General features: G+C 47.9%; 192 protein-coding genes, 2 tRNA genes and 1 pseudogene. 89 read left to right on the plus strand and 106 right to left on the minus strand.

Annotated elements, in window-relative coordinates:
* The coding region (locus tag JSU04_07760; protein ID MBS1970189.1) for a hypothetical protein at nt 1-297 on the plus strand (297 nt) is incomplete at its 5' end.
* 63 nt (nt 298-360) lie between these two features.
* On the opposite strand, the gene JSU04_07765 is transcribed toward JSU04_07760, so the two are convergent.
* Genes JSU04_07765 through JSU04_07795 form a run of 7 tightly spaced genes read right to left on the minus strand, consistent with a single transcriptional unit; the run spans nt 361 to nt 8302 of the window.
* Complete coding sequence (locus tag JSU04_07765) at nt 361-1746, minus strand: sodium-dependent transporter (protein ID MBS1970190.1); 1386 nt, start codon at nt 1744-1746, stop codon at nt 361-363.
* The gene (gene der / locus JSU04_07770; protein ID MBS1970191.1) at nt 1746-3065 is read right to left on the minus strand and encodes a ribosome biogenesis GTPase Der; all 1320 of its coding nucleotides are present in this window, start codon (nt 3063-3065) and stop codon (nt 1746-1748) included. Before der ends, JSU04_07765 begins: the two co-directional genes overlap by 1 nt.
* Nucleotides 3066-3084: 19 nt before the next feature.
* Nucleotides 3085-3996, minus strand: a complete 912-nt coding sequence (gene era / locus JSU04_07775) for a GTPase Era (protein ID MBS1970192.1) — start codon at nt 3994-3996, stop codon at nt 3085-3087.
* A complete protein-coding gene (gene rnc, locus JSU04_07780) occupies nt 3993-4685 on the minus strand; it encodes a ribonuclease III (GenBank protein ID MBS1970193.1) in 693 nt (230 codons plus the stop codon). The genes era and rnc overlap by 4 nt, the downstream gene beginning before the upstream one ends.
* On the minus strand, nt 4682-6004 hold the full coding sequence (gene mtaB, locus JSU04_07785; protein MBS1970194.1) for a tRNA (N(6)-L-threonylcarbamoyladenosine(37)-C(2))-methylthiotransferase MtaB: 1323 nt from the start codon (nt 6002-6004) through the stop codon (nt 4682-4684). The genes rnc and mtaB overlap by 4 nt, the downstream gene beginning before the upstream one ends.
* 8 nt (nt 6005-6012) lie before the next feature.
* On the minus strand, nt 6013-7068 hold the full coding sequence (mnmA, locus tag JSU04_07790; GenBank protein MBS1970195.1) for a tRNA 2-thiouridine(34) synthase MnmA: 1056 nt from the start codon (nt 7066-7068) through the stop codon (nt 6013-6015).
* A 19-nt stretch (nt 7069-7087) separates the two neighbouring features.
* The gene (locus tag JSU04_07795; protein ID MBS1970196.1) at nt 7088-8302 is read right to left on the minus strand and encodes a cysteine desulfurase; all 1215 of its coding nucleotides are present in this window, start codon (nt 8300-8302) and stop codon (nt 7088-7090) included.
* A 238-nt stretch (nt 8303-8540) separates the two neighbouring features.
* Here JSU04_07795 and JSU04_07800 point away from each other — a divergent pair, with 238 nt between their 5' ends.
* A complete protein-coding gene (locus tag JSU04_07800; GenBank protein ID MBS1970197.1) occupies nt 8541-10058 on the plus strand; it encodes a hypothetical protein in 1518 nt (505 codons plus the stop codon).
* A 263-nt stretch (nt 10059-10321) separates the two neighbouring features.
* Here the strand turns inward: JSU04_07800 and tsaE are convergent, their stop codons facing one another.
* The 16 genes from tsaE to JSU04_07880 all read right to left on the minus strand — a co-directional run bounded on the left by tsaE (nt 10322) and on the right by JSU04_07880 (nt 24380).
* A complete protein-coding gene (gene tsaE / locus JSU04_07805; GenBank protein ID MBS1970198.1) occupies nt 10322-10774 on the minus strand; it encodes a tRNA (adenosine(37)-N6)-threonylcarbamoyltransferase complex ATPase subunit type 1 TsaE in 453 nt (150 codons plus the stop codon).
* A gap of 1 nt (nt 10775) precedes the next feature.
* Nucleotides 10776-11504, minus strand: coding sequence for a pyridoxine 5'-phosphate synthase (locus JSU04_07810; protein MBS1970199.1), 729 nt, complete (start codon nt 11502-11504; stop codon nt 10776-10778).
* A 1-nt stretch (nt 11505) separates the two neighbouring features.
* Nucleotides 11506-12882, minus strand: a complete 1377-nt coding sequence (locus JSU04_07815; protein ID MBS1970200.1) for a phosphoglucosamine mutase — start codon at nt 12880-12882, stop codon at nt 11506-11508.
* Nucleotides 12883-12891: 9 nt separating this feature from the next.
* Nucleotides 12892-13299, minus strand: a complete 408-nt coding sequence (locus JSU04_07820) for a hypothetical protein (protein MBS1970201.1) — start codon at nt 13297-13299, stop codon at nt 12892-12894.
* On the minus strand, nt 13299-14111 hold the full coding sequence (locus tag JSU04_07825; GenBank protein ID MBS1970202.1) for a TIGR00159 family protein: 813 nt from the start codon (nt 14109-14111) through the stop codon (nt 13299-13301). Before JSU04_07825 ends, JSU04_07820 begins: the two co-directional genes overlap by 1 nt.
* Nucleotides 14112-14134: 23 nt before the next feature.
* Nucleotides 14135-16084 (minus strand): ATP-dependent zinc metalloprotease FtsH, encoded by a 1950-nt coding sequence (gene ftsH, locus JSU04_07830; protein MBS1970203.1) that lies wholly within the window; start codon nt 16082-16084, stop codon nt 14135-14137.
* A 98-nt stretch (nt 16085-16182) separates the two neighbouring features.
* Nucleotides 16183-17112 carry a tRNA lysidine(34) synthetase TilS gene (gene tilS / locus JSU04_07835; GenBank protein ID MBS1970204.1) on the minus strand — a complete coding sequence of 310 codons (930 nt, stop codon included), beginning with the start codon at nt 17110-17112 and terminating at the stop codon, nt 16183-16185.
* A 1-nt stretch (nt 17113) separates the two neighbouring features.
* The gene (locus JSU04_07840; GenBank protein ID MBS1970205.1) at nt 17114-18448 is read right to left on the minus strand and encodes an aldehyde dehydrogenase family protein; all 1335 of its coding nucleotides are present in this window, start codon (nt 18446-18448) and stop codon (nt 17114-17116) included.
* Nucleotides 18449-18481: 33 nt separating this feature from the next.
* Complete coding sequence (locus JSU04_07845; GenBank protein MBS1970206.1) at nt 18482-18709, minus strand: hypothetical protein; 228 nt, start codon at nt 18707-18709, stop codon at nt 18482-18484.
* A gap of 66 nt (nt 18710-18775) precedes the next feature.
* The gene (locus JSU04_07850; protein MBS1970207.1) at nt 18776-19144 is read right to left on the minus strand and encodes a hypothetical protein; all 369 of its coding nucleotides are present in this window, start codon (nt 19142-19144) and stop codon (nt 18776-18778) included.
* A 5-nt stretch (nt 19145-19149) separates the two neighbouring features.
* Nucleotides 19150-19581, minus strand: a complete 432-nt coding sequence (locus JSU04_07855) for an SRPBCC family protein (protein MBS1970208.1) — start codon at nt 19579-19581, stop codon at nt 19150-19152.
* Between the two features lie 74 nt (nt 19582-19655).
* Nucleotides 19656-20387 (minus strand): hypothetical protein, encoded by a 732-nt coding sequence (locus JSU04_07860; protein MBS1970209.1) that lies wholly within the window; start codon nt 20385-20387, stop codon nt 19656-19658.
* A 164-nt stretch (nt 20388-20551) separates the two neighbouring features.
* On the minus strand, nt 20552-22618 hold the full coding sequence (locus JSU04_07865) for a phosphatidylserine/phosphatidylglycerophosphate/cardiolipin synthase family protein (protein MBS1970210.1): 2067 nt from the start codon (nt 22616-22618) through the stop codon (nt 20552-20554).
* 102 nt (nt 22619-22720) lie between these two features.
* A complete protein-coding gene (locus tag JSU04_07870; GenBank protein MBS1970211.1) occupies nt 22721-23020 on the minus strand; it encodes a hypothetical protein in 300 nt (99 codons plus the stop codon).
* 5 nt (nt 23021-23025) lie between these two features.
* Nucleotides 23026-23994 carry a class II fructose-bisphosphatase gene (gene glpX / locus JSU04_07875; protein ID MBS1970212.1) on the minus strand — a complete coding sequence of 323 codons (969 nt, stop codon included), beginning with the start codon at nt 23992-23994 and terminating at the stop codon, nt 23026-23028.
* Nucleotides 23973-24380 (minus strand): acyl-CoA thioesterase, encoded by a 408-nt coding sequence (locus JSU04_07880; GenBank protein ID MBS1970213.1) that lies wholly within the window; start codon nt 24378-24380, stop codon nt 23973-23975. The genes glpX and JSU04_07880 overlap by 22 nt, the downstream gene beginning before the upstream one ends.
* A 207-nt stretch (nt 24381-24587) precedes the next feature.
* Here JSU04_07880 and pgsA point away from each other — a divergent pair, with 207 nt between their 5' ends.
* From pgsA to tpx, 3 genes are all read left to right on the plus strand, one after another.
* Nucleotides 24588-25121, plus strand: coding sequence for a CDP-diacylglycerol--glycerol-3-phosphate 3-phosphatidyltransferase (gene pgsA, locus JSU04_07885; GenBank protein MBS1970214.1), 534 nt, complete (start codon nt 24588-24590; stop codon nt 25119-25121).
* A gap of 383 nt (nt 25122-25504) precedes the next feature.
* Nucleotides 25505-25580 (plus strand) — tRNA-Gly (locus tag JSU04_07890).
* A 174-nt stretch (nt 25581-25754) separates the two neighbouring features.
* Nucleotides 25755-26252 (plus strand): thiol peroxidase, encoded by a 498-nt coding sequence (gene tpx, locus JSU04_07895; GenBank protein MBS1970215.1) that lies wholly within the window; start codon nt 25755-25757, stop codon nt 26250-26252.
* A gap of 52 nt (nt 26253-26304) precedes the next feature.
* Here the strand turns inward: tpx and JSU04_07900 are convergent, their stop codons facing one another.
* From JSU04_07900 to JSU04_07910, 3 genes are all read right to left on the minus strand, one after another.
* A complete protein-coding gene (locus JSU04_07900; protein MBS1970216.1) occupies nt 26305-27945 on the minus strand; it encodes a CRTAC1 family protein in 1641 nt (546 codons plus the stop codon).
* A gap of 411 nt (nt 27946-28356) precedes the next feature.
* Nucleotides 28357-29829, minus strand: a complete 1473-nt coding sequence (locus tag JSU04_07905) for a methyl-accepting chemotaxis protein (GenBank protein MBS1970217.1) — start codon at nt 29827-29829, stop codon at nt 28357-28359.
* Between the two features lie 219 nt (nt 29830-30048).
* A complete protein-coding gene (locus tag JSU04_07910) occupies nt 30049-30864 on the minus strand; it encodes a hypothetical protein (GenBank protein ID MBS1970218.1) in 816 nt (271 codons plus the stop codon).
* A gap of 210 nt (nt 30865-31074) precedes the next feature.
* On the opposite strand from JSU04_07910, the gene JSU04_07915 reads away from it, so the two are divergent.
* From JSU04_07915 to JSU04_07930, 4 genes are all read left to right on the plus strand, one after another.
* Entirely contained in the window at nt 31075-32571 is a 1497-nt protein-coding gene (locus tag JSU04_07915; GenBank protein MBS1970219.1) for a HAMP domain-containing histidine kinase, read from the plus strand.
* A gap of 116 nt (nt 32572-32687) precedes the next feature.
* Entirely contained in the window at nt 32688-33809 is a 1122-nt protein-coding gene (locus JSU04_07920; protein ID MBS1970220.1) for a hypothetical protein, read from the plus strand.
* Between the two features lie 80 nt (nt 33810-33889).
* The gene (locus tag JSU04_07925) at nt 33890-34114 is read left to right on the plus strand and encodes a hypothetical protein (GenBank protein MBS1970221.1); all 225 of its coding nucleotides are present in this window, start codon (nt 33890-33892) and stop codon (nt 34112-34114) included.
* Nucleotides 34115-34513: 399 nt separating this feature from the next.
* The gene (locus JSU04_07930; protein ID MBS1970222.1) at nt 34514-35107 is read left to right on the plus strand and encodes an ATP-dependent Clp protease proteolytic subunit; all 594 of its coding nucleotides are present in this window, start codon (nt 34514-34516) and stop codon (nt 35105-35107) included.
* Between the two features lie 2 nt (nt 35108-35109).
* On the opposite strand, the gene JSU04_07935 is transcribed toward JSU04_07930, so the two are convergent.
* Nucleotides 35110-36786, minus strand: coding sequence for an alpha-glucosidase (locus JSU04_07935; GenBank protein ID MBS1970223.1), 1677 nt, complete (start codon nt 36784-36786; stop codon nt 35110-35112).
* Nucleotides 36787-36798: 12 nt separating this feature from the next.
* Nucleotides 36799-38105: pseudogene (locus tag JSU04_07940) on the minus strand (carbohydrate porin).
* A gap of 80 nt (nt 38106-38185) precedes the next feature.
* Between JSU04_07940 and pulA the strand changes: the two are divergent.
* Genes pulA through JSU04_07970 form a run of 6 tightly spaced genes read left to right on the plus strand, consistent with a single transcriptional unit; the run spans nt 38186 to nt 47298 of the window.
* Nucleotides 38186-40819: a pullulanase-type alpha-1,6-glucosidase gene (gene pulA / locus JSU04_07945; protein ID MBS1970224.1), complete on the plus strand. Its 2634-nt coding sequence runs from the start codon at nt 38186-38188 to the stop codon at nt 40817-40819.
* Nucleotides 40820-40830: 11 nt separating this feature from the next.
* Nucleotides 40831-43026, plus strand: coding sequence for an extracellular solute-binding protein (locus JSU04_07950; GenBank protein ID MBS1970225.1), 2196 nt, complete (start codon nt 40831-40833; stop codon nt 43024-43026).
* Nucleotides 43023-43841, plus strand: coding sequence for an ABC transporter permease subunit (locus JSU04_07955; GenBank protein ID MBS1970226.1), 819 nt, complete (start codon nt 43023-43025; stop codon nt 43839-43841). Before JSU04_07950 ends, JSU04_07955 begins: the two co-directional genes overlap by 4 nt.
* Before the next feature lies 1 nt (nt 43842).
* Nucleotides 43843-44886 (plus strand): ABC transporter ATP-binding protein, encoded by a 1044-nt coding sequence (locus tag JSU04_07960; protein ID MBS1970227.1) that lies wholly within the window; start codon nt 43843-43845, stop codon nt 44884-44886.
* A gap of 25 nt (nt 44887-44911) precedes the next feature.
* Entirely contained in the window at nt 44912-46342 is a 1431-nt protein-coding gene (locus tag JSU04_07965) for an alpha-amylase family protein (GenBank protein ID MBS1970228.1), read from the plus strand.
* On the plus strand, nt 46339-47298 hold the full coding sequence (locus tag JSU04_07970; GenBank protein ID MBS1970229.1) for an ROK family protein: 960 nt from the start codon (nt 46339-46341) through the stop codon (nt 47296-47298). The genes JSU04_07965 and JSU04_07970 overlap by 4 nt, the downstream gene beginning before the upstream one ends.
* Here JSU04_07970 and JSU04_07975 read toward each other — a convergent pair.
* The 5 genes from JSU04_07975 to JSU04_07995 form a co-directional block, all read right to left on the minus strand.
* Nucleotides 47295-48308, minus strand: coding sequence for an ABC transporter substrate-binding protein (locus JSU04_07975; protein ID MBS1970230.1), 1014 nt, complete (start codon nt 48306-48308; stop codon nt 47295-47297). The two genes, JSU04_07970 and JSU04_07975, sit on opposite strands and share 4 nt — an antisense overlap.
* 97 nt (nt 48309-48405) lie before the next feature.
* Nucleotides 48406-48852: a hypothetical protein gene (locus JSU04_07980; protein ID MBS1970231.1), complete on the minus strand. Its 447-nt coding sequence runs from the start codon at nt 48850-48852 to the stop codon at nt 48406-48408.
* A 115-nt stretch (nt 48853-48967) separates the two neighbouring features.
* A complete protein-coding gene (locus JSU04_07985; protein ID MBS1970232.1) occupies nt 48968-50527 on the minus strand; it encodes an MBL fold metallo-hydrolase in 1560 nt (519 codons plus the stop codon).
* Nucleotides 50528-50597: 70 nt separating this feature from the next.
* Nucleotides 50598-52304, minus strand: a complete 1707-nt coding sequence (locus JSU04_07990) for a hypothetical protein (GenBank protein ID MBS1970233.1) — start codon at nt 52302-52304, stop codon at nt 50598-50600.
* Between the two features lie 10 nt (nt 52305-52314).
* Entirely contained in the window at nt 52315-52926 is a 612-nt protein-coding gene (locus tag JSU04_07995) for an N-acetyltransferase (protein ID MBS1970234.1), read from the minus strand.
* Between the two features lie 141 nt (nt 52927-53067).
* Between JSU04_07995 and JSU04_08000 the strand changes: the two genes are divergently transcribed.
* A complete protein-coding gene (locus JSU04_08000) occupies nt 53068-54528 on the plus strand; it encodes a hypothetical protein (protein MBS1970235.1) in 1461 nt (486 codons plus the stop codon).
* Here the strand turns inward: JSU04_08000 and JSU04_08005 are convergent.
* The 3 genes from JSU04_08005 to JSU04_08015 form a co-directional block, all read right to left on the minus strand.
* A complete protein-coding gene (locus tag JSU04_08005) occupies nt 54525-55235 on the minus strand; it encodes a glycosyltransferase family 2 protein (protein MBS1970236.1) in 711 nt (236 codons plus the stop codon). The genes JSU04_08000 and JSU04_08005 overlap by 4 nt on opposite strands.
* Before the next feature lie 209 nt (nt 55236-55444).
* Nucleotides 55445-55723, minus strand: a complete 279-nt coding sequence (locus JSU04_08010) for a hypothetical protein (protein ID MBS1970237.1) — start codon at nt 55721-55723, stop codon at nt 55445-55447.
* 146 nt (nt 55724-55869) lie between these two features.
* The gene (locus JSU04_08015; protein ID MBS1970238.1) at nt 55870-56871 is read right to left on the minus strand and encodes an HD domain-containing protein; all 1002 of its coding nucleotides are present in this window, start codon (nt 56869-56871) and stop codon (nt 55870-55872) included.
* A 189-nt stretch (nt 56872-57060) separates the two neighbouring features.
* Between JSU04_08015 and JSU04_08020 the strand changes: the two genes are divergently transcribed.
* The 3 genes from JSU04_08020 to JSU04_08030 are packed head-to-tail and all read left to right on the plus strand — an operon-like array spanning nt 57061 to nt 58352.
* Nucleotides 57061-57696: a hypothetical protein gene (locus JSU04_08020; GenBank protein ID MBS1970239.1), complete on the plus strand. Its 636-nt coding sequence runs from the start codon at nt 57061-57063 to the stop codon at nt 57694-57696.
* Between the two features lie 12 nt (nt 57697-57708).
* Nucleotides 57709-57978 carry a heavy-metal-associated domain-containing protein gene (locus JSU04_08025; protein MBS1970240.1) on the plus strand — a complete coding sequence of 90 codons (270 nt, stop codon included), beginning with the start codon at nt 57709-57711 and terminating at the stop codon, nt 57976-57978.
* Nucleotides 57979-57980: 2 nt separating this feature from the next.
* Nucleotides 57981-58352 (plus strand): hypothetical protein, encoded by a 372-nt coding sequence (locus JSU04_08030; GenBank protein ID MBS1970241.1) that lies wholly within the window; start codon nt 57981-57983, stop codon nt 58350-58352.
* A 73-nt stretch (nt 58353-58425) separates the two neighbouring features.
* Here the strand turns inward: JSU04_08030 and JSU04_08035 are convergent, their stop codons facing one another.
* From JSU04_08035 to JSU04_08080, 10 genes are read right to left on the minus strand one after another with little or no spacing between them, the layout of a single operon-like run.
* Nucleotides 58426-59442 (minus strand): VWA domain-containing protein, encoded by a 1017-nt coding sequence (locus tag JSU04_08035; protein ID MBS1970242.1) that lies wholly within the window; start codon nt 59440-59442, stop codon nt 58426-58428.
* A 33-nt stretch (nt 59443-59475) separates the two neighbouring features.
* The gene (locus JSU04_08040) at nt 59476-61086 is read right to left on the minus strand and encodes a hypothetical protein (protein MBS1970243.1); all 1611 of its coding nucleotides are present in this window, start codon (nt 61084-61086) and stop codon (nt 59476-59478) included.
* Entirely contained in the window at nt 61083-61826 is a 744-nt protein-coding gene (locus JSU04_08045) for an outer membrane beta-barrel domain-containing protein (protein ID MBS1970244.1), read from the minus strand. Before JSU04_08045 ends, JSU04_08040 begins: the two co-directional genes overlap by 4 nt.
* Entirely contained in the window at nt 61826-63013 is a 1188-nt protein-coding gene (locus tag JSU04_08050; GenBank protein MBS1970245.1) for a hypothetical protein, read from the minus strand. Before JSU04_08050 ends, JSU04_08045 begins: the two co-directional genes overlap by 1 nt.
* Nucleotide 63014: 1 nt before the next feature.
* Entirely contained in the window at nt 63015-64148 is a 1134-nt protein-coding gene (locus JSU04_08055; GenBank protein MBS1970246.1) for an AgmX/PglI C-terminal domain-containing protein, read from the minus strand.
* An 8-nt stretch (nt 64149-64156) separates the two neighbouring features.
* The gene (locus JSU04_08060; protein MBS1970247.1) at nt 64157-64444 is read right to left on the minus strand and encodes a hypothetical protein; all 288 of its coding nucleotides are present in this window, start codon (nt 64442-64444) and stop codon (nt 64157-64159) included.
* On the minus strand, nt 64441-67401 hold the full coding sequence (locus tag JSU04_08065) for a tetratricopeptide repeat protein (protein MBS1970248.1): 2961 nt from the start codon (nt 67399-67401) through the stop codon (nt 64441-64443). The genes JSU04_08060 and JSU04_08065 overlap by 4 nt, the downstream gene beginning before the upstream one ends.
* Nucleotides 67402-67429: 28 nt before the next feature.
* Nucleotides 67430-67930: a biopolymer transporter ExbD gene (locus JSU04_08070; GenBank protein ID MBS1970249.1), complete on the minus strand. Its 501-nt coding sequence runs from the start codon at nt 67928-67930 to the stop codon at nt 67430-67432.
* Between the two features lie 13 nt (nt 67931-67943).
* Complete coding sequence (locus tag JSU04_08075; protein MBS1970250.1) at nt 67944-68399, minus strand: biopolymer transporter ExbD; 456 nt, start codon at nt 68397-68399, stop codon at nt 67944-67946.
* Between the two features lie 10 nt (nt 68400-68409).
* A complete protein-coding gene (locus JSU04_08080; protein ID MBS1970251.1) occupies nt 68410-69123 on the minus strand; it encodes a MotA/TolQ/ExbB proton channel family protein in 714 nt (237 codons plus the stop codon).
* A 180-nt stretch (nt 69124-69303) separates the two neighbouring features.
* Between JSU04_08080 and JSU04_08085 the strand changes: the two genes are divergently transcribed.
* Genes JSU04_08085 through JSU04_08100 form a run of 4 tightly spaced genes read left to right on the plus strand, consistent with a single transcriptional unit; the run spans nt 69304 to nt 72269 of the window.
* Nucleotides 69304-70119, plus strand: coding sequence for a sulfite exporter TauE/SafE family protein (locus tag JSU04_08085; GenBank protein ID MBS1970252.1), 816 nt, complete (start codon nt 69304-69306; stop codon nt 70117-70119).
* Nucleotides 70116-70487, plus strand: coding sequence for a DUF1634 domain-containing protein (locus JSU04_08090; protein MBS1970253.1), 372 nt, complete (start codon nt 70116-70118; stop codon nt 70485-70487). Before JSU04_08085 ends, JSU04_08090 begins: the two co-directional genes overlap by 4 nt.
* A 12-nt stretch (nt 70488-70499) precedes the next feature.
* A complete protein-coding gene (locus JSU04_08095) occupies nt 70500-71729 on the plus strand; it encodes a metallophosphoesterase (protein MBS1970254.1) in 1230 nt (409 codons plus the stop codon).
* A gap of 3 nt (nt 71730-71732) precedes the next feature.
* Nucleotides 71733-72269 (plus strand): DUF4337 domain-containing protein, encoded by a 537-nt coding sequence (locus JSU04_08100; protein MBS1970255.1) that lies wholly within the window; start codon nt 71733-71735, stop codon nt 72267-72269.
* A gap of 3 nt (nt 72270-72272) precedes the next feature.
* On the opposite strand, the gene JSU04_08105 is transcribed toward JSU04_08100, so the two are convergent.
* Nucleotides 72273-73184, minus strand: a complete 912-nt coding sequence (locus JSU04_08105; protein ID MBS1970256.1) for an alpha/beta fold hydrolase — start codon at nt 73182-73184, stop codon at nt 72273-72275.
* A 193-nt stretch (nt 73185-73377) separates the two neighbouring features.
* Here JSU04_08105 and JSU04_08110 point away from each other — a divergent pair, with 193 nt between their 5' ends.
* Complete coding sequence (locus tag JSU04_08110) at nt 73378-75030, plus strand: MCP four helix bundle domain-containing protein (GenBank protein MBS1970257.1); 1653 nt, start codon at nt 73378-73380, stop codon at nt 75028-75030.
* On the opposite strand, the gene JSU04_08115 is transcribed toward JSU04_08110, so the two are convergent.
* Nucleotides 75031-75477: a hypothetical protein gene (locus JSU04_08115; GenBank protein ID MBS1970258.1), complete on the minus strand. Its 447-nt coding sequence runs from the start codon at nt 75475-75477 to the stop codon at nt 75031-75033.
* 102 nt (nt 75478-75579) lie between these two features.
* Here JSU04_08115 and JSU04_08120 point away from each other — a divergent pair, with 102 nt between their 5' ends.
* The 3 genes from JSU04_08120 to JSU04_08130 all read left to right on the plus strand — a co-directional run bounded on the left by JSU04_08120 (nt 75580) and on the right by JSU04_08130 (nt 79369).
* On the plus strand, nt 75580-77421 hold the full coding sequence (locus JSU04_08120; GenBank protein ID MBS1970259.1) for a polysaccharide deacetylase family protein: 1842 nt from the start codon (nt 75580-75582) through the stop codon (nt 77419-77421).
* A 107-nt stretch (nt 77422-77528) separates the two neighbouring features.
* A complete protein-coding gene (locus JSU04_08125; protein ID MBS1970260.1) occupies nt 77529-78344 on the plus strand; it encodes a DUF4423 domain-containing protein in 816 nt (271 codons plus the stop codon).
* On the plus strand, nt 78341-79369 hold the full coding sequence (locus tag JSU04_08130) for a hypothetical protein (protein ID MBS1970261.1): 1029 nt from the start codon (nt 78341-78343) through the stop codon (nt 79367-79369). Before JSU04_08125 ends, JSU04_08130 begins: the two co-directional genes overlap by 4 nt.
* Here the strand turns inward: JSU04_08130 and JSU04_08135 are convergent.
* From JSU04_08135 to JSU04_08145, 3 genes are read right to left on the minus strand one after another with little or no spacing between them, the layout of a single operon-like run.
* A complete protein-coding gene (locus JSU04_08135; GenBank protein ID MBS1970262.1) occupies nt 79366-80358 on the minus strand; it encodes a TraB/GumN family protein in 993 nt (330 codons plus the stop codon). The two genes, JSU04_08130 and JSU04_08135, sit on opposite strands and share 4 nt — an antisense overlap.
* A gap of 13 nt (nt 80359-80371) precedes the next feature.
* Complete coding sequence (locus tag JSU04_08140) at nt 80372-82294, minus strand: ferrous iron transporter B (protein ID MBS1970263.1); 1923 nt, start codon at nt 82292-82294, stop codon at nt 80372-80374.
* Nucleotides 82270-82506, minus strand: a complete 237-nt coding sequence (locus tag JSU04_08145; protein MBS1970264.1) for a ferrous iron transport protein A — start codon at nt 82504-82506, stop codon at nt 82270-82272. Before JSU04_08145 ends, JSU04_08140 begins: the two co-directional genes overlap by 25 nt.
* Before the next feature lie 178 nt (nt 82507-82684).
* On the opposite strand from JSU04_08145, the gene JSU04_08150 reads away from it, so the two are divergent.
* Entirely contained in the window at nt 82685-83761 is a 1077-nt protein-coding gene (locus JSU04_08150; protein MBS1970265.1) for a hypothetical protein, read from the plus strand.
* Here the strand turns inward: JSU04_08150 and JSU04_08155 are convergent.
* Entirely contained in the window at nt 83703-84191 is a 489-nt protein-coding gene (locus tag JSU04_08155; protein MBS1970266.1) for a 6-carboxytetrahydropterin synthase, read from the minus strand. The two genes, JSU04_08150 and JSU04_08155, sit on opposite strands and share 59 nt — an antisense overlap.
* 17 nt (nt 84192-84208) lie before the next feature.
* On the opposite strand from JSU04_08155, the gene JSU04_08160 reads away from it, so the two are divergent.
* The 4 genes from JSU04_08160 to JSU04_08175 all read left to right on the plus strand — a co-directional run bounded on the left by JSU04_08160 (nt 84209) and on the right by JSU04_08175 (nt 85599).
* Nucleotides 84209-84568: a 6-carboxytetrahydropterin synthase gene (locus tag JSU04_08160; protein MBS1970267.1), complete on the plus strand. Its 360-nt coding sequence runs from the start codon at nt 84209-84211 to the stop codon at nt 84566-84568.
* Nucleotides 84569-84572: 4 nt separating this feature from the next.
* Entirely contained in the window at nt 84573-85109 is a 537-nt protein-coding gene (locus JSU04_08165; GenBank protein ID MBS1970268.1) for an ATP-binding cassette domain-containing protein, read from the plus strand.
* Between the two features lie 4 nt (nt 85110-85113).
* Nucleotides 85114-85323 (plus strand): hypothetical protein, encoded by a 210-nt coding sequence (locus JSU04_08170; GenBank protein MBS1970269.1) that lies wholly within the window; start codon nt 85114-85116, stop codon nt 85321-85323.
* A gap of 84 nt (nt 85324-85407) precedes the next feature.
* Nucleotides 85408-85599 carry a CPXCG motif-containing cysteine-rich protein gene (locus tag JSU04_08175; protein ID MBS1970270.1) on the plus strand — a complete coding sequence of 64 codons (192 nt, stop codon included), beginning with the start codon at nt 85408-85410 and terminating at the stop codon, nt 85597-85599.
* 63 nt (nt 85600-85662) lie between these two features.
* Here JSU04_08175 and psd read toward each other — a convergent pair whose 3' ends face one another.
* Nucleotides 85663-86496: a phosphatidylserine decarboxylase gene (gene psd, locus JSU04_08180; GenBank protein MBS1970271.1), complete on the minus strand. Its 834-nt coding sequence runs from the start codon at nt 86494-86496 to the stop codon at nt 85663-85665.
* Nucleotides 86497-86525: 29 nt separating this feature from the next.
* Here psd and JSU04_08185 point away from each other — a divergent pair, with 29 nt between their 5' ends.
* Nucleotides 86526-88061 carry an FAD-dependent monooxygenase gene (locus JSU04_08185; GenBank protein MBS1970272.1) on the plus strand — a complete coding sequence of 512 codons (1536 nt, stop codon included), beginning with the start codon at nt 86526-86528 and terminating at the stop codon, nt 88059-88061.
* Here JSU04_08185 and JSU04_08190 read toward each other — a convergent pair whose 3' ends face one another.
* Both JSU04_08190 and JSU04_08195 read right to left on the minus strand, forming a co-directional pair.
* Entirely contained in the window at nt 88062-88304 is a 243-nt protein-coding gene (locus JSU04_08190) for a hypothetical protein (GenBank protein ID MBS1970273.1), read from the minus strand.
* Nucleotides 88305-88311: 7 nt separating this feature from the next.
* Nucleotides 88312-89073 carry a TIGR02147 family protein gene (locus JSU04_08195; GenBank protein ID MBS1970274.1) on the minus strand — a complete coding sequence of 254 codons (762 nt, stop codon included), beginning with the start codon at nt 89071-89073 and terminating at the stop codon, nt 88312-88314.
* Between the two features lie 247 nt (nt 89074-89320).
* On the opposite strand from JSU04_08195, the gene JSU04_08200 reads away from it, so the two are divergent.
* From JSU04_08200 to JSU04_08215, 4 genes are read left to right on the plus strand one after another with little or no spacing between them, the layout of a single operon-like run.
* Complete coding sequence (locus tag JSU04_08200) at nt 89321-89809, plus strand: DUF3015 family protein (GenBank protein MBS1970275.1); 489 nt, start codon at nt 89321-89323, stop codon at nt 89807-89809.
* On the plus strand, nt 89799-91619 hold the full coding sequence (locus JSU04_08205) for a DUF4105 domain-containing protein (GenBank protein MBS1970276.1): 1821 nt from the start codon (nt 89799-89801) through the stop codon (nt 91617-91619). Before JSU04_08200 ends, JSU04_08205 begins: the two co-directional genes overlap by 11 nt.
* Nucleotides 91620-91631: 12 nt before the next feature.
* Entirely contained in the window at nt 91632-91976 is a 345-nt protein-coding gene (locus tag JSU04_08210; protein MBS1970277.1) for a hypothetical protein, read from the plus strand.
* A 32-nt stretch (nt 91977-92008) separates the two neighbouring features.
* Nucleotides 92009-92455, plus strand: coding sequence for a hypothetical protein (locus JSU04_08215; GenBank protein ID MBS1970278.1), 447 nt, complete (start codon nt 92009-92011; stop codon nt 92453-92455).
* Here the strand turns inward: JSU04_08215 and JSU04_08220 are convergent.
* Both JSU04_08220 and JSU04_08225 read right to left on the minus strand, forming a co-directional pair.
* Entirely contained in the window at nt 92452-93033 is a 582-nt protein-coding gene (locus JSU04_08220) for a hypothetical protein (GenBank protein MBS1970279.1), read from the minus strand. The two genes, JSU04_08215 and JSU04_08220, sit on opposite strands and share 4 nt — an antisense overlap.
* Before the next feature lie 32 nt (nt 93034-93065).
* Nucleotides 93066-96281: an efflux RND transporter permease subunit gene (locus JSU04_08225; GenBank protein MBS1970280.1), complete on the minus strand. Its 3216-nt coding sequence runs from the start codon at nt 96279-96281 to the stop codon at nt 93066-93068.
* Nucleotides 96282-96598: 317 nt separating this feature from the next.
* Between JSU04_08225 and JSU04_08230 the strand changes: the two genes are divergently transcribed.
* Entirely contained in the window at nt 96599-97003 is a 405-nt protein-coding gene (locus JSU04_08230) for a hypothetical protein (GenBank protein ID MBS1970281.1), read from the plus strand.
* A gap of 110 nt (nt 97004-97113) precedes the next feature.
* On the opposite strand, the gene JSU04_08235 is transcribed toward JSU04_08230, so the two are convergent.
* The 3 genes from JSU04_08235 to JSU04_08245 are packed head-to-tail and all read right to left on the minus strand — an operon-like array spanning nt 97114 to nt 102063.
* Nucleotides 97114-100374 carry a cobalamin-dependent protein gene (locus JSU04_08235; GenBank protein MBS1970282.1) on the minus strand — a complete coding sequence of 1087 codons (3261 nt, stop codon included), beginning with the start codon at nt 100372-100374 and terminating at the stop codon, nt 97114-97116.
* Between the two features lie 5 nt (nt 100375-100379).
* Nucleotides 100380-101183 carry an enoyl-CoA hydratase/isomerase family protein gene (locus JSU04_08240; protein MBS1970283.1) on the minus strand — a complete coding sequence of 268 codons (804 nt, stop codon included), beginning with the start codon at nt 101181-101183 and terminating at the stop codon, nt 100380-100382.
* A 10-nt stretch (nt 101184-101193) separates the two neighbouring features.
* A complete protein-coding gene (locus JSU04_08245) occupies nt 101194-102063 on the minus strand; it encodes a 3-hydroxybutyryl-CoA dehydrogenase (protein MBS1970284.1) in 870 nt (289 codons plus the stop codon).
* A gap of 257 nt (nt 102064-102320) precedes the next feature.
* Between JSU04_08245 and JSU04_08250 the strand changes: the two genes are divergently transcribed.
* The 3 genes from JSU04_08250 (at nt 102321) to JSU04_08260 (ending at nt 105343) form a co-directional block, all read left to right on the plus strand.
* Entirely contained in the window at nt 102321-102845 is a 525-nt protein-coding gene (locus tag JSU04_08250) for a hypothetical protein (protein ID MBS1970285.1), read from the plus strand.
* Between the two features lie 71 nt (nt 102846-102916).
* Nucleotides 102917-104260 (plus strand): hypothetical protein, encoded by a 1344-nt coding sequence (locus tag JSU04_08255; GenBank protein ID MBS1970286.1) that lies wholly within the window; start codon nt 102917-102919, stop codon nt 104258-104260.
* A 429-nt stretch (nt 104261-104689) separates the two neighbouring features.
* Nucleotides 104690-105343, plus strand: coding sequence for a hypothetical protein (locus tag JSU04_08260; protein ID MBS1970287.1), 654 nt, complete (start codon nt 104690-104692; stop codon nt 105341-105343).
* Nucleotides 105344-105400: 57 nt separating this feature from the next.
* On the opposite strand, the gene JSU04_08265 is transcribed toward JSU04_08260, so the two are convergent.
* The 4 genes from JSU04_08265 to JSU04_08280 form a co-directional block, all read right to left on the minus strand.
* Nucleotides 105401-106141, minus strand: coding sequence for a 1-acyl-sn-glycerol-3-phosphate acyltransferase (locus JSU04_08265; GenBank protein MBS1970288.1), 741 nt, complete (start codon nt 106139-106141; stop codon nt 105401-105403).
* Nucleotides 106138-107241 carry a TIGR04552 family protein gene (locus tag JSU04_08270; protein MBS1970289.1) on the minus strand — a complete coding sequence of 368 codons (1104 nt, stop codon included), beginning with the start codon at nt 107239-107241 and terminating at the stop codon, nt 106138-106140. The genes JSU04_08265 and JSU04_08270 overlap by 4 nt, the downstream gene beginning before the upstream one ends.
* A 304-nt stretch (nt 107242-107545) precedes the next feature.
* Entirely contained in the window at nt 107546-108202 is a 657-nt protein-coding gene (locus JSU04_08275) for a hypothetical protein (protein MBS1970290.1), read from the minus strand.
* Between the two features lie 131 nt (nt 108203-108333).
* Nucleotides 108334-109545 carry a glucose-6-phosphate isomerase gene (locus tag JSU04_08280; protein ID MBS1970291.1) on the minus strand — a complete coding sequence of 404 codons (1212 nt, stop codon included), beginning with the start codon at nt 109543-109545 and terminating at the stop codon, nt 108334-108336.
* Nucleotides 109546-109727: 182 nt separating this feature from the next.
* Between JSU04_08280 and JSU04_08285 the strand changes: the two genes are divergently transcribed.
* Nucleotides 109728-110603, plus strand: coding sequence for a S1 family peptidase (locus JSU04_08285; protein ID MBS1970292.1), 876 nt, complete (start codon nt 109728-109730; stop codon nt 110601-110603).
* Between the two features lie 101 nt (nt 110604-110704).
* On the opposite strand, the gene JSU04_08290 is transcribed toward JSU04_08285, so the two are convergent.
* Entirely contained in the window at nt 110705-112861 is a 2157-nt protein-coding gene (locus JSU04_08290; GenBank protein ID MBS1970293.1) for an enoyl-CoA hydratase/isomerase family protein, read from the minus strand.
* A gap of 6 nt (nt 112862-112867) precedes the next feature.
* Nucleotides 112868-114214, minus strand: a complete 1347-nt coding sequence (locus JSU04_08295; protein ID MBS1970294.1) for a thiolase family protein — start codon at nt 114212-114214, stop codon at nt 112868-112870.
* Nucleotides 114215-114491: 277 nt separating this feature from the next.
* On the opposite strand from JSU04_08295, the gene JSU04_08300 reads away from it, so the two are divergent.
* Nucleotides 114492-116819, plus strand: coding sequence for an NADP-dependent malic enzyme (locus JSU04_08300; protein ID MBS1970295.1), 2328 nt, complete (start codon nt 114492-114494; stop codon nt 116817-116819).
* 67 nt (nt 116820-116886) lie between these two features.
* On the opposite strand, the gene JSU04_08305 is transcribed toward JSU04_08300, so the two are convergent.
* On the minus strand, nt 116887-117102 hold the full coding sequence (locus JSU04_08305) for a hypothetical protein (protein ID MBS1970296.1): 216 nt from the start codon (nt 117100-117102) through the stop codon (nt 116887-116889).
* A gap of 102 nt (nt 117103-117204) precedes the next feature.
* Complete coding sequence (locus JSU04_08310; protein ID MBS1970297.1) at nt 117205-118281, minus strand: alpha/beta fold hydrolase; 1077 nt, start codon at nt 118279-118281, stop codon at nt 117205-117207.
* 147 nt (nt 118282-118428) lie between these two features.
* Between JSU04_08310 and JSU04_08315 the strand changes: the two genes are divergently transcribed.
* The gene (locus JSU04_08315; GenBank protein ID MBS1970298.1) at nt 118429-119271 is read left to right on the plus strand and encodes a helix-turn-helix transcriptional regulator; all 843 of its coding nucleotides are present in this window, start codon (nt 118429-118431) and stop codon (nt 119269-119271) included.
* Here the strand turns inward: JSU04_08315 and JSU04_08320 are convergent.
* The gene (locus tag JSU04_08320) at nt 119250-120416 is read right to left on the minus strand and encodes an aspartyl protease family protein (GenBank protein MBS1970299.1); all 1167 of its coding nucleotides are present in this window, start codon (nt 120414-120416) and stop codon (nt 119250-119252) included. The two genes, JSU04_08315 and JSU04_08320, sit on opposite strands and share 22 nt — an antisense overlap.
* 219 nt (nt 120417-120635) lie before the next feature.
* On the opposite strand from JSU04_08320, the gene JSU04_08325 reads away from it, so the two are divergent.
* The 5 genes from JSU04_08325 (at nt 120636) to JSU04_08345 (ending at nt 134165) form a co-directional block, all read left to right on the plus strand.
* Nucleotides 120636-129404 (plus strand): hypothetical protein, encoded by an 8769-nt coding sequence (locus JSU04_08325; GenBank protein ID MBS1970300.1) that lies wholly within the window; start codon nt 120636-120638, stop codon nt 129402-129404.
* A gap of 132 nt (nt 129405-129536) precedes the next feature.
* Nucleotides 129537-130805 carry a GTPase HflX gene (gene hflX, locus JSU04_08330; GenBank protein ID MBS1970301.1) on the plus strand — a complete coding sequence of 423 codons (1269 nt, stop codon included), beginning with the start codon at nt 129537-129539 and terminating at the stop codon, nt 130803-130805.
* A 69-nt stretch (nt 130806-130874) separates the two neighbouring features.
* Nucleotides 130875-132209: a hypothetical protein gene (locus JSU04_08335; GenBank protein ID MBS1970302.1), complete on the plus strand. Its 1335-nt coding sequence runs from the start codon at nt 130875-130877 to the stop codon at nt 132207-132209.
* The gene (locus tag JSU04_08340; protein MBS1970303.1) at nt 132194-132616 is read left to right on the plus strand and encodes a hypothetical protein; all 423 of its coding nucleotides are present in this window, start codon (nt 132194-132196) and stop codon (nt 132614-132616) included. The genes JSU04_08335 and JSU04_08340 overlap by 16 nt, the downstream gene beginning before the upstream one ends.
* Nucleotides 132617-132743: 127 nt before the next feature.
* On the plus strand, nt 132744-134165 hold the full coding sequence (locus JSU04_08345; protein MBS1970304.1) for a hypothetical protein: 1422 nt from the start codon (nt 132744-132746) through the stop codon (nt 134163-134165).
* A gap of 45 nt (nt 134166-134210) precedes the next feature.
* Here JSU04_08345 and JSU04_08350 read toward each other — a convergent pair whose 3' ends face one another.
* Nucleotides 134211-134570 carry a DUF1428 domain-containing protein gene (locus tag JSU04_08350; GenBank protein MBS1970305.1) on the minus strand — a complete coding sequence of 120 codons (360 nt, stop codon included), beginning with the start codon at nt 134568-134570 and terminating at the stop codon, nt 134211-134213.
* Nucleotides 134571-135009: 439 nt separating this feature from the next.
* Here JSU04_08350 and JSU04_08355 point away from each other — a divergent pair, with 439 nt between their 5' ends.
* A complete protein-coding gene (locus JSU04_08355; protein MBS1970306.1) occupies nt 135010-135585 on the plus strand; it encodes a transposase in 576 nt (191 codons plus the stop codon).
* 30 nt (nt 135586-135615) lie between these two features.
* Here the strand turns inward: JSU04_08355 and JSU04_08360 are convergent, their stop codons facing one another.
* The gene (locus tag JSU04_08360; protein MBS1970307.1) at nt 135616-136503 is read right to left on the minus strand and encodes a transglutaminase domain-containing protein; all 888 of its coding nucleotides are present in this window, start codon (nt 136501-136503) and stop codon (nt 135616-135618) included.
* A 340-nt stretch (nt 136504-136843) separates the two neighbouring features.
* Here JSU04_08360 and JSU04_08365 point away from each other — a divergent pair, with 340 nt between their 5' ends.
* Both JSU04_08365 and JSU04_08370 read left to right on the plus strand, forming a co-directional pair.
* The gene (locus tag JSU04_08365) at nt 136844-137725 is read left to right on the plus strand and encodes a hypothetical protein (GenBank protein ID MBS1970308.1); all 882 of its coding nucleotides are present in this window, start codon (nt 136844-136846) and stop codon (nt 137723-137725) included.
* Nucleotides 137726-137737: 12 nt separating this feature from the next.
* Nucleotides 137738-139312 (plus strand): hypothetical protein, encoded by a 1575-nt coding sequence (locus JSU04_08370; protein MBS1970309.1) that lies wholly within the window; start codon nt 137738-137740, stop codon nt 139310-139312.
* 3 nt (nt 139313-139315) lie between these two features.
* On the opposite strand, the gene JSU04_08375 is transcribed toward JSU04_08370, so the two are convergent.
* Together JSU04_08375 and JSU04_08380 are read right to left on the minus strand one after the other, a co-directional pair.
* Complete coding sequence (locus JSU04_08375) at nt 139316-139750, minus strand: acyl-CoA thioesterase (protein ID MBS1970310.1); 435 nt, start codon at nt 139748-139750, stop codon at nt 139316-139318.
* An 80-nt stretch (nt 139751-139830) separates the two neighbouring features.
* Nucleotides 139831-140226 carry a response regulator transcription factor gene (locus JSU04_08380; GenBank protein MBS1970311.1) on the minus strand — a complete coding sequence of 132 codons (396 nt, stop codon included), beginning with the start codon at nt 140224-140226 and terminating at the stop codon, nt 139831-139833.
* Between the two features lie 236 nt (nt 140227-140462).
* On the opposite strand from JSU04_08380, the gene JSU04_08385 reads away from it, so the two are divergent.
* Genes JSU04_08385 through JSU04_08395 form a run of 3 tightly spaced genes read left to right on the plus strand, consistent with a single transcriptional unit; the run spans nt 140463 to nt 142832 of the window.
* On the plus strand, nt 140463-140888 hold the full coding sequence (locus tag JSU04_08385; GenBank protein ID MBS1970312.1) for a response regulator: 426 nt from the start codon (nt 140463-140465) through the stop codon (nt 140886-140888).
* 34 nt (nt 140889-140922) lie between these two features.
* A complete protein-coding gene (locus JSU04_08390; protein MBS1970313.1) occupies nt 140923-141429 on the plus strand; it encodes a chemotaxis protein CheX in 507 nt (168 codons plus the stop codon).
* 23 nt (nt 141430-141452) lie between these two features.
* Nucleotides 141453-142832, plus strand: a complete 1380-nt coding sequence (locus tag JSU04_08395; protein MBS1970314.1) for a hypothetical protein — start codon at nt 141453-141455, stop codon at nt 142830-142832.
* On the opposite strand, the gene JSU04_08400 is transcribed toward JSU04_08395, so the two are convergent.
* Nucleotides 142805-144013 carry a CCA tRNA nucleotidyltransferase gene (locus tag JSU04_08400; GenBank protein MBS1970315.1) on the minus strand — a complete coding sequence of 403 codons (1209 nt, stop codon included), beginning with the start codon at nt 144011-144013 and terminating at the stop codon, nt 142805-142807. The genes JSU04_08395 and JSU04_08400 overlap by 28 nt on opposite strands.
* 50 nt (nt 144014-144063) lie before the next feature.
* Here JSU04_08400 and queG point away from each other — a divergent pair, with 50 nt between their 5' ends.
* The 4 genes from queG (at nt 144064) to JSU04_08420 (ending at nt 148219) form a co-directional block, all read left to right on the plus strand.
* Nucleotides 144064-145116, plus strand: coding sequence for a tRNA epoxyqueuosine(34) reductase QueG (gene queG / locus JSU04_08405; GenBank protein MBS1970316.1), 1053 nt, complete (start codon nt 144064-144066; stop codon nt 145114-145116).
* Nucleotides 145117-145687: 571 nt separating this feature from the next.
* The gene (locus JSU04_08410; GenBank protein MBS1970317.1) at nt 145688-146263 is read left to right on the plus strand and encodes a transposase; all 576 of its coding nucleotides are present in this window, start codon (nt 145688-145690) and stop codon (nt 146261-146263) included.
* 302 nt (nt 146264-146565) lie between these two features.
* A complete protein-coding gene (locus JSU04_08415; GenBank protein MBS1970318.1) occupies nt 146566-147549 on the plus strand; it encodes an HNH endonuclease in 984 nt (327 codons plus the stop codon).
* Nucleotides 147518-148219 carry an RluA family pseudouridine synthase gene (locus JSU04_08420; protein ID MBS1970319.1) on the plus strand — a complete coding sequence of 234 codons (702 nt, stop codon included), beginning with the start codon at nt 147518-147520 and terminating at the stop codon, nt 148217-148219. Before JSU04_08415 ends, JSU04_08420 begins: the two co-directional genes overlap by 32 nt.
* Nucleotides 148220-148415: 196 nt before the next feature.
* On the opposite strand, the gene JSU04_08425 is transcribed toward JSU04_08420, so the two are convergent.
* Nucleotides 148416-149378: a response regulator gene (locus JSU04_08425; protein MBS1970320.1), complete on the minus strand. Its 963-nt coding sequence runs from the start codon at nt 149376-149378 to the stop codon at nt 148416-148418.
* Nucleotides 149379-149721: 343 nt separating this feature from the next.
* Here JSU04_08425 and JSU04_08430 point away from each other — a divergent pair, with 343 nt between their 5' ends.
* The 5 genes from JSU04_08430 to JSU04_08450 all read left to right on the plus strand — a co-directional run bounded on the left by JSU04_08430 (nt 149722) and on the right by JSU04_08450 (nt 152603).
* Nucleotides 149722-150417 carry a response regulator transcription factor gene (locus tag JSU04_08430; GenBank protein MBS1970321.1) on the plus strand — a complete coding sequence of 232 codons (696 nt, stop codon included), beginning with the start codon at nt 149722-149724 and terminating at the stop codon, nt 150415-150417.
* 119 nt (nt 150418-150536) lie between these two features.
* A complete protein-coding gene (locus JSU04_08435; protein MBS1970322.1) occupies nt 150537-151076 on the plus strand; it encodes a response regulator transcription factor in 540 nt (179 codons plus the stop codon).
* Nucleotides 151063-151401 (plus strand): hypothetical protein, encoded by a 339-nt coding sequence (locus JSU04_08440; GenBank protein MBS1970323.1) that lies wholly within the window; start codon nt 151063-151065, stop codon nt 151399-151401. Before JSU04_08435 ends, JSU04_08440 begins: the two co-directional genes overlap by 14 nt.
* Before the next feature lie 17 nt (nt 151402-151418).
* Complete coding sequence (locus JSU04_08445; protein ID MBS1970324.1) at nt 151419-152210, plus strand: response regulator transcription factor; 792 nt, start codon at nt 151419-151421, stop codon at nt 152208-152210.
* Nucleotides 152211-152213: 3 nt separating this feature from the next.
* On the plus strand, nt 152214-152603 hold the full coding sequence (locus JSU04_08450; protein MBS1970325.1) for an HPF/RaiA family ribosome-associated protein: 390 nt from the start codon (nt 152214-152216) through the stop codon (nt 152601-152603).
* A 641-nt stretch (nt 152604-153244) separates the two neighbouring features.
* Here the strand turns inward: JSU04_08450 and JSU04_08455 are convergent.
* The 4 genes from JSU04_08455 to JSU04_08470 form a co-directional block, all read right to left on the minus strand.
* Complete coding sequence (locus JSU04_08455) at nt 153245-153595, minus strand: Hpt domain-containing protein (protein MBS1970326.1); 351 nt, start codon at nt 153593-153595, stop codon at nt 153245-153247.
* A gap of 13 nt (nt 153596-153608) precedes the next feature.
* A complete protein-coding gene (locus JSU04_08460) occupies nt 153609-154310 on the minus strand; it encodes a response regulator transcription factor (protein MBS1970327.1) in 702 nt (233 codons plus the stop codon).
* Between the two features lie 93 nt (nt 154311-154403).
* The gene (locus JSU04_08465; GenBank protein MBS1970328.1) at nt 154404-155153 is read right to left on the minus strand and encodes a response regulator; all 750 of its coding nucleotides are present in this window, start codon (nt 155151-155153) and stop codon (nt 154404-154406) included.
* A gap of 1 nt (nt 155154) precedes the next feature.
* Entirely contained in the window at nt 155155-155667 is a 513-nt protein-coding gene (locus tag JSU04_08470; protein MBS1970329.1) for a response regulator, read from the minus strand.
* Nucleotides 155668-155930: 263 nt separating this feature from the next.
* Between JSU04_08470 and JSU04_08475 the strand changes: the two genes are divergently transcribed.
* The 14 genes from JSU04_08475 (at nt 155931) to JSU04_08540 (ending at nt 175629) form a co-directional block, all read left to right on the plus strand.
* Entirely contained in the window at nt 155931-158216 is a 2286-nt protein-coding gene (locus JSU04_08475) for a response regulator (protein MBS1970330.1), read from the plus strand.
* 20 nt (nt 158217-158236) lie between these two features.
* On the plus strand, nt 158237-159274 hold the full coding sequence (locus JSU04_08480) for a trypsin-like peptidase domain-containing protein (GenBank protein ID MBS1970331.1): 1038 nt from the start codon (nt 158237-158239) through the stop codon (nt 159272-159274).
* A 224-nt stretch (nt 159275-159498) separates the two neighbouring features.
* A complete protein-coding gene (locus JSU04_08485; GenBank protein ID MBS1970332.1) occupies nt 159499-159780 on the plus strand; it encodes a hypothetical protein in 282 nt (93 codons plus the stop codon).
* Between the two features lie 183 nt (nt 159781-159963).
* Nucleotides 159964-160281 (plus strand): hypothetical protein, encoded by a 318-nt coding sequence (locus JSU04_08490; protein ID MBS1970333.1) that lies wholly within the window; start codon nt 159964-159966, stop codon nt 160279-160281.
* 158 nt (nt 160282-160439) lie between these two features.
* Nucleotides 160440-161093: a class II aldolase/adducin family protein gene (locus JSU04_08495; protein MBS1970334.1), complete on the plus strand. Its 654-nt coding sequence runs from the start codon at nt 160440-160442 to the stop codon at nt 161091-161093.
* Complete coding sequence (gene mtnA, locus JSU04_08500) at nt 161090-162127, plus strand: S-methyl-5-thioribose-1-phosphate isomerase (GenBank protein ID MBS1970335.1); 1038 nt, start codon at nt 161090-161092, stop codon at nt 162125-162127. Before JSU04_08495 ends, mtnA begins: the two co-directional genes overlap by 4 nt.
* Before the next feature lie 3 nt (nt 162128-162130).
* On the plus strand, nt 162131-162976 hold the full coding sequence (locus tag JSU04_08505) for an MTAP family purine nucleoside phosphorylase (GenBank protein MBS1970336.1): 846 nt from the start codon (nt 162131-162133) through the stop codon (nt 162974-162976).
* Between the two features lie 95 nt (nt 162977-163071).
* On the plus strand, nt 163072-171213 hold the full coding sequence (locus JSU04_08510; GenBank protein MBS1970337.1) for a fibronectin type III domain-containing protein: 8142 nt from the start codon (nt 163072-163074) through the stop codon (nt 171211-171213).
* A gap of 105 nt (nt 171214-171318) precedes the next feature.
* Nucleotides 171319-171885 carry a hypothetical protein gene (locus JSU04_08515; GenBank protein MBS1970338.1) on the plus strand — a complete coding sequence of 189 codons (567 nt, stop codon included), beginning with the start codon at nt 171319-171321 and terminating at the stop codon, nt 171883-171885.
* The gene (locus JSU04_08520; protein MBS1970339.1) at nt 171882-172589 is read left to right on the plus strand and encodes a MotA/TolQ/ExbB proton channel family protein; all 708 of its coding nucleotides are present in this window, start codon (nt 171882-171884) and stop codon (nt 172587-172589) included. The genes JSU04_08515 and JSU04_08520 overlap by 4 nt, the downstream gene beginning before the upstream one ends.
* The gene (locus JSU04_08525) at nt 172576-173253 is read left to right on the plus strand and encodes a hypothetical protein (protein MBS1970340.1); all 678 of its coding nucleotides are present in this window, start codon (nt 172576-172578) and stop codon (nt 173251-173253) included. Before JSU04_08520 ends, JSU04_08525 begins: the two co-directional genes overlap by 14 nt.
* On the plus strand, nt 173250-174701 hold the full coding sequence (locus tag JSU04_08530; GenBank protein MBS1970341.1) for a hypothetical protein: 1452 nt from the start codon (nt 173250-173252) through the stop codon (nt 174699-174701). Before JSU04_08525 ends, JSU04_08530 begins: the two co-directional genes overlap by 4 nt.
* Nucleotides 174688-175263 (plus strand): hypothetical protein, encoded by a 576-nt coding sequence (locus JSU04_08535; GenBank protein MBS1970342.1) that lies wholly within the window; start codon nt 174688-174690, stop codon nt 175261-175263. Before JSU04_08530 ends, JSU04_08535 begins: the two co-directional genes overlap by 14 nt.
* Nucleotides 175264-175407: 144 nt before the next feature.
* Nucleotides 175408-175629 carry a hypothetical protein gene (locus JSU04_08540; GenBank protein MBS1970343.1) on the plus strand — a complete coding sequence of 74 codons (222 nt, stop codon included), beginning with the start codon at nt 175408-175410 and terminating at the stop codon, nt 175627-175629.
* A 4-nt stretch (nt 175630-175633) separates the two neighbouring features.
* Here the strand turns inward: JSU04_08540 and JSU04_08545 are convergent, their stop codons facing one another.
* The 6 genes from JSU04_08545 to JSU04_08570 form a co-directional block, all read right to left on the minus strand.
* Nucleotides 175634-178774: an efflux RND transporter permease subunit gene (locus JSU04_08545; GenBank protein MBS1970344.1), complete on the minus strand. Its 3141-nt coding sequence runs from the start codon at nt 178772-178774 to the stop codon at nt 175634-175636.
* An 11-nt stretch (nt 178775-178785) separates the two neighbouring features.
* Nucleotides 178786-179232 carry a hypothetical protein gene (locus tag JSU04_08550; GenBank protein ID MBS1970345.1) on the minus strand — a complete coding sequence of 149 codons (447 nt, stop codon included), beginning with the start codon at nt 179230-179232 and terminating at the stop codon, nt 178786-178788.
* Nucleotides 179229-180473, minus strand: coding sequence for a TolC family protein (locus JSU04_08555; GenBank protein ID MBS1970346.1), 1245 nt, complete (start codon nt 180471-180473; stop codon nt 179229-179231). Before JSU04_08555 ends, JSU04_08550 begins: the two co-directional genes overlap by 4 nt.
* A gap of 510 nt (nt 180474-180983) precedes the next feature.
* Complete coding sequence (locus JSU04_08560; protein MBS1970347.1) at nt 180984-181841, minus strand: hypothetical protein; 858 nt, start codon at nt 181839-181841, stop codon at nt 180984-180986.
* Nucleotides 181841-182194: a hypothetical protein gene (locus tag JSU04_08565; GenBank protein MBS1970348.1), complete on the minus strand. Its 354-nt coding sequence runs from the start codon at nt 182192-182194 to the stop codon at nt 181841-181843. The genes JSU04_08560 and JSU04_08565 overlap by 1 nt, the downstream gene beginning before the upstream one ends.
* 100 nt (nt 182195-182294) lie before the next feature.
* A complete protein-coding gene (locus JSU04_08570; GenBank protein ID MBS1970349.1) occupies nt 182295-182624 on the minus strand; it encodes a hypothetical protein in 330 nt (109 codons plus the stop codon).
* Nucleotides 182625-182784: 160 nt separating this feature from the next.
* On the opposite strand from JSU04_08570, the gene JSU04_08575 reads away from it, so the two are divergent.
* A complete protein-coding gene (locus JSU04_08575) occupies nt 182785-183948 on the plus strand; it encodes a DUF2029 domain-containing protein (GenBank protein ID MBS1970350.1) in 1164 nt (387 codons plus the stop codon).
* 16 nt (nt 183949-183964) lie between these two features.
* On the opposite strand, the gene JSU04_08580 is transcribed toward JSU04_08575, so the two are convergent.
* The gene (locus tag JSU04_08580; protein MBS1970351.1) at nt 183965-184861 is read right to left on the minus strand and encodes a hypothetical protein; all 897 of its coding nucleotides are present in this window, start codon (nt 184859-184861) and stop codon (nt 183965-183967) included.
* 553 nt (nt 184862-185414) lie between these two features.
* Here JSU04_08580 and JSU04_08585 point away from each other — a divergent pair.
* Entirely contained in the window at nt 185415-186494 is a 1080-nt protein-coding gene (locus JSU04_08585; GenBank protein MBS1970352.1) for a hypothetical protein, read from the plus strand.
* Between the two features lie 46 nt (nt 186495-186540).
* Here JSU04_08585 and JSU04_08590 read toward each other — a convergent pair whose 3' ends face one another.
* The 3 genes from JSU04_08590 to JSU04_08600 form a co-directional block, all read right to left on the minus strand.
* Nucleotides 186541-186792, minus strand: coding sequence for a hypothetical protein (locus JSU04_08590; protein MBS1970353.1), 252 nt, complete (start codon nt 186790-186792; stop codon nt 186541-186543).
* A gap of 25 nt (nt 186793-186817) precedes the next feature.
* Nucleotides 186818-187264 (minus strand): M28 family peptidase, encoded by a 447-nt coding sequence (locus JSU04_08595; protein MBS1970354.1) that lies wholly within the window; start codon nt 187262-187264, stop codon nt 186818-186820.
* A gap of 194 nt (nt 187265-187458) precedes the next feature.
* Nucleotides 187459-187550, minus strand: a tRNA-Leu gene (locus JSU04_08600).
* 131 nt (nt 187551-187681) lie between these two features.
* Between JSU04_08600 and JSU04_08605 the strand changes: the two genes are divergently transcribed.
* From JSU04_08605 to JSU04_08615, 3 genes are read left to right on the plus strand one after another with little or no spacing between them, the layout of a single operon-like run.
* Nucleotides 187682-188374, plus strand: a complete 693-nt coding sequence (locus JSU04_08605) for a hypothetical protein (GenBank protein ID MBS1970355.1) — start codon at nt 187682-187684, stop codon at nt 188372-188374.
* Complete coding sequence (locus JSU04_08610; GenBank protein MBS1970356.1) at nt 188367-189407, plus strand: guanosine monophosphate reductase; 1041 nt, start codon at nt 188367-188369, stop codon at nt 189405-189407. The genes JSU04_08605 and JSU04_08610 overlap by 8 nt, the downstream gene beginning before the upstream one ends.
* Complete coding sequence (locus tag JSU04_08615; protein ID MBS1970357.1) at nt 189404-190204, plus strand: glutamate racemase; 801 nt, start codon at nt 189404-189406, stop codon at nt 190202-190204. The genes JSU04_08610 and JSU04_08615 overlap by 4 nt, the downstream gene beginning before the upstream one ends.
* Here JSU04_08615 and JSU04_08620 read toward each other — a convergent pair.
* Nucleotides 190127-190480, minus strand: a complete 354-nt coding sequence (locus JSU04_08620) for a helix-turn-helix transcriptional regulator (GenBank protein MBS1970358.1) — start codon at nt 190478-190480, stop codon at nt 190127-190129. The two genes, JSU04_08615 and JSU04_08620, sit on opposite strands and share 78 nt — an antisense overlap.
* Before the next feature lie 264 nt (nt 190481-190744).
* Here JSU04_08620 and JSU04_08625 point away from each other — a divergent pair, with 264 nt between their 5' ends.
* Entirely contained in the window at nt 190745-191680 is a 936-nt protein-coding gene (locus JSU04_08625) for a L,D-transpeptidase (GenBank protein ID MBS1970359.1), read from the plus strand.
* Nucleotides 191681-191732: 52 nt separating this feature from the next.
* Here the strand turns inward: JSU04_08625 and JSU04_08630 are convergent, their stop codons facing one another.
* The 9 genes from JSU04_08630 to JSU04_08670 all read right to left on the minus strand — a co-directional run bounded on the left by JSU04_08630 (nt 191733) and on the right by JSU04_08670 (nt 198069).
* Nucleotides 191733-192005, minus strand: coding sequence for a hypothetical protein (locus JSU04_08630; protein ID MBS1970360.1), 273 nt, complete (start codon nt 192003-192005; stop codon nt 191733-191735).
* An 18-nt stretch (nt 192006-192023) separates the two neighbouring features.
* On the minus strand, nt 192024-193160 hold the full coding sequence (locus JSU04_08635; GenBank protein MBS1970361.1) for a hypothetical protein: 1137 nt from the start codon (nt 193158-193160) through the stop codon (nt 192024-192026).
* Between the two features lie 56 nt (nt 193161-193216).
* Nucleotides 193217-193780 (minus strand): hypothetical protein, encoded by a 564-nt coding sequence (locus tag JSU04_08640; protein ID MBS1970362.1) that lies wholly within the window; start codon nt 193778-193780, stop codon nt 193217-193219.
* Nucleotides 193781-193784: 4 nt separating this feature from the next.
* Nucleotides 193785-194129, minus strand: a complete 345-nt coding sequence (locus JSU04_08645; GenBank protein ID MBS1970363.1) for a hypothetical protein — start codon at nt 194127-194129, stop codon at nt 193785-193787.
* Between the two features lie 8 nt (nt 194130-194137).
* Nucleotides 194138-194545 carry a CBS domain-containing protein gene (locus JSU04_08650; protein MBS1970364.1) on the minus strand — a complete coding sequence of 136 codons (408 nt, stop codon included), beginning with the start codon at nt 194543-194545 and terminating at the stop codon, nt 194138-194140.
* Complete coding sequence (locus JSU04_08655; GenBank protein MBS1970365.1) at nt 194542-194961, minus strand: hypothetical protein; 420 nt, start codon at nt 194959-194961, stop codon at nt 194542-194544. Before JSU04_08655 ends, JSU04_08650 begins: the two co-directional genes overlap by 4 nt.
* On the minus strand, nt 194958-196319 hold the full coding sequence (locus JSU04_08660) for a hypothetical protein (protein ID MBS1970366.1): 1362 nt from the start codon (nt 196317-196319) through the stop codon (nt 194958-194960). The genes JSU04_08655 and JSU04_08660 overlap by 4 nt, the downstream gene beginning before the upstream one ends.
* 27 nt (nt 196320-196346) lie before the next feature.
* Nucleotides 196347-196766, minus strand: coding sequence for a hypothetical protein (locus JSU04_08665; protein MBS1970367.1), 420 nt, complete (start codon nt 196764-196766; stop codon nt 196347-196349).
* A gap of 178 nt (nt 196767-196944) precedes the next feature.
* Nucleotides 196945-198069: a PAS domain S-box protein gene (locus JSU04_08670; protein ID MBS1970368.1), complete on the minus strand. Its 1125-nt coding sequence runs from the start codon at nt 198067-198069 to the stop codon at nt 196945-196947.
* Between the two features lie 113 nt (nt 198070-198182).
* Here JSU04_08670 and JSU04_08675 point away from each other — a divergent pair, with 113 nt between their 5' ends.
* The 3 genes from JSU04_08675 (at nt 198183) to JSU04_08685 (ending at nt 201167) form a co-directional block, all read left to right on the plus strand.
* Complete coding sequence (locus JSU04_08675; protein MBS1970369.1) at nt 198183-199592, plus strand: sigma-54-dependent Fis family transcriptional regulator; 1410 nt, start codon at nt 198183-198185, stop codon at nt 199590-199592.
* 110 nt (nt 199593-199702) lie between these two features.
* The gene (locus tag JSU04_08680) at nt 199703-200170 is read left to right on the plus strand and encodes a CBS domain-containing protein (GenBank protein ID MBS1970370.1); all 468 of its coding nucleotides are present in this window, start codon (nt 199703-199705) and stop codon (nt 200168-200170) included.
* Between the two features lie 37 nt (nt 200171-200207).
* Entirely contained in the window at nt 200208-201167 is a 960-nt protein-coding gene (locus JSU04_08685; GenBank protein MBS1970371.1) for a prolyl oligopeptidase family serine peptidase, read from the plus strand.
* Nucleotides 201168-201420: 253 nt separating this feature from the next.
* On the opposite strand, the gene JSU04_08690 is transcribed toward JSU04_08685, so the two are convergent.
* From JSU04_08690 to JSU04_08700, 3 genes are all read right to left on the minus strand, one after another.
* Nucleotides 201421-201969: a hypothetical protein gene (locus tag JSU04_08690; protein MBS1970372.1), complete on the minus strand. Its 549-nt coding sequence runs from the start codon at nt 201967-201969 to the stop codon at nt 201421-201423.
* Nucleotides 201970-202128: 159 nt separating this feature from the next.
* Complete coding sequence (locus tag JSU04_08695; GenBank protein MBS1970373.1) at nt 202129-203322, minus strand: hypothetical protein; 1194 nt, start codon at nt 203320-203322, stop codon at nt 202129-202131.
* Between the two features lie 101 nt (nt 203323-203423).
* The gene (locus JSU04_08700) at nt 203424-204281 is read right to left on the minus strand and encodes a hypothetical protein (GenBank protein ID MBS1970374.1); all 858 of its coding nucleotides are present in this window, start codon (nt 204279-204281) and stop codon (nt 203424-203426) included.
* A 302-nt stretch (nt 204282-204583) separates the two neighbouring features.
* Between JSU04_08700 and JSU04_08705 the strand changes: the two genes are divergently transcribed.
* Nucleotides 204584-208483 (plus strand): hypothetical protein, encoded by a 3900-nt coding sequence (locus JSU04_08705; protein ID MBS1970375.1) that lies wholly within the window; start codon nt 204584-204586, stop codon nt 208481-208483.
* An 11-nt stretch (nt 208484-208494) separates the two neighbouring features.
* On the opposite strand, the gene JSU04_08710 is transcribed toward JSU04_08705, so the two are convergent.
* Both JSU04_08710 and JSU04_08715 read right to left on the minus strand, forming a co-directional pair.
* Complete coding sequence (locus JSU04_08710) at nt 208495-208758, minus strand: hypothetical protein (protein ID MBS1970376.1); 264 nt, start codon at nt 208756-208758, stop codon at nt 208495-208497.
* On the minus strand, nt 208755-209201 hold the full coding sequence (locus JSU04_08715) for a hypothetical protein (GenBank protein MBS1970377.1): 447 nt from the start codon (nt 209199-209201) through the stop codon (nt 208755-208757). Before JSU04_08715 ends, JSU04_08710 begins: the two co-directional genes overlap by 4 nt.
* A 206-nt stretch (nt 209202-209407) precedes the next feature.
* On the opposite strand from JSU04_08715, the gene JSU04_08720 reads away from it, so the two are divergent.
* Nucleotides 209408-209791, plus strand: a complete 384-nt coding sequence (locus JSU04_08720) for a hypothetical protein (GenBank protein ID MBS1970378.1) — start codon at nt 209408-209410, stop codon at nt 209789-209791.
* Between the two features lie 3 nt (nt 209792-209794).
* Here JSU04_08720 and kdsA read toward each other — a convergent pair whose 3' ends face one another.
* Nucleotides 209795-210649, minus strand: a complete 855-nt coding sequence (gene kdsA, locus JSU04_08725; GenBank protein ID MBS1970379.1) for a 3-deoxy-8-phosphooctulonate synthase — start codon at nt 210647-210649, stop codon at nt 209795-209797.
* Between the two features lie 239 nt (nt 210650-210888).
* A partial coding sequence (locus JSU04_08730; protein MBS1970380.1) for a hypothetical protein occupies nt 210889-211156 on the minus strand: 268 nt, incomplete at its 5' end.

The following is a 211156-nucleotide window of genomic DNA, read 5'->3' on the forward strand; positions in this document are numbered from 1 at the left end:
GCAAGAAAAATCACCAACGCTCGCCGTGGGTATAAGATTACAGGTCAGCAAATCTCAGCTCAAACAACCTTGAAGCTATCAAAAGATACCCAAACGACAGATAGAAAACCTTCTGAAGAAAAGTTCTGGCAAGGTCTCGCCTTCACCCGCGTGATCAAAACCCGCATCGAAGAACTCCAGCTCAGAGGCTACTTCAAAGCCAACCGCCTTCAAGCCGCCAAAGGCCAGAAAGCCCGTGAGGAGTACTTACAGAAATTCAATGAGTGGGTCACCCGAATGCGGCAAGGGACTGCGTAAGTGCCGAGCCGCGTGGGTTGGGTGACTATCGGTGAGTGAAACTCTCGGTCGTGTAACTTCTTGCTAGCGCATCTTCATTAGAAGGCCGAGGATTTGCAACAACATCCCGACGATGATGAAACCTGGAGCGTACCAACGCAAAACCCATTTCCAGTGCGGGTACATGGAATAGCTCACGAAGCGGTCTTTGGCGATGAACTGAGTTTCTTTTTCTTTTTCGCTCATGCCGTAGTTGATACTAATGAGCAGCCCCAGCGCAATCACCGGAAGAATCCAGTTAATCAGCAAAGAGTCCATGGACTCCATAATGCCTTTACCGAAGAACTGAACGTCTCGGAACATGGAGCTTGAAAAAGACGGAATCATTGCGAGCAGAAGCGCAAACGCCCCTGTGATCCACGAAGCCTTATTACGGCTAAACTTCATTTTCTGGCTAGTACTGTCAACCATGTTGGAAACGATGGTCTCCATCAAACCGATACTCGCATTCAGAGCCGCAAGGTATAAGCAGCTAAAGAACAATAATCCGAAAAGCAACCCGCCACGGAAGTCGAGGAAGAATCGCGGCAAAGTCTCAAACAGCAAGGCCGGATCCGTGAGAGGAACGTTCGAGGCTTGAAACGCAATCGGGAATACCAACAAAACCGCAATCAGTGAAATCCCCGTATCCACCAACGTCACGCGGAAACCCGCCGTTGGAACATGGTCCTCATCCTTCATGTAACTTCCGAAAGTCACAAGCGTTCCAAAGCCCACTGACAGAGTAAAGAAGATATGGCCGACAGCATGGATAATTGAAGAGTAAGTCAGTTTAGAAAAATCAGGATAGAACAAGAAACGCAGAACTTCGGGCTCTGATGGGAGCGAGGTTGAGCGGAATACCAGGAGCAATACCAAACTCATAAAAAGCGGCATCATATAAGTGATAAACTTCTCAAGACCTTCTTGAACGCCCTTACCAACAACAATGATCGTGAGAAGCACGTGCACACTTGCAAGCGCCCATTGCAACCACCCGTTTTGCATAAGGGTCGCCAGCGAAGCCGCCGAATGATGAACATCCGTCGGCACAATCACTTCCATCAAAAAGCGACTCAAGAAATGCAAAACCCAGCCGGAGATCACCGCGTAATAGGAAAATACCACCAGACTTAATAAAACAGAAAAACGCCCAGCCCAGGCAAAGCCCTTATTTCCGGACTTCTGAGCAAGCAACTGAGTCGCCATGAGCACACTCTGACGAGTGGATTTACCAAGGCTCAGCTCGGCAATCAAAAGCGGCAAGCCCACTGTGAGCGCCATAAACACATACAGCAAAACAAAGGCACCGCCCCCGTTTTCGCCGACCACGTAAGGAAACCGCCAAAGATTCCCAAGGCCACAGGCAGAGCCGATGGCCAAAAGGTAAAATCCAAAACGTGTCCTCCACGAGCCGCGCTTCACCGCCATTAAGACCCCTTACGACTCTTCATACAGAAGATACGAATCGGAATCCCTTGCAGACCCCAACGCTCTTTGATGTTCTTAATCAAGAAGCGGCGGTACGCATTGGTCACGCCTTGTGGGTGATTCGCAAAGGCGATAAATGCCGGCGGCACTTGGTAAGTTTGCGTGAGATAGTAAAACTTCACATTGTTATTACCATAAACCGGAGCCGGAGCTTTACGGATGGTCTCGAAGAAGAATTCATTAAGATCCGCCGTTGGGATTTTGCTACGGAGCTTCTCGCCCACGCGCTCGACTTCTTCGTAAAGGTCATTTAAGCCGTGCGACATCTTCGCACTTGTGAACACCACTGGAACGTCGTCAAAGAAGTGAAACGTGCGTTCCACTTGCTCACGGAATGTTTTGCGGTACTCAGGAATGTCTTTTTGGCCAAGATCTGATTTATTCGCAACGAGGATCACGCCACGGTGGTCCTCAAGGATTGCCTGCATGATCTTCGCATCTTGATCCGTAGGACCAACGGTGCCGTCCACTACGAGCAATACGAGGTCCGCGCGACGGATCGCCTCTTGAGATTTGAAAGCAGAAATGATTTCCAAATCCTCTTCACGACGAGCCGAACGGCGAAGACCGGCTGTATCAACGAGATAAAACTTTTTATCATTCACATAGAAAGGAGCTTCCACCGAATCGATGGTCGTTCCGGCGATATCAGAAACGAGCATACGATTCATACCCAAGATCGCATTGCTGAGAGAGCTCTTACCCACGTTCGGCTTTCCAACAATGGCAATACGCAATCCCTCTTTGATCTCTTCTTTGTGCTCAGGGATTTGCTTTGTCACCCACTCAAGAATGTCCGACACCCCACGACGTTGCTCAAACGAAGCGGCCACGATATCAACGCCAAACTCATAGAAATCCGCTTTCGCCATTTCTTCTTCGCTAACGCTATCGACTTTATTAATCACGAGCAAGAACGGCTTACCGGTCTGTTTTGCGATGCGAATAATATCGCGATCCTCAGGCACAAGACCCGCACGACCATCCATTACAGCCACGATCAAATCCACACTGTGAAGGAACTCAGAAACCTGCTCGCGAATGAGTTTTGAGAACAAGTCCCCGGCTTCCGTAATTCCGCCGGTATCGATCATATCGAATTGCTTGCCCCAGATTTCAACTGGCTCAATTAAAATATCACGAGTCACGCCCGACTGGTTTTTTACAACCGCCTTACGAGTCTCAGTTACGATATTAAATAGCGTCGATTTCCCCACGTTGGGACGGCCAATGACCGCCACCTTCGGGGTGCCCATCATGCGACTTTCAACAACATCTTCACTCTTCATTATTTCGGACATATCCCAACTCCTGCATGATGCGCTTATTATTAAACCAGTCCGCTTTAAACTGAACTTTCAAATCCAAGAATACTTTTCCACCCACGAGCTGCTCGATCTCTTTACGAGCGGCTGTGCCGATTTCTTTAAGGTTCGCAGCCCCTTTACCGATCACAATCGCCTTGTGATTTTCTTTAGCCACGAGAATCTCAGCATAGATCTTCGGACAAGGCTGCGCATCTTCATCAAATTTCAAGATACGCACAGCCATGCTGAACGGAATCTCTTGATGAATGAACTCAAAGCACTTTTCGCGGATCACTTCCGCAACGAGGTCACGCACATTGTGCGGCGTAAAGAGCTCGATATCGTACAACGGCGCAGGACTATCAGGCATCATCGTCAGAAACTCGATTAATAGAGCTTCGCGATTTTCTTGATCGCCATCGATGTCTTTTGCCGACACCTGGAACGCTTTACCGCCAGCTTGCTCAATCATGCGCTTTAAGATCATGATGCGATGTTGTTTTTCTTCGATATCAGACTTTGTGATAACGCCGGCCCATGGTTTTCCGCTTGCAGAAACCATCTTGATGACTTTATCAGCGTCTTCAGGGTTTTTCTCATCCACACTCAAGATCGCGAGCAATGCATCGGACTGCCCGATCACATCTTCTGCTTCCTGTGAAAGGAAACCATTCAGACCCTTGTCGGCGTTAATCAAGCCCGGAGCATCAACAAAAACGATCTGGCCTTCGTCGGTACTCCAAACACCCAAAACGCGACGACGAGTGGTTTGCGGCTTCTCTGTGACAATGGAAACTTTCTCGCGAACGAGATAGTTCATGAGCGTGCTCTTCCCCGCGTTTGGCTGACCAATCAGTCCTAGAAATCCTGCTTTATAACTCATGTACTTTTCTCCTTCGGCAATAACTCGAGAGCCTTTTTCGCCGCTTCTTGCTCGGCGATCTTTTTACTACGTCCTGTTCCAGTCGCTAGATTAGTCTCTCTCACGCGGACACAAACCGTGAAAGTGCGATCATGTGGAGGGCCGTCTTCACCAATCAATTCGTAAATCGGCGCCTCTTTTGTTTCTTTCTGCATTACTTCCTGCAGACGGGTTTTATAATCCTTTTCAAAATCCTGAGTCGGGTCGATCTCTTCAACCAGCTTTATAAAATCGCGGCGTACAAAATCGCGCGCCGATTCAAAGCCTCCGTCCAAGAAAATCGCCCCTAAAAGCGCTTCGTAGGCTGAAGCAAGTAAACGTGGCTTCTGCGCCCCGCCTGTCATACTTTCACCCTTTCCAAGGTGGAGGTATTTTGGTAACTCCAAAACAGATGATAACTTCGAGAGCACCTCTTCATTGACAAGGCTTGCGCGCTTCTTAGAGAGCCCCCCCTCCCCGTCTCCGGGAAAGCGTTCCATCAGAAACTCTCCAAGAACAAGGTCCAAGACCGCGTCCCCCAGGAACTCAAGCTTCTCGTTGTGATCACAGCGCTCACGCAATTCGTGCGCAAAGCTCTTGTGAGTGAGTGCACGCTCAAGCAGTTCGCTTTTCTTAAACTTATACGAAAGTTTTTTCTCTAGTTCGGTCATGCAAGAATCTCCCCGACGAGATGTCCTTCCATGCGATTCTTAGTGGAATTTTCGTATTTCAAAATTTTAACATCGACCTCTTGCCCCGACCAGTGACCGATAAACTCGTCAGCTCCGATGATTTGCACCGGCCAGTAATCACGGCTGAGCGCCTGACCACCTTTTGCCGAGTTCTTAAGAACCAAGACCTTCTTTTGAGTTCCCACTTGAGCTTTCGCTAGCGTCTCAAAACGGTGAAGACTCAGTTCTCGCAAACGTGAAGCACGGCGAACGCGCTCTTCATTTGGCACGGTCACGTCATAAGTTACAGCCCGCGTGCCTGGACGTTCGCTGTATGGGAAGACGTGAATCTTCGTCCAAGGAAGTTCTGCAAGTGTGAGATAAGTGTCTTCAAACTGCTCATGAGTTTCAGTGGGGAATCCGACAATCACGTCCATACCGACAAAAGCGTTCTTTACGCGTTTATCGATTTGATTAAGAGCATGCATCACATCGTTTTGGGTATACTTACGCTTCATCTTGTCGAGCACATCCGTATTCGCACTTTGAATACTCATATGGAAGTGCGGGCACATCTTGTCGTCTTGATAGAGATCCAGCAAACGCTCCGAGAGCTCCACCGGCTCTAAAGAGGACAAACGGAAGCGTGGCATTTTAGTTTTCGCCAAAAGATGCTCAACGAGGTCCTCAAGAACCAGCTTCTTACCGAACTTCTCGTCTTCATAGTCGCCAATATGAACGCCGGTTAGAACCGCTTCACGAACGCCTTCAGCGTAGAGGTCATTCACGCGGGCAACGAGGTCCGCAACAGGAATACTGCGGGACTTACCGCGAGCATAGGGAATAATGCAGTAAGTGCAGAAGCTATTGCAACCGTCTTGAATTTTCAAAAACGTGCGCGTGTGGGACTTCTCAATCCCGCCGCCCATTTCAAGGTCTTCTTTTTTAAAGATATTAGATTTAAAGACCTTCTCCGTAAGATCGCCTTTAAAATACTTATTGAGAAGCTCGGGCAACTGACCCTTGTGGGAGTTAGCCACAACAAGATCAGCTCCAGGAAGATTCTCAAATGAACCGGTATCGACTTGGGCCGCACAACCGGTGACAACCACTGTGCAGAACGGATCGCGCACTTTCAAGCGGCGAATGTATCTGACAGCTTCTTTGGTTGCTTCCGCGGTCACAGCACACGTGTTGAGAACATGAATACGCGGGTCCCCGTCTTGGTATGTAAAGCCATTACTTTGCAGGTTCTTTTGCAAGAGGCCTGCATCGTACGTGTTCACTTTACAACCAAATGTGTGGACCTGGAATTTCATGGAATTGTCTACAGAGTGATCCATCCGCCTCCCACGAGTTGTTTGTCACGATAGAATACCGCGGCTTGGCCCGGAGTGATCGCACGCTGAGGGGTTTTGAATTTTACTTTAAAACCCGTGCTTGTCTTAAAAACTTGCGCCGGATAGCCTTTGGTTGAATAGCGGATTTTTACGTTCATCTCTTCGCCGTCTTGAACATCCGACAAAAGCTTCGGCTCAATCACATCGACTTCGCTAGCAAAGAGGTATTGTTCATCACCAATCCACACTGTGTTGGTGTCAGATTCGATTTTAAGCACAAACATCTTTTCGTGATGATCAATCCCCAAGCCTTTAGATTGACCAATCGTGAAGGTGTGGATTCCGTTATGACGGCCCATCACTTCACCATTTGGGTAGCGCTTGAGGAGACCTTTTTTAGAATCCAAAACCGCTTTATCGACTTGTGAAGCGATAAAATTATCGTAACCTTGACCGCCGACAAAACAAATACCCACAGAATCTTTTTTGCGAGCGTTGAGCAAACCGACTTTTTCCGCGTAAGCGCGCACGTCCGGTTTTTTCATGTGGCCGATCGGGAATAATAATTTCGGCACGATCTCTGGATCGATCGTAAACAAGAAATACGTCTGATCTTTCCAGTCATCGACACTTGTTTGAATGTGCGATTTGCCGTTTTCATCTTGAACGATCTGAGCGTAATGACCTGTTGCCAAGTAATCACACTCAAGTTCTTTCATTTTACGGATCAAGTGATCAAACTTCAGATACGTATTGCAATTCACGCACGGAAGCGGTGTCTGGCCGTCCAGATAAGCCTTCAGGAAAGGATCAATCACTGCCGCACGGAACTTTGCTTCGCAGTTCAAAACATAAAACGGAATCCCCAGACGATCCGCCACATCGCGGGCGTCGTCCACGTCAATACTCGAACAACAAGTGCCGTGGCCTTCTTCGATATCGCAGGTGGTGTAATCCCACACTTGCATCGTAGCTCCGACAACTTCATAACCTTGTTCCACCAAAAGGGCCGCAGCAGCAGAGCTGTCTACGCCCCCACTCATGGCCACAAGCACGCGTCCTTTAGACATGCTTCACCTCTGACTCCGCTTCAATCTTGCGAAGTCTATCAACAACAGCTTTCAAAGTTTCAACAAATTCATCAACCTGAGTCAGGCTATTGCCCCAACCAAGACTTACACGCAGACTGCTCTGCGCCTCTTGACGAGAAAGCCCCATCGCGAGCAATACCGGACTTGGTTCGGGATTGCCACTGCTGCATGCAGCGCCTGTGCTGACCGCGTAGCCCTTGATATCAAGACTCATCAGCATCGTTTCACCGTCAACGCCCGGAATGACTAAACTCGACGTGTTTGGCAAACGTGGACTTTCACCCGCCGTCACAACCGCGCCCGAGATTTCAGCAAGAATTCTTTTTTCCATGTGATCACGAAGCTCACCCACGGCCTTTGCATGCTCAGCCACTTCCGGAAGTTTTTCAGCCATCACGCCAAGGCAAGCGATACCAAGCACGTTCTCAGTGCCGCCGCGACGATGACGCTCTTGAGCTCCGCCATCAATCAGCGACGCGAAGTTCGAACCGCGCTTTGAGAAGAAAAAGCCGCTGCCTTTGATGGAATAAAATTTATGTCCTGAGAACGAAGCGAAATCCACACCGAGAGTTTGTAAATTCACTGGCACTTTACCGAAGGCTTGCACGCAGTCAGAGTGAAAGAGCGCGCCTTTTTCGTGGGCAAGCCTTGCCATCTCAGCCACCGGAAAGACATTGCCGGTTTCGTTATTTGCAAACATCACAGAAACCAACGCTGTTTCTTCCGTAAGATGAGCGCGGAAGAAATCCATATCGATCACGCCCTGACGATTCACAGGAATGAAATCCACGCGGGCGCCCAAAGATTTTAAATGGGCCATCGTCTTGATGATGCTTGGATGCTCCACTTCCGAGCACATGTAGTGCGTACGGCGCGCGAGCTCCGGCTTAAACGAAGTCGTTTGATAGTAATCAAACACGCCCTTCAGAACTGTGTTGTTGGATTCAGAGCCGCCGCTTGTGAAGACGATCTCGAGCGGATGGCAGCTCAGATTTTTTGCAAGTGACTGACGAGTGTCGCGCAGAATATTCTTAGGCTGACGTCCAGCCCAGTGTATCGAGCTGGGATTTCCCCAAGCTTGAAGAAACTCAGGCACCGCCGCAATGACGTCATCGCTCACCGGAGTGGTGGCGTTGTGATCAAAGTAGTTCGCTTTGAGTGAGTAAAGTGTGCGGAGTTCGTCCATAGAGTGCCGCACCTTACCACAAAGTGAAATTCCAGAAAACATATAAGATCTTAATAATTTACGAAGCACCTCGATCCTTATATGACGTCCTATCGATGTATTTTCGTTCTTTTTGTCTGAGTTTTAGACAGTAAAAAATACAGTCCTACTAAGGACTAAATAAAACTAGACCTCCCAGGGGCGCTTTCCTCTAGAAAGCCTTAAGGAATTTCATCACTTAGGCCGATAAATGATCTGTATGACTAAAGTCAATTGGCAGGATCATTTTACGAGTGCGATGCAAGAGGCGGAGAATCTTTACTCCAAAGACTCCACCAACGTTTCGCTTTTGATGTTTTGTTTACGTTCTAAGCTGATTCCAGCTTCGGAATATCTCGATTGGGCAAAGGAAAATTTTCAAATTCCCGTCCTGTCTGAGAAGTTTTTCCAGATCCATAAGCCTCAGGCAGAGCTCTACAAGAAATGGCAGAAGATCCACAAGTGGACCAATGAATGCATGCCCGTTGCCGAGTGGGACGGTGTTTTAATCATCGCCTGCCTCGAAATTCCTGAGAATTACAACAATGCAAATCCGACCACTTTTGTTCTAACTTCCCATGAGGTCCTCGATCAAACGTGGGCCGTTTATAGTAAATCTGAAAAACCAGCATCAGCTGCTGCCGGTAGTGATTTTGCTGACATGACGGCTCTTGCCGCAACCGTTGTTGCAAAACCCGGTGACGAGGAAAATCTCTTTGGTGAAAATGGTGAGCTCGTTTTGAAAGATGACTCATCTTCTGAAGAAGAAGGCTCCGAAGAAGCTTCCGCCTCCTCCGAAGAGGGCGAAGAATCTTCTGGTGAAAAGCCAGAGGGTATGGAAGCCTCCGTCGACGAAGAAGCCGCAGGCATGCCAGAAGGTCTTTTTGGCGACTCCCCGGCTCCAAAAATAGATGCTCTCTCTAATTTCACAAAAACAGAACCGATTGCACTTCAACCAATGAATACAGAAATCACTCGTGAGCTCAAAGCCGAGATCGAAGATGCGCCGGCAGAAGAAGCTCCCGTTGCTGTCGAAATGCCGAAGAAAGGTCCTCGTACGAGCGTTCCTTTGATGGCTAACATCGGTGAAAAAACGAAGATCGATGATGTTTCTTCTCTCGATGATATGGAAGAAGTTGACGATCACGAAGTGCAGTTCCCAAACAAAAAACAAATTTCACCGATGGCGAGCGTTTCAGCGGGCGAATTCCCGTCTGTTCCTGTGAAGCCCACGATGAACCCGGCGAACTCTGCGGCGTACTTCCTCGAAAAAATGCGCAAACAAGCTCAGGATCAATTCGACAAAGACGTGATCTCAAGCTTCCAGCAGATGAAAACCTTCTTTAAAAAATCAATGCTGCTTGCGATTGGCGACAAAGACACTCTTGTAAAACCGATCCTCTGGGATTCTGGTTTTGACGTTAAGTCACCGTCAACGCCTGAGTTTAATTTAAAAACTCCGAGCATTTTCAAAGTCGTTTCTGGAACGCAAAAGCCTTATCACGGCTACATCGTTCCGAATGATTTGAATGAATCTTTCTTTGAGTCTTGGAACCACGGCCAGATTCCTGATCACGTGACCATCGTGCCTTTGATGGACGGTGATATTTTGATCGGAATGATCATGGGTTTTGGCGAAAAGGCCAGCTATAATAAGAACGTCCTTCAATTCACAGAAAACGTCGCTAAGGGTCTTTCAACGAAGATTCTTAAGGGCCCTACTGCGAAAGTGGCGTAGGTCTGCTGCTACCTTCGGGGCCTTTTGGTGGCTCTGCACTTCTTCCTGCATCCTTGCAATCAGGGACTCTGTCCCCGAACCCCTGAAAGCTCGGCCGTCGTGGCCGACCTTTCGACGTAACTTAGGAAAACTTATCGACATCAGTACTTGTCTTCACCGTACGTTGGACAGACGGCCACGAAGGCCGGCTGTAGCGGGAGCTCGAGGGCAGAGCCCTCGATTCTCAGGACGGAGAAAGACCGGCGGTAGCCACAACGAAATCTCTAAACCTGCACCGAGATCGTAAGATTTCTTTCACTCGGAGCCGCGAGCTTTTCAATCGTCACGCGGATTTTAAACCAATTTAGCGGCAATAAATCCTGATTCAAACGGTCCGACCATTCGATCACGACTAAGCCTTTTTTAGCTCCGAAAAGATCCCAAAAACCCGTACTTTCTAGATCGTCTTCACTCTCAAGACGATAAAGATCGACATGATCCATTGAGACATCACGGTTTTCATAATGATGATGAATTGCAAATGACGGAGAGGCTGTTTCCTGAATACCTAAGCAGTCCGACAAAGCCTTTACAAGCTCTGTCTTCCCGGCACCAACAGGTCCTTCTAAAAGCAACAAGCTGCGCTCTTTAAAGAGCTTCAGAAGCTCCAAAGAGATCATGCCAAGGTCCGCCGGCGACTTCGTATGAAACTGCTTTACGACCTTGTAGTTCGTCATTTTACCCTCTGAGAATGCTGCTCATCTTGCGAACAGACTTTTCAAGTCCTTCTTCAAGCGCGTAGCAGATCAATGAATGACCAATGTTCACTTCACGAAGATAAGGCAATTTTTTGATGAGCTTTGTGTGATGATAATCCAAACCGTGACCGGCATGAACACCCAAACCAAATGCGTGAGCCAAGTGAGCGGCTTTCACCAGACGATCCCACTCTTTTTGTTTTTTCGCGCCCTTTAATAGCACCCAGTGACCGGTGTGGAATTCCACAGCATCAGCACCAAGGTTGTAGCTTGCTTCAACCTGCTCAAGGGAGGGCTCAATGAACATCGAGATTTCAATCCCGCGCATTTGCATCTTTTCAACCATGGGCTTCATTTTCTTAAAGCCTTTTACCACGTTGAGACCGCCCTCCGTGGTGAGCTCCGCGCGCTTTTCAGGCACAAGGCAAACCCATTCCGGCTTGTACTTACGAGCTAAACGAACCATATCGTCGGTCGCTGCCATTTCAAGATTCAAAGGCACAGGACATTTTTTAGAGAGCAAAGCCAGATCATGCAATTGAATATGGCGACGGTCTTCGCGAAGGTGGATCGTGATTTGCTCAGCGCCCCCCTTCACGGATCTTTTGACCATTTCCAACACTGACGGATAAGGAGTCGTTCCCCCACGAACCTGGCGAAGGGTGGCGACATGATCGACATTCACGCCAAGGCGGATTTTATTTTTCATACTAGCTTAATTCTTTCTCGAGGAACTGAGCGATTTTCTCAGCGTATTCAGTGATTTTAATTTTATCAGGACCTTCAACCAAGATGCGAAGCAAAGGCTCTGTGCCCGAGTAACGAACAAACAAACGGCCTTCGCCATTGAGTTGTTTTTCGATATTTGCAATGAGTTCCGCATAGCCTTTGATTTCAGCAAGCTCTGTGCGGCGCTTTACGCGGCAGTTGATAAGAACCTGCGGCACATCTTCAATCACGCGATTGAGATCACTTGCACGCTTCCCGGTTTGCTTCATCACCGCAAGCACGTTGAGAGCCGCCACGCAGCCGTCACCGGTCGTCGTGTGATCTAGGAAGATAATATGCCCCGATTGTTCACCACCGAGGTTGTAGCCATTTTTACGCATTTCTTCGACGACGTATTTATCGCCGACGCCCACTTTCACAAGCTTAATCCCGTGCTCGGTCATTTTCTTTTCAAGACCAAAATTACTCATCTGAGTCGCAACAAGGGTGTTTTTCTTTAAAATTCCAAGATCCTTCATATGAAGAGCGCAAAGTGCCAGGATATGGTCCCCGTTCATCACTTCGCCTTTTTCATCCACCATGATCACGCGATCCGCATCACCATCAAGGCTGATGCCGACATCGGCACGATACTGAATCACCGCGTCCGCCAATTTTGCCGGATAAAGAGCTCCGACCTTGTCATTGATATTAATGCCGTTCGGCTCATCACCAAGCTGAATGACCTCCGCACCCAGCTCTTCAAAGACAGCGCGAGCTACTTTGTAAGCCGCACCATGAGCCGTGTCTAAGACGATACGAAGACCGTCGAGAGTGTACTCCAAAGGGAAAGTCGATTTCACATAAACGATATAACGGCCTTGAGCATCGTCGATACGACGTGTGCGGCCGACCTCGCGAGAATGCGGAAGATACTTTGTCATATCTTCGTGAAGCACCAGGCGCTCGATTTCTCTTTCCATATCATCAGCGATTTTAAAACCATCCGGGCCGAAAATCTTAATCCCGTTGTCTTGAAATGCATTGTGCGACGCTGAGATCACAATCCCCGCATCCGCACGCATCGTGCGAGTGAGGTAGCCGATCCCTGGAGTCGGGAGTGGGCCCACAAGCTGAACATGCACACCCATTGAGTTGAGCCCTGAAGACAGCGCCTGCTCGATCATATAACCTGACAAGCGTGTATCCTTACCGATAACCACTTTGCGGATAGATGAAGCCCCGGGGCGAGCTTGCTTATGCAAAAGGTGGCCAATAGCTTGACCGACTCTTAGCACGATATCAGGAGTCATCGGAAATTGGTTTGCGGTTCCGCGGATGCCATCGGTTCCAAATAAGCGGTTCGATTTTTCTGACATGAATTTTTCCTACTTCGTTTTCGATTCAGGCTTGGTAGAAACCTCTGCGCGGATCACGTTCGGGCGGACTCCCAAGATCCGAACGCCCATCGGGACGTCGATCTTATTGAGAGGCACGTCGATATCCAAAACGCCTTCTCCTCGATCTGAAATGTCGATGAGAATACTCTGGGTTTGGGGATTGTCCATAAATTTCTTAAGCGCGGCTCGAGGTCCTGAAACCTTCACACGGATGTTGTCCGCCGTCTGCGCTACGACCACCTGTTTGGGGCCGGTTTGGAGCTCAATATCGATCTTTTTGCTCAATACGAAATCACGGCGACCAAGGATCGTCAGCCATAGAATGAGTGAAATAAACAACGCCACCATCTTGTAGCTGAAATTCTCAGTCACATAGGAGGTCCAAGGCTTTTTCATCATAGCGAAGCCTCCCCTTGCTGGAAGGCCTTGTATTTAAGGCCGTAGGTCTCATAAAGCGCCTTACGGATGTCACCAAGCTCTGCATTCGCCGTCAGGTGGCCCCCTTGAACAATGCCGATGGATTTATTTTCTTCACTGACAACAAAAACCAACGCATCAGTTTCTTCAGTCAGGCCGATCGCAGCGCGATGGCGTGTGCCCAAGTTTTTATCCAAAGCAGGATTTTTACTCAGGGGCAAGAAACAACCCGCAGAGTGAATCTTACCCCCACGAATCAGCAAAGCCCCGTCGTGCATAGGGCTTGTAGGGTGAAAAATAGACGTAATAAGTTCCGCAGACACTTTAGCGTCAATCTCAGTTCCGAACTCAATGTGGTAGTCGATCACGATTTCACGTTCGATCACAACAAGCGCCCCGTAACCCTTTTGGGCCGCGGCGATGATGCCTTTCGCGATCTCTTCAATGACATGAGTCTCTTGGGCTGCAGATACATCCGTGAAGAACGGATTACTGCCGATATGAGCCAGAGCGCGACGAATCTCGCCCTGGAACAAGATCACGACGATCACAAACAAATTAGAGAAGAATTTTTCAAGCAGCCAATTGAACGTGAAAAGTTCAAGCCAAATACTGAGAATATAACCAATCGCAAGCACCCCGAGACCGGAGAGCATTTGGATTGTGCCCGTACGCTTAATGAGGACCAAAATGCGATACACCACCATCCAAACCAAGATCATATCTATCAGATCTTGGATTCGGAGGTGGGATACGATGAATACTAAGTTATCTATGAATTGCTGAAACACCCTTCGAGCCTATCACAGGGTGTTTAGATTGTCACAGGGCCTGTGTTACCTACTGGGTCTCCGGCTGGCTTCTTATCGGTCGCGACAGAAGCAGCAATACCTAGACCACCGTCTTTTTTGTTATTGCGGATCTTTTCGATTTCGCTGACGGCCGCACCATTGATGAGCATAGCCACTTCATGACCGTCGATCGTCTCATACTCCATCAAAGCTTCCGTCAAACGCTCGAGAGCGTCTTTATGGTCTACAAGGATCTTAAAGGCCTTTTTATAACCTTCATCGATGATACGAGAAACCTCTGTGTCGATTTCTTCCGCTTTCGCCTCAGAGTAATCTTTTGATTTCTGACCATACTGCATACCCAAGAAAACCGGGCCTTCGCCTTTTTCATAAGCCAAAGGTCCAAGCTTCTCGCTCATACCCCATTCGCACACCATACGGCGAGCAATGGCCGTCGCGCGCTCGATATCGTTTGCTGCACCGGCTGTCACGTCTTTGTAAATGAGCTCTTCCGCCGCACGACCACCGAATGCAAACGCAATCCAGTTTTCAGCCTGTGACTTCGAGAAGCTCACAGAATCTTTCTCAGGCAATGTCTGAGTGAGTCCCAAAGCCATCCCACGAGGAATGATCGTCACTTTGTGGATCGGATCAAGACCCGGGATTTTGTAACCAACCAGCGTGTGACCTGCTTCATGATAAGCCGTCATGCGCTTATCTTCTTCAGAGATCACCATCGATTTTCTTTCAGCGCCCATAAGAACTTTATCCTTCGCTTTTTCGAAGTCTTCATTCTCAAGGTATTTCTTATCCGTACGAGCAGCGATCAACGCCGCTTCGTTTACCAAGTTTTCCAAATCAGCGCCCGAGAACCCCGGAGTCCCGCGAGCAATCTTAGACGCATCCACATCAGGACCGAGAGGAGTCTTCTTCATGTGCACAGAGAGGATTTGCTCACGGCCTTTCAAATCAGGCTTATTCACAACCACGCGACGGTCGAAACGACCTGGGCGAAGAAGTGCCGGATCAAGAACGTCAGGACGATTGGTCGCAGCGATCAAGATCACACCTTCAGTCGATTCAAAACCATCCATCTCAACCAACAACTGATTGAGTGTTTGTTCACGCTCGTCATGACCGCCACCCATGCCGGCGCCACGATGGCGTCCGACGGCATCGATCTCATCGATGAAGATCAAGCACGGAGCATTTTTCTTACCTTGTTCAAACAAGTCACGGACGCGGCTCGCACCGACACCCACGAACATTTCAACGAAGTCAGAACCCGAGATTGTAAAGAATGGTACGCCCGCCTCACCCGCAACTGCACGAGCAAGCAAGGTCTTACCAGTTCCCGGAGGGCCCACCAAGAGAACACCCTTAGGGATACGACCACCGAGTTTTGTGTATTTTTTTGGATCTTTCAAGAAGCTCACGATCTCTTGAAGATCGTCTTTTGCTTCATCAACACCAGCAACTTCCTTAAACGTCACGCGGTTTTTATGCTCAGTCAGCATGCGCGCACGGCTCTTACCGAACGACATCGCTTTACCGCCGCCAACTTGAATCTGGCGCATGATGAAGAAGAAAAGGCCTACGATCAAAAGTAATGGCAACCAGTTCACAAGGAATGACTGGAAGAAGTTGTTTGTATCAGCGCGCTCGTAATTTGGCGTGAGGCCGTTAGCGACGAAGAATTTGTAGCCTTCGTCAGACGTGTTACCAACAATGCTGAATTTAGTAGCACCGTTGTACTTCTTAGCGAAGTCTGGCTTCAACTCTCCGACGATCTCACTGGTCTCTTGGCGGAAAGTGATGTCCGCAACTTCGCCTGCTTTTACAGCATCAACGAGCTTAGAGTATGTAAAATCTGGAATTGTCTTCTGATGCTTGTTTTCATAGGCATGGAAGAAAAACACCACCATGATGATCAGGAAGAACCACAGGGCCAAGGTCTTTTGAGTGGATCGCATGCTTTCTCCTTCTTGAGAAATATAGTTTAAAGCCTAGCATGGAAGGGAGGGGGTCACAAGGCTTGCGCCAGTTATTCTGACTTATTCGGTCCCTGAAATTATGGTTTCTGGACCCGAACTTGCTGCGCGTTAACGACCCAATCCATCCCGCTGACTCTAAAGATGAGGTCTTTTTGAGAAATGTCCAGTCGTTTTTGCACTTCTTCAAGATGAGACTGAGAAAAACCCTGCACATTTTGAGATAGAAGATAACTTGCAAGCGCTTGCTTTTGCTGTGTTTTAGAGAGCGCTAAATAATGCGGTCTCGAAATAAAATCCTCTTTAAAAAGTCCCTCTGGAAATGCCTCTGCATCGAGGGTTTCCGCGAGGATTTCTAACGAGCGCCCGAGAGCACTCACCGCTCCTTTTTGTTTTTTTTCGAGAGCCACTAACCATTCTTGGCGAAGCCAGTTTCTCATCGGATGGAGATCAGCATTCGATGGATCCTCGAAAGACTCAAGTGAAAGCGCATTGAGATAATCTTGCAAATCGTTTTTCGAAATTTTTAAAAAAGGACGGAACAGTTCCTTCTGAATTACTCTCATGGCGGTGAGTCCCTGGCTCCCCGTGCCACGAATCAAACGCAATAAACGTGTTTCTAGTAAGTCTTCGCGGTGATGAGCGAGTGCAAGGAAATCCGATTTTGTTTTCTTGCGGACACTTTCGAGGGCACTGTGGCGAAAATCCCTCAGCGCCGCCTCTGAACTAAGCTCATCTCCCTCGTGTTTTTCAATATGAAAAGGAATGCTGTGGCTCTCGCAAAAAGCGCGGCAAAATTCGGCCGCAGCCTCGCGATAAGGAGCGTTCACTCCGGGACCGTGATGCACATAACAGGCTTCTACTTGCGTGCGTTTAACTCTGTGGAGCGACCGAAGCAACGCGAGCGAATCCACACCGCCGGAAAAGCCGACGAGGATTTTCCGCTCGAGAATTTCATGAATTTTAAGTTCTTTCCAGAGCTGGTGCTCCAGATCCAGCCAATCGTTCAAATCAAGATCCTTGGGCGACAGTTTTTACGTTGCAGAATTCATAAAATCCAAAACTGCCAAGCTCGCGGCCATGACCGGAATCTTTCACGCCTCCGAAAGGCAATCTCGCATCGGATTTGACAAAATCATTCACCACAACAAAGCCGGATTCCATCTTCTTGGCAACAAGTTCCTTTGCGTGAGGCGCATTGCTTGAGAAAATTCCGCCACCAAGGCCAAAGGGCGACGAGTTTGCGATCTCAAAGGCCTCTTCTTCGCTCTGAGCTTTAATGACAAGCGCCACCGGGCCAAAGAGTTCTTCCTTGTGAATACCGGGATGATTGCGCTCAAAAGTAATCATACTGGGAGGATAAAAGGCGCCGGGCTGATTGGGAATCTCCCCGCCCAGTTGCACAACGCCCCCCAGGGACTTCATCATCTCCACCTGATCTTGCAACTGGGATTGGAACTTGACGGCTGCCAGGGGGCTAGTCGGGAAAGTCGCAAGTTCCGCTTTCATTTGCTTCACGAAATTCTCATAGATATCTTTGTGGACGATGAAGCGCTTGGCAGCAATACAGCTCTGACCATTATTGATCATACGCCCTTGAGCGCAGGCCTTGGCCGCCTTTTCGATATTGGCATCAGACAGAACGATATAGGCGTCACTCCCGCCAAGCTCCAAAACGATTTTCTTTAGCGCCGCCCCCGCAGTTTTTGAAACCTCGCGCCCGCCGCGTGTGCTGCCCGTGAAAGTGACACCACGAACTTTCGGATGTTCAATCAAGTGGGCTGCAATGGCGTGATCAATATGCAAGTTAAACACCACCTGCTCATCGAAAATATCTTTGCAAAGTTCTTCGATTTTCGTCGCACAGCCAGCGGTCAGGTCTGCGTGCTTAAGCAAAATCACGTTGCCAATCATAATCGACGGAGCGGCAAAACGAATGAACTGCCAGAATGGAAAGTTCCACGGCATGATTGAGAAAACAATTCCCATCGGTTCAAAGCGCACTTCGCTGGCGGCATAGTTTGCAGCTACCGCCTGTGGTTTTAAAAGGTCCGGACCTTTTTCTGCATAGTAATCGCAAGCTGCTGCACACTTTTCAATTTCAGCAATACCGTCTTTTTCGGATTTACCCATTTCTTGGGTCATTAGGTTTGCAAGCTCACGCTTGTGTTCACGCAAATTCGTTGCAAGCTGCTTCAAGGCCTGCGCTCTGCGCTCCACAGAAACTTCGCGCCAGGCTTGAAGACTGCGCGACGCCTTTTCGACGATATCATCGACCTGCTTCAGAGTCAGATAGTGATAGGTTTGAATGACTTCACCGGTAGCGGGATTGATCGTTTGAAACATGGCAGCCCCCTTGATGAGGCCATCATATCGCCGTTAGATCTCAGAGAAAACTTGATAAAACGAGATGACAAGGGCTACCAAAAAGCAACCGGTCATAATGCCCCAAGAAAGGATCTTGTAGGCCTTCGCCACACGGAGAGCGCTCTTTGTGTAGTTCGTGTTATTAAACACGGGAATCTGAATCAGCACAGCTTTCATGAATTGATGTGCACAAAGACAGAAAAGAACCACCGAAGCTAATGAAAGAACGTATGTATTCATACCGAACTTATCGGCTCAAAATGAGAAACTCGAAGTCTAGATTTTAGGATAACCGCCGCGAAAGGCCTACTCTTTAGGCGTATTTTCTTTTTTAAGGATCTCGACCTCGGCCGAGATCTTAAATTTATGTGTCTCTGCGAATTTAGAAAATTCCTTAACCAGGTCAATCTTTTGAATCATTGCTACGAGCTCTTTACTCATGCGCTGAGTGATTTCATCTTTGGATTTAGAAGCACTTTGCAACAGAGTCTGCAAAACTTCCTTCGGAAGCTTCATTTCGCCCACATAGTTACGAATGGATTCTTCAGTCAGGAAAGCGGCACTCACACCGACGGTAAAGACCTTCTTTAAAGCATCACTCAACAGGGACTTCCCGTCCTCGATTTTTGCTTCGTCCGTCACGTCTTTTTTAGTGTGTTTTCCGTCCGCTGCCATGGAGACTACTTTCTATAAATCTGCGCCACACGCTTGTGGTAGGCACTCATCATACCCGGAAGATTCACGCTGACCAAGGCATTCGCAATCGGACCGGGAACAAACATGCTAAATGTCGCCTCGACAGAATAAGTCGCGCGGCATTTGCCGGCCTCTTCTTCGAGCTTCCAAGAGCCCACAGAGGTTTTAAACACATCCCCACCAGCAAATTCCCAAGTGATGGAGGTTGACGGAGTTTCCGTCATCCACATTGTGTATTTGAAGGCCTTAATAACGGCCACATTGAATTCAACAAGCTTGCGGTTGCCTTCAGATTTGAGCACTTTGCATTGCTTCACCTCTTGAAGGAACTCGTGGTACTTCTCGTAATCAGAGATGATTTTGTAAAATTCTTCGGTCGTACAATTGAAAACTTCTGTCGTTGATGCTTTTGCCATGACCTAAGTCTTCCGGAGTCGACGGAAGGTGTCAACACCGATGTATAGAATGATTATGTTACGTTAAATTGCACTTATCTCGTACAGCGGCTTTTCACCAACCACTTGATGTCGTAGCCGCCGCCGGCAACGGGTATAAAGTGAACCACGGCGTGCCTCATGCCGACATAGATGTGCTTGTCTTGATCCATAGCAAGACTATTCGGATACAAGCGGGTCACATACGAGGACTTCAGTTTATCGATTTTTTCAGTAGGCCAATGGATCGAATAAAGCCCCTCACCGGTCACGAAGTAAAACCTTTCAGGATCCGTGGCAGCAACAGCATAAGGATTTGCCGGCAATGGGACTCTCTTTTCTACCTTCCAGCCAAAAGCTTTAGGCTGCTTCTTTATAATAAGCATATAGCCATCATCGGTTTCCAAATGGGCTAAGCCACCGAAGGCGACCACGGTGTCATTGGATACTGAAAACAGCACTGAGATATTTTCATTGAAGAGAGTTTGATGTTCTCTGCCTTGATTAAAAGAAAGTCCCCCTTCGAATTCGCCGCCATCTTTAGCTATGAAACTACCTCCGGCGATGTCCAAAGTAACTGTATTGCGACGTTTCGCGGGAACAATGACAAGTTTATTCTTCTCAATACGAACTGCCCACTCGTCGGCACTCATATTTGCGCACGAGAATTCCTTTGAATCTTGAGCATAAGGGGCGATTTCGATAAACCCCTCTACCCCCGCGGAAGCAAAAGAGCTAATGACCGCCACTAAAAAAATTAGAAAAAGACAGAGATTGATTCGAATCATCTTTAAACCCAGCCCTTAAGAGAGATTTCTTATATCGTCCTCAAGGAAGCCGTCTTAGGTCAATCGAGCGATCTCGATAATTTTTTATTCATGAATTTACTGTTCCAAAACTTCTTTGGACTAACTCCATTGTGCCACCCGAGGCTCGCGGATGGCTCCACTTCCTAGAATTCAGTATCAAACATATCAAGAATAACTTTTTTAAGCGGGCTTGTTTTTAGCTTATTCTGAATCGGACGGGAGTCCTGCAGATAAGTTCCGTAGATTTTTTCCATGCGCTGATTGAATTCAGGGCTGTAAATCATTGCTCCGTTTTCAAGATCATGGAAGAAGCTGCGTTTGTTCAAATTCACCGAACCGATGAATGAGAACTTGCCGTCCACCAGCACGATCTTAGAGTGTAAAATCACTTTCGGCTCCACGTATTCATAGACATGGATCTTATCCCAGAACTGATTCACGCCGGCTTTATTGGCATCGCTCAAAAGCCAGTCAACGGTGTCGCCCTCGAGATCCAAGCGGGTGATCAAGGTGATATCCACCCCCCGTTTCACCGCGCGATTCAGAGCGCCCATAAACATCTCTGTCGGACGGAAATACGGAGTTGAGATCTTTACGCTCTTCTCAGCGGAATCCACCATCTCAGAGTAGAAGACTTCAAGACTGTGGCCATCTTTATAAGGGAACGACATGAAGTGACGTACCAGAGGCTCACGACCGTTAAACAGACGCATATCCGCCGGAGCTGATTGCATCACGTTTTGATTGATCGAGCGAACCGCCAGCGTTTTTGCATCATAGTTCCAAAGCGTTAAAAAATGGGCCGCGGCCTTACGAGTAAAGCCCGGGTCCTGAACTTTGATTTCAAAATCGCGCCAGTGACAGAAAGATTCATCCTTGCCATCGCCGTAGTCGACCATTTCAGGGTAACGAGCTTTGCCTGGCAGAGTTTTAAATACGAAGCCATCATGGACGTTACGGCCACCAATAAATGTCGTATTGAGCTCAGGACGATCTTTCGAAGTCGTGATCAGAAGCTTCACGTGCATCGTGCGATGGAATTCGTCAAACTTGCCTTTCAGGCTTTCCCCTTTTTGGCGCTTGTAACGATATTCTTGGATTTTGATGTTATTGTGTTTTTGCGTCATACGCGCAAACATCGCGCGGTCTTTTTTAAGCGCAATCACATCTGACACAAGCAACTTTACACGAGTCCCGCGATCCGCATGATATTCCATCAAACGGGCCAGCAAGCTTCCGTAGAAATCCGCTCTGAACACCAAGTAAGAAACATAGATGCTATCAAAGTGCGGCGCTTGACTCATATCCAGGGGCGCATAAGGATCGTAATTCTGCACGAACTCTTTTGTGATAGGATGGCCTAGCAGAACTTCAACCTTTGAACGAAGCGCATCAACCGGATCTTCGAGTGTCGTGACGTTGTTCACTGAATCCACGCAAGTCATCGACTTGTATTTGTTGGTTAGAAAGAATCTTTCAACGCCTTTGAGGTTTCCTGCCTGAGGTAAAAAACAACCGTCGATCACTTGGTTCAATGCCTGGTCCGGGTCTGTCGTATCTGTGACGATACGCACGCCGTAATTTTTGCCACCCATTTGCCACGTCAGCTGACACTCGGCTCCCTGCGGAGGAGACAAAACAATGCGCTGACCGTTCACAGTACTTTCATAAACATTGAAGTGCTTGCGCTCATTGGCTGAGTAGAACTTCTTCCCCAAAAGACCGTTCTGGAATGTATAACCCTGATTGCAAACGATGTCCGCAGGATAACTCGGCTGATCTTTTTGCAATTCTTCTGAAGAGCGATTGTCGTTGAGTTCTTTCGAATAGAGAAAACTCTGAATATCAAGCTCATACTCTTTGGCACCAAAGCGATCCATGGCGTAGATGCGCTCGATCTGCCCGTTCTTGATTTCAAAATCCGCAAGGCGGTTGATGTTGAGTTCTTCTCTGCGATCGCGCCAACGTCCGAAATAGGCCCCATTCACACTAAACGGGGAACCCGTGTTTGCACTCAAGGGGGCGACCACATCAGCAACCTGAACAGCTTCTTCTGGAATCACATTTTTCATCGTCTCGGTCTCGTAGGTTTTCTCAACGAGCTTGAGCAACTCAAAAGATTCCGCGGAACTTGCCGCTGGATTTCTTGGTGAGGAAGATTGGCAAGAGATCAAACCTAAAAATAGAATCGCAGAGATAAACTTTTTCATGCTTTTCTCTTCGGAATTCGATGTCTTAAGCTGAATTAAAGAACAAAAGACCTAAGTCCAGCTTCGGTCTAGAAGATGGAAGGAAGTGTCCCTACAAGGCGATTATGTCGACTTTTTAAAGAGAGCTTCGGCCGCCGCACGCAGGGCCGCGGCTTTATCCACGCCCCCACTCGCCCCTTTACGAGGCGAGAAGTAATCGCAAAAATTTGCCCGGTCTTTCTCTTTCACAACGTCGGCCTGAGGCTCACGGCATTCGTTGTAGGCCTTCACGTCCCAGAACTCGCAGTTCTTGCACACGTGCACGTCGGCACGGCAATGCGGGCACTCATCACGACGCCCCACGGTCCCCAACACAGGGATCTCTTTACCGCAGTTGAAACAGTGAAGACCTTGCGGATTCATTGTGCCTACTTCTTGAAGTTCGGTTTTTGATTGAGCTTATGATGAGCTTCAATGGTACGGATCGTGCCCGTTTGTGAACGCATCACCACCGAGTGAGTTTTCGCCTGACGGCCCGGAAGAGTTTTTACGCCCTTCAAGAAAGGACCATCCGTCACGCCGGTAGCAACAAACATCACAGAACCATGGGCAAGTTCATCGACGAGATATTTCTTATCGAGGTCTTTCACGCCCATGCGTTTTGCTCGCTCTTTTTCTTCTTCGTTACGGAATTTCAAACGGCCTTGGAAGTCGCCGCCTAAGCACTGCATCGCTGCTGCTGAGATCACGCCCTCTGGTGCGCCACCGATACCCATGAGTAAATCAATCCCTGAATCCGGCCAAGCTGTGGCAATCGCAGCCGATACGTCACCGTCACCGATCAAGTGAATACGTGCGCCGGTTTTACGAACTTCTTCGATGAGCTTTTCATGACGAGGACGATTCAAAATTACAACCGTGACGTCACTCACGTTTTTCTTCAGTGCATCCGCTACGCGATTGATATTTTCCGTCGGAGTTTTATCGATATCGATCACACCTTTTGCTCCAGGACCGCAGGCGATTTTATCCATGTAAGTGTCAGGTGCGTGCAAGAAGTTGCCGCGTTCTGCAACCGCAATCACAGAAATCGAACCCACTCCCCCCGTTGCACAGATGGTGGTCCCTTCCAGCGGATCCAAGGCAATGTCGATCGCCGGAGCATTGTTGGCTTTATTGCCGACTTTTTCACCGATGTAGAGCATCGGTGCTTCATCGCGCTCACCTTCACCGATGACCACTGTGCCGTCAATGTTGACGCTGTCGAAAGCTTTTCTCATGGCATCCACAGCCGCTTTATCAGCTGCTTTTTCATCGCCATGCCCAGTCCATTCTGCGGAGGCAAGTGCTGCTGCTTCGGTGATACGTACGAATTCTAAAGCCAGGTTTCTGTCCATTGTTCTTTCTCCAGGATTGCTTTCATTGCCGCCGGAAGGCGCATCAGTTTCAGGTTTTGATCTAACGGAACATGAGTGGTCTCGGCCACCGCCAAGGTCTGCCCGCGGGCGTTCAGGCGATACTGAATGTGAATGCGCACACCCTCAGAGCGAACTTGCAGCTGAATTTCGATCTCATCACCGAAAAGAGCCGGCTTTAAATGACGCACTCTGGTTTCGTAAACGGCAAACATGCTGGCCGATCCCTTTTTCTGGTAATCGATCAGGCCTTCGGAGTGAGCCCATTCAACCCGAGCTTCCTCGCAAAAACGCAGGTAATTGCTATGGTGAACAATCCCCATTTCGTCGGTTTCATAAAACTGAACACGGTGCCGGTACGTGAACATAAATTCCTTGTTAGATTTAAGCGTTACAATCACAAAAAGCCGGCGAGAAAGCAAAACGTTTTTTCGTCGCGGTTGACAGCCCGGAATCCGTTTTGAGAAGATCAGCGCTGTAAGAAACAACAAAGGACACCCTGAGTGAATAGCACCTCAATCCCTGTGACCCCTGCGAACGGGGAAAAAATAGCTCCGTGGAAGAAGCAGCTGCCGATGTGGATTACTGTGAGCCGCATTGCCATGGTGCCTTTCGTGCTGCTTGCCATGCTGCCGAATAGTTTTTGGTGGAATGTCCTGGCGGCTGTTTTGTTTATGCTGGCCTCTATCACCGACTATTACGACGGCTACTTTGCCCGCAAATACAACGCTGTTTCGAACATGGGTAAGTTTATGGACCCCGTGGCGGATAAAATCCTCGTGAGCAGTATTCTTGTGATGATGGCCTACTACCAGAAAATTGATCCGTGGATGGTGGTTGTCATCCTCGGTCGTGATAACTTTATTGGCGCCATCCGTGCGGTGGCGGCAGCCGATGGTGTTGTGATCGCAGCAAAAGCCGCCGGAAAGTGGAAGACCGCCTTGCAAATGGGCGCTCTGCCAGCGGTTCTGATTGGAGAAATTCCAGGGTATTTGCCCTATCTTGATAGAATCGGCTACGGAATCTTGTGGATCACGGTTCTCTTAAGTATAAGCAGTGGCGTCGAATACTATTTAGCGTACAAAAGAGGCCGCGAGGCCAAGGGTTAAACCATGTTGCTGCATATGTCCCCGAGAGATTGGTTCTTTATTTTTCTGGCGGTTTTATTGGCAAGTTATGTAAAAATGGCGTCGGCAAAGACGCAACCAGGAATGAACCCTTTATTTAAGCTTGCGAAGATCAGCCGCTTGATCTGACTTGATGTCTGCCGGGACTGCTTCTTTTTCCGGCTTCGAGGCCACCATTCGAGAATTGGCCTCAGTTCCAAGATTCTTCACACCCCAAAAATAGCCCAAAAAATAAGCGCTTACGCCTAAAAATGCGAGGGTGGACAACTTAATGAGACTTTTTTTAAAAAATAGCGGCATGAAAAATATTTACCCATTGACAGCTCGGGCGTGCAACTGTAATTTCGTCCCACATTCGCAATGACGCGGGAATAGCTCAGTTGATAGAGCGATGCCTTGCCAAGGCATAGGTCGCGGGTTTGAGTCCCGTTTCCCGCTCCAATCTTTCCCTTTAGGTAAAGATCGGCGCAAGCCCAATTTTCTCCGGAAAATTGGAGATAAAAAATCTCCCCTACCAAGGGGATTTTTTTTGTCCAAAATCTGCCCTGCTTCACGAAATTATATCTGTCTTTTTAAGCGAAAAAATTGAAGGATGTTCTATCAAAGGAGCTATCCATGGCTAAAATCACTCTTAAAGGCAATCCCCTCGAAACTTCTGGCAACCTTCCGGCGGTTGGTTCCACCAGCCCTGATTTCAAACTGGTTCGCGCGGATTTGAGCGAAGTCACACTTGAAACTTATACTGGTAAGAAAAAGGTTCTTAATATTTTCCCAAGCATCGATACAGGCACTTGTGCCGCCTCTGTTCGTCACTTCAATAAAGACGCTGCGGGCCTCCCTGGCGTTGCAGTTTTGAACATCTCTGCCGACCTTCCATTTGCACAAACCCGTTTCTGCGGCGCTGAAGGTATTAAAAATGCTGAGGCCCTTTCATCATTCAGAAGCAAATTCGCAACCGACTTCGGTTTGCAAATGACAACGGGTCCTCTTGCCGGCCTTTGCTCTCGTGCCGTGATTGTTTTGGATGAGAAAAACAAAGTTCTTTACACAGAACAAGTCAGCGACATCGTGAATGAACCAAATTACGAAGCGGCCCTCAAAGCTTTGAAGTAAGCTCTAAAAGACTGGCTTTTTTGTAAGCCAGTCTTTTTCATCCACGCGGGCTTTACTCCTCGGTCACGGTCAGAGTCTGATTGGGCCGCGGGGTCTTGAGGGTCTGCACTTTTCCAGAATTCCAGCGGATTTCAATTTTTTCAATTTCTGAGACTCGTCCTAAACCGAAATGCAAAACCGGATCATTTTGCTGATTCATCGTCCCGATAACACCGTCTACTTGGCGTAAGAAAACGCCTTCTTTATGAAAGAGACGGACTTGAGTTGTTACCGGATTCTTACCGGATTTCGTGCCAATCAAACGGATCTTCAAAAAGTTATTATCGTTTTGACTGATATTTTTATAAATATATAACTTTTTATCAGCGTGCAAAGACGGCCGACCTGAGTTGATCAGATCCATTTTTCCATCATTGTTGAAATCAGCCCAAACACCCGCGTAGCTATCAAGAACCCGCGTAGGCTCGCTTTGGCTTATCTCACTGAATGTGAAGTTGCCGGAATTTTTGAAAATGAATGAATAGGCGTATTTCAAATCATAGACTTGAGTCACATACATATCGATCAAGCCGTCATTGTCAAAATCCGCCGCTGTCGAGTGAGACCACAGTTCATCCCCTTTGTATTTGCTGTAATCCCCGATCGGCTTTAGAGGAATCCCGGATTTTGCACGCATGTCCACGAACTTGAAATCCGGCGCTCCAAGATTTTTGTATATTTTAGAGTCGTCACAAAGGTAACCACGGATATCGTAAGCTCCCTTGGCCGCATCTCTACCGACAAATTTATGCGCCAGATTCGAAACCCAAAGATCTAACAAACCATCGTTGTTAAAGTCAGCCCAGACCGAGCCAATTGTATGACCGTAAGTAGGACCGTAATGTTCCTTCTTAACTGGATCATAATAGCGATTGCTGTCTTTATCTCCGGCGACTCCCTTAGGAATGGCAGTGTCTATCACCCGGCCTTTTTTAATTTCGAAAAGATAGTTGCGATGAAGGCGATAGTTCGAAAAATAAATATCTGGGCTGCCATCGTTATTATAGTCAGCCCAAGGCATTCCCCGCGTATAGGCCGTCAGCGAGCTAAAGTCGACCGCTGCAGTGTATTTCACAAACTTCTTTCCTCGGACATTGAGACGCATTTGCTGCGGAAAAAGCGTGACCCGGCCGTTGATTTCACTGTCCCCCATACCCAATATCAAATCAGCATAACCATCGCCATTGAGATCGCCATAGGAAATAGACTTCACATTATCCGGAAACCCTAAGTCATACTGTCTTGATAGGTCTTCAAAAGTGCCGTCCGTGCGTTGATGAAAAAGCTGTCCTTTGGTTGTCACGATATCGAGCCTGCCGTCGTTGTCGACATCGATAAAAACCGGGTATCCCACTAAGTTTTGCAAACGAACACGCTCAGTCACATCGATGAACTGAATCTTGTCCAAGGTGGAAATGTTTTTATAAAGACGGCCGGCCGCCATAAAGTCGACCCAGCCGTCATTATCGAAATCGCCAACAATGATCGACGATGCCGGCGTTTCAGAAACTCCGCTTGTGGCAGTCACATCTTCAAAATATTGGCCACGCGTGATCACGGAAGAAACCTCGCGGGACGGGTTTTCCTCTATTACCGGCGCTTTGGTCTGACAGGCCCCGAGTAAAAATATAAAGGCTGTAAAACATCGCTTCATTTCCACTCCCCGAACTCACGAATGTCGTAATGGATTTTTCCGATCCTTTGGTGATTCACGAATCACTGCTTGCATACCGGTGGAAGAACAATACAGTCCACAGCCATCATTCTGCACCAGAGCTTGTCCCAATCCCTGAAATGCGCCGGTAATGTTGAATAGCTGAACTTAGCTTCCTAAAAAGAGCATACCAAGTTTGGGCGGTTTCGTCCTTATTTACGCAGCAAGACCTTGCCTAATGCCGAGGGGCCGGCCTTAAGAGCGTGCCCCCCGTGTTCCCACGGGTTAAATTCTGGATCGCTATCAAACTCTGTAGAGGAATTAAGAATATTCACAGAAGCCTAATATAAAAAAGTCCCCGAAGTTTTCTCCGGGGACTGATCAAGAGAAAGATTTGTCTCTAAAACCACTCTAGGCGGCATTTTTACCGTGAATGAGCGTTCCTAAATCTTGAATTTGCTTTTGCACAGCCTCTGACTGCCCGGCAATCTCAAGAGAGGTCGCAGAAATTTCCTCCGCGGAAGCGGCATTTCCCTGAGACGAGGTGTCAATCACCTCGATCGCCTGAGAAAGCATATTAATGCGGTTCGATTGTTCTTCGCTGCCAGCAGCGATTTCACGGTTGATGGCGCTAATTTTTTTAATATCTTCCAGAATCACGCGTAAAACATCACCGCTCTTAGAGCTCGCCTTAACACCCTCATTGACCTCTTCGGCGGATTTTGAAATCAAGACATTAATATCCTTCGCCGCGACCGAGCTTCTTTGAGCTAAATTACGAACGGCCTCGGCAACAACCGCAAAACCCTTCCCCTGTTCGCCGGCACGGGCCGCTTCAACCGAAGCATTTAGGGCCAACAAATTTGTTTGGAAAGCGATATCATCAATCACATCAAGAATTTCAAGCATCTTTTTAGAAGATGCCGAGATGTTCTGCATAAAGTTTAATAACTGTTTAAGCTCACCTTCACCGCTGGTTGCCCGAGCACTGGAGTGCTCCGCAAGATCTGCGGCTTTTTTAGAACTTTCACAATTATTTCCGACAAGCTCACTCAGTTCTTCCACAGTCGCAGCCGCTTCTTCTAGAGAGGCCGCGGTTTTAGTGGAGGCATTGGCAAGCTCGTTGCTGGCAGCCGACAACTGCTCAATTGCAGCTGACACTTGCACGCTGGACAGCTCGACAGTTTCAGAGGTCTGAGAAACTTTGCTGACAATACGTTTACCCAAGACCATTAATGCAATTGCAACCCCGCCGCCCATAACAAAGGTGACTGAGGCAAGATAAACCATCGCTTTATGCTCCATCTCTTTGGCCAGAGCCTTGTCCGCCATTGCTTCAGCATGGCCTTCTTTAGTGACTTCGTCGGAGTATTTATCAATCGCCTCATCGAGGCGGCGCATTTCTGTATCCATGATCTCTTCGGCCTTGGCTAGATCTTGCGGATTTTGCGAGCGGATCAGAGCTGCCAGTTCATGGGTTCTTTTAAGGTACTCTTCAATGTCTTTTTTTATGTTGGGGTAATTAGCTTTTTCGTAGGGACCAAACTTGGTTTTTTCATACGCACTTAAGGCCACTTGAATATCACTAATATCTTTTGGCAGATCATCAGACATTTTTTTGCGGTCTTCAACGTCATTGGGATGAGCAAGACCTTCCCATATATGGGTCTTCACAACTTCGCGGGCGGTATCAAAATCTCCGAGCGCTTCCAACGTCGGCACAAGATCATTGTGACAGTCTTCTAAAAGGCCATTAAGCCCTTTAATGTCTAAGTAAGAGGAGTATCCAGAGACACAGAACCCCGCAATCGGCAGCATCGACAGGAACAGGATTTGATACTTTAAACTTTTCAGCTTCATGACAAAAGAAGACTCAGTCCGCATAGTAAGGCTCCGCTCCGACATTGGGCTATTTATAATTTGATTCTCTAGCTCTTCGGCAGGGTCCTAAATACTATTGAAGGCTATTTTATTTTTTCTGCTTATGCTTCAAACTGACACGCGTTTACGGTAAAGTATTCCCAATTTAGAACAAAAGTATAAATTATTAGGTGTTTTTAACAGAGATATCTGCTCACCGGGCAACAAAGAGCCGAGAACGTCTTAACTTTGAAAAGGATTGATACCCTGGCGACCAAAAATTTTATTAAGGACATTAAAGAGAACCGCACAAAAAAGCAGATTTAAGAGTGAAATAAAAACCGCGACAGCGAGGAAAGCTCCCCACCATACGAGGCCCATATTAAAAATATTTACGAACCTCGCATGCAGATTAAAATTAAATAACCCTGCGGCCGTATTCACCAAAAGAATCAGCAAAAGAATCGGTAAGACTCCACCGCGTGCTACTTTTAGGTCTTCAGAAGAAAGTTCCATCTGCGACGTCAGGCAGACTGCCAGATAAAGAAAGGCATAGAATCCCATCGAACTCCAATTCGCCGCTCCCAACAAAGATTTTGAAAAATCATTTGCAAGAAACCCCAGATCGCCGAGATGTAAAGAGAACGGGACTGGATGCGGAACTAAAAAGCTATACAGCGCAAATAAAAGCACCGGTGCAAGCAGCACGGGCCCCATGCCAATAAAAAATAAGCCGATGCGATGATAAAGGTTGCGATCATTATAATGATGAACAACGACCCCGTAAGATCCGCCCTTGCCTTCCGGGTCGAACCATTTAATCGAACCGATCTCGTGAAAAAATATTTTCGCAAACAGTGCGTGACAGAGTTCATGCAATGGCACGCCGATCACTCCAAAGACATAAAGACCAAATTTCGGTAAAACAAATTGACGGAAAGTATTGTTTGTCCAGCGCGAGATCCAAGTCAGCAGCATGCCGGAAAGAAATAAAACACCGAAGAGACCGAAGAATTGCAGCGCGGAATTTTTTAAAATGAGAAGCAAAGCTGAAGTCATAACTCTAGTTTAAGGATCGCTGTTGAAGCTCTCAATCTCATTTCGCAAATCCAGACTTCTTTTCGGAAACACCTCGACCGTAATGACGTTTTCCGTCATTTTACGGCGCAATTTACAAATAAATAAAAAAAGTTCCCCCTGTATGTGCTCTCATTTTGATCTCACGATTTCAGGGTTGCTCATGCTATGCGCAGTTGTTAATGAAAATATATGGAGACAAGTCAAACCAATACAGAAATCGTTAAGGAAGAGAATCAAAAACCAAGCATCTGGACGCTTGAAAAAAAGGCCCTTGGGGTCCTTTCAGTTATTTTTGTAGCTGTGATTTTGAGTGCCTGGGGCTACGCCATGAAGTTGAGACATACCGTGGCGTCTAACAATGCGATCGCCGTGGCGGATCCGAGGGCCCTCGTTGAAGTCGAGCAGCTTCGTAATTTGGCCGACTCGCAAATCGACAACAGCCGCGCTTTTTTTCTGCTTGGCGCGCAGTCCATTTTTGAAAAGCAGAAAAAAGAAAAAGAAGATCTTCTCGCGGCTCTTACGAAGTACGAGAAAGAACACAACCTGCCGCAAGTTCCTGAGATTATTAAACGCATCCGAGACATAGAGCAAAAAAACCAAGAGTTCTTTGATCAAGCAATGGATTTCCGTGAAAAGAAAACGGAATCCAAAATTGTCGGTCAGTTTTTTCAGTCAAAATCAAACCCTTTGCGTGCGCAAATGAATGATGCCTTTGATGATATCGTAAAAATTCACAAAGCAGAAATAGACCGCAACTCTACCGAAGCTCGTGAAGCGGCCATCGGCGTTGAATCACAAATTCCAAAAGGCATGATGTCGCTGACAATTTCCCTCGTCGGGATTTTTCTTGCGATGGCGGCGATTATCCTACGCCAGTCCCGCGGACGCGCAGCTCAACTCGCGGAAAGAAACCGTCTCTATGCTGAAGCAAAAAGAGCCGTGAAGGACCGTGATGAAGCGATCTTTGCAATTTCTCATGACTTAAAAGAATCACTTGAGACGATTTCAACGACAGCAGAAAGACTCGCCACCTCACCACAGGGGCTTGATATCGTTGAAAGCAGCGAGCTTGTAAAATCCACGGTCACAACGATCGAAGGCCTTATTAAAGACATTCGCGATCAAAAAGCCGTCGAGATGGAAGGCATCACTCTTCGTTTGGATCAATTGCCAATCGACGATGTGCTTGAGACCGCCCGTCTTTTGATGCAACCACTGGCAAAATCACGTGATGTGCGCATCCAGGTAGACACGGTAAACCCACCGGTGCTTGCGTTCTACGACCGTGAGCGGGTCCTTCGCGTGCTCTCAAATCTTGTCAGCAACTCTATTAAGTTCAGCCCTAAAGGCAGCAAAGTCGTTGTGAAAGTTCGTAGCGATCAGAAGTTCGTAAACATCTCTGTAGTCGATACAGGGGCTGGGATTCCTTCGGATCAGATTCCGGGGATTTTTGATAATTTCTGGCAAGCTCGTAAGACGGCGGATCAAGGCGCTGGCGTGGGGCTTGCGATTGTAAAGACCATCGTTGAAGCTCACGGCGGCACTGTTCAGGTTCAAAGCCAGCTCGGGCGTGGCACGACATTTACGTTCTCGCTCCCTCGCCGTCGTCCAGCGGGAGCGCCTATGAAAAAGTCGACCTTGACGATCAGATCAACGGCGATGAGCGGCCTTCAGCAGGATCAATAAAGGCCCACTGTCTAACTAATATCACCTAGGGGCCCCTTGGCCCCTTTTTTATTGGATCTGAGCGGGTCTTTTGCTTGCATGCCTTTCTCATGGCTTTATTTTCAAAGGAAAGACCCATGAGAAAGTCTTTAAATCTTGCCCTCTCAGCGGCCCTTATTTTGGGCGCAGTTTCACTCGCTCTTCCACAGTCCGCGGTGGCAACGTCGGTTGCACAAACAAGTGGCGTCAGTGCCCTTCAGCTAAACCCACAGGACGTCGTCCCCGAAGTGGTTGCTCTGGGAATCACTCCCGTCATCTACAAAGTGACGACACCACAATTACAAAAGCTTTCTTACAACGAAGATAAATATGCCCTGCAAATCAATATTGGCCACGTGACAGCGGAGCAGTTTGCAAAGCTCAAATCTCTTTATGGAAACTTCAGCCAAGTTCCTTACGACAGCAACAAAGCCTATGACCTCGTCGATTTCCTTCCACCGGCGATTCAAGCAACGGTGAATAAAACCTTTACGCCGAAAAATTATGATACATCGGCATTGGTGAGCATGGACTTCACAGACGATGAAATGACCGGCGAACTTTGGGGTCTGCAAAAAGGCGGTGTGAGTTTTATCACCAACTGCTGGGGCACCACCATCGAAGTGCTTAAATCTCTGCACTCTCGTCCGGCAAATGAAGCCAATACCTATATTCTTTCATGGCCTGGCCGCTGGGATACGGGCGAACTTTTTATGGATACCAAATACAATTCAACCGCGCGTGAAAATGCCCTTCGCTTCGGTGATGCGCTGACTGTTTGGTCGAAAGAGACAGGAGCTCTTTCAATTCAGCACACGGCTTTGATTTTAGGAAAAAACCTGGTTTTTGAAAAAACAGATACCTCAGAAGATGATCCTTACCGTTTATCCTTGCGAGCCGATGTTCTTGCAAAATTCGCAAAACTCTTCGAAGGGAAAGAAATCATCCGCTATCGCCGCTTCGGCCCTGAAAAACAACCCATTCCTATGAGCAATCCGGGAAGCGGTTTCTTCTCACCGGAATTGACGGCGAAAATTTTAAAGGCCATCCCAGGCCTGCCGCTTGATTCGATGGAAGCCGGTTGCGAGGATCGCCTCGGTGGAGGTTGCGACCTCACTTATTCGGAAATGCGCATTCTCAAAATCGAAATCGATGCAAAGACCGGCCGCGGGCGCTTGTCGGGCGATGAGCGTGGCTTAAAGCAGTTTAAACCCCTCTAAAAATACATATTACAAAATCGCTATTTGATTGAAACCAGACAGGGACATCCTTCGTTTAGTTTAAACGAAGGAGGATCCCAATGGAAATTGAAAAACCGAAAGCCCCACAAAAAGAGCCTAACACCCGCCCACCGGCGCCTCCAACGAAGGAACCGCCACAAAAATATGTGCCTGAAAAAGAGCCCCCACAAAAGAAAATCCCTGAGACTGAGCCGCCCACTGAAATTCCGCCGGAGATTGAGCCTCCGGAGCATGATTTTCCTCGGGACTCGCCGCCTGAGCCCATCGCACGCCGAAGATACTGACTTACTTTCCGGCAATCACCACGACATAGCCGTCAAGATCCCTAAGCCAAATCTCACGATGACCCGCCAGTGGGTTTTCGTGAGCGTCTTCTAGGACCTTGGCTTTCATTTTCTTAGCCCTAGAAACCAATACCACTGACTGCTTTTCTCGACATTACCGACGCAAATGAGGGGCTGAGATTTAATTGCACTCATGCTTATTTCTCCTCTTAATAATTCTTATGCAAGCATAGACGTTTTTGGTTACCTTGATCAACAATCTTCCATTTTCACTGACTTTAGCTGGCGTGATGAATTGCGAATGGTTTTTATCTGGCGCCTTTTTCGAATCAGGCTGAGACAGTTTTCGCCGTTGCACCGGCTTTGCAATAGGGACTCTCCAAGCTAAAGGAGAATCCTATGTCATCGAACGTTGCTGAAAACTATGATCTTGCTTCACGCCTCATGAAAGACCGAATTATTCTACTCAGTGGTCCTGTCACCGACCAAGCTGCCACTCAGCTGATTGCGCAGATGTTGTTTCTTGAGATGGAAAATCCCGACCAAGATATTCATTTTTATATCAATTCACCCGGCGGGTCTGTGAACGCGGGGCTTGCGATTTATGATTTCATGAGCTTTATCAAATGCGAGGTCGCGACTTACTGCTTTGGCATGGCAGCCAGTATGGGGTCTTTTTTACTCACAGCGGGCGCACCAGGTAAGCGCTTTGCGATGCCTAATAGTCAGATTCTGATTCATCAACCGCACCTCGGTAATGGCGGCCTAGGCGGTCAGATCAGCGATATCGAAATTCACGCCCGCGAACTTGTGAAATCAAAAACCAAGCTCACCGACATGTACGCGAAACACACCGGCCAAAAGTTTTCGACTCTGACAAAGATGATGGAGCGAGATTCTTACCTCACCCCAGAAGAAGCCCGCAATCTGGGATTTATCGATCACGTGATCACGTCACGTAAAAAAACACCGGTCCTTGGTGAAACCGGTTAATCCTAGGCAATATAAACGCGGCACTCAAACGGGCGAAGCTCGAACTTTGCCGGAAGCCCGAGGCTGGGATTTTCGTAGTTGCTAATAAGCATTTTTGCATTGGCCACTTCGGCCGGCATTTCAACATGGGTCTTTTGGCCCTTGACGTTGCAAATGATCCACGCCGTTTGACCGTTAAGATGTCTGGTATAAGCAAACACTTCAGTATGACTCTGCAGAATCATTTCAAAGTCGCCGTAGATGAAGATCTTATTATCACGGCGAAGACGGATGAGTTGCTTATAGAAGTTCAGAACTGATTTTGGATCTTTTTCTTCCGTTTCAACGTTAATCGTTTTGTAGTTCGGATTGACCTTGAGCCACGGTTTTCCCGTCGTAAAGCCGGCATTTTCTTCACCATTCCACTGCATCGGAGTGCGCGCATTATCGCGCGAAGTCCCGGCGAGTTCTTTGGTGATGGCAATATCACTCATCCCTTCCGCACGACGAACGACAAATAAGTTCTTCGCAGCCACGTCCTGGAAATCCTCAGGGCCGCTAAACTCGGTGTTTGTCATACCAAGCTCTTGGCCTTGATAGATAAATGGACTTCCTTGCATCAAGAAATACATTGCCGCAATTGAAGTCGCACTTTCACGGTGGAAGATAAATGGATCTCCCCATTTAGAGACCACACGAGTGATATCGTGGTTTTCAACAAAGAGCGCGTTCCAGCCGATACCATGCAAATTGGTCTGCCAGTTTGTGAAAATGGTCTTAAGCTCGGCCAGGTCAAACTTATCAGCACCGAGATGGTCCCACAATTTGGTGTGCTCAAATTGAATGAGCATGCTAAAGCGTTTCTTTTCTTCTGCCACCCAATCCTGAGCCTGGAAGGAATTCACGCCGTTTGCCTCGCCGACGGTCACAATGTCATACTTGCTGAAAGTTTCGCGGCAGAGTTCGCCGATATAATCCATGACGCCGTCCACGTTCATGTGGTTTGCATAAGATGGAACGTATTTAAGACCTTGAGGATTTGGTAAATCCGGCAGGCCCGGGCGTTTCTTAATATGGCTGATGGCATCGATACGGAAACCATCGATGCCTTTATCCAGCCACCAATTCACCATGTCGTAAGCTGCCTGGCGCATGTCTTTGTTTTCCCAGTTAAGGTCCGGTTGACGAGCCGAGAAAACATGCATGAAATACTGATTGGTCTCTGGATCCAGCTTCCACGCCGAGCCACTGAAGATACTTTCCCAGTTATTGGGCTCAGCACCGTTTTTACCATCACGCCAGATATACCAATCACGTTTGGAATTATCCTTTGAAGAGCGGGATTCAATAAACCATGGATGCTCATCGCTGGTGTGATTCAGAACAAGATCCAAAATCAGCTTCATTCCACGATCATGCACACCTTTCAAAAGATCATTAAAGTCCTGCATACTGCCGAACTCATGATGAATATCCTGATAGTCGCTGACATCGTAACCATTATCATCTTGCGGCGACTTAAAGATTGGGCAAATCCAGATAATATTGACACCAAGATCTTTAAGGTAATCTAATTTTTCGATGATGCCGCGAAGATCTCCGATGCCGTCGCCGTTGCTGTCTTTAAAACTGCGTGGATAGACTTGATATATAACGGATTCTTTCCACCACTTTTGCGTTACCGGAGATTTTGCAGTCATTTCTTTTTCCTTTTAGAACCAAGCTTCGAATTGATAACCGAAAGATGTGCCTTCTTGCTTATCTTTAAACGAAGACGCATTCACTGCAATCTTATCCATATTATTTTTATTCCACATCGAATGCGTGATGTAAGCTCGAAGGACCGGGCGGCCCCAGATGGATTTGCTCAATGAAATCTGAGGCGCCAAGGTGATACGAGAAAGATCGCGCTCTCCGACTTTGTCACCCCCGGTGGTCTTCTCAGTCTGATTTTCAATACGTGAGTAGCCGAACTCGAGCATCCATTGCACTCGGTCCCTCATATAATAAATAGGACGGAGACCGATCTCATAAAAGAAACGGCGACTATCAACGTCCGCTCCGCTGTCGCCATACTCACCGGCAAGGCCGAACATGAAGGCCCAACGATCCGTGACTTCTTTATTCCAGTTTTCAACCAAACGCACAGCCCAGCCGTTATTTTTGTATTCATCCGCAACAAGAAGGGCGCTATCGCCATAGATGTTAAAGCTTTGCATTGCGCCTTTTCCGTACATCAGCGCGAGATTATTGTAACCGCTGCCAACGAGACTCTCTAAACGAGTCGCGACGGAGTAACCATTTGTCTTCACATACTCATTCGTACCATCCGTTCCAGACGGAGCCCAGGCGTAAACTCCCCAGAAATTAAGATAGACATCTTCAACCACCGGTAACTTTGCCCAGCGAAAATCCAACGCTTGCAAAACCGGCTGACCTTTATCTGTGGTCACCGTTTCATTGGCCTGAATCAAATGTGCAAAAGAAAAAATACCAGAATTTGTTCTGATGTTTTCAATACCGGCTCCCACACCGCTCATATCGCCGTAGTAATACCAATCGAAAATATGAAGATCGACATCACGATAAAAACGTTTTCCCACCCAAAGTTCGCCGGGAATTTCAGCAAGTCCACCTGCAGAAACAAAGGCTTCAATTTGATTGATATCGCGATTCGACGCGGTTTCCCACTGACGTGCACCATTGGCATTGGCCTCTAGACGCACCTGCGTTCTGAAAAATGCAGGATCTGTCTCTGATGGTTTCTTGTGGTTAAAGACCATCACGATTTCTGAATAGAAACTGCACTCATTCCCCAAGCGTAGGAAATTACCAGGAATTCCCTGATTATTAAAACACTCCTGTTTGCCACCGAGTAAATTAAGACCGGTTCCTCCACGGAGATAGCCTAAAAAATCAGCATCCATTGCATGCGCATTCAGCGAAACCAGCGTAACAAACAAACAGAGTAAACGTATTTTCATATTCCTTATCCTTGAAAAACAAGAGGGATACCCATAAAGTTCCCGCGAGACTACTCATTACGCAGAGGGCCTGATCATTTTGAGAGTGAATATTCTATTTCCATTTTTATTCATTGTGTTCGCGTGCTTACTTGCGCCGAACTCCCATGCCTTCTCAGCGCGCGCACAGTGGCTTGATGCAAATCATCTGCGCTTAAAGCTACCGACCGGTTTCATCACAAATATTTCTCAACTGCAATTTTCCCTCGCCGACACCTCACAAACAGTGCGTGGAAATGGAGTGGCTACTCTACCGCTGGTCGCGAACGACAACGGTTATGTCACACTCGACACCTCAGCCATATCGCGCGCGGACCTTGAGTATTTACTCACTCGCCCGCTGAAGGTTTTCATCACGGATCGCAATCAAAACGTGCTTGATAGCACTGCGATTCAGTATGCCGGCGTGCTGGATCAGAACTTCTATTATGATGACTCCGACCTTGGCGGCCATTGCGATACAGCTCGTTGCACACTGAAGCTCTGGGCACCGACCGCGCAAAATGTGCGCGTGCTCCTTTTTAAAGACAGCACCACTCCTCTTCAACAAGCTGAAATTTTTAATAGTCAGCGCGAACAACAAGGTGTTTGGGCTCTTTCACTTCCAGCAAATAGAAAAAACTATTTTTATTTGTACGAAGTTGAACTCTATCAACCCTTCATCGACAGCATGCAAACTTCTTTGGTGACGGATCCCTACAGCCAAAGCTTATCGTTAAACGCCACACGCTCGCAGCTCATCGATATAAATTCCCCCGAGAGCAAACCCTCTGGCTGGGAATCTCTCGCAAAACCTCCGTTCGGGGCTCTGCAATCGGCAGTGATCTACGAGCTCCACGTCCGTGACTTTAGCGCGAAGGACCCCAGCGTCGATCCTCAGTACCGTGGCACCTATCTCGCCTTCACGCAAGACTCCAACGGCACTCGACATTTGAAGGACCTCGCTCAGGCGGGACTCACTCATCTGCATTTAATGCCGTTTAATGACTTTGGCACCGTCAACGAAATAAAAAGTAAATGGGATGAGATTAAACTCGGTCCTACGTTTGATCTTCCGACTCCACAGGAGCTCACTGCCGCGATCCGCGACACTGATTCATACAACTGGGGCTATGATCCGGTTCACTACTCGGCTCCGGATGGCAGCTACGCCGTGGATGGCGATGGCGTGAATCGCGTTAAAGAAGCGCGTTCCATGATTCAGGCGATTAACCGCATGGGTCTTCGCACAGTTCAGGATGTGGTTTACAACCACACCTACGCACACGAGTTGGAAAATCAGTCGGTCTTTGATCGTATTGTGCCCATGTATTACTACCGCGTTGACGAGAACGGTGTGGCTTATACGACCTCTTGCTGTGCTGATACGGCGAGCGAACATCGCATGATGGAAAAACTCATGATCGATAGTGTTCTGTCTTGGGCGAAGAACTATAAAATCGATGGCTTCCGCTTTGACTTGATGTCGTTTCATTCACGCGCGACTATTTTAAAAATTCGTGATCAGTTGCGAACTCTGACTCTTAACAAAGACGGCGTTGATGGCTCAAAGATCATTATCTATGGCGAAGGCTGGACGTTTGGTTCTTTCTACAATGCTCATCCTGACGAGGCCATGACTCACGAAAATTCTTTCGGCACCGGCGTGGGATTTTTTAACGACCGCCTTCGCGATGCCGCTCGCGGTGGAACAACAAGTTCCGGCGAAAAATCCGACCAGGGTTTTGCAACCGGACTTTTCTTTGATTTCAATCAAGAGCCCGCTAATCGCAACACACCGATTGACTTAGCATCTCAGCGTGGAAAACTCTTACACCTGGGAGACGTCATTAAAGTCGGTCTTGCCGGAAATCTGCGCGACTTGAGTTTCCGCGATCACCTTGGAAATACGATCACAGGTTATAGCCTCAAATTCCGGAATGACCCCGTGGCTCACGCCTCCGTTGCCCAAGAGACTATTAACTATGTTTCAGCCCACGATGGCTATGGTCTTTGGGACGCAATTCAAGCCAAAGCACCGTTTAACACCTCTGGCAGAACGCCGGCTTCGGCAACGCCTGAGGACCGGCAGCGCATGCAGCAGTTGCTACTTGCTCTTCCTCTCCTAGGGCAAGGGATTCCGTTTATTGAAGCAGGATCTGATCTTCTTCGTTCAAAAAACGGTGATCAAGACAGCTATAACTCCGGCGACTTCTTTAACCATCTTGATTGGACGGGGCAGGGAAATGACTGGGGCTTGGCACTTCCTCCGGCATGGAAGAACTCTGCCGACTGGCCTTTCTGGGAGCCGCGCCTCAGATCGCCGGATATTCGCGCCAATAGAAAACTCATTCAGCAAACTGAGAATTACTTCTTAGCCCTGCTTCGCCTACGCCACAGTTCAAAGTTATTTAATTTAAATACGCCGGCGGAAATTTCTGCGAAGCTGCGCTTTATTGATAACGACCGCGCACCAGAGCCTGGCCTGATCGCGATGCTCTTGCAAGGTGCTGATGAAAGCCTTTTAGTTTTCTTCAATGCTTCCCGTGATGGCCGTATTTTTAATCACGATATTTTAAAGCGAAACTGGAATCTCCACCCGCTCCTCAATGAAAAAATCGACCCAGTTCTTAGCGATGTTTCACTTAATTCCGCTTTAGGAAGCATTCGTCTTCCGGGGCGCTCCACCGTGGTTCTGCAAATGACAGGACCTGGAAGCAATAGAAAATGACATTAGTGAGGATGATCATATTAGCTCTGGGACTCTTCACAGGGTCGCTGAGTGCGGCACTTCCAACGCGCATTCAACTCTGGCATCAGATGATTTATTCGCATCGCCAGGTTCTCAGCGAAGCTTTACGCCAATTCGAAAAAGAGAATCCGGACATCTTGATCCGTGAAACATATCGTGAAACCGAAGAGCTCCGCTCCAGCTATCAAGCCGCCGCCATGGGTAATAGCGGGCCTGAGCTTGTTTTTGGCCCAAGTGATCAGATCGGCCCTTTTGCGGCGATGGGGATCATTCAACCCCTCGACGGAGTTTTAGAAAAAGAATATCTTGCTCAGTACGATCCGCTTGCGATTCCGCTTTTCCAAAACCATAATTACATGCTTGGCGGCACGATCGGAAATCACCTGATGCTTCTTTACAATAAGAAGCTCATGCAAACACCGCCTCAGAACACTGATGAGCTGATCGCCATGGGCCAGAAGCTAACAGTTGATAAAGACGGCGACGGCAAGATCGACCAGTTCGGTTTGGTCTTTAATTATACAGAGCCATTCTTCTTTGCGCCGTTTATCCCCGCTTTTGGCGAAGGTTTTATGACCGAGGATTTTAAGCCGCGCTTGAATCAACCGGGGCTCGCGAAAACCTTCCAGTTCATTCTTGATCTCAGGGATAAATACAAAATCATTCCTAAAGAGTGCGACTATGAAACCGCCAACGCTCTTTTTAAGCAAAACAAGGCGGCAATGCTGATTAACGGTGACTGGTCTTGGGGTGATTACAAAAGTGCCGGCGTTGACTTTGCAATCGCGCGCATCCCGATGGTCAGCGAAACAAAGAAATGGCCTCACCCTCTTGTCGGAACGGTCGGCTATTCATTGAACGCACACTTTCAAGATGACGCTCATAAAGAAGCTGCAATCCGGGTTTTAAAGTATCTAACCTCAGCGCGTGTGCAGTTGCTATTTACTGAGAAAGTCGGCGTGATGCCGTCTTTGATTGCTCTGAAGGATCACCCCGTGGTGAAAAGCAATCCCCTTCTCCAGGCTTCTGTTGGCATTATGGAAGTGGGTTCCCCGATGCCAGTTGTGCCTGAAGTGCGCGGCGTTTGGGATAGTATGCGCATTCAGTACCAAAAAGTTCTTGCCGGCGCCGAGACTCCAGCTCAGGGTGCTGAAGCCGCCCAAAGCATGGCCGAGTCGCAGATCCAGAGCATGAACGAGGTGGTTCCTCCGGACGCCGGCGCCTGGGTCATCAAAGGCCTTGTCGCCTTTTTGATTTTAACCCTGCTTGTACTTTCGCGCAGATCAGTAAAGAGTTTCATTCAAGGCTTTAGCGGTCCGCAAAGATTTGTATATTTCATGATGCTTCCGGCATTTGTCGGAATTTTTGCGGTGATCGTCTATCCGTTTTTCTATAATATCGCAATTTCGTTTTCAAACTTTAGTCTTCGCACTTTCCAAGACTGGTCCATCATTGGCTTTCACAACTACTGGGGTGCGATCACAGATCCGAAGCTCTATTCGCTTTTACTTAAAACCATCATCTGGACCGTAGTGAATGTGTTTTTCCATGTGAGCATCGGCGTATTCCTGGCTGTTATCATCAATCAAGTGATGCCGGCAAAAGCCATCTGGCGCACGATCTTGATCATCCCGTGGGCGATCCCGCAATATATTACAGCGCTGACTTGGCGTGGGATGTTTAACCAAGAGTACGGACCGATTAATATTTTTCTGCAAAAGTTCTTGCACCTTTCTCCGATCCAGTGGCTCAGCCAACCGTTCACGGCTTTTACCGCGTGTATTATTACAAACGTGTGGCTTGGCTTCCCGTTTATGATGATTGTCGCTCTTGGTGGCTTGCAATCCATTCCGCAGTCTTTGTATGAGGCCGCCTATCTTGATAAAGCCAATGCTTGGCAAAGATTCCGCCATATTACCTTGCCTCTCTTAGCTCCTGTGATGATTCCAGCAGCTCTCTTGGGTTCAATCTGGACCTTTAACAATTTAAATGTGGTCTGGCTTGTCAGCAATGGGGGCGAACCAGGAGATCAGACTCATATCCTTGTCAGTTATGTTTACAAAGCGGCCTTCAATCTCTACCGCTACGGTTACGCGGCGGCGGTGTCGGTTTTGATTTTCATTTTGCTCGTGCTTTGGAGTTTGGGATCTTTGCGTAGCCAATACAACAAGGAGAAGAAAGTATGATGAAAAAAGTCTTCGCCTGGTTCAGCATTCTTCTTTTTGCTCTATTTTCAATTTACCCCATGCTCTACGTGCTTGCCATCTCACTTCGCGGTGACAATGCTTTTCAAACAGAATCCCTAGAGATCATCACCGAGCATTCGACACTTAAAAACTTTATCTTGCTCTTTACCGAGACCGATTTTCTTCTCTGGATGAGAAACTCGCTGCTGATTTCAGCGGTGACGACGCTGATGGGTGTGGCCTTTGCCTCGACCAGTGCTTATGCGCTGTCTCGCTATAATTTCCGTGGCCGAAACTTAATGCTGTTTTCCCTGCTGGCAAGCCAGATGTTTCCAGCGACCATGCTGATTTTGCCATTTTATATTATCCTTGCGAAGATTCATCTGATTGACAGTTTCTGGGGGCTCTTTCTGATTTACTCTTCGACAGCCCTGCCATTCTGCGTTTGGCAGATGAAGGCCTATTACGACACCATTCCGAAAGAGCTCGAAGAGGCGGCCTTACTTGATGGCTGTTCGCGCTGGATGACGTTCTATAAAATTATTCTCCCGATCTCTTCACCGGCGCTGGTGATTACCGCCCTCTTTAGCTTTATGACAAGCTGGAGCGAATATGTGATTGCGGCGGTCGTGCTTCAAGATCCAGAACTTTATACCTTGCCGTTGGGGCTTAAATCCTTCCAGGCAAGTCTTGCGACCCAATGGGGTCTTTATGCCGCCGGCGCTTTGATTGTGAGCGTTCCGGTTTTAATTTTATTTATCAGCATCTCCCGATATTTGGTTTCAGGGCTCACCATGGGAAGCGTAAAGGGTTAGTATGGCACATATTGAATTTGCAAAAATCGCAAAAAGCTTCGGCAGTAATGAGATTCTTAAGGGAATTGACCTTGAAATCACCTCCGGGGAGTTCCTGGTGCTCGTCGGTCCTTCGGGCTGCGGAAAATCCACTTTACTCAGAACGCTTGCGGGGCTTGAAAATCCAGACTCCGGCGAAATCCGGGTCGATGGCAAGTCTATCAATAAGCAAGAACCTCAGAACCGTGATCTTTCGATGGTTTTTCAGAGCTATGCACTTTATCCGCACATGAATGTCGCTGAGAACATGGGATTTTCCATGCGCCTTCAGAAAAAACCAAAAGCTGAAATCGAAAAACGTGTGACTGAGATCGCTCAGCTTTTGCAAATTGACCACTTACTGGATCGTAAGCCTAAGGAACTCTCTGGCGGTCAGCGCCAACGCGTAGCTTTGGGACGCGCACTGACTCGTCAGACTTCGATTGTACTTTTTGACGAGCCTTTATCGAATCTGGATGCTCATCTTCGCAGCCAAATGCGTGTTGAGATCAAACGCATTCACCAGAAAATTAAAAGCACAATGATCTATGTGACACACGATCAGATGGAAGCCACCACCATGGGCGACCGCATTGCGGTGTTGAAGGATGGCCGTGTCGAGCAAATCGGCACGCCGACTGAGATCTATCACCAGCCAAAGAATCTTTTTGTGGCAAGATTTATCGGCTCACCAGAAATGAATTTCATGGAAGGTGACGTTGTTCGTCGCCTCCCATGGCCCGAGGCGCAAAAACCAGAGCAGATTTTAGGTGTTCGCCCCGAGGCCTTTAAGATCTCTACGGGCCCCCTCGAAAGCGGCGAATTGGAGCTAGGAAGCTTCCAAATCGAGCTTTCAGAAAACCTTGGTGGTCAAACGATGCTTCATGGTTCTCTAGAGGGGCAGAACGTGAAAATTTTAGTCGACTCTTCTATGAGTTTTAAACCCAATGAGAAACTTAAATTAAAGATCGACCTGACAAAGGCCCACGTCTTTGATAAGAAAACAGGACTGAATCAAAGACTTTAAGAAAATACCTAGAGGGGAGGGTTTCATGAAGTTCTTATTTTGCTGTTTTACGATCCTCCTGACTTCACTTCAGGTTTCAGCGGCGCCTCGTACTGTCTTTTTGCAAATGTTTGAATGGCCTTGGAACGACATCGCTCAAGAATGCGAAACCTACTTAGGGCCCGCCGGTTTTTCTGCGGTTCAGGTCTCCCCGCCACACGAAAATATTATTTGGCAAAACAACCCTTGGTGGGAGCGCTACCAGGTTGCAAGTTATAAAATTGAATCCCGCAGTGGTAACGAAAAAGAGTTTGCCAGCATGGTTCGCCGTTGTAAGGCCGCTGGCGTTGATATCTACGTCGATGCGGTGATCAATCACATGACTGGCATTCCTAGTGGCACGGGCATCGCGGGGTCTAAGTTTGATCACTACAACTATCCTGGCCTTTTCAGCTATCAGGACTTTCATCATTGCGGCAGAAATGGCAACGACGACATCGTTAATTTTGATGACCGCTATGAATTGCAATTCTGCGAACTCGTGGATCTTGCGGATCTTGCGACGGAGTCCGATTACGTGCGCGGAAAAATTGCCGAGTACTTAAATCACTTGCTAGATCTTGGCGTTGCCGGGTTCCGTATTGATGCCGCAAAACATATTCCAGCTTCTGATCTTCAGGCGATCTTCTCGCGCTTAAAGAAGAATCCTTACATTTACTCGGAGATCATCTACAGCCCGACGGGTCCTATTCAGTTTAATGAATACACGCCGTTTGGCGATGTCATGGCGTATGCCTACGGCGAGACCATCGCCAACGGCATTCGTTCCCGGAATATGGACACTCTTCGCCATGCCGCTGATGGCTTTCCTGCAAGTGACAAGTCGGTTGTGTTCTTAACCAATCACGATCTTGAACGTGGCAATAGCGTTTTAAGTTATAACGGCTCTGAAAGAAACCTCTACAAGCTTGCTCAGGTCTTTTTGTTGTCTTGGCCTTATGGCTATCCTCACCTCTATACCGGTTACACCTTTAACGATCGCGAGGCCGGGCCGCCTTTGGATCAGAATCTGCACACGAAGTCTGTATTTAACAGTCAGGGCGAATGTCGCGCTCCTTGGACGTGCGAGCACCGTGAGCGCGAAGTGGCGGCGATGGTTCACTTCCGTAACCAAACGGATCGTTCGTTCATCGTTTACAACTGGTGGAGTAACGGCCGCGATGTTCTCGCGTTTAGCCGTGGCAACCAGGGCTTTGTCGCCATTAACTTTGGCAATCAAAACTACACTGCAGATTTCAGTTCGGCTCTTCCTGATGGAACCTATTGCAACGTCTTGGTTGAAAACTACAATATCCGCTCACGCTCTTGCACTGAGGGTTATCAAGTCACCAACGGGCGCGTGCGGATCAGCTTACCTCCACAAACTGCCGTCGTATTGCTTGAAAAAACCGACGTGCGTATAGGTAAAAATAAATGAAGAAGATGACATATACGATCGGCCTGGATCTCGGCGGTACGAAGCTTGCTGCTGCTTTATTAAACCAAAAAGGCGAAATGCTGGATTTTATCAAAGTGCCGGTTGATATGAAGCGCGAAGGTTCTGCGGCGAAGACGCAAAAACGCGTGATCGAACTCATGGCAGATATCTGCGTTGATTTTAAAAACCGCTTCCCGCGGGAAACATCCGGAGCTTCTTTTCGAGGCGTCGGCCTTGCAAGTGCGGGCCCTCTGAACACCGAAGAAGGAAAGCTCGTTCATCCGGTGAACTATCCAGGTTGGAAAGTCGTTCCTATTCGTGATCTTTTAAAAAAAGAACTCCAAGCACGCAAATTTAAGACTTCCGTTTTCTTCCAGCATGATGCCACAGCGGCCGCTCTTGCTGAAGGCTGGGTTGGCGGCGCCAAAGGCATGTCGTCGTTTGCGGTCGTCACCATCGGTACCGGTGTCGGCACGGGCCTTATCTTTAACGGTCGCCCAGGGCAAAGTCGCGGCATGGGTTCGGAGTACGGTCATATTGTTATTGATATTCAGAAACTGATGGCCCACCCGAACCAGATTCACCACTGCACAGTTGAAGGAATTGCTTCGGGCACGGCTCTTCTTCGCCGCGCTAAAGACATGGGTTTTCAAGGAAAGTCCGTCGAAGAACTTGTGATGGCAAAAGATGAGAAGTACCAAGTTCTTTACAAGGACATGGCTTGGGCTCTTGCGAGTCTGTGCTACAATCTTTCAATTGGTTACAACCTCGAGAATATTTTCTTAAGCGGTGGGTTGATTAAAATCCGCGATCTATACCTTAAAGACTTAAAAGCTCATTACAAAAATCTGATCCGTCAGGTGAATCCGGCTTTTGAATGCAAGATTGAAGTTGCTAAGACTAAAAACCATGCCGGCGTCCTCGGTGCGGGCTATTTACCATATTTAGGCGCTTAACGGCGCTTCCAGATGCTAGAATAGGCTTCGCGGAAGCTCACCTTGCTTTCAATGTCTTCACTGGACGAGCGATCCAGAAACTCTTTGGTGATCGCGATCGGCTTTGTCACGAAGCCGCTTTCTTTTTTACCGGCAAAAGCACGATTTAACTCATCCGCCAGCTGCCAGCCTTGCGCAAGTAGCGGCTCAGCCACTGTGACGGCCTGCTGTGAGCCTCCGCCCTTAATACGGCCTATAGCGACGCGTGAGCCATCTCCGGCCGCGATATTCGTAATGTCATTGCGGCCAATTTCTTTCAGCGGAAAATTCATATTATCAAAATAAATATCATTGACAGCCACCGTGTGAGTCCAGGCCTTGCCGAATTGACGATTCAGCCTTACCACGAGCTCAGGAATGCGAAGTTGCGCGCTATTAATCGAGATGTTCTCAACGGAAAGCACGTGGCAGGTCTTACATTTTTTAAGCGTTTCTGTGATTTGCCGAACCTTTTCGTTGGCAATGACGAACTGATTGTCTGAGATGATGACGATGCCTGGTGGTTTGCTACCGACAGTCTGAACAGATTCCGCCGCGAGCTTTGCCACTTCTGAGAGATCCGTTGTGATATTCGCAAAAAGATACTTTGTATGCCCTGGATGCGTGCCTGCGTGCCAGCCAACCAGGAAAGGATGCTTTGAAGGAATCATATCCTCCATCTCCGCGTCAGGCTGAAAGCCACCAAGGACAATGCCGTCGACTCTTGCACGGAGGGATGTCTTTAGGATTTTGTGGAGCTCATTGATGTCCCCGCCACCGTCTTTGACTTCGACTTCCCAGCAAAGTTCGCGAATGGCTTCCATGAAGCCACTTTTTACGCCGAGGACTCCGCCGTTTCTAAGATCGCTTGCAATAAAAATGATTTTCTTGCCGGTTTGGGCTTTCGGACCTGAATGCGGGCCGTCCCACGAATAGGCTTGAAGAGCGAAAAGACAGCCAAGAATCACCATTAGAAACTTTGACCTGCCCATGAATATCCGCCTTCCTCGAAATAGGCTAAGCAGATTATTTGAAAATATCAAATTTCTTTACGGAAAGAAGATGTTTGGTCCAGTGAACAAACAAAGTTTATAAAAGCTCCGTGTCCGTGTACTCAAGTAAAAGCTCCGCATCATTGGGAACACGTCCTTGAGCTAAGTCCTCGATGACATCACGTACAATGAAGGTGTCCATAACGAAAGCTTTAGTGTTAAAAAGGACGCCGCCGATGTTTTTACGCTGCCAAGGTGACCAGAATTCTGGATAGCACTTAAGCTTCTCGGCAATCGTTTCAGCAAACTCGCCGACCGTGATCCCCTCTTTTGCCGCCGTCACTTTGATGAGTTTTTCTTGAGCGGGACTGAGCTTTTCGCAGTAGAGAGTGAGGTTCTTTTTCTCTTCTCGGCGTTCTTTGTTGGTCTCTGTCAGGCGATGATTAACTTGGGCAATGTAAGCCGCAGAAAACTCAGCCGCCGTGAGCGCATGAGCTTGGTTCATCATGAACAGTGTCGCGAGTGCAAAGAGAGTCTTTTTCATAGCAAGAGTCCTTTTCCTAAAAAAGGCATCTTATGCGATTTGGCTGCAGAAATCCAAACCCGCCCCGGGAGCGTGAAGAAATGGCAGGAGTGTCTAAGGGTTGGACGGCTTCCCGCTACTTAATGCACTTGGCGTTTAACGTGGAAGCATTCAATGTACACTTCCCACCATTAGTAAGATCGAACTTCCAGCCATGCTTGGGGCAGACCCAATAGCGATCATCTTCACTCCAGCCGGCGGAAAGATCTGCGTTTTGGTGAGGGCAATAATGGGCTATTTCATATGTTTTCCCACCGACATCGACCTTCAGCCTAGCCATATTCTTTTGCATACTTTCCCATTTCGCACAGAAAGCTGGAAGATCCTGACTATCCACAAAAACGAAAGCATTTAATAATGTTTTATATTCATCGGGCTGACGATCAATTTGGACTCTAAATGTGAGTGAGAAGTCCTCCCAGTTCATTTTACGATCCAACAATCGACGTATCTGTCGGGGCTGAGCAAGCACACGATAATATGGCGGGTTTAATAAATAGGTCTCTACAAGATCCACACTGCCCTTTTGAAAATCGACTCTTACTATTTTTTCAGAGAAATCAATGAGACCAAAATAAAAAGGTAAATTCAGATCGGCACGCATCGGAAAAAGATCTAGCTTTGCCTGCAATTCTTTCTGTAAATCAATGAGAGTCCTAAGCAAATCTACTTTTTCATTTTCTACCTTCATTGCAGCAAAGTCATTCACATAGTCATTGGAATACTTCGCAAGGTATTCACGGACACTACTCTCTTGAGCACGATCTACACTGCGATCTTCAAGTATCGCACCAGAGGAAATATTCAAAACATCGCCCGGCTGCAGCCCTATCCAACGTGGACAATTCTCACGAAGCTCCGAGGTAAGGTAGTCCTTAAAAACTTCACTTCTTGGAAAAATATTTTCCTCTTCAAAATTGAGATGAAAAAGATCCGGGTCCAAAAAACAAGCTGGCCCAGCAGAAGGGATATAAATCTTTGGATTTAATATCTGAATCGCACGCATCAGCGTCTTAAATTTACTATGCTTTTTATTTCGCGAGATCTCTCGATAACGCTCTACTGTATATTGATAGCATGTGGGGTGCCAAGTAGCCCCTGAAAACTGTGCCGTGAATACGTCGATTGAACCATACTCACGCAGTATTTCCGGAAGTTTATCGTATATTTTGCAGTCGTTTAAATTGAGAAAAGTTTCTTTACCAGATGACACAAGGATAGCGGAATCCCGATCGAGCTCGGCATCTTCAACATAGATGCGAATACTTCCATTCTGAAGGGAGTAAGTCCCCCCATCTGTAACTTCCGTGATTTTTTCAAAACCTAGGTTACCGAGATCATCTCGAAGGCTTTTTCTCCGAAACTTTGGTATTAGAACTTCAATATTCTCTTTTTTTAGCCTTCTGAGAAATTCAGGATCATAGTGATCTTTATGCTCGTGACTAATATAGAGATAGATAGGTTTCTTCGCATTGAAGACTTTATCTTGCAACCAAGAAGCCATGTGATGATTTCGAGGGTACTGAAACCAGGCCATATCATAAGCGCCTGAGCTTGAGACCCAGGGATCCATTATGACTAACCAATCCGCTGACTCTGCTAAAAAACCCGAGTGTCCAAGCGATCTAATTTCCATAATTCATATATTATATAGCTCTTTTCGTTTGTCACGGGCAGGACGTCTGGCTGGACCACTGAATACGAACCTAAGGAAGCATCAGAACGACGTAGGCATTGTTTTCGGCGATGACCTTAATCCAAGGCTGCTTTACCAGCTCTTTGAGCCAAGAGGTTAACTTACCGCACGCCGGATTGCCTAAAAGAATAAGCTTGTTAACGATGATAACTTCATAGCGATGCATTTTCATATAGTTATAAAGCATCTCTGAGTTTGTCATGAGTGGTGTCGCCTCAAAAGCCGTAGACTCACCTTCGCACCCCAAACGACCCAAAAATGGCTCTTTAGAGAATTTTTCCTGAACTTCTTTGTTATAATTCGTGTACGCCAAATATCCCGAAGTGATTTTCTTATTATGAAAAATCTGCTGAAAATTTTGAGATGGATCTTGAGCCCATGCTGTCGGAACTTGAACTACGATGGTTTCGTTTGGCATATTTCGAACTTGCTCAAGAGCAGCCATCGGAAAAACCTCGAGGTACTTGAGAGTTGGAAAAAACCACATCTGATTCAATAATGGTCCCGTAAAAATTGCCCAAGCTACCAATATCCAAGAAAAACATTTTTTCCACTTTCCTTCTTTAGATTGCTCTAAGAACAGAAAGACCGAAAAAATAAGACACATGTTAGTGACTAACAAAAGGCGCCCTGGTGTTCTGGTAATTCTGAACGGAAATGAATGCAAAAGTTCTGAATTAAAATCAAGATACGCTAGAACTTCATTATTAAAACGAAGTTCAGGCCCCAATGAGATGATAAAGTAAAATATCGAAACACCCAACAGACAGACACGAAAAGAGTCTTTCCAGAACTGTCGTTTGCACAAAGAAAAAATAAAAATAATTAAGATTAATGGATCAAAATAGTTCTGTCTTTCGAGCGATAGCTTTGGAAGATCACTCCACCACTGGTACAATAAACTTGTATCAAAAGGAATTAATGGACTTAACAAATCTAAATTGTATGCCCTTCTGTCAGAATCAACCAAGACAGGGCCATTTTTCAAAGAATAGGCAATCATCGGCCACCAGAAGACTAAGAAAATTCCAAGCGAAACCGCAACGCCGGCTGTAAGATACAGAAGTATTTTCCTATTGAGTTTGCTTCTTTGCTCCCACAATTTATAAATAACAAGAATAAGTGCAAAGATGCTTAACATTGGAATATTATGAAAAGTTCCTACAAAACTTAGACCTAGAAGGACGCCACCGACTAAGATAGTTCTAAAACGGCTTATGTCTAAATTTAGAGCTGCATACAGAATGAATTGAATGCCCCAGATCGAAGAAAGCAATGTCATATGTTGATGGGTTCTCGCAACATAAAACCCACACCACCAGACAAACAGAATGTATGCAAGCTGCCTCACCGGCGACTTTATGAAGACCGTTGCAACAAGCCATGCCCCCAGCAGGATGAGCCATATTTGAAACAACGTGAATAAATGAAACTGAAGAATCGTTCCTGCTTTGCCAAAGGCGCAAGTCAGCGCAAAAGGAAACGGGCTATCATATGTTCCTGACATGTCAGCACCGAAAGGCGCTAAAAACTGATCTGAATGAAAGTTTCCGGTAAGAACATGGCCACAATACCACTGAGCTATTGTCGCGTGAGAAGTGGGATCACCGTATCCACCCGCTACATTTTCCTTCCAGTTCCAGAGAGGAAATGTATGAATAAAACCCGCAAGCAAAACTACAAATAGAACGACAACACTCTTATTGGGGGTTTTCATGGATTCAAAATTAGCCGTTCGCGACTGACTTCATATTGGTTTGTAAAATAACTTGCCTTGCAAGAGCTAAAATATGAGGTTCCAAATTGCGCTCACAGCAGTCTTGAATAACGTTATCTACCCAAGAAATCAGCGGAAGCGTTTTATCGCCGCAGGCACATATTCTATGGCTCAAGTCCGCAGGAACACCGGTAACAAGACAGAAAGGCGGAATATCTTTAGTCACAATAGCACCTGCCCCAACCATCGCAAATGAGCCGATTCGAACGCCACAACGGATAATCGCGCCAGCACCGATGGAACAGCAATCTTCTAGAACAGTTGGAACTACTTCCCAGCTTTTACGGCCGATGCGAGGATGTTGATCATTGGTAAAAACAACCGCGGGTCCTACAAAACACCACCGAGAGATCTCAACACCGTTATAAATATTCACGCTATTTTGGATCCTAGAGCCTTCACCGATGGAGACATTAGCATCGACATAGACGTCCTTCGCAATAGACACGTGACTTCCAATTGATGCCCCTTTTCGTACATGCGAAAAATGCCAAACCTTAGTATCTTCACCAATGTTTGCTCCAGGCTCTACAATGGCTGTCGGATGCACGAAAGAACTCATAGGTCCTCCTTGGTACCCACATTATCTCATAATCATCTCTAAAAAGAGAGGTCTAGAATAGACCTTTCAAGACCTAAGACCTCAAGAACCCAGTTTGACCTAGTACATTTGCCTCTGTAGCCTAAGTGAAAAGGGGGCTTCTTGATATATCTAGCAATAGTTTTGCTCTTGGTTGTTCCAATTTTACGCTTCGGTTATCACTTTGGAGACCTCGACCACGTGATTCTTAGTCTTCGTGGTATTGCTAATGCAAACCCATCCGCCTTCGTGAATGACTGGTTCGTACATCAAGCACCTCAACCCCACTGGCACTTTGATTTATTCACACAGTGGGGCGAATCCCTCGGGTTACTTCGTGAATTTTATTTCGCCTATTGGCTTGCAACAATGGCCGTGTTTTTGGTAGCCGTTTTTCGAATCTGCCGACATTTAGGAATAGAAAAATTTCTCCCCCTAGCTATTTTACTGCTAGTCTTGGAGCCACTACACCTTCTCGGTACGATTCCTTTGGTTGGATCTTGGGCACTTCCTCATTTTCTCGGGGGTGCGCTAGGACTACTTGCTTGCAGTCTCTGGCTTGAAAAAAAGAATATCTGGCTCTGGATCATAGTACCATTAACAAGTTTGATTCATACTCAGCACGGCGCCTTGGTATCTCTAATCATTATCATTGGCAGCCTTCCTCAATTCAAAGATCGCTACTCTACAATCCTCTTAGGAATGCTGAATCTAGTAATCGTATTTGTCGCAGCTAAAATGCGTGGCCTTACTGAAGATGGCGGAATTTTTGTCCAAATGTGCCGAGACTACATCCAAGGGCATTGTTTTGCCCCTGCTTGGCCTTCTGAACTTTTCATTCCAATGATTCCACTAGGAGTGGCTTTAATAATTTTTGGCGTTAGATTTTGGAAAAAGCCAAGCGATTCACTTGCAGCCATAATCCTTGTTTCTTCCTCCATCGCTTTTTTCGGAACACTTGCAGATTACTTAGATATTCCATTTTTCGCAGACCTTTACAGAAGATATTTCATGCACAGAATGACCGGGTATGCGATGTGTTTTTCGCTGATCGGATTTATTCAAGTTTTCCTAACAAGAGAGGAAAACAAATTACAGGTTTGGGCATTTAGATCCTTTATGGCCATTGCCTTAATCGGAATATTTGTAGCGCCATCATCCGTTTTCAGAGAAGAAACCGGCCTCATGGACTCTGCAAAGACAATCCCTATGATGGAAGATATAGGACAAAAACTGAGAATACTTATCCCTTCAGGGGAAACCATTGTCGCTGATCCTCTGATTGTTTGGCTTCGTCATGCCTCTAGAAGAGCCGTGATTACTGATATAAAGGCCCTTCCCTACCAAGCTGACACATTTAAGGAATGGAAATTACGCTTTGACGATTTAGGTGGATACGATTTTAAAAAACTCCCATACGAGAGTCTTCTACAGGTCATGAAAAAATATAACTCTCACTTCGTACTGTTAAGTATGAATGATCCAAAATACCCAAAAGCGGTACAATTAATGAAGCCCCTTATGCAAATTGGAAATGAAATGGTCGTTTTCACTCTCGAAGAGAAAGCCTTATCGCAGAACTAAAGGCGCTGCCAAAACTGAACAACTTGACGTAAGCTCTTATAACCATCTTTAAGAATAGATATTTTTGAATTTCTAATTTCGGGTCTGAGGTCCACCGGCATCTCAGACACTCGCCCTTTTCTTTCGCAGAAATAAACTATTTCAACAGTCACAAAATAGTCATCAGAATGAAGCTTTTCGACAACTGAAACCTGATCACCCCTCAGAAAAAGGGTTCCTTGAGTATCTTTGGTTCTAATTTTCAGTACAATCAATCGAGTGAGTTCAAAGATCATCGACCCCAAACGGCGCTTCCAATTTCTTTGAACCTTAGATTTCGGGTGACGTTTACTGCCAATAAAAAGAAGATTCTCTTTCCATGCGTCCTGCCCTAACCCAATAAAAGATTCAAGATCACTAAATCCAAATGGCAAATCCGATGCGGTTAACACAACCCAGCTGTCGCTGCCAATATTCATCTTTTGGAGTTCGCTCAGACCCCGTCTATAAGCAACTCCCATCCCTTTCTCACTGTTGTGAAAACTTTTAACCCACGAATATTTTTTCGAGAGGTCTTGAGCAATTTCCCATGTCTTATCACCACTGCCATTCACAAGCAAAAAAACTTCGGACCCTGGATATCTTTGAACCAATAACTCAAGCTCGCGGACGGTTTCTTCCAAAACCAATTCTTCATTGTAAGCAGCAATCAGATAGTAAAACTTCATTAAGGTTCCATAAGAAATCGAGTTGATTACTTTTATTCTTTATGGAATTGAAGAAAAAAACAAGATTATTGCTATTCACTCGTTTTCCTAAACACCTCTTCAAGACTGAATCAGCCGTTGGAATATCAGGATTGTTCGATAACTAGACTAGCTACTAAAAAAGAGGGAGCACACAGCTCCCTCTTTCATTTTCAATTCAAATTCACGAACTAGTGCCCGCGTTGGGTGCCGTCGGCTTGGCAGGCGATGCCGCAGCGGTGGAAGCCGCCCTTGAAGCAGTATTTTGCGACGGCGTCGTAGCCGATGGGGCATTCACGGCCTTCAACACAATAGCCGTTGGCAGGTGTTGGACCTTCTTTATTGCCTGGACATGGCTCCGCAAAACCGCCTCTGCCTGGACCGAGGGGCTCAAGAACATAAGCTGTCTCTGCTGCGAAAGCGCTGCCTGCAAAAGCTAACATCAATGTTGTGATGATAAATTTTTTCATAGGACTCTCCTCCTTGTTGTTGGTTTTCATGTAGTTCTGGTTTTAAAACTCAGAAAAACCAACATCATGTGAAGAATCGATGACGTGACGGCTGACAGACGGCATGTTGCCGCCAGAAACAACAGAAACAAGATTGTGACGAAAACTTATACTTGGCCTTTGAGCTTCTTTTGCAAGTGAGTCTGATGAATCACTTTCTTCAAAGCAAGGAATGCTGGCTTGTTGTAAGGCTGCCCCATCGTATTTTCGATGTAAGCAATCGCCTCTTCCGGAGTGCGCTGAGTTCCCTCTTTCCCAGCCTCGTACATCAAATCTACAAAGCAATCCGCCACCGCAACGATTCGCGCGAGAGGATTGATTTTGATATCACGAATACGACGAGGAAAACCAAGACCCAAAGCATTTTCGTGATGTTCCAGCACGATCGCTAAAACATCCGAAGGGATTTCTTTAATATCGCGAAGAATCTCAACTCCACGCAAAGTGTGAGACTCGTAGTAAGTCACTTCAGCCTCTGTCCATTGCAAGCGAGGCTTTGAAAGAATTTCCGCTGGGATTTCCTTTAGACCAATATCATGCAAGTACGCACCCATCACGACCTTCTCCAGCGTGCTCTTCATCGTGATATCCATCTGCTCACAAATGAGCAGCGCCACCACAGAGGTCGCCAAAGAATGGCTGACAAGATCCCCAGGAAGCTTACTAAAAACATCCAAGAATTTATCAAAGTCTTTAATCTGAGCCACGGTCTCTTGCACAAATCCCACGATCTGTTTGCAGCGGTCATAGGATCCCACATACAGATCTTTCTTCGTAAGCTCCGAGATCGTCGACTCTGCAACCCCTTTCAGCAGGTTCATTTTCAAGTTCATGCTCACGCCATCATTCTTCAGCGTCTTTTCAATCAAAGAGACGTTGAAACTCACAACATTGGCGTAATCCTCTTCGCGCACGAAAAGGTCGACATTTTTATCTTGCATGAGATGCAGACTTGAAAGATTCCCGGTGTCAGCTTTTTTACCGACTAGGATAAATTGCCCTGAGGGCAACCGAGTAAATACTTCAGAAGGCAAAGGCAGGCCGTCAGTAAATAGCTCTTTACTAACGCGAATCATCTTATGTTCAGGAATACTCACGCCTTTACTCATAAATGACTTATCGGTGAGTCTTGAGTTTTGCTTCATTTTATTTTGCGAACATGAGCCTCCTTTCGCGCTCTATCTCAAAACGAGACTCCATAAACTCGACTCTCATCTAGCCCTGTTCCCCTGATTTCTTCACGAGCCCTGTCACAAACCCCAAAGCCGCTCCCTATAAGTCTTTGAAGGAGTTCTTGTATGCGGTTGTGGTCCTTATCAGCTCTATTCCTGATTTTTAGCTTCGAAGCCCATGCTCACCCTGTGGCTTACAAAGATGCCTTTGGCGTCATGTCGTATAATAGCCAAGAGGCCAATGAGCTGATGCTCACCTATTCCTTCACCCCGCATGTGGCGGCGGCTATGACCTATCTGCGCGAGGCAAAATCCGAGTTCTACATTCCTCGGGCTAACTTTCTGCTTCAGCGCTGGAACAATGAAGGATCTCAAGGAAATATCTACCTCAGCGGCGGCTACGGAGCCGAGAAATACAACTCGAAAAATTATGATACGGCACTCGCTGAACTCATTGCCGACTGGGAAAGCCGGCAATATTTGGTGGCCGTTGAAGAGCAATACTTCCACCGAAGTAATAAAGACAATCCCCTGCTCAGCAAAGAAGACTTTAGCAAATCAAAACTGCGTTTGGGTTTCGCCCCTTTCTTGGCGGACTATAATGACCTCAATGTTTGGTACATCGCCGAGTTCAGCAGCAATAACGAAAACCCACAGATTCAAACGACCCAGTACTTTCGCTTTTACATGAAGAATGTTCTTTGGGAAGTGGGCGCTGGCTTTGACGGCAGCCTTGCATTTAACTTTATGCTTCACCTCTAACTAGGAGATTTTATGAGATATATTTTATTTGCCTTAAGTCTTTCTTTAACTTCTGCAGCCTTTGCAAGTGAAGTTAAAGTAGGTGTTAAAGGAATGGTTTGTGCGTTTTGCGCGCAGGGAATTGAAAAGAAATTCAAAGCGCAAGAGGAAGTAGATTCCATCAACGTGAGTTTAGAAAACAAATTCATCACTATTAAATACAAAGATGGAAAAACCCTCCCCCAAGAAAAGATCACTCAACTCTTGAAAGACTCCGGCTACGAAGCCGTGTTTGAAAAGTAGTTATGACAAAGATCAAAGACTCGTTCTTAAACTACATCACGCTGTTTGGCTCGATGAGCACGCTGATCTGCTGCGCCCTTCCCTCACTGCTTGTGAGCCTCGGGATGGGTGCCGTGATGGCAGGCCTTGCGAGCAATGTTCCGGGGCTGATTTGGATTTCCGAGCACAAGCCAGGGGTCTTCCTATTCGCAGCCACCATGCTCGCCGTGAACGGACTTCTGCTGTGGCGGAATCGCAATGCCCCCTGCCCGATCGACCCAGCCCTGCGCGAAGCTTGCATTTCGGGTCGAAAATTCAGTGCACGGATCTACTTCCTAAGCCTCGCTGTTTTTGCTACCGGGTTTTTCTTCGCCTACATCGCCCCATCAATATAAAAAAACCCGCCTTTTTCAAGACGGGTTTCGATTTAAATTGCGCGCAATATTAACTAATCTTACGAATTCAAGACTAGTCGTACTTAGCAGCTGTGTAGGAAACCTTCACGCGGCTGCCGCTCGGCTGAGAGCTCCAGTTGATTTTTGAGCCCAAGATAATAGCATTTCTCTTAGGATCGAAAGACCAACCTGTCTCGAAGTTCTCTGGCAATTCCGCATTTCCGTAGAACACGTGAATGCTATCAAGCGCCGGAGCACGATCAAGGTAAATGATATTTCCGACTTTATCCACGATGTCTTTGGCCATATTCGCCAAACGAGTCCCGTAATCTGGATCGCAAATATTCATGACGTTGTTCTTATTGTTTTGAACCATCCCCAAGAAGCTTTCAATTCTCAGCGGAGTTCTCATGTCGTCACGATCACAGTTCATCGTATCGTTGGTTGGAACGATCACCCCGTAAGCCAAGATCTTGCTGGCATTACCTTGTTTCAGGTTCAGCAAGAAATTGTAAAGGCTTTGCGGAGAAGCGTTGTCACTTTGATCTTCAGCATCCGTCAGGAAGATCACTACCAAAGAAGCATCTTGACGATAGAAACCGTTGTTCCAGCCAGTCAAATTTGGCGGAGTCAAAGCTGTTACTACAGGATCAAAACTTGCCTCCACCGCAGAACCATCCGTCCCCACAAGGAAATTGCTTGCAAGAATGCTGTCTGCATTTGGAGTGTTCTTATTTACAACACGCGTATTACCAACGAGCTGACCACAGCAAGGCTTACGAGCGCCCCAGCTGCTTCCAGTCATATCCGTCGTTACGATACCGATATTGTAATCAAGAACTGAAGACTTCGTGAAAGTCGAAGTAAACTTTGTCACGTTCGTTGACAAGTTTCTTTGATGCGTCTGCATACTTCCCGAGTTATCGACAACGAAAAGAATATCCACTTTCGGGTCAAAAACCTGAGTATTGTCCTGAATCACTTTTTCTTCTGGCGCCACAGGCGTCAGGTAACCTTTTGGAGTATCTGGAGAGCAAGATGTCGCAACAACTGCCAACAAACCCGCTCCTAGAAGATATCTTAATTCCATGTTTCCCCTCTTTTACTGCATCTTCGGCAGCGACTATCTCTTAACAGTACAAGCTTTTTTAACGTCGACGCGATAGTTACTGAGTTCGTCGAACCAAACTTCTTCTTCGGCTGGGAACTTCATAGCATCCGCTGTGCCTTTATAGCCAGTAACGCCTTTTTTCTCGTCATTGCCTTTGGCATTCTTAGCGATCTTTTCAGCCAAAGAAACTTGCTGAATCACTTCCGCTTCTACGATGTGAAGCTTACGAAGGATTTCTTTTGTTTCTGTGACTTCTTCTTTCGCCAATTCTTTTACGCGAGAATATGCAGACGTTTTCGCCATTTGCGCACGTTGCATCGTATTTTGCTTCAATTTCTCGAAGCTGCCTTGAAGACCTGTTAACGCCAAAGACTTCGCATAGAGTTTCTCAGCCACTTGAGCTTCGTCTTCGAGGTGTTTTTGCGCTTGAGCAAACTGATAAAGTCTTTCGTCATGAGCTAAACGACGCGGAAGAACCTGAGCCGTCTTGCCAAGATCTTGAACTTCAATCTTCTTACCTTTCAAGAGCGCAATGGCCTTATCAACTTCAGGAGTTGCAGGTGTTACCACCATTGCTTCCAAAGTCTTTGTTCTTTCTTTGAAACGTTTTGGGAAGACTTGAAGTGTTTCAGTCACACCTGAGTAATCACAAACTTTCAATTGAGACAAAGAACGAACGAAGTAAGCTTCAGGGCTCACTTGATAGTTCAAGTTGTTTGTCACCAAAGACTGACTCACTGCCATGGCATTATTTGGCTCACCTTTACGAATGTAAGCCCAACCCATTTCTTCTTGCGCTTCAGTCCAGTAATCAGAATTTTTAGCAACTTTCTCGTAGTACTTCACAGAGGCATCAAAGTAACCGTTCTGGAAGAGCAAACGAGCTGCTGTAATCTGCATAAGGTCTTTGCTTACAGGAGCATAGGTCGACTTCATGAGGTTTGCTAAAAGTTTCGCCGCTTGATCCGCTTGATCATTCAATGAGTAAGCGATCACAAGCTGCCAATCGATCTGAGCTTTTTCTTTGCTGTTTGCAGGCGCTTGAGCAGAAAGCTTTTTCAATTGATCTACGTTTTTAGTTGTCGCCATCGCTTCAACGGTCTTCACACGAAGTTCCATTGGCTCGCCGAAAACAACTTCCCAAGCCGGTTGCCACTGAACTTGAGCTAAATCCCAAGCAAAGTGATCGACAGGAGCAATCTTCTGCCATTCTTCGCGAAGAGTGGTATTGATCTCTTTTGGATTTGACGCCATGAAAAGAGTCTGAATACCCGTCACTGGAAGACCGGCTTGGAACTGCACATAACCCATCAAAGCGCGACCGTTTGATGATTTTTGGAAAGCAGTTCCTTCAAACGCGTTCGGGAATTGCAAAACAGCTTTATCCCATTCACCGTTTTCCAAATATCTGAGGAAAATACTTTGCTCAGAATTTGCCGTACCGATGGCTTTCTTCATCGATTGAGCCAAAGGCGTCGTTCTCGCAGCAATTGCAGGAGCCGTTTTAGCCGCCTTTGTCGCCTGGGAACCCTGATCCAAGATGCTTTCCAAGTCATCCGCGGCATGAGCCACATGGACGAGGGATACTGAGATCCCTAGAACTGCTAAGTGTTTTAATTTCATAGCAACCATCCCATTTGTACTGAAGCTACTGCGAGATCCATTTTCTTTTCAGTATCAAAATACTTCGCAGTGTAATTTTGGTAGCGCATTTCAACACGCGTAGAGAAGTGTTGGTTTACCCAGAAACCAAGACCCGCACCACCTGTCATGCTTGGTGCAGAACCAGAGTACAATTGTACCTGGCCGTAACCGCCGACGAGGTAGAAGTCAAAGTGAGCAATCCCTTTATCAAAAAGGTTCAGCTTACCGTAGATTGGTGAGTAGTTCACCAAAGCCATCATTTCAGACTTTTGGTAATCCATTTCTGGAAAAGCCTGAGTCGGGTTCGCTGGATTCTTTTGATATTCAGCATAAGCCTTATCAACCATCGCTTCACCTTCCGGAGTCAGATTGTTAAAGCTGTAGTTGTACTTTGCACCAATCGCCCAACGAGGGTTGAAGTGGAACATAGCATTGAGGCCGAGACTTTTTGTACGTGAGTAAGTATCACCACCGAAAGTTCCAGAGAACTCAGGCGCAATCTCAACACGTTTGTTCAAATCAACGGTTCTGTTTTGAACGATACTAACATTTTGTTCTGGCTCAAGAGCTTTCGCTTTTTCCAAGAAGATCTTGTTGCCGCCCAAAGAGTCAAATTCAGCATCAGTGCTTTCAGTTTTGTTTTCTGTCTTTGGAGCTTCGTTCGCAGCCATTGCAGAAACAGCGAAAATCATAGTCAACGCGAGGATAATGCTTTTCATTATTGACCTCCTTTAAGGGCCATCGGATTTACCGGAGGAGCTGAAGTCACATTCAAATCCAATTTAAAGTTATAAGTCTTAAAGCCAGTTGTATCTTGGCTGTCTTGGTTCTTACCCACCACTTGTGCCGTGATGGAGTAGGTGCCCGGAGTGACTGTGAAGTCCGGAGTCCAAGAGAACGTGCAGAACTGACGAGTCACGTTCACGCCGCTGCAGTTGATAGTGGCACCGTTTGGCACACCAGAGAACGTCGGCGCTGCTACGAACAGCTCATCTTTTGGATCGAAGATCATGAATTGGAATTCCTTCTTCACACCCATTGGAACTTCCAAAGGAGCAAACCAAGTGCTTTGCAAATCAGCCAATGACGTCACAACGTTGACTGTCACGTCTGTCGGCGCACTTGCTTGCTGGAAGCGAGAAATTGCCTTCAAAGTGAAGCCATAACGGTCACGTGACTTCGTGAGCTCGGCACCGCTCAAATCGATTTGCAAGTTGATATTGAACTCGTTGTTACCGAGGGACAAAATCTGAGTGATCGTCACGTACTGAGAAATATTACCGTAACCCACGATCGGAAGGATCAAAAGGTTCGGGTATGAATTCACACCGCTGCCCGCATCTTTATCGCGAACTTTTACGGTGATGTTCATCATGTCGCCTTCGCGCATGCTTGCAGAAGTCTTAGATACAGAGAAAACCTCCGGAGCATTCAGGACTTTGCCGATACGAAGGTCCACTTTGAAATCTGAAGTCAATACTTTGCCGTTTGGTTTATTACCAACAACACGCACTTTCAATGCACGAGACTCTTCCAAACCATTGTCACCGCTCACAGTGCCCAAAGCCGGAGTCCAAGAGAACTTGCCAGTGCTTGCATTGTAGCTAGCCCCAGGGAAGTCCGACATATTGTCGATGTAAATCACCGGAGAGTAGCCTGCTTCCAAGATACGTGCCGACATAGTGAACTCACCAGCAACACCTTCACGGAATTTATAGAAATCCACAGTGTCCAAACGAACCGCATTGCTGTCCGTTGGCTTTGGCGATTCCGGCAAAGTTGGCTTTTGTTGAGCATTTTTGAATGCTTCATCTTTGTCCGCCAAAGGATCCTGTTTCCAAGAGCCACATCCTGAAAGGGTGGCAACAACTAATAGTGCGCTTAAAATATATTGAGTGTTTTTCATATTAACCCTGACCTGCCCTTCTTAGAACAAACGGATACGTTACTTTTACATCCACGCCACCTTGAGGGAGCGGGAACTGCCAAGTTTTAAGTCTCATCACAATGCAATCTTCGATGGCTTTTGAGTTCATTGTCGTGCTGTCAACATTCGCCGCTTTCACCGCGCCGTTGCCGCCGATAGTGAATGCGACCGCCACACGACCATTCAAGTTTGGATCAGCTTGCAAACCCTGCTCGTAGCAGAAGCGCACTTGACCCAAGTTTCTATTGATAACTGCTGCGATCGCATCACGATCAAGACCTGTTGCCACGGTGGCTTCTTGAGCCAAAGCCATAGAACTTGTGCCTGCAGAACCGATGAGGCTTAGCTTTCCGTAACCAGCCTGACCGCCGCCTTTACCTTTCGTGCCGTAACCGCCGGCACCCTGGATATTGCCGCCAACACCCACTGGTGCTGCCACAACACCTTTACCGTAAAGAGACGTCTGAACACCGCCGCTGCCTTGAGTGCCGCCAAGACCTGGACCCGCACTTGTATTCACAGCACCCAAATCCACACCGCCTTTTTGCTTTCCTTTAGAAAGGCTCCCCAAAACTGCCAAAGCACCCATACGTTTCAACGTATTTGTTGTCTTCACAGTCTTAGTTGGCACCGTCTCCGTTGGACGAGCGTCTTGGATTTTTTGCATCTCCACCTTTGGTTTCGGTGGATTCATTTTGATGATTTTAACAACCTCTTGCTTGAGGTTTTGTTCCATCTTCTCAGTCATTGTCGGCAAAGTGCGAACAAAGGACATGAAAAGAACTGTCAAAAGCAACATGCTTGCAAGGATCATGTACCAGCGGCGTTCGCTCTCTTGCTCACGCTCTTGGTCTTTCAAAGTTGCGCCAACTTCTTCAACAAGCTTCAGATGTCCGAGCTTGCCAACCAAGAAAGGCTTGCTTTGAAGGTCCTGCATACTGACGTTCCCCAAAGACTCAAAAGGAATCTTCTTCTTCGCCAAGTGCGCTGTTGTTGGAACTACTTCAAGGCGACGAGTGTCACCACGACGAATCACTTCGCCGGCTTCCCCGTTCCAGTTGAAGGCTCTAAGAACCGTTCCATTGTGGTCTTCCAATACCAGTCGTTTTTCCATGGATTCCTCTAGTAACTTCCTGTTGAACTTTTCAAACGATCTTTAAAATCTGAACGCACGCCAATCAAAGAATCCAAAACTTTGTCTTCTTCAACTGTAGTTACCGCCTCATCCGAGAAGTGGTATTTACCTTGGACCAAAAGGTCTTCGAAATTATGCGACGTCGCCTCAGAGCTCTTTTGTGCCGCCGGCAACGCAGAGTCTGGAGTCTTGTTCTTTGCGTCTTTCGCCGCAAAAGCCACGGTACAATTTAAGGCGCTGACTAAAGATAGAATGAAAACCAGTGACTTCATCATAGAACCCCCTTCTCAGAAGACTTCGCTAAATTTTCAATACGAGTTTGCAAGTACTGAGTCATCGCTGTGTTGTCAGACTTCTTCTCGAGGTCCAGCAACGCCTGCAATGCCTGTTTATCAAATGGATTTTGATGAACTTGGTTACGTGCCGCTTGGATCTCTTTCAAGCTCGGGCGGTTTGTAGCCACAGTCGTGTCTTTCTTAACAACCGTCAAATCGGTCAAGAATGTTTGGTATTCCTGAGGAGCGATCTCACGAAGTGCATTCACTTCAGTGACGATCACGCTTCTCAAGTCAGCATTTTCCCAAGATTTCTGCAAAGCTGTTTGCCAGCTTGGATTTTTCCAGAACTGTTCAACTTTTGCTTTAGCTTCAGTTGCTTTTGCTTGGTAAGGAGTCGCTTGAGCTGACAAGAGCTGCATGTACTGCTGTTGCTCTTCATCAGACAAACCGTTAGGCATCGGAGCTGAAATCAATTCTGTGTAAAAACGCTCCGTCTCTTTTGCGAGCAAATCGACACTTACGAGCTGAGAAGTCCAGTCCCCGGTTTCGATGGCTTGTTTAGCAAAGCCTTCAAGCTTTTCCAAAAGACCCGCACGCTGCTTAATAGAAGCTGCCAGTTTGCGGTCATTTTTCGTATCCAACTTGTGGTTTACCAAACCTTTTTTGAAAGCATCGAAATCCTTCAAGAACGCCACACGGCCCAAAAGTTTACCAGAATCTGTCGTTTTCATTGCAGAGTCTTTAGTCACCTTTTTCAGGATCGCATCGCTGGAGTTCTTCGCAAAAGCTTCAGTGTAAAGCTGAGCCATCAACTGCGGAGATTTTCCAAGGATTGGTTTATAAAGTTCGATCTCTTTTTCTGGAGCTTTTGACTTACGAACAAGTTCCGCAGCAACGAGTTTTTTGTTCTCGTCATCTTTAGATGCTTGCAAGTACTGGCTGTAGTAGTTTGCGCTCTTCTGGCCGGAAAGTTCCGCAAACATCGCAAGCTTCAACATTTTTTCGTCTGGCTTCAGACCTTTTTGCATTTTCTCCGTTGCAATCAATGCTTGAGAGAAGTCTAAAGTCATTTCAGCCATGTAAGCTTTACGAGACCAAGCAAACTCTTTATCTTCTTCGTTCAAACCAGGCTGTTGCAACAAGCTGTCCGCCGCCATTTGCGCTTCAGAGAACTTGTTCAATTTTTCAGCCAGGATCAGCTTGTTCTTGTAGAACTTGATTTTATCTTCCGTCGTCGCTTTAGAAGGATCGAACTGTGAAAGTTCCGCATAAGCCGCAGCAGTGTCTTTCGAAGCCACGTTTGCAGACTTCGTCAAAACTGCTTTTTGCACCATCTGAGAGTACTCACCGGCACCTTCAGTGATCACTTTAGCGTACTCAGCCGCCCACGTGCTGATGTTCGACTCGTCCTTCATCAAAACTAAAGAATCCAAAGACAAGTCTGCTGCTTGCTTACGGATCTTTACATCGCCTTTTTTATCCAAAGCAAGGCTGCGAAGCGCCTGAGACGCTTCAGCATATTTACCTTGTTCATACAAACGGTGAGCTTTTTGGTACTGAACCTCGAAAGCTTTTGTTTTCTTAGGGCTTTGCTCTAAGTAAAGGTCATAGGCTTGAGTTTCATATTTGTCGTTTTTAGAATCTTCAGAAAGATCCAACAATGCCACCAAAGTCGTTTCCAACTTGTCAGCTTGCTTTGGATCCTTCAATTGGATTTCGCGAGTTTTATTATAGTAAGTCCAAGCAGCATCCCAGCTCTTAGTCTCTTTCGCCACGTTTGCAGCATACATATTCATATCTGCATCGTCCGGGAAGTTCGCCAAGTAAACTTGGTAAGCTGCGAGCAATTCAGCTGTCGGAGCTTTCTTTTCAGTTTGATGCCATGAAACAACAAACTGACGAGAGCGACGGCGAAGTTCTTCACACTGATTGCTTTGGCAAGCCTTCAGTTCTTTCCACAAGTTCATTGCAGATTCGAAGCTCGCAGCGCCTTCTTTTTTATTTTGTAAATCAAAGTTGAGCTGAGCCATTGAAATTTTAGCCGCCAAGCGGTCTTCAGGCTTACTCATGTAACCGAAAACGAAATTCCATACTTTCAAGGAATCCGCTTTCTTACCGATACGCTCAAGTTCCAAAGCCAAGCTTTGAACGTTTTGAACGCGGATGTTTTCTGGGCTCAGGTTGTACAGACTTTCGATGTCTTTGGTATCAACATTCTTTTTCGCCAAGAAAGTAGCGTAATCACGGCTGACCTCTTCTTGGAATTGCGGATCTACTTGAGATTGCGCAGAACCATTACGAGTCAACAAAGCTGGAGTTTTAAGAATTTTCTCCATTTGCACCACAGAACCATTGATATCGCCCAAGTTGAACGAGCACCAAGCGCTGCGGTAAGCAGCAAGACCGCGAGATCCTGCTGCCGCGTTTTTAAGAACCTCTTGATAGAAATTTTGCGCCTTCGCAAAATCACGGCGTTTAAAGTAAATCTCAGCCAATGAGAGCTGAGCTTCTGCTTTTAACTCCGAAGCTCCATTGTCTTGAAGGATTTTGCTGTAAAAGCTGATGGCTTTGTTTTCATCACCTGTCAGTTGATACAAGTGACCTACTTGAACCATCACTTTGCCCTGAACAGCTTCAGGAGCACGATCCAAAACTTCAGTGTAAAGGCGCAAAGCTTTCTTACGATCTGCTTCGCCCGCTTTACAAACTGTACAGCCTTGGTCGAGTTCTTTCATAGACTCAGTACGTGCTCTTTCCGCGTACAAATCCGCGAGACGAAGAGTCACAGCTACTTTCGAAGAGTCCTTAGGAGCTAAGTGTTGGTACACGTTCTCGAGCTTGCTGATGAGCAAGCTGCGATTGTTATCGTCCATTTGAGCATTTGCCACAGAAAATATAGCAGTGACACTCAAAACAACGCCCATCATGATTGGCGCAAAAACCTTCTTCAACATAAGTAATCCTTACTTAAGTTTTACGGTCCTATTTCATTAAGACCGCAAAACGGATATCACTAAATCCTGCATGTGATGCAGCAAGAACGATTGAATTCAATTGCTCATACTTCAGACGACGGTCCCCTTGAATCGTAACGATCCCCGGATATTCTTCACCTGGATGGCTGTCTGTGAATTGCTTACGCATTTCCAACAACGCCGCAACAAGTGTGTCCTGGGTGACCTCTTTAGATTCAACGAAGATCTTGCCCTCTTCCAATTTAACAACTGGGTTTCTTTCAAGCTGGTCTGCACGAGAAGCTTTTGGCAACTCTTGACCTTTACCGATCGACAAGAGGTCGCCGGCGCTCGAGAAACTCATCAAAAGGAAGATCACAAGAATCGAGAAGGCATCGATCAAAGCCGTCAAAAGAAGATCCGCAACAATGTTACGCTTCCATTTGCCGTGCTTAGGATTGATCAATGACTGCGCACCGATCATTGAGTGTAGAGCCGTTTCGTGAAGTACACTTTGACTGGCTAACATTTAAATGTCCCCCCTAGAGTGGAGCTACGCCAAGATCCGAAAGCCCCTGCTTTTTAAATTCATCCATCAAACCGATGATCTCTTCATAAGAGGATTGAGCTTGAGGTTGAATAAGAGCAGTTTTCAATTCGGGATCTTTTGCAGTTAATTGAGTCAAAACTTTGTTCATCTCTTCAATATTAGTATGACCATCAAGACCTGGGATTTTTACATTCGCCAGGGCTGCTGGTACCAATGAAGATTGCTGAACATTAAAAGTCAGTTGACCGTCTTGTCCCATGTAGATCCACAGAAGAGGCTTCTTCGGAGTTTCCGCTTGAGACTGACCGCCAACGGCTTGTTTGACGTTCATAGAACCCACATGCAACCAAACCGCTGTCAGCAACAAGAAACAGATACATACTGACAACAAGTCGATACAAGGGATCAGGTTGATTTCAAAATCTAAGTGTTTGCTGTGCTTACGCATACAACACCTATTAGCTGTTCAATTCAGCTGGAGCTTTTTCAGAGTGAACTGAAGCACCTTTGAATGATTTGAAACCGATTGGCTCGTAAGAGAACGACAACCAGTTGAAAACTTTCAAAGCACTGTGATTCATGTCATCTGCCAAGCGATTTGCACGATTTTGCAAAATTGCATAAGCAACGAGCGCTGGGATCGCAGTGATCAAACCGTAAGCAGTCGCATTCATCGCTTCAGAGATACCAGAAGCAAGCAAAGCTGCTTTTTCAGACGGATTTGCATAAGCAACCGCTGCGAAAGATTTGATCATACCAGTGATTGTCCCCAAGAGACCTGTCAGCGTCGCAACGTTACCGAGCATCGACAAGAAGCCAGTTCTTTGATCCAACATCGCGTTTTCATGAATGAGAATTTCATCCATTTTACCTTGGATTTCTTCTTTGCCACCCAAGAATTTAGCTGCTTTCGCACCCGCTACCACTGCGCGCGCTACTGGAGCTGTTGCTTCAAGAGCTTGAGCTTTTTGAATCACAGTCTCAAGTTCGCCACGACGAACATTGTCTTCGAAGCCAGCAACTGTTGAGTGTGAGTTCAATTTATGTTTTACGAAAAGAGCGTATGTGCGCTCGATAACGATAGCGATAGATGCCACTTGAATAGCCAAAATTGGCCACATCCAGAAGCCGCCGTGTTCAAAAGCTAGTGCAATCTTAGAAAAAAAATCCATGTTGTTCCCCTCATTGTGAATATGGACTAGTTGGTTTACCCAGACCAAAGCAGAGCAAATCATAAAGATTGTGTCATTATTTTTTTTAAGACTGATTAAGATTAAATACAAAATCGTCACAACATGTCAGAACTTTCTTAAGCGTTTACGGCACCACTTTCCGGGTCTAAAACCATTCGCATGTATGAATTTATCCTTCTCGCTTCATCAATAGTTGCTGGATTTTTAGGCTCTTTACTCGGGCTCGGAGGAGGAATTATCATCGTTCCAACTCTGACTCTCTTGTTTCACGTCAATATCAGATACGCGATTGCTGCAAGTCTGATTTCAATTGTTGCCACTTCTTCAGGCGCAGCGGCGAGTTACTTAAAAGACAATCTGACAAACTTACGCGTAGCAGTTTTGCTCGAAATCGGAACAGTCACCGGCGCCATTACAGGTTTCTTGATTGCTAAGAAGATCCAAAGCTCTGCCCTGTTTTTGCTTTTTGGCTTTTTTCTTCTCTTCTCCGCTTTGATGATGCTGCGCAAACGGGGCGAGCATCTTTCCACAAACGATCACCCTTGGTCACAAAAACTAGGGCTTGCCGGAAGCTTTCCCAATGAAAAAGGAAGCGTGAGCCACTACAAAGTCGAGAACGTTCCACTTGGACTTACTGCCATGTATTTTGCCGGGGTTCTTTCCGCGCTGTTGGGAATTGGCAGTGGCATCTTTAAGGTGCTCGCGATGGATGGAGCAATGAAGCTCCCGATGAAGGTATCGTCTGCAACATCAAATTTTATGATCGGCGTCACAGCAACTGCGAGTGCCGGAGCCTATTTACTTCGTGGCGACATTCGACCTGAAATAGCCGCCCCTGTTTCTGTAGGCATCATTATCGGCTCGTGGATCGGCGCTCACCTCATGGTGAAGATGCCAGCAAGCCTCATCCGTAAAATCTTTGTCGTTGTCTTAAGCATTGTTTCGATTCAAATGATCATGAAAGGTCTGTCATGAGCGACGATAAACTTTTAAGCCTGGAACTTAAGATATCTATACTGTTGCGATGGGGTGTTATGCTCGCCGGAGCTTTCATGCTGATCGGTTGGGCGTCCATGCTCGATTTCACACAAAATCCACTTGCCGCCTTTCAAGACTATAAAGGCGAAAGCCTCCATGACAGCTTACAAAACGCGCTCACAAATCATCAGTGGGGACTTTTAATCGCCTACGTAGGCCTTGTTCTCCTTATTAGTCTTCCGCTTTTGCGGGTTCTAATGACGGCGGTTCTTTTTGTTAAGCAAAAAGAGAAGGTCCTTGCGACCATTGCGTTTATTGTTTTTGCGACTTTGATTCTTAGCTTCTCACTCGGAATCGAACTTTAAGGAGATCTTCTCATGAAAAAAATTATGTTACTTTTTCCTTTGTTGCTTTTGGCGTGTGCCCACGAAACACCCCAAACAACAAAAAAGGAATACCATTGGACGTCCTTGTCTGAAAAAGGTGTGACTGCGAACACGGTCAGAGTCTTAAAAGAGGATCAGGTTTTCCAAAGCGACAAGGGATTTGAAGACCTCGTGGTTCAAAAAACATCACAGGCCAACATTAAACCCGATGAAATTAAAAAAATTGTCTTCATCGGCGATACGGGCTGCCGTTTGAAAGAATCCAAGTATGGCGACAGCTATCAGAACTGCAAAGACAGCAAAGAATGGTCTTACGCTGCTAATATGGAAAAAATCGCAGCCGAAAAACCTGATTTGATTATTCACGTCGGCGATTACCACTATCGTGAAAACTGCAGTGAAGGAAAAGTTTGCCGCAATTACACAGACACGATCGGCTATGGCTGGAGAGCTTGGGAAGCAGATTTCTTTAAACCCTCCCAAGCTGGCTTTGCGGTCGCTCCATGGATTTTTGTTCGCGGCAACCACGAGGACTGCAAACGCGCATGGGAAGGCTATAAGCTTCTCACCGAGCAAACCTGGAAAGAAAACTGTATCCCTGCCGAAAAAACGGAATACATTCAAATCGGCGATTTACTCCTAGTGAACCTCGATACGGCCTCTATTAATGACCGCCCTGAAACTCCAGAGAATGAAGCCTTCTGGGAACAACAATTCAAAGATATCGAAAAGGTCATCACAGAGAAAAAGGCCAAACAAGTATGGTTGATCACTCATAAGCCCGTCACGGGCCTTGTCGAAGACGGCAAAGGGGGGCTTGATTTGACTAATATTAATTTGCAAAAAGCTTTCGCAAAAACAGGACTTAAATCAAAAATCGCGTTCATGATCGCAGGCCACATTCACAACACTCAGCTTTTGCAGGCCGATGGCTTTCCACAGCAGATCGTGGTCGGCAATAGCGGTACATCTCTCGATAACAGCGAAGAACTCATGAATCGCGATAAAATTTTGAAAAACAAAATCGGCGGCCTTACGATTAAAGATTTCTTTAGCGATACGAAGTCGGGCCATAGCTTTGGCTATGCAACGATGACAAAACTGCCTGACGGCAACAGCTGGGAGCTTTCATTTAAGGATCTTGACGGAAAAACCACATTCACTTCAGTCAAGACGGCAACGCCGGCACTCAAAATCGACAAAAAGAAAAAAAAGAAATAGTGTATGGAAGAAATCGAAGTTCCGACAGAACATCTGCATGAAGAAATGGGCGAACATGCAGCCCACTCAAAAGATAAATGGATTTCTCAAGTGGCGCTGAGCTCGGCCCTCATTGCGGTCTTTGCCGCGATCTCGGCCCTGCTTGCCGGGCACCACTCCAACGAGGCCATGATTGAGCAGATAAAAGCTTCTGATCAGTGGGCCTACTACCAGGCAAAAGGAGTTAAAAGCTCCCTGTTAAGTGCAAAAACTGAGATTCTCAGTGAGCTTGGTAAAACTCCTAAAGAAGCAGATCTTCACAAAGCCGAAGAATACAAAAAACAGCAAGAAGAGATCAGCAAAGACGCGAAAGAAAAACAAGAAGCCTCTGAGCATCACCTTCAGATTCACGAAGTGTATGCGAAGTCTGTGACGTTCTTTCAAGTGGCAATTGCGATTGCCGCGATTTCAGTTCTGATGAGACGCCGCCGCTTTTGGTATTTAAGTCTAGTGTTTGGTGCTTGCGGAATTGGTTTCTTTATCCGCGCACTTCTTCTGTAAAACTCATAGCCTGCAGATGAGATTCTGCAGGCTTTCCACCATGTACTCATCGAGCCAGCGGTGATTGCCGAGACGGTTCTTTTTCGCTGACAAATATCCCAAATGCCCACCCCACGGATGGATCTTGAGCTCTACCGACGAAGACCACGGCGCCTCACGATAGTCCTGTACTGGAATAAACGGATCATCTTCCGCCGTCAGGACGCATGCCGGTTTTTGAATTTTATGAACATGGGGCTTGGACGAGCACGTTTGATAATACTCATGACGATCTTTAAATCCACTGCGCGGAGCCGTGTAAAGATCATCAATCTGAGTCAGCGTCGTCCACGGAGAAATATTCAGCGCTTTCTGTTGCACGATTCTGCGCACAAAACGAAGATCATAAGCGCGGTTGAAGCCTCTTGCGAGTAAATCCGCGCACGAACTTAAATTGATCGGCGCATTCACGGTGATGGCCCCATCGGGAAGATGTTCTCCTCTTTGGCCTGAGAGCAAATAGAGAATGATATTGCCGCTCATTGAAAATCCCGCTGTGATCTGCTTCTTTGTCGGCTGAAGTTCACGCAAGTAGCGAACCACTTCAGAAACATCTTCTGCACGCCCTGAGTGGTAAGGATTTTGCGCAAGCCCCGCTCCCGCGCCAGCCCCACGGTGATTCACAAGAAATACACTGTGACCCATTGCCAGGTATTGAATCGCCGTTCTTTGCATGTAATCAGCTTCTATATCACCGGAAAGACCATGATAAAGACTGACAAGAATATCGGAGGTGCCTTTATAAAGAAAGCCAACCAGGCGATCCCCGTCCGCAAGTTCTATGATGTGTTTTTCCCCGATGATCTCGAGTTTCGGCGAAGGGATCAAGTGTCCCAGGAGAGTTTGAAAGTGGCCGCTGATAATTTTTGTCGCCATAGAACCCCACAGTAGTTTTAGAGGTCCAGGCGGTCAAGACGCGGCGGTTAGGGTCTCATTTTAATCCAGGACCTACGGTTAGCACTGTTAAGTTTCAATTAAAAAGAGTCGAAAAGAAAACAAGTTCTTAGCTATGTGAGGAATCATGAAAAAGATCAAAAGTTGGATCCACGGCCTTCGCGGCAAACTCTTAATGTCTGCAATCTTCCCGATCTTTGCTTTCATTGCCATCTCAGCATTGAATATTAATGGCCTATCAAAAATGGGTGCCATGCTCACGGAAGCCTATACCGATGTGATCCCTTCACTGGATGATTTAGGGCATATGGCAGCAAGCAGCCAGGCTCTTTCAAATCATCTCTGGGCGACCCTTGCCAACCCTACTGACAAGGATTTCCGCAAAGATCATGTTGAAAAATTCAAAGCGGCGTTTGCGGAATACACAAAATACCAATCAGCCTACGAGGCAACGCCTTTTTCAGAAGAAGAGAGTAAGAACTACGCCAAGGTAAAAGACAAAAAAGAAGCCTTTGCTAAAGCAACAGAAACAATCGCTGCGGAGCTCGGCAAACACAGTCCTGAAGGCGATGAGAAAGTCCGCGAAATTTTCCGTGATGGCTGGCGCACCATGGCTAATGACATCAGCGAAGTCACTGAAATGAACACTGCTATTTACCAGAAAACTTCCAAGGAAAACACAATTGAGAAAGACGATCTCTATCGTCAGAACCTCAACATTACAATCTTTGCCTCCGCATTTGCGATTTTTGCTCTCATAGGGATCCTGATGTGGATGGCACAAAGAATTTCTCACACGGTTGAGAATATTGCAAACGCCCTTCTGACTTCAGGCAAATACGTGACAGACTCTATCCAACAGCTTTCAGCCACTGGCCAAACACTTTCTCAAGCATCTACTTCGGCGGCCGCATCCCTAGAAGAAACCGTGGCTTCTCTGGAGGAAATGTCTTCGATGGTGAAAATGAATTCGGACAACGCCAAGCAGGCTTCTGCATTATCACAAACTTCGCGCGACTCTGCCGAACAAGGTGAAAAGGAAATTCACTCCTTGATTTCTTCGATGCATGAGATTTCTTCATCTTCTAAAAAGATCGAAGAGATTATTACCGTCATCGACGATATCGCCTTTCAAACCAACTTGCTGGCACTGAACGCCGCGGTTGAGGCGGCCCGGGCCGGAGAACAAGGTAAAGGCTTTGCGGTCGTTGCCGACGCAGTTCGCTCGCTGGCGCAGAAAAGCGCCGTCGCCGCAAAAGACATCAGCGATCTTATCAAAGATTCGGTTCAAAAAATCGACCGCGGTACAAAGATCGCTGATCATAGCGGCACGGTTTTGAATAACATCGTTATATCAGTGAAAAAGGTCGCAGATCTCAATCACGAGATTTCAGCCGCCAGCAACGAACAGTCCACAGGCATTACTCAAGTGGGCAAAGCAATGAATCAACTTGATCAGTCGACTCAAATGAATGCGGCCTCTGCGGAAGAAATTGCAGCCTCCGCGGAAGAGCTTCTGCAGCAATCCCAAAACATGCAGGAAAAGGTTCAAGACCTTAACGCCGTGATCCTGGGATTCCGCGAAAATGAAATAAAAACCACTCCGGTGGTCGCGCCAAAAGCTGAAAAAGCACCGGCGATTAAAACGTCTGAGACGCCGAAGGCTAAAAACAATGTGGTTGAATTCGAGATGAAAAAGAAACCTACTCCGAAGGTCACGGCAAAAAGTACCGCGGCGGCTGTCATTCCTTTTGATGAAGACGAAGATCCGCCGGAGTTTAACTCAAACGGCCCTCGTGGCAAAGTCGGCACAACTGACGGCTTCTAGTTATTTACTGCCCGCTGCTCCAGATGAAGATTTACTTTCAGCCCCGCCCGCAGCGGGGCTTTTTACTGCCGAGGACTCAATAGCAAGAATGCGACGGCTCTTTGTATTAACCTTGAGTCCGATCGGAGAGCCCTTCTTTTCACTTTCCTGACAGGCCTTAAAAATAGAACTGTATTGACCGCCACTTGGAATGAAATAGGAGTCTTTAAGCTCTTTAAAAAAGACCTCGGTCATTTCCAGTTTACGAATTACGCGAACAGTCCCTGAAACCAGCTCTTCGTTTTCGCCAAGCTGTGGCTTTGCCGCCTCAGTGGAGGAGGACTTATCACCGCCTTCAGAAACGACTTCGTCTTCTGCACCGACCTCTTTGAAATCAGACCCTTTTTGCACAGCAAAGGCATTAAAACCAATAAATAGCACACCCAGTAAAAGTCCGAACTTGGTCATTGGCGAGTTCTCCTTAAACTCTAAGCATAAATCATTGGCTTGTTTTTAGAAGGATCTAGATGCTTTCCCGGCCAATTCTATGTTAAGGTACGGCTCAGATATATGCGCATTCTTCACTTGCTATCACAGATGCAACCAACCGGGGCGGAAGCCTACGCCATCACCCTAGCCAATTGGCTAACGGATCATGGCCATGACGTGCACATTATCTCGGATCGCATTCACGTAAAAACTCGCCAGCCCTATACGCCGATGGCGGTTCATAGCAATAAAACCCACACACGCCTCCGCAGCACATTTTTACTGCGTAAGTTTTTAAAAGAAAAACAGATCCAAGTAATCCACTGCCATTCGCGTGCGGCGGCACGCCTTGCCTACTGGGCGACACGAGGGACGAATGTCGCTGTCGTTTCGACAATTCATGGCCGTCAACCAGTGTCTTTGTCGAAAAAACTTCTCGATATCTACGGTGAAAAGAGCATTTGCATCTGCGAAAACCTCACGACCAAACTTTCAACAAAGCTCGGTATGAGCGAAAGAAAAATGCGTTTGGTCCGTAACCCCGTGGACTCTCAAAAGCTTTCTTTTGTCGAGACGCTCGCAACCCGACCGCGCATGGCCTGGGTGGGACGTTTCACGGGCCCCAAAGGAGAACGCGCCCGAGAATTCATCAAGCACAGCCTGCCTGAAATTTTAAAGCACTTTCCGGATCTTCAGATTGAGGTCATCGGCGGCAATCCTCAGCTTTTAGGCGACGAAACAATGCAAAGAGTGTTCGCTCTTCAAGAGAAATATCCCAAGCGCCTGCATGTCCACACCCACCTCGACAATCTCGATGAGGAACTCGGCAAGTTCCAGCTTGTAATGGGCGCGGGCCGTGTTGCTATTAGTTCCCTGATGCGCGGGATTCCGACCTATGCCATCGGCGAATACAATGCCGAGGGGCTTGTTACGAAGGAAAGCCTTGATCGCGCGATGGCAAGTAATTTTGGCGATATTGGTGCTGACGGCAAAGCGACGACGCCGATTGATTTTACAAAACTCACTGCCGAGGTGATTCAGTTTTTAAAAAGTCCCGAGAGTCTCACCTCTGCCGAACGCCATGGAATCCGCGAAGTAGTTGTTCGTAATTTTGATCAAGAAAGTGTTTGCCGTAAAATCTTGAACACCTACAAATCGGCATATTTCCTCAAAAACCATTCGCAACACATCCCAGTTCTTATGTATCACAAAGTGCCGGATGAGACGTTACAAACTCAGCATCGTATTTTTGTGACGAAAGAAACTTTCAAGTCGCACTTGCAGTTCTTTAAAGAGCGGGGTTTTACAACACTCCATTTTAAAGACCTCGAAGACTTCCGCTCAGGCAAAAAAGACTTTAAGCAATTCCCTAAGAAACCGCTGATTCTGACCTTTGACGATGGTTATGTGGATAACCTCACCAATGCAGCACCTCTTTTAAAAGAGTTCGGCATGAAGGCCGTGATTTTCCTGTTGGCGGATCATACGCTCGAAGCCAACTCCTGGGACAATGACGGCAAAGAGCCAATGCAGCCTCTTATGAACCTCGAACAGAAAAAGCAGCTCTTAAACTACGGTTACGAGATTGGCTCCCATGGATTCCGCCACCGCAAGATCACTGAGATGACGGAGGCCGAAGCCAGAGCCGAGCTGCAAGAGTCTAAAAAGGCGTTAGAACAAGATTTCGGCAACATCGGCACCTATGCTTTCACCTATGGTATTACAAGCCCGCGCGCCGCTGAACTTGCGGAAGAGGCCGGTTATAGCTTTGCCGTCAACACGGACACCGGCGGTCTTCATCATGAAGAAAATCCGTTTGCAATTTTCCGAATCAATATCTTCCCAGAAGACGGCCCAGCCCAACTCCGCAAAAAGACCTCCGCCTGGTATCGAAAGTATTTCTTTTTAAAACGCGGCCGTTAAGCACCACGAGTGCTCCCATTCAAGCCCTCACAATATTTGAAAGCGAAAATAGATTTACTAGGCACCTCTCGTATTGTGGCCCAAAATAGATAATAGTACCGTTAAGCGTGAGCAATACGACTTATTACTCCGACCATTTAAAATACCTGCAAGAGGCTTACGACAATCGCGTGGCGCGAAATCCGAGCTATTCCTTGCGCGCTTTTGCCCGTGATCTGGGGCTAGCAACATCGACACTCACTGAAATTATGAAGGGCAAATACGGCCTGTCTTTTGAGCGCGCCTTTCAAGTGGCAGAAAAAATGCATCTTAACGAAACGCAGTGCCAGCACTTCGCAGAACTTTTTATTATCCAGTTCTCACGCAGTGAAAAAGCCAAGAAAAGCGCGCGGGCCAATGTGCTTGCTCGAACGACTCAGGTTTATCAAGACTTGCAGGAGGACTCATTTAGAACAATTTCCGAATGGCATCACCTCGCTATTCTAGAACTCCTTGAAATAGAACAGCACACTTACGAAACTTCAGCGCTCCTCGCGGAACGTTTGGAGCTTCCGCAGGACCTTTTACAGGAATCTCTGCAAAGACTCGAGCGACTCCATCTCATTGAGCTCAGAAAAGGCCGCCTGCTTCCAACCGGCGAATTCACCACGGTCGGCAATGGCCGGGCATCTGAGGCCATTCGTCACTTTCACGCTCAAGTTCTAAGCCGCGCACAGATGGCGCTTGAAAATCAAACGGTGGATGAACGCGAGTTTTCTTCGACCGTCTTTTCGATATCAAAAGAAGACATCAGTGCCGCTAAAAAATTACTGCAAACTTTCCGCCGGGATTTCGCGATACGCTTTTCAAAAACAAAATCACCGGATGATGTGTTTTGCCTGAGCCTCCAATTCTTCAGCCTTCTTGGGAGAAAAAAACAATGAAGTTCTTTTTCTTTTTTATCCTCTGGTCTCTGAATAGCTTTGCCGGGATCCGTGATGTCGGAAACGGTGGCGCCGGCGTTCTGCTTAACAACACCCCTTACCTCCTAGATCTCTATGAAGCCGGAATGACCACGCCGTCTTTTAATAAAAATCTCAAACCATCACCGCAGTACTCAGAGCGCGCACAAAAGATGGATTTTCTAACCGCGGATGAAAAACTTCTTCTGAGTTTAAAGCTGACGGAGCTTGAAAAAATCTCGCCTCTTACAGCTAACAGCCTCGCTCTGGGACTGGAAATGTTTTTATGGAGGCTCACTGATCAGAGCCTTGTTGAAATTCCAGAGCGCAGTCCGATTGATTTAACTCCGCTCACCGTCGTGCAGCTGGCCAATCGCTTTGGCTCAACAATCCGCCTCAGCCAGAAATATTGGAACCAGATGGATTCCGGCAACCGGGTCGCCCTCGTCCTGCACGAACTCTTCTATGCGTATGCAGAACTTGTCGCCCTGGAAGATGGCACGTACGAGCAACAAAGCGCTCCGGTTCGCGCCGTGGTAGGCTATGTCTTTTCACCGGAGCTGACCTCCCGTGGTCCTGCGGGATTTGAAAGCTTCGCCTCAACTCCGCGACGGGCTTCTAAGATTGTGTCATCAACAGAAGTCGAATATCTGGGGCCGGTGTTTGAAGCCAGCAGCAAAGAATTTTATGGCTTCATTAATCTTTTTGAAATCGGCGGGACGGATCGATGGGTCTTTTGTGCAAACCTAGGTGCGGCCTTGACTTCTGCAAAAAAAGGCAAGACGGCGGGTGACGTGCGCTTTCCGACCCGAATCGCGACGGTTCAGTTCGCGGAATACGTTTCACCCACGGGATTGCAGAAAAGACTGACCTTGGTTGAAAATCCGGACGACCATAGAGTGATCGCCGCGGGCCGATTTAGTTTCGATAAAACGAATCAAAACACTTGCAAGCAGTGGATTGAAACAAAGGCCCGGGAGATCCGCGCCATCCCAGCACTCCCCTAGCGCTCGATCCGTTGAACTGTGTAGCCCTCTTTTTTAAGAAGCTCGAGAATTCCATAGGGGCCAAACAAGTGAGCCGTGCCAAACGCGGCAAAGAGCGGAGGTTGCCCGCGCATCGCAGCTCCTTCAGAATCCGCAATTAAACGTGGAATCCATTTCCGATTGCGATCCTGCAACAGGCACTTTTCCAGTGCCGGATCGTCTTTAAAAGAAATCTTTGCAACTTCACTCTCATCACCCGAGCGATAGACTTTTTCAAGCACTTCAAACTCTTTCACCAGATCCTGCGCGCTCTTGCTATCAAAGTACCCGACGATCTGAGCCGAAGAAACCAGATCACCGCAGGTGCCCGATAGGACTTCTGCATCATCTAGCTGATAGATCTGCTTTCCCTGCTCCCGGGCCCGGGATTGAAAATTCAGATCCATCGAAAATTTTGGATCCATCCTTGCAACCCACGCAGGTGTCGCCTCGACAGTGACAACCTGAACATCGGAGATAAAGCTGACAATGGTCTCTGGAGAAACTTTCTCAAGAGTTTCAAGATCCATTTGCTTAAAGTAAGCCCGCGCATAACCCCAGGCCTTCGGCGTCAAACGCTGGCTGAGTTTTTTCTGCGGCACTGGCAGCGGTTTATTTGCTTGCAGGTAATTCTTCATTTCAACCCTGGCAGCAAGGCGGTCGGCGGCCTCGGGATTTGCTTTATGAAGGGAGTTTAGGATAGCGTAGTACTCTGCCACGGTTTTTTCGGCCTCTTTGTTGTAGGACTTTTCCGTGTCATAGTTTTTCGAATCCACTTCCATGTCAAAGCGCTCGCTTTGATCAAACTTATCCATCACAACCGACGGGACATCTTGAATCGGTACGCCAATATGAATAGTGCCAAAAATATACATGGAATTCGAGGCGGTCTTAGCCTCATACAAAAACGGCTTGCTGAGAGTCGAGCAAGCCGTCAAAAATAGTAATAACAAACCGAAAAGGGCTTTCATACCCCATCAGAGTCTATCCAAGCCCCATCGCTTTCAAGCCTTGATAAGCTGCGACAGCAAGCACATAAGCACCAATATTAAATGCTACGAGCTGAGTCAGGGCAAACTTAATAGATCCCATCTCCCGCGCCGAAACAGCAAAGGTCGACATGCACTGAAGCGCAATCATGAAGAAAATCAAAAGCCCCACGACACTGGCAACAGTAAAGACCTTTTCACCTTGAGAATTCACCGCAGTCTGCATCTGTGTCAGCAAGCTTTGTTGAGCAGAATCGGCATTGTCGTCAGTGATGTTAAAAGTCACAGCCAAAGAAGAAACGAACACTTCACGGGCCGCAAACGCTGAAATCAAACCAACGCCCACACGCCAATCAACCCCCATGGGGTGAACAATCGGCTCAATCAAGTGACCGACATGACCGGCATAGCTTTGCTCAAGCTTCTGCTGAGCATCTTCCATATTGTAGTGAGGGAACGTCGTTGCCGCCCACATAATCGCCGCAAAAATAAAGATCGGCGGTCCGGCGCGTTTGACGTAAGACAATGTTCGAGTCAGCGCCTGACGAAGAAGAACTTTTACACGCGGACGACGGTACAATGGCAATTCCATCATAAAGAATGCGCTCTGTCCTTGTGGTAAGAATTTATTAATCACGCCGGCCGCAATGGCGCCGACAAGGGCCGCGGCGAAATACAAAATCGCCATGGCGATTCCGGCCTTCCACGCCGGCTGGTCTTTGAATAAGAACGCCAAGAAAAGCGCATAAACCGGAAGACGTGCTGAGCAAGTCATCAAAGGCACGATGAAGTTTGTAATCCAACGATCGCGAGTGGAAGAAATATTTCTTGTTGCAATCATCGCAGGCACGGCACAGGCAAAGCCTGACAAGATTGGAACGAACGAACGTCCACTCATCCCCAACATTGAAAACGGACGGTCAATCAAGGTCGCCGCCCGCGCTAAGTAGCCCGTGCTTTCTAAAACGCCAATACCAAGAAACAGAATGAAAATCTGCGGAACGAAAACCAAAACCGCACCGAAGCTCGCAATCACACCGTTGGCCAGGAAGTCCGTCCACAGGGCTTTGTCATCAAATGCATGGACATAGTTTCCAAGCGCACTAAAGGCTCCGTCCACCAGATCCATCAAAGGAGCCGCCACCCAGAAAATACTGGTAAAGAGCGCGCCCATAATAACCACAAACAAAAGCAAACCCAACACCGGATGCAATAAAAACTGATCCAAGCGGCGCGTGTTTTTAGCAAGTCCTTGGATTTTTTCTTTCGCGGCTTTGTCGTTCTCATGCAGAACACGGCTTGCGAGAGTTTCGCACTCGCGGATTTTTTGCTCTTTATGCTCAAAGTCCCAAACCACAGGATCCTGAACTTTCGCCGAAGGCTTCAGGGCGCGGAGTGCCGTCACAAGCTCTTTCAAACCGCCACCGAGAAGTCCTTCAAAAGGAACGACTTTGCAGCCGAATTCTTTTTCAAGAATTTCCAATGAAGGATGAATCCCCTGCTTACGCATAAGATCAGCCATGGTAAACGCCACGACAAACGGAAAACCTGTTTCCTTCACCTGTTGAACAAGCTGAAGGTGACGCGACAATTGAGTCCCGTCGACGACAACAACGATGTAGTCCACGCGGCCAAGCTCAGGATTTTTGTAAATTGCTTTCAGAGTCACTTCTTCATCAGCACTTTTCGGATGAAGACTGTAAGTGCCGGGCGTGTCCATCACAAGAAGCTTTTCATCTTCCACAACACGCAAGTGCGGAGCCAAACGGCCGAGAGAATACTCCACTGTTGCGCCCGGATAATTCACGGTTTTAAAATTCGAACCGGTCAGCCAATTATAGAGCGTCGTCTTGCCGGAGTTCGGTGCCCCAACAAGAGCTACGGACAGAGCTTTTACTGAGCCTGAATCAAAGTACATGCGGCCTCCTCTGCGCGTAGAGCGATGAAACTTGTGCCGAACTGAATAAGCAGCGGTCCCCGGAGCGGAGCGCGCCCCAGAAGTTTGATTTTAAGCCCTTTATGCAGCCCCATTTCCTGGAGACGTTCACAAATGGCATTTTCCCCCTGAATCCCAAGGATTTCGAGGTTTTCCGCAAGCGAGTGTTTTTCAGCGTAATTGAGAAGAGTCATCATTTATCTGTGTTAGCCGCTTGCCCCCGACTTGATAAGGCATTTTGGGAACCGGACTCTACTTGAAAGCCTACTGAGAATGGCACGTCGCCGGACTAAACATCGGGACCTTGAGCCAGTTCTTTTCTGGCACTCGGCTAAAGTTTCAGTTTACCGACCAAAAACCGATCTGAAAGGTATGAAACCACTTCTTTGGTTCGGCCACTGCTTCCTTATAGGTGCCCTTTTCAGCTCCGTTGCGCACGCCGAGAACTACTATTCTCCACTTCTGTGCCCGGTAGAAAACACCTACCTACAAGTAGAAAATACCACCTCGGAAGTTCAATCGTTTTGGTTTCAACACCTCGGCGAAACACCCTTTGACGAATCCTACGGCGAAATCAAAGCCCGCGGCAAACTAAGTCTGCCACTCTCCGACTACTATCATGCGGGAGAAACAGCCATTGCCATGAAGACCCAGGTTGCGGGTCTCAGCTTTTCGGCCCGCTGTAAGGACAGCACGCTTAAGTGGAATCTCGAAAAACAAACTTCGCCTTGGAAGAGCCTGATTGTCGGCAAAGAAGATACGCTCTTAAACCTGAATCTCACGAATCTCTCACAACAGGACAACACTCTCGAGATCAGTTATGAAAGCCTCTGGGGCCTTCTGGGAACACAGCTGATCACTCTGCCGGCGGAATTTAAAAACCAGACACGATTGCTGAATCTGCCTTACGGCACTCGCATCGTCACGATTCATGGGAAGGGCCGCTGGGCTGGAAAAGTCCTCAGCGATCTGTCTCAAGAAATCCCGCTGCAAGACGAGACTCTGCAGCTCAGTCAGATTCCGCAGAAAAGATATTTCCTCTTTGCCTCTCTCTATCCCGACACGACTGAAACTTTTGTGGTGCCGATGGAGACGCCCCTCATGATTCAACAAACGCTGGAACAAATCCGCGATCCAAATTCGGCTCGGCTACTGGTGGCGAGGATTGAAAAAACGCAATCGGGTATCAATCGCGATCTATCTTCGTCTCATAAGACGCCATGGTCCTGGCAGGTGGCAGAGGCACAGAACTATGCCGACTTTGCCCATATCAGTTGTAATGGGACTCCGCAGATCGTTGAGGAAAGACTCAACGCTTGGATGCTTGAAACCGGCGGTACGATTTGCTTTTGGAATTACCGCGTCGTGCGCGAACTCAATCTTTGGGAGATCACGCAGTCACCTTCGTGGCTGCCCCCTGCCCCGTTGTCTCTTCCACGTAGACACTAACAAAGCTCACCTTGTAGGCTTTAAATTCGCGCATGAAATCTTCGGCAAGCAATCGAGACAGCTGTTCTACACTCGTATTGGTAACAGGTAACAACACGACTTCATTCGCCGGGAACGTATAAAAACGATCACGGAATGTCACTTCGAGACTCGTTCCGCGACTGTTGAATTTCATGTCCTTATGGTCTTTTGGCAAAATCACCATTTCATCCCAGCGATCCAGAGCAGACTTAATGTATTTCTTAAATACATTGAAATCGACGAAGAAGCCGGTGGCTTTCATCGCGTCTTGATCTGGGATGCCGATTTCAACACGGACCTGGTAATTATGACCGTGCAAACGCTCCGCGGAGTGATCATCAAAAATTAGAAAGTGGGCGCTTGAAAACTTAAAATTTTGCTTTGCCAATTGTAAGCTGGTTTCAGTCATAGTATGATCTCTATAGCATGAAATTCGAACTCAAACAGCACTTTCAAATCGAATCCGCGCGCTTTTTACCAAAGCTTGAAAAATCTCACCCCTGCTCTCGTATGCATGGCCATAGTTTTAAGATCATCCTGACCCTGGTCGGGGGCCTTGATCCTGTGGTTGGCTGGGTGATTGATTATAACGAGATTGAGGCACGCATGAAGCCGATTTTGGATATGATCGACCACCGCGTGTTGAATGAGGTCCCGGGCCTTGAAAATCCAACCTCGGAGTATCTGGCGAAGTGGCTTTACGATAAAGCCCGCGCCGTGCTGCCGACTCTGACTCGGGTGACGGTGGCTGAAACTCCTGCAACGGAATGCTCTTACCCGGCATAATCCTATGTCGCTTGTACAACTGAATTCTTTTTCTAAGATCGTGATTGTCGGCACCAGTGGTGCTGGCAAGACGACTTTAGCTCAAGCCATCGCCCATAAGTACGAGCTTTCGGATATTGAACTTGATGCCCTTTATTGGGAACCTCATTGGACTCCAGCTGAGCCCGCGGCCTTTCAGTCTCGCGTACGAAATGCGATGGACGACAAAGGCTGGGTCGTTCACGGTAATTACTCCAAGGTGCGCGATATCATCTGGAATAAGGCTGATGTCATCATATGGCTCGATTATCCGCGCCATTTGGTATGGTGGCGAATCCTCCGCCGCACGATTCACCGAGCCTTTACGCGCGCGAAAGTCTGCGGCGACAACACGGAAAGTTTCCGCCTCTCTTTCTTCAGCAAAGAGTCTATCATTTTGTGGTCGCTGCGCACCTACAACCGCAACCGCAAGCTCTACAGCTCCCTCATGCAAGACCCGCAATTCGCCCCCAAATTCATCCGCGTACGAACCCCCGCCGAAGCCCGTCGTCTGCTCGATTAAGCCGTTGCCGGGTCAGCCTACAGACGAAAAGTTCTGGCAAGGCCTCGCGTTTACTCGCGTGATTAAGACACGCGTTGAGGAGTTCCAGCTCAGAGGCTACCTCAAAGCCAATCGCATTCAAGCGGCTCGAGGCGAGAAAGCTCGTGAAGAGTATCTCGCGAAATTCAATGAGTGGGTTCGACAGATGCGAAGTTCGGTGGTTTCTTCTGCGTGAGCCTTGTAAGAATACCGAACGGCTTTTAGCATAATTGTCGTATAACACCTTTGCCTCATCAGCCGATTCAGGCACAATATTTCCATGGAAGAGTTAGAGAAGTTCTTTCGCTGCCCGTATTGTCATCAGAAAATTTCTATGCTGCTGGATTTGTCGTTAGACGATACGCAGTCTTACATCGAGGACTGCGAAGTGTGCTGCCGTCCCATTCAGATCACTTACTCGGTTCATCACGGAGAAGTGACCTCGTTCATCGCCGAAGGCGCCGGTGGCTAAAGTCAATTCCGAAAAGGCTCAATGAGAGCCCTTGGGCGAGGCTCGTTGAGCTTCTGGTACCTTTTAGTCGCGGGTCAGGGGTTGACCGACTTTCACGAACTGATCGAGGTTCATTTTTCCTTCAAACTTGTTCGCGAAATCTTCGGTGTAAACCATGATGATCGTGCTTCCCATGCGGAACATGCCAAGCTCATCACCTTTTTCAATTGAGATCGGAGTCTTGTATTCCACCACACGGTTTTTGCTCATATTGAGCTGATTGCCACGGAAGCTCGGATCAAAGCTCAGTTCAATTTGCCCCACATTCGTTGCGCCCACGAAAACGACGCTTGCAGGACCGTAGTCACTGGCGATTTCGACGATGATTCTCTCGTTCACGGACATCAAATCGTGAATATTTTCCACACTCCACTTATTGACCGGCCAGAGCTCGCCCGGCACATGGGTCACTTTCGTGATAAGCCCACTCACCGGAGAGTGCACACGGTGATAGTCCGTTGGGCAGAGGTAGTACGTGATAAAAAAGCCGTTTTGGTAAGTCTGCAGAGCTGCCTGATTCGCCAGCAAATCCTGAACGGAGTAGTCCTTGCCCTTGGCTTGTACAAGTTTTCCACCGTGGATTCGACCATATTGGCTGATTTGACTATCCGCCGGGTGAATCGCCGCTGCCGACTTCGCCACAGGACGCACACCCGCTTTGAGCTTACGCACGAAGAACTCGCCCAGACTCGGATAACCACTCACCGGTTTTTCGGCCTCATCAAGGTTGATGTTGTAAATTTTAGCAAAAATACGGATCGTGACTGACGCCCAAATACGGGGGCCGCGCCAGTGAACGAGTTTACCGACCAGATAGCTTAAATGATTCCGAGGCAGAAATTTGGTAATGGCTGACATGGGGCCCATTGTGGTGCTATAGCTTAAATATGTCACGAATTTTTCAGAACCTAGAGGTCCCGATTGACACGGATCTCGAGGAAAAGTTGCAGTATTTGATGCCGGATCACGGGCCCTATCGCATTTTACGCCAGAGCGTCGATGCCCGTCGCTCGCATAACGTGCACTTCGTTTACTCGGTCGAAGTCGCTGAGAAAAATGAAACTCTGAAAATCGACAACTACCCGGTTGAAAAAATCAGCAAAGTCGTCACTGAAAAACCTCTCATCGTGGGCTCAGGTCCCGCGGGACTCTTTGCAGCTCTCCGCCTGGTTGAGCGTGGCATTCCGTGCATTCTTTTTGAACGTGGCTCTGAGAGTGCCGAACGAATCAAAGGGATCAATCGTTACTGGCGCTATGGCGAGCTCGATCGCAGAAACAATGTTTGCTATGGCGAAGGCGGCGCGGGTCTTTACTCCGACGGAAAACTCATCACGCGGATTAAATCTCCGCACATTCCGTATGTGCTCAATCGCCTTGTTCAGTTTGGCGCTCCTGCTGAAATTCAGTGGCTTGCCAATCCACACGTGGGCTCTGATAAAATTCGTCGTGTGATTCCAAAAATGCGCGAATTCCTCCGCGCCAACGGCTGCGAGATTCATTTCAATTCGCAAGTGACCGAGATTTTGTTTGAAGGCCGACAAACCGTCGGCGTGAAAACCGAGCAAGGCACAGATTACCGCTCTCCGTATGTGGTGCTGGCGACAGGTCACTCGGCGGAAGACATGCTCATGCACCTGCGTGAAAAGGACGTCTTCATGGAAGGCAAGTCCTTCGCCATGGGTCTTCGCATTGAACATCCGCAAAAAGCCATTAACAAAATTCAATATCGTGATTTTTCAGAGCATCCAAAACTGGGCTCCGCAAATTACAAGCTCGCCGATCATGATCACAAGACCAACATCGGCGTTTATAGCTTCTGCATGTGCCCGGGCGGTTACGTGCTTTCAAGTGGCACCGAAGCTGACGGCATCGTTTGTAACGGAATGAGTAACTACAACCGGAACTCTCCTTACGCCAACGCTGCTATCGTCGTCAGTGTCGATCATAAAACGAACTTCGGAGACGATGTCTTTGGTGGCTTGAAACTGCGCCGTGAGCTTGAAACTCAGGCCTTCCAGTCGGTTCAGAACGCCGGTGGCACCAAAGAAATTCCGGCTCAGAATATGATGGATTTCGTGCGCGGCCGTATCGGCAAGGTGAACCCAGGCTCCGTTCCTTCAGGCACGAAGGCCGTTCGTTTGGACGAACTCCTCCCGAGCTTTATCCGTAAACGCATCTTAGAAGGCTTTGATAAGTTTGAACGCTCTATGAAGGGCTTTGTGACTGAGGATGCTCAGCTCTATGGAGTTGAGTCTCGCACGAGCTGCCCGGTCCGGGTCACTCGTGGTGAGGACAGCTTGCAGAGCTTGAGCCACAAGGGCCTCTTCCCTGCCGGAGAGGGTGCCGGCTATGCCGGCGGAATCACGTCCGCAGCCTGTGATGGCGTGCGGATCGCTGAAAAGATCTTTGAACTCTGCCGCTAACTATTGCGGGCGAGAATCGTCGTCGATAGGATTTCCATCACCCATGCAGTGCTGGTCGACTTCAGAGCCTCTGACACGAGGTTCTGGCATCGGACGTGGCGTGATGGGTTTGATTTTATCAGCGGCTTGCTTGCAAGGCGGAGGCGCATCTTCATTGCCGTTACCACGCTCACCCCAGCCGACATCGCCAGCGTAAGATACAAATGGTGTTAAGATCATCATCAACACAAGTAGATGTTTCATAAGTCCCCTATTTCGTGATCGGAACGAGTTGAATATTTAAATTATAAACTTCGCGCGTTTTTCCTGAGCCCATGATCTTCGCCATTTTACGGCGGAAAAGACGGATCTCTTCTTTAGCCTGCGAAAGTTTATCAGGATCTGCGGGAATCGTGATGGAGGTAATATCTCTGAGATTTAAATCCACATTGTAGAGAGCCTCCATCGCGTGCTTCATGACATTAGCGTGAGACTCCTTCAGAACATCCGAAGGCGTATCATGGGTGCTCGTCACTCGGTGCTGAAGGCGCTCATAAACACCATAGCGGCTACGGATCAAGTTCAAGCGCTCTAAACGCTCCAAGATGCTTTGCACTCTCAGCGCTGTCACATTCAAGCGGCGCGCAATCCATTCGATGTCGGATTTAAAACCCTCAGTCTCCATCAACATGAGAAGCCCGTAGCACTCCAGATCTGCCACCATCGCGTATTCATCGGCTAAGAGCTGGCGAGCTCCGCCGTTTTCTTTTTGCACAAGCTTCTGGCGATGCACGAGACGGAAAAGACCCTCGGTTTCCAAAGGAGATAACTTCAATGCATCGGCAATTCTTAAAATCAAATCACGACCCGGCAGGCGACGGCCGTGAAGAAGTTCAGACACGCGTCCCGGAGAAATCCCTAGATCTCTCGCAAAGGCACGAAGCGAATACTTCGCATTCTTTTCTTGGCGTTTTGTCAAAACATCATAAAGGAAAACGGAGATATCCGAGTTCAATTTGATCATTTCTTCCATGAGTCCCCCTCAGGCGATACGAACTAGTGAATTTCACTCGTATTTGCAATAATTTAGTCATCATACTGTTTTTATTTCTTGGGAATGGAAACGGTCCGCTGAACAAACTGTCCCCAGGCATAATGGGAACGCTTGACCCTTCAAACCCCTTCCAGAAGAGGCCCTGAAAAATATCCTTTGCACTCTCGGCCTAAGTACGTCAGCCTTATTAAACAAACAACTACGTTGAAAACAAGGAGAGGTTTCAATGAAAAAGGTATTAGCGGCTTCCGTCGCAACAGCATTGTTAATGGCAGGTTCTTCATCAATGGCTGCGGACGCGGGATGCGGTCTTGGCAGTATTATTTTCACTAAAAACTCAAAGCTAATTCAGCTTTTTGCAGCAACAACAAACACGTCTACTTTGACTCAGCCTTTGGGTATCACCTTCGGTACATCTGGCTGTTCTGCAAGCGGCTTGGTTATGAACGACAAACAAATCCAGTACTTCGTTGAAATCAATCAAGAAGAACTTTCACGCGAAATGGCTCAAGGTCATGGCGAGAAGTTGGCGACTTTGGCTCTTTTGAAAGGCTGTTCAAGCCAAGACTCTCAAAAAGCTTTCGCGGGCTTCACCCAGTCTTCTTACTCTCAAATCTTGCCAGCGGCGAACACAAGCGCTGTCGACATGGTTCACAACTTGAATGCTGAAATGGCAGGTCAAGCTGAACTCAACCAAATGTGCCATGGTTCTTAATCGGTTCTTGGTATTTTTGTTTCTAACACTGATAGCCCCGCACTCTGTGTGGGGCTTTTCATTGGAGCAGACAGGCTCCTATAAAAAAATCGCTCTCGAAAAACACCTCGCCGAGAACCCGCAATGGCTGAAACTCGGGCACTATCACAAAACTTGGACTGGAAATTATCACTCAAAAATTCTCGGAAATTTCTTTCTTTCGCCTCTAGGCGCTGAGAATCCCGAAGCGGAACTCCTAACGACAATAGACCAGCTCTTTTCCGCCGACCAAAGCCAGCTTCAATGCCGTTACCTCGGCCGCATGCACTGGCTTAAAACCGTCTTACCGCTTAAAAACGAAGACCTCGTTACGTGTACGGAGCGCGATGAATGGAAGAAGAAGCTCGGCGCTAAAGAAGCTTATATTATTTTTGCCGCCGGAGACCTCACAAGTCCGGGCTCAAGCTTCGGGCATACCTTTTTAAGACTGCATAATCCCGAAAACACCCAGCAAAAAGAACTGCTCGACTATGGCGTTAACTACGCCGCCCTGACCGGTCAAGATGCGGGCGCGCTCTATGCGCTCAAAGGACTTTTTGGTTTTTATCCCGGAAACTTTTCGATGCTTCCTTATCACGAAAAAATCCGCGAATACACAAACCTCGAGGGCCGGGATCTTTGGGAGTACAAATTAAAACTTTCTGAGAGCGACGTCGAGTTCATGGTAGATCACTTGCTCGAACTCGACGGCAGTTATTCTTACTACTATTTTTCGGATGAAAACTGCTCGTATCAGATTCTGGAACTTATTAATCTTGTTCGGCCCAAAATGAATCTCACTCAGGAGTTTAGTAATTTTGTGATTCCGCTCGATACCGTGCGACTGCTCAATGATGACGGCTTTCTTGAAAGTGAAAAGGTGAGACCTTCGTTACAGGCCGAATGGCGCACCCGTTATGCGGGACTTAGTTTGGGTGAGAAAAAAGAACTCCGCGATGCCGTGAAGACTCCGAAGGAGTTTAAATTCACCGAGAAGCTTTCAAACAAAGAAAAGGCCGAAGTGCTTGAGGCCTCGATGAGTTATATGGCCATCAAAGAATACCGCGAACAAAAAGAATTTAAAGACGAGAGGTATGCGCTGGCCGTTCAACGCGCGAAGCTTGGCCAGATTACTGGACCTATGATCATAGACCCGCCGGCATCGCCCTTACTCAGTCATCGGGCCATGGGCGCTTATTTTGGCTATGGCTCGTATGATGAAAAAAGCTATTTCAGTTTTAAGTACCGCCGCGCTTTTCATGATCTGCTTTCAGACGATACGGGACTTTCTCCATTTATTCACTTAGAAGTTCTCAGTCTTGAGTTCCGCTACTTCTTGACCAGCCAGAATCTAGATCTGACTCACTTTACATTTTTAAATATCCTCTCCACTTCGCCGACAAATATTCTAGATCACCCCGTCAGTTGGACGGTGGATATCGGCACACGGCCAAAGCTTGCGCCTTATTTTGATTTCGGCGCGGGCTCAAGCTTTGACGTGGCTCAGAAGTATCCCACGCGTTGGGTGTTTCTGGGGCGCATGGAAAATCGCACGGAAGACAGCAAATACGCTGGTTATGCCGGTGCCCAGGCGTTGCTTATGACAAAGTGGGATCCGCACTTCCGCTCGTTGTTCGGTGCAAAATATCTTTATTCACTTCAAGAGCATGAGTTTTTCTGGGACAATCAGTTTGGAATTTCGGTCTCTAGTGGCGCCCACGAAGTTCGTGTCGAATATCAAAATCGCCATGAAATTTCTGACATGAAGGGTTCTTATATTTACTTCTTTTAAGGAGCTTGCTGAGTGAAATACATCTTAGGGCTTATTTTACTTCTTCCGCTACTCACTTTTGCTGACGACTGCGGCTGCAAATATCCAGAGGCCTGCCGCGATCGCGGAGATGGCCGAACGGTTTGCATCAATAGCGAGCTCGGCAAAGGAAATGCCGGCGATTACTGCTCAGGCTCGCCCGGAGGTTTTTGCAAGTATCCACTGACCTGCCAAGATCGCGGTGATAAAGTCAATGCCTGCACTGGTGGAGATGCCTATCAGGGAAAATCTGCGGACCTCTGCTCCGGAAGCTCCTTCTTCTGCGATAAATCACTGACTTGCAAGAAAGACAAAGAAGGCATTTCAATCTGCCAGTAGACTTTTGCAAACAATTTCACTAAACTTCGTTTATGGAAAATCAAGCTTCAAAGATTCCCGCAGAAATTCGCAAAGCCATTCTGATGATCATTGGTTCGATTGCCTTGGGAGTGGTTCGTTTCGCCCTCACCTATGAGCAGACGAAAGCGAAAGTCGAAGCCGCCAACATCCCGGGCATGGCACCCTGGATTTTCATCATATTCACGCTGATATTTTCTTTTGGTTTTAACTTAGTGCTGCTTTTCTTCTTAAGTCGCAGAAAAAACTGGGCCCGCATTGTATTTACGATTTTATTCGTGATCGGCGTGCCGATGTCTCTGCCTTATCTAATGGAAGCATTTAACGTGGCTCCGGTTTCAGGTGTCGTCGGAGCTTTTCAACTGGCCTTGCAGTTGTATGGCGTGATCTTGCTCTATCAGACGCCTTCCAATGTTTGGTTTAAAAAACCGCAAGCTCCGACGGATCCGACAGCCACTTAGAAAAAGCTATAGCCCACACCGATCATGTGGTTCCAGACTTCGAAACTTGTTTTCTGGTCATTGAAAGTCTGAACGACGTTGTACCACTGAGTCTTATAATGAACGGCCCACTTCGGCGCGATTTCATAGCGGAGCAACCCCGCCATAATGAAGCTTCCGTAGTTGATCGTGTAGTCGGGACTCGTCTGATAAAGGCCGATATTGGTGAAGCCAATGCCGAGATATATGTTCCAAGAGTTGCGGCTATAGACCTGCACATGCGGAATGAAAGACATCGTTGAGACTGAAACGGATTTGTTATTATTCAGCGCAAACTCACCGGTGTCGTGGTCCGCTTCAAAGCCCTGCCATTCAAACGAGAACAGTCCACCCGGCATCACGAAGTTCACTCCGAGGATGTAACTTCCCACCGAGTCTTTCGATGTCAGATAGCCCGTTTGCAGAGCCACGCCGCCGGAAGCAGTGACTTCTAGCCTTAACGGCGGAAATTCTTTGATTTCAATATATTCAGGAGTCGTGGCCCAGCAAGAACTGCTGAGCCCTAAAAGAACGGCTGCAAATGCCAGAAGAGATTTCATTAAAGGCCTCCATTAAAGAAAGCCTAACCTGACTAAACTTGAGGTTCAAGGTCCGGAGTGATCGTCGTTTCCTCTTCTGCACTTTTAATTTGTGCAACAGCCGGAGCGTCCGCCGTCGGAGCGTGATGAGCAAAGTCCTCGTCTTTTGTCACAAGCTTGCCAAAGAACTTATTCCCCCAGCGACGGCTGCGCTCGACGTAACCGTAAGCTGCTGGAATCACCACGAGCGTCAGCAATGTCGAGCTGATCAAACCCCCGATGATCGCAACCCCCATGCTTGTTCTTTGCTTGGAGGCTTCATTCAGACCAATGGCAACTGGCAACATACCTGCGATCAACGCAAACGACGTCATCAAGATCGGACGAAGGCGGTTTTTACCGGCCTTCAAGATCGCATCATGCATGCTGAGTCCGCCCTGCATCGATTGATTGATGTAATCCACCAAGATGATGGAGTTCTTCGTGGCAATACCCAAGAGCATCACACACCCGATCATCGAGAACAAGTCCAGCGAGCTCTGAGTAATGAGCAACGCATAGAATGCGCCACAAGCCGCCAGCGGCAAAACAAGCATGATCGTGAGCGGAGTCACGAAAGACTCATAGAGTGACGCCAAAACCATGTAGATGAACAAAACACCTAAGCCCATCGCAACCACGATGTTAACAAGCAACTCTTGGAAGTTCTCAGCTTGACCCACGAATTTATAGCTCATGCCCGCTGGAAGTGGATGATCTTTTTCAAGCAGTTGTTTTACATCGTTGATCGCAGCACCCATCCCAGGACCCTTTGGCGCGATATCTGCTGTGATCTGGATGTAACGGATACGATCCTGACGATTGATCGTTGTGGGACCTTGTGCTTCTTTCACATCCGCAAACAGACGTAAATAAGTCAGGCGTCCATTCATCGCAGGGATTCTCACGTGTTCCAAGTACTGCTTAATATCGCGTTGGTTTTCTTGTAAACGCACGCGAACATCGTATTCCTTACCACCCTCACGGAAAACCGCCGGAGTCACGCCTTCTACGAGCGCACGCAGTTCGTTACCGACTTGAGTGTTTAACACGCCCACGGTCGCTGCACGCGCCGGATTGATGTCGATTTGGATTTCAGGCTTTCCTGGACGGAAGCTTGTATCCACGTCGAGCAACGCGGGATGATTTTTCAGTTTTTCAAGGATGAAGGTCGCTTCTTTTTCAAGCTGAGCTTGATTACTGCCCACGATATTTAAAGTAAACGGACGGGCACTTCCACCCGTCTTATCCTGATCTTTTACAACCGGATTGGCATAAGCAAACGGTTTTAAGAGCTCACGGACCTTAGCTTTAAAGTCACTCGTGTTCACCTTACGCTCTTTGGATGGAACCATCTCAACGAAGGCGCTGGCTTTATTGGACTCCCCTTGAGCATTCCCTACGCTCAAAACGGTTTGTTTGACTTCTTTTTGCTGGCGCAAAATCGCATCGACTTCCTTAGCAACCGTGTCCATACGCTCCAGGCTTGTGCCCGGCGGAAGATCCAAGGCCACCATGAACTCGCCGTTATCTTGCGGCGGCAAGAAGGTCTTAGGGATGAACTTCGCAAGCACAATCGACGCCACAAAGATGGCAACCGCTGAGAAAAGAATAATCTTTGGACGTCTCATCGTGACTTCAAGAACTTTCACATACACGTCTTCAAGCCATGTTTGGAAGCGGTCGAATTTCTTAAGTGTGATATCAATGACTGCCAAGAATTTATTCGAAGAGATTTTCTTATCTGCGATGTTCTCGTGACCTTTACCAGCAAAGTACGCAGACATCATCGGTGCCATTGTAATCGCATCAGCGAGAGAGATCATCATCGCAAAACAGATCGTCAGACCGAACTCTTTAAAGAACTGACCGACAACCCCACTGAGGAACCCGATCGGACCGAATACGGCAATAACCGTCATTGTCGTTGCAATAACCGCGAGCAAGACCTCTTTCGTGCCGTCAAGGGACGCTTGCTTTGCCGTCTTACCCATCTCAATGTGACGGAAGATATTCTCACGTACAACGATGGCATCATCCACCAAGAGCCCCACGGCAAGTGACAACGCCAAAAGACTCATGATGTTGATTGAGAATCCTGCCACAGCCATCAAGATAAAGGCCCCAAGCAATGAGTTCGGAAGTGCCAAGCTTGTAATAAGGGTTGAACGCAACGACGATAGGAAGAAGAAGACGACGACGATCGTCAGAATAATACCGATGATGATGGTCTCGTTCACATCATACACGTTTGCCCGGATCGGCTTTGCCCCGTCTTGCACAAGTTTCAATGTCCCTTGACCGGAGATTTCTTTGTTAATCTGGTCGATCTTCTTAACGATGTTATCAGCAACGGCGATCGTGTTCGCACCCGACTGGCGATAGATTTGTAGCAAAATGCCCGACTTGCCATTTACGTAAGTACGAGAAGTCTCGTCCTGCAAAGTGTCCGTGACTTGTGCGATCTCACCGATCTTTACCGGATGAAGAACGTTTTGGTAGTTCACTGGAATCTGCTTAATCTCATCGATCGTGCGGAATTCACCGAGTGTGCGAACAACGCTCGTCTTATCACCCTTATCGATTTTACCGGCAGGAGTATTCTTGCCCGTTGTCCCGAGGCTGCCACGAATAGAAGACGCCGAGATCTCGTGATCAGAGATTTTCTTAAGATCGAGCTCAACGCGGATCTCACGCTTACGGCCCCCGAGGATATCCACGAGACCGACTTGATCCACCTGCTCAAAGCGAGGCTTCACAACTTGGTCTGCCAAATCGTAGAGCTGTGCCGGTGGAAGTTCAGACTCAATCGCCACCATCATGATCGGCTGATCGGCTGGATCCACGCGGCGGATGATCGCTTCATCCGCGTCTTCAGGAAGTTTGTTTTTTACTTTAGCAACGCGGTCGCGGACCTGTTGCTCCGCGTACTTGATATCGACCGCCAAGTTGAATTCAACAATGACAGTGCTCACACCCTCTTGAGAGATGGAGCTCAAAGTCTTGATACCGGAAACAGAAGCAAGCTCGTCCTCGATGGGTTTTGTAACGAGAGTCTCAATCTCAGAAGGACCGGCACCAGAATATGGTGTTTGCACCATCACAATCGGGAAAGTCACATCCGGGAAAAGATCCACAGAGAGCTTCTTCAGAGAAATCAATCCGGCGATGATAATCAGAACGAAAAGGCAGGTAATAAAAACGGGGCGTTTAATCGAAAGTTCAACCATGAGAAAGGCACCTTTTTACGGTCTATCCGTACTATTTAAAAACTGTGGAAATATAGACAAGCTTGCTCCAAAAAGCAAAAGAGCGCTTAAAATCGAGCTTATTTGCAAACGCAAAAACCCTGAAACCAGGTAATTTTTGTCAAGCAAACACTTGTTTGCGGCCTTTTCACCTAACTTCGCGATCTCTCTCGAGAAACTCAAAAGATGTCTCAGACTGACATTAGAGAGATTTAATCGCGTTTACATCCGGCTTTAATGCGCCTTCGGTATGCTGAGTTCAGTGAGAAACATTTGAACAAAACCAAATAGGAGGTTTTATGAAAAAGACACTCATGATCGCAACAACACTTAGTACACTCTTAGCTTTTGCCCCAATTGCTCGCGCAGTGGATGGCGAAGTGAAAGCGGACTCGCAAAAAGTCGAAGCGGATAAAGCAAAAATCCAGTCCGACAAAAAAGAAATCACACAGGACAAACAACAAGTCCAAGCTGATCACAAAGAAGTGAAAAAGCTTAAAAAAGTGATCAAGGAAGAAAAGAAAAACGGCACAAGCCCTGACAAAATTGCTCAAGACCAAGAAGAACTGAAAAAGAAAAAAGAAGAGCAAAAGAAAGACGTCGAAAAATTAAAAACAGCTAAGCAAGAGCTGAAAAAAGACCGTCAGGAAAAACACAAAGACGTGAAAGAACAAAAACAGGATGAGAAGAAACAGAGTACTTAGTTAGTAATGGCTCCGCAGGTCTTCCTGCGTCCTGCCAGTCGGGGCTCCGCCCCGAGCCCCGCTTCCTGACGGCCGTCCGGGCCGTCAGGTCGACGTTTCATGAGAGTTCTCTATAAGTTTCTGCGGTACTGACCGCCCACTTCGTAGAGGGCTTCCGTCATTTGGTACAGACTGCAATGTCTTGCCGCCTTCATCAGCGCGGCGAAAATATTATCGCCTTTTAGAACTGCGGCTTTCAGATTCTGAAGCTCTTTCTCGCCTTGAGTGGCTTCTGACTTCTGGAATGCTTTCACGTTCGTGAGCTGTTGGTTCTTCTCTTCGTATGAGGCACGCGCGAGTTCAATCTTCGGCGGGATGTAGTCTGCTTGCATCGTCTTAGGATCGATGAACGTGTTTACGCCGATGATTGGCAAGCTGCCATCATGCTTCAGGCGCTCGTAGTACAAGCTCTCTTCTTGAATTTTAGAACGCTGGTACTGAGTTTCCATCGCACCGAGCACGCCGCCACGCTCGTTGATACGCTTAAACTCGTTGAGGACCGCTTCTTCAACTAAGTCTGTGAGTTCTTCTAGGAAGAAGCTTCCTTGATTTGGGTTTTCATTCTTAGAAACACCGAATTCGCGGTTAATGATGAGCTGAATCGCCATCGCACGGCGAACAGATTCCTCTGTTGGCGTCGTGATCGCCTCATCATACGCGTTCGTGTGCAAGCTATTGCAGTTATCATAAAGCGCAATAAGTGCCTGCAAGGTCGTACGGATATCGTTGAAATCAATTTCCTGAGCGTGCAGAGAACGCCCTGAAGTCTGAATATGGTATTTGAGCTTCTGAGAACGATCGTTCGCCTTATAAAGATCACGCATCGCTACAGACCAGATACGGCGAGCGACACGGCCCAAGACCGCATATTCTGGATCCAAGCCGTTACTGAAGAAGAAAGACAAGTTCGGAGCGAAATCATCGACATTGAGGCCACGAGCCAAATAGTACTCAACAAAAGTGAAACCATTTGAAAGTGTGAACGCGAGCTGACTGATCGGATTCGCGCCGGCTTCCGCAATATGATAGCCCGAGATGCTGACAGAGTAGAAATTCTTTACGTTCTTCTTAACGAAAAACTCCTGAATATCACCCATCATCTTGAGTGCAAAATTGATCGAGAAGATACACGTGTTCTGGCCTTGGTCTTCTTTTAAGATATCCGCCTGAACCGTTCCGCGCACTTGTTGCACCGTCCAGTCAGCCGTTTCTTGCCACTCTTTTTCAGTAAGTTTACGGCCGAGCTCTTTTTCTTTTTTCTCAACCTGCTGGTCGATGGCCGTATTGAAGTAGAACGCAAGGATCATCGGCGCAGGACCGTTGATCGTCATACTCACGCTGGTATTTGGCGAACAAAGATCATAACCCGCATAGAGTTTTTTCATATCGTTCAAAGTACAGATACTCACACCCGACTCACCGACTTTACCGAAGATATCCGGACGCGGATCTGGATCCTGACCGTACAAAGTCACAGAGTCAAACGCCGTCGACAAACGAGGCGCACCTTCACCTTTTGTCAGGTAATGGAAGCGGCGGTTAGTACGCTCTGGAGTGCCCTCCCCGGCGAACATGCGCTTAGGGTCTTCATCGGCACGCTTTAACGGAAACACACCGGCCGTGAATGGGAATTCACCCGGAACGTTTTCAAGTTTTAAGAATTTAAATCTATCGCCCCAGTCTTTAAACTTTGGCAAGACCACGCGGCGGATCTTAGTGCCGCTCAAGCTTTCCACTGTGAGCTGCTGGCGGATTTCTTTGCCACGGACTTTGAAAATCAATTCATCGCCAGCATAGCGCTCTTGCAACTCATTCCAGTTTTTCAAAGAATCAAGCTCTTCAGCTGTGAACTCAAGCTCAAGATTCTTCTGAACCTTCTCTACGTTCGCAGGCTCGGCCTTCAAAAGATTCGCAACATTATGTAACGCACCTAAGGTCGAAGCCTTTTCAGACAATTTCTCCGTGCGTTCTTTGTATTTGTGAATCGTTGAAACGATTTCAGCCAAGTAGTTCTGACGTTCGGGTGGAATGATCGAGTGCTCTTCTGCAGAGAGAACATTTTTCTTAAACTCTTCATCCATTGCCCAGTTGTTCGTTGGATTCTTCTCAGTCAGAAGGTCGGCCATTTTAAAGAACAACTTATTCACACCGCCATCGTTGAATTGCGAGGCTTGCGTGAGGAACACAGGCACTTTAACTTTTTCATCAAAGATCTTGCGTGAACGCTTGTATTGCTTCGTTACATCACGAAGAGCATCCATGGCGCCACGACGATCGGCTTTATTCACGGCAATCAGGTCCGCGAAGTCGATCATGTCGATCTTTTCAAGCTGTGACTGTGCGCCGAAGTCCGATGTCATCACGTACATGGACATATCACTGACTTCGGTGATCGCCATATTGCCCTGACCGATACCCGAAGTTTCTGCGATGATCAGATCAAAGTTAAAGTTTTTCAAATATTTCAAAATCGAAGGAAGGCTTGAAGCAATCTCTCGGCCGGAACCGCGTGAAGCTACGGAACGCATGTAAGCATGCCCACGGCTGAGAGAATTCATGCGAATACGGTCACCCAAGAGCGAGCCGCCGGTTTTGCGCTTGGAAGGATCCACACACACCACCGCGATGTTTTTATCCGGATACGCGTTTAAGAAACGCTGAACGATTTCATCGATCAAGCTCGATTTACCGGCACCACCCGTTCCTGTAATCCCAAGAACCGGAGGTACGCCTTTAGCGGCTTTAAACTTATCAAGGCCGCTGCCTTTCATAAGCGTGTGAACTTTAGCTTCATCAACGCCATTCTCAATCATCGAAAGCGCGCGACCTAAATCGAAAGACGGAATCGTGTCTTTGGCGAATGGATTTTCAACTTTGTGCTCGATGACTTTAGCTTTTGCTTCCGCCATGTCGAAGTCACAGCCACGCACGATCATTTCAATCATGCCTTCAAGACCCAAACGACGACCGTCATCCGGGTGGAAGATCTGAGCAATGCCGTAAGCTTCCAGTTCACGCTTTTCATCGTGAACGATCACTCCGCCGCCACCGCCGTAGATTTTCACGTAGCTCGCACCATTCATGTCGAGGAGGTCCTTCATGTATTTGAAGTACTCCATGTGACCGCCCTGGTAAGAACTGATGCACACGCCTTGAGCGCCTTCTTGCAAAACGGCTTTGACCACATCGCTCACCGAGCGGTTATGCCCCAAGTGAATGACCTCAGCCCCCATCTCTTGCAAAATTCTTCGCATGATATTGATGCTGGCGTCGTGGCCGTCAAACAAAGCAGCCGCAGTGACAATACGAACAGGATTCTTCGGCGTGTACATAAAAACTAAATTCCTTTAAAAGCAGGTTTGCGTTTCTCTACGAAAGCGCGGGTTCCTTCGCGCACATCTTCAGTAGCAAAGAGTTCACCGAAATGATCGGCCTCGACTTTTTGTGCTTCTTCAATATCAAGCTCATAAGACTGATTGATGGATTTCTTAGCTGCAGCAACGGCAATCGGCCCGCGAGAAAGAATCGTGCCCACGGTCTTCATCACAGTATTCATGAGTTCTGCTTGCGGCACAACCTTGTTTACAAGGCCCAACTGCAATGCTTCCACCGCCGTAATCATGTCGCCCGTGTAAGTCAGCTCACGGGCTTTACGGATACCCACGGCACGCGCAAGGCGAACGGTCCCGCCGAATCCTGGGATTAAACCAAGACTCACTTCCGGCAAACCGAATTTTGCATTTTCAGAGGCAAAGATGAAATCGCAACCCAGTGCGAGTTCCAAACCGCCACCCAACGCAAATCCGTTGACTGCTGCAATCACGGGGATTTTCAAAAGGTTCAATTCGTGGAAAATGGACTGACCACGAAGAGCAAACAATTTTGCCTGCTCCACATTGAGATCGGACATTTCTTTGATATCAGCGCCTGCTACGAAAGCTTTTTCGCCGGAGCCTGTGATGATCAAAGCGCGAGAGCTTTCGTAAGGCATCTCGCCGATCTGGCGAAGAGCATCGGCCATATCATTCAATACTTGTTGATTGAGAGCGTTCAGAGCCTCTGGGCGCTGAATTGTCAGAACCCAAACACCATTGTCTTTGAGTTCAAGATTAATCGCTTTGTAAGAAAACTGAGAAGACATTTTTTAATCCTTATTTTTGTGAGTAATCGTAGAAGCCACGGCCCGTTTTACGGCCGAGCCATCCCGCTTCAACATATTTCACGAGAAGTGGGCACGGACGGTATTTAGAATCACCCAAACCGTCATGCAGAACATTCATAATCGCCAAGCAAGTATCAAGACCGATAAAGTCCGCCAACGTGAGCGGCCCCATCGGCTGATTTGTTCCGAGTTTCATCGCGTTGTCGATGGCTTCCACATTCGCAATGCCTTCATGAAGAGTGTAAACCGCTTCGTTGATCATCGGCATGAGGATGCGGTTGACGATAAAGCCGGGCATGTCTTTCACTGACTCAACGAAAACTTTATCCATTTTTTCAGAGAGAGCTTTCACAGTTTTGAAAGTCTCATCCGAAGTTTGCAAACCTTTGATACCTTCCACAAGCTTCATCAATGGAACCGGATTCATGAAGTGCATGCCCGCCACTTGCGTTGGGCGCTTTGTAACGGCGGCAATTTTTGTGATAGAGATTGAAGACGTGTTAGACGCCAGGATTGCCGTTGGCTTTGCCACTTCATCAAGTTGTTTGAAGATCTTTAATTTAAGATCTACGTTTTCCGTCGCTGCTTCCACAATCACGTCGCAGTCTTTGAGCGCTGACATGTCTTGAGAGGTTTTGATACGGCCGAGGAGTTCCGCTTTCTGAGCTTCTGTCATCGTCGCTTTTTTGATAAGGCGATCGCATGATCCAGAAATTGTCGCCATGCCTTTTTCAAGAGCCGCTGATGCCACGTCAACCATCACAACTTGATAACCGAATTGTGCTGCCACTTGCGCGATCCCATTTCCCATTTGACCAGCACCCACAACACCCATGGAACGAACGTCAGAAATATTCATAAACTCTCCTTTTTATGCAAAGCGTAATAAGCCGTAAATTGAACCCCACATTCCTACCGCGACCCAAGGGAGTGGTCAAACTTAGTCATACCACAAAGTGAGGGTGCTGCTTCAGCTTCGGGCCTCCGGCCCTGCGCTCTGCCCGCGGGCGCGGCTTTTGCCCTGATTTTGAGCAATCCCTCTCACTCTGGGAGCAGAAGACTTGCTACGGCATCGCTTTCGTGATGTGCTGTGGCTACAACAGCATGAGGTGCCCCGTGAAAACTCTTTTGATGACCTTCGCTTTGTTTGCCGTTTCGAGCATTGCTTCTGCCACCAATTACACTTTCAAACAGTCCCAATTCAATCTCAAAGGCACGATTAAAAATGCCACCACGAACACCACGACTCCGATCTTTAACCTGAATGGAACTGCGATGTGGACGGAAGACGCCGACGACACCTACGGCTCACCGAAAGCACAAATCACCATCCGCCGCACCACCTACGATTGCGACGATGTGAATTACTCTTACGACGATGACTACTCATGCGAGATCCAAGGCGCCAAGTTCCAGCAAATCCTCGACGATTTAGTCACTCACGACGATGATTTCACGACCGCCCAAGGCATTATCAAACGCTACTTCGACGATGCCGCCTACTATGAGAGTGTTAAAATTCCTCTCGGTAAATTGGACCAAGTCGGCGAAACAACCGACAGCAAAGAACTCACCGATCCTGACAATCAGAACATGTCCGTGGATGTTGAAATGTCGACGACAGGCATGCACCCGCTCTAGAGCCCTCTCTTAGTCCGGCTACGACTTCCTGGTCTTGGAGGCCCTCCAAAGTCCTGCGACAATAATTAAGCATGCGTCGTGGCTTTTTTCTTACTCTTACTTTCATTTCACAGATTGGTTTTGCGGCCGAGACTCCGGTCGTTTCATTTTACCGCAATCAGCAAAGCCTTTTCCCCTCCGGCCAAGCAAGCCGCGACGATCTTGAAGCCAAAATTCTCCGCCGCGATTTTGAACCTTGGCTGCGCGTGACCTGGAATAAAAAATCCTACGAAGTTCCCGGCGAGACCGTGATTCGCGACGTGCAGGTGACGCAAAACCTTATCACCAAAGAAACTCTGAAGCTCATGAAGGAGCCTCAAGACGGCGCAAAAACCGCCGGTGTGGTGAGTGCAAAAACCTCACTTAAAGTCCTTCGCACGAATAGCTATTGGGCGGAAGTTCTCGACAGCAAACAGAAGATCCAAGGTTGGGCGCCGTTACATTTGCTCGAGTCCCCGGTTGAAGACGAAGGCGTTTTTATCACTCTCACCGACAGCTTTTTGAAGAAGACTCCGCAGAACTCTTCGGCGATCATTACAACTGTGCCGCGCATGCAACGCCTGACTTCGCTGGGTATTGAAAAAACTTTTTTAAAAGTCTCTTATCAAGGGCACGTGGGCTATCTGGACCTTGCAAATCTTGTGGGCCGTGCTGATTTTGCGATGTGGGCTTATAATAAAACCAAAGGTTGGCTTGGCATTTCACATCGTGAAAACGGTTTTCTTTTCACCGTGGATAATCAAAAAATTCCTCTTGAGAAATTCATTGCGTTCAATCCTTACGTGAACCGCGGCGTTGCTTGTCAGAAACTGATGGACGACGCGCCGTCGATTCGTTCACGGGTTGAGATTGGCGACAACAAAGCTCACCGCTGGGCGCTCAGCGCGCTGGAAGGCCACGGCACCGTTTGGTGGCGCATGGAAGAGCCCGAGAGCACGGCTAAGAATGAATCGATCAATCAAATCACCACCGAGCAGCTCATGAAACGCGAGGTTTCGGCATTTGCTCTGGTCGGAAAAACTTCGAAAGGCCTTGCATCCGCAAACGGCATTTTCCGCACCGAAGACGGCAAAACTTGGAAAGAGATTCCACTTTTTGAGGGCAAAAACTATCCCGTCGCGGTTCATCCGGACGGCATCTGGTACGTTGGCAACTACAGAAGCTTCGATGAAGGAAAAACCTTTGAGCCCTACATTAAGTGGGACAAACTTGCTGAACGCATTCAAGTCGGCATCCACAAGGCTCCGCGCCACCTGCGCATCGCCCAGATCGAGCCCCTCCCCAACTCCCGCATCCGCATCCTCGTAGACACAGGTGTACAAAAAGTAAAGATGCAAGCCCATATCCTCAGCCAAGAATGGATGATGGTAAAGTAGCCCGCCCATAGCACTCACGTAATGGCCACCAAAAAGGCACAGACACCTTTATATAAAAATCCCAGCGGCGCCCTCGAAAAAGTCCAATATAAAAACCGCAGCGCCTCCCCGCATACCTCACCTGGCCGACCACGATGGTCGGTCAGCCCCGTGAGCTGCGCTGCCCTTCGGGTCTCACGGACGGATGGCCCACGCAAAGTAAGCGACTGGGCGAGCACGCAAGTCTCATCGCACATCACGGAGAATCAAGATCCTTCACGTGATCTTAAAGAACGCATAAGCTGACATCATCTTTGATAAAACTAAAAAGAGATGAGAAAGAAAATAGAAAGAAGAGAGAGAAGTAGAAATCTTAAATCTTCTTATAAATCATTTACTTAGCACTAAATCCATTGACCTCATATCAACAAATAATTATATTGCCCGTGAATGAAAAACTCCTCCTCCCCACTTTTTGATTATCATGACTCTGGTGCTACAAAACGTAAGTACGGAAGAACCACTCATGGAGGAATTGATTCCAAAGGTAAGAGAAAAGAATACCGTCCACTTTCAGAAAAGAAATGGATTCACCTCACCCTTAAGTCAGAAAAAGCAAAAGGCCCATGGAGCTTCCTCACTCCAAAGAACCAGCAAATCATCCGCGAGATCCTTAAATCCAAATCAAAAAAATGGGGCGTACAGATTGCTGAAGTCGTCAACGTCGGGAATCACCTTCACATTAAGCTTAAATTTAAATACCGCGAGGGCTTTCAGAACTTCCTAAGATCCGTAACAGCCCTCATCGCAAGAAAGATCACCAACGCTCGCCGTGGATATAAGATTACAGGTCAGCAAATCTCAGCTCAAACAAACTTAAAGCTATCAAAAGATACCAAAACGACAGATAGAAAACCTTCTGAAGAAAAATTCTGGCAAGGCCTCGCCTTCACTCGCGTGATCAAAACCCGCATCGAAGAACTTCAGCTCCGTGGCTACTTCAAAGCAAACCGCCTTCAAGCCGCCAAAGGCCAGAAAGCCCGCGAGGAGTACTTACAGAAATTCAATGAATGGATCACATACATACGGCAAGGGACTGCGTAAGCGCAGAGGCCGCGCGGGAGCCCAGCCTTCAGTGCCTTCTTGCGAGGTTTTTTTCAATTACGGGGATGAGTGCATGTTTGCTGGGAAGTACGGGAGCATTTCGTTGCGCACTTTTTCTTGCAGGACTGGGCGGTCTTTGATGTCGTAACCCTCGGTTGAGACGGGTTCTAAAACATCAATCGTGATTTCACGAGTCCACACATCGCTGTTCGGAACCCAATGCCCCTTTGGCAAAATCTTCGCAGCGCCGCGGATCACAACCGGCACCAGCGGGGCGCGCGCATTGATCGCAAATACGAAAGGTCCTGCTTTAAAAGCACCCAGCTTTTCTTCTTCCTGACGAGTGCCCTCGGGAGCGAGCGCAAAGCGCTCTCCGCGCTGCAAACGTTCTTGGGCCGCCTCATAGACCCTGAACACTTCATCGCGCTTCTGGCGGGCGATAGGCAAAGCTCCGAGCCGGCGCATCGCAAGTCCAAACACCGGGATCTTAAAGAGCTCTATCTTTGCGCCAAAACGAAAGCCGTTCAAAGCCCCTTGCATCGCAAACACATCAAAGAAGCTGGTGTGATTAAACAAGAATACGCAGCCACCCGCTGGAATATGCTCAGCACCGATGACTTTGATTTTTACTCCGAACATCCAGCAAGAAACGCGGCCCCAAAGCTGAACGACGTAGTCGTCCCATTTCTTGTTATTGAAAAGCAGATTCACCGCCATCACTAAGACAGAGAAGAAAATCAGCACAAAGGGATATGCCACGGTCATTACAATGCTACGAAGGCTTGCGATCAATCTCATACTCCACTTTCTGAAAACAGGCGCTTACGAGCAGCCAGTCGCTGGCGCTCTTTGTAAGCCTCATGTTCTGAAGGCCCCGACAGAATCGCCTGATGAGCGGACTGGTCCATGATTTGGACTTCAAACGGGTAAAAGAAACTAAAGGATTCTTTACCACCGACCGGCTGAACATGAATCAGCTTACGCGTGATAAATTTAATAAAACGATAATCAGCACCCGAGAAGAAGTTCTCTTTACGGAATAGCTGAGCGTCGCCGCCCACATTTGCCAAACGTTCTTCAAAGATCTGCTTTAACTCCAGCTCCGTATAATCTTTGCCGGTCTTATAGAGCTCTTCGCAAACCTGCAAAAACACATCGACCGGATACAGGTTGTTCGACGACTGGTCCGGCATGATGTGCGGGAAGCTCATAATGTTTTCTTCGACCAAGAAACGAATCACCTGGAAAGAGTCAAACAAAGACCGCGTCACAAAACGCACGCCCAGTTTATCAAAAATCTTCATCGCCAAAGCATCGGGCTTCGCAAGGAGCTTAATCACCGTGCTGGAAGAAGTCTTAAACGGTTTCACCTCAAAGCCCAAGAGTTCCACCGGCTGCTGCCCGTCTTCACGCTGACTTTTCAAATAAGCTTTGTGAGTGGTTCCGTCATGATAGATCGCCTTTTGAAACGGCGTCAGAATCTGGCTTTGAATTTCTTCACTGAAGCTTGAGAAGAGATCATTTTCTGCATGAACATAAACGTGCATGCAACGAAGGATCGCACACGACCAGCGCTGCAGGCGTTTTTCAGAATCTTCGTGGGAACTTGCCAGCAACAACAAACGACGGATATCGCCCAAAGTTTTGCGCTCACGCAAAAGCTCCGGCACTTCTTGCAGCTCAAAACCCAATTTATCGGTGATCAGAACTAAAGCACGGCGGTGATAATACCAAATGCGCTCCACATCCTGAGGATTGGAGAAATCAAAACCGTAACACTGAATGAAAGATGTCGCCTGTTCGAGAGATTTAATATTGAGCCTTGGCGTATCGATCGCTGAGCGCCCGCCCGCAACAGAATGCAACATGTCTGAATCAAACAAAAACTTCTTAGGCATCACTGTGATTAATCACAAGCTGTGCGTCATGTGGCAAGTAAAAACGCAGAGCTTCTAGGATTGCTCAAATTGAGAGCAGATTTAGAGCCTATCCTAAAATTAAACAAATCCTGAACGTTTTGAATTTGTCTTTGATCGCGAAGGAAGCGGCGAAGATGTAGCCGCAGCTACTTCGAAGCTGCTTCTGACAAAGAGCAAAGGCAAATTCAAAACGCCCCTTTGGGGTGTAAATAAAAAGGGTCCCCTGACTGCATTGGACCCTTTTTATTTACATTCAGGGTTTGGTTAATTTTAGGATCGGCTCTTAGTAAACGAAAGAGCACGTAGAGATTTGGAAAGAGCCCAAAGTGCCTGAGCTTGGATAATTGCCCGCAACAGCTGTTTGGTAGTTGGCGTAGCTGACAGTGCCCGTTGCCATTGAGCTTGAGAAGCTGCCTGTGACAGTGATTTCACCGTAGTTGTCTTTAAACACGACTGAGAAGGTCTTTGCTGACAAGTTCACAGTGCCTGAGCTTGCAGATGAGAAATTGATTGGATAGGCCTGAACAACAGCTCCTGTGGAATCTGTTTGGCCAACGTAGGAGTCCGTCACTGTTAACTTGAGATTTGTTTGACTGATATTCAAATTGCCTGAGCTATCAAAGGCAATATGACCTTCCATCGAAACACCCGTGCTGGTGCTTGAGCTACTGCCGCTGATGGTGCCGAAGTATGATGGATCTATGGAAGATGACAAAAGCCCCTTCACACGTTGTTCGAAAGTATAGCTAGAAGTACCGCCGCCATCGTAAATACGGCCGGTTGTTTGCGTGGTCGTACCGCAGCTCGAAGAACCACTGCCAGTCACCCCGGTTGCAATGCCGGTTGCGCGCGCAGAACGAAGATCCGTGTTCTGAGAACACGCCACCATGGTTCCAAACACCACAACACTCAACATGATTTTCATCAACTGGGTGAACATATATACCTCGCCTCTACCTAGAGCTATCGCAAGGGTTGTACCACCCCTTAAGCCCTCTAAGCCTGTATAAGCAAGGACGCCCGTCTCATTTTGAGATTATCGGCCCCAGTGACAATTCCGGGGCTCAGATGTCAAGACTTTAGCTTTTTCTTCGCAAGCACTTTACCCAACTCAACTCCCGGCTGATCAAAGGCATTGATCCCGAGAATCTCACCAAGGCCTGCCGTCACAAGCTCCCAGAGCATGAACTGATAGCCAAGGCTTTCGCCATCGAGCTTTTCATAATGCAACGTCATCGTCGAAACGCCGTTGTGACTAAGAGCCTCTTGGGTTGACTGTGCTTCGACCCCGAGCAGGGCCCCCATGGTGCGGTTCTGCAAATCCTGCGTCTCAGGGAACTGCGCTTTTTTCACCTTCAAAGTGCCACCTTCAGAATCACCAAAACGCTGGAAGAAGACAAACTTGTCGCGGGCCCCTTCCATCACTTGCTGCAAGATCGAGTGCTGATCCGAGGCCCCCACCGCCGCCATCGGCGTGCTCACGCGAGGCGCCTGAAGGCCTTCGCGCGTCACCGCTTTTCCGAGGGACTCAGCCCACAGCTGCTGAAACCAAAGGCCAAAATTTTTCATTCGCGAGTTGTAAGACCACATAAGTGAAATCCACTCACCCCGCGCAAAGCTTTGTACAAACTGAGCCATCAACTCCGTGACGGCGGCTTCATCTTTCAGAGCCCTCAGGGCGCCCGTACGAATTTCATTTAAGTTCGCGCCGATGAATGCCGCCGGCATCAGACCCACCGCTGACAACACCGAGAAACGGCCGCCGACATCCAGAGGAATTTCAAGTTCTGAAACTCCGTTGGCTCGGGCCCACTTTGTCAGTGAACTTTCTTTCGTTTCTGAAATCACCACCGAGTTTTTCGCAAGCTTTAAACCCTTGTCATTGTAAACTTGGTCAAGAATTTCCAGCGCACACAGAGACTCAATTGTCGTACCGCTTTTAGAAACAAACGCCCAGCAGACCTTCGCGAGATCTTGCAAATCACCGAGCAGATTTTCAAACTCAACGGCATCGACATTGTCGACAAAGAACACATTTTTCGCGTGATAGACTTCTTGAATCACCCGCGTTCCGAGAGAGCTTCCCCCCAGCCCCACAATGACCAACGATTCGAACTCTTCAGCTTTAGCCGAGCCCAGACGCTCGGACTTCAGCCACAGCTCACTGCGCTCTGGCAGTTTAGGGAATCCGATCTCGGATCTTTGCAGAAATTTTTTATAGGCCTCACGGCATTTGCCTAAGACCGCTTCTTGAGTTGGGTGGCTAACTTGGGTGATTTTCATGGAAAAACCTTATCCAAAAATCCCCCGGCCTGTCACTCGGTTTTGGCACGTTCTCTGCTTTTAAGTTTTAGCGGTGCCCACGGCGTACTTTAAATGCCTGCCACTGTTCAATATTTGAACGGTGCGCGCGTTTTTCGGCATTATAACAAAGTCGACGGCAACCAGAACCACCTGAGGTACTTATGCGCTACATCCTTGCTACGCTCCTAGTTATGCTAAATTTAATAGCTTGTTCTGAACAACAAACCCCTCTGCAAGGTGAAGTCAGTGATCATGATTTAAAAAAATCGACAAAGATCGTCGGCGGAGAAGATGTTGACCCCTCCGATGAACATGTGGAGTTTGTCGTCATGATCATGGGGAAATATGAAAATGGCGAGCCCTATGTGTGCACTGGCACTTTGATTGATTACGATCTCGTTTTAACTGCTGCTCACTGCATTGGCGTGAAAGACACAATGCAAGTTACCTTTGGTGAAAACCCTATTCACGACGGCCCTGTGCAAATTAGCACTGTGAAAGAAGCACTCAAGCACGATCGCTTTAACAAAACCGAAGAGATCCGCAACGACATCGGTTTGATTCAACTCAACGAAGGAGCTCCCGACTATTTTGAGCCAGCGGTTCTTCCTTGGAAAACAAAGAAAAGCATTCGTCGCTCGAAGGACTTTAACGTCTATGGTTTTGGCGTGACTTCAGGAATCGTGAGCGAAGGCAAACTCAACACGAAGACAGTCGGCGTGATGCGCACAACTTCTCTGAAAGCTGATCGTGAGAGTGAAAAAAGTGACGTGTTCTACGCTAAGCAAACTGAAGGCAAAGGTATTTGCTCCGGTGATTCCGGCGGCCCGGCGTTTGTGCAAAAAAATATTCTTATCGGAATTATTTCACGTGGAATCACCGATGACCCGGCAAATCCGCAAGCTGCCGATAACGATATCTGTAATTACGAATCGGTTTTCACCAACGTTCGTTACTATCAAACTTGGATCAATGAAGGGATCGAAAAACTTCATAAGGTCACAGATGTACCCGACGCTTATCCGTTCTTAAATTAATTCATGATTTTGGCTTAAGCTGGTGATTTTTGGGCAAAAAAAAGGGAGATTTTTCAATCTCCCTCTTCCGAAGTAAACAACAAGATTCATCCGGGCACAAATTAAGTATAAAACTTTTTATTTGCTTTCGCCAAGTCCTTTAATGGATTTGCAGGTCGGAGTCTAGCGGCATTTCTCTGCACCGCGTACTCAGCCAATTGGGTCTCGATGTAAGTCAAACCGATGCTGTCGGCGTACTTCAGCAAGCCCCCGCGGAACGGCGGGAATCCGGTCCCCATGATCATTGCCAAATCCACCTCATGCGGGGTTTCAACAATTTTATCTTCGATCAGAGCACGCGAACACTCGTTCACCATGGCAAAGACGCCGCGCTCAATGCACTCTTTTGAACTGAGCGGGCTCGTTGGAGCTTTCAGACCCAATGCTTCATAGATTGTTTCGTCGACTTCCAAGCGTTTGCTGCCATCTTCCGAGTACTTATAGAAGCCTTTACCGTTCTTTTTACCCAATCGACCGCTCTTCTCAAGAGTCTCCATGCAAGGAGCCATCTCGACGCGATCACCGAAAGCCTTCTTAAAGATCTTCAAAACCTTAATACAAACGTCTAGGCCGACTTCGTCCATGAGCGCAAACGGGCCCATCGGCATACCGAACTCTTTTACGTAAGCCGTATCAACTGTTTTGATTTCCATGCCTTCTTGCAAAAGAAACGCAGCTTCTGCCATATAAGGAAGCAACAAACGGTTGACCAAGAATCCAGGTCCGTCTTTAACTACCACTGGCATCTTGCCCATTTTCTTCGACAATTCGAAAATCGTCGCCACTGTTTCATCGCTGGATTTTTCACCACGAATCACTTCAATAAGTGGCATTTTATTTACCGGATTGAAGAAGTGCATCCCGGCAAAATACTCAGGGCGCGGATGGCCTTTCGCCATTTCAGTCACGCTGAGCGAGCTTGTGTTTGTTGCAATGATCGCATCAGGGCGCATCTTTGTCGCGCACTCGCCGATGACTTTCTGCTTAATACCCATATCTTCAACAATCGCTTCAATAACTACGTCCAAAGTGCCGAAACCAGAATAATCTGTCGTCGCAGTGACGCGGTCCATTTTCTGGCGATATTGATACTTGTCGATGGATTTACGCTTTAACAACTTCATCCACAAATCACTCGCATGCTTCAAACCTTTACCGAGAGCTTCGGCATTAAGATCCTTCATACGAACATCGATACCTTTGTCAGCGGCCACATAAGCAATACCGCCCCCCATGGTTCCTGCGCCCAAAACACCGATGGATTTGACGTCGCGTCCCTTCACATCTTTACCCGGAACACCGGAAGATTTTTTCACCATCTCTGTGAGATAGAAAACGTGGATCAAGTTTTTGCTAATGTCAGTCACTGCCAATTCGCAGAAACCAGCACGCTCAACCGCCAACGCTTCAGAGCGGTTGCTCCAACCGTAAGTTTTTTGGATCACTTCCAAAGCTTTCAAAGGAGCTGGATACTGACCATTCGTTGCCTTCAAAACGCCTTCTTTAGCTTTTTTGAAAACGATGCCGCGGCCAAGGAAGCTTTCAAGAACTTTATTCATCGCCCCTTTTGGGTGATATTTCTTGTCGGCTTTCCCTTTTCCTTTAGCAATAATGTCCTTCGCCCATTTCACCGCTTCTTCCATCAGGATCGCTTGGTGAACAACGCGGTCCACGAGACCGATTTTAGAGGCCTTCTTTGCATTCACAGATTTACCAGCAAGGATAATATCCAAAGATGCCTGCAGGCCCAAAAGTTTCGGCATGCGAACGCAACCGCCAAAGCCCGGCAAAATGCCCAATTGAATTTCTGGAAGACCGATCTTTGTGGATGGATCTTCAGAGGCAATTCTGTAATCACAAGCAAGGATAAACTCACAACCGCCACCCATGCAGGCGCCGTTGACAGCGGCCATCGTCGGCATCGGCAGGTCTTCGACCATATTCATGATCTCTTGGCCTCCGTTCACTGCCGCCTCAAATTGCTCTTTCGTCGTCATGTTTTTAATTTCTTCGATGTCGGCACCGGCGATAAAAATCTTGTTCTTTTTAGAAACAAAGATCACAGCCTTGTAAGAGGACTTACCGAGCTCTGCGATGACTTCTTTCATACGCATCATCACGGGAGTTGAGAATTTATTCACCTTCTCACCGACAAGATCCAACTCTACAACTGCGATATCGCCCTGAGGAACAATTCTGATACTGTCTTGCATACTCATGATGTCTTATCCTTCTCTCTCAAGAATCATTGATCCACCTTGACCGCCACCAATACACAAAGTAGCAAGGCCATACTGAACATCTCTGCGCTTCATTTCTTTCATCAGCGTGAGAACAATACGCGTGCCCGTTGCACCCACAGGATGGCCCAGAGCAATCGCGCCGCCGTTCACATTCAAACGGTCCATGTTAATCTCGCCCACTTTTTGTGAAAGGCCGAGCTTTTCCTGAGCGAATTTGTCAGAATCCATAGCTTTCACGCAGGCCAAAACCTGCGCCGCAAAAGCTTCATTCAATTCAACAAGACCGATGTCCTTGAGTGAAAGCTTTGCACGTTTCAAAGCCAATGGCGTGGCATAAGCAGGGCCAAGACCCATGCGCTCAGGCTCAAGACCCGCAAAGCCGTAAGAGACGATCTTTGCCGCAGGCTTGTAACCAAGGCTCTCTGCTCTTTCACGAGACATCAAAAGCACCATCGCCGCACCATCTGTGATCGGGCACGAGTTCCCGGCAGTAATGGTTCCTGTTTGTTTGTCAAAGAACGGCTTTAGTTTCGCCAAGGCTTCCATCGTCTGGGTTTCACGTGGACCGATGTCTTCGCCAACGACTTCTTTGTACTCCGGAGACAAAAATACCGGAGAAATCTCTTCGGCCAATTTTGCTTTATTTCCAGAAGCAAGCTTGTGTGAACGCAAAGCAAATTCATCTTGAGTTTGACGAGAAAGACCCCACTCTTTTGCGAGGATCTCAGCCGTCTGCCCCATGTTGATGCCGACAAAAGGATCCGTCAGACCTTGCATCACAGAAATCACCGGGAAGTATTCATCACGCATATTGCCTTGAAGAAGAGCTTTGAGCTGCTTCACATCGGCCTTAAAGAGTTTCCACAAAAGTGGCAATGCTTGACCGGGACCTTTAGCGGCGAAAAGTTTATCGAAAAGACCTTGGATTTTCGGTGGCAACAACGTCGGCATTTGCGACATGTTCTCGACACCGCCGGCAACAACAACATCCATGGTGCCTGATTTAATTTTCTCGTAACCATTCGAGATGCTCTCGAGGGCTGATGCACAGTTTCTGTGAACCGTGTAAGCAGAAGTTTTGAGCGGCACGCCCGCATTCAAAGCAACCACGCGTGAAATATTCACGGCGTCGACTGGATTTCCAGTGTTACCGATAATCACTTCATCAATGGCATTCACATCCAGATTACTTCTCGCGATCAACTCTTTCAGAGCCACTTTGCCGAGCTCCGCAGGGTGAAGAGACTTGAATTTTGTTCCCGATTTGGCGAAAGGAGTTCTCACGCCCTCAACGATGACCACATCCCGTGGGTTCTTCTGTAGACTCATTCTTACACCTTCCTTGTGTGTCACGAGTGATAGATTTATTTAAGTAGCTAAAATCTTACAGATTTTTCACCTCCCCTCCAAGCTCTTTTAAACACCGAAAATATGAATTTTCCTCATTGCGGCATTGTGCCTGCTGGGCCGCCCATTCATTGACCCTCCGTACAGACCTTTGTACATTGTTGTATCGTTTTACATCGAGAGAGATGCTGGTTTTGTAAGCAATTTCGCCAAGCAAATCCACTGACCCCCTCTCGCAAAAGACTTTTGAGGAGTCACAATGAGCGAAAAGCTTAACGGTCACACACTGACCACGTTGGAACAAGAAGCCCTCGACTATCACGCCAAGGGTAAACCTGGAAAAATTGAAATCACCTCAAGCAAGCCTTGCAACACTGAAAAAGCTCTCTCTCTCGCCTACTCACCGGGCGTGGCAGTGCCGTGCAAAGTGATCGCGAAAGATTCTGCGAAAGCCTACGACTACACGAGCAAAGGAAATCTCGTTGCCGTGGTCTCTAACGGAACGGCGGTTTTGGGTCTTGGCAATATCGGCCCGCTCGCCTCAAAGCCCGTGATGGAAGGAAAAGGCATTCTCTTTAAACAATTCGCCGGTATTGACGTTTTCGATATCGAGTTGAAAGCCAATACGCCTGCGGAAGTGATCGCCGCGGTCAAGGCACTGGAACCCACATTTGGTGGTATCAACCTCGAAGACATCAAGGCGCCTGAGTGCTTTGAAATTGAAGAAACTCTGAAGAAAGAAATGAACATTCCGGTTTTCCACGATGATCAGCACGGAACCGCGATTGTTTCGGGAGCGGCACTCTTAAATGCTCTGCACATCACCAAACGCAAAATCGAAGATGTTCGTTTGGTCGTGAATGGCGCCGGCGCTTCGGCGATTGCCTGCTCGAATATTTTTATTTCTCTCGGTGTTCGCCGTGAAAACCTTATTATGTGCGATACTTCAGGCGTGATTTACAAAGGCCGCACAAACGGTATGAACAAGTACAAAGAAGCTTTTGCGGTTTCAACCGAAGCCCGCAACTTGCAAGAAGCACTTCGTGGCGCGGATGTGTTTGTCGGTCTATCTGCAGCGGGTGCTTTGACTCCTGAAATGCTCAAAGACATGGCGAAGGACCCAATTATTTTTGCGATGGCCAATCCTGATCCAGAGATCGAACCAGGAAAAGCCCGCGCGATCCGTCCCGACGCGATCGTGGCAACAGGCCGCTCGGATTTCCCGAACCAGGTAAATAACGTTCTCGGCTTCCCGAGTATCTTCCGCGGCGCTTTGGATACCCGCTCAACGCAAATCACCGAAGAGATGAAACTCGCCGCAGTTCACGCTTTGGCGATGCTGGCGCGTGAAGATGTGCCTGAGCGCGTGTCGGATTCCTATGGCGGTCAGAACTTTAAGTTTGGCCGTGAGTATCTGATTCCAAAACCATTTGATCCGCGTGTTTTGTTAGTAGTAGCTCCCGCTGTTGCTAAAGCGGCGATGGAATCAGGGGTCGCGACAAAACAAATCACCGACTGGGACAAGTACCGCGATCGCCTTGAGGGCATTCAAGGTCCTTCAAAAGTTTTCATCCGCTCTGCGATTCATAAAGTTCGTCAGAACGTGTCTGCAAATGGCGGCGTTTTACCGAAAATTGTTTTCCCTGAGGGCCACAGCACTAAAATTTTGAAAGCTCTTCGCACCCTGGTGGAAGAGCGTATCTGCGAGCCGATCTTGCTGGGTTATCCTGAGCGCATTAAAGAAAAAATGCACAACATGGATCTCACAGATTCATTGAAACACATTCAAATCATTCATCCGGCAACTCACGCAAAATACAAAACATATGCGATGGAACTTTACAATCGCCGCAACCGCAAAGGTGTCAATTACCGTGAAGCAGAGCGCTTGATGGCTGATCCTAACTACTTTGCATCGATGATGGTGCAAATGGGCGATGCCGACGGCATGGTCACAGGCGCAGCTCAGCACTATGCTGAGTCTGTTCGTCCGATCTTACAAACAATCGGTGTCTCCAAAGAATCTGTGCCTGCTGGTTTAAATATCGTCTTGCTCGAAGACCGCTTCTTGTTGCTTGCAGATACCACTGTGAACATCAACCCGACAGCTGAACAATGTGCCCTGATTGCACTTCAAGCCGCACGCATCTCTGAATACTTCGGAGTCGCTCCTCGTATTGCCATGCTTAGCTACTCGAACTTCTCAGGCGATGGCGGCACTCCGGCGAAAATGAAGAAAGCGGCGGAACTTGTTGCGGCTTACCGCCCGGATCTTCCAGTGGACGGCGATATGCAGGCAGATACTGCTGTGAACGCAGACATCATGCAGAGAATCTTCCCGTTCTCAAACTTGAAAGATGCCGGCGCGAATATTTTAATCTTCCCGAACCTCGAGTCCAGCAATATCTGCTACAAACTCTTGCAGCAAATCGGCAAGGTTGAGGTGATCGGTCCCTTCTTGATGGGCGTCAGAAGAAGCGCGAACGTTCTGCAAAGAACAACAACGGTTGACGGCATCATCAACTCGGTGGTTCTGACAACGCTTGAAGCTCAATTCATCAAAGACGCTTTGAAGAAGAAAAAGTAATTTTCCAAAGCGAGAAATAAAAAAGGCGATCCCTCTCCGGATCGCCTTTTTTTTAAAGCAAAGAATACTACTGACCGCTGCAGTAGCCGTAGCCTGTGTTGCAACCACGATCGGAATCATAGGTAAAACTGCAGGTATCAGCATTATAAACAGTGATATTTCTACCAGAGCAACCATCGATACAAGTAATGGTCTGACCTTCACAGCCGGCAAAAGCGGCTTTGCCACCAACAAAAGAAAGCACTACGAAAAAGAACGTTGCGAAGAACGTATTTAGTTTCATTCTGACCCCTTTTTATAAAAATAATTTTTCAAATACTAAATAAATAATATCTAAAGCAATTAATATACCAAAAATCTCAGATTCAAAATGCTCCACAAAACCCTAAAGACCCAAGAACTCCGTCTTGAATATCGGCAGAAATGATTCTTGAAAATTGAGAGCGAGTCCTAAAATACTTTTATTTTGAAAGCTCGCCTCTTGCGATTCGGCGGCTCTAAAAAAGTGATCTATGTTTGCGACACTTACCAGGCGAATGGGATTTCCTCTGGTTTTATTCGCCTGCTGAATCATTTTCCTTAACTCAGGCTCTTGAGAGCCGATAAAGTCGGAGCTACCCGAGAAAATCACCACAGAGGCTTTACTACGATTCCAATCTACCGCAGGGTTTGCGACGCTTAACTGCTGCATATAAGTCCAATGAGCCGGCATTTGTAAGTAACCCGCTAGTTGAGGTTTTTCTGCGACGATTTGCTCGGGAGTTTTTTTATTTAAATAGAACTCGGTATCAAAAATCTTCAACTCAGAAACAGCCGCGTCCACATCTGCGGTGCTCATACCTGACAAGGTAAATTGTCTGCGAGAATTGCTCAGATCGTAGCTGTACCAGTCACTCGCTAAAGTTCCTAAGGTGGCAACGGCTTTCACCGGCACTTCCGCCGCCAAGAAAGGCGCAATCACGCCGCCAATACTGTGGCCAAAGATATAGACTTGATCTCGCTTCACGAACGGATATGATACCAAGGCTTTGAGCCCTGCCAAATTACCAGCAACCTCGCGTTTGAAATCCTGGTTTGCGCAAGGGGTTCCTACACTATCACCCATTCCAGTTTTCTCAACCCTCATCGTGACATAGCCAAGCTTGGTCACCTCATCGAGAATGCGCTGATAAGCTGCAGCCTTGGGACCAGTGCCTGAAAAATCCAAAGAATAACACCCCAGACCACCAACAAAGAAGAGTGCAGGCTTTGGTCCTTCTCCTGGAGGATTCGTCACAATCACACGCTGAACTTCGCCCCCCACACGGACGGAACCATAAAGGATCTCGTAGGCCGAGCTCTGCTCTCGGGGAAGGCCACCGGCCCTTGGTGCTCCCAACTCATTAGGAATCGTCACTGCTCCGACTTGAAAAGCAAAGCCTGTAACCAGGAATACCAAAAATACAATGAACTTAGACGGCATAGGTTCTCCCAGAAAGGTTTAACGCAGTCACAGGCTCTATTCACCAAAAGTGGAGCCCCTTTTCTGGGAAAAAATTGCTTATTTTCAGGGAGCAAAGGACAAACTCGGCCGCTAAGGATATGTTTACTTTAGAAGCAAGAGGGCCCGATGGCAGAAGCACTCCATCTTAAAAAAACTTCAAAACACGGGATCATCGATCTGTGGGAAGTCCAGCTTAAAAACTACACCGGCGAGTTGCGCTGCTCACTCCCCGGTTTAGAGTTTTTGGTGCCTCCGTATTCTGTGAATCAAATCAGACAAAATAAAAAAAGCTATAAGGTGAATCCGAATTCTGTGGTCGTGTTTAACGGTCCGGAAGGGCATACAGAAGAATTTATCAATAGCAATGCCTCTTTAAAAGCTGTCGTCATTGGAGCGGATTATATTTCTGACCTCTGCGAACCGTTAAATATTAAATCGGAAGAAATCGAATTTAATCCGTGCGAGGTTTCTTGCGAGCCTGGTCTTACGCATAAAATTAAACTTTTAGCGGATTTGTCTGAGCCCCCTGTAGAAGCAACCAAGTTTTCTTTAGATTGCTTCACTTCAGACCTTCTGATCACGACACTGACCCAGCAAAAACATTCAAAGAGTGAGCTCTTTACCAAAGAATCAAACGCGGGATATTTTCCGGCAGCTCTGCCGCGGATTAAAAAAGTTCTTCATAAAAACATCGAAAACCCTGCTTTTGATTTAGATGAACTCGCTAAAGATTCAGGAATTTCTAAATTTCATTTGATTCGAGTTTTTAAAAAAGGTGCCGGCACGTCCCCAGCAAAGTATTTGAGCCAAATTAAAATCGATCTAGCAAAGCACTGGCTATTAAAAAGCGAAAAGTCGGTTCTTTCCATCGCCATGGACTTGGGTTTTAGCGATCTCTCCACATTTAATAAAGCCTTTAAAAAAGTTCTTGGCATTTCTCCAACAGCTTATAAAAGATCTCTCAGATAGACAGTGACCCTTTTCGTTTGGCCACCCTGCTGAATACTAAAAACCACCTGTCTTTGTTCAGGGTCCTTGAGTCGCACTCGTAATTGAAAAATATTGATTTTAGAAACTTCAACGCCATTGACTCGAAGGATTCTATCGCCTGTGCGAATCCCCGCACTCCATGCCGGACCTTGCTCCAAAACATCCATCACTAGAAAACCCCCTTGAGCCGGGACTATCCACATTCCGCTGCGATCAAAAGAACGATCCTGCTGAAAGACCGAATTTCTAGAAAGAACCATTTCCTTCCGGGCATAATCAAAGACCAAATTAAACTGCCGCAAAATCCCCATCCCGAGAGTTCCCGCACTCGCGGGATCATTAAGCCCCTTAGACTTCATGTCCGGCAGTCTGATCAATATTTTGGAAAAATCAAGATCGCCGAGAGTTAGCTCGTCGGCAAAAACCATCGATGTCTTCATCGGGCCACCGAGGCCATAGCCCGTCATCATTGACAATTTTGGATTGTATTTCTGCCGCAAAAGATTCTTTTGAATGAACGGCAAAGAAAGCGTTGCCGAGGCCCGGTCGCCTGTATCCAGCCAAAAATTTCCGGCTACTCCATCAAGGACAGCCTCGACCACAGGCATGGTTCCTTGAAAAGAAAGGGCGATCACTGACTCCCCCTTCACCGGCTGCGGGCGCGCTGAAAAACTTCGTAAAGTGATTTCCATCTTATCAAAATTTATCTCAGTCAAAAACTGACTGAAGACTTCATAGCCAATAAGCCCATCGAGACGTGGAAAGCCTATGGCTTTTTGCATGTCTGCTATGTCCATACAGATAAATCGAGAGCCTTCTAAAACGTGATCGGTGATTTCTAAACTTTGCACGTCACAATAAGAGGCAGAGAGCGCATTTTCACCTCCGCCACTGACAGAAAAGCGATCATACTGGCGAAGCCTCAGGGCTTTAGCCAATTCATTAGAGAGGATGTTCGTCGCTCCTGTATCAAACATCATATGAAAAGGCCCCTGGCCGTTAATCATGACTTGGATGATGATACGATTGTCTTGAAATTCAAAATTAGATGGCGCCGCCACAGCTCCATCAGAGATAAATAGAGTTGCAAAGATCCACCCTAGGGCGCCGGTGACATTTTTCATAAGGCCTCGCTGTCCCTTCCTGGTTTAGCCGTAAAACCAGCTCCGAACTCGGAATAAATTGCTGTCTTTGTCAGCCGAGAAGTCCCCGTCATAGAAACGAAATAAAATCCTCCAACGAGCCTGTGTTTTATCACAAAGGAGCAGGCCAAATTGACCCTAATATATAGTGAAATACGATGCCCGCTAGGACGTCAGTATTGCGTTTGAGAGAGGGTCATTTTGAAGGAATATTTTAGTCACCATTTCCGTAAAGCAAAGTTTCTTAAAGAACAGTTCACTTACTTTGAAGATCCTGTTCGCGGCGAAATTTTTAGCACAAGCCGCCTCGAAGCTCAGGCGGAACACCTCGCGGAATCTCACAAACTTGTTAAAGACCCGAAACGCGGGCAAAACCTCGCACAGCGTATTTACGATAACAGCCTCGTTTTAGAGGAATCCTACGAACAAATCATGCAAGCCGTCGACGAACAGCAAGCCATCACTCCGGCCGCTGAATGGCTTATTGATAACTTTCACATCGTCCGGGCCCAGCTAAAAGACATTAGCGATCATCTTCCGCCGGAATACTATCGCGAATTGCCGAAACTCGCTGAAGGCCTGCACAAAGGCTTACCGCGGGTTTACGCGATCATGTGGTATTACGTGAGCCACACCGATAGCCACTTTGAACCAGAGGCCCTTCGCCGCTTCTTGCTGGCTTACCAAAACACACATCCGCTGACGATTGGAGAGCTCTGGGCCGTGCCGATCACTTTACGTGTTGTGATGGTTGAAAATTTGCGCCGCCTGGCTGTACGAATCGTCGGCTCGCAAACCGCACGAAAAGAAGCCAATCGTATTGCCGATGAAGTTTTGGGACTCGGGGAAGCACCGGCTCGCTCTGACGAAGACATCATGGCAAGCCTTGAACAAATCGATTTCTCGGTGTGGTTCTCAGTCCAGCTTTTGCAACGCTTGCGTTTTCAGGACTCAAAAGTCGATCCGATTTTAAACTGGAACGATCGCAAACTCAGCGCAAGCCATCTCAACGCCGATCAGGCCGCGGCCCTTGAACATGGCGCCCAGGCCGCAGCCAATAGCACCGTCCGAAATATTATCACCAGCTGTCGTTTGATCTCAGCGTACAACTGGCAGGACTTCTTTGAAGAAGTCTCTCTCGTCGATCAGCTTTTACGTCAAAATCCCATTTACCCCGAGCTGGATTTCGCCACACGGGATCGCTATCGTCACGTTCTGGAACACCTGCAGCGACACTCACCTCTTAGCCAAATTGAAATTTCACAAAAACTACTTGAGCTCACTCAGGATTCCTCGAGTCAGGAGGATGCACGTAAAGCTGAGCTTGGCTTTTACCTGATTTCAAAAGGGCGTAAGGAGCTTGAAAAACGTATTGCCTTCCGGCCCACTTTCCGCGAAAGGCTGGCACGGGCCTATACGCTGAGCGCACTTGAGCTCTATCTTGGTGGCCTGACTGTCGCGACACTGTTGCTGTTGTTGATTCCGCTCTATGCGACCCGCGCAAGCGGCCTGAGTCAGTGGCAGATAGTCACGTTTATAATTTTAGGCGGCATTGTGGCCTCTGAGGTCGGCGTGAGCATCATCAATCGTCTGACGATCGCTCTTTTGGGACCTACCCATCTACCGCGACTTGATCTTGATGAGGGCATTCCCGCCGAAGGAAAAACTTTTGTTGTCGTCCCCACCTTTCTGACCTCTCACCGCGGGATCGACGAACAACTAGAGCAGCTTGAAATCCACTATCTTGCGAATTCCGCGGGATACCTACACTATGCAATTCTTTCGGACTGGGCCGATGCCGCAAGCGAAAATACACAAACAGACATGCCTCTTTTAGAGTACGCCACAAAGGGTCTTAAAAAACTCAATGAGAAATATGGGCCTGTTCCTGGAAGTGGCACACGATTTTTCATTTTTCACCGACGCCGGCTCTACAACGAAAGCGAAGACAAGTGGATTGCCTGGGAAAGAAAGCGCGGAAAGCTCTGCGAGTTCAATCGCATGCTGCTCGGAGAGACAGACACGACATTTATTCCACTACCGAACTATTCTCAACAAATTCCAAAAGACATTCGCTATGTGATTACGCTCGACGCGGATACGCGCCTCCCCAAAGGCTGTGTCGCTCAGCTGGTCGGAACAATGATGCATCCTTTAAACGAAGCCCGTTACGATAGCGAAAAACAACGGGTTACCGAAGGTTACGGCATTCTGCAACCTCGGATCACGCCGACACTCCCAGGATTGCACGAGGGGTCTCTCTTTCAAGTTTTCTCTTCCGGACCTTCCGGAGTCGATCCCTATGCGAGCGCGGTTTCTGATGTGTATCAGGATCTTTTCGACGAAGGTTCTTTTACCGGAAAAGGTATTTACAATTTACGAGCCTTTGAGCAATCCCTGAGGGGACGCATTCCTGAAAACTCACTTCTTAGCCATGACCTTTTTGAAGGATGCTATGCCCGCGCAGGCTTTCTCAGTGATGTAGAGTTTTTTGAAGAGTTCCCGACTCACACCATGGTATCTGCTCTTCGCAGTCATCGTTGGGTCCGGGGGGATTGGCAGCTTCTGCCTTGGATTCTCGGCCGTGGCAGCTCATCAATTTCAGCCCTTGGCCGCTGGAAAATGATCGACAATCTTCGCCGCTCACTCGTCGCACCGGCGATTTTCTTTTTGGTTGTTTTTGCACTCACAAGTTTCTTATCCGTTGCCTGGGTCTGGGCGAGTTTCGCGCTCGGATCGCTTCTCATCCCTTGTCTGATTACTTTTGTCGCGGACATCTGGAGCAAGAAACGAAGTGTTCATTTTAAAGAACATTTGCAGTTTAGCATCGAAGACCTCGGCAAAGGCGCGCAACGGGCGATACTGCAACTGTTGCTTTTGCCGTATCACGCGTGGATGAATTTGGATGCGATCTGCAGAACTTTGTATCGTCTGACGATCAGCCACAAGCATCTCTTAGAATGGACGACCGCCGCCCAGGTAAAATCCAATGCAGACTTAAGCCTGCGTAGTTTTTTTATCGGTATGCGCGGCGGACTCATTCTGACTTTCGCCGCCGTTGTGGTCGTTGCTTCCACCAATCCACTCGAGATGGCCCTGGCGACTTTTCTTTTTTTCATTTGGCTGCTCTCGCCGTTTTATGCCCAAGCCGTCAGCCGGCCTTTTGTAAAAGAAGAACAAAATCCTATCAGCTCCGCAGCTCGTGAGCATCTTCATCTGGCAGCTCGTCAGATCTGGCATTTCTTTGCAACCTTCGTGCAGGCCGAAGATCACTATCTGCCTCCTGATAATTTTCAAGAAGAACCGCAGCCGGTGGTGGCGCACCGAAGCTCACCAACCAATTTCGGACTGTATCTACTCTCGGTTATTTCGGCGAAGAAATTTGGCTGGATTGGCCTTTCCGATGCCGTCCATCGCCTTGACCGGACCCTCGAAAGTCTTGAGCGTCTCCCGAAGCATCATGGTCATTTCTATAACTGGTATGAGACCACAAGCCTGCGTCCCCTTGATCCGAAATACATTTCTTCGGTCGATAACGGAAATCTTGCAGGGCATTTGATTGCCACTGCTCGAGGACTTGAAGAGATGCTGACCCATCCGATGACGACCTCGTCCCTCACCCTGGGGCCTTTAGAAAGTATCCGGCTCTTCAAACAAGCTTTACGTAAAGAACTCCAAGCCAAAGATCTTAATCTCGCCGAAAAAAATCTGTTCGCTCGCGCTCAGAACCTCGAGCACAGCCTTCTTCAGGCCACCGAGAAAAATCTCAATGATTTTACTTGGCGGGATCTCAAGGCCCAGGCGTCACAGCTTCATCAAGAGGCATTGCAGCTGTATCCTACTCCCAACCACCAGGAAATCACCGGCTGGGCGCTCAACATTCATGGCGACATTATTAATCTTGCCGGCGATTATCACTCGCTTCTGGCTTGGACCGAGTTTTCGATTAAACCCGTCCCCGGATCTAATGAAATGCAAAAAAGCTGGAAAGAGATTCAAAAAGATCTTACGACGACCATGTCACTTGAAAAGATCGCAAGTCACGGCGGAAAAATTCTTGAAGATCTGGGACACTTTAAGATTCTGTACTCACCACTCCCATCAGAAACGGCGGAGGCTGTTGACCAGCTCACGGAGTGCTTGAAAAGTTCAATTCATGCAGCTCAAGGGCTTTCAGGAAAAATCAAGCACGCGCAGAAAATCTGTTACAGCCTATTTAAAAACATGAACTTCGGTATTCTGTACGATAAGAACCGCAAACTCTTTTCGATTGGCTTAAGGGTTTTTGAAAATGTTCTTGATGTCAGTTACTATGATCTTCTGGCCTCGGAATCCCGCCTGCTCAGTTTTATCGCGATTGCTAAGGGCGACGTTCCTGTGTCTCATTGGTTCTGTCTCGGAAGGAGTTTAGCGCAGGTCGAAAAAGGCTCCGCTCTCATTTCTTGGTCAGGATCCATGTTTGAATACCTGATGCCATCGCTGGTGATGAATACTCCTGAGGGCAGTTTAATTAAAAACACCTGTGATCTTGTAATCCAGCGGCAAGTCTCCTATGGCCACGAAAAGGGTGTTCCCTGGGGAATTTCCGAATCCGCTTATAATAAGCGCGATCTGCACATGACTTACCAATACTCCAACTTCGGCATTCCGGATCTGGCGTTAAAGCGTGGCCTTGGCTCAAACCTCGTCGTGGCTCCTTACGCGACATTGCTGGCAGCGATGTATGATCCCGCACAAGCTGCGACGAATTTGCAGCGTCTCAAAACCATCGGGGCAAACGGTCATTACGGCTTCTACGAAGCCATAGACTATACGAGTTCACGCTTGCCGGTGGGGCAACCCTATTCGGTGATTAAAGCCTATATGGCCCACCATCAAGGCATGTCGCTTGTCTCATTAACGAACTTCTTTTTTGATAATTACATGTGCCGGCTCTTCCATGCAGAACCGCTCGTACAGGCCACAGAGATTCTACTGCAAGAACGCACTCCGCGGGCTGTGGGAGTGATTCCCGCCGCTGGAGACCACAACCGCGTCATTGTTCGCGAAGAGGTCGCCGCGGTTTCAAGGCGCTATCATAGTGTCGATCGCCCGACTCCGCGGACACAGCTCTTATCAAACGGAAACTATTCCGTGATGCTCACGTCGGCGGGTTCTGGCTTTAGCCGCTTTCAAAACCTTGCCGTCACCCGTTGGCGCGAAGACGTCACCCAAGATCACTGGGGAAGTTATATCTTCATCAAAGACCGGGATAAAAACCTGACTTGGTCGGCAACTTATCAACCCCTCGGCAAAGCGGTGGAAAGTTACGAAGTCACTTTCGCCGAAGACCGTGTGTTATTTGAACGTGAAGACGAAGAGATCCGCTCTAAACTGGAGATTTTTATTTCTCCGGAGTCGAGCGCTGAAATTCGCCACCTCACACTGACAAACGAATCCGACGCCCCTCGAGAGCTTGAGATAACCTCTTATGCTGAAATCGTGATGAATACTCCCGCCGCGGATATTGCTCACCCTGCCTTTTCAAACCTTTTCATGGAAACCGAATTTATTCCTGAGCACCAGGCACTGATTGCACGCCGACGCCCGCGCTCAGCAAAAGAAACGGAACTGTGGACCTCGCAAATTCTTTCACTTCAAAATCCGACGAATTTCGAAATCGAGTATGAAACAGACCGTATGAAATTTCTAGGCCGCGGCCGCGATATCCGTCATGCGCGGGCGATAAATACAAACGAAAAACTCACCCGGTCCGTTGGCGCGGTTCTGGATCCGATTTTTAGCCTGCGAACACGAGTGCATCTCGAACCCGGAGCCACAACCACGATTCAGTTCACAACGGCCGTCGCCACCTCCCGCGATGAAATCCTACGGCTCGCGGAAAGCTATCATGAAGCCGGCAGTTACGAGCGAGTTTCGTCTCTTGCCTGGGCCCAGGCTCAGGTCAAGATGCACTACCTCAATATTGAACCAGATGAGGCCCATCTTTATCAGCGCCTGGCTTCAAGATTATTCTATCTGGATTCTTCTCTGCGCCCCGCAAGTTCTATTATAAAACACAACAAGCGTGATCTGACACAGCTCTGGGCCCAGGGTATTTCCGGCGACTTCCCAATAATTCTTGTTCGCGTAGAAGAAAACGAAGATCGGGTGATCGTGCGCCAGCTTTTAAAAGCCCAAGAGTACTTCGCGATGAAACGGCTGACCGTGGATCTTGTCATTATGAACGGCAAAGAACATTCCTACGGTCAAGAGCTTCAACAAATGCTGGAGGCCATGGTTCACATGTCGCCGCCACCGGCCGAGCTGCCTCAATCCCGCGGCAAGGTTTTCATTATCCGCGAAGACCTACTGACCCGTGAAGACCGCTTAGTCATCTACACCGAAGCGCGTGTCGCTTTGTTTGCAAGTCAGGGAAGTCTTTCAGATCAAGTCAATCGCATGCTTCATACACTCCCTCCCCCTGCCGCCGGCGTAGAAATTCAATGTCACGAAAAAGCCCCTCCACTTGAAACTCCCGAGCTAGAATACTTTAACGGCGTCGGCGGATTTACTCCGGATGGCCGCGAATACGTCATTGCACTTAAAAATGAAAACGACGCAACACCGGCACCGTGGATCAATGTTATTTCTAATGGCAAGTTCGGTTTCCAGGTTTCCGAAAGTGGTTCTGGCTATACGTGGTCCATGAATAGCCGCGAAAATCAGATCACGCCGTGGTCGAACGATCCCGTTTGCGACCCCTGCGGCGAGTGCTTTTATATTTTTGATTTGGACTCCCGCTGCTTATGGAGTCCGACCGCCCTCCCGATCCGAGTCAAAGAGGCGACTTATATCGCACGCCACGGACAAGGGTACTCACGCTTTGAGCACCTCTCGCATGGCATTCATAGCACGCTCACGCAGTTTGTACCGATGGATCAGCCGGTGAAGATCTCAGAGATCCGACTCGAAAACCGTTCGAACCAATGGCGCCGCTTATCGGTTTATTCCTATGTTGAGTGGCTCCTCGGCTTTTCGCGGGCAACGATGGCACCTACGACCGTGACTGAGTTCGACAGCGACACCGGCGCCATGTTTGCATTCAATGCCCGTCATAACGAGTATGGAACTCGCATCGCTTTTGCCGGCTTCCTCAATCACAAACAAACCATGACCGGAGATCGCCGTGAGTTCATCGGCAGAAACAGCAGTCTTCGCCGACCGCTCGGCATTCTGCGCAGCGAACAGCTTTCAAACCGCACTGGCGCCGCCTTTGATCCGTGCGGTGCCTTTCAGACGGATATTGTGATCGGCCCCGGAGAAGCCGTGAAGCTTCCATTCATCCTTGGTCAGGCAGAAAGCCGCGAAGAGGCCCACGGAATTATTCTTGAGCTCCGCAATCAGTTCACCGAAAACATGCTTGCGAGTGTCATCGCCCAATGGAACGAATGGCTGGATAAAGTTCAGGTAGAAACTCCGGATAAATCCTTTGATTTACTGTTAAACCGCTGGCTGCTTTATCAAAATATCAGCTGTCGTTACTGGGCACGCTCCGGATTCTATCAGGCCGGCGGCGCCTTTGGCTTCCGCGACCAATTGCAAGACGTTATGGCACTGACCATCTCGATGCCTGAAACTGCACGCAAACACATCTTGCGCGCCTCAAGCCGTCAGTTCCTTGAAGGCGACGTTCAGCATTGGTGGCATCCGCCGCTGGGCCGAGGCGTGCGCACGCATTTTTCGGATGACCTCCTATGGCTGCCGTTTGTGACTTTCAATTACTTGCAAGTGACGAAGGACTTTTCGATCCTCGATCAAGAAACGAACTTCCTAGAAGGCCCTCTGTTAACTCAAGAGCAGGAAGATTCGTACTTCACACCGACGACCTCGCAAGAAAGTGCGAGTCTCTTTGAGCACTGCGCCCGGGCCTTGGACCGAAGCTTAAAAGTCGGCGTCCATGGTCTGCCTCTGATGGGTTGTGGCGACTGGAATGACGGCATGAACCGCGTTGGTAAAGACGGTAAAGGTGAAAGCGTCTGGCTCGGCTGGTTCCTGCATCAGAACTTGATTCAATTCTCAGCCATTGCCGACGCCCGCGATGAAAAGTTGCGTGCTCAAAACTGGCGCAATCACGCGGCTCATTTAAAGAGCGCGCTAGAGGATAAGGGCTGGGATGGTGACTGGTACCGCCGCGCTTTCTATGACGACGGCACGCCTCTCGGTTCCCGCCAAAGTGTTGAGTGCCAAATCGATTCGCTGACACAAACCTGGGCAGTGATTTCCGAAGCCGCGGATCCGTCCCGTGCACGTCATGCGATGCAGGCAATAGAAAAATATCTCGTCAACAATGAAGCGCGGATCATTCAACTTTTTACTCCGCCTTTTGATAAAACCGATCACGATCCAGGATACATCAAGGGCTATTTGCCGGGGGTCCGTGAAAATGGCGGCCAGTACACCCATGCCGCGGCTTGGGTGATTATCGCCCATGCAATGCTTGGCAACGGAGCCAAGGCCCACGAGATGTTCCAGCTCGTCAACCCGATCCTGCATGGTGATTCACCGGAGCACACCGCACACTACAAAATTGAACCCTATGTTGTCGCCGGCGATGTTTACTCGCAAAAGCAACATCCAGGCCGTGGTGGCTGGAGCTGGTACACAGGTTCGGCAGGATGGCTTTACCGCGCAGGCCTTGAGTATATGCTTGGGTTGCGGCTCCGTGGTGAAGAGCTTTCCATTGATCCGTGTATTCCGCCGGATTGGAAAGACTTTCGGATTCGCTATCGTCATAAATCGGCAACCTACGACATCCTTGTTGAAAACCCAGCGGGGGTTTCCCAGGGCGTGCAGAAGATCGAGATTGACGGAAAAGTGATTGCCGGTGATCAGTTCATCCCACTCATAGACGATGGCAAAACTCACTCTGTTCAGATTCTGTTAGGAGCGGAAACTCAGCCCGAACGCGAAAGCCCCCTCAGCCAATAAACTGCTGGGGGCCGTCTCTTTTTCGTCATTGAGCGCGATTTTGGTCTTGCCTCACCGGGGTCCTGTGTTAGCATAAATACAAGAGCATAGAGGCCATGCAGGCCTTGAGAGAGAAGCAGGAGATACAGAGATTTGACTCAAAACCAAGTCCATATCAAAGCCAGTGATCGTGCGATTGTCGTTGGTGTAGGTCTCAAGACCGAACCTCTTTCTGAAATCAAAGAAAATCTTTTAGAACTCGAAGAACTTGTCAGTGCCGCGGGTGGAGAAATTGTTGGGTCTGTGATCCAAACTCTGCCGGCGTGGAATCCTGCGACCTTAATTGGTTCCGGAAAGGTCGAAGAAATCCGCGAGATGGTGCGCGAAGCAAATGCAAACCTTGTGGTTCTTGACCACCACCTCACCGGCGTCCAAAGCCGTAACTTGGCGCAATCCATGGGCACGCGTGTGATTGACCGCAATCAGCTTATTTTAGATATTTTTGCTCAGCGGGCGCAGACCTTCGAAGGTAAACTTCAAGTAGAACTTGCACAGTTGCTTGATCAAATGCCCCGCATGGTCGGTGCGTGGATGGAATCTCTGTCTCGTCAAGGGGGCGGTATCGGGACGCGAGGTCCTGGTGAAACAGCGCTCGAGAGTGACCGCCGCCGCATCCGCGAAAAAGTTGCGCTGATTCGTAAGAAACTCGAGTCGGTGAGCAAAAACCGTCAGCAACATAGAAACTCGCGACGCCGTCACGAGATCCCAAGTTTTGCTTTGATCGGATACACGAACTCCGGAAAGAGCTCTTTGCTCAACCGCCTCACCGGCTCGCAGGTGATGGCCAAGAATCAAGTGTTTGCAACCTTGGACCCGACAACGCGAAAGATCTTCCTGCCGGAAGGGCCTCCAGCTGTTGTCACCGACACCGTAGGATTTATCCGCAAACTTCCACCACAGTTGATTGAAGCTTTTAAAGCGACACTTGAAGAAAGTGCCGAAGCTGATGTGCTTTTGCATGTCATTGACTTATCTTCGCCCAACATGCTTCGTCAGATCGAAGTGGTTGAGGCCCTGATTAAAGAATTCAACTGGCAGGATAAGAAAATCATCCATGTCTTCAATAAGTGTGATGTGGCGCCGATTGAAAAACAATTTCAGGTGCGCCTCTACCCGCGTGTGTTTGTGAGTGCGCTGACCGGCCAAGGGATGGAGCAGTTGAAAAAGCTCATGGTGGAAAGCATTCAAGGCATGCAAACCGATGTGCAGCTCTACTTCCCGCGCAGTGAAGAATTTAAAATTTACGATCTGGATCGTGAGACCAAAATCCTTCGCAAAGAGACGGCAACGGAAGGTACTGTGTGTTATACGCAGTTGACTCCGGCACTCATCACGCGCTGGAAAGACTACATCGTTAAGTAGTTCCTTCGTCGAGTCTAGGATTCCCCCAAGAAGCTCAACATCTGTTGCCCATGGACCGATAGTGGAAATATGGGTACTACTCAAACTCTCCTTATCCATACCATGGTGGCTCTTTTCGTCCCGATCATTGCCTCCGCTGAAGTGAATGCTCCCGCGAATCGCGTGATGTGCATCAATGGTCCTATGGAGAAAAACAAAGAATTCATCGTCAGTGTTGACGTAAACAAAGACCCCCTGCATTTGGAATTCTTAAAATCGCAGCAGCCGAAGAAGGCCGCGCCACCGGCTCGCGTTGCGGGTGAAGTCGCTGCGGAAACGGCCCCGACAGTGATGACAGATATCGAGTCTTGCTTTCCAACAGACGCGTCGAAGAAAAATTATAGCTGGTTTGCGCAGTTACGAGACTATATCAACTCGGTCACCGACACGCATACGGAAAGCAGCATGATGCCTGAGACTGCTAAAAAAGAAATCACAGAGCTCGCAAAGCATGCTCCGCCGACACAGACTTCTCCGAAGATAAAGCGCGAGTGTATTGCAGCTTCAATGACCCGCTCTCCGGGGAACGATGGCTATACATGCGGCTATCCGACGGCGAAAGAAGCCAAGCGAGGCTTTTCGGCGAAAACTCAGAGTGTGCCTAAGCCTTACGGCAAAGCCGGCGGCGAGACCTTGCAGTGTTTGAATGATCGCATGGTGGACTACATGACTTTTGCGGTAAACAGCGCCCTGGAGTGCATGTCAGGCGACGAGCCGATTGACTCCCGCGTGATTTATAAAAAGCTCAATAATGAAACGGGCTTTACACCGTCATTAGCTTCTATTGGCGGTATGGGCATTGGTCAAACGACCTCGCCTGCTAAAAACGAGCTCACGGACCGTAAGCTCGGCAAAGGTCGCTATATTTTAGAAAACATCGTGAACAGTAAAAAACCTGAGTGCAATGGCTTTAAGGGCGTTGCCGCTGCTGACTTGAAGCGGTCTCCGTCCGTGAAAAACACCTGTGACTGGGTCAATCCCGGAGATGGCCTTGCGCGCAGCCTGATGTACACCATCGGCTATTATCTGACCATGCGTGATCAGTACGTGATTCCAACACTTGAAAAGCGCTCAGTAAAACTTATTGAAAACAAAAGCCTTGTCAGCGACTTCACAGCTATTGCCTATGGTGCGGAAGGTTTGGACCATGCGAAGTGGTTGATGCAAAAATACCGTGTCGGCCGTGGCACGAACGCAAAGACTTTGCAAAACAATATCCGCAAGGACAGCGTCTACCTCTCGAACATCAAAGATAAAATGCAAGAGATCAGCTGTATCCGCCAGGGTAAAGCCGCCGACAAAGCTTGCAAACAACAGCCAATTTCAGAAGCCGATGCCGAGGCAGATTCATGCATAACAAAATAGTTATTTTAATCACATTCATGGTCAGCGTCACTGCTTTGGCTTCGCCAAAAGATGTCGCGGCCATGATAAAGGAATCCCAGTCTCTTCGCGAAGCAGCAGCGAAAGAAACAAGCGCCGCGGGCCGATTGAAGAAATTAAAAGAATTCGAAACAAGTCTCAACGCTGAGATCAAGTCCTATGAAAAAGCTTCGCCAACCGAGGGCGGTGATGCGGAAGAAAAAGTCGTCAAATTCTCATTCCGTTTCGAACCAATCTTTGACCTGAGCAAAAAGAAATTCACAAAAACCGACTGCGACAAAGCTAAGGGCCGCATCGAGCTTGAAGACATGAGCGGCAAACCCGAAGGCTCCCCGCTCTCCGCCAACGCCGAGGAAGCATTGAAGTGGCTTGAGGTGGTTTGCAAGTAGCGATCGCTACGGTGACGAAATCTTCGACATCCGCTTCCGTAGACAGGTCTTTTTTACATTACCGCCGGGCCCTGAGCTCACCATATCCAGCTATTGCGGCAACGATATTGCACCTTTTTAGAGTCCTATGAAGAAATCAAAGTTTGCTCTGGCTGTGATAGGTTTGCTGTGGCTGACGATGGCAAGCACAGCGCTGGCGATGACACCGGTTCATTCGAATCAGAGCCACGAACTGCTGTTGATTACCAATGGGTCTGCGGCCCTTCAGGCCCGTCTTGAAATGATCGAGCGTGCGCAAACTTCAGTGGCCATCGAATCCTATCTCCTGGTCGCCGATAGTTCCGGAAAGTTCCTGCTTCAAGCTCTGCAAAAAAGAGCCAAGGCCGGAGTGAAGGTGCGAATTCTTTGTGACCTTTTAGATCAAGCTCTGGATCCGTTTTTAGCCACCGTCCTTGCAGAAGACGGCATCGAGGTTAAATATTATCGCCCCTCTTCCATGGCAAAGCTGTGGGTTTCAAAGGGCCACAGAAATCATCGCAAGACTTTTATTGTCGACGGACGTGAAATGATCGTCGGTGGGCGCAACAGTGCGGATCGGTACATGGATATCCCTAACCACCGCAACTTTCTTTTTGTCGACTATGAACTTGCCGTCAAAGGACCCATCGTTGAAGACGTCCTCGCAAGTTTTAACGAGTATTGGTCAAGCCCCCTCAGTGAAAAGGTGGCTGCGAGCCGCCATCCTTCAAAGGGTCCTAGCTGGTCCTCCATCAACTCCAGCAACCCAAGCGAGCGTGAGTGGCAAGCCCGCCAGTTCCTGGTGGAATCCCCAGAAGATCAAGCTTTACGCCTTCAGGTAGCCACCCTCGGTATCAAAGCCCTCGAGGCCTCACCGACGTTTGAATCGAAGTCCCTTTGGTGGGTCGGCGACGAGCCCATGAACAGCGACTCGAGCCGCAAGGTCCAAGGTTTTGTTCTCGACCATATCATCCAGGCACAGCACAGTTTTTCCGCTGAAGAATGGGCTTTCATTACGACTCCAGAAATGGAACAAGCTCTGGATCAGCTCTTGACTAAAAAGGTTCGCATCGAAATCCTCACCAATAGCTATCCTTCCGCATCGGATCCTATTTTAACCCACATTGCTCATCCCATTGAAGCTCGATGGGTGCAAAAAGGCGTGCGCATTCTGGAGCTTCAAGCGATCCCCGTGCCTGGTAGTAACATGAGCGCTCCACCTGGAACCCGATTTGGAACTCACGCAAAAACCTTCGTCATCGATGGAAAAGACACCTTTATCGGAAGCTACAACTTCGATCCGCGATCACAAAACATCAACTCCGAAGACGGCCTTTATATCGAAAATCTTCCCGAACTTGCTAAAGCGGTTGAACAAACCATGAAAACTCGAATGTCGGTCGCGTGGGAGATGAATGCCAAAGGCGAATACGTCAACGGCCCTCCCGTCGACCAAACGATCCCCAAAGGAGAGCGCTTCAAAACCCATGTTTTGGGCGGGCTCGCAGAATATCTGCGCGGACTTTTTTAGTGTGAAGGGATGGCCGGTTGCGACCATCCCCGATTCATAACAAGGTTATTTCGGCTCAACCAGGACGGTAAATCCGCCGACCGCGAAACGTTTTATATCAAAAGGCATCTCGACGCCTTCCATTTGCATACGAGGATCGGCGTGAACTTTTTTATTCACCTGATTGCGATGAGCTTTTGATTTGTAAACGACGAAGGCAAAGATCACAGTTTCATCAGATTTAAGTTTGCACATCTTAGGGAAAGTAACACCCCACGGCGTTTTCAGATCATCACCGACGCTTTCATAGTAATCGAGGGCCCCATGATCCATCCAAACTTTGCACCCAATAGCCGCCATTTTCTTATAAATCTTTAAGTTTTTCTTTTTGATCGGAATCACAAATCCATCAATATACTTAGCCATGAAGTCCTCCTTATTGGACGAGAAAAAGCATATCCTCCGAGCCAAACCCAAATCAAGCCCAATAACCACAGCCAATAAAAAATCAAACCACCCCAACAAAAAAACACCAATATTTAAACCCGCCCCCACATACCTCGCCTGGCCGACCACGATGGTCGGACAGCCCCGTTCTCACGGATGGATGGCCCACGCAAAGTAAGCGACTGGGCGAGCACGCAAGTCTCATCGCACATCACGTAGAATCAAGATCCTTCACGTGATCTTAAAGAACGCATAAGCTGACATCATCTTTGATAAAACTAAAAAGAGATGAGAAAGAAAGAAAGAAGAGAGAGAGAGAGAGAGAGAGAGAGGTAGAAATCTTAAATCTTCTTATAAATCACTAACTTAAAGCTAATTCTATTGACCAAACACAAGTGAAATATTATATTGCCCGTGAATGAAAAACTCTTCTTCTCTACTTTTTGATTATCATGACTCAGGTACTACAAAACGTAAGTACGGAAGAACTACGCATGGGGGAGTTGATTCAAAAGGTCGGCGTAAAGAATACCGTCCGCTTTCAGAAAAGAAATGGATTCACCTCACCCTTAAGTCAGAAAAAGCAAAAGGCCCATGGAGCTTCCTCACCCCAAAGAACCAACAAATCATCCGCGAAATCCTTAAATCCAAATCAAAAAAATGGGGAGTACAGATCGCTGAAGTCGTCAACGTCGGGAATCACCTTCACATCAAGCTTAAATTCAAATACCGCGAAGGCTTTCAGAACTTCCTAAGATCCGTAACAGCCCTCATCGCAAGAAAAATCACCAACGCCCGCCGTGGACATGCTGCCGGTAAGTTCTGGCAAGGCCTCGCCTTCACCCGCGTGATCAAAACCCGCATCGAAGAACTCCAGCTCCGTGGCTACTTCAAAGCAAACCGCCTTCAAGCCGCCAAAGGCCAGAAGGCGCGCGAGGAGTACTTACAGAAATTCAACGACTGGATCACCTGCATGCGGCAAGGAACTGCGTGAGTGCATGCGGAGACCCGTGTCGCCCCCTGATTATTCGGTTTCGTCCCAGCACTTAATGTGCGTTAAAGCGAACAGTCCCGGAGGAGTATCAAAATACTTTTCGCCCACTGCCCGCACGAAGGTGCGTGTGTATCCATCTTCGTGACCGGCATCGAGAGTCGTATCGATATTCACCCAGCGGCCATCGACCAAAGCTTCATTCCACGCATGAAAAGACCCCTTCGCCTGACAGATTTCCGCCGGCGTCATATTATCTTCGCGCTGCCCGATGAGCTTTCCGACCACGACCCGCGTTTTGATCCCCAGAGCCCGGTGCAAGGCTGCCGTGAGGTTCGCATAACCAAGACAGACCGCTACCTTCGAGCGAAGCACAGAGAGCGCATCCCCTGGTTGCTGATCAAAAGTTCGGTCGTTCGCATGCGGTTGATCGTAAGCAATATTGGCCGTCACCCAGGTATGGATCGCCCGGGACTTTTCCAAGTCCGTTTTTGCCACCGAAGTCATTTCAGCCGCCGCCTTTTGAATCTCTGGATGACTTGCTTGAATCTCCAATGAGTCCGCCAAGTACAAACGATCCGTGCGATCACTATTCACAACCTCATAGCTCGCTAAAAACTTATAAGCACTCTGGATGTAACTTGCCCCATCGGTGGTAAATACGTGAATAGTATAATCGCCAGGCCCGCGAACGAGCACTATCCGAGGCAGAGCAGCTCCGCCGGCCGCAAAGGAGGGCCAAAAAAGAGTTTGAGAAGACGTCTCGCCGTTTTTTTGAATCTCCACCAACAACCAGCGAGTCCCGGCAGGAACAATGCCGGGCATCTGAAAGCTGCTGTTAGAAGTTAAAATTTTCGGCGAAACGTTTTGAGCGATGGCGCTCGACGCCACCATTAAAATAGTAAAAATCAATGCCTTCATGAATCTTCCTTGAATTGAATGTGGCGGCGGTTTTTATCGGAATGAGAAATAAAGTCAACAGGTCGAATGCAAAGACTTGCGAGTGGAAGAAAACTTCCAATCCTTGGAGGAATTTACAACAAAAACGCCTCCATAATACGCTCCCGCAAAAGTGAATTCCATTTTGGGTTCGTCAAAAGGCCCTAAGGGATGTTTAGACAATTGACGATCCACAAACGTCCAAGAACCAAATAAACGTCTGAGTAGGTGGCACCATTTTTGTAATAGCTATAAATCAGTACCTTTCATGACCGCGCACGTCGTCTCAAAAAATAACTAAAAAATTTAGGAGAGATTTTTTATGAAAAAGATTTTTTTCGTACTTACTTTGACGACGGCCCTGATGGCCCACGCCGCTCCAGGAGATAATACAGCCTGGGACTCTAAAGGCATGGTCACCTCAGAACAGTGGCGGGACTTCGCAAAACAGGGAATGACTGCGCTTCCCTCAGAGCATGCGTTTGGATTTACTGTCACCGGAAAAGTCGCTCCAGCGACCTTTGATAACGTGAATAACTATTTCCAAAGCCTCACCCCGTCGCAGCAGCAATACATTCAAAACGCCATGAAAGACGTCAAAGGCTATCCCTCCAAGCGCCTTGAACGCCAAGCGGAATTAATAGTTAATGAGTATCTCAAAAATCAAGGCGTCAAAGGTGCAGTGAGCGCCGACGGAGAAAACTACTACAAAAGACAAGGTAAGTTTGAATTCGACGGCCTGCAAACTCGCACTGACGCCGGCGGCAGAACTGAAACTTGGTTTAAGATGAGATCGACTGGTGAACCACCGGTAAAATATTTTACTCCGGAGTATCCAGAAGACTGGCAAAAAGTTGAAGAGTGGAAAAAATCAGGCCGACCTTATAAAATTGTTGGCGAAGAAACTCAAAATGCTGAGTTCAATAAGTATAAACTGACTGAGGTCTCTCCGGAAAAGATCTCCTTTAGACAGCCTGGCCAATACACGGGCACTATGACTCTGGATCTTTCAACCGAAGGTCATATCACAGTTTATAAAAATCTCAAGCAAGCCAACGGTTCCTATGAAGACAAGCTGGATATTAAAACTAAGATCTCTCCATCAGCTCGCGTAGCCCGCGCCCTCAGAGGCAGTGAAATCGACGCAAAACGCGCCGATAGAATCGATGTCAAAGAAGCCGTTTCACGCGCAGGCAGAAAATAGACGAGATCCCCCATGGTGGCTATCAAGGCGTACTCAAAAATACTTTTAGCTTTCGGGTTCGCCTTGAACCTCTCTGCCACGGCCTTGGCTGAGGCAAGCACCCCCACTGCATCTGCCACAAGTTTAACTAAAGTTTCCCGTTCCTATGGCAAACACTTTAAAAATGCCTCGCAACGGGGTCTCAACAGGGCCTCGACCAAGAAGGCCTCCCAAGAGATCACCGCCGGAAACTCAAACGTCATCATGCAAACAGGCCAAACTTTGATGATGATGATGATTCTTTCAGGCGTGGATCTTGTTCGCCAGTCTGTCACTCAATCTAAATTAAAAAATCAGCCCATCGACCAAAAAACGTTGCTGGAGAAAAGTGCTGAAGCGGCCGAATACATTCTCAATGACGGTCATATCTGGGCAAGTCTTGCCAGCGCTGGCGCCGTCGGTAAGGCGGCAAAAAAACCACTTCAAATATTCGATCAAATGGTCGATAGCAGCACTTCTCGTCCTATTTTAAAAGATCTTCTCAAGTCAGGCATTGCCACCTTTATCACCTTTATGGGCTGGGAAATGGGCAATCAGCTCTACACCGAGGCCACAGAAATGCTCGAGTGTGATTGCGAATACGAGCGTGCCCAAAACCTGATGCCACTGTTAATAAACTCACTTCGTAATGGCCTCATCCCTCCAGACGAGCAAAGTCAAAAGGACTGGGAGCTTCTGCAAAAGATTTTTGGCAATATGATGAAGATTTTGATTCACGACGATGATTTAAGAAACCTCTGGCTCTACAATACTTGGCGAACCCGCATCGCGACCGGCGAGTTCGTCACGATGGTTTCGTCTATGGCCACGGCGAGTGCCATTGGCACAACTTTGTTTCCAGGCGCAGGCACTCTCGGTGGCTTGATGTTTGGCGTGGTTGGCGGAACCGTGGCTCTTTATATTCCTGAAGAGAAAAAAGACGAGATCACCGAATCTATCCAGGATATACGCTCCAAGTTCTGGCTTGCCGGCGATGACCGAGGCCCGTTCTTTGATCACAAGAAAAACGTCCTTAGCTTATTAATGAATTGCATCCCTCAGCAAACGGACTGCCCGCCGCTGTTAAAATTCAATTTCCAATCAAAAGCGGTGGAAAACATGGCCTCAATATCGTTTGAAAAAATATTCCGCTACGAGTCTCGTCTGCAAAGCTATTCTACAATGAAAGACACCGCCGAGAAGAGTGGGAATACGGAATACACCAAAGCATACACAAATAAAATCAATCTCATTCAAAAGCAGTACCGTGAGACACTGCAAGACCTCAAGGCGATGTACGGCAAAGAACTTCAAGAAACCGATGCCTTGGCTCAACAGTACAACTTAAAGTCACTGATGACAGACGCGAACTTGAAACGGTATCCGCAACTTAAACAGTATGCAGACTATCGCGCCAAGGTTGCAAAAATAAACTCATTCCTTAATGACTTCGCCAACAGCGGCCTCCAAGACATGGGCCACGAATCTCGCGACTATATGAGCACTGCTTACAGTTTGTATTTTTCTGGTTTTAAGGAACAAGAACTTTTAAAAAGCCTCGAAGAATAAAGCCTATGGATTCTTACGATGAGCAAGACGCTCTTCACGACGGCGCTTGCCTTCGTCATAACGTCGCTTCTCGTCTGGAGTTTCACAGACTAAGCCGGGCACTTCCGTGGGCTTACCGTTAGAACCTAAAGCGACGAATGTGGTGTATGCAGAGGCGGTATGGAAGACTTCGCCCGTCTTTGGATTCTCAGCATCGACACGAACTCCGACTTCCATCGAAGTACGAGAAGTGAAATTCACTGATGCTTTCAGGTTTACGACCCAGCCTTTGTAAACTGGCGCAATAAAACTCAAAGAATCAATACTTGCAGTGACGACTTCTTTATTGGAGTGACGTTGGGCTGCGATCGCAGCGGCGATGTCGATCCACGACATGATGGTTCCACCGAAGATAGATCCCAAGGCGTTGATATGGGTCGGTAAAACTAATTGGGTCATTATCACCTGGGATGCTGAAACTGGTTTAGCGCTCCCCATGATAATGACCCTCAACTTTCGAAAAAGTATTTTAAACTAAATTACATGCCTGCGCCGATATCGCCGTTACCATTGCGGCCGATACCATTTTGAGCGCCCGGAAGAGTCGTAGCACCCGCTACTGTCGTGTGACCAGCAGGGATTGTTTGAGTGGCTTGATTGTTGTAAGCCGCTGCTGCAACTCCTTGATTGATATTCGTCTCTGTACGAACTTCGTTCTCGACGAAACCAAGGTGAGGCAAGCACCAAACGATCAATTGGGCACGTGACTTCACGTTCATTTTTTTGTAGATATTTGTCAGGTGAAATTTCACAGTTTTTTCTGTGACAAAAAGCTGGTTCGCAACTTCCTTGTTGGACAAGCCTTTGCTTACTAATTCAGCAACTTCAGCCTCACGATTAGAAAGACCTTTTTGAATCAGGACATCTCTGAGCATCCTTGCTCCCTTCCCGTTATTGTTTATCTTTTTTTGTTTTTTGTTTAGCCCTAGGCCTTGCGACCTTTGTACCCTTCTTGAAATAAACCTCTATGTTCGTCCCAAAAAGAGTCACACCACCTAGATTCAAGTCTTACAACAAAATATCTTTTTAGCAAGACACTTGGACTCTAGTTTTAAAAAACTAGACCGAAAAGTTAGGAAGAATTCTAAGAATTAACCGGCGAGGGCATATTATGTTTCCTAACGACACCAAATTTCTAGTGGTCGATGATTTCGCAACAATGCGTAAAATTATCAAAAAAGTCCTGAATGAGCTTGGCTACACGAACGTAGAAGAGGCTGATGACGGCAAAAACGCACTTCCGATGCTGCAAGCCGCAGCGACTTCGGGCCAGCCTTATGGCTTTGTGATCTCCGACTGGAATATGCCAGGTATGACTGGAATCGACCTTCTGAAAGCCTGTAAAGCCGACGCAAACCTTAAAAATATGCCTTTCATGTTGGTCACCGCAGAATCCGAGCAAAAACACATTTTGGAAGCTGCTAAAGCCGGCGTCTCTGACTATGTTGTAAAACCATTTAATGCAGCGACTTTGAAAGCAAAAATGGAAAGAGTTTACCAGCGCCACTCTGCTGCCCCTGCAGCCAAAGCCTCTTAAGATTTTTGAACTTTTAAAGTGAAGGATAAATACCATGTCTGCCGCACCTAAAACTGTCCCAGAGGCGAATCCACTCTTTGATAAGAAGCTCCTTCAAGCTTTTGTCGACGGCGTTTTAAAGACCCTCGCTACGATTGCCCAAACAGAAGCAAAAGTTGGAAAACCTTATATTGAGCCGGAAATGACTGAAAAAGGCGAAATCGCCGGAATGGTCGGAATGGTGGCTCCTCCTTTGAAGGGCACCCTGCTCATTTCATTCAATAAAGAATCTATTTTCCAGATCATGGAGAACATGCTCGGCGAAAAGCACACTGAAATTAATAAAGATGTTTCAGATGCTGTCGGCGAATTAACGAACATGATCTATGGGACCGCAAAGACCGCACTCAACCAAATGGGATATAATTTTGAGATGGCAATCCCTTCGGTGATTCGCGGAGAGTTCGTTCTTTCTAAATCATCAAAAGGAGCAACTCTCGTTATTCCGTTCGAATTGAAGAACAACTCCGTCTTTCACGTAAAGATTACTGTGCAAATGTAATCCCCCCATGTAACAATACCTGAATGTCCGAAAAACCTATTGAATCTACTGTGGACGTCCTTATCACAAGCCAGCGAGAAAGCTTCTGGCAGGACGTTCAAGTTATTTTAAGAGGTTACTACCCTTACAAACTTCATTTCATGAAGGACACGGACAGCATCCTGTCACCCACTGAAAATCTAAAGCCTCTGCTGGCGCTGGTCGACGGCCAAGGTGGCACGCTCACAACTTCAGAGTGGGTTCAAAGCGTAAAAATGACTTATCCTGACTGCCCGCTCATCGTTCTCTATGGACCTGGCGATCAGCTGGATTTTTCCTTGGTTAAGAAAAACGGCGCAAACTTCATCATGCATACAAGCTATGACCGTGAGTTTGTCTCTGACATGATTCTAACCTTGGCACCGGTGGAAATGCGCGGAACCAATATCCCCGTCTCCTCCCTGCTTCCGATTGAAATGACCGATATTAACACCGAAGAAGACATCAACTTCGATGTCTATATACATCTGCCGTCTAATGGCAAAAGCTTCCGCGTTCGTAAAGGCGGCGGCAAAATTGATGACCGTCTCCTAGAAAAGTCCGACACCACTCATCAGCGCCTCTATATTAAGAAGACGCAGATTAAGCCTTTTTTCGAATACGCCCGCACAATCCTGACCATGCGAGACATGGCCAATCCGGTTCCGCAAACGGAGCGCATATATAAGTCAAAAAAGCTCATCCACGAGATCATCTCTGAGTTCTTGAATTCTGAGGCCGCCGACTTCCAAGCCGGGAAAGCAATCTTTGAACGCTGCCGTATGATCCTCAACGAGTTAGAAATTACCACCGCGAAAACTCCAGAAGAGCGAATCAAAGAAATCTATAAGTTTACAGGACATCCGCGCAGCACTTATCAAGATGCTTTAAGTATGGCAGTCTTTGCCGCCGGCTTTGCGTCGCTTTTAGGAATGGATGCTGCAAGAACTGAAAGTGCTGCTTTAGCAGGTCTTCTACATAACGTGGGCCTTGCGCAAATGCCTTTAAGTGCCATTGGTAAAGCTCCTAAAGATCTCTCGCCGGAAGAGGCCTCGGAGTACAAACTGTACCCGGATCGTTCGGTGATTTTGATTAAGTCAAAAAAAGTCCCACTTCCCCAGGAAGTTTCAACGGGCATTGTCCAGCATCAAGAAAATGCGGACGGCTCAGGCTTCCCCCACGCACTTCCGAATGACAAAATCGAACCCATGGGAAAGGTCCTGAGGCTTGCGATGCGTCTCTTGGAGTTAACAGCGTTGGACGGTGACAAGCTTGGCATGACACCGAAAGCGGCGATCGCTGCGATTCGTGACGAGTCCCTCAATGGCAAATCTTATGTGGATTTAGTAACGATCACTCAGGTCTTTAAGAAGTTCGGCAACTGAGCCATCATCTCTTCGCGGGAATGGAAGCGACCTTCCAATTGCATAACAAAAAGCTTGTGAAGCCAGATACCTAGCTCACGTCCTTCAAAGTGTCCTTTAAGATCATCACCCTTCACCCAAGCCTCGGGCATCTTTTCACCCCAGGCCTGCCATTGCTTCATCATCAAATCAGCCCCGCGGGACTCAATCCCCAGCAATTGACAGACGCGAATGAAAAGCCTGACGGATTCATCTCCCAAAAGTGCCAATTGCTCTCCCGGAGTGGCGAGGAAGAAATGCTTTGGATTTTCAACATATTCCAGCGCTCTCTTCAAAGTCTTCTGGAGTATTCGCGAGAATCTATAAGTATCGATGATCCATTGCCATTCGAGATCCTTTTGTAAAGCCCACGGAGTTAAGAACGCGAACCACAAAAAAGCTTCGTCCTTTGATGGGTTTGCGAACAAAAGCTGATACTCTTTTTGAGATTTCGCATAGATATTTTGCCATCCTGGAAAGAGCACTTTCCCCAAACCACTTTCGTGCAAGAGCTGCAAACCCCGTAAAGGATTCGTGGATTTTAACAACTTAAAACTCTCTTCGTGAATGCGCTCAGCACTGACGGTTTTGACAGAGTTTGCAAGTTGCTTAACGGCCGTGAACGTTTCAGGCTCTATTGCAAAATCCAACTGGGCGGCAAAACGCACAGCCCGGAGCAAACGAAGATGATCTTCGCGGAATCTCTCCTCGGGATTTCCAACAGCTTTGATTTTTTTATCAGCTAAGTCCTTGAGACCTCCAACGAAATCCAGAACTCGACCTTGGTTAAGATCATAGAAGAGCGCATTCACTGTAAAATCACGGCGAAGAGCGTCCTCTTCTGGCGTTGTGAACACCACCGAATCAGGGCGCCGGCCATCAGCATAGTTGCCATCTGAGCGGAAGGTGGCCACTTCAAACGAAATCCCGTCTTCGATAACGAGCATGACCCCGAAGGCCTTCCCGACCGCCACAGTCTTTGGGAAAAGCTTTTCAATGGCTTCAGGGGTGGCATCCGTCGCAAGGTCCAAGTCATTGGCTGTCTTATTCAGAAGCGCATCCCGCACGCAGCCGCCGGCCAAATAGGCCTTGTAGCCATTATCGACCAATTTATGATAAATTTTTTCTAGCGCTGGCCAATGCGGGTGAGATTGGATATTCATTCGTTTTTAGGATAACCCGCGATTTTCGGTATTGGAAACTCCTTTTGACGATGAAGCATGAAGACCTCCAAAATTTTTTAGATGCAAAGTCCAAAGAACTTGGCTTTTCGCACTTTGGAATGAGCGCTCTGACTCGTCCCCTCAGCTTTGAAGTTTATCAGAATTGGCTCAGCGAAGGTTTGCACGGCAAAATGGAATACCTCGCCACCCACGCCCCGATTAAAGAAAAGCCGCAGACCCAGTGGCCGCGAGCACATTCAGCCCTGGTCTTTGCCGTTCCCTATTTTCCGCACCCAATGCCGACCGAGAAATTCCCGCTAAAAGAATCCCGCGTGAGTTTGTATGCCCAGGGATATGACTATCACCTGTGGTTTAAGATGAAATTGCAAACCTTGTGCGACGAATTCAAGAGTCTTTTTCCAGGGGAAGAGTTCGTGCCGATGACGGACAGCAGTCCCGTACTAGAACGCGATCTCGCGTACCGTGCGGGCCTTGGCTGGGTCGGCAAAAATACTTGCGTGATTCATCCCAAAAAAGGCAGTTTGTTTTTTATCGGCGAGGTCTACACAAGCCTTGCAGTGAAATCGGATGTGGTGCCTGTGCACGACTTCTGCGGCACCTGCACTCGTTGCATGGACATTTGCCCAACGAATGCGATCACAGAGGAACGCAAACTCGACGCGCGCAAATGCATTTCGTACCTCACCATCGAATCCCGCGAGGTGCCGCCGGTGGAGCTGCGCGAGAAAATCGGCGACTGGCTTTTTGGCTGCGACCTTTGCCAAACGGTTTGCCCGTGGAACCAGAAGGCTTTCAAAAATCAGCTAAGCGTGGAGTCTGTGCAAAGCAAAACCGACGACGCAAAAGCCGCTCTCGAAGAGGAGCTCCGCTGGCTACTGACAAGCTCAGGCAAACACCTCGAAAAATCCTTGCTAGGCACCCCTCTGTCACGCGCAGGAGGCTTTGGCTTAAAGCGCAACGCCCTGATCGTCACAGCCAACCGCAAAATCAAGGCCCTTCTTCCAGAAGTAGAGGCCCTCTTCAATCACCCAAAACTCGGCGACCTCGCCCAGTGGACGGCCGCACACCTAAACCACCCATAGCAGCGAGCCGCTGCGGCGGAGACCTCCGCCGCCAGAGCCGTCCAACATCCAGTAAAGACTCTCTCCAAAAAGGAACCAAAAGCTCGCTGAGCCTCACCGAACGGCCCTCATTGGGCCTATCCAGAATTACCAACACAAAGTACGACACCTAGGCAGACGCAAGGAATGAATCCCAACCCAACCTCACATCAAACCAATAAGATCTCATCCGGAAAAGCGACCTGGTACCTTTTCACCCATAACCTGATTCTCTCCCCTCCAAAAATATTTAAATCGCCTCCCCACATACCTCGCCTGGCCGACCACGATGGTCGGTCAGCCCCGTTCTCACGGATGGATGGCCCACGCGAAGTAAGCGACTGGGCGAGCACGCAAGTCTCATCGCACATCACGGAAAAATTGAAACTCTCACCAGGTTTCTTAAAGAGCTGATGAATACAAATAATCATGTGGAGAGAGAAAGAAAATAGAAAGAAGAGAGAGAGGTAGAAATCTTAAATCTTCTTATAAATCATTTACTTAACACTAATTCTATTGACCAAATATAAGCAAATAATTATATTGCCCGTGAATGAAAAACTCCTCCTCCCCACTTTTTGATTATCATGACTCTGATACTACAAAACGTAAGTACGGAAGAACCACTCATGGGGGAGTTGATTCAAAAGGTCGGCGTAAAGAATACCGTCCACTTTCAGAAAAGAAATGGACTCACCTCACCCTTAAGTCAGAAAAAGCAAAAGGCCCATGGAGCTTCCTCACTCCAAAGAACCAACAAATCATCCGCGAAATCCTTAAATCCAAATCAAAAAAATGGGGCGTACAAATCGCTGAAGTCGTCAACGTCGGGAATCACCTTCACATCAAGCTTAAATTCAAATACCGAGAAGGCTTTCAGAACTTCCTAAGATCCGTAACAGCCCTCATCGCACGAAAAATCACCAACGCTCGCCGTGGGCATGCCTCTGGGAAATTCTGGCAAGGCCTCGCCTTCACTCGCGTAATTAAGACAAAACTCGAAGAACTCCAGCTCCGTGGCTACTTCAAAGCCAACCGCCTTCAAGCTGCCAAAGGCCAGAGAGCGCGCGAGGAGTACTTACAGAAATTCAATGAATGGATCACCCGAATACGGCAAGGAACTGCGTAAGCGCGGGAGCTTAGGGCTAAGAGCGTATTTTTTACCTGGAAACAGATGAATCATGTGCTCCCTTCGCTTTCCTCGACAGGGTGTTCATTGCGTCGCAGCAATGTGTTTCGAAACATGTTGTGGGCGGCGGAAACAGGTTTTGGCTGTCCTCGTGTGCCGAGCCATTCAGCATATACCCCACCTTAACGAATTACTAACACGCGCCACGGAGGTTTTTGCTTGAAACTATGCTCGAAGTTGAAGTTAATGACGTCACCGAAGCGTAGTCAGTTTTTTGAGCTCTAATAGAGGGGACGAGTTCAATGTTATTCTGTTCGAAACACAGGTCAAAATCATCAGCACTTCTGCTGATGTTGTTCGTGGGTCTCAGCTTTGCAACTCCGTTTGCAACAGCTCAACAAGACACTTCACATAACAGCATCATCGATACCACCGCCGCGAACGACACTGCCATCGTCGATGACTTTTATACCATCGACGAAGTGCAACCGACTTTCGCACCCGTTGTTCAATCTCCTGAACAACCCCTGCAGCCGGTGGACCAAAGCCAACAAGAAGTTCAACAACCCCAACCAGACCCTCGAAACATGTCCCCGCTCGAAGCTCTCTCGAACCGCCAGTTCGTGGAGTACGCTCGCGCCGTGGCTGTGAACTTGCTCCGTTGGACGTACCACGAGCAAACGCCGTCTCGTCCGACGATGAAGTACGATCGCAAACTCCACTTTGGCCGCTGGATCAACGATCCTAACGACCAAACTTGCTACAACACCCGCGCCCGCGTTTTGATCCGCGACTCCGAAACGCAAGTGTCTTTCAAGGACACTAATCACTGCGTGGTTGAAAAAGGCCGCTGGGCAGACCCTTACGCCGGCGACGTTCTTCGTGAATCAAAGCAAATTCAGATCGACCACATGGTCCCACTCAAAAACGCTTACATCTCTGGTGCGTGGGAGTGGAACTTCCAAACTCGTTGCACTTACGCGAACTACATGGGGAATAAATTCCACCTCATTACAGCCAGCGGTCATGAAAACATGAGCAAGGGCGACGGCACTCCTGAAAAGTACATTCCGCCGAACCAGAATTATCGCTGCGAATACTTGGAAAACTGGCTCAAGATCAAACTCATCTGGAAACTTAAAATGGCTCGCGGCGAAGTGGATGCCATCCGCCAAGCGATTCAAGAAAGCGGTTGCGACGGACGCAAGTTCAGAATGTCCAGCCTTGAGCTGAAACGTCAGCGTCAGATGATCTATGAAAACCGCTACAACTGCCCCGCTCGCTAAGATCCCGATCCTCTACGAGGACGAGATTTTAGTGGTCGTGGATAAGCCCGCGGGAATCCCTACGCAAGCTACTCTCGACAAACGACGCCCGCACACCTACGGGCTTTTGCATGCTCAGCTCCGCGAAGCCCAGCCGGACGCTTACCTGGCCATGCACCATCGCCTTGATAAGGACACCTCTGGCGTCCTGCTCTTCTGCAAAGACCAAAAGTACAACCAGCAGATCAGTGACATGTTTAAGCGCCATGAATTTGAAAAGATCTATTGGGCGCTCACAGTGCCCGGCAAATGCAAGGACTCGTGGCAGGTGAAGAATTACCTCACAGAGAAACCTGCCCCCCGTAGCCAGCGCCGTAAGATGCACAGCGTGCGTTCTGGAGGTCTCCCGGCAGTGACTGATTTTCGGAGGCTTGAAACAAAGAAAAAAGGCCTCTTGATTGAGGCCAAACCGCGTACGGGACGCATGCATCAGATCCGGGTGCATTTGGCTGAGGCGGGTCTCCCCATCCTTGGGGACGACCTTTACAACACGCCTGAGGGCGCTAAGAAAGCTCCTAGGATGATGTTGCACGCTTATCAGCTGATCTTTCAACATCCACACACCCGAGAGATGCTGACGATCACCAGTCCGCCTCCAGCAGACTTTTTAAAAACGCTTGAAAAGTTATAACTAAAAAACAGGGGGAGAACTCATCATCCTCCCCCCTGAAACAATCGGTTGTTTCACCTTGCGCCCACAATCCATTGGGGTTTTATATTTGTCGATACCTACACAGATTAGCTTGGACAATTCTCGTCATCGACTGTAGGTTTTAACCGCAAGATGAAGACATTTTTCTTTTGTTATTTCATACATTTAGACCGTCTCACATCAACACATTTGAAATTTGACTAAGATTTTGACAGTACTCGGAGAAGCGCATTCGTGACTTTTCATACTCAACACTCAAGCCCGTGAAGAGCTTTTTCGCACGCTCGCTATCAAGATTCTCTTCATGCTCCATCAGAATGCAGAACTTTTCAAAGCGGAAAGCTCCGAGCTGTGCCGCGCTGGATTTTAGCATGTGGGCTTTTTTACGAATGAGTTCTTCGGTGCCGTCTTGAATAAGATCGCGCAATTTATAGATCTCATCCTGCGTGTTTTCCGAATAGATTTGATAAAGAGATCTGAGCAACGTCTGATGTTGATCATCGAAGATCCGGATTTTATCAAGCGAGCTCGTATCCAGCACTGAAAGGTCCGCATAGATGCGATTTGCCCACTTATGAATTTTTCCTCGCAGCTGATCAAAGGTCACTGGCTTTAGAAGATAGTCATTCATTCCGACTTCACGGCTCGTGACGATATCATCCTCCATCAGCCCGGCTGAGCAAGCAATCAATGGAATCGAAGCAAAGCGCTCTTGACTTGCGCGGATCAGGGCCGCGGCTTCAAAACCTGACATCTGTGGCATGTAGCAGTCCATCAGAACCATATCGAAGTAATCATTGCGAAGCGCTTCGAGAACCTCCGTGCCGTTATTGACGATCTTAAAACGCACGTCCATTTTTTGGAGCATCTTTTGAACGATTTTTTGATTGATCAGATTGTCTTCGGCAACAAGGACTTTGAAGAAAGAGAGATCCACTCCGCCTTCGCGATCCGAAATTTCACTGTCTTGATTTTGCATTTTGAGAACTTCCTGCGCATTAAGTTCGTATGAGTTAGACAGAATATCCGCGGCGGTGTTGGCACCGTTTTCATAGGCGGATGGCTGCCCGTTGCCATGAGAGGATTGCTGGATTTGAGCCAGAAACTTAAGGATACTCTTCCGTGAGTGACTAAACATTTTTTCGTTCACCTTTTATATCGTTCTAGCCCTAATTTACCATCAGTGATGAATCAGGTTGTCGTCGAGAGGTTACGTGCAGGATGTCGATTTTCTTTAAGCTAGGGATGGAGTATATAGTTTTTAATTTACTAGTTTTCAAGCACAGAAACGCAAGAAGTGTTCGAGTCCCGAAAAAAAATCTTCTATCCGCTCCAAAGTGATGTGGACCACGTCAACAGCGAACTATTTACACGTTTCAGTGCTCGATACAACAGATGAAGATCGAAATTTGACAGCGTAATCAATTTGGTGTTTCTTTCCTGTAAACAAAACAAAGTGCAAGCTGCACTGGAGAAGAAGTATGGATGCTAAGAAGATTCTTTTCATAGAAGACACTCCTGAATGCCAATTGATTCTTCAGAATATCTTGAAAGATTATTCCACAGTTGGTTGCAGCTCCCTCGATGAAGCATCCCGTGCTCTGAAACTCGGTCCTTATGCCGCTATTATCTTAGATATTGAACTGCCGGACGGTGATGGGCTTCGCTTCCTGACTGAAATCCCCGAAGCTCAGAAACATCAGGGCGCCATCTTCATCATCAGCAGCAAGACCGCACTTGCCAACAAAGCCATGGCGTTTACTTATGGCGCTGATGACTTTATTTCAAAGCCGTTTGATCCGATCGAACTCAAACTTCGCATCGATGCGAAGATCCGCAAGATCTCTGAACAACAGAATCAATCCGCGAATTATAAAATTGAAGACATCACGGTGAACGTGGCTGAACAAAAATTGTATCTAGATAAAAACGGCGAGCAAGCTCCGACCAGTCTCACCTCACTTGAGTTCCGCATTTTTGCTTTTTTGTCTAAACAGAAAAACAAAGTCATCAGCCGCGACGAGATCATCAATCATATCTGGGGTGGCAAGGTCTACATCACGGATCGCACGGTGGATGCGCATATCGCTCATATCCGTAAAAAGATCCAACCTTCACGTGTGAAGATTGAAACCGTTTTCGGTACAGGCTATAAACTCACGACTTTTGCCAGTTAAAGACAAACCAACATCTTATTTAGCAAGTGCTAAGAACTAGACGTTCTGTGACGATTTCTCCATAGCTAGGTAATACATTCTCGACATCCCCAATGGATACTTAACAAAAGGGGGATTCAATGAAAGAAGATTCGACAGTCAAATCGAATATTTCAAAGCATTTGTCTTATCGAAAAGATCCGGCAAACGACCTCATTGATACGTCGCAGATTAACTCCGAGTTTAATGAATACCTGCAATACTTCCTCGAAATGCAAAAGATCCGTGCCAGCAAGAAAGTTTTGATCGTCGAGGACGATCCAATTTCTTTGCTTGGACTCAGACACATCGTCAAGAACTTCAATCCAGATATTAAATGCTTTTTAGCAACAAACATCGATGAAGCCATCGATATTCTTGAAAAGGAAAAGTGCGATCTTCTGATTGCCGACTACTACCTTTCACCGACGGAGAACAGTCTTGAACTCTGGGACATCGTTCGCGAAAAATTCCCGGCCGTCGACATGGTGATTACGTCTGGTATCGGCAGCGAACGCTACCAACAGATCGTCAAGAACTTCGATTATCCCCCACCCTTCTTCGACAAGCCGTTCTCGCCAGAGAAATTCAACGGCTATCTCAAGGAAGTCTTCGGAGGAGTTCATCATGGAAAAGACTAGCGTGATACCGAATAAAAATATGACTCTGATTTACCAGAATTTGGAACCGAATCTGGAGTTGAAACTTTTCGTCAGCGGGCAATTGACATTTCTGCTAGAGAAATGTCCTAACAACTGCAGCCTCACAGCTAAGATCGTCGACCTCGATGATCGCTATTTGGTGCAGTTAAACCTCGCCAGCGAAAAGGATCTGCTCTTTGCATCGGGTGAAGACGAGGTCGTTGCCGCCGCATTGGATGCGGCCATCAGCGATCTTTCGGCACAAATGCGATTTTGGAACAAGAGTCATACCTACGATACAAGCATAGACTTAGAGATATTTTAAAACACGGAGGATTTTAGATGACTAACATGGATGGCAACCAGCTCGTGAGTGGATTCAGGGACTACGGATACAGAACGACAGAAAAAGCCCCTGAAAGTCACGTGCAAGCTTTTATTCCTAATGTCCTGGTGATTGAAGACTCAGCCGAGTATCAGGTCATTATACGCGGCTCTCTCGAAAGAGATCTGCACCTCTTTTTTGCTTCCAGCCTAAAAGAGGCGAAAGAATACTTAGAAAGCCGTGAGATTCACCTTATTTTACTCGATGTGATGCTACCTGATGGAAGCGGCTTTGATTTCTGCAACGATCTGCAGACCAATCCCGCGACTTCTCGCATTCCAGTGATCTTTCTGACCGGCAAAACCGGCGTGACGGATAAGATTCTAGGACTGAGCCTCGGGGCCGACGACTATATCACAAAACCCTTTGTCCCTCTCGAGCTCAAAGCCCGCATCGAGTCCAAACTCAAAAAGTCGCTCTTGCATGACCGCAACGAGTTGCAATTACAACGCGGTCATTTGCGCTTTGATACGATGACCTATTCGGTCTATGCGATCAAAGATGACAAGCATGAGCTCATTAACATGACACCGATTGAATATCGCATCCTGCTGCACTTAGCCCAAAAACCGGGCCGTATCTTCACTCGGAATCAACTCATTGACTCTATTTGGGGAGGCACGGTCCACATTAACGAAAGGTCGATCGACAAACATATATACACAGTCAGAAAAAAATTAGGTTCTTATGGCGATTATATTAAGACCATTCCAGGTCTTGGTTATCAATTCAATATCGATATGGAGTAAGTCATGCGCACCGAAATTGTTTTTAAAGACATTCGCCGTTCTGAGTACGCCGAAGACTTTATCAATGATAAAGTCGACGCACTTGTCGAAAAACTGATCCAACCCGACAGTGATTTGCATATTACTGTTCGTTTGGAAAGAAGCCGTGCCCGCACGGCCATCCGTCAAGGACTGTACCAATGCGAAGTCTTCGTGAAATCGGGGATGAGTGATCGAGTCTATAAAACGGTCCGGCAGGATCGCAATCTCTTCAGAGCCGTCGTTGCAAGTTTCGACGCCCTCAAAGTGGTTTTAGGCAAAAATCATGATCGCCTCCGTCACGACCGCCGACGCCGTCGTGTGCCTGCGTATGAGAGTTATACGCCGCCCCCTATAAATTCCCCGTCTGCTTAAACTGAAGAACATAGGGGTCAAAAAAGAAAGAGCCAGTGCTGACACTGGCTCTTTCGTCATTTTTGGGCGGGTGGTTTTTGCTGGCTCCGCAGTTCTTCCTACATCCTGATAATCGGGGCTTCTGCCCCGAGCCCCGCTTCCTGCCGGCCGTCCGGGCCGTCAGGTCTCCGTACCTTGGGACATTCTTCGATCTTATTTTGTACTTTGATACGAAGATCGTTCCCTGCGAATCGTCTATTATACGACCGAGTCGTCTTGTAAACGAGTTGTCCTTATGGCAACAGGAGATCACTCAAACAATTCTCGTTAGAATTAAAGAGTGTTTCTGTGAAATGGTATAATAGACGACCTAATCGTATAATATACCATTTCACTTAAGCGATCCTTCTCTGCGAAGAGCGTATTGCGTTTTTTTGTGAGAAAGCATCCCTCCAATCAAAACTTCGAATCAAGTAATTGTATTTGACCGTCATTCCCAGACGAGCACGATGCTCGTCTGGCCCCGTTCACACGGACGGATGGCCATCGCTGTGTCCGCGACTGGGCGAGCGAAGACGGAAGACCCGAAAACAAAAAAATATCGTAGGTGTTTCGGGCATAAAAAAAGCCGGCGCTAAGCCGGCTTTTTTCGTTCGTTAGAACTAGTGGATATTGAGGTACTCGCCGTAGCTTTTTGAGATGTTGGCGTAGTCCTTCTCGAGCTGCGATGCTAGCTCTTGAAGTCTTTCCTTGCTCATTTTCGAGCTGTCGCGCTCGATCTCCTCACAGATTGTCGACATAGGTTTTACACCCATACTGAGAGTTCCAGACTTTATATCGTGGGCTGTGAAACGGATTTTATCTTGATTGCCCTCTTCGATTGCTGACTTTAGTTTTGCAATCTTTCCTGGATAGTCGGCGATGAAAATCTGCACCACTTCACGAGCCACCTGCGGTCCGTAGTTGGTCTCAATCGACTTTACGCTTTGAATCGCGTCGAATTGCCCTTCCATGAGTCCTCCTTATTTAGTGCTGTTGCTCCGCCAAGAACTGGTAGCCCAATCCTGGAACGGTGCGAATGTACGATGAACAAGTTCCGAGCTTTTTGCGGATCGAAGAGATATGGCGGTCCACAGAACGGTCTTCGATGTACACAGAATCACCCCAAACACTGTCGATCAGCTGTTCGCGGCTCAGGACGTAACCTGGAGAGCGAGCAAGCTTCAACAAGAGTTTGAATTCGATCGGCGTCATGTTCAATTTTTGGTTGCCGTTGTTCTCATTCAAGTAAATTGAATAAGTCGAGAGTTCAAACTTCAGGCTGCCACGCTGGAAGTAAGTCTCTTCTTTGGCGTAGTATAAGAATTTTTTAAGTTTAGATTCGACGCGAGCGCGTAGCTCCAAGACGTCAAACGGCTTAGTCACATAGTCCTCAGCACCGAGTGCAAGACCTAGTACTTTGTCACCCACGCCCACTTTGCCAGTGAGGAAAATCACCGGGATCTTTTGCGTGGAGTCCTGACTCTGCAACGTCGTACAGAAGTCAAAACCGCTGCCATCCGGGAGGCTCACGTCCAACAGAATAAGGTGAACCTCATTTTTCGCCAGGATTTCTTCCGCCTCTTTCAGCGATCCGGCGAGCAACAATGAGCATGTTTGGCTCAAAGCTGTCTTTAAAAATGGGTGAATCTCTCTTGAATCATCTACTGCTAAAACTGTTGGCATCATAGTGTTCCTTTACTCCTTGATGTTTGTTCCTTGAAATTGCTTTCAAATTGTTAAAACTGTTAATTGTTAATCTTCTTACTTTTTATTTAGTTACTAATTTAAATTGGTCTGTTCTTTCATCTTTCTTAGATTTTCTAAGAACTGGTCCGTGGTCTTTCGAATGGAATCGTAAGTACTGGTTTTCTGCAGATAGCCGATTTTGCGGAATGTCTTGCTCTTTGGAAAGACAATCTGCGAGCGCGGGCTTGCTGAGAAAATCAGTACAGGCACCTTCTTATTCTGAATACCTGTGGCACTGAGATCCGCCGTCTCATCGAGCATACGGATCGTTTGCAGGCCATTCATCGACGGCATCATCCAATCAAGGACGATCAAGTCGTAGGCGTGCTCAAAGAGCTCATCGACCGCGTCCTGACCATTATCGACCACCACAGTTTCACAACCGCTCTGACCAAGAATGGACTGAATCATTTTCACTGAAATTGGATCATCATCGACAATCAGCACTTTTAGACTGCCCGCCGTTTTTTCGGGCTCCAGGTAGCGAGTTTCTCGCCACGCCTTAATTTGTTCATACATTTGTGCGGCAGACAGATTGACACTTTCTCCCAAGGTTCTCTCCTCGCTGTAAGCTAAAAACTGACCCAAAACATGGCGCACCAGAATTTCCACGGCAAAACGAGATCCAAGATCTTTCACCTTCGTTTGAATGAAAGAATTATCGGGACACATATCCGTTACTTTCGCCAGCTTGGTTCTGATCATGAATTCGACTTTTGGATTCGGAGGCATCCCTTCAAAAAGGATGTCCATCTGATTCCCTGAGGACTTTGCCATCTCCATACTAACCTCCGAAGACGTGTTCAAAAAAGTGTTTGAGTTTCGCTGAAAACGGCTGGTGTAGACCTCCATGGTCCTCCTTGCTCATCTTCACTAGGGCTTCATAATATTCACGGTCGTTCACATGAGAGAGGATGATTACGTCCATCTGTGGATAACGGTCGCGGACGACCTCCCAGAATTCGTAGTCGATCTCGTCCTCTGACAAGTAGTAGTTAGCGATCAATAAATCGCACTCTTTTTCGTCGAGCAGATCACTGATCTCGTCCACAGAGTCCACAATCCAGCACTGGGCATCCTGATTCGCCTCTTGGATCATTTTCTGCATTGCACGTTGAATACGAGGGTCTTCTTCCGCCAACAGAATGCTTTTCTTATTCAGCACGCGGTCGAAATTGAAAAATTGGCGCTGAAGAGCTTCTTTGTAATCTGGAGTAACCGTGACACCACCTAAGTGGCGACTCAGCGTCTGCTCTATCAGACGATGATCGTTCTCCTGTAAGTTATAAAAGTCCATGAACCCCCCTCATTGACTTGTTGTACTTCTTGCAGCGTTTACCAGTATATTTTGCCTGGTTGCATGTTATTGGTCAGATTATTATTCCGTAATATCGTCGAAACGGTGTGAAATTCGTATGAAGAAAAATCGACAACTCATCGCAATTTTGCGACGTCTGTTTTGCATACTTTCGAAGAAACCTTCACAACCATGATTTTTTCTTCAATTGGTCATCTTCAAATTTGTTTTTCTTCAAAGAGGCTTTATTGTGCATATTGAATATGCTTCGACTATTACGCAAAAACACAGCTATCAACACACCTTTCGCGCCCAAGCTCTCCTACATCTTTCTTATGGCGTTTGTGGTGATCTTTGCCGGTGGGAGTTCGGTTTTATACTTTAAAACCCTTCCTGACAGCCGGGTTGAGCGTGCCGTCAACGACCTCACCGATCCCTACTTCGTTGCTTCTCAGAATCTCCATCAGTTTGATCGGTTCCTCATCGGCATTGGTTTGTATAACCGCCAACTCATCGATCGCGAAGAGCTTAAAAGCCGCTTCGAAGACCTCCGCATTCATGCGGCGACTTATGAGAAAGATCCTGAACTTTACCAAGAGTTGACGGCAATTCCTGGCGCCATCAAAAACCTCAAAGATTTGAATCTGACTTTGGAAGAACTTGCACCGTTAGTGACAAAAGCCCGGGTGGAGGATCGCCGAAATTTAGATCTTATGTATGACTCGCTTTCGCCCTATGAGAGCCGTCTTCAAGAGATTGCCGCTGCGGTCAACGAAAATGACGTCCGAGCTCGCGCGTCTCTATTTGACAAACAAGTCCACTCCCATCGCATGCTCGGCTGGACACTGCTTGCAATTGCCGTGTGCAGCATCTTGCTGTTGATGATTTCCCATGGGAACATCAAAAATGTCGCCCTGCTGCTCGAGACTTCAAAACACAAATCAACACGCCTTAAAGAGGCCATCAATCAAACTCAGCGGGCCAACCGGGCGAAGTCCGAATTCCTCGCGACCATGAGTCACGAGATTCGTACGCCTCTGAATGCCATTGTCGGCTTCACCTCTTTGCTCCTCGACACGAAGCTTTCTTACGACCAGAAGGACTACGTGCAATCTATTCGAAGTTCCAGCAGCACGCTTTTATCTTTAATTAACGATATCCTTGATGTGTCCAAGATTGAGGCCGGAAAGCTTGTCTTAGAATCGATTGAGTTCGATGTCCGCTCCATCTACATGGATATCGCCAATATCGTGGCCGATAACGTCGCCCAGAAGAAACTAGAACTCGTAAGTTTTATCGATCCGAAGATTCCGCGTTTGATCAAAGGCGACCCGGCACGCCTTAAACAGATCATTCTGAATTTGCTGAATAATGCAATTAAGTTTACTCCAAGCGGCAGCATCGCGGTGAAATGCTCAATGATCAACATGAACGAAAAGCATATTTCGCTGAATTTCGAAGTGAAAGATACCGGCATCGGTATTGAACCGCGCTTACTGAGTCGTTTATTCACGCCGTTTACTCAAGCTGATTCTTCAACCACACGCCGTTATGGCGGTTCGGGCTTGGGCCTTTCAATCTGTAAGCAGCTGGCAGAATCAATGGGCGGTGAAGTCGGTGTTTCAAGCACACCGGGCAAAGGTTCGAACTTCTGGTTCCGGGTTGAAATGGAAGTAATCAACACCCAGCCGATGGAAAATCCTTTGCCTGAGTCCTTCTTCGGCAAAGATGTTTTGATCATGACGCGAAACCCGGTCCTCCAAGAGTATCTGGAACTCCAGTTAAAGGTCATCAACCTCAATCCGCACTCTCCAGGAGCTAGCCGTGATATGAGTGCGGTGACGGCGACTCCTGAGACCATCGCCATTATCCTGGATCAGGGAAATTTACCGTTTAAGCCGGAAGAGCAAACCAAGGTGTTACGTAACATCTCACGTAACTTTGAAATTCCGATTGTGTACCTGGTGGAACGCACGCACAACTTGGCGCACTTATCACCAATTCAAAGAATCAATTATTTAAAGAAACCAGTCCTTCAGCAAAATCTTTATAAATGCTTGCTTGAGGTCCTCCACATCACCAATATTCGCCTGGATGAGCCGATGAAAATTCCCACTGTTGATACTTCGAAATATGTTGTGAATAAACCGCGCGTCTTGCTGGTTGAGGACAATCCGATCAATCAGAAAATCGCCCTCTTGATGTTGGAAAAAATCGGATGTAACGTTGATGTGGCCGCAAACGGAATTGAAGCGTTGAAAGCTCTGCAACTTTTCTCGTACGATTTGATTTTCATGGATTGTCAAATGCCGGAGATGGATGGTTACGAGGCCACCCGTCGTATCAGAAAATTGTCAAAGCCGATCTCGGATATTCCTATTGTCGCCCTCACCGCGAACGCATTTAAGGAAGATCAAACAAAATGTATCGAAGCTGGCATGAACGACTTTGTAACAAAACCGGTAGAATCCTCCACTCTCGAATCGAAGCTCAAGCGCTACTTGAGGGCTCCAGCTCCAATGCGCCCGGCGCAAGAAGCCTCCGTTTAATTTTTTCAAGTTTGATATTCTTGAGTGGTGTCGGCGCCAGCGCTGACTGGGCCGGCGTTTATCAAGCCGTGAAACCCAGCATCCCGATGATTATGTCGAGCGGCGGCCTTTGCTCAGGAGCTTTGATTCAAGACGATATCATTGTCACCGCAGCCCACTGCGTGAACCGCTTTCGGCCCGTCCACGTCACGTGGAATGACAATCCGAAAATTTTTGAGAATGCCCGTGTCGTGCGTCTCAATACCAAAGCCGACGTCGCCTTGATTCAGCTTGAAAAGAAATCTGAAAGAAAGCCACTTCCACTTTTGGCAAAAGGACAAAAACTCCCTGAGGGGACGGCGATTGCAACCATTGGTCACCCGTCCATCGGCGAATTTTTAAGCACGCCGCCGTTTGATATGGATATGACCTACTTGATGTCGACAGGGATCGTTTCTGGAGTCACGACGGATGATTTTATCTCTGACATGTCTGTGAGCCCCGGAAACTCCGGCGGGCCGGTATTCAATGACCGCGGTGATGTCGTCGGTGTGGTTTCAAGAAAGCGCATCGACCGCTTCGTGGGCTCGATCGGCATGTCTGCGGGTCTTAACAAAGTTTATGAGCTTTTAGAAAACCACAACGCCCACAAAGGCCCTGAGCCCACCTGGCGAAATGCCAGCTCGAGCGGCAAAATTTATATAGCTTACAGCGGCCAAACCTTCATGGGAAAATACGACGGCCAAAATGTCTGGTACGCCGGTTTCAATATTGATATTTGGGACCGATTGCGCTTTGAATTTGCCGATAACTTCTCTCGCACAAAGAGATTCCAGGACTATGCACTTGGATATAAATTCGCAACAGAGATGCACAACCACAACATGATCTATATCACGCCGACGCTGGATTACCTGCACTACAAGATTGACGAGAACGACCAAGCCATCGTCGACAAACGCGTGGTGGGTTACGGGGTTTCTTTGATGGCCTCCCAAATTCCATTCGGGCTGAAGTACATCGGGTTCAATGTGGATGGACATTACTACGGCGTTACTTCACTGCAGTTGGCGTTCTAGGTAGACCCGCGCTTCGTGCGGTAGCGCCGGCTTTTGCAATGGTCCTGTTCGGAAGTGTTTTGTACGGGATCACTGATAATCACGACACGTTTGTAATCAAACTGATTACAAACTTAATGTCCCGTTCAAACTTTCGAACGACTATCTAGACTTTTAAAATGCAATCGGAAATGTGATTCTTAATTTGTAAGGTAAAGCAATCTTTAAATTAGGAGAATAAACTCATGAAATATTTTTTGGTAGCTATCGCCATTGTCACTGCAGGTTCTTTTTCTTTGGCAAAAGAAAAAAAATCTCCTCGTAAACCATCCGGAACAGCTGAAATCGTTGGAACTGGACAGTATTTAAGAGGCGCTGGCCCTCAGGGTTCTTATTTACAATTCAGCGATGCAGCCGGTGCCGCATTGATGGCTGATTTCAACGTCAGCGCTAATACTCCAAAAGAGGTCACGTTCACGGTTACATGTGACAGCGGCAACAATTGCGTTTTAGAACGCGGCCACTAGTACCGGTTTCTAAAGCACTACTCGATCACAAAGGCCCGGTTCATTACCAGGCCTTTTTTATTTTTATTAACGACGCTCCGGAAAATAAGCCAGTGCAATTGTGGTCATTAGCTGGATAAAAAGCATTTCTTTGTTTTACAATTATATTGATAAGTAAAATCTAGAATGCTAACTCGTTGAAATATGAAAAACTCAATCGCTTTAGAATATTGGAAGCATACTGCACTTAATTTAGGTCAGGCTGCCCGAGATTTGAGATATTTCTATTATCATCCAGATGCTGATAAGATTGCAGCAGAAGGAACGTTGAAACATTATTCTTACTCGGGCGTCCGTCGTATTCGCAGCCTAGGTAATAATATTTTCTATTCAGTTATTCCCCCTCATTGGCATCACTCAAAAGCAGATCTCGAATCAATGATGCCTGCAAGTGCCAAAGAGTGGTTTCTTCACGGTTACGCACCTTGGAGTTATCCAGATCCGTCTAAGGCAAAGAAGTAAAGTCGACTATTAACCCCTTGGAACCAAGCCAAACTATTTTCAGAAACGTGCGGACTTCAATAAAAAGCAGATGATAAACTGGAAATACGCCCTTTAGACCCCCGTGCCGAAGAACAGAACCTTTGACGCGCGCGTACCGCCACGTTAAAAATACCCAAATGACAAACCGCACTGCCCTCATCGAACAAATCGTGGAAATGGCGCGCCGTCTGCACGCACGAAATATGCTCGCAGCCGCCGATGGCAATATCAGTTACCGCATCAGTGATGATGAAATCCTGATTACGCCTTCCGGTGTCGCTAAAGCGTTTATGAAACCTCACGAGATGGCCGTAGTGACTCTGGATAATAAGGTGCTCAGCGGGAGCCCCTCCGGAGAACGCCTTATGCATTTAGAAATTTTTAAAAACTGCCCCAAAGCCAAAGCGGTGATTCATGCGCATCCACCCACGGCGATTGCTTGGTCCATTGCCCGCCCAGAGCTCAAAGAGCTTCCGTGCAACAGCCTTTCGGAAGTGATCCTTGCGTGCGGAAGTATTCCGTTTGTTCCCTATGCCCGCCCGGGCACGCTCGACATGGGCACACACTTGAAACCGTTCTTGCCTTCTCATCGTGCGATGATCCTTTCCCGCCACGGCGCTGTCGCGTGGGGCGAAGATCTCGACGAAGCCTATCGCGGTATGGAGCGCATTGAGCACTCTGCTTTGATTTTGGCGAAGGCCGTTCAACTCGGAGGCCTCACGACACTTCCGCCGGATGAAGTGAAGGCTCTTTACGAAATGCGGAAAACCATGGGAGAGCGCTTATTATGATTAGAGTTCAGTCTCTGGCCATTGAATTTAACGAAGGCCAATTGCGCATCTTGAACCAAACTCTTCTTCCCCACGAAGAAAAGTGGGTCGAGATTGAATCCGTCAACCACATGATCGAAGCAATTAAATCGCTCAAAGTCCGTGGCGCTCCGCTGATCGGAGTGGCAGCTTCGTTTGCCCTTGCACAATCAGCGCTCAAAAAAACTTCGCGTGAGGATTTACTAAAAAAAGCCCAAGCGCTTTATGAAGCCCGTCCGACGGCAGTGAATTTGATGATCTGCATGGACCGCATGAAAAAAGTTCTGCAGGAGAACTTCAGTATCGAGAACGTGGTCAAAACCGCGGAATCGATTTTCCTTGAGGACTTTCAGCTCTGTGAAAGCATTGCCAATAACGGCGCACAGTTTATCAATGATGGTGACAACATCCTGACCCACTGTAATACCGGAAGCCTTGCCACCGCCGGCGTGGGAACAGCGTTGGGGATTATTCGCCGCGCCCACGAGCAAGGAAAGAAAATCCATGTCTATGTCGATGAGACAAGACCTCTCTTGCAAGGGGGACGTCTGACGACCTGGGAGCTTAAAAAACTTAAAATTCCATTCACCCTGATCACCGATAATATGGCCGGCCACTTAATGAGCCTTGGGAAGATTCAAAAAATCTTTGTGGGCTCGGACCGTATTGCGATGAACGGTGATTTCGCAAATAAGATCGGAACTTACTCCGTCGCTGTGCTTGCGGGTTATCACCAGATTCCATTCTATGTGGCGGCCCCTTACACGACCGTCGATCCCGAGTGCCCGACCGGCGCCTCCATTCCGATTGAGCAACGCAAGGCCGAAGAGGTCTTAGGAGTCAGCGGCAGTTTTGGTGGCTCACCATCAACGATCGAGTGGGCTCCGGAAGGCAGCCCGGTTTACAATCCGGCGTTTGATGTGACGCCGGCAAAACTGACGACCGGTTGGATTTTAGATAACGGTGCATTCAGCCAGAAAGACATTCAAGCTGGCGCTCTCAAAAAAAGGAACTAATCAATGTTTGGTATCATCGGTGGCTCTGGCTTTGAAAAATTCGACGACTTTGAAGCAGTAGAACTCTTAGATCGTGAAACGCCGTTTGGACTTGCCAGCAGCGGGTTTAAAAAAGTGCGCGTGAACGGCGTTGAATTTTTATTTATCTCTCGTCACGGCGATCATCATGAAATGCTGCCGTCGGAAATCAACTACCGTGCAAATATCTTTGCGTTGAAAAACCACGGCGCCAAAGCCATTGCTTCGTTCTCGGCGGTCGGCAGCCTTGAAAAAGCCTGCAAGCCCGGCGACCTCGTCGTTCCTTATCAGTATATCGATCGCACCAAAGGTGTTCGCGCACATAGCTTCTTGGGTGACGGCTTGATTGGCCATATCTCGCTGGCGAAGCCGATTTGTGAAGTGATGGCAGAACGCCTAAAACCACTAACGGCAAAACAGGGTTTTGAAACTCATTACGCGAAAACTTACGTGTGTATTGAAGGCCCTTACTTCTCAACAAAAGCGGAGTCCCTGTCCTATCGTCAGATGGGTGCTGAGATCATCGGCATGAGCAACTTCCCGGAGTACGCGCTGGCGCGCGAAGCTGGACTTCCGTACCTGCCTTGCTGCTTTGTCACCGACTATGACTGCTGGGATGACAGCATTCCGCACGTCACAGTAGAAGAAGTGATCAAAGTCATGAAAGGCAATAACAGCAAGGCTTTCGCAGTTTTGAAAGAGTTGCTCGCACAGAAAAACTTTTGGGACGGAAGTCTTGCTCCTGAGGGCGGACTTCGAACGGGTCTCTTTATGCCAAAGGAAGCAATCCCTCAAGAGAAGCTCGGCTGGGTGAAGATCCTGATGTCCTAGTTCGAAACGTTCGCTGTTAAGAAAAAATCACTTAACTAAAAACTTGTTAAAAAGCTGTAAATGTTCGTTTCAAGACACCCGATAAGTGAATTGAAATGAGAATGTTTTCAGTTGTTAAGTATTTATTTATTAGCTTCCTTTGCGGATATCTTGCTGCTTGTACCAGCAGTGATACGGGAGCCATTGATAAACTCTTAGGAAACTTCTCATCCACACCGATCTTAACTTCTGTCCCCGACCAAACTGTCCAACAAGAGGACCTGCTGAAGGTCGACGTCAATAATATCAAAGATGGAATTCCCGGGAACGATAAAGACATGAGCTACACCTGTGTCTATGACACAGAAGTCGACGGCAAGGTGACAGCGACCACAGCATGCACGGATCTGCCGAACTCGACTGTGACGTTTGATGCGGCTAGCGGAATCTTGCAATGGACTCCGCACTCAGGTGTTTTAGGAAACTACGAATTCAAAATCACCGGTAAAAATACCGACGGCACTTACGATGAAATATTCTCTGTCGGCGTTCGTTTAAAATTTAGCGGTATCGGTCTTTATACGCAAATCACCGGTAACAGCGTGACTGTGAATTGGACACCGAATCCGGCGGCTCAAGGCTATCAGATTTTCAAACTCAACTCACTGACCGGTCAGTATGAAACTTTCAAAACAATCACCGGCGGTTCTACGAGCGGAACCACTCTCACCGGTCTGACTCCGAACACTCCTTATACTCTGCGCGTGCAGGCGATTGATGCCCTCGGAAACTTTGATGGCAACGTCGTCTCACGCTCTTTTACAACCACCGAACTTGTGAAACTCTCAATGAGCGCGCCGGTCTCAACACTCGCGGCAGGCACGCCCACGACTGTGACGGTGACGGCATTCAACGCAAATGGAACACCACAAACCGTGGGCGGACTCCCCGTCGTTCCGAGCATTGCAAGCGGTACGAGCTCGGGAACTTTCTCTTCTGTCACGGATAATAATAACGGCACTTATACATTTACTTTTACACCGACCGTGGTTGGCACATCCATCGTCATTGATTGCTCGATTAATATTACTTTCTTCTTAAATAATACAGTTCCTCTTGCGATTATTCCGGGGGCGGCGTCTTCAGCAAACTCGGCAATCTCCATCAGCTCAGGCACCGTGGTTTCAGGCAGCCCCGTGACCGTAACAGCGACGGTTCGCGATGCTTATAACAACCCGATTAGCTCGGGCCAGGCCGTGAGCTTTACAAAAACCGGAGGAACCTCGACGGGTTCTTTCAGCGCCATTAACAATCAAGGTAACGGTGTCTATTCGATTTCGTATACAGGGATCACAGCTGGGACCGCGCAGACTTTGGGAATTAAAGTCGATACTGCGAACCTGACTCCGACAACAACGATTCAGGTTGTGCCTGGAACGCCGGTGTCTGCGAATTCGACTCTGACTATTAGCTCAGCGACAATAGCCTCTGGCACAACGGCAACGGTGGTGGCGACACTTAAAGATATCAACAACAACCCAGTTCCTTCGGGTGTCATGGTGGTCTTTAATAAGGCCGGTGGCACAAGTTCTGGAACATTTGATCCAATCGTTAATAATAACAATGGCTCTTACACTACGATCTACACAGGTGTCACTGCGGGAACGGCGCAGACTCTGAGTGTGTCCGTCGACGGTGTGACTTTGAACCCGACAGTCACTGTAACCGTGGTGCCGGGCCCGGCCCTGCTTGCGAATTCAAGTTTGACCATCACAAGCCCGACGGTTGTCTCTGGGGCGTTTGTCACTGTGACTGCGACTTTAAAGGACGTAAATAATAACCCGATTGATTCCGGCGTGACCGTGAGCTTTACAAAAACCGGCGGAACTTCCACGGGAACTTTCGGTACCGTGACCAACCAAGGTAACGGGGTTTATAACATTCGTTATACAGGTGTTGCGGCCGGAACTGCGCAAACTATTGCGGTGCTTATTAATGGCACAAGCCTTGGCACAACCGTCAGTGTCGGTGTTCTTACGGGCGCGCCATCTCCGACTCAGTCTTCAATTACAATTTCGAATGGCACCGTGATTTCAAATCAGAGTGTCACTGTCACAGCGACAATTAAGGATGACAACAACAATCCTGTCACCTCGGGTGTGGCGATCACGTTTGCAAAAACCGGCGGAACTTCCACGGGTAATTTTGGCACTGTGACGAATGTGGGTAATGGTGTTTACACAATCACCTATACAGGTATTGCTGCAGGTACGGCGCAAACCATTGCCGTCCAAGCAGATGGCTCAGCCCTCGGCCCGACGACGACAGTCACTGTGGTGGTCGGTGCGCCGAATGTCGCGGCGTCTTCATTTACGGTGGGAGCTTCGTCCATTCTTTCAGGCCAGACAACAACTTTAACGGCCACGATTAAAGACATCAATAACAACCCGATCAGCTCCGGCATTACAGTCACCTTCTCTAAGACGGGCGGAACTTCGACAGGGAATTTTGGAACGGTCACAAACCAAGGGGCCGGCGTTTATACAATCACGTATACGGGGGTCGTTTCCGGAACGGCCCAAAATCTGGCTGTGTTAATTAATGGTTCTGCGTTTGGTAGTTCGACACCGATTACGGTCTTAACGGCTCCACCTTCGGCATCACAGTCCTCAATCTCGATTTCGAGTGGCACTGTAGTCTCAGGCCAGTCTGTTACGGTCACTGCGACAGTGAAGGATTTAAATAACAATCCAGTCACTTCAGGTGTCGCCATCACTTTTGCTAAATCCGGCGGTTCCTCAACAGGAACTTTCGGCAGCATCACCAACGTCGGAAATGGTGTTTACACCGTGACATACACAGGCGTCGTTGCGGGTTCAGCACAAACAATTGCACTTGAAACCGATGGCACGTCTCTGGGGCCAACAACCACCGTGTCTGTTCTGGTCGGCCCACCTGTTCTGGCAAACTCTAGTTTAGTCATTGGTTCGTCGACGATTCTTTCAGGCGAGACTACAACTGTGACAGCGACGATTAAAGATATCAATAACAACCCCATCAGCACGGGCTCAACGATCGCGTTCTCAAAAACCGGCGGAACTTCGACCGGCACCTTTGGTTCTGTAACAAACCAAGGCGGCGGCGTCTATACCGTGAATTACACCGGCGTCGTTTCCGGCACGGCTCAAACACTTGGTGTCTCTATTAATGGAACTGACCTTGGCGCCTCGACGACGGTCACTGTCCTCACCGCTCCTCCGTCTGCCACGAAGTCTTCGATTTCAATTTCAAATGGCACCGTGGTCTCAGGCCAATCAGTCACCGTGACTGCGACAGTGAAGGATTTAAATAACAACCCCGTCACTTCTGGTGTGGCGATCACTTTTGCAAAAGCCGGTGGTTCTTCAACCGGGACATTTGGTACTGTGACGAATGCTGGCAATGGTGTCTACACAGTTACTTACACAGGCGTCACTTCAGGAACAGCGCAAACGATCTCTTTACTGACGGATGGCTCAGCTTTAGGCCCTTCCGTAGCCGTCAGTGTTCTTAATGGCGCACCGATTGCTGCGAATTCGACTTTAACTATTGGCTCTTCAACAATTCTTTCAGGCCAGGCCACCACAATCACTGCGACGATTAAGGACGTGAATAACAATCCTATTAGTTCTGGTGTTACTGTGACGTTCTCTAAAACGAGCGGCACATCGACAGGAACTTTCGGGACGATTACAAATCAAGGCGCCGGCGTTTACACCGTCACTTACACAGGCGTTGTTGCCGGGACCGCTCAAGACATTAAGATTTTGATTGATGGAGCGGATTTAGGTCTTCTCACGAATGTCGCTGTGAACCCAGGTGCGCCGTCCGCGACGACGTCGACGATTTCTGTTGCTAGCTCTACGGTGATTTCTGGTCAGTCCGTCACGGTGACTGCGACCATCAAAGATGCGAACAGCAATCCGATTAACTCAGGCGTTGCCGTGACATTCTCTAAAACCGGTGGATCCTCAACGGGAACCTTCGGTACGATCACGCCGCAAGGAACAGGTGGCGTCTACACAGTTCCTTACACAGGTATTGTTGCGGGCTCCGCGCAAACGTTAGGTATCTTGATTGATGGCGTGGGTCTTGGCCCAACAACGACATTGAGTGTAACACCGGGCGCGCCGAATAACACTCTGTCAACTCTGACAGTCACTTCAAATGTTGTCATCGCCGGTCAATACGTGACTCTGACGGCCACGATCAAAGATGCCAACGGCAATCCGATCAGCTCCGGAATTCTTGTGAACTTTGATAAGTTCGGCGGAACTTCGTTTGGTAACTACAGCACGGTTGTGAATCAAGGTAATGGCGTCTATACTTCTAACTACACCGGCGTGACGGCCGGAACTGCACAAACTGTTCAGGCTAACGTCAACGGTTCGGGCTTTGGCCCTACACAAAGCGTTCAAGTACTTGTGGGCGCTCCTTCATTGGCAAACTCGAGCCTGACCGTTTCTTCAGGGACCGTGGCATCGGGTTCAAGCGTGAATATCACGGCCGTCATTAAAGACTCGCAGAACAATCCGATCACTTCCGAGTATGCGATCACTCTAGATACCATTGGCGGATCAAGCACAGGATCTCTTTCAAGTATTAATAATGCCGGTGGCGGGACATTTACCGCGACTTATACAGGCGCTATTGCAGGCTCAGCGCAAACTTTGCGTGTACTGGCAGATGGAACACCGATCTCGGGTTTAACTAAAACAATTCAAGTCCTTCCGGGACCTGCTTCCTCGACAAATTCGACTTTCACAATCAGCGCAAGCACCGTTCAGTCTGGCACGTCGGCAAACCTCTCAATGAATCTGCGGGATGCCAATAATAACGCCATCTCCAGTGGCGCGACCGTGACATTTACCAAAGCCACAGGCGTGAGTGACGGAACTCTCAGTGGTGTTTCAAACGCTGGCGGCGGAAACTATACGGCGACTTATACAGGAACGACCATGGGCCCTGCGCAGGCGATCAACCTGGTGGTGAATGGCACCGCTGTGGGTCTTTCCGTCAACGTGACTGTGACCGCAGGCCCGCCAACACACTTCTCGACATCTCAACCGCTCAACCCGCTTGCGAGTATCGATTGCGCGGGTCCTTACACACTGACACTGAAAGACGTCAGCGAAAACACGACAAGCTCTTTGTCTGTGGTGAACCTCGCATTCTCGTCCTCACCTGCTGGTGGCGCGACAGGTACGATTTTCTCGGACTCTTCGTGCTCGACCCCAATTACTTCCTTAAGTATTCCGGCTTTAACGGCCTCAGCGCAGTTCTACTATAAAGCGTATATTCCGAACAGCTTCACCTTCACAATTTCTCCGGGCGGAAGCATCGCAAATGCAAGTTTCACGATCACCAATATTCCGGTACTTTCTTGGATTGGTGCAAGCGCCTTCTTTACTATGAATGGCAGCGGCTCCGGCACTGTGATGGATGACTCGGCCGGTGGTATGTGGAATCCATATGATATCGCTATCAACGGTAATAATATGTTCGTGGTGGATTACTCCGGCAACCGCATTTTGAAATACGATATTTCAACAAATCAGTTCATCGGCTGGATTGGCTATGTCGGTTCAAACGATGGCGTGATTGCTTACGACGGCGGTAGCGGCTGTAATTCGCTCGCGATCGGCGCGCTAACTCCGGTTTGGTGCAAAGGCGGACGCGCAAGTGCTTCTGTCAGTAATGCCACAGTGATTCAGAATCCGCGAAATATCGCAGCTGATACTAATTACATCTATGTTTCAAGCTGGAGTAATCATCGTATTGCCCGCTTCTTACAATCCGACGGAAGTTTCCAAGGTTGGCTCGGTAAAACCAGTACAACGGCGGCGACCTCACCGGCGTCCTGCGTTTCTGCAGGGACGAATGCCACAACTCCTACTTGGTGTTATGGCGGCACTTCGACAAGTGGTACCGGCGACGGCCAACTCAACAACCCTGCGGGTATTATCGTTTACAACAGTAAAATCTATGTCAATGATAACGGCAATCATCGTCTTTCTAAGTACGATGCTTCGACCGGGGCATTCGAAGGCTGGGTCGGCCGTGTCGGCGCAACTCAGCCACCGACATCAGGTCAGTTATCAACTTGCTCTGTGCAACCAGCTGTCGGCGCAAAAACTCCGGGCTGGTGCTTGGGTGGCGTTTCTCAGGTTTCTCAGCGCCGCCAGGCCAGCGTCGCGGGCCCGCCGTCAGAAGTTGCCGCTCCGGATGAAGGTTTCTACAATCCTTCAGGCTTAACAACCGACGGTACGAGCTTGTATATCGGTGACGGCAATAATTATCGTATTGCCCGCGTAACATTAAGCACAGGGGCCTTTAACGGATGGTTGGGTTACATTTACCGCAACTCGGCGTTATCACCAACCACACCTTCGCAAACTGCAGGAAACTTTACTGCGGGTTGGACAGCCGGCGGTGTGACCGATGCGCGCGCAGGTGTCGACGGCTGGGGTTATCCATATCAATTAGGCTATGACTCTGGATCCGGCTATTTATTTGTTGCTGACCAGTATCACCGTATTTCTAAACTCCGCGCTTCGGATGGTGGAGATTTCCGCTGGATTGGTCGTGCCGGTGGCTCACCAACCGGTGGTTACACAGGTTGCAGCAGCACTCCTGTGGGCGGCACAAACCCTGGCTGGTGCGTGAACGGCTCTGCAAACAAATATGGTAATACCAACGGCACGTTCTATACACCAACAGGCATGGCGCTGACTTCAACAAAGCTCTATGTTGCGGATTACAATAACTTCCGCGTGCAAAGATTTAATTTGAGCGATGGAACCTTCGACGGCTGGATCGGCAGCGGCAATGTGGCTGCAATGAAATGGAGCCGAACTATTGCCAGTGGCGCTGTGGCCTCTCGTTCTGGGATCGATGACTACTCCTTCGGCGATGTCTCCGGTGCTTACGCAGGGATCGCGATGAATTCGACTTACATGTTCATGGGTGACATCGGTTGGAATCGTATTAAGAAATACAACCGCCAAGACGGACAAGTTATTGGCTACATTGGTCAGATTCAAAACAATGGTGGCTTCTACCCGACCGGTCCGGATTCTTGCGTTGGTTATAATTCCGGCATGACTCCTGACTGGTGTTACGGGGGCGGTCGCACGACGAATGGCTCCGGCATCCATGGTTATAACAATCCGTACTCTGTCGCCGCTGATGATACCTACGTTTATATTGCCAACTATTCCAACCATCGCATTGATCGCGTTCGCATCAGCGATGCCCTTTACTTGGGATGGATTGGCCAGGTCAACGCCACTCCGACGGATGGCGACCCTGCGTGCTTAACAACCAACTCGCCAAACCCAGCACCGAACTGGTGTATCGGCGGCACCGCAACTTCGAATAACGTGTGGGGCACGCTCAATGCGCCACGTGCACTCTTCTATGATACAGCACAAAGTGTGTTGTATGCGACGGACAATACTTCGCGCTTGATTAAGATCGATCCATCGAATGGCGCGTTCTTAGCTGTCGGCGGTACTATTTCTGCGGGCTCGGGCGGTGCGAACTGCGGCGTCACTGCCGGAGTTGCAAACGGCTGGTGTACAACGTCGGCGACGGGCTCTTCAGGAACCACAAAATATGGCGGCCTGAACAGCGCCTCGGCGATTGCAACAAATAGCAACTATATCTTCGTCGCCGATACGAGCAACAACCGCATCGTCCGCTTTGATAAAACAACCGGCGCTCCTGCAGGCTTCGTGGCGAAGCTTAATAACGGTACAAACACAAACCTGACAGCTACAGGCGGCGCTTGTAACGGTCTCTCGGGCTTCCCGAAAGTGACTCCAGGCTGGTGTTGGACGACGACTTTGGGAATTGCACCGAGCCAAATTACCGGCACCGAAGAAAATGCTTACAACTCCCCTCGCGGCGTGTGGGCGGATGATACTTACGTTTACATTGCTGATACCGGCAATAATCGCATTGTGCGCATCTTTGCCTCAACGGGCGCTCCTGATGGCTGGAAAGGTCTCATTGGCTCAACCAGTGGCATGAGCGATTCAGCTTGTATTGCTGCCGGCGTTGGCGGCGTGACTCCGAAGTGGTGTAAAGGCGGAACTTCTGCTCCTGGTCAGCAACTCGGCGCCTTCGACTACCCTGTCAGTGTTTTCGGTGACGCGAATTACATCTATGTCATGGATGGTCGCAACAACCGTGTTCAAACAATCCCTAAAAACTAGAGTCCAGTTTTCGAAAACGTCGAGCTCACCTCGACGTTTTTCCAGTCTTCAAAAACCTGTTAAGAAAATATCAAGATCAGACAGACCTTTGCCGAAAAGACAAGCATGGACTCATTTAGTTTTAAATTTTTCTTTACAACAATTGTGATTTTGTTTGCGCACTCAGCTCATGCAACGGATGTTGTTTTTGAATCTGATGTTCAAATAAAGCGAAATGACCAAAACGGTTTTGAAATATTGAAGGCAGGTCAGAGCATTCCTCTGAAGGCCGGCGAATCGGTTTTCGCTCTCAATAATCAAAACATGCCAGTGCTTATCGTTGCTCCCGCAAAAGACAAAGGACGCGTTGTTGTTGCGGACTCAAATATGTCTTTGGCTATTCAGGCACAGCTTCAATCTTCTTTGCAAAAATCAACCAGCGAAATTATTGATGGCCTTCGTAAAGCCGAAGGCCTCATTCAGAAAAAAGATTTCACCCAAGCTTCGGCGATTATTTTATCTCTAAAGAGCAAATATAAAGACATCTCGTCGCTCCTGTTTATGAGTGGCACTCTGTCCTACTTACAAAATAATAAAAGTGCCGCGATTGAAGATCTGCAACGTGGCCTCAATCTTGATCCTAACAATGAACCTGCGAAGAAATTGCTCGCGCAATTAAGGGGTACGCCATGATCAGTTTACCGATTGGTGCCGTCCTCACGATTTTTATCTTCTTGATCTCAATGGGTTTTGGCAACCTGGGAATTTACTTTAACGCCCATTCGGCGATCCTTGTCGGCGGCGGAACGGTGGCGATTTTATTCTTCTCTTGCCCGAATGCGGTTTTGATGAACCTCGTTCGCGAAATTCGCGGCCTCTTTAAAGGTCACGACACTTTTGCCAACGTCAGCGATGATCTTGCAAAATTATCTAAGAACAAAGACTCCGCAACGACCTCTGGTGATGAACTCATCGCCTATGCAAAGGACATGTGGATGCAAGGGATCTCTCAGGATCTCTTTGTGGTACTTCTATCGCAAAAGCGCAAAGAGATCGAGCAACGATCTGTCGACGCGATTCAATGTCTTAAGAACTTAGCGAAGTACCCGCCGGCTCTCGGGATGGCTGGTACGGTTATGGGTATCGTGACGCTCTTTCAAAGTTTGGACGGCGGTAAAGACAAGATCGGTCCGGCCCTGGCCCTTGCGATGACCGCAACATTCTTTGGTCTGGCGATTGCCAATGGTATTGTGATGCCGCTATCAGACCGTCTACAGATCCGTCACTTGTCACAAACCCATTACTTGACGAATGTTTATCAAGTTTTGTTGCTGATTAACCAGGATGAGTCTTCTCACCTGATCGAAGAAGAGGTTCAGTACCGTGCGACGGCCTGAGAAGAGACTGCCAAGAATTGAACGCGACGAAGTCGCCCACGTCGGTGAGGATGAGAATCAGCACTTGTGGGCCGTTTCGTATTCGGATTTCTTGATGGTTCTTTTATCGTTCTTCATCCTTTTCTTCTCGGCCGAAGCGCCGCAGAAACAGAAATTGATCTTAGAATTAGCCAATCACTTTACGACTCCGAACGCAGGACCGGGCTCTGGCTCCGGTCAAGGCACCGGCATCGGCCCCGACGGCAATCGCCGCATGCCTTCCGGTGTGTTTGAACAGCTCAAAGGATTAAATGTCACCGTCGACAAAGAAAAAGAAAGTTTGATTATCAATTTTCCGAACGACCTCTATGGCCCGGGCAAGCACCGCATTGAACATGACAAGGCCGCAATGATTGAGAACTTCTTAAACGTCATGAAACCTTATCAAGGCCAAGTAAATCTGTATTTTGAAGGCCACGCCGACACGGCTCCTTTGAAAATTCACAAAAATGAAATCGTCGTCGACAACTTTGTTTTAAGCAGTTTACGTGCTTCGTCGGCATTAGGAATGGCTCGGGAAATGGGTTTTTCCGAAAAGAACATGTTCATTCAAGCCAACTCCTCTAACTTAAGAAATTCCAGATCCCTTTCGATTCGAATCGAACCTCGCGGAGAAGTTCTATGAGAAATATTATGAAACATTTCCTATTGCTGGTGCTTCTAACCGGCTCTGCTGTGACTGCACAAGCCGACCTACTTGATCGTATGCGTCTGGAAGACACACTTAAAAACCGCATTGAAGATGCGTTTCGCCTGTATGATCCAAAAGCCAAGGCCCTGATTCGTTTTGACTATAAAACTTTTAGCGGGACTCTCCCCGGCACGTCGATTGAAACTCAGGGACAAGTCAATCCCTACAACATTGATTCCGGCGACATCAATCGCGTGACTATTGAGATCTTCACAGATCTTGAAGAAACGCCGGCGGAAGCCAAAGACTATGTTCTTCGTGTGATCCCTATTGAAAAATCCAAAGTTTTTGTCGAATACAAAAAACTAAAAACTCAGTTCCCGAAAGACATCCCACGGCCCCATCTCGATCCCGAAGCGCTGTCGACCATTGCGCATGATACAATGTCGACCATGGCAAAAACCATGGGCGCCATTTTTGGCGGCTGCATGCTCTTATGCTTCGGCTTCATGTTCCACCAGAACTCGAAAAAACTCAAAGAGTTCAAATCGCAGATCCAACTCTTAACGACGGCTCTTTCAGAAAACGCTTCAGGCCCCGCGCCGACACCGGTTGCTGCGACGAAGGCACAAGGCAGTTCCGCTTATGGTGGCGGAGGGGGCGGTTCCAAAGAATTCGGTTCACTCAAGAACCTGCAGCTTGAGAGTCTGAAGGAAATTTTTGCGGACTGCTACTGGTGCCGCGAGGATGCCTATGCCCACTGGTTGTGGAAAAACATCGAGGGTGCTCAGAAAAAATCATTGATGGAGCAGTTCTCACTCATGAAGGACTACTCTCTTTATTTTGTCACGATTCAACCACATGAGATGTCTTACCATGAACATCCGTTTTATATGGATCCGCAAAGCTTGCTATGGACCTCACAAGAGGACCTAAGCGCCCAGATTCGCAAAGACTTTAGCCTGTGGCATTTTGTGAGCCCGATGCGCCAGCAGAATTTGCCGTTAAGCCTCGAAGAGCGTCTGCAAGCTGTGCAAACCAAGCCCGAAGGAAAGAAATCCTCTTTTGATAGCAAACAACAAAGCCCCCACCGCGTTTTAGAAACCAAGCTCTCTTGGGGGGAAATCTCTTCCGAGGATGAAGCGGCTTTGTACAGTCATCCTGAGATGGTGCCGGTATCCCTGCGCGAGAACATCCAAACACTGGTTTGGCTCGCACAAAAAGACGATGCATTTATTCAAAAAACATTGTCACGCTATGATGCACGCTCTTTGGCCTCAGCCTGGGTCGGACCGGAAGCTGTGCTGAAAAAGCTCGAAGCGCAATTACCAGAGAAGAAGCTAAAGCTTTTATTGAACTACCGAGAAAAAACAGCCCCTAGCCGTCATTCCGATGTTTACGCGAGTCTTGTTGCCGAAGGGTTTAAGAATGAAGCTGCTTAGTGCGCTTTTATTTTCTCAGCTTGTCTGCGTCAGCGCCCTTGCCATGGATATGCGCACGGATCTCTCAAAGACAAAGAGCTTCCTCACCGCCTCCGGTGAAGCAGCTCAGTTCACTTTGGACGAAGGCCAAATCGCGGGCTCGGGCCTGAAAGTGGATTTCACAAATTCATTTTCTGATAAAATCGCTCTGGAAGTCTATTTAGCCTCGGCGATTAACACAGCCGGCGGCGCAAGCTTTACCGGAATCGGGGGCTACACGTACTACAACGTTCTTGGCGAGTGTTGCGCCACGGTCCGCACAGTGGCTGTCGACGGCAAGCCGATGGTCACCGAGACTTCTTTACGCGGTCAAAACCTGCAAATCGGTCTCGGTCTTGATCAGTACTTTCTCAACGGCTCAAAAAGCGTTTACTCCGCTTCAGGCTTGGGCCTCTCTGTGGTTTATCAGTTTCCGCTTTTTAATTACAATTTTAAAACCGAAGCCCGTCACTCACAGATGACAGCAGGTCAGAATAAGATCCAAGGCAATTTCTTCAGCTTTGGCGTCGTTTTCGCTCTTTAAATCGCATCACGGTCCAGTCCGCACCTGATCAACAGAACCAAGGTCTGTTTGTCGAGGCTGACTATTCGACATTGTTCTCTCCCCGGCCTATGCTTAAAGGAGTTCCCCGATTTACATCTTTAGTGACATTGGAGAAAGCATCCTATGAGTCAACCCGGCGCCACTTCCAAAGCCTCTAAAAAGAATCAAACTACTATCCCCCTCAGAGTCCGCAAAGCCCTAAAAATCGCTAAGGGCGACACACTGCTTTGGACCATTAACGGTGACGAAGTTTCAATTCGTATCATCGGTAAAGATAAAAAAGACTCCACCAAAGCACCGGATATGTCTCTGCTTGAGTGGAGTCTGAAAGAAATTGATCTGTAGTTTCCTAGTGCGCGACGCGGGCTTTAAATTTATTTTCAAAAATCGAATACAAGATCGGTAAAACAAAAAGTGTGAGCAAAGTCGATGAGACAATGCCTCCGATAACCACCGCTGCGAGGGGTTTTTGAACTTCGGCACCGATGCTGGTTGAAAGCATCATAGGTAAAAATCCAAAAATGGCCACAAGGGCTGTCATCAAAACCGGTCGCAGGCGTATGAGCGTCCCTTGAACCACGAGATCCTTTCCGGACTTTCCCTCAAGCTTTAACTGATTGAAGTAATTAACTAAGACAACCCCGTTCAGAACCGCGATTCCCGAAAGAGCGATAAATCCAACCCCCGCGGAAATACTAAATGGCAGCTGATTCAAGATAAGCCCGATAACTCCGCCGACAAGGGCAAAAGGAATGCAGCAGAAAATCAGCAACGTCTGCCCGACACTTCTAAAGGCCGCAAAGATCATCAAAAGCACAAGCCCCAGTGCAATCGGCGTCAACACCAATAATCTTGTGCGAGCCTCCTGCAAGTTTTTAAAGTTTCCACCCCATTGGATATAATATCCCTGAGGAAGAGCGACTTCTTTCTCGACGATCTTTTGAGCTTCATTGACGAAACTTTCAGTATCTCGGCCGCGAAGATTGATGAGCACCGCCGAACGACGATTGGAATCTTCACGATTGATGGAACCAAAGGTTTCGGCAAACTTCGAGCTCGCTAAGGTCGATAGCGGAGTCGTGGTGTTAGAGCCAATTCCCACAGGCAAAGCACGAATCGTTGCCAGATCCGAACGTTCTTCCTCGCTGAGTCTTACGACGATAGGAAACTTCTTCTCGTTTTGATAAAGAAATCCGGCTTCTTGCCCGCCAAGAGCAATCGCCACCGTGCTTAGAATGTCCGACACGCTTGCACCGTATCTCTTAACCGCCGAATCTATCGGAACGACACGAAGAACCGGGCTGGTTCCCGCAAGGTCGACTTCGACGTCACCGGCGCCGGGAACTCTTAAGACCACTTCCTGAATCTGTTTTGCGATTTCCATATTTTTTTGCAAATCAGGCCCAAAGACTTTTACAGCAACATCGGCCCTGGTCCCTTCTAGCAATTCATTAAACCTCATCTGAATGGGCTGAGAGGCTAAGTATGACTGACCAGGAAGTTCCTTCTCGAGTCTTTCAATAATCGCTTTCACGAGGCTTGCGTAAGTGTGCTTTGTACCTTCATTACTAGTCCCCCATTGATTGCGAGACTTCAGCATGATGTAGGTATCAGAGATATTTACACCCATCGGGTCTGTTGCAACCTCACTGGTCCCGATGCGTGAGAACACGTCTTCGACCTCTGGAAACTCTTTAATGATTCCCTCTGCCTTCAGCTGAAAGGCAATAGATTGATCCAGACTCAAATTCACCGGACGAATCATATGAAATGCGTAGGAACCTTCACTTAATTGCGGCAAGAACTCCGACCCCAGGCGAGCAAACAGAATCCCACCCAGAACAACCGCTGCAAGTGACAATACAATCGCCGTTTTTTTAAAGACAAAGGTCGCTTCTAAAATAGGCTTATAGAGCGCGCGAATCCATCCCATGATTCTTGGCTCCTTGCCTTCGTCATTAGAAGACAGAAAAAGACTCGCCAGTGCCGGTGCCGTTGTAAACGAAAGCACCAAAGCTGCAAGCACCGCGATTGAAAATGTCGCGGCCATCGGCTTAAACATCTTTCCTTCGACGCCCACAAGCGCAAACACCGGCAGGAAGACCATCACGACGATCAGCTGACCAAACCCCGCGGCCTTGCGGATTTCAATCGAGGCTTCAACGATCGTTTCTTTGATTTCTTCTTTACTGAGTTTCCGTTTGTACTGCTTAGCCCGCTCATGAATCATGCGAACACAGTTATCGACCAGAATCACCGTCCCATCGACGATAATACCGAAATCCAAAGCGCCAAGACTCATCAGATTTCCGGAAATCCCAAGGGGCTTCATGATTAAAAACGTGATCAGCAGTGAAAACGGAATCGTCAACGCCGTGATGACAGCGGCTCTGATATTTCCGACAAGCAGGAAGAGCACGATGATCACCAACCCTGCCCCTAAGAGCAAATTATGCTCTACGGTCCCAAGAGTGGCATTGACAAGGTCCGAACGGTTATAAACCGTCTTTAAAACAAATCCCTCGGGCAGAGTTTTACGAATTTCTTCGACCTTATCATGAACACGTGTGGAAACGGTTCGGCTATTTTCACCGAGCAACATCATCACCGTGCCAAGCACGGTTTCCTGACCGTTATAAGTGGCGGCTCCCGTTCTTAATTCCTTTCCGAGACGCACTCTCGCAATGTCCCCGATAGTAATGACTTTAAAAGAATCCAGCTGCTTGACCGGTGCCTGTTCAATATCTTCAGGACCCTTAAAAAGCCCAATGCCCTGAACCAGGAATTGTTCCGCCGTCTGAGAAATATATCCGCCACCGACATTCTTATTCACTTTTTCAAGTGCGGTAACGATGTCTTCGAAGTGAATTCCGTAGGACGCCATTTTCTTAATATCCGGCTGAACGTGGTACTGTCTTTCAAATCCCCCCGTGGTGTTGATTTCAGCCACTCCTTCGACTGTGAGTAAGCGCGGCTTCACAAACCAGTCCTGCACTTCCCGGACCTGCATCATTTGCTTTAAGCGCTCACTTGCATCTGAGGACGGCTTTGCAACATCCAAAGCGTATTGAAAGATTTCACCCAGCCCCGTTGAAATGGGGCCCAACTTTGCTTCGGCCCCTGAAGGCAGCTCCGGCAAAACTCCCTGCAATCTCTCAGTCACCATTTGGCGCGCCCGATAGATTTCGACTTCGTCCTTAAACACGATGGTCACCTGAGACAACCCAAAGCGCGTGATCGAGCGGACTTGCTCGACTCCGGCAATACCCCTCATCGCGGACTCCACCGGATAAGTGATACTGCGCTCGATCTCTTCGGGTGCTAAGCCCTCAATGACCGTGTTTACCTGAACTTGATTATTGGTAATATCCGGGACGGCGTCGATCGGCAGGTGTTGAAACGCGTACAAGCCTGCAAGTGCGATTCCCAGAGTCAAAAGAATAACTAAAAACCTATTATAGACTGAAAAACGAATGATATTATTAATCATATAAACCTCTACTAGTGCCCATGTCCTTCTTCTCCAGAAGAGAAGGCGGACAATTCTGCTGCACGTAAAAACCCAAGGCCACTCGTGACAATCTCATCACCGACTTTGAGTTCCTTTGACTTGATTTTTAATTTTCCAGCGGACTTCGAAACTGTGGTGAAATCGATGCGCTTATAAAAACCATCACGCAATCTATAGATATTCACCTCTTCACCGGAAACGAGAATGGCTTTACTTGGAATCTCCCATTCAGAAGGGTTCGAACTCAGCTTCAGAGTTTGTAGGGCAAAGTTTTTTATGGCCTCAGAAGACAGCTTAATTCCGTCATGCTCATCGGCGGCCGTAATCCCCTTATCCGGTCCCACCGCCGGCGACACCGCCTCTTCTTCGTCGGCTAAAGATAAGTGCGGTTGAAATAAAAATAGAATACCGAGTGCGGCTAAAATTATTTTTTTCATAGAGCAAACTCCATCGCTTCGCCGTCAATAAAACGAATGTCTAAATAGTTCTCGAGTGTTTTGAGTTCTCGTTCATTCCTAGTTTTTTCAAATTCAACGAGGCTTCGATGGGCCTCGATCACAAGACTGCTGGGAACAAGGCCACGATAGAAATGCCCCTCGATTTTCTTGTGGCGTTTTTCTTGAGACAAGCCACTTGACGAAGCTTTGAGCAGCCTGACCGAGCTTACGTACTGCTTAAACAGCGTCTCGCGCAGGTTGTGCAATTCGGTAAGAGCAAAATCACGGCGGACCTCCGCGGTCTTAACATTCGCAGCAGCAGTGGCTCGACCGCCTTGATTCAGACTTAGCAACGGTAGCGGCATACTGAAGTTGATACCAACTTGACTTGAAGTTACATCCCCGTCAGAGACTCGTTTCATAGACGGCCCCACACTCAGAGCTGGAAACACTTCACTGCGGGCTTTTGCAAGCTCTGCCTGGGACATTCCGACTTCTGCTTCATAAATTGCAAGCAGTGGTGAGCTGTTGATTTTTTCAGATTTCTCTGAAATCTCTGGCCAGTTTTTCACCCTTGCCGGCAGATTCAATTTGAAATCAGCTAAGGGCTTTCCGAGTGAGAGCTTAAAGAACGAGTCAATCTTTGTGATCTCTTCGATGATTTCTTGCTTTTTAAAAACATAATCTGACTTCGCAAGGTCAAAAACCTCGACGGTGACTTCTTGTTCCGGTGAAAGCTTTGGACGCTGCTGATACTGACGAACGAGTTTTGAAAAGACGGCAATAGACTCATCGACCATCTCGGCCTCTTCGTATAACTGACGAAGCCGCGTTAAATGCAAAATCACTTGCTTACGGACCTCGGCGCGAACCTTCGTAAGCTCCGCCTCGGCCTTTTTGACTTCGGATTCAGCAAGGGACTTTCTTGCAGAACGTCCACCACCGACCTCGATCGGAAAAGCCAAGCTCACGTCGAATTCCGACTGATTTTGCCCGGAGTTTTTGCCTGCAACATACTCCGATGACAGTTCAGGATTTAAAAGCTGCGAAGACTGCCCGACTGCGGCCTTCTTTGAGTTTAAGTAAGATTCGGCCTTTAAAACTTCAGGCGATCTACTTTCTGCACATAAAACCATTTGATTTGCATTATTAACGGCAACGCAAGGGTCCTCGACTGCCAATGCGCCCATGGGCGCCAAGGTCATAACCATTGCAAGTGCCGCCTTTTTAAAAAGCGACATAAAAACCTCTATAAAATGTGATTGAGAAAGTAAGGCTTAACGGAGGTTAAGCGTTTTTCGGAGGCTGATAAGGCACATCTAAGAACCGATCGTGCGGTCTCTTAAACTTTAAAATGTAGTCCACTTTCATGGAGTGGGCGAAAGAAAGTCCGGAAATAACCGGCACAACGACATTGGAACAATGACCAAAGTGACAAACGCTCTGTGAACAATCATCGACAGGAGAACTGCTGCTATGGGTATTTTTTTGATAGACACTCACAAGAGAGGCCCCATCACTGTGATCACAAATAGCAAAAGATGATAAGATCAGCGTACCGAAGAGCACGCTGATAGAGAACCAAGTTAATAATAAAAATGTTCTGCTTTTTGTCACTTTAAACAATATACCAATCTTCAATAGGGGCATCAACATCTTAGGTTGAAACATCCAAAATGAGAAGCCAATGAGTTTATGGGCGACCTGAACTGTACAGCCGGCCGCCCATAAAAACCCCTTTAGAACTTTCCTTAGAAGCTCGCCAACATGCTTACGCTGTAAGTGACTTCCTCCGCACGGTACAAACTTGATTGCAAACTTCGAGAATCCGGCCTGAGACCATTTTGTCGTGTCGCCACAGAGTTTGTGATATCGGGAACAAAGAGCACGGGCCCTACGGTCACGTACATCCCCGTACTGATATCTAAGGTCTCATCCAACAGGCTGAGACTGCTCGTTCGCCAGTCTTCTGTTGTGCCAATCCCCTGATAAAAGGACACATTGTCGGACAAAGAATAAGAAAGACTCACCCCATGAATGAGAGTCGTGTGGGAAAACTTCTCCTTCCCGTCTTGACTGATGGATTGGGGAGTAAAACCCTGGCGCGGGTCTAAAAAGTAAGTCACACTCCAACGCGGGTTGAGCGTCCAGTTCACGTAAGCAGTCAAACGGAACTTACCGTTGCTTCTTTCGGCAATCGCCTTGTCCGTGACAGGCAGATAAAACCATACAAGCGGGACGATTTCATCTGACCCCAACAATCCGGGCGTCTTAAACGAGTAAGTCACGACGGAATTGGATCTCTCGAACTTGCTACCACTGTCACTATCGCGCGTATATGTAAAATACTGACGAAAACCCCACTTGGTTGTCTCACTGGTCTTATAGGTCAGCCCCAGCGCATTGGTCGTATTGACGGCCGCATGGGAATTTCGGTCACGAATATCTGAAGCGCTCATATCAACAGCCGAGATGGCCAAGAAACCGACGTTGGATTTCGGTTTCACCACAGTGTTTACCGTGGTCGTCGTTGTCGTGGGCGCTGACTGTTGCTGAGCCAACCCTTCCATCGCAAAGAAAATAAGCGGCAAAGTGAATAACTTCTTCATTATTTTGCCCCGTTCTTAAGAACTTCGTACTCAGTCTCTGCGTCTATACCTGTGCCTTGCTTAAACTCGACTGTTGCCATTTGGTCCGTGACTCCGACGACCTTTCCAATGGAAGCAAGTTGACGAACGCAATTCACTCTTTCTCGATCTTTAAAATTTTTTGTGGCGCATGTTTTATTTAAAGCTGTGATCTCGGCCCCTTTTTCAGGGATTACCGATTCGTTGAATTTGATTTTTACCTGCGTAGAACCATCTTCAAAATGAAGGGGTTTGCTCTCTGAGCGGTAATAAGTTGTGGTACATGCGGTCGCTGCAAAAGAAAGGCAAATAAGTGCCATTACGTATTTTTTCATACATCTCTCCGAGCCAAAGGAATGCCGTTCAAATCGGGCCCACCCATTTGGCTAATAAATATTTAATTTTTAAAATTTCGAACTTAGCTATAAGACGTCGCTAAGCAATCGGAGGGCGCTTTTGAGTTTCAAAAACCATGCTGAGATAGTTAAACATGTAGTCCAAATTAGGAGTGCCAACTTGAACATCTAAAGACACAGCGACTTGCTGAGTGTAGTCGAAAGAACAATGGCCGGAATGACCAAAGTGACAAACGTGCTCGCCTTGGCTGTCATCCACGGGATCCGCTTGGTGAGAATAATCCGCAGCCACCATCGCCGTAATGACGGAAGTGCTTTCTTTATTTGAATTCAATTTACAATGAATGCCCGCTAGCGAGGTCATCGAGAAGATAATAAAAGAAAGAAAAAGGGCAACCGTTACTTTCATCCCGAATATTAGTAACGTCGATTCTTTTTAATTTCAACTGATTTAAATTAGCTTGTAATAATAGCCACTTGCCAGAGGCGCATGAAAAGGTCTAGTGCGCAATTGCGTGTATGACTCTGACAATCCCGTTTGCTAAGGTAATAAGATCAACTGAGGCAGAATGGCGTATCTTAAAAGAAACTCTAGCATTCTTTCTATCTTAGGTATTTTGTTTTTTCTCGCAGGCTTACTTTGGAATGCCTGCAATCACGGCGGCGATTTTAAAGTTTTCTATCTCGCCGGCGAACGCTTCCTCACTCATCAATCTGTCTACAATCCGGCCGACGGCTGGTCGCCGTTTAAGTACCACCCTGCCTGGGCCGTGGTTTTTTCGCTATGGTCCCTGCTCCCTTTTACCCTGGCGACCCTGGCTTTTAATGCGGTCAACATGGGCTTGTGGATTTGGGCGGCCCACTCTTGGAGTAAGCTCCTTAACTATAAAATCACCACGACAAGTTTCTTAATCCTGGTCGTCTTAAGCCTGAATGCGATGTCAGCAGAAACGGCTTACGGGCAAATCAACGGCCTTCTCTTTTGGGGCGCGACTCAGATTTTCTTGTGGCTAGAGGACTCGACTCAAAAACCTTTCCGCAGCGGCTTGCTCTTAGCTGTGCTGATCAGCCTCAAACTCAATTTAGGCATCCTGCTGTTCTATGCTCTTTACAAAAACTGGCGCACGGCTTTGGGACTTCTCGGCGGCGCTTTGGTTTTGCATGGTATTGTCAGCTTAAGCTTTGGCGACATCGTCAACTGGGGTCTTTATCACTCGTGGCTCGATCTCTTGATGACTCAGTCAAAGGAACAATTCAACACGTTTGAAGTGCAAAGCGTTCTCCGCGTGTGCTACGTCCTCTTTGGTGAGAGCCTTGCAAAAACGATCTGGGCCGGCCTCTTGGGACTCGCCGTGGTGCTGGGAATTTATTTGGATAGAACTCACAAGCACGAGAATCCACAGCAGAGAACCGCGCTGGCGGGAGGCTATTGGCTTGCGATCATCTTCTTCTTTTCGCCGCTCGCATGGTGGTATCAGGTCTTGTACCTTTTCCCGCTCGCGTTTTTGCTCCTAAAGAACTCAACGTTGCCAAAAGCACAGTGGCTTGCGCGCATTTGCCTGTGCAGCTTTGCATTCATTAGCTTTAACACCATCGGCCGCGCCGGAATCTTCAGCTACAAATTTTATATGGGATATTTCGCAGCCGGTATGATCCTGTGGCTCTACTTCCTGTGGGACCGCGTCCGTCCCGCACAAGCACAGATTTCACTCTCTGCCGAAAAGGCCGCTTGAGCGCAGCGATCTCTATCTAACGTCGATAGGTCAGAATAATCTGGCCGCCGCCGCCACTTCCAGAAACGCCGCCGCCATTCCCCGAGCTCCCACCCGCGGATCCTGCGCCACCGCCAGGAAAACCACCAGCTCCGCCCGCAGCTCCCGCAGCAGCGCCAGAACTAGCGCCTCCTCCGCCGCCGCCACCGCCACCATTTTGGTTTGACACACCGGCAGATCCTACAGTGGGAGAAGCACCCGACGTACCCGCACTACCTCCAGCTCCGCCCCCGTTTGCAGCACCGCCGGCAGCGCCAAAGGAATCACTCGGAGGGCTGGCCCCATTGGCACCTGCGCCCGTCGGAGAACCCGCGGCGCCACCACCAGCACCGGGAAAATAACTAGGATTGTTGCCGCCAGCACCGCCAGCATAAAGCACATCACCTACGGAAGACGCCGTCGCGCCACCAGCGCCGCCCAAATAGTTAGTTCCATCTTGAATAGAACCTCGCCCACCTTGGGCCAACACCGTGCCTGTACTCGAAAACCAAGTATCGCCCCCATTGGTACCAGGCGCATTGTTGCCAGAAGTGCCGCCGGCACCAATCGAGTAAGTGATACTGTTACCAGGTGTCACGGCGAGATTATTTTTCTTCGCGTAAGCACCGCCGCCGCCCGCACCATATGCAGACCAACTCGAAGCTCCAGCAGCACCTCCGCCAGCCCCCCAGCACTCCACAGAGATAAGAGTCGTCACTCCAGATGGCACGATCCAACTCGTCCCCGAAGTGAGAACCACGGTGTTCATTTGGTTTCGGAAAAAGGCCATTGGGATTGTTTGCGCTAAGATCTGTGATCCGCAGAAAAGACAAATCAGAAGTCCGGCGCAACGTCGATGAAGAATACTTTTGAAGATGAAAATGAGAGAATCCATTGGGACTATGTTGACAGTCACAGCCGTCCGCATGCCAACACAAACTCAATAGTGGAATGAATTCTGCTGCAATTGTGCAGCGAGAGCTTTGCTATCCATGAGGTTGGTACAGCTTTAATTAGTCTGATTTATACGAATATGCATGGGCTTGTATGCTCCAACGAAATCATCGAATAAAGCCCTGCGTTCCAAGGTGTTCCCTACGGTACATTTCAAGCAAACACTAAACTGGATATGGTTCCATTAGTTTGTCATATCGTTAAATGAGAAATAACATTAAAGCCAATCATACGAATTTTTTTAAGCATTGATTCGGATGTGAATGATCAGCTTTCGAGGAAGAACCATGAAGAGAGAGAAAAAAATAACCGTTAAGAGAAGTATCAGGAGAAATATTAAGAGAAGATTGTTCTTAAAGCGATTATTTGGTTTTGGATTTGTTGTGAATCAAGCCTCTTTACTACGGCCAGTATCTCTGATTCTTGGAATTTTATTTTCCGGAAAGAAATCCCTCGCACACATAATTCCATTCGCTTTTTGGCGTAAGACTCCGTTGACGTTATGGATGTGGGGCTACGGCAATGACGGAGCGACAGGACTCGGGATTTCAACCAATAAAAGCTCTCCCGTGCAGGTAGGCTCTCTCTCAACCTGGGACTCAGTTTCCGCCGGATCCATTCACACGATGGCCATAAAAACCGACGGAACTTTATGGACGTGGGGTGACAATACCAATGGTCAACTCGGCATTGGCACTGTCGTTGGAAAAAACTCTCCGGTGCAAATTGGAACGGGAAATAATTGGTCGATGGTTTGCGCCGCCGGAGTTTGGACGACAGCAGAGTTCTCGCATACGCTCGCGGTCAAGAGCGATGGAACTTTATGGGCCTGGGGCGATAACTCAAAAGGACAGCTGGGCGATGGCACGACGGTGAGTAAAAGTTCTCCGATTCAAATTGGCACTGACACCAACTGGGCTTATGTAAATGGCACTTGGGGATTGAACAGCTTCGCGATAAAAACCGACGGGACTCTATGGTCTTGGGGATATAACGCCGCCGCCTCTGCCGGTATGCTCGGAGACGGAACGATCGTAAATAAAAGTTCTCCAATTCAAGTAGGCGCTCTCACAAATTGGTCGAAGATCAACGTGGGCTTTGGCCACGTCCTTGCGCTCAAAACGGATGGAACTCTATGGGCCTGGGGGCTCAATTCGAGTGGGCAACTTGGCAACGGCCTTTTCGCGGCGAAAAGTTCACCGATTCAAATTGGCGTCGGCACGAACTGGATGACTCTTGGCACCGCAGGCTACGGCAGTCTTGCGCTTAAAACCGATGGGACCTTGTGGAGCTGGGGCAGTAACTCCTATGGAGAGCTCGGTCTCGGTGACACCAACGACAGAAGTGTACCGACCCAAGTGGGAACTTCCACTTGGACGGCGTTGGATTCCTCATTGGATCAAGCTATGGCCATTCGTTCTGATGGAACACTCTGGGCATGGGGCTCGAATAATAAGGGACAGTTAGGAGATGGAACAGTTGTAGCGCGAAGCTCTCCGGTCCAAATCGGTGCAGTCAATACATGGGTGAAGTGCAGCGCCGGTGAATCCTTTGCGGCCGCCCTCAGATATTAGAAAGTCCTTCACTGACTGTACTTAATGTATCCCTCACATTGATTTACTAATCTTGTGAAAGCATTGCAATAACAGCTCCGTATATGCCTTTAACAACTTCACTCATTTTCGTATAATCAAGGCGGTCAGGTGTGTCAGCCTCGGTATGGTATGCTTTGTTTCTCATCATAGCCGTGTCTGTAATCATGACCGCCGGCCAATCGTAAGTCCAATAGTTACGATGATCAGAAAAATCCACGCCGTTGACGTAAGCAGGAGCATTCATCGAATAAACTGGCACTTTGCTATTAGCAGTCATATTACGCTTCAGTTCTCGCACAAGTTCACGATCGGCTGGCAACCCCACTTGCATTGTCGTCAGCCCCGGGATTCTTTGGCCCACAAGCGTCTAAATGCGCACCAATAACAGCGACATCTTTGCTCTCACCTGATTCATAACGAAAGAGTATATTGTGAAAAACCCGATCGAATGCATAGACGTCATAAATTTTTGGCTGGTAACCCAATTCTTGCAGCCGATTGATCACAAATTTTTCAGCCTTCAAAACGGATTCAACATTTTTAAAATAGCGGTTTGGCTGTATCCCAGAAAGTTCGTAAGTATCAGCCTTCAATCGATTTACATCCACAACAACACTATCGGTAACTGCCTTCCCAGAAGAAACGATAGGATTACGCAGGTACCAAAACATCAAAAGCCAAAAAAGCGAAAACGGAATCAAAATCCCATATAAAAGAAACTCTGGCCGAACAAGTTTTATAGACTTCATTAAGTTTATACTAAGAAGCACCCATCAGAATGTCACCTAAAACGCCCCAAAAGTGCAGCACCATTTCCCTTCCATTTGCGAGTTCCACAGAAGGTAAAATTCTACGTAAAGAACGGAAACCCTGTCGAACCAAGAAATAATAAAATACCAAGAACTAAAAAGAGCGAGGACTGTCTGAGCAAATGGAAGGGAAATGGTGCCTCGGGCCGGAATTGAACCGGCACGACCCGGTAAAGGAATCCCAGGATTTTAAGTCCTGTGCGTCTACCAATTTCGCCACCGAGGCATACTAGAAATGAAGCGCCAGAAAATCATTATTTCGCCCTCTTGTCATCTATTTGCTTTTTTGCGTTAGACTCATGACACCCCGAGAAATCTCTTTGACTATCGCCCCTGCCCGGGCTTTGATATTTCGTCGTGAATTTCTTTGCCCGAAACTTTCAGATCTTTAAGCGCATAGGACTTCCCCTGTATGTCCTAACCCTGATCTACACTAGCCTGGATCAGCTTCTCACTATCAATACCGAAGCGGCGATGCGCAACCCCAACGGCGGAACGACGTGGATCTGGGTTTATGGCTTTTCCTCTCTGATTGTCGGAATTATCTTCCCCATTCTGGGGATTTTGGTTGTGCTCTATGGCGCCAAAGCTCCGGATGCGAATGAAAAGGGCCTTTGGCAGTTTATTCAGCACCACATGAACCAGTTGAGTATTGAGATTCTGCGATCTTGGGGAAAAACCCTGATGTGGTCGTTATTGTTCATTCTGCCAGCACTTTGGAAGTACCTTGAATACACCATGATTCCGTTCATCGTAACCATGTCCAAGAAGTATGACCGCGGCGAGGAAGACGCCTTGGACAGCTCAGCCCACCTGGTGCGCAAGCATTTGCTGAAGGTTTCAGCAATTTTACTTGTCTTCCATTTGATTTTTCCGTCGATTCTGACGGTTTTATTTGATGAGTACCGTTTGGTATGGCACACGCCAGTGTCTGCCCTGGTACTGACTCTCGTCGATGTTTATCTTTTTATTTTCTCCACTCAGTTGTTGTTGGGTGTGTTTGAAAGTCAAAACCAGCAGGAGGTCCCTAATGCAGCAGCTCATGTTTAACTGGAAAGACATCAAAAACCGTGGCCGTGGCCTGACCTTTGATGATGTTTTGATTATGCCAAAACGTTCGGATGTGCGCTCGCGCCGTGATCCTTCTTTGACTTCCCGCTTGACGAAAAAACTCATGATCGAGACTCCGATCATCAGCGCAAACATGGACACCATTACTGGCACGGACATGGCCATTGCCATGGGTAAGCTCGGCGCCCTCGGCATCCTTCACCGTTTCGCAACAATTGAAGAGCAAGCCGACATGGTTCGTAAAGTAAAAGAATCCGGCGCAAAAATTATTTCAGCTTCCATCGGTGTGGGTGACGAATCAAAACCGCGCACCAAAGCTTTGGTGGATGCCGGCGTGAACCTCATCACTATCGACATTGCTCATGGTCACTCGATCCAGATGATGGAAACTTTGAAGTGGCTTAAAGACACTTACCCGCAAATCGAAGTCATCGCTGGAAATCTCGCGATGCCGGATGCGGCGAAAGATTTGATCGAAGCCGGCGCTGATGCCATCAAAGTCGGAATCGGTCCGGGCTCGATGTGTACCACTCGTATCATTACCGGTGCGGGCGTGCCGCAACTAACGGCGATTGCCCTTTGCACAGAGATCGCAGACAGCTACGGCGTTCCTGTGATCGCCGACGGCGGGATTAAAACGTCGGGCGACATCGTGAAGGCTTTTGCTGCCGGCGCAAGTACGGTGATGCTTGGAAGCATGCTCTCTGGAACGATTGAAACTCCGGGAGAGATGAAGGGCGGTCGTAAACAGTACCGCGGAATGGCTTCAAAAGCGGCGCAAGTTTCTTGGCGCGGTGGCGTGCCTGAAGGCATGGCCGCTGAAGGTGAATCGACCATGGTGAACCTCAAAGGTCACGTGAAAGACGTGGTGCTTGAAATCACCGGCGGTATCCGCAGCGGGATGAGTTACATCAACGCCACCAGCGTTGGCGAAATGCGTGACAAAGCTTATTTCATGGAAATGTCTAGCAACGGGATCGCGGAAAGCCGCGCCCATGGAGTGAATGCGTGATAGATTCTCGTCCCATTGGGGTGTTTGACTCAGGCATTGGCGGGTTGACCGTATTAAAGGTCCTCGCCGAGCGTTTCCCAAAAGAGAGCTTTCTCTATTTAGGCGACACCGCACGCCTCCCCTATGGTTCGAAGTCAGCACAAACGATTCGTCGCTATTCAGAACAAAATGTTCACTATTTGCTTCGCCAAGGCGTCAAGGCCGTGGTGATTGCCTGCAACTCAGCGTCTTCACAATTTCCTGAATCTGAATTTGAAGGGGTTCCGGTCTATAACGTGATTCATCCGGGGAGTTTTAAAGCTCTGAGCGTTTCAAAGAATAAAAAAATCGGGATTCTCGGCACTCGCGCAACTGTCAAGAGCGCCGCGTATGCGCAGGAGCTGATTCGCCTTGATGACAAGGTCGAAGTCTTTAGCCAAGCCTGCCCGCTTTTTGTACCGCTTGCGGAAGAGGGCTGGGATGAAGATCCTATCACCAATCTTGTGACTTACAGATACGTGAATCCCATGGTGCAAACAGGAATCGACACCCTGATTCTGGGTTGCACGCACTACCCGATTTTAAAGCAAGCTATTCGCCGCGTGACGGGCAACTCGATTGAGCTTGTCGACTCTGGCGAAGCCATTGCCGATCTCATTGCTCAGGACATTGAACGCGGTCACTTTAAACCCGTTAAAGATGAAAGCACTCAGAATATCCAGATTATGACGACCGATGCCTCAGATCACTTTACGACTCTCGCTCGCAGGATCATGGAACCCGTTGTCGCCCACGAGTTCCGCGTTGTCGATATTTAGAGCCAAACTTGACTCTGTTCTAAAACGTTTTTCCAGATCCAATTTTACTTCTTCCAATGTGACATCGATAATTTTTTGCAGCATCTCTTCATCCGGCACATGATAGAGAGCCGCCAGATCTTTGAGAGTGCCCACCGGTGGCGATGAAATCCCGCGCTCCCAGTTACTGATAAACTGCGAGCACTTATAACCGAGCTTTTCTGCGACCTGACTTTGCGACACTCCCGCCGCTTTTCTTTTTTCTTTGAGATATTCTGCTAATTGTTTTCTGCTCATAAAGCCTCCTTGTAACCACGTCATCGTGGGGCTATGAGTAGATCTTAAACAAACGAAGTCAGTTTAATTTCAAACGCGGGTCAAATGTCGCTGACAAACAACGGTTTAATGTTTCAAAATGAGACGTTCCCAATCCTTGTCGAGATATTAGACTCCACGATGACAAATTAAGGCGCGCTCCCCTTTTGATCCCAAGAGCGCGTTGTAAATTGCTTATGACCTGGCAAAACTCCTGCAATGTGTTCCATCGTAGGAGAGAAATCTATGAAACTATTTTCTTTAGCTTTGTCTGTATTGGTGGCCATGCCATTAACCTCTGCATTTGCTCAACAACAATCTGATGAGGCCCTCGATGAGTTCGAAGTTCTCACGGAACAAATGCGCGAATATCAAGACGCTTACGAACGAGGTGATATCCTTAGCCCCCTGAAGGTTCAGCAATATGATACAGACGCTAAAGAAGTAAAACCCGAAGAAGCGTTTGAGGACTATAAATCCGCGGTCACAGATCGCTACTATGGTTATCAACTCTTTATTATGGTGAATAAATCTGTCAGCAGTAAATCCAGCAAAGAACGCGACCCCAATGTTTTGCAGCCGCAGACAATGTATATCTTTGCTCGTAAAGGCGATGAGATCAAGCTTCGCGGTGTCTTGCCGGTATCAACTGGCAAAGAGCCGGCTCCAGGCAAAAGCGACACGCACGAAGGCTTTATGCGCGTACAAAGCGCTCAAGCAACCTACACTTCACGCAAATTCGGCGAAGCGATGCCTTTCAGCCTTTGGTTTGAATCCGAATACGGAACTGCGATCCACCAGACTTTGCAAACTCGTTGTGACCAATTGATCGGCCGCCGCGCTTCTGCAGGTTGCATTCGTCTTTGCCCAGGGGATGCTGAGAAAGTTTTCCGCGTCGTGACTTCTGGCGACTACCCACGCAGTTCAGCAATCGTTTTACTTGATAAAAAAACCGGCGTTCCAGTTTCTCGCGGTCTTGCGAAGGCATTAACAAAAGCTTCTAAAGACGGTTACATCACACCGAAAGTCATCCGTGGCTTCCCAGTGATGGTTCGCGTGATTGATGGTAACACTCCAGAGAAAGTTCAAGAGATGCAAATGTTGCTTCAGAACCCTTCTCAAGGTTTCCAGCGTTACTTTAAGCCAATCGGCTCCCAAGTCATGCAAGGTCTTTCGATTTAAAACTTAAAGTAGCTTCGTAATAAAAAAGCCGGTATCTCTACCGGCTTTTTTATTATTTCAGCATCTTTGCAAGCGCTTCCTGATCTTCTTTATCCTCAGGAACGAGCCACTCCGGCGGAACGTTCTCGACCACATAGGCCCAGGAACTTTTTAACATGGGCTTGGCCAGTGGTTTGGCATTCAGGTCTTTTAGCAACTGCAGATGCCTTAATAAAATTGTTCGAGTGGGTTTATAAAATCCCTCAGCATCCTTTCCGGCGTTGGTGATTTCTTCAGAGGCCTCGGCCTTTTCTAGAAGTGACTTAAAAAAATGCTCTAAACTCATATTGAGAGCATCGTATATTTAATCCACCTTCTTCACAAGCTCTTCCATGGTCTTGAGTTCTTTAGCAACTTCTGCTGGGATATGCGTTCCGCTGGTTCCGGTATACGCCATCGTCACCAGTTCTTGATAATCGGCAAGGCATTTCTTGGCGATCGGATTTTTTGGAAACTCCAGGACACATTGTTTCAAGTAGAGTTCTGGCATCGAGTAAGACAGTTGATGGCTATAACGGGCCTCACAGAAAGACAGCCAATATAAAATATCCGGCTTAATGTGCGTGCCGGGATTCGCCTGTAAATACTCATACAAAATACTAGAAATTTTAAGATACTGAATCTGGCGCTCTGGACTATTATAACTAAAATTACCGTTGAGCTCCTCTTTCAAGTTTGATTCGACATATTTTCGCACATCAGCTTCTTCCTTCGCCGAGAACTCCGGATATTTTTCTTTCTTCATTTTTAGCGCGGCGGATTTCAGCCCCTCGATCTTTTCATGTAAGCTTTTTGGCAGTTTTGAATTCTTAAGATCCCCTTCCAGCGCTTTTGCAAGATCATCCATACTTCGACGGACCCGGACAAAATAAAACAACTGTCTTGTCACAGTCTTTTCTAGACTATCCACCGTGACCTGATTGGCAGGATAACCGTCGAGGGCCTTTTGATAAAGCTTCATCGCTTCATCAAAATTACGAATAACAAAAAGGAACTCCGCTTCTTCGAAGGGATTGGTGAGAATATGTCCCTGATTTAGCGTCGTCAGATGAGTGCTCATCGCAGGCAACTGTGTATGGCAGTTCATGCAAACCGACAAGGTCGACTTCAACATCCAGAGCGAGTAATCTTTATTACCTGCTAAAAAAACCTGATCCACTTCTTTCAGCTGCTGGGAGAGAACTTTTCCGGAAATTTCAAATCCCGATCGTTTGATCTGAGTCTCGTGATTGATACTCTTACTGACTTCAATCATATGCTTCAGAGATTTATCAATCGCCGGTGCATTTTTAGGATCGCTGAAGGCAGTTTCTGAAACTATGAATGGTTTCAGAGTAAAGATTTCGTTAAACATTTGGTTCATTAGCGGCTTGACTTCCGCAACAGCGACGACAGTTAAGCTTCCAAGAAGCAGGCCAAGAAGCATCTTAAATTTTGTCATATTTTCCCCCACTCAACTATAGTGCCAGCAACCAGCAAAAATCGTGAAATTGTATTTTAATTCAAATGAGGGCTGTGACTTTTTGTCTCAAGTCTCTGACCAAACGTCTCGGAAAAATGTCGAACCTCTTGCCAGTTGGTATATTCATAATCTTTCGAGAAATCTGTCGGAGCACCAGCTTTGCGGGCGATTCTCTTCATAATAATTTTAGTCAGCCAATTATATTGAGAGTAAAGTAATGCTCCGGGAAAAATCGTCCACTGCTGCGGAACCCACTTTGTGGTTGCAAAGAAGTCTTGGACGATCTTACGTTCTTCAGCTTGAACCTTTGGATCTTTTTGTAAAACACCAAGACAGACCGAGAAGAAAGCTGTTGGTACGGATTTAAGCGCTTCGTGATTTCGTCGCACCCACCGTCTTAGTGTCCGAGGGAAGGAGCCCAAATAGACAGGCCCGCCGACGATGATAGCATCATACTCCCCTTTGCTAATAAGTACACTCTGTTCGCTGTTATATAGGTCCGTCCAATGGCCCATTCTCTGAAAGTGATTGGCAATGTCATTAGCAATCTTTTCCGTTTGTCCGTTTTTGGTTCTGTACACTATCAGAATATCAGCCATCGTCTTATCTCGCGACAGAGAAGGTCGTTGGGTTACGAATCATAAAGGTCTCATGGGGTTGCAACCCGAGCTCTTCATAAGAATAATTGAGTTCCTGACCGTAGTAATATAATGCCAAGCAAGGGTCGAAATCTACCCGGACAAATGTCAATAAGGTGACTGAACCCGAAGATTCTTTATGAACGACAAAGCTGTTTTTCCATGTACATCCACTGCTTCGCACTTGAATGCGCACTCCTTCAGGAGATGTCATGGAGCCCAAAAGGGACTCCACCACTGGTTTCATTGGCTCTGCAAAACTGTTAAAAGAACTCAAAAATAACAAAATTGTAATAAAAAGTGTTTTCATAATACCTTCTAGTTGAGACGTGTTTGACACAAATCACTGAGTGCACGGCAAGCATCCGTTGTTGTGAAGATGCCCACTAGGTGGCCATTATCAACAATTAAAGCACTGCCAACTTTTCTTTCAGCAAGCTCCGCACTGACATCGCTAATGGGAGTCGTCGGCTTCGTCACATAAGGAATCTCTTCGTAGATATCTTTCACTTTAGCATGGCGGGCATCAAAACCAGTCAGCGACATCGCATATTTGACATCGCGATCGCTGAGGATACCATATCTTTGCCCCTCGACAACGACGACCGGCAGATGACGAATACCATGTTTTTTCATCACTTGGCTTGCTTCTTCAATCGTTGACTCTGCATTGATCGCATAAGGCGTTGTTGTCATGTATTTTTGAATTTGGGGAATCGCTTTCATAGGACCTCCGTAAAAACGTATATCAACTCTTCATCGGCAAGCTGCAAATGCAAGAGGATTTCGTTGTTGTTAATTTCAATCACGTTCAATGTCTCGCGCCCCACTTGCATGTCCGGATCTTGCGCACAATCTGGGCTATTTAATGGATTCACGGAAAACACGATCTCGTGAAGTTTATTATTCAAAATTTCATAATGAGCGAATCTCTCACAAAATCCGCTTTCTCCGGCTCGATCCCAAAAGAGGCGATCCGTGCCGTTATTAAAAAATGTTAAAAAGAGATTCAATTTTGGATTTAAAGGCGGAACCCGCTCACCATGGTAGATCATCTCTGTCAGCTTCCATTGGCCCACCGGGTTTTCTTGAGCAAAACAAGGAGAGCAAAATAAAAGCAATGCCGTGACCAAGAGTCTCATAGATCCCACCCGCGTTTTTTCATCTCATCACGGATGATTTTCTGAGTCTCAGGAGTCTCTTTAGAAGAAACCTCCAGCAATTCCTTTTTAAAGGACTCAAAATCCGAGAAGTAATTCAAGCGAAGTAAGGTTTTCCAAGCAATCTCAAGACCTTGATCTTTGCCCAATTGCTTTTGCAAAGCCCATAAGAGCCCTGAAATAATGCCTGAGTCATGATAGAGCCCGCCGTTTACTTCAGCAAACTGCATGTCATTTTCGACAGTTCTTTTAAATGGAGCTTTTTTGTAAGAAGCTTCTCCCATCCGTGGATTATTTAACTGCACAGCGGTTAAGAAGTCGGCAAAAGCTTCATTCAGGGATCCCCCTTGTTTTTCATAAGGCAAACCCGCCACCGCCTGAATCACCGCGTGCATGGTTTCGTGGGTCACGATAGATGGGTCCATCGGGATCTTTTCAAAGGTATCACCGTCCCCTTCACCGAGACGAATTTTTTGCTGAAAATAAAAGGCCGTATTGGTTTTATCCGGAAAGCCTTTTTGCGTTTCGGCCTCAAGGACGAATGGAAGTTTTACTTGCAAAGTTTTTTCCGCCCATTGAAGAGCTTGATTCATATAGAAAAAGACCTGCACTTGGGAAAAGCGCACATCTGTCACCGCAAAATTAAGTTCGTTATTCTCTCCAGGCTGAGCCACGGTGTCGGCCTCGGTCGAGAGCTTTATTTGAGTGGTCGAAAGTTCTTTATTATTTAGAAGGCCTTGAATAACCACCTTCTGCAATTGGCTTTTCAGCGGACCGTTGGGAAAAATATGAGCGGTGGCATCGATAAACCCAGAGCCTAAACGCCTTTGCAGAACGATTTCCATGTTATAGTCCACGTAAACCCCTTGCAAAGTGCCGTCGGCTTCTTCAAAGATCATTTTCCATAAGACTTGCGGCTCTTCATCTGCAATCCACGGAATACTGAGGCTTGGACCTTCTATTAAATTATCACGGCTAAACTGTTCATGGGATTTAAGGAAGTAAGAGAGCACAAAAGGTTTTTGCGCTCTCATGAGAAGCAGATCGCGGCGGACTGACAACGGGATTGCCGACATCCAGCGATAGTCAATAAATTCGGCCTGACCCTTCTCGGAAATTTTCTTGTAGTAACTGCCTTCGACTTCGACGCCTTCAATTTTTTGCGTCTCTAGCAAAAGCTCTTGCTGTCCTATCGGGAGGGAGTTTTCATTTGAAACTCCCGGAGGTGTGGCCGGAGCAGATCCCTGCCCCGTCCACCGAGTGCTCGTCCAAAGAGTGACTTGCGTGCAAGAGGTCACTGACACCAAAGCCACAATTCCTACGATCCAGCGCTTATCCATAAACACCCCCGACAGTTCCTTGAAGCCCTACTCGATGTTCATGACTTTTGTAAGATATGTGCCGTCGCCATTCAGGAATTTCAAGTTGTGGGTTCCAGAGGCGAGTTTGCCAATGCGAATTTCTTTACTGAAAGGAACAAGCACCATGATGCACATGCCTTGGCTGACCGTCGCATAGGACTGAATTTCATGATTGAAAGTATCGATGTGTTTTACATCGGCTCCTTTCCATGAATAACAGCCGTTTGGAAAAAGGCCGCTGGCAACAACGTAGGCATCAGCGCTGGAGTCGAAGCCACCAGGGACGTAAACCTCGTTCAGGCCGATCGCCACGTCTTTTGTTGCCGGCGCGGCCACCGTGGAAGCGGCATTTGCAGAATTTGAAATGACTAAGAGCAAAGCAGATGCAGTGATGAATTGAAATGTAGATTTAAAAAAGTTTTCCATGGTTCCCCCAAAGTTGATGTTTTTTTCCGTCATCCTGATGACGTCGGATACAAACCCTTTGAGCAAGACCGGTGCCAACCGTCTCAAGAGGAGAATTCAGAAAACAACATCGAGTTTGAGACAGAACAGCCCAAACCCGACGGGAACCTCGAGACGTTATGTCTCGAAAACAAAGACTTTAATTTTTAGGAAGTTTTTTTGGCAGTTGAATGACAAAGCGCGTGTGCGGACTTTTTCGATCGTACTGAAGACTGCCGCCATTTTTATGAATAATCCCAACGGAAATACTTAAACCAAGCCCTGTTCCATACTGCACGCTTTTGGTCGAAAAAAATGGATTGAACATTTTCTTTTGAACTTCTTCAGGAATTCCAGCCCCGCTATCCGTGATAATGATATCTATATTATGTTCATGTTCTTGAAGCTCGATCTTCACCCACTTTTGCGGCAACTGCTGAACAGCATCAAAGGAGTTGTTCAACAGATTCACCAGAACCTGCACGATCTGATGACTGCGGCAGTCTATAATAAGATTCGGATCAATCACCGGCGTCTTCAGATCAACGCCGTGATTTTTAAATCGGTGCTGGCAAAGATCCAAAGCATCTTCAATCAGACTGAGCACGGGGACCTTGGCGGAAAGCTCCTGCTCTTGAGAATGATGAGCCATGGTCTTCATGCTGCGAACGATTTTAGCAATTCTCTGTCCTGTGACCTCGATCGTATCCGCGACCTTAAAGAGCTCCTCCTTATCCAAAGTCGGATCATTCAGCATGCTTTTAAGCATTTCAACCCGTCCTAAAATAACTCCTAAAGGATTATTGATTTCGTGAGTGATGGCGGCTGCCATCTCGCCGATCGCGGAAAGTCTGGAGGCTGCCACAAGTTTTTCCTGCTGCTCAAGAATGGTCTGCTGGGCTTTTTTAAGGTCCGTGATTTCATAGCGAATGGACAGGTATTGACTGATTTTTCCGTCGTCGCCTAAAAAAGGAACGATCGTCGTATAAACCCAGTAAAGATCGCCGTTCTTCTTGCGATTGCAGACCTCACCTCGCCAAACCTTGCCGCTCGCAATGGTTTTCCAGAGGTCGATGAAAAACTCTTTTGGGTGGGATCCGGAGTTTACAATACGGTGGGTTTTGCCCAAAAGCTCCTCGCGATTATAGCCTGAAACCTCGCAGAACTTGTCATTCACATAGATTATAACGCCTTTGGCGTCGGTGCTGGCAACAATCGCGGCCTGATCCAGGGCGTATTTCTGATCCTCAAGTTTCTTAATGAGAGACTGTGTTAAAATCGGCATAAAACCCTTTCGAGACAATTTGACTCATGTTCCCTGAGCCCCACTCGCCATTCTTTGATTTACCCACTTCCTATGTTAAACCTAAATATAGGACTAACAAAAAGGAATCTATTTTGTCACAAGGTAATTTCGGCTCTATCGTGGTAGTTGATGATGACCCAGAAATGCTCTCGATGGTTCATGATCATTTAAAACGCAGCGGTTATCAAGTCCGCGCTTTTAATAGCAGTGCGGAAGCCGTGAAATACCTGTCCTCCGGTGGTCTTGATGCCCTTGGAACGGAACTTCTGCTGACCGACCTACGCATGCCTGAAATCGACGGCTTAGATCTTTTGCAGCAGGTTCGCCGTCTGCCAAATCATTTTCCTGTCATTATTATGACCGCGTTTGCGACAGTAGATACGGCGATCGAAGGGCTTCGTCGCGGTGCTTTTGATTACATTACAAAGCCTTTTAAGCTTAATGAGCTTTCGCTCACGATCGAGCGCGCGCTGAATTTCTATCGCCTTAAAATGCAAAACCAAGTACTGAGCGCGGAAGTGCGCAGGTCTTGGGGCATTCAAGATATCGTCGGTAAGAGTGTCGCGATGAAGAGTATTTTTGATCTGATTGATCGTGTCTCTTCAGCCAATTCGAGTATTCTGATCACAGGCGAAAGCGGCTCCGGCAAAGAAGTCGTTGCCCGCGCGATTCACAATCGCAGCCCGCGAGCACAAAAGCCTTTTATCGCTATTAACTGCACGGCCATCCCTGAGGATTTGCTGGAATCTGAGCTCTTTGGCCATGTCAAAGGCAGTTTCACCGGCGCCACAGGTGATAAGAAAGGTCTTTTTGAAGAAGCCGATGGCGGGACTCTTTTCTTAGATGAAATTGGCGACATGAATATTGGTCTTCAAGCAAAACTTCTGCGGGTTTTGCAAGAAAGAACTATTAAACCCGTCGGCAGCAATCAGCTTAAGAACATCGACGTCCGTGTCATCGCGGCGACTCACAAAGATATGAAGAAAGCGATCATGAACGGCAGCTTCCGCGAAGACCTTTATTACCGCCTTGCCGTGATTCCAATCGTTGTTCCGCCTTTGCGTCATCGCATGGAAGATATTCCGCTTTTAGCCCATCACTTCCTTCGCAAATACTCTGCGATCAATCATGGAAAGTCTTTAGGTTTCACCCAGGAAGCTTTGCAAAAACTGATGAGCATGCAATGGCCAGGAAATGTGCGTGAACTTGAAAACATGGTGGAACGCCTTGTGGTTTTATCCCATGGACCGCAGATTGAAGCCGCCGACATTCCGGATGCAGATCAAACTTCACCAGAGCAATTCTTCGGTCAATCCACGTCGGACTCACCGACACTGCAAGAGCTTGAAAAACGCTACATGCAATTGATTCTTGAAAAAGTGGGCGGAAAAAAAGAAAAGGCCGCGCAGATTCTCGGCATCAATCGCCGGACTCTCTATCGCAAAGAACGTGAATACGGCTTTGTGCATGATGATGGTACTGAAGGCGAAGCCGACGAATAAGTTTGAGACAATCCGTCAGTGATTTGGGAATAAAAGTCCCAAATCTCCTCTGAAAATCATTATAAGCCTGGCGCCGGTTTTGCAGTGTTTTCATCCTAGAAGGAGAAATTATGAAACCGACTGTCAAAGCTATCATGACGAAAGATCTTATGACGATCCCCGCTGGCTCTCCTGTTAGCAAAGCTTGGGAAATCATGGAAGAGCGAAAGTTTCGCCACCTCCCTGTTGTCAACGGCAACGAACAAGTGATTGGGATTCTTTCGCAACGAGATCTGAACTTTATTAAAAACCCCGAAGTGATTCCGGTCGAATACATCATGTCCGCTCCAGTGATGTTCGTCGATCAAAATACTCCACTCCGTTCGGCTATTTTTAGAATGCTTGAAGGTAAAATCTCAAGTCTACTGATTGCCAACGAAAATCAGCAGGCTGTCGGTATCGTTACAACCGATGATCTGCTTTTTTATCTTGCTCATCTGCTTGATGAAAATAAAGAACAGCGTTTTTCTGTTTCAAGCCTGTTAGACTTGCAAACAATCGGCGAAGCCGCCAGGCAGATTTCAAACGCCGGGATTTAGCTATTGACGCAAGAGACCTCCGTGCTAGCCTTAAGAGATGAAACAAATTCTTATTTTATATGCAGTGGTCTTTGCCTCATTCACAAGTCTCGCGGGAACCGAGTGTCAGCCTTTGACCTCGGCTTCCTTTGATTTTTCTTTGAAAACGACAACCTGCTATCAATCTTCATTTCATGCGAAAAGTGTTAAACGCAATATTGGCTTTAATGTCCTGATTCCCCGAGGCTACAGTACGAGTAACGATCCAATGCCTTACGCCGTGTTTTTGCACGGGCGCGGCGGAGACCGAAATCATATTACCTCTATTGATGGCGTAAATATTCTGGATCAAGATATTCGTGATGGTGGCGCACCTTTTTTAATTTTTGCACCCAATGGCGGCAATCACTACTGGATGAATGCGGCTATCTCGAAAGAAAAATGGGGTGACATGGTCACCAAGGATCTCATTGAGTACATCGAAAAGAACTTTCATGTGATTAAAAATGATCCTTGCAAGCGGGCGCTCTTTGGCATCTCCATGGGTGGCAATGGGGTTTTACAACTGGCCCTTAATAACCCCGACGTGTTTTGCACAGGCTTTGCCATAAGCCCGGTCTTTCGGACTCCGAAAGAAATCTGGACACCGTCGGCACCAGCGGATTCAGATCTGCCGAAAGAAGACTACGATTCTTACGGCACCGGCAAAGATTACGAAGCCCGCAGCGCTCGCAACCTCTGTGAGAAACGCAAGAAAGACACCGGCACTTGCCTCCCCTACAAGAATTTCCGTCTGATCATCGGTAATAGCGATCCAATGCTCGGTGAAACCCCTGACACGAGAACCTTCATCGAAGACCTAGCAAAGATGCATTCTGAATTTGAAATCGGCATTAAGAACTGCACGAAGGCTGAAATTTGTGGCGCCCATAAAGATTGCAATAGTCATTCAGCGAGCTACTGGAAGTGCCAGCTGCCCGAGGTGATGACCTGGTTGTCGGCACAGCTGAAAAAATAGGAACCGGGAGCCTAACTGAACCGATGTGGCCTTTGTCAGTTTTCTATTTTGAGAAAGTAAATACTCACAGGCAAAACGGCCTATAAATAAAAACTTTCTGACCACAGTTTTACGATTAATTCGAAGAACCTTAGCAAGCCTTCGTTGTGAAATCCCACTAACGTAGAGTTCATACAGAGGCCCGTTGAGGTGGCGTTTTTTCTGGTAATAACAGTGAGAAGAATGGCAAGAGCAAGACTCTTGCCATCAACATTTAAAGGGACCAGTTTTTGGGATCAACGTTTGGAACTGTTTCTTGTGGAGATTCCTGACGTTGATATTTGATGATGAGAGCTTTGTCCGGAGGACAAGAGCTTTCCTCGTGAGGGATCAGAGTCAGAGTTAATTCTTTGCCGTTGATTTTAAAACCGGCTTCGGTTTTTTCATTGGTAAACCCGACATTGCCTTCATATTCTTGACTTTCAACTGTCAGAATCAGGCGATCATCCGTAACAGTATAACTCCCCTTGGTTTCTAGAGCGAATTGGTCTCGGATTTGAACTTCGGATTTAAAAACTCCGTCCGCGCCAAAGGTGATCGTCGTACGTTGAATACTTTCATTGTCTTTTTTGGCTTCGCTGCCGTCTTCGCACACGGCACTGACGCCCTCATAGATGCCGACAATTCCAGCGGATTCAGTTTCGACTTTAGTTTGTGGATTTGTGATGGAGTTACTTTTAGGACCTGAATCTGATTGCGTGCATGCGCTCAGAATATTCAGGGCGGCCATTGTCGTAATAGTATGGAGCATGAGTGTTTTCATCTTTACCTCCTGGTAAGTGACCGACACCCATTGCAAGCACGAGGCCCACACTCAAATGAAAATGACGAAGTGCTGAGAGCGCCGAAAGAGAAGACTTTATAGGACGCTCCCGCAATTTGCCGCCAGTGCCATTCTGCACCGACTCAATTCTACATATGACTAATACTTACGACACATCTTAAAGTCTTTGCCAAGCCCCCAACGCGCCTCAAAATCGTGATTAGGATTTGAAGACACTCGGCCGGCTTCGAGAGCTACGCAGAAGTCATAAAGTGAAATGCTCTTCCCTGGCGCAATACGGATCGCTGGACAACTGCCAAGGTAACGCTGAACTCCCGCAACGTTACTGACTCCCACCGTCTGTTCGAGCTGATCGAGAGTTTCTTTAATACGCTTATCGCGTGATGGTGTGGAATACGAGTCATAGTCTTCGCGATCCATACAAGAGCTTCCAAGTTGGTGGCGGCGCTTTTCCGATTCAGCTATCAAAGCCACACGATCATTCACAAGCCCGCAAACATCGTCCACTTGGCGCTGAACGGCTTCAGCATGGGTTTCTTCACGCAAAGCCAAGCGGCGTTGCACATCATTGTTCCAGCGGCGCAGGCTGCGGCTTCCGCCGTCGCTTCCGAGGGAGTTAAATTGCTCCATCGAATATCCAGGAAGCTCTGATCTTGAGCGATTGTAATAATCCGGCTGCATCCAGTTACGAAGGCCCGTCTCAGTTCCAACCGGCATAAAAACCATACTTGTCGTTGTGTGCAACGGACGCACGGCCTTCGGCACCGTCGAACCAATCAACGTCAGCACACCGGTTTCAGAAACGGTCTTCACGGTTTCAGCGTGACCTGGATCACCGCTATTACCACGCACGATACGGCGAATGATGTTGTTTTCACGACGGCTCGGACGAGACCACACCGTTCCTGCTTTGACATTACGGCGATTGATCGCCACTGGATACGTATCTGACGCCATCGTCTTTGTGCTTGTGACATCACCAACGTAAGCAATAAAGCGGCGGGCCCGTTGAAGCGGGTCCGAAATCCCGTCAAAGCGAGACATTTTATTGCTCACTCGATTTCCACCGCCTGTAGAATCACGAATCACAAACGGAAGCTTATTCTCGTAAGCAAAGATCACACGTGCCGCATAGACCGCATCTGAGCAATCGGTTTCAATACCTTTATAGCGGCCACTAACAAAGACTTCTTCATTGAATGAAGAATGCACCCACTGGGAATAGCGTTGCTCCCAATCGGCATTCCATTCATGCTCGTCCTGCCAGACGGCCGCGCGAGCAGAAAAACCCAAAGCCAATGTCATAGAAAAAATAAAAAATGAAATTTTCATGTGTCCCCTCAATAGAATTAGAAACACCAAAAATTGCGCGAGACGAAGTGAAACTCAACGAGTTCCGCGAGTTTTAATCAAACTTTGGAAAAATACATAGTTTAGTGAATTTCGGAAGCCTTCGCCCGGAATTTGATGAAATGATCAACATCCCGCTCATAATTCTTCGAAGGGGTTCGTGCGTAGAAAATCGCCTCACGATATTCGCGAGTTGTGACATTCTTTCGGATGATTTCGTCAATCCGCCGAATCGCCTTCAACCCTTCCGGTGTGCGAGAGCAAGCCACATACATCGGCAAAGAATCAAGGGCTTCTTCAACCGGCGCGACATAGAGATCTGGATTTAACTCGCCTGATTCACGCAATCCCTCAATGATAAAAGAAAATTCAACCGTGTAGTCTGCACGTCTGGAAGCGACCATTTGAATGGTATTTGCACCGATCGGCGCAAGAACTTGCCGGTGGATATTGCCTTTCGCCTGTTCAAGCAGGCGGTCAATCTTTGAGCCATAATATCGGGCCTCAATGAGAGTCCCTTGCATCTCTTTATCTTGAACGATCTTTGTGAGAGATAAAGATCGTCCTTTTCCCTGAAACTTTTCAGCCATATCTTTACGCAGGACCAGCACCGGCGCTTCAAACATGGTCGAGGGGGTTAAATAGGCAAAGCCAACACGGCCTTCGACGGTGGTGCTCGCTGCAAAGCATGTCAATTGTCGCTGCTTAAGCTCATTTTCAATGCGACTGACGGTGCCTAGAAAAATTTCGTGATTATAGTCAGAAAGTTTTTTTTGCAGAAGAAGAAAGAGAGGATGATTCTCGGTGATTGCGCGGGCGTAGGCTTTTCCGGTTAAGTTTCTCGAATCAGAAAAGCCCCATGTGATGGTTGGTTTTTCAGCATACACGACTCGCGGGAGTCCGGCAGAGATTGAAAATGTCAGAAGGAAAAGAAGCCGCATGAGGACATCTTATGCCGCCCCTTCTTCTGAATCAATTCGCAAAATGACAACTAGCCGCTGACAATAAGACTTGCCACCAATCTGCAATTTTTCGAACACAACGTCATGGCTTTGGATTGCAAGACTAGGCACGTCTTTGTTTAGCGAGACATCAAAGCGACTTTCAAAAGACGCGTTCGATCGAGAGTCCCAATCGGCCAACGCCTCATATTGAGACAGCGGACATTCGTGGGTACGAACTAAGAGTCTGAAATTCTGGGTTTTTCCTCAGCGTTCCCCCAATTTAACCCGATAAGTAGAGTATGAACGGTACGTTAGCTCGCTTCTTTTTGATTTTCATCTTCGCGTTCCTATTTTTGAGCGAACACAAAGCTCATGCTGACGTCTCTTGGTCTTCAGGAACACAAAGCCCCGGCGACTACACCTCCAGCGGAATCGTCACAGTCACTGGCAACGTGACTCTCGCTCCGGGCACTTACACTTTTGCAACTCTGATCGTTAACTCTGGCGTGACCCTCACTCTTCAAGGAGACACGTCCGGTGGCACCGGTGTCATCATCAACGCAACGACTGTTACAATCACAGGGACTATGTCGGCCGACGGACAAGGTTATCCTTCACAATCCGGAACTGGTGCCGGAGCAAGTGGCACCAATGGTGGCGGCGGCGGACACGGTGGCGCCGGGACTGCCGGCTCTTCTTCGCTGGGTGGTATCGCTTATGGTTCGATCTCTCAACCGGTGACCCTTGGCTCTGGCGGCGGTAAAGCCGGGAGTGGCTCAGGCCTCGGTGGTGCCGGGGGTGGTGCTATCAAGCTGGTTGTATCTGGCACTCTGACGGTCAGTGGGACTCTCTCGGCTAATGGCAAAGACGGAACGATGGGATATTCTGCCGGAGGCGGCGCTGGCGGCAGCATCTGGATCACGGCAGGGACTCTGACCGGTGCTGGTTCGATCCTCGCCAATGGAGGATCTTATGGTTCCGGCGGCGGAGGTGGCGGTGGTGGCGGCCGCATCTGGACGACCTACACTACCAACTCTTACACAGGCTCCTGGGCTACGAATGGCGGCACTGGATATCTCGGCGTGGTCGGCGGATCTGGTTCTACCTTCCTTGCTCAAAGCGGTTCAAATAATGTGTCTTGCGTTTCTGCAATCACCCAGACTGTCGCTTCAACGGATTTCCCCTCACCTCTTGGGTCGTTGACAATCCAGGGCGGTTGCAATGTCACGACTTCGACAAGCATCTCCCCTTCCGGCAATGTGGTTGTGACCGGTGCCGGCAGTAAGTTAAATCTCGGTGGCGATATGACTTCGACAACCGGTGCTGTTGACGTGAACACCAACGGAGCCATCTATGTGATTGGCAACACGACAACGGGATATGGTTACACGATCTCAGGAACGAATATCAGCATCGACGCCACATCCACCATCAATGCGACAGGCCTTGGCTATCCAGGAGCCGCGGGCCCCGGAGCCGGAGGAAGTTCCACTTACGGTGGCGGCGGCGGTTATGGTGGCGCCGGTGGTGCTGGCAATACGGGCTTGGCGTTGGGCGGAGCTGCCTACGGAACTGTGACAAATCCAACGCTACTAGGTTCCGGCGGTGGTAAGTCTGGAAGTGGCTCTGGTTATGGCGGTGCTGGCGGCGGCGCCATCAAAGTCGTTGCAAGCGGCACACTCACGATTAACGGCACACTTGCTGCCGACGGTAAAGACGGAACCATCGGGTACAGCGCCGGAGGTGGATCCGGCGGGAGCATCTGGGTTGCTGCTGGCACCTTAGCGGGAGCTGGTACTATCTCTGCGAACGGCGGATCTTATGGATCTGGCGGTGGTGGAGGTGGCGGTGGTGGCCGCATTTACTTCACCTACTCTTCAGCTAACAATTACACCGGAACTCTCGCTGCGAATGCCGGCAGTGGCTACGTCAATGGCGGCAAAGGATCCATATTAACAAGAAACACTTCCAATAACGACGTTATTTGTAACTCGTCTTCGATCGTCACCTTGACAGTAGGCGAACTTCCGTCAAACTTTGGAAACATCACTGTCACTAACGGTTGTAACTTCACCATCCCTGGCAGCATCACCGGCAGTACCATCACTGCGAACACCACAGGGGTCTTGCAGGTTCAGGGTTTTGCAAATCTCTCAGGCAGTATCAATGCCACGGATAGTGGCACGAAAGTACAAATCAAAGGCGATATCATCGCGCCGAGTGGTAATATCAACATAACTTCTTCTGCGGTCGTGCAAGCCGTCGGCAACACGACGACAGGCGCTGGCGCAACGATCGCAGCCACCAACATCACGATTGACTCCACGTCGAGTTTAAACGCCGATGGTCTCGGTTATCCCGCAGCGACGGGAACCGGAGCCGGCGGCTCCGCTTCGTCCAGTGCCGGTGGTGGTGGCTATGGTGGTGCCGGCGGCGCTGGCCAACAGGGGGCTGCCGTCGGCGGTGCAACCTATGGCTCTGCTCTGCAGCCGACAGACCTTGGCTCTGGCGGTGGTAACGCAGGTGTTGGCGCCGGCGGGGCCGGTGGTGGTGCGATGAAAATCATCGTCTCGGGCACACTCTCGATTGCGGGTTCGCTGTCGGCAAATGGAACCGACGGTGCCATGGGCTATAGCGCCGGTGGCGGTTCCGGTGGCAGTATTTGGATTGATACAAATGTTCTAAGTGGCGCCGGCACCATTCGCGCCAACGGCGGCAGCTACGGCTCTGGTGCCGGCGGCGCCGGCGGTGGTGGTCGCATCTACTACGGTTACACAACCAATAGCTTCACCGGAACTATCACCGCCAACAAAGGCTCAGGTTATGGTGGTAACGGCTCAAACGGGACGATCAACTCCGCGGTCGTCGGCGCCGCCACCAAATTGGTATTCAGCACGCAGCCGTCTTCAGCCGTTCGCAAAAGCGAAGACTTCCCGACTCAGCCTGTGGTCAGCGCGGTGGATGCGAGCAACAACGTCGTCACCACTTATTCGACGGCTGTCTCACTGACGGCCTACACGGACTCTGGCTGCACCAGCGCGGCCGGCGGCACCTTCACCGTCGGTGGATCCACCATGGGTTTTGGCATTACTTGGTTCTCGGGAGTTAAATACGGTACGGCGATGACGACGATTTACTTGAAAGCCACCTCGGGGTCTCTCACTTCGGCGTGCTCAACAGCCGTGGCCGTCGGTGGAGCCGCCGCCACGCAGTTTGTAATTACAACCCAACCTTCTTCAACCGCAACGGCGGGCTCGAACTTCGCGCAACAGCCGGTGGTTCAAGCTCGCGATGCTTCGGGAAATCCAGACTATCTTTACTCGACGGCATTGACGATCAGCCCTTATACGAATTCCAGCTGCACCACCTCAGACTCGGGCACATTGAATGGCAGTGGTACTTGGAGCTTGGGGACGCAAACCCTCTCTGGCACAAACTACAATAAAGCCGGCGTATTCTATATTGGATTTTCAACAGGCTCCTTCTCCGCTTGCTCAAACTCAATCACTGTCAGTGCCGGCGCTGCCTTTTGGATTATGTTTACAACACAACCCTCCACCACGGCGTCCGCTGGAGTAGACTTCGCGCAACAGCCTGTGGTGACAGTGTACGATACTTATTTCAATGTGGTGACTGGCTATAGCACTGCAATCACGTTGACAGCGTATACAAACGCGAGCTGTACAGTCGCCGGGACCGGCACGCTGAACGGCGGATCTTCGGGGACTCTCTCTAATGGCGTCGACACTTTCTCAGGCGTCGATTACACCAAAACTGGCAACTTGTATTTAAAGGCCACGTCAGGTGGCATGACGGATTGCTCAACCAAAATAACAGTTTCAGGTGGGACCGCCGCCGCTTTATCCTTCACCACCGAACCCGCTTCGAAGGGCGTCGCCGGTGTGAACTTGAAAACACAGCCGGTGGTCACCGCACTCGATGCTTACGGCAACGTTGCAACTTCCTATTCTACCGCGATCACGCTCACACCCACCACCGACGCATCTTGCTCTACAGCCGGTGGCGGCACGCTAACGGGATCTGCAACAACTTCCAGCGGTGTGGCGAGTTTCTCAAATGTGCGCTATAGTTTACCGGGAACGGTCTATATCAAAGCGTCTTCCGGCGCACTCACCACGGACTGTTCAACAGCGGTGAGCCTGGTGCCGACTATTCCAATGATGTTCCGTGGGTATTAAAAGCCCGCTAATTATTTTTTAGCGGGCTTAGTATCTTGCTTAATGAGGGCGTCGAAATCTTTTTGTTCCATATTCACAACAATTTTTTCGCCCGCCTTCACCTTGTAAGTGTAGAACTTGCGGGGGATTTCAATTTTCTGATTGCCGCTTTCAACGGTGATTGTGTTGTTATCAAACGCCGTCACATAACCTTCAACACCGATCTTGCTTCCGGTGAGAGCCAAAGCAGGAATCGCGATCAACACAGCAATGGTTAAAACAAGATTCTTCATCATTGACGGCCTCCATTGCCACGCGGTGGAGGAACGGGCTTACCATTGCCATCCAAAGGCACGATGGTCGCTGTGCCTTTCTGGGGTGCTGATGAGAAATCATCTGCTTCTCCGCAAGGCTTCATGGATGGACGATCAGGCAAAGACTTAATTTTTGGAATGTCGGCGGCTTTTAAAGAATCGTCATCCAAACAGTTCTCGGGCTTTTTAGGACAGCGACCGTTGTCGAGTGGACGGCAGTAACCGACAAGACGGTTGTCATAGACTTTGTCTGGATTATTGAGTGCGTATTTTTCGCAAGAAATTTTTAAAATACAAATATCGTCGCCCTTAAGACTGCCGCGCTCTTCTTCAAGCACTTTGCAGTTTTTTTGGCCGTAACCGATCATATCGGCCTGAGCGATTTGCGCAAGTGTCAGCGCGATTGAGAAAATGATGAGTTTCATGAAGCCTCCCATTGCTCTATTCTCTGTGCTCTGATTTAGGCACTCAAGTCCAGTTTCTAATGAAAGCGGCGCTCTCCGCGGCAACCTGTACAACATATAGACGGCCCCTTCATGCCAATGACAATTAAAGGAGGCTTCAGAGGGCATAGGAATCGCATTGAAGGGATTCGATTCTAAAACCAAAAGCAATTTAAAAAGGAGATTTTATGAAAAAGATGACTTTCGCTATTGTAGCTACCGGTATGATGATGAGCCAATTCGCGTCTGCAGACGTGATCAAATGCGTATTCACAGAGCCATTCGTAAACACAACATACAGCATGACTCAGTCGACGTTGACGATTGATGCTGCCGGCGAAGGCGTAAGTGTTATCCATAATGTTTCTTTCCAAATCAAAGGCGCTGGCCAGTTTGAGCTCGTTGCTAAAAACGGCAAAGTGCTTCAAAAGCTGTCTTTGGATAACAAAGGCTCTGATGGTATGAGCGATAAGAACTACCCATACACAGTAACGGATAGCTCTCAATCAAGCATGGCTAATAACGGTATCGGCGGCTGCACTTCAAACTCTTTGAAAGCAACTGGCCAGTAAAATCTACGCCTCGGTATTAAGTTCCGGGAAGGATTTTACAAGATCATCGATGGCCTTCATCTGCTGGAGGAAAGGTTCCACCTTCGCCAAAGGCAGCGCTGAAGGCCCATCGCATTTTGCTTCATTGGGATTTGGGTGTGCTTCGATAAATAGTCCCGCAAGTCCTACTCCAAGCCCTGCGCGAGAAAGCTCCGCCACTTGAGCACGACGACCGCCAGAAGCCGCACCACCCGGGTCACGGAATTGGAGCGCGTGAGTCGCATCCAAAATCACCGGCGCACCTTTTGAGACTTTCTTCATCACAGTAAAACCCAACATATCGACTACGAGATTGTCGTAACCAAAGTTGGAACCACGTTCACATAAAATCACTTTGTCGTTGCCGCACTCTTCGATCTTTTCAACGATGTTGCCCATTTGACTGGGGCTTAAGAATTGCGGTTTTTTAACGTTGATCACATTGCCCGTGCGAGCCATCGCTTCAACGAGGTCTGTTTGGCGCGCGAGGAAGGCTGGAAGTTGAAGCACATCCGCCACTTCCGCCACAGGCTTCACCTGATGGATTTCATGAACATCAGTGATGACTTTGACGTTAAAGGTTTTCTTAAGCTCTTCAAAAATCTTAATACCTTTTTCCATTCCAGGACCGCGGTAAGAGTGGATCGAAGAACGATTGGCTTTATCAAAAGATGATTTAAACACGTAAGGAATCTTGAGCTTTTCAGTGACTTTCACGAAGTGCTCACAGACCTGCATCGCGAGATCTCGGGATTCCAAAACGTTCATCCCAGCAAACAACACAAAGGGTTTATGATTCGCTACTTCAATGGATCCAATTTTTACGGTTTTATTTTGCATTTCAGGAGCTTAGCACCGTTTACTAAAGCCAGGCAAGAAGCGAAGTTATAAAACAAAGGCCCACTCCTTACTGGACGCACAACCCACAAAAACAAATATGTCTCCCCTAGCAAGCAACAACCTCCCGCACACTTCGCAAGAACCCCTCCCCACGCCACGAGCCACCGCGCGGCCTCTTCGCCACCGCGCCGCCTCTCGCTTCAAACAACGCCCCGTCGCCTCCCGCGCGGCCTCGGCGCTTACGCAGTCCCTTGCCGTATGTATGTGATCCATTCATTGAATTTCTGTAAGTACTCCTCGCGGGCTTTCTGGCCTTTGGCGGCTTGAAGGCGGTTGGCTTTGAAGTAGCCACGGAGCTGGAGTTCTTCGATGCGGGTTTTGATCACGCGAGTGAAGGCGAGACCTTGCCAGAACTTTTCTTCAGAAGGTTTTCTATCTGTCGTTTGGGTATCTTTTGATAGCTTCAAGGTTGTTTGAGCTGAGATTTGCTGACCTGTAATCTTATAC

It is taken from the genome of Bdellovibrionales bacterium (assembly GCA_018266295.1).
GTDB lineage: Bacteria > Bdellovibrionota > Bdellovibrionia > Bdellovibrionales > Bdellovibrionaceae > JACMRP01.

Bases quoted from the DNA above. Each gene is read 5' to 3' on its own strand.
- JSU04_07865 (MBS1970210.1), bottom strand. From the start codon at position 22,618: ATGAAAAAGTTTATCTCTGCGATTCTATTTTTAGGTTTGATCTCTTGC.
- JSU04_08450 (MBS1970325.1), top strand. From the start codon at position 152,214: ATGCGCACCGAAATTGTTTTTAAAGACATTCGCCGTTCTGAGTACGCC.
- JSU04_08220 (MBS1970279.1), bottom strand. From the start codon at position 93,033: ATGAAATCTCTTCTGGCATTTGCAGCCGTTCTTTTAGGGCTCAGCAGT.
- JSU04_08665 (MBS1970367.1), bottom strand. From the start codon at position 196,766: ATGGAAAACTTTTTTAAATCTACATTTCAATTCATCACTGCATCTGCT.
- JSU04_07880 (MBS1970213.1), bottom strand. From the start codon at position 24,380: ATGTTCACGTACCGGCACCGTGTTCAGTTTTATGAAACCGACGAAATG.
- JSU04_07795 (MBS1970196.1), bottom strand. From the start codon at position 8,302: ATGGACGAACTCCGCACACTTTACTCACTCAAAGCGAACTACTTTGAT.
- JSU04_08680 (MBS1970370.1), top strand. From the start codon at position 199,703: ATGAAACCGACTGTCAAAGCTATCATGACGAAAGATCTTATGACGATC.
- JSU04_07800 (MBS1970197.1), top strand. From the start codon at position 8,541: ATGACTAAAGTCAATTGGCAGGATCATTTTACGAGTGCGATGCAAGAG.
- JSU04_08470 (MBS1970329.1), bottom strand. From the start codon at position 155,667: ATGGACTTTTATAACTTACAGGAGAACGATCATCGTCTGATAGAGCAG.
- JSU04_08120 (MBS1970259.1), top strand. From the start codon at position 75,580: ATGCGCATTCTTCACTTGCTATCACAGATGCAACCAACCGGGGCGGAA.
- JSU04_08540 (MBS1970343.1), top strand. From the start codon at position 175,408: ATGAGTCAACCCGGCGCCACTTCCAAAGCCTCTAAAAAGAATCAAACT.
- JSU04_08610 (MBS1970356.1), top strand. From the start codon at position 188,367: ATGTTTAACTGGAAAGACATCAAAAACCGTGGCCGTGGCCTGACCTTT.
- queG (MBS1970316.1), top strand. From the start codon at position 144,064: ATGAAGCATGAAGACCTCCAAAATTTTTTAGATGCAAAGTCCAAAGAA.
- JSU04_08715 (MBS1970377.1), bottom strand. From the start codon at position 209,201: ATGAAACTCATCATTTTCTCAATCGCGCTGACACTTGCGCAAATCGCT.
- mnmA (MBS1970195.1), bottom strand. From the start codon at position 7,068: ATGAGTGGGGGCGTAGACAGCTCTGCTGCTGCGGCCCTTTTGGTGGAA.
- JSU04_08070 (MBS1970249.1), bottom strand. From the start codon at position 67,930: ATGTTAGCCAGTCAAAGTGTACTTCACGAAACGGCTCTACACTCAATG.
- JSU04_07900 (MBS1970216.1), bottom strand. From the start codon at position 27,945: ATGAAGCGATGTTTTACAGCCTTTATATTTTTACTCGGGGCCTGTCAG.
- JSU04_08080 (MBS1970251.1), bottom strand. From the start codon at position 69,123: ATGGATTTTTTTTCTAAGATTGCACTAGCTTTTGAACACGGCGGCTTC.
- JSU04_08465 (MBS1970328.1), bottom strand. From the start codon at position 155,153: ATGGAGATGGCAAAGTCCTCAGGGAATCAGATGGACATCCTTTTTGAA.
- JSU04_07990 (MBS1970233.1), bottom strand. From the start codon at position 52,304: ATGAAAACCCCCAATAAGAGTGTTGTCGTTCTATTTGTAGTTTTGCTT.
- JSU04_08340 (MBS1970303.1), top strand. From the start codon at position 132,194: ATGCATAACAAAATAGTTATTTTAATCACATTCATGGTCAGCGTCACT.
- JSU04_08015 (MBS1970238.1), bottom strand. From the start codon at position 56,871: ATGAGTAAAGGCGTGAGTATTCCTGAACATAAGATGATTCGCGTTAGT.
- JSU04_08460 (MBS1970327.1), bottom strand. From the start codon at position 154,310: ATGATGCCAACAGTTTTAGCAGTAGATGATTCAAGAGAGATTCACCCA.
- JSU04_08425 (MBS1970320.1), bottom strand. From the start codon at position 149,378: ATGTTTAGTCACTCACGGAAGAGTATCCTTAAGTTTCTGGCTCAAATC.
- JSU04_08650 (MBS1970364.1), bottom strand. From the start codon at position 194,545: ATGAAAGCGATTCCCCAAATTCAAAAATACATGACAACAACGCCTTAT.
- JSU04_08185 (MBS1970272.1), top strand. From the start codon at position 86,526: ATGTCACGAATTTTTCAGAACCTAGAGGTCCCGATTGACACGGATCTC.
- JSU04_08265 (MBS1970288.1), bottom strand. From the start codon at position 106,141: ATGAGATTGATCGCAAGCCTTCGTAGCATTGTAATGACCGTGGCATAT.
- JSU04_07840 (MBS1970205.1), bottom strand. From the start codon at position 18,448: ATGTTTCAAACGATCAATCCCGCTACCGGTGAAGTCATTCAAACCTAT.
- JSU04_08075 (MBS1970250.1), bottom strand. From the start codon at position 68,399: ATGCGTAAGCACAGCAAACACTTAGATTTTGAAATCAACCTGATCCCT.
- JSU04_08490 (MBS1970333.1), top strand. From the start codon at position 159,964: ATGAAAAACTCAATCGCTTTAGAATATTGGAAGCATACTGCACTTAAT.
- JSU04_07845 (MBS1970206.1), bottom strand. From the start codon at position 18,709: ATGAATACATACGTTCTTTCATTAGCTTCGGTGGTTCTTTTCTGTCTT.
- JSU04_08645 (MBS1970363.1), bottom strand. From the start codon at position 194,129: ATGAAAACACTTTTTATTACAATTTTGTTATTTTTGAGTTCTTTTAAC.
- JSU04_07975 (MBS1970230.1), bottom strand. From the start codon at position 48,308: ATGGGCAGGTCAAAGTTTCTAATGGTGATTCTTGGCTGTCTTTTCGCT.
- JSU04_07910 (MBS1970218.1), bottom strand. From the start codon at position 30,864: ATGACTTCAGCTTTGCTTCTCATTTTAAAAAATTCCGCGCTGCAATTC.
- JSU04_07950 (MBS1970225.1), top strand. From the start codon at position 40,831: ATGATCATATTAGCTCTGGGACTCTTCACAGGGTCGCTGAGTGCGGCA.
- JSU04_08055 (MBS1970246.1), bottom strand. From the start codon at position 64,148: ATGGAAAAACGACTGGTATTGGAAGACCACAATGGAACGGTTCTTAGA.
- JSU04_07870 (MBS1970211.1), bottom strand. From the start codon at position 23,020: ATGAATCCGCAAGGTCTTCACTGTTTCAACTGCGGTAAAGAGATCCCT.
- glpX (MBS1970212.1), bottom strand. From the start codon at position 23,994: ATGGACAGAAACCTGGCTTTAGAATTCGTACGTATCACCGAAGCAGCA.
- JSU04_08290 (MBS1970293.1), bottom strand. From the start codon at position 112,861: ATGAGTATGCAAGACAGTATCAGAATTGTTCCTCAGGGCGATATCGCA.
- JSU04_08710 (MBS1970376.1), bottom strand. From the start codon at position 208,758: ATGATGAAGAATCTTGTTTTAACCATTGCTGTGTTGATCGCGATTCCT.
- JSU04_08700 (MBS1970374.1), bottom strand. From the start codon at position 204,281: ATGCGGCTTCTTTTCCTTCTGACATTTTCAATCTCTGCCGGACTCCCG.
- JSU04_08690 (MBS1970372.1), bottom strand. From the start codon at position 201,969: ATGAAAACACTCATGCTCCATACTATTACGACAATGGCCGCCCTGAAT.
- JSU04_08245 (MBS1970284.1), bottom strand. From the start codon at position 102,063: ATGAATATTTCTGACGTTCGTTCCATGGGTGTTGTGGGTGCTGGTCAA.
- JSU04_08635 (MBS1970361.1), bottom strand. From the start codon at position 193,160: ATGACAAAATTTAAGATGCTTCTTGGCCTGCTTCTTGGAAGCTTAACT.
- JSU04_08050 (MBS1970245.1), bottom strand. From the start codon at position 63,013: ATGAAAAACACTCAATATATTTTAAGCGCACTATTAGTTGTTGCCACC.
- JSU04_08060 (MBS1970247.1), bottom strand. From the start codon at position 64,444: ATGATGAAGTCACTGGTTTTCATTCTATCTTTAGTCAGCGCCTTAAAT.
- JSU04_08660 (MBS1970366.1), bottom strand. From the start codon at position 196,319: ATGGATAAGCGCTGGATCGTAGGAATTGTGGCTTTGGTGTCAGTGACC.
- JSU04_08620 (MBS1970358.1), bottom strand. From the start codon at position 190,480: ATGAGCAGAAAACAATTAGCAGAATATCTCAAAGAAAAAAGAAAAGCG.
- JSU04_08345 (MBS1970304.1), top strand. From the start codon at position 132,744: ATGAAGAAATCAAAGTTTGCTCTGGCTGTGATAGGTTTGCTGTGGCTG.
- JSU04_08030 (MBS1970241.1), top strand. From the start codon at position 57,981: ATGACAAAGATCAAAGACTCGTTCTTAAACTACATCACGCTGTTTGGC.
- JSU04_08145 (MBS1970264.1), bottom strand. From the start codon at position 82,506: ATGACTCTTCTCAATTACGCTGAAAAACACTCGCTTGCGGAAAACCTC.
- JSU04_08215 (MBS1970278.1), top strand. From the start codon at position 92,009: ATGGAAAATCAAGCTTCAAAGATTCCCGCAGAAATTCGCAAAGCCATT.
- JSU04_08685 (MBS1970371.1), top strand. From the start codon at position 200,208: ATGAAACAAATTCTTATTTTATATGCAGTGGTCTTTGCCTCATTCACA.
- JSU04_08020 (MBS1970239.1), top strand. From the start codon at position 57,061: ATGCGGTTGTGGTCCTTATCAGCTCTATTCCTGATTTTTAGCTTCGAA.
- JSU04_08135 (MBS1970262.1), bottom strand. From the start codon at position 80,358: ATGAAAGCCCTTTTCGGTTTGTTATTACTATTTTTGACGGCTTGCTCG.
- JSU04_08260 (MBS1970287.1), top strand. From the start codon at position 104,690: ATGAAAAACTCCTCCTCCCCACTTTTTGATTATCATGACTCTGGTGCT.
- JSU04_08530 (MBS1970341.1), top strand. From the start codon at position 173,250: ATGAGAAATATTATGAAACATTTCCTATTGCTGGTGCTTCTAACCGGC.
- JSU04_08005 (MBS1970236.1), bottom strand. From the start codon at position 55,235: ATGAAGTTTTACTATCTGATTGCTGCTTACAATGAAGAATTGGTTTTG.
- JSU04_07960 (MBS1970227.1), top strand. From the start codon at position 43,843: ATGGCACATATTGAATTTGCAAAAATCGCAAAAAGCTTCGGCAGTAAT.
- JSU04_08400 (MBS1970315.1), bottom strand. From the start codon at position 144,013: ATGAATATCCAATCTCACCCGCATTGGCCAGCGCTAGAAAAAATTTAT.
- JSU04_07815 (MBS1970200.1), bottom strand. From the start codon at position 12,882: ATGTCAGAAAAATCGAACCGCTTATTTGGAACCGATGGCATCCGCGGA.
- JSU04_08720 (MBS1970378.1), top strand. From the start codon at position 209,408: ATGAAAAAGATGACTTTCGCTATTGTAGCTACCGGTATGATGATGAGC.
- JSU04_07810 (MBS1970199.1), bottom strand. From the start codon at position 11,504: ATGAAAAATAAAATCCGCCTTGGCGTGAATGTCGATCATGTCGCCACC.
- JSU04_07765 (MBS1970190.1), bottom strand. From the start codon at position 1,746: ATGGCGGTGAAGCGCGGCTCGTGGAGGACACGTTTTGGATTTTACCTT.
- JSU04_08160 (MBS1970267.1), top strand. From the start codon at position 84,209: ATGAAATTCGAACTCAAACAGCACTTTCAAATCGAATCCGCGCGCTTT.
- JSU04_07855 (MBS1970208.1), bottom strand. From the start codon at position 19,581: ATGGCAAAAGCATCAACGACAGAAGTTTTCAATTGTACGACCGAAGAA.
- JSU04_08550 (MBS1970345.1), bottom strand. From the start codon at position 179,232: ATGAAAAAAATAATTTTAGCCGCACTCGGTATTCTATTTTTATTTCAA.
- JSU04_08510 (MBS1970337.1), top strand. From the start codon at position 163,072: ATGAGAATGTTTTCAGTTGTTAAGTATTTATTTATTAGCTTCCTTTGC.
- JSU04_07985 (MBS1970232.1), bottom strand. From the start codon at position 50,527: ATGGAAATTAGATCGCTTGGACACTCGGGTTTTTTAGCAGAGTCAGCG.
- mtnA (MBS1970335.1), top strand. From the start codon at position 161,090: ATGATTAGAGTTCAGTCTCTGGCCATTGAATTTAACGAAGGCCAATTG.
- JSU04_08270 (MBS1970289.1), bottom strand. From the start codon at position 107,241: ATGCCTAAGAAGTTTTTGTTTGATTCAGACATGTTGCATTCTGTTGCG.
- JSU04_08355 (MBS1970306.1), top strand. From the start codon at position 135,010: ATGAAAAACTCTTCTTCTCTACTTTTTGATTATCATGACTCAGGTACT.
- JSU04_08225 (MBS1970280.1), bottom strand. From the start codon at position 96,281: ATGGTTGAACTTTCGATTAAACGCCCCGTTTTTATTACCTGCCTTTTC.
- JSU04_08705 (MBS1970375.1), top strand. From the start codon at position 204,584: ATGAACGGTACGTTAGCTCGCTTCTTTTTGATTTTCATCTTCGCGTTC.
- JSU04_07925 (MBS1970221.1), top strand. From the start codon at position 33,890: ATGGAAATTGAAAAACCGAAAGCCCCACAAAAAGAGCCTAACACCCGC.
- JSU04_08275 (MBS1970290.1), bottom strand. From the start codon at position 108,202: ATGTTCACCCAGTTGATGAAAATCATGTTGAGTGTTGTGGTGTTTGGA.
- JSU04_08190 (MBS1970273.1), bottom strand. From the start codon at position 88,304: ATGAAACATCTACTTGTGTTGATGATGATCTTAACACCATTTGTATCT.
- JSU04_08630 (MBS1970360.1), bottom strand. From the start codon at position 192,005: ATGAGTTTAGAGCATTTTTTTAAGTCACTTCTAGAAAAGGCCGAGGCC.
- JSU04_08255 (MBS1970286.1), top strand. From the start codon at position 102,917: ATGCGTCGTGGCTTTTTTCTTACTCTTACTTTCATTTCACAGATTGGT.
- JSU04_08590 (MBS1970353.1), bottom strand. From the start codon at position 186,792: ATGACTGCTAATAGCAAAGTGCCAGTTTATTCGATGAATGCTCCTGCT.
- era (MBS1970192.1), bottom strand. From the start codon at position 3,996: ATGAGTTATAAAGCAGGATTTCTAGGACTGATTGGTCAGCCAAACGCG.
- JSU04_08150 (MBS1970265.1), top strand. From the start codon at position 82,685: ATGAAACCACTTCTTTGGTTCGGCCACTGCTTCCTTATAGGTGCCCTT.
- tsaE (MBS1970198.1), bottom strand. From the start codon at position 10,774: ATGACGAACTACAAGGTCGTAAAGCAGTTTCATACGAAGTCGCCGGCG.
- JSU04_08390 (MBS1970313.1), top strand. From the start codon at position 140,923: ATGTCTGCCGCACCTAAAACTGTCCCAGAGGCGAATCCACTCTTTGAT.
- JSU04_08575 (MBS1970350.1), top strand. From the start codon at position 182,785: ATGGCGTATCTTAAAAGAAACTCTAGCATTCTTTCTATCTTAGGTATT.
- JSU04_08640 (MBS1970362.1), bottom strand. From the start codon at position 193,780: ATGGCTGATATTCTGATAGTGTACAGAACCAAAAACGGACAAACGGAA.
- JSU04_08310 (MBS1970297.1), bottom strand. From the start codon at position 118,281: ATGCCGTCTAAGTTCATTGTATTTTTGGTATTCCTGGTTACAGGCTTT.
- JSU04_07820 (MBS1970201.1), bottom strand. From the start codon at position 13,299: ATGAAAAAGCCTTGGACCTCCTATGTGACTGAGAATTTCAGCTACAAG.
- JSU04_08140 (MBS1970263.1), bottom strand. From the start codon at position 82,294: ATGTACTTTGATTCAGGCTCAGTAAAAGCTCTGTCCGTAGCTCTTGTT.
- JSU04_08045 (MBS1970244.1), bottom strand. From the start codon at position 61,826: ATGAAAAGCATTATCCTCGCGTTGACTATGATTTTCGCTGTTTCTGCA.
- JSU04_08335 (MBS1970302.1), top strand. From the start codon at position 130,875: ATGGGTACTACTCAAACTCTCCTTATCCATACCATGGTGGCTCTTTTC.
- JSU04_08670 (MBS1970368.1), bottom strand. From the start codon at position 198,069: ATGCCGATTTTAACACAGTCTCTCATTAAGAAACTTGAGGATCAGAAA.
- kdsA (MBS1970379.1), bottom strand. From the start codon at position 210,649: ATGCAAAATAAAACCGTAAAAATTGGATCCATTGAAGTAGCGAATCAT.
- JSU04_08235 (MBS1970282.1), bottom strand. From the start codon at position 100,374: ATGTACACGCCGAAGAATCCTGTTCGTATTGTCACTGCGGCTGCTTTG.
- JSU04_08130 (MBS1970261.1), top strand. From the start codon at position 78,341: ATGAAGTTCTTTTTCTTTTTTATCCTCTGGTCTCTGAATAGCTTTGCC.
- JSU04_08035 (MBS1970242.1), bottom strand. From the start codon at position 59,442: ATGGAATTAAGATATCTTCTAGGAGCGGGTTTGTTGGCAGTTGTTGCG.
- JSU04_08595 (MBS1970354.1), bottom strand. From the start codon at position 187,264: ATGAAGTCTATAAAACTTGTTCGGCCAGAGTTTCTTTTATATGGGATT.
- JSU04_08385 (MBS1970312.1), top strand. From the start codon at position 140,463: ATGTTTCCTAACGACACCAAATTTCTAGTGGTCGATGATTTCGCAACA.
- JSU04_08380 (MBS1970311.1), bottom strand. From the start codon at position 140,226: ATGCTCAGAGATGTCCTGATTCAAAAAGGTCTTTCTAATCGTGAGGCT.
- JSU04_08085 (MBS1970252.1), top strand. From the start codon at position 69,304: ATGTATGAATTTATCCTTCTCGCTTCATCAATAGTTGCTGGATTTTTA.
- JSU04_07970 (MBS1970229.1), top strand. From the start codon at position 46,339: ATGAAGAAGATGACATATACGATCGGCCTGGATCTCGGCGGTACGAAG.
- JSU04_08455 (MBS1970326.1), bottom strand. From the start codon at position 153,595: ATGGAAGGGCAATTCGACGCGATTCAAAGCGTAAAGTCGATTGAGACC.
- JSU04_08040 (MBS1970243.1), bottom strand. From the start codon at position 61,086: ATGAAATTAAAACACTTAGCAGTTCTAGGGATCTCAGTATCCCTCGTC.
- JSU04_08165 (MBS1970268.1), top strand. From the start codon at position 84,573: ATGTCGCTTGTACAACTGAATTCTTTTTCTAAGATCGTGATTGTCGGC.
- JSU04_08090 (MBS1970253.1), top strand. From the start codon at position 70,116: ATGAGCGACGATAAACTTTTAAGCCTGGAACTTAAGATATCTATACTG.
- JSU04_08115 (MBS1970258.1), bottom strand. From the start codon at position 75,477: ATGACCAAGTTCGGACTTTTACTGGGTGTGCTATTTATTGGTTTTAAT.
- JSU04_08395 (MBS1970314.1), top strand. From the start codon at position 141,453: ATGTCCGAAAAACCTATTGAATCTACTGTGGACGTCCTTATCACAAGC.
- mtaB (MBS1970194.1), bottom strand. From the start codon at position 6,004: ATGAAATTCCAGGTCCACACATTTGGTTGTAAAGTGAACACGTACGAT.
- JSU04_08025 (MBS1970240.1), top strand. From the start codon at position 57,709: ATGAGATATATTTTATTTGCCTTAAGTCTTTCTTTAACTTCTGCAGCC.
- JSU04_08520 (MBS1970339.1), top strand. From the start codon at position 171,882: ATGATCAGTTTACCGATTGGTGCCGTCCTCACGATTTTTATCTTCTTG.
- JSU04_08545 (MBS1970344.1), bottom strand. From the start codon at position 178,774: ATGATTAATAATATCATTCGTTTTTCAGTCTATAATAGGTTTTTAGTT.
- JSU04_08415 (MBS1970318.1), top strand. From the start codon at position 146,566: ATGTTATTCTGTTCGAAACACAGGTCAAAATCATCAGCACTTCTGCTG.
- JSU04_08300 (MBS1970295.1), top strand. From the start codon at position 114,492: ATGAGCGAAAAGCTTAACGGTCACACACTGACCACGTTGGAACAAGAA.
- JSU04_08625 (MBS1970359.1), top strand. From the start codon at position 190,745: ATGAAACTATTTTCTTTAGCTTTGTCTGTATTGGTGGCCATGCCATTA.
- tpx (MBS1970215.1), top strand. From the start codon at position 25,755: ATGGCTAAAATCACTCTTAAAGGCAATCCCCTCGAAACTTCTGGCAAC.
- JSU04_08535 (MBS1970342.1), top strand. From the start codon at position 174,688: ATGAAGCTGCTTAGTGCGCTTTTATTTTCTCAGCTTGTCTGCGTCAGC.
- JSU04_08350 (MBS1970305.1), bottom strand. From the start codon at position 134,570: ATGGCTAAGTATATTGATGGATTTGTGATTCCGATCAAAAAGAAAAAC.
- JSU04_08110 (MBS1970257.1), top strand. From the start codon at position 73,378: ATGTCTGCAATCTTCCCGATCTTTGCTTTCATTGCCATCTCAGCATTG.
- pgsA (MBS1970214.1), top strand. From the start codon at position 24,588: ATGTGGATTACTGTGAGCCGCATTGCCATGGTGCCTTTCGTGCTGCTT.
- JSU04_07905 (MBS1970217.1), bottom strand. From the start codon at position 29,829: ATGCGGACTGAGTCTTCTTTTGTCATGAAGCTGAAAAGTTTAAAGTAT.
- JSU04_08435 (MBS1970322.1), top strand. From the start codon at position 150,537: ATGAAAGAAGATTCGACAGTCAAATCGAATATTTCAAAGCATTTGTCT.
- JSU04_07965 (MBS1970228.1), top strand. From the start codon at position 44,912: ATGAAGTTCTTATTTTGCTGTTTTACGATCCTCCTGACTTCACTTCAG.
- JSU04_08695 (MBS1970373.1), bottom strand. From the start codon at position 203,322: ATGAAAATTTCATTTTTTATTTTTTCTATGACATTGGCTTTGGGTTTT.
- JSU04_08505 (MBS1970336.1), top strand. From the start codon at position 162,131: ATGTTTGGTATCATCGGTGGCTCTGGCTTTGAAAAATTCGACGACTTT.
- JSU04_08065 (MBS1970248.1), bottom strand. From the start codon at position 67,401: ATGTTGAAGAAGGTTTTTGCGCCAATCATGATGGGCGTTGTTTTGAGT.
- JSU04_08445 (MBS1970324.1), top strand. From the start codon at position 151,419: ATGACTAACATGGATGGCAACCAGCTCGTGAGTGGATTCAGGGACTAC.
- JSU04_08410 (MBS1970317.1), top strand. From the start codon at position 145,688: ATGAAAAACTCCTCCTCCCCACTTTTTGATTATCATGACTCTGATACT.
- JSU04_08280 (MBS1970291.1), bottom strand. From the start codon at position 109,545: ATGAAAATCACCCAAGTTAGCCACCCAACTCAAGAAGCGGTCTTAGGC.
- JSU04_08320 (MBS1970299.1), bottom strand. From the start codon at position 120,416: ATGAAAAATGTCACCGGCGCCCTAGGGTGGATCTTTGCAACTCTATTT.
- JSU04_08485 (MBS1970332.1), top strand. From the start codon at position 159,499: ATGAAATATTTTTTGGTAGCTATCGCCATTGTCACTGCAGGTTCTTTT.
- JSU04_07930 (MBS1970222.1), top strand. From the start codon at position 34,514: ATGTCATCGAACGTTGCTGAAAACTATGATCTTGCTTCACGCCTCATG.
- JSU04_08420 (MBS1970319.1), top strand. From the start codon at position 147,518: ATGAAAACCGCTACAACTGCCCCGCTCGCTAAGATCCCGATCCTCTAC.
- JSU04_08570 (MBS1970349.1), bottom strand. From the start codon at position 182,624: ATGAAAGTAACGGTTGCCCTTTTTCTTTCTTTTATTATCTTCTCGATG.
- JSU04_08565 (MBS1970348.1), bottom strand. From the start codon at position 182,194: ATGAAAAAATACGTAATGGCACTTATTTGCCTTTCTTTTGCAGCGACC.
- JSU04_08580 (MBS1970351.1), bottom strand. From the start codon at position 184,861: ATGGATTCTCTCATTTTCATCTTCAAAAGTATTCTTCATCGACGTTGC.
- JSU04_08560 (MBS1970347.1), bottom strand. From the start codon at position 181,841: ATGAAGAAGTTATTCACTTTGCCGCTTATTTTCTTTGCGATGGAAGGG.
- JSU04_08360 (MBS1970307.1), bottom strand. From the start codon at position 136,503: ATGAAGGCATTGATTTTTACTATTTTAATGGTGGCGTCGAGCGCCATC.
- JSU04_08475 (MBS1970330.1), top strand. From the start codon at position 155,931: ATGCTTCGACTATTACGCAAAAACACAGCTATCAACACACCTTTCGCG.
- JSU04_08515 (MBS1970338.1), top strand. From the start codon at position 171,319: ATGGACTCATTTAGTTTTAAATTTTTCTTTACAACAATTGTGATTTTG.
- JSU04_08240 (MBS1970283.1), bottom strand. From the start codon at position 101,183: ATGTCTTCTCAGTTTTCTTACAAAGCGATTAATCTTGAACTCAAAGAC.
- rnc (MBS1970193.1), bottom strand. From the start codon at position 4,685: ATGACCGAACTAGAGAAAAAACTTTCGTATAAGTTTAAGAAAAGCGAA.
- JSU04_08555 (MBS1970346.1), bottom strand. From the start codon at position 180,473: ATGTCGCTTTTTAAAAAGGCGGCACTTGCAATGGTTATGACCTTGGCG.
- JSU04_08370 (MBS1970309.1), top strand. From the start codon at position 137,738: ATGGTGGCTATCAAGGCGTACTCAAAAATACTTTTAGCTTTCGGGTTC.
- JSU04_08095 (MBS1970254.1), top strand. From the start codon at position 70,500: ATGAAAAAAATTATGTTACTTTTTCCTTTGTTGCTTTTGGCGTGTGCC.
- JSU04_07915 (MBS1970219.1), top strand. From the start codon at position 31,075: ATGGAGACAAGTCAAACCAATACAGAAATCGTTAAGGAAGAGAATCAA.
- JSU04_08100 (MBS1970255.1), top strand. From the start codon at position 71,733: ATGGAAGAAATCGAAGTTCCGACAGAACATCTGCATGAAGAAATGGGC.
- JSU04_08195 (MBS1970274.1), bottom strand. From the start codon at position 89,073: ATGGAAGAAATGATCAAATTGAACTCGGATATCTCCGTTTTCCTTTAT.
- der (MBS1970191.1), bottom strand. From the start codon at position 3,065: ATGATGGGCACCCCGAAGGTGGCGGTCATTGGCCGTCCCAACGTGGGG.
- JSU04_08375 (MBS1970310.1), bottom strand. From the start codon at position 139,750: ATGACCCAATTAGTTTTACCGACCCATATCAACGCCTTGGGATCTATC.
- JSU04_08200 (MBS1970275.1), top strand. From the start codon at position 89,321: ATGAAAAAGGTATTAGCGGCTTCCGTCGCAACAGCATTGTTAATGGCA.
- JSU04_08495 (MBS1970334.1), top strand. From the start codon at position 160,440: ATGACAAACCGCACTGCCCTCATCGAACAAATCGTGGAAATGGCGCGC.
- JSU04_08440 (MBS1970323.1), top strand. From the start codon at position 151,063: ATGGAAAAGACTAGCGTGATACCGAATAAAAATATGACTCTGATTTAC.
- JSU04_07850 (MBS1970207.1), bottom strand. From the start codon at position 19,144: ATGGCAGCGGACGGAAAACACACTAAAAAAGACGTGACGGACGAAGCA.
- JSU04_08175 (MBS1970270.1), top strand. From the start codon at position 85,408: ATGGAAGAGTTAGAGAAGTTCTTTCGCTGCCCGTATTGTCATCAGAAA.
- JSU04_07995 (MBS1970234.1), bottom strand. From the start codon at position 52,926: ATGAGTTCTTTCGTGCATCCGACAGCCATTGTAGAGCCTGGAGCAAAC.
- JSU04_08655 (MBS1970365.1), bottom strand. From the start codon at position 194,961: ATGAGACTCTTGGTCACGGCATTGCTTTTATTTTGCTCTCCTTGTTTT.
- JSU04_08010 (MBS1970237.1), bottom strand. From the start codon at position 55,723: ATGAAAAAATTTATCATCACAACATTGATGTTAGCTTTTGCAGGCAGC.
- JSU04_07955 (MBS1970226.1), top strand. From the start codon at position 43,023: ATGATGAAAAAAGTCTTCGCCTGGTTCAGCATTCTTCTTTTTGCTCTA.
- ftsH (MBS1970203.1), bottom strand. From the start codon at position 16,084: ATGCGATCCACTCAAAAGACCTTGGCCCTGTGGTTCTTCCTGATCATC.
- JSU04_08315 (MBS1970298.1), top strand. From the start codon at position 118,429: ATGGCAGAAGCACTCCATCTTAAAAAAACTTCAAAACACGGGATCATC.
- JSU04_07935 (MBS1970223.1), bottom strand. From the start codon at position 36,786: ATGACTGCAAAATCTCCGGTAACGCAAAAGTGGTGGAAAGAATCCGTT.
- psd (MBS1970271.1), bottom strand. From the start codon at position 86,496: ATGTCAGCCATTACCAAATTTCTGCCTCGGAATCATTTAAGCTATCTG.
- JSU04_07980 (MBS1970231.1), bottom strand. From the start codon at position 48,852: ATGAAAAAGACTCTCTTTGCACTCGCGACACTGTTCATGATGAACCAA.
- JSU04_07920 (MBS1970220.1), top strand. From the start codon at position 32,688: ATGAGAAAGTCTTTAAATCTTGCCCTCTCAGCGGCCCTTATTTTGGGC.
- JSU04_08305 (MBS1970296.1), bottom strand. From the start codon at position 117,102: ATGAAACTAAATACGTTCTTCGCAACGTTCTTTTTCGTAGTGCTTTCT.
- JSU04_08105 (MBS1970256.1), bottom strand. From the start codon at position 73,184: ATGGCGACAAAAATTATCAGCGGCCACTTTCAAACTCTCCTGGGACAC.
- JSU04_08205 (MBS1970276.1), top strand. From the start codon at position 89,799: ATGGTTCTTAATCGGTTCTTGGTATTTTTGTTTCTAACACTGATAGCC.
- JSU04_08230 (MBS1970281.1), top strand. From the start codon at position 96,599: ATGAAAAAGACACTCATGATCGCAACAACACTTAGTACACTCTTAGCT.
- JSU04_07860 (MBS1970209.1), bottom strand. From the start codon at position 20,387: ATGATTCGAATCAATCTCTGTCTTTTTCTAATTTTTTTAGTGGCGGTC.
- JSU04_08295 (MBS1970294.1), bottom strand. From the start codon at position 114,214: ATGAGTCTACAGAAGAACCCACGGGATGTGGTCATCGTTGAGGGCGTG.
- JSU04_08155 (MBS1970266.1), bottom strand. From the start codon at position 84,191: ATGACTGAAACCAGCTTACAATTGGCAAAGCAAAATTTTAAGTTTTCA.
- JSU04_08430 (MBS1970321.1), top strand. From the start codon at position 149,722: ATGGATGCTAAGAAGATTCTTTTCATAGAAGACACTCCTGAATGCCAA.
- JSU04_08365 (MBS1970308.1), top strand. From the start codon at position 136,844: ATGAAAAAGATTTTTTTCGTACTTACTTTGACGACGGCCCTGATGGCC.
- JSU04_08285 (MBS1970292.1), top strand. From the start codon at position 109,728: ATGCGCTACATCCTTGCTACGCTCCTAGTTATGCTAAATTTAATAGCT.